Here is a 226,919-nt window from a genome sequence, read left to right as displayed (position 1 = left end):
ATTGGGTGTGGTGTACTTTATCCGCTCGAACACTTCAGGTCCCGGCGCCGCCAGATGGCGTTCATACAGCATGTATGAGCCCGACAGCATTGTAGCCTTGGCCGCCAGTTCCGCGTCATCAGTAACCAGCAAACCGCCCTCGCCCGAGTTTACGTGCTTATAGGTCTGGCATGAATAACACCCGATCGCCCCCTGCCGCCCCGACAACTGACCGCGCCAAGCCGCGCCCATCGTGTGTGCGCAATCCTCGATCACGATAACGCCTGCCGCGTCACACATCTGCATCAGACGATCCATGTCGCACAGATGCCCGCGCATATGGCTGAGCATCAGGACACGGGCCTGATCCAGTTTGCCCTCAAGATCCTCCAGATCGATGGTCAGGTTTTCGGAGACGCCGACAAAGATCGCACGCGCCCCGACCGAGGCAATTGATCCCGGCACCGGGGCCAGAGTGAACGCGTTGGTCAGAACCGGGTCGCCCGGCTGCACACCGACGGCCCGCAACGCGGTGGCAAGCGCATAACCGCCAGAGGAAACCGCCAGACAATACTTGGACCCCATCTGTGCCGCAAATTCCTGCTCTAGCAGGGCCGTTTCCCCCAACTCACCGGGGACCACGTTATAGCGATGCAGCCGCCCGTGACGCAGAACAGCCAGTGCTGCCTCAATTGCGTCGTCTGGAAGGGGTTCCTGCTGTGTGAAATTACCAGTGAATGTTTCCGTCATGGTCTTTTTCTGGACCTCCGACAGGGTCCGGTCAAGGTTTCAGGCTGCCGCACCGATCAGATCAGGCACAAGATCGGGCAAGTCGTCAAAGTGATGCAGCAGGGCTTCGGGCTCCAGCGCTGCCATGTCCTCTCCTGACGGTCCGAAAGTCACCAAAACCGATGGGACCCCTGCCGCTCGGGCGGTATTGCGGTCGGTATCCGAGTCTCCGATCAGCACGCACCAGGCCGGATCCCCCCCGGCCCGTCGCGCAGCCTCGCGCAGAGGGGCCGGGTCCGGCTTGCGCACTGGCAGCGTATCCGCCCCGACCAACGAGGCAAAACGATCCCGCACTCCCATGCGTGTTAGTAACAATTCGGCCAGATGTTCCGGCTTGTTGGTGCAAATGCCGACACCGTAGCCCGCGTTACTCAGCATCTCGACGGCCTGCAACGCTCCCGGATAGAAACTTGTGTGGGTGTTGATATCCTGCGCATAAGCCTCAAGCAGAACCGGGTAATAGGCCTGAACGGTGTCCTCATCGTAAGCTCCGACGCGTTTCAGCCCTTGGGTTAACATCATGCGACCGCCACGCAGCGCGATGCCTGCATCCTGCCCATGAACCAGGACATCACCATACCCCATTTCGCGAAAACAATGGTTCGCTGCCGCCAGCAAATCGCTTGATGTATCCGCCAATGTGCCGTCCAGATCGAAGATGACGGTCCGCATGTTGCCTCCTGTTTCGGCAGGTTTTCGCCGTGTCCTGTTTCAATCGGCAATCTTGTTTGATGGCCGAACAGCTTGCGCCTTTGCCCTCAGCGGATAAAACGGTCGGCAACAAAACACAAAGAGAAAACGATTTCATGACCATTGCCCTTGTCATCCTTGCCGCCGGAAAAGGCACCAGGATGAATTCGGATCTTCCCAAAGTCCTGCATCCCATCGCTCAGGCTCCGATGCTTGTTCACGCGATGCGCGCCGGGTCTGTCCTGTCGCCCGAACGTACGGTGATCGTTACCGGCCACGGGTTCGAGGCTGTAGCAAAGGTTGCTCAGGACGAAGACGAAGATGCCCGGATAGCCGTTCAGGAAGAACAGTTGGGTACGGCCCATGCGGTCGGTCAGGCTAGGACAGCACTGGACGGGTTCGACGGTGATATCGTGGTTCTTTACGGCGACACCCCGTTTTTACAACCCGACACGCTGGAACGGATGGTCGAGGCTCGATCCCGAAATGACCTGGTCATCCTTGGGTTCGATGCGGCTGATCCGGCCCGCTATGGCCGGTTGGTCATGAATGGCGACACGTTGGAACGCATTGTCGAATTCAAAGACGCATCAGATGATGAGCGCGCCATAACATTTTGCAACTCGGGCCTTTTGGCCTGTGATGCCCGGTTGCTTTTTTCGCTGATTGACGCCGTTGAAAACAACAATGCCTCAGGCGAATACTATCTGACAGACGTAGTTGAGATCGCCCGCAACCGCGGTCTGAACGTAACCGCCGTCGCCTGTGACGAGGCGCAGACGCTGGGCGTGAACTCACGCGCTGATCTGGCCGCCGCCGACGCCGTATTTCAGGCGCGCGCGCGGGCAGAACTGCTGGATATGGGTGTCACATTGATGGCACCGGATACGGTATACCTGTCCGCAGACACTGTGATTGGGCGTGACACAGTAATCGAACCCAACGTGGTTTTCGGCCCCGGAGTGACTGTCGAAAGCGGTGCGACCATCCGGGCCTTTTCCCATCTGGAAGGGTGCCATGTCAGTCGCGGTGCCATCGTCGGCCCCTACGCGCGGCTGCGTCCGGGCGCAGAATTGGCCGAAAACACGCGGGTTGGCAATTTCGTCGAAATCAAGAATGCAGAAATCGCCGAAGGCGCGAAGGTCAACCACCTCAGCTATATCGGGGACGCATCAGTGGGTGCTGCGACGAATATCGGCGCGGGAACAATCACCTGCAACTATGATGGTGTGATGAAGCACAAGACCAACATAGGTGCGAATGTCTTTATCGGCTCCAACACCATGCTCGTGGCCCCGGTCACGGTGGGCGATGGCGCAATGACAGCGACAGGCACAGTGGTGACCAAAGACGTAGCGCCCGAGGCGTTGGCCGTGGCGCGCGCCAAGCAGGAAAACAAACCCGGCTACGCGCGAAAACTGTTTGATATGTTGAAGGCGAAGAAGGCTCGCCGCGATAACGAGGCCTGAGATATGTGTGGAATTGTAGGTGTCTTGGGGCAGCATGAAGCAGCCCCTATTCTGGTAGAAGCCCTAAAACGGCTGGAATATCGCGGCTATGACAGTGCCGGGATTGCAACCGTCAATGACGGTGTCCTGGGTCGTCGGCGTGCGGTCGGCAAGCTGGTCAACCTCAGCGATCTGTTGGTGCATGATCCGCTGCCGGGAAAATCCGGCATTGGTCACACCCGCTGGGCCACGCATGGCGCGCCTTCCGTCAACAACGCGCATCCCCACAAGGCGGGCCCAGTGGCCGTGGTTCACAACGGGATTGTCGAAAACTACCGCGACCTGAGGGCGGAACTGGCCAAACACGGCGTCGCCTTCAAGACTGAAACCGACACGGAAACCGTCGCGCTGATGACGGAACATCACCTCAACACTGGCTTGTCCCCGGTCGAGGCCGCTTTCAAGACCATCGACAAGTTGGAAGGCGCCTTCGCCCTTGCATTCCTGTTCGATGGTGAGGACGACCTGATTGTAGCCGCCCGCAAAGGATCACCTCTGGCCATCGGCCACGGGGATGGTGAGATGTATGTGGGTTCGGACGCCATTGCCCTTGCGCCGCTGACCAATCAGATCACCTATCTCGAGGAAGGCGACCGCGCGGTTCTGACCCGAACATCGCTGGAAATCCGCAACGAAGCCGGTGAACTGGCCAACCGGGAAAAGCGCAAGATCAAGCTGGATCATGCGCGCGCCGACAAGGGCGAGCATAAGCATTTCATGGCCAAGGAAATCGCTGAACAGCCTATCGTTGTGGCTGAGGCCATCCGATCCTACCTGCCCACGGGCGGTGATCGCGTGGTGTTACCCGACGCCGAGCTGGATTTCAGCAAGTTGGACCGTCTGACCATGGTCGCCTGCGGCACCGCGTTTTACGCCTGCCTGACTGCGAAATACTGGTTCGAGCAACTGGCAAAGATGCCGGTGGAAGTCGATATCGCCAGCGAGTTCCGCTATCGCGAACCTCCGATCACGGGTCGCACACTGGCGCTGTTTGTCAGTCAGTCAGGCGAAACCGCCGACACCCTGGCCGCGCTGCGCTATTGCGAGGGCAAGGCGGACAAGATCGTTTCCGTCGTCAATGTCCCCGAAAGCTCGATTGCTCGGGAAAGCGATATCGCCCTGCCGATCCATGCTGGCGTTGAAATCGGTGTGGCTTCGACCAAAGCCTTCACCTGTCAACTAAGCGTTTTGCTGATGCTGGCGCTCAAGGCAGCGGCCGACCGCGGCACTCTGACCGATGAGGAAATCGCCGATCACACCGCTGCGCTGCGCGGATTGCCGACCGTGCTGAACACGGCATTGGATCAGAACCGGGCGATCCGCAAAGCAGCCCAACGCCTGTCCGAGGCGCGCGACGTTCTGTTCCTGGGCCGTGGCATGATGTATCCTCTGGCAATGGAAGGGGCGCTGAAGCTCAAGGAAATCAGCTATATCCACGCCGAAGGGTATGCATCGGGCGAGTTGAAACACGGACCCATCGCCCTGATCGACAAGCATATGCCTGTTGTCGTCATGGCACCCCGCGACACCGTGTTCGACAAGACCGTGTCGAACATGCAGGAAGTGATGGCGCGCAAGGGCAAAGTGATCCTTGTGTCTGATGATGATGGAATTGACGAGGCCGGAGACGGCGTCTGGAGCACAATCCGGATGCCTCATATTCACACCAGTCTTGCGCCGATCCTTTATTCGGTTCCCGCACAGTTGCTGGCATACCACACGGCTGTAGCCAAAGGGACGGATGTAGACCAGCCGCGCAATCTGGCAAAATCAGTGACGGTAGAGTGACCCATGTCCAAACAGTTTTCCCAGCTTGATGACGCGCATCAAAAGTTCATCGAAGATCAGCATATGTTCTTCGTCGGCACTGCCGGGACCGAGGGAAAGGTCAATATCTCGCCCAAAGGTATGGACTCGCTGCGAGTGCTGGGACCAAACCGCATCGTCTGGATGAACTTGACTGGCAGCGGCAACGAGACGGCGGGGCATCTGATGCAGGTCAACAGGATGACACTGATGTGGTGCTCCTTCACCAAACGCCCGCTGATCCTGCGCACATATGGCACTGCCCGCACTCTGCACGTCGGAGATGAGGGCTGGGATGAACTGGCCAATCTTTTCCCCAACCACCGCAGCGCCCGGCAGATCTACGACCAGTCGATCGAAATGGTTCAGACCTCCTGCGGGTATGCAGTGCCGTTCATGGCATTCCAGTCCGACCGCGACACGATGCAGAAATGGGTCGATGGCAAAACGGACGGCGACATCCGGTTTTATTGGGCAGAAAAGAACAGCCAGACGATAGACGGCGAGCCAACAGGCGTTCCGGTCTGACCCCGATGCTGACCACTTTTCTTGATCAGATCAAAGCCCATGCCGACCCCGAACGTGCGGGTCAGATGGCCAGTTATCACAAGGCGGATCGCGTCTATCTGGGCGTCGCCAACCCGGTTCTCAACGATCTGACCAAAGCATGGCGGCAAGAGCTGGATGTGAAAAAACGCGTCGCGCTGGCCAAGGCGCTGTGGCAAACCGATATCCACGAAGCGCGCCTTGCCGCGGCCAAGCTTCTGACCCAGGCCCGCATCCGGCCCGACGATCAGGTTTGGGACCTGCTTCAAAGCTGGCTACCGGATTTTGACGCCTGGGCCGTCGCCGATCATGCCTGCATGGCGATGCAAAAACGACTGATGGCCGACCCCGAGAGACTGATTGTCGTCGAACAGTGGACTCAGTCCGATCACATGTGGACCCGGCGCGCGGCCCTTGTCGCAACACTGCCCTGGACCAAACAGAACCACCCCAAGCCCGAAGACCTGCAACGTCGCGACTGTATCCTCGGCTGGGCCGCCGGATATGTCCCTGACCGCGACTGGCTTATTCAGAAATCAATCGCCTGGTGGCTCCGGGAACTGTCCAAACACGACCCCGAACGTGTGATCGCGTTTCTGGACAGACATGGTGATGCCATGAAACCGTTCGCCCGACGCGAAGCAGCCAAATACCTGAAAAGTCAGTCGGCATAGACCGCGACTTCGACCAGTTCGTCTAATGGCACCAGAAGGGCCCGCATGGCATCCAGCGACAAGCGGCTGCCGCTACTTTCCGGGCCTGCGGCAGGAACTAGGGTGATATAGGCCTGCGCGCCGGTTCTGGGCACAACAACTCGCGCCGTTACCTCGCTATCGACCAGCGGCGTCTGCATCCAGCGCCCTGGTGTGGTCGGATCACCAAGCCCGGCAATGGTTGTTTTGGCTCCGACCCAACTGGGGCGTGCCGCAACCGGCTCGGGCCGAAGAACCTCCTCAGCGACAACTGGCGCAGTTTCAACGTCCGATACGGCCGCAGCCGCCTCATCCCCCGACCCGAACACACGTTCCGTCGATGCCCGGACAGTATCGCACCCGGTCAAAACAACGCATAGAAAAACAAATGCCTTTTTCATTCCCGGAAACTACAACCCCATGCGGGTGTGATCCAGTGCAAAGCGCAGTTCGCACTTGTCGCAGGCAGGTTACAGCTTTACCTATGTCGCATGTCTGCTCCGCTCATCGACCCGTTTGCCCGCGCTATCACGTATCTCCGCGTCTCCGTTACGGACCGCTGTGATTTCCGCTGTGTCTACTGCATGTCCGAAAACATGACTTTTCTGCCCAAGAAAGACCTTCTTACGCTGGAAGAGCTGGATCGCATGTGCTCGACCTTTGTGAGAATGGGCGTCGAGAAACTGCGCATTACCGGCGGTGAGCCATTGGTTCGTCGCAATATCATGACCTTCTTCAACGCCATGACCCGCCACTTGGAAAGCGGTGCGTTGAAAGAGCTGACGCTCACGACAAACGGTTCGCAGTTGCATCGCTTTGCCGAAGATCTTTATGCCGCCGGTGTGCGCCGTGTGAATGTTTCCCTGGATACGCTGGATGACGACAAATTTGCAAAAGTCACGCGCTGGGGCCGCCTCAAACAGGTACTGAATGGCATCGACGCGGCGCAAAAGGCCGGGCTGCGGATCAAGATCAACGCTGTTGCGCTCAAGGGATTCAACGAACCCGAACTGCCGAAGATCACCGAATGGTGCGCCGAGCGCGACATGGACCTGACCTGGATCGAGGTCATGCCGATGGGCGATATCGGTAACGAGGATCGACTGGATCAATACTGGTCTCTCAAGGATGTGCGCAAAGAGTACGAAAACCATTACACGATCACTGATCTGGCCGAACGCACAGGCGGACCGGCCCGCTATATCAGGCTGGAAGAAACAGGTCAGAAGATCGGCTTCATCACGCCCCTGTCCCACAATTTCTGCGAAAGCTGCAACCGCGTGCGCCTGACCTGCACCGGCGAGCTTTATATGTGTCTGGGGCAGGAGGACATGGCGGATCTGCGGGGCGCATTGCGGGATCACCCCGATACCGAACAGCCGCTTGAAGATGCCATCCGTGCGGCGATTAACCTGAAGCCAAAAGGTCATGACTTCGACTATTCTCGCCAGTCCGTTGATGGTCGGATGAGCCGCCATATGAGCCATACAGGCGGCTGATATATGCCGGATCACCAAGACCGCCCCACAGCACTGTACTCCCTGTACTGCGCCTTGATCTCTCTGGCCGCACCTCTGGTCTGGAGAACCGTCCGAAAGAAACTTGAGGCTGCCGGTGTACCAGCCAATCGCCAACAGGAGCGTCTTGGCCATGCCAGTATGCCCCGCCCCGCAGGGCAGTTGATCTGGTTCCACGCCGCCAGTGTCGGCGAAAGCCTGTCGGTCCTCACTCTGATCAATCGGCTGGCCGACCGCCTTCCCAAAACCGAGTTTCTGATCACCTCAGGAACGCCAACCTCAGCGGCCCTGATCGAAAAGCGACTGCCGCCCCGCACCCGACACCAGTACCCACCGCTTGACACAGCCGGCCCGGTTCAACGCTTTCTGGACCATTGGCAACCCGATGCCGGGATCTTCGTCGAAAGCGAGATCTGGCCGCGGCTGATTGTCGAAAGCGCGGGGCGCGACATTCCGCTGGCTCTGCTGAATGCTCGATTGTCGGACAAATCTGTCGCCGGATGGAAGAAGCGCCCTAAAACAGCAAGGTTTGTCCTGAATAAATTTCGCCTGCTCTTAACGCAAAACAACAAAACAGCAGCCAACCTGATTGCCATGGGCGCCCCAGCCCAACGGGTGCAGCCCGGCACCAACCTCAAGGCCATGTCCGATCCTCTGCCCGTGGACCAGAGCACGCTGGACGACATTCGTGCGCAAATAGCCGCCAGACCTGTCTGGATCGCCAGTTCCACCCACGCCGGAGAAGAGGACAGCGTTCTGACAGCCCACAAGGCGTTATTGCAACATTGGCCCGACCTTCTGCTGCTACTGATCCCACGCCACCCCGAACGGCGCGACGAGGTTGCAGAACTTCTGAACAACGCCGGGCTCAAGGCATCCTTCCGGTCAAAAAATGCACCGATCACAGATACGACGCACGTGTATGTTGCCGACACACTGGGCGAAACCGGAACCTGGTACGCGCTTTGCCCGATCGTGTTCCTTGGGGGCTCACTGAAAGAGATTGGCGGACACAACCCGTTTGAACCGGCACAGGCTGGAGCCGCCGTGGTCACCGGCCCAGGGTATTTCAACTTTGCAGAAACGTTTGCCCCGCTGATCGACGCCAAGGGCGCTGTCGAGGTCCAGACATCCGCTGACCTCTCTGAGGCCGTTTCACATTGGCTGTCGGACCAGAATACCCTTCAAGCCGCCCGAAGGGCTGCACAATCCTGCGTCAATACGCAGTCGACCGCCTTGGATGCCGTCGTCGAAACCCTCTGCACGGTGCTTGATCTGCAAGCAAAGGATCCCGCTTCATCTGGCTAGAAATATCCCGGGGGTGTGGGGGCAGAGCCCCCACCCTCACCATCAGGCGGCTGGCATCCGCTGTTCAACAATCTCTGCCCACCAGCTGCATCCGGCCGGAATGGCTTCGTCGTTGAAATTGTATTCCGGGTGATGAACCATTGCGGTGTCACCGTTGCCCACAAGAATATAGGCGCCTGGGCGCTCTTCCAGCATGAAGGCAAAATCTTCGCCCCCCATGACCAACGGTGCCTCGTCGCAATCACCGGACACCGACCGGGCCACATCCGCCGCAAACTCTGTTTGCTCGTCGCTGTTCACCATTACCGGGTACCCGCGAATGTAAGTCACGTCAGCGGTGCCGCCAAACGTGGCCGCTACACCGTTGCAAATCTCGTTGATCCGCTTTTCAGCCAGATCCCGCATGCCCTTGCTCATTGTGCGCACGGTGCCTTTGATCTGCACGGTCTGAGGGATCACATTGAATGCCTTGGATGACGTCTCAAACGATGTCACAGACACCACGACCTGATCTATTGGGTCGGCATTGCGCGAAGAAATCGTTTGCAACGTAAGGACTGCCTGCGCTGCCAGAACTGTAGAATCCACAGTCTCATGCGGCTTGGCGGCATGTCCGCCGCGACCCTCAAAGGTGACATCGAACTGATCAGTTGCCGCAAAGAACGAACCCGGCCGGATTGCGAACTTGCCAACAGGCTGCCCCGGCCAGTTATGCATGCCGTAGACTTCCTGAATGTTCCAGCGGTCCATCATTCCGTCTTCGCACATTTCGCGGCCCCCGCCGCCACCTTCCTCAGCAGGTTGGAAGATCACGACAACAGTGCCGTCAAAGTTGCGGGTTTCCGACAGGTACTTTGCCGCCCCCAGCAACATCGCGGTGTGCCCGTCATGGCCACAAGCATGCATCGCACCCGGCGTTTTCGAGGCATAGTCCAACCCCGTTGCCTCATGTATCGGCAAAGCATCCATATCTGCGCGCAGGCCGATCACCTTTCCCTTGCTGTCCGACTTGCCTTTGATCACCCCCACAACACCGGTACGTCCGATACCGGTCACAACCTCATCGCAGCCGAACTCCTTCAACTTATCGGCCACCTTCGCACTGGTGCGGTGGGTTTCGAACAGGATCTCGGGATTTTCGTGCAGATCCCTTCGCCACTCCGTGATTTCATTCTGCAATTCGGCAAAGCGGTTCTTGACTGGCATGTCTTTTCTCTCTCCTGATTCAGGTCAAGCCGCTGGCATCCGGCGCTCGACCATTTCCGCAAACCACGAGCACCCAATGGGGATGATCTCGTCATTGAAATTGTATTCGGGGTGGTGCAGCCCGGCACTGTCACCGTTGCCCAAAACGATGAATGCCCCGGGCCTCTCTTCCAGCATGAACGAGAAATCCTCGCCCCCCATCACCATCGGCGCTTCAATGCAACTGCCCCCAACCGACACCGCGGCCTCTGCTGCATATCCCGTCTGAGCTTTGGCATTGATCGTCACCGGAACACCGCGTTTATAGGTGACGTTCACAGACCCGCCAAATGTTGCAGAGATCCCTTCCGAGACTTCCTTCAGCCGTTGTTCGATCAGGTCGCGCAACTCGTTGGAATGGGTCCGAACAGTGCCGCGGATCCGTGCTGATTGCGGGATCACGTTGAACGCTTTCGAGGACGTCTCGACCGAGGTCACAGACAGCACGGCCTGCAAAATCGGATTCGCATTGCGCGACACAATCGTCTGCAACGCCACGATCAGCTGCGACAGCATCACCGTTGTATCAATCGTCTGATGAGGTTTTGCCGCGTGGCCGCCGCGCCCTTCAAGATGGATGTCAAACTCATCCGCTGCCGCCAGCAACGGCCCCGAACGAATGGCAAACTGCCCGGCAGGAATACCCGGCACATTGTGCATCGCATAGACTTCCTGAATGCCGAACCGATCCATCAGACCGTCCTTGCACATGGCCTCGGCACCATTTCCACCCTCTTCGGCAGGCTGAAAGATCACGATTGCCGTGCCATCAAAATTGCGGGTTTCCGCCAGATACTTGGCGGCCCCCAAAACCATCGCCGTATGGCCGTCATGACCACAGGCATGCATCGCATTCGGTATTTCCGAGGCATAGTCCAACCCGGTCTGTTCCTGCATCGGCAGGGCGTCCATATCGGCGCGCAGGCCAATCACACGGCCCCGTGTGTCGCTTTTGCCGCGAATGACACCAACGACTCCGGTGCGACCGATGCCAGTCACGACCTCGTCGCAACCAAACTCGTTCAGCTTTTCCGCAACCAGCGCACTGGTGCGGTGAGTGTCGTACAGAATTTCCGGGTGTTGGTGAATGTCACGCCGCCAACCGGTGATCTCATCATGCATCTCTGCGAGACGGTTCTTGATCGGCATGTCATTCTCCCTGTTTCATGCGACAGGCAATCGTCGTTCCACAAGCTCGGCAAACCAGCTGCAACCGGCGGGGATCGCGTCGTCGTCAAAGTTGTATTGCGGGTGGTGGCACATGGCCGTATCCCCGTTCCCGATAAAGATGTACGCGCCGGGGCGTTCTTCAAGCATATAGGCAAAATCTTCGGACGGCATGATCGGGTCCGTGCTGTCGTTGACCTTGCCCGCAACCGCAGCTGCCGCCTCGGCCGCATAGCCCGTTTCGGCCTCGGAATTCACTGTCACCGGATATCCGGGTGTCCAGATAACCTCCGCCTTCGCGCCAAAGGCCGAGGCTGTATCCTCGGCAATCCGGCGCACGCGTTCTTCGGCGATTGTACGATACTCGGGGTCAAGTGTCCGCACGGTTCCCTGCAAACGCACCGTATGAGCGATCACGTTCGACGCAACGCTATCCGTCACAAACGTCCCAACGGTGAGGACAACTCGCTTGATCGGGTCAACGGTCCGGGACACCACCGATTGCAAGGCAACAACGATATGCGAGGCCACCAGCGTTGTATCCACCGCCTCATGCGGCGCGGCGGCGTGTCCGCCCTTGCCAGTGACCGTGATTTCAAACTCATCGGACGAGGCCAGCAACGCGCCGGGGCGAATTGCAAATTCGCCCACTGGAAGACCGGGCATATTGTGCATGCCATAGACCTCATGAATGCCCCAGCGGTCCATCAGCCCGTCCTGACACATGGCCAGACCGCCGGCCCCGCCTTCCTCGGCGGGCTGGAAGATCAGAACCACAGTGCCATCGAAATTGCGCGTCTCGGAAAGGTACTGCGCGGCCCCAAGCAGCATCGAAGTGTGCCCGTCATGTCCGCAGGCGTGCATCTTGCCCGACACGGTCGAGGCATAGTCCAGCCCTGTCGCCTCTTCAATCGGAAGCGCATCCATGTCCGCCCGCAGGCCGATGACGCGCCCCTGCGTATCCGTGCGCCCTTTGATCACCCCGACAACGCCCGTTTTGCCAACGCCCGGAGTGATCTCGTCCACTCCGAACTCTTTCAGACGGGCGGCAACAAAGGCCGCAGTTTCATGGACGTCATACATCAGCTCCGGATGGGCGTGCAGGTGGCGGCGCCATTCGGTGATCTCGCCATGCATTTCCGCAAGTCTGTTTTTTACGGGCATCTCAAGACCTCCCTTTCAACCGCTGGCATCGTATTACGCCGGGCTAGGCGCATAGTTTCTCAACCAATCGCTGCATGAATTTATGACCGGCTTCGAATTGTTCAATCGTAACGAACTCATTCGGCTGATGTGCCTGCGCTATGTCTCCGGGTCCACATATCACGGCAGAATACCCGGCCTCCTGAAACTGGCCTGCCTCGGTCCCGTAACTGACCACATGGCTTGCGTTGTCTCCGGTCAGGGCGCGTACCAGTGCTTCGGCTTCACCATCCTCTTCCGGGATCAACCCCGGAATCGCGAAGTTTTCAGTCAGTTCGATGCGGGTATCCGGGTGAACGGCCTGCATCTGAGCCTCAATGTGCCGAACCTGTTCGAAATAGGCATCTCGCCATTGGGCCTGCGTTTCGTCGGGCACGGTCCGAAAATCCATCATGAACCGGCAGTCTTTGGCAGTAATGTTATGGGCCGTTCCGCCTTCAATCATACCGACATGGCAGGTTGTCCAGGGTGGATCGAATACGGCAGCAACCGCGCTGGGTTGCGCCGCCATGTTCCGCGCGTTCTGCTGGTTGGCCCAGTCGATCAATGGGGCCGCTGCCATGATGGCGTTGACGCCTGTGTGCATGATCGAGCTGTGAACTTCGAACCCGGCGATATGGGTGTCAAAGCCGAAACCGCCCTTGTGACCCGTTACCGCCTGCATCATCGACGGCTCACCCACGATCACCGCCGAGCCTTTGGGCAAAATGTCCTGCATTGCCTCGATCATCGGCGGCGCTCCGGTACACCCGACTTCCTCATCAAAACTCAGTGCAAGTTGGAGCGGTCGCCTCACATTCGCGTAATGCGCCTCGACCAGCGTCCAGATGGCAAGCGCATCAAATCCCTTCATGTCGCAGGTGCCGCGCCCGAAATATTTGCCGTCCTTCTGGGTCACGGTGAAGGGGTCGGTGTCCCAGGGTTGCCCGTCAACCGGTACTACATCCGTGTGCCCGGACAGCATAACTGAGCCTTCTTCCAAAGGGCCGACATGCGCAAAGATCGCCGCCTTATGTGGCTGATTCGGATCAGGCCAGCGGTGCGACGTGATCCCATGGCTTTGCAGGTATTCGTCCACCCAGTCGACCAACGGCAGGTTGGTGTCACGACTCACGGTTGGAAATGAGATCAGCTTGGTCATGATCTCAAGCGGCGTCAGGCGCTTGCCCATCGGGTCAGTACCCACTGTCTGTGGTCAGGATAAAGTGACCCGGTTCAACCTCGTGATATTGAGAGGGTTCCGGTTTGAAATCGACAGGGTGGATCGGTGACGGGATCGGTTTGAAGTTCAGGTCTTTTTCCGTCTTTCGCTTGTTCGGGTCAGCAATTGGAACTGCCTTCATCAACGCCTGCGTATAGGGGTGTTGTGGGTTTTCAAACACACGCGCACGCGGGCCCAGTTCCACAATGCGGCCTAGATACATAACGCCGACATAGTGGCTGACACGTTCAACCACGGCCATGTCATGGCTGATGAACAGATAAGACAGCCCCAAATCGGACTGCAACTCCATCATCAAGTTCAGAACCTGTGCCTGAACCGACACGTCGAGGGCCGAGACCGCCTCATCCGCGATGATCAGCTTGGGGTTCAGGGCCAGTGCGCGGGCAATCGCGATCCGCTGACGCTGCCCACCGGACATTTCATGCGGGAAACGACGCATGAAGCTGCGCGGCAGCTGCACTTTGTCGAACAATTGTGCGACGCGGTCCTGCAACTCGGATCCCGACGCCACGCCATAGTTGCGCATCGGCTCGGCAACTTGATCGACCAATTGCATCTGTGGGTTCAGCGAGGCGAACGGGTCCTGAAAGATCATCTGCATATCCAGCCGCGCCTTGCGCAGGCCGGACGGGTCCAGCTTCATGATATCGACACCGTCCAGATTGACCTCGCCCGCCATCGGCTCGACCAGCCGCAGGATCGAACGGCCGGCCGAGGACTTGCCGCACCCGGATTCGCCCACAAGGCTGAGCGTCTGACCTTTGTTCAGTGTGAATGACACATCCTCGACCGCATGAACGTTCGAGATCGTGCGCCGCAGAAGACCACCTTTGACCGGAAACCGCGTGGTCAGGTTCTTTACCGTCAACAAAACTTCTTCGGTTCCGGGGATGGGTGCAATTTTCTGCCCCTCGACACCCAGCAACTTCATCGGTTCGGGCGCCGACTTACCCTGCATTTCACCCAGCTTCGGCACTGCGGCCAAAAGGGCCTTGGTGTAATCATGCTGCGGGTTTTCAAAGATTTCCCTGACGGTCCCCTCTTCGACCTTGTTGCCGCGATACATGACGACAACACGGTCAGCCATCTGCGCCACAACCGCCATGTCATGGGTGATGAACATTACCGCAGTACCGGTTTCGCGCTTGAGGCGATCCATCAGGGCCAGGATCTCGGCCTGAATAGTCACGTCAAGCGCCGTGGTGGGTTCATCCGCGATCAGCAAGCGGGGTTCGCAGGCCATCGCCATTGCGATGACGACACGTTGGCGCATCCCGCCCGACAGCTCATGCGGGTACTGTTTCAAACGACGCTCAGGCTCGGGGATACGAACCTGGCGCAACAACTCAAGCGCACGGTCCTCGGCCTGTGACTTCGACATCTGCTTGTGGATGCGCAGACCTTCGGTCAACTGGCGACCAACGGTAAAAACTGGGTTCAGCGCCGTCATCGGCTCCTGAAAAATCATCCCGATCTCGTTGCCGCGAATCTGTTTCATCAGATCCGGATCGGCTTTGGACAGGTCCATTTCGCCCCCATCGCGGCGATCGAACAGAAGTTCACCACCCGCGATTTCGCCGCCTCCAAACTCGACCAGCCGCATCAGCGACAGCGACGACACCGATTTCCCCGAGCCCGATTCGCCAACGATACAAACGGTTTCACCCGGTTTGATCTCGAACGAGACATCCTCAACACCGACAACGGGGCCATCCTTCGTCTGAAACTCCACCCGCAGTTTTTTAATCTGTGCAATAGGCTGATCCAGCACGCGCGCGCTCCCTTGACGACGGTATTCTTTTTTTGAATTCCGAACGCTAAGGCGGGCCGCCGGGAAAAGTCAAACCCATTACACATTTTCGCGACGGCACTACTTGCAATTTTCTCAGGTTCTGTTTCGATACGCCATGTAACCGACCTGGGGAGGCGGCGCAGACTGAAATCGTTAGCGCTATTATCTTTGTTGATCAAAACCTTACCTTGGGGCGGCAACGCCAAACCCGCAGGCCTTGCGGAGATAATCGAGACACGAACGTGTCCAACTTGGGAGTAACTTATGAAAATCAAAACCCTTTTGCTTGGTGCGATTGCAAGCACGGCGATGGCCCCTGCGGCCTTTGCTGAGCGTGGATCGGACGGCAATGTCAGCATCATTTACTGGCAGGCTCCGTCGATCCTGAACCCGTACCTGTCCTCGGGCACCAAAGACATCGAATCTGCTTCGTTGGTGATTGAACCGCTCGGTCGCTATGACCAAGACGGGAACCTTGTAGCCTATCTCGCCGAGGATATCCCGACCGTGGAAAACGGTGGTGTTTCGTCGGATCTGAAATCGATCACGTGGAAGCTGAAATCCGGTTTGGTCTGGTCCGATGGATCGCCCGTGACGTCGGCCGACGTAAAGTTCACCGCGGATTATTGCATGCATCCGGAAGGTGGTTGCGCCCAGCTTGCCAAGTTTGAAGGCGTCGAAAGCGTCGAGGCAATCGACGATCTGACCATCAAGGTCAACTTTGCCGAACCAAAGCCGAACCCCTATGGCCCGTTCATGGGTGGTCAGTCGCCAATTATCCAGATGGCCCAGTTTCAGAACTGCATGGGCTCCAAGGCGCCTGAATGTACAGACCAGAACTTTGGCCCGATCGGAACCGGCCCGTTTGTTGTGGACGAATTCAAGCCAAACGACGTGATCACCATGTCGGCCAACCCGAATTATCGTGACCCAAACAAGCCCGCTTTTGCCACGCTGACCTTCAAAGGTGGCGGTGACGCAACGGCGGCTGGCCGTGCTGTGATGGAAACCGGCGAATTCGACTATGCGTGGAACCTGCAGCTGGCGCCCGAAGTCATCGAGCAGATGAAGGAAGGTGGTAAAGGTACTCCCATCGCGGCATTCGGGACCCTGGTTGAGCGGATCGAAATGAACATGACAGATCCGTCCCCCAGCCTGCCTGAAGGCGAACGTTCAACCGCCAAACATCCGCACCCAGCCTTATCGGAACTGGCTGTTCGCAAGGCCCTGTCGATGGCAATCGACCGTGATCTTCTGGTTGAGATTGGCTACGGTCAAGCCGGTCGCCCGACCTGCAACCTGGTACCGGCCCCGGCATTGTACGCAAGCGACAACACCGAGTGTCTGACGCAGGACATTGACGGCGCGAACCAGATGCTGGATGAAGCCGGCTGGGTGAAAGGCGCTGACGGCGTCCGCGCCAAGGATGGTGTAAGACTGTCGCTAGTCTATCAAACCTCGACCAACGCTGTTCGTCAGGACTTCCAGGCGCTGATCAAGGAATGGTGGAGCCAAATCGGTGTTGAAACCGAGCTGCGCAACATCAACGCGTCGGTCTTTTTCGGCGGTGACCCGGGCAGCCCGGACACATTCCAGCGTTTCTATGCAGACGTTGAAATGTACGCCAACAACTTCGATGGCACCGATCCGGAAAGCTATCTTGCGCAGCACACCTGTGACAAGGCACCCAAGCCGGAAAGCCAGTGGCAGGGTGAGAACATCAACCGTTACTGTGACGCCGAGTATGACAAGCTGGTGGCCGAACTGGGCCGCACCGGTGAGCTTGAAAAGCGTGGCGAAATTGCACGTAAACTCAACGATATGCTGACCAAGGACAGCTATGTCGTGGTTCCGCTGGTTGATCGTGGACGGGTCTCTGCACATTCCAACACGTTGGGTGGCGTGATCCTGAACACTTGGGACAGCGAGCTTTGGAACGTTGCGGACTGGTACCGCAAAACCGGCTCCTAAGCGTTAAACCTGCCAAGCCGCGCCCCGATCTTCGGGGCGCGGTCATTTGCAGTCCGCTCCAACAAGAAGACGCATCAACAAAGGCGCCTTTGAATGCTCAACTTTACAATCAGACGACTGGTGTTGGCGGTGCCCACACTGCTGTTCATCAGCCTCGTCATCTTCCTGCTGCTCGAGCTTGCCCCTGGCGACCCGATGGCACAGGTTCCACTCACCGTTCCCCCGGAAGTCAAAGAGAAGATGCGCGAGGCGCTTGGCCTCGGCCAGCCGATGCATATCCGGTTCTGGAAATGGATCGTGCAGTTCTTCTGGATAGAACCACAGGTATTGGTCGACTCTGTATTCGGCACAACCTTCTCCGAAGGCGACCTGCGCGTGATTTCATGGCAGACCCGCTCGCCGGTCATGGACATCGTCGTTCAGCGGATCCCGCAGACCCTGTGGGTTGTCGGCACCGCCTATGTGGTCGCAATCCTGATCGCGCTGCCCATCGGCATCTATTCGGCCTACCGCCAATATTCCTGGTTCGATCAGATGGGTACCTTCGTGTCGATGGTTGGCTTTTCCGTTCCACCCTTCTTCTCGGGTGTTCTGGTGATCGTCATATTCTCGGTCCAGCTGGGCTGGTTCCCGTCGATCTATGACACCACACTGGTGGTCAACAGCTGGGACAGTTTCGTTGTGCAACTCAAACAGATGATCATGCCGGTCATGGTTCTGGCCTTGCAGATTACAGCGCAGCTCAGCCGGTTCATGCGCGCGTCCATGCTGGATAACCTCAATCAGGATTATGTTCGCACCGCCCGCGCCAAGGGTCTCAGCGAATACACCGTGGTCATGGTTCACGTTCTGCGAAACTCGATGATCCCGGTGGTCACCGTGATTGCGCTGGGTATTCCGTCCATCTTTGGTGGCGCCATCATCACCGAGCAGGTGTTCAAAGTGAATGGCATCGGTCAGCTGCTGATCGGAGCGATTCAGGCCAATGATCTGCCGATGGTGCAAACCCTGACCTTCATCTTTGCCGTACTGATCGTGCTGTTCAACCTGATCGCTGACGTACTTTACGGCATTCTGGACCCGAGGATTCGATATGACTGATCATGATCGTACCGATACACTGGTCCCGGACGAAGGATTTGCACCTGCCTCGACAGCCTTGCCAACGGCCGGCGTGATGGAAGAACTGGCCACCCCTCCCCGCAGCCAATGGCGCGATGTGTGGGATCAGTTCAAGACCCACAAAGGCGCAATGGTCGGCGCGATCCTGTTTATCATCATCGTCGCCGGTGTTTATTTGGGCCCGTATCTGTGGAGCATCGATCCAACCCAGATCGATATCCGGTCGCGCAATCAGGGCCCCAGTTGGGCGCATCCCTTTGGCACCGATCAATTGGGTCGCGACATTCTTGCGCGCATGATGTCGGGTGGTCAAACCTCAGTCTCGGTTGGCATAACCGCGATGTTGCTGGCGCTGTTCCTGGGTTCGTTCATCGGCGTTCTGGCAGGATTCTTCAGACGGCTCGATGGGCCGCTGATGCGCCTGACCGACCTGTTTCTGGCCCTGCCCCTGCTGCCTTTGCTGCTGGTCATGATGCTTCTGTTCCGCGAGCCCCTGTCAGCGGCTTTTGGGCTGGAGCGCGGGATATTCATCCTGATCGTCTGCGCCATCGGCATCACCTCATGGATGCCGACTGCGCGGATCGTGCGCGGTGATGTGCTGGCCATCAAGGAACGTGAATTCGTTCTCGCCGCGCGCTCCATCGGCACCAGCAACAGCCAGATCATCACGCGGCATATCCTGCCGAACGTTCTTTCGCCAATCATGGTGTCGGCAACGCTGGGGATTGCCACAGCGATCATCACCGAAAGCGCGCTGTCCTTCCTTGGTTTGGGATTCCCGCCCGACTTCCCGACATGGGGCCGCCTGTTGTTTGATGGTGTCGACTATCTTCAGCAATACCCCGAGCGTGTATTCTGGCCCGGTCTGGCAATCTCGCTGACGGTGCTGAGCGTCAACTATCTGGGTGACGGTCTGCGCGACGCGCTGGATCCCCGCATTCGCGGACGCTGAAACAAGTTTAGTCGGCGCGCCTCAGCGCGCCGGCCAACAGCACGATCAGAACGGCCAATGGCAACAGCACGGCGAACGCCAGACGCAGGCCGAACAGTTCCGCCAAAAATCCGATCAGCGGCGGCCCTATCAATAACCCACCATATCCCAGCGTAGCTACACTTGCGATGGCTTGCCCCGGCGGGACAAGCGGATCGCTGGCTGCACGGCTGAACGCCAGCGGCATGATCACCGCATACCCTATGCCCATCAGCGCAAACCCCGCCAATGCGGGCAAGGGCGCGACCGAAGAAACCACAGCGAAAACGCCCAACGCCGCGCAGATCCCGCCGAACCGGGCCGTCGCAGCGGGACCAAACCGCATAATGACAATCGCGCCTGCTAGGCGAAACGCCACCATCGTCACGGAAAACACGGCATAGCCCAATGCGGCAACACTTTCGGGCGCTCCCGAAATGTCTCGCAGGAAAATCGCGCTCCAGTCTGCGACGGCGCCTTCCCCCAATGCACCGCACATGGCTGCGAATCCGACCAGTATCAGCGCGCCCGAGGGCAAAGCAAAAACCGAGCTTTTTGACCGTTCGGACCGATTCGACGTCCAACGCACCCACGACAAGGCCAGCGCGAAGGCAACAACCGCGCCACCCGCCAATAGGAAATGCACCAGAACCGTCAGCCCCATCTGAACAGCCACGTACCCGCTGAGCGCGCCAAGACCGGCCCCAAGGCTCCACATGGCGTGGAATGACGACATTACAGGTTTGTCATATGCCTGCTCGACCTCGGCGGCCCAGGCATTCATCGCCACATCCATCGATCCGTGAAAGGCGCCAAAAACAAACAAACATAACGCCAGTGCCCAAAACCCGCCAGCAACAGCAAGCAGGACCAGCGACAGCGTGTACAGAACGGCCACAATCCGGGTTATCGCAACTGCGCCATACCGATCCGTCAACCGCCCTGTGACCGGAAACGAACAGACGGCCCCGGCCGCCATAAACAACAACCCGTACCCCAACGCATCATGGGACAGCTCCAACCTGTCGCGCACGGCTGGTATGCGCGAGGCCCAGATTCCGAACAAAGCCCCGTTTAGGATGAACATGGCCGCAACTGCCCGCCATGCCGAGAAAACACCAATCAACAGAGAACCTCGTGCTATCTGCCCGCCTCACCCGTTCTACAGGTTGGGCGCAAATTGGCAATTGCAGCTTAACCCAGGCGTTTGCGGATGCGCCGAACGGCGAACCATACGCCCGCTACAACCGGGATCGTCGCCGCCGCCGTCAGCATTCCCTTGCTTATGCCGGCGGCAGTCAACGGATACAGAAGGTAGCCGACAAGTGAGACCGCGTAATAACTGATGGCCACCACAGAAAGGCCCTCAACCGTGTGCTGCAAGCGCAAGGCAAGATCGGCCCGACGATCCATGCTTTCCAACAGGGCCTGATTTTGTGCACTCCGCTCGACGTCCACCCTTGTGCGCAACAACTCACCCGCACGTATGGCCCGGTCAGACAGCGCCTGCAGGCGGCGTTCTGTTGATTTCACGGTACGGATCGCAGGGTCATAACGGCGCATCATGAAATCGGCAAAGCTTTGGCCGCCTTCGAACCTTTCCTCGCGCAGGACATCGATCCGCTGATTGACCAGCGCCTCGTAAGCGCCGGTCGCACCGAATCGGAACGAACTGCGGGCCGATATGGTCTCGAGCTCGGTCGATATGGCCAGCAATTGAGGCAACAGCGCATCTGGTGGGGTGGTGTCATCCGTCATTTCAACCATCAGCTTCGCCAGCTGGGCATCCAGTTCCTCGATCCGGGGGGCCAATTGTTTGACGCGGGCAAAGCCAAGCATCGACATCGCCTTGTATGTCTCGATCTCGCACAGCCGCTGGATGATACGCCCTGTGCGGCGCGTGCCCGTGCCTTCGGTCACGAACAAAGCAAAACGCATGTGACCAGCCGGGTCGATACGGAAATCACTGGCGCAAATTGCCGAAGCATCCAACACCCGCGACACCGCCAGACTTTCAGGTTCGAACCAATCAGCCAGAGCGACCTTTACAGCCGCATCTTCCGGGCGCGGCACCACCCGCATCAGCAGCGAGGTGATCCTCTGGCCCGGGCTGGCCATCAGCCAATCCGGGGGAAAAACTTCGAAATCAGCCGGGTTGAAGGGACGGCCGCTGACGTTCGGCACAATCGCCGTATACGTGACAAACTCAGTGTGCTGCTCCCATTTCAGCCAATGGCGTCCTATCTGCCCGGCATAATGCGTGGCCCCCGGCTGCGGATGTTGCGCCCCATGTCGGTCAAGCAGATCGATCAGATGGGCAATATCCTGACTGCGGTCCCGAGCGACGGCTGCTTCAGGCTTCTTGATCGCAAGAAAGGCGACCGTGCACGGCGTATCGGCGGCCGGAAACGGGCGGGCATGAAGTTCATTTGCCAGCGCATAGCGCAGCGGGTGATCATCGATTGGCGTCATTCCGAGGCTCCGATAGCGGTGTCCGCACTATACGTCACAACTCGGATACATCAATTCTTATTTTATTTCATATACTTACACGAATACAAAGGTATACAAACCGACTATCTCATTGATTTGGCTGCCACAGCTCGATCGGATTTCCCTCCGGATCGTGAAGCCGAGCGAACTTTCCGATCTCGCTGTCCCAGTCTGGGCGGGTCTCAACAGAGATTCCGGCAGCTTCGAGCTGCTGTATCATCGCGCCCAGATCATCGACCCGAAAATTGATCATCCATTGCTGATCCGGGTTTCCGAAATACTCAGTGTCTTTAGCGAAAGGCGCAAACACCGTATACCCTTCGCGCTGCTTCCAGGGTACCGGATCATAGTGGTTTACGCCCAGATGTTCTTCGTACCAGCGGCTCAACGCCTCAGGATCACTGGCCCGAAAGAATACGCCCCCTATACCGTTCACTTTCTGCATGTTTCGCTCCAACCATACGCACATCTAATATACCACAACCCGCGCGCTTCATCTGGCCATAAATATCCTAGGGGTTTGGGGGCAAAGCCCCCAATAAAACAAAAAAAAGAAAAGGGCGCCCAAAGGCGCCCTTTGCAAATGGATCAAACCGGTTAATCACTCGATCATCGGCAGCAGCTTGTCCAGCGACGCTTTGGCGTCGCCATAGAACATGCGGGTATTTTCCTTGAAGAACAGCGGGTTTTCGATACCCGAATACCCCGTACCCTGACCGCGTTTGGACACGAAGACCTGCTTGGCCTTCCAGCATTCCAGAACTGGCATACCGGCAATGGGACTGTTGGGATCTTCCTGCGCCGCAGGGTTCACGATGTCGTTCGAGCCGATAACGATGGCCACATCCGTGTCCGGGAAGTCATCATTGATCTCGTCCATTTCCAGAACGATATCATAGGGCACCTTCGCCTCGGCCAGCAGCACGTTCATATGGCCCGGCAAACGACCCGCGACCGGGTGGATCGCGAAACGCACCTCTTTACCTTTGGCGCGAAGCTTACGAACCAGTTCACTGACCGATTGCTGTGCCTGTGCAACCGCCATCCCGTAGCCGGGAATGATGATTACACTGTCGGCATCGTTCAGGGCTGCAGCCACGCCATCAGCCTCAATAGCCACCTGCTCTCCCTCAACAGCCATCTGTTCACCCTGCGGGCCACCAAAGCCGCCCAGGATCACGCTGACAAAGTGACGGTTCATCGCCTTGCACATGATGTAGGACAGGATCGCACCGCTTGAGCCCACCAGCGCACCGACCACGATCAGCAGGTCATTGCCCAGCGAGAAACCAATCGCCGCCGCGGCCCAGCCCGAATAGCTGTTCAGCATCGACACAACCACCGGCATGTCCGCGCCACCAATGCCCATGATCAGATGATAACCGATGAACAGCGCCGCCAATGTCATCAGGATCAGCGGCAACAGCCCGCCAGACGCGGTGTACCAGATCAGACAGATCAGCGAGAGGCCCGCTGCCGCCGCGTTCAGCGCATGACCACCGGGCAGCTTTGTCGCCGCCGAGGTCACTTTGCCCGCCAACTTGCCATAGGCCACGACCGAGCCGGTAAAGGTGATCGCACCAATGAAGATGCCAAGGAACAGTTCCACATGCAGGATTGCCAGTTCGGCCGGCGTCTTCTTGGCGATAAGTTTGGCAAAGGTGCCCAGATCATGCAGATCCGCCTCTTTCGCCGTATCCACAATTGCCATGACTTGTGCCACGTTGCCGATTTCAAAATGCGCGTTGAATCCGACGAACACAGCCGCCAGACCGACCAGTGAATGCATCGCGGCCACCAGCTGCGGCATCTCGGTCATCTGGACGCGCTGCGCCACGTATTGACCGATCAGACCGCCGCCAATGATCAGCAGGATCGACAGCAGCCACAGGCCAGAACCGGGGCCAACCAGTGTGGCAAAGACCGCCAGCGCCATGCCGACGATGCCGTACCAGACCGCGCGCTTGGCGCTTTCCTGGTTCGACAACCCGCCAAGGGAAAGGATGAACAGAACAGCCGCAACAACGTAGGCGGCAGTGGTGAAGCCAAATTCCATGTGCCCGGCCTCCTTAAGATTTCTGGAACATGGCGAGCATGCGCCGGGTTACGAGGAAGCCGCCGAAAATGTTGATCCCGGCCATGAAGACGGACAGCGCCGCCAGCAGAATGACCAGGAACGACCCCGATCCGATCTGCATCAACGCCCCAACGATAATGATCGACGAGATCGCGTTGGTGATCGCCATCAGCGGCGTGTGCAGGCTGTGCGAGACATTCCAGATCACCTGGAAGCCTACGAAAATGGCCAGCACGAAGACGATGAAATGCTGCATGAAGCTGGCCGGGGCAACCAGCCCCACCAGCAGCATCAGCGCGCCACCAACACCCAAAAGGGTGAACTGCTGCTTGGTCTGCGCCTTGAAGGCCGCAATCTCCTGCGCCTTTTTCTCTTCCGGGGTCAGTTCCTTGACCTCGGGCTTTTTCTGCGCCGCAATCGCCTGAATCTTGGGCGGTGGCGGCGGGAAGGTAATCTCACCCGCATGGGTCACGGTTGCGCCGCGGATCACGTCATCTTCCATGTTGTGATTGATCTGACCGTCCTTCTCGGGCGTCAGGTCAGTCATCATGTGACGGATGTTGGTTGCATAAAGCGACGAGGATTGTGCCGCCATCCGGCTGGGGAAGTCTGTATAACCGATTATGGTCACGCCATTATCGGTTACGACTTTCTCATCCGGCACAGTGCCTTCGACGTTACCGCCACGCTCGGCTGCAAGGTCGATGATGACCGAACCCGGCTTCATCGCCTTGACCATATCCTCCAGCCACAGCTTGGGCGCCGGACGGTTGGGGATAAGGGCGGTGGTGATCACGATGTCAATCTCGGGCGCAAGTTCGCGGAACTTGGCCAGCTGGGCGTTGCGGAATTCTTCCGACTGGACCGAGGCATAACCGCCTGTGGCCGCGCCATCCTGCTGCTCTTCTTCGAAGTCCAGATAGACGAACTCCGCCCCCATCGATTCGACCTGTTCGGCCACTTCAGGGCGCACGTCGAACGCGTAGGTGATCGCGCCCAGCGACGTGGACGTCCCGATTGCGGCCAGACCGGCCACACCGGCCCCAACGATCAGCACCTTGGCAGGAGGAACTTTACCGGCGGCGGTCACCTGACCGGTGAAGAAACGGCCAAAGTTGTTGCCTGCCTCGATCACGGCGCGATAGCCCGCGATATTTGCCATCGACGACAGCGCGTCCATCTTCTGCGCACGCGAGATGCGTGGCACCATCTCCATGGCGATCACGTTGGCGCCCTTGGATTTGGCCAGCTCCATTCCTTCTTCGTTTCCCGCAGGATTGAAGAACGAAATCAGGGTCTTGCCCTTGGTCAACCGTTTCAGTTCGGCCTCAGTCGGGATCCGAACCTTGGCAATGATATCCGCGGTCTTCCACAGCGACGCTGCGGTCTTGACCACCTCAACGCCTACGGCCTCGTATGCGGCATCCGAAAAACCGGCAGCCGCGCCCGCGCCTTTCTCGATCAGGCACTCATAGCCCAGTTTCTGCAATTGCACGGCCGAGTCGGGCGTCATTGCAACCCGGTTCTCACCGTCCAGTATTTCCTTTGGCGTGCCTATCTTCACTGGCAGTCCCCCTAATTTTTACTCTGTCCGAGCGGGTGGTCGGTATTCTTTGTTAAGCAAAGATGTATCCTGCGCAACATTATTTCGCAAGTGCAGCATTTTTTACGTGACATCACGAAATCAGCCACATTAGATCCAACGCCGCGTCTTGCGTTCGTAGCGTGCGAAATCCGTGCGGAACTGCCGGCGCAGGCGGTCTTCTTCCGGCAGGATAAACCGGCGCTCCAGCACCCAGACGAAGACTGGAACCAAAACCAGTGACAACACGGCGTCAAACCGCAGGATCAAACCCGCAAGAATCAGAACGTCACCGACGTAGATCGGGTTTCGACTGCGTTTGTAGATGCCCGTTTGCACCATCGCGGTCGGTGTCTCATGGGGAATGACGGTTGTTTTGTGGCGGCGAAACTCGACAATGGCTAGAACGGCCATCAGAAGGCCGCCGCCGATTAGAACTCCGCTGAGAAGGTCGGTCAGGCCACTCTCAAGAGACAGACCCAGCGCCATGTATCTGGCTTGCGCCCATGCCAGCGCCGCGAAAGCGATCAACCAAACCGGCGGTACATCTATCCAGCGCATTCCAAGCCCTCATGAGCGACGACAGTGTCGGGTATATGTCGCTTCTGACCGACGTCCTACCGTTTTTCGGCCAGATTGGCAAAAGACCAGTATGTCGCATCGATAGACAGACATGTCAGGATCGGCTACCCCAAATGCAACAAAAGACGACCACACAAGTGAGTGAGCCTTCATGACCGATTTTGCAGCAACCAAAGCCATGTTCGACCTGCCCGAGGGCGTGATTTACCTGGATGGCAACTCTTTGGGCCCGCTGCCTAAAACGGCTGCGTCTCGTGTGCAGAACATGCTGACCGAGGAATGGGGGCAAATGCTGATCACCGGCTGGAACAAGGCCGGTTGGATGGGCCTTCCCACTGGGCTTGGAGATCGAATTGGCCGCCTTATCGGTGCCGAGCCGGGCAGCGTCGTGACCGGCGACACCCTGTCGATCAAGGTTTATCAGGCCGTGTCCTCTGCCCTTGAACTGAACCCGACCCGCAAGGTTGTGCTTTCCGACAATGGGAACTTTCCGTCAGACCTGTACATGGTCGATGGCCTGCTGCGATCCCTTGCGGGCGCATACGAACTGCGCGTCGTCGACCCGCAGGGCGTCGCAGATGCAATCACAGAAGAGGTCGCGGTCCTGATGCTGACCGAAGTGGATTACCGCACGGGCCGGATGCACGACATGAAGGCGCTGACGGAACTGGCCCATGCCAACGGTGTCGTGACGGTTTGGGATCTGGCGCATTCCGCAGGTGCCATCCCCGTTGACCTTGCAGGGTGCAATGCCGATTTCGCAGTCGGGTGCACTTATAAATACCTCAATGGCGGCCCCGGTGCGCCCGCTTTCATTTATGTTGCGCCCCGACTGGCAGATAGTGTGCGCCCGGCCCTGTCCGGCTGGCTGGGGCACGAAGCGCCCTTTGCCTTTGACCTGGACTATCGGCCCGGAAGCGGGATTGAGCGTATGCGCGTTGGAACACCTCCGATCATCCAAATGACCGCACTTTCGGCGGCCATGGATATCTGGGATATGGCCGACATGGCGGATGTGCGCGCCAAATCCATTGAATTGACCGAGCTTTTCATCCGTCGGGTCGAGGCGACCTGCCCCGACTTGCAATTGGACAGTCCGCGTGTTCCCGAGCAGCGTGGCAGTCAGGTTTCATTCCGCTTCAGGGAAGGCTACGCCGCGATGCAAGCACTGATCGCGCGTGGTGTCGTCGGAGATTTCCGCGCACCTGACACAATGCGGTTTGGTTTCACGCCGCTGTATATCGATGAAAGCGATGTCGAGCGTGCAGTCGGGATTCTGGCGGATGTCATGCAGAACAAGCTTTGGGACACGCCAGAGTACAAAACCCGGCAGCGCGTTACCTGATTTCCAGCCCAGCTCCGATCAGGGCAGCCAGCTGTTTGGTGCGCCTTTCAAATTCCTCGGCGTCTGACGCGGTCAGCTTGATCCCCTTCAGCGTGACCGTAAGTGTTTTCGCCGTCTCTTCAGGCGTGTCAAACAGGCGAACGCGGCCAGCATCCTGCTCTCGCCTCAGCCATTCGGCATAAAGCGCGGCAAGTTCCCCTTCGCCCCGCTCGACAATATCGATGGCCATGGATTTGGTTGTGTCCAGCATCTCAATCCCATGCGGCGACGCCAAAATCGCAGCCATACCCTCGGTCTGGGCATGGATCGCCTTCCTGGCAATGTCCGAAACCGAGCCTTCGCCGTTGAACGCCTCGGCCACCGCTACGGTCTTTTCCTCGTAATGCCGTTCGGTCAGCTTGCGAACGATCGCTTCCTTGTTCCTGAAATACAGATAGACCGCTGGCCGCGACATCCCTGCACCGCGCGCAATGTCATCCATCGAGGTCTTGCGGAACCCGTATGCAGAAAAGGCCTGAAAAGCAGATGCTAGGATCGCTTTCTGCCGGGATTCGTCACTCGTATCTTTCATAAGAAAATCTCTGACATTCTTTGTTTAATTTGTCAATTGACAGACTGACACTTTACAACCATTATGTCATCGCCTTCCACAGATACAAAAAGGTGCGCCATGGCGACGGCCCTGAAGATTAACGGAACTCCCCATCAGATCGACCTGCCGGATGATGTCCCCCTGCTTTGGGTTCTGAGGGATGAGGTTGGCCTGACCGGCACCAAGTTCGGCTGTGGCGTCGCCGCTTGCGGGGCCTGTACGGTTCATATCGATGGCGAGGCCGTACGCTCATGCCAGGTGGCGCTGTCGGATGTCTGGGGCGAGGTGACCACAATCGAAGGCGTCGGCACGCCAGAAGCGCTGGCTACGATCCAGCATTCTTGGGCTGATCATCAGGTGGCGCAATGTGGCTATTGCCAGTCGGGCCAGATCATGCAGGCCGCTGCCCTGCTTGCGGAAAACCCTGCGCCCACGGACGCAGAGATCGATGAGGCGATGCAGGGAAACCTGTGCCGCTGTGGCACCTACCCCCGCATCCGGGCCGCGATCCACGACGCAGCATCCAAGTTGAAGGAGGCGTAAGAGATGGCTTCTGTTGGCAAAATTATCCGCCGTACGTTCCTGATCGGCTCAGCCGCAATTGTTGGCGGCGTCGCCTTTGGCGCGTATTATGTCACCCGCCCTGCCCCCAACCCGCTGAAACCGAAAGAAGGTGAAGCGACACTGAACCCCTTCGTGCTGATCGATCAGAATGGCGTCACCCTGTTCGCGCCCCGTGCCGAGATGGGACAGGGCGTGAAAACCACGTGGGCCGCGCTGATCGCCGAAGAACTGGATGTCGATCTGGATCAAATCACCGTCCTGCACGGTCCGGCAGCAACCGCCTATTACAACTCAGCCATGATGGGCGAGGGACTGCCAAACAAGGGCTACGACATCTCGGACTTCCAGCACAACTTAGGTGAAGCACTGGGTGTTCTTGGCAAGGCCCTAAGCCTGCAAGTCACAGGCGGCTCAACCTCGATGAAGGACGGGTTCGAGAGGATGCGGCAAGCCGGCGCTTCGGCCCGTGAAACGCTGAAACGCGCCGCCGCTGATCGGTTGGGGGTCGCGCCCTCGGACCTGAAAACAGCTTCAGGCCATGTCATCGCCCCGAACGGTGACAAGATCGCTTATACCGATCTTGCAGTGGAAGCGTCCGGACTGGAACCCGTCGAGGTACCTTTGCGAGACCCGTCCCAATGGCGTTATCTGGGCCGGACACAACCGCGACTGGACATGATGGGCAAAGTGACAGGCACTGCCGAGTTTGGCATCGATGTTCGCCTGCCCGGTATGAAATTTGCCGCCGTGCGCATGAACCCCAAACTGGGTGGCGCGATGATCAGCTTTGACGACAGTGCGGCAATCTCAATGCCCGGGGTCGAGAAGGTTGTTGATCTGGGCACTGGTGTTGCCGTGATCGCGAACAACACATGGCTGGCCAACCAGGCGGTTGAGGCTGTTGAGATCGACTGGGGCGATGCGCCATATCCACCTGATACGGACGGCATCTTCTCAAAGATTGCCGAGGCGTTTGACGACGCGCCGAACTCGACTATGCGCGACGATGGCGATGTCAGCATGACGCCGGATGGCGCGACCGAGATCACTGCCGAATACCAAGTGCCCTATCTGGCGCACGCCACGATGGAGCCGATGAATGCAACCGCGCTCTATACCGGAGATGCTCTGGAGCTGTGGTGCGGCAATCAGGCCCCGACGCTGATCCGGTTTCGCGCAGCAAACACTGCAAATCTAGACACTGAGGCTGTTCAGATTCACACCACCTATCTGGGGGGTGGGTTTGGCCGCCGGGGTGAGCTGGATTTTGGGGAAATCGCCACCAAGGTCGCGATGGCCGTGCCTGGCATACCGGTCCAGACAACCTGGAGCCGCGAAGAAGACATGCGTCACGACTACTTCCGCCCCGGCGCCATCGCCCGGATGCGCGGCGCTGTTCAGGACGGCAAAGCCGTTCTCATTGACGGCAAGGTTGCGGCACAGTCCTGCACGCAACAGGCGGTTGAGCGTTACACCGGCTTCCCCGGAGGCGGACCCGACAAAGTGCTGGTCGAAGGGTTCTTCAACCAGCCTTACGCCGTGCCAAACTACCGGATGAGCGGCCACGTCGCTGATCTGGCTGTCCCGGTAGGCTTCTGGCGTTCGGTCGGCAACAGCCACAACGGCTTTTTCCACGAGACCTTCATGGACGAATTGGCCCATGCCGCAGGGCGCGACCCGCTGGACTTCCGGCTAGAGCTGATGAGAACCGAACACGCCCCATCTGCCGGATGTCTGGAGGCGGTCAGGGAAATGTCCAACTGGACCGGGAAAACACCTGACGGCGTAGGCCGTGGCGTAGCCTTCACCTACAGCTTCGGCACGCCGGTGGCTCAGGTTATCGAAGTTGTCGACGAAGACGGTGCCATCCGCATTCACAAGGCCTGGATCGCCTGCGACATGGGGATGGCGCTGGACCCGGAAAACGTCAAGGCGCAGATGTTTGGCGGCATGATGTATGGCCTGTCGGCTGCATGTTTCGGCGCGATCACCTTTGCCGACGGGGAAGTCGAGCAGTTCAACTTCCCTGACTATGACGCCCTTCGTATGCATACTGCGCCACAAGTCGAGGTGCGCGTTCTGGAAACCAATCGCCATATGGGCGGCGCTGGTGAGCCCGGCACGCCCCCCTCAATGCCCGCACTGGGCAACGCCCTGTTTGATCTGACCGGCAAACGTGCGCGCAGCCTGCCGCTGGTCAATCAGTTCAACCTGCTGGTCTGATTGCCATTTACCTTCCCCTTCACCGGTCCGTCGCGCACCCGCACGGTCCGGTGCCCAAGTCAGGCTGATTTCTGAACTGCCTGACAGGCAATCCCCGCCGCCCATCCCCGCACAGCCATGCCGAAGGCTTCGAACAAGGGGCGTGAAACCGGGTCGTTGATCGCATCCCATTCGGGATGCCATTGCACGGACAGCGTGAAACCGGGCGCATCCTTGACATAAATTGCCTCGGGCGTTCCGTCCGGCGCATGCCCATCGATCACCACACGCTGTCCGATGCACTTGATCCCCTGCCCGTGCAGCGTGTTGGTCATGACCTCCTGCGCACCAAACAAGTCGTGGAACACACCATTTTTGGTCAGTTTCACAACATGGCGCAGTGCAAATTTTTCCTCAAGTGTACCATCGGGCGGCATCCGGTGGTTCATCCGCCCCGGCAAATCGCGAATTTCCGGATAGAGCGTTCCGCCCATGGCCACGTTGACCTCTTGAAATCCGCGGCAAATACCCAGAAACGGCTGACCCCGGTCCACACAGGCCCGAACCAGCGGCAAGGTGATTGCGTCACGCGCGCGGTCAAACTCTCCATGCGCCTCGGTTGCGGGTTCACCATATTCTTCGGGATGCACATTGGGGCGGCCGCCGGTCAGAAGGAACCCGTCGCAAACCTCCAGCAACTCCTCAACCGATACATAACGGGGATCGGCGGGGATCAGCAGCGGCAAACATCCTGAAACGTTCGCCACAGCGTCAGAGTTCATCGTCCCCCCTGCATGGGTCGGGTATTGATCGTTCATGAGGTATGAGTTGCCGATAATACCAACAACGGGTCGAGACATTCCGCTTTCCTTGTTATTCATCCCCTTGGAAAGGAAGCTAACCGCAGCTTCACAGTCGTGCAAGAATACACCTCCTGCGTGACAGCGCAGGGACGTGTTCAGGGGTGCACAAATTTTCTCCCGACATTTAGTCCAGTCTCGGCACGTTTTCCCAGCACCAAACTTCAAGTTGGGAACATGCGCCAAGTCATTACTTTGACGGAGCTGCTCTCTATGGTCGGATCTATATCTCTCCGTCCAACCCGGCGGCCTCAATTCCCGCCATCGCAACGGCAGCGTCGTTTTCAGACGTGTCGCCGGTAACCCCAACGGCACCAATTACGTCCCCCTTTCGCCCCCGCAGCAAGACCCCGCCCGGAACTGGCACGACCTGCCCGCCATACACACCGTTTACCGCCGCCATGAAGTAGGCTTGCGCCTCGGCCCGCTGCATCTGTGCCGTGCCCGCCATACCCAGCATGACAGAGCCATATGCCTTGCCATGCGCAATCGCAAAGCGGCCCGGTGCGGCATCATCCTCGCGCTCGAACGCGATGACGTGGCCGCCTGCGTCCAGAACAACCACTGAAAGTGGCTTCAGCTCCATCTCGCGGCCTTTCTCAAGTGCTTTGCGGATAATGGTACGGGCTTTGCGAAGGGAAACTTCCATGTGCATTCCTGTGTCTGCATGTCGAAAGAAGAAAAGGGGGGCGGATCGCCCCCTTCGTTTTACGCTGTGGCCGCCTTCAATTCCAGACGGCGCGCGTGCAGGACCGGCTCGGTGTAGCCCGAGGGCTGCACACGACCTTTGAACACAAGGTCACAAGCCGCCTGAAAAGCGATTCCGTTAAAGCCCGGCGCCATCGGGACATAACCCGGATCACTTGCATTCTGGCGATCCACGACAGCCGCCATTTTCTGCATCGCAGCCATCACCTGTGCCTCGTCGACAATGCCATGATGCAACCAGTTGGCCAGTGCCTGAGACGAAATTCGGCAGGTCGCACGGTCTTCCATCAACCCGATGTCATTGATGTCGGGGACTTTGGAACATCCCACGCCCTGATCGACCCAACGCACGACATAGCCCAGAATGCCTTGTGCATTATTCTCGACCTCGCGCGAGATTTCCGCGTCGCCAAGATTGCGCCCCCCCAGCAGGGGAATGGTCAGCAAATCGTCAAGTGTTCCTCGGGCACCCGCCATTGCGATCTCGTCCTGACGGGCCAGTACGTTGACCTTATGGTAATGTGTGGCGTGCAGCGTCGCAGCTGTTGGCGACGGCACCCAGGCGCAGGTCGCACCGGCCAGCGGGTGACCGATTTTGGCCTCAAGCATATCGCCCATCCGGTCCGGCATCGCCCACATGCCTTTGCCGATCTGCGCCTTGCCCTTAAGGCCACAGGCCAAACCGATATCGACATTGCGATCTTCATAAGACGCAATCCAGGGCGTGTTCTTGATGTCGCCCTTGGGCAGCATCGGCCCGGCCTCCATCGAGGTATGAATCTCATCCCCCGTCCGGTCCAGGAAACCGGTGTTGATAAAGGCGACGCGCGATTTCGCGGCGCGAATGCACTCTTTCAGGTTTACCGACGTGCGGCGCTCCTCATCCATGATCCCCAGCTTTACGGTGTTGCGCGGCAGACCCAGAATGTCTTCGACCATGTCGAAAATCTCGACCGCAAAGGCAACCTCTTCCGGCCCGTGCATCTTGGGCTTCACAACATAAACCGACCCTTCGACCGAGTTCCCCCCATCCCGTTGCAGGTCATGCATTGCGATCAGAGTGGTGCAGAGTGCGTCCATCAACCCTTCGCCAATCTCGCGCCCTTCGGCGTCCAGAACGGCCGGGTTCGTCATCAGGTGGCCGACATTCCGCACCAGCATCAGCGACCGGCCTTTCAGGGTCGCCTGCTCACCTGTCGGTGTGGTGAAAGTCAGATCCTCTGCCAGCTTGCGGGTAAACGTGGTGTCGCCCTTGGTGACGTCTTCGGTCAGATCACCCTTCATCAGACCCAGCCAGTTGCCATAGGCAACGACCTTATCCGCCGCATCAACACAAGCGACCGAGTCCTCGCAGTCCATAATCGTTGAAAGAGCGGATTCCAGCCGGACGTCTGCTATACCTGCGGGATCAGAGGCACCGATGGCTCCAGTCGGATCGATCATGATCTGAATATGCAGGCCATTGTTTTTCAGAAGCACAAAAGCCGGCTTGTCTGCCGCGCCACCGAAACCAACAAATTGATCGGGGTTTGCCAGTGCCGGGGAAAGAGCACCTTCTTCGACATGCAGTCCCGACACGTCGGCCCAAGACCCACCAGCCAGAGGTACAGCGTCATCCAGAAAGGCTTTCGCCCATGCAATCACCCGTGCACCGCGCGCCGCATCATACCCACCGCCTGTTGGCAGATCGCCTATCGCATCGGTGCCATAAAGCGCATCATACAGGCTGCCCCATCTCGCATTCGCCGCGTTCAGCGCAAAGCGTGCGTTGGTGATCGGCACAACAAGCTGCGGCCCCGGTGTCAGCGCGATCTCGGGGTCGACATGCGTCGTGTCGATTTGAAACCCGTCGCCTTCCTCGACCAGATAACCGATTTCCTTTAGAAAAGCCTGATAGTCAGTGGGATCAATGCTCTGACCCTTGCGCGCAATATGCCAGCCATCGAGGCGCCCTTGTATTTCGGCCCGCTTGGCCAGAAGCGCGCGGTTTTTCGGCCCCAGTTCAGAAACCAGTCGTGCCAGACCCGCCCAGAAATCCTGCGCCGACACACCCGTACCCGGCAATGCCCGCGTCTCGATAAACTCTGCCAGTATTGGATCGATCTGCAGCCCGCTCAGGGTTTGTCTGCCACTCATCTTCCTGCTCTCCTGCGATTGTGTGCCATTGTATGCGTAAGTGACTTAGGCCGAAAGTTTCCGATAGGCAACTTTCGACTTTGCGTTAGGGTTATTCGGATCGAACGGAAGCTGTTTCAAAAACAACAAGGGAATGGCGGGGGCCAGTTGCAGCTCTGGAACGATGCCCCTAACGTCGCGCCAGACACGAACCGATGCGAGGCCCCCATGCGCGACGCTGCCCCCACCACGATCTTCCTGAAAGACTACACTCCATTTGGTTATCTGCTGGACAGCGTGCACCTGACCTTCGATCTGTCGGCACATGCAACACGGGTCACGTCGCGTATCGCGTTTCGCCCAAACCCCGACGCCTCCGACCGCACCTTTTTCCTGCATGGCGAGGATCTGAACCTGATCCGCGCCTCCATTAACGGAACCGAAGTTTCGCCTGACGTCACGGACAAGGGCCTGACCGCCGATGTCCCCGACGCCCCGTTCATCTGGGAAGCCGAAGTTGAGATCGATCCGGGCAACAACACGGCGTTGGAGGGGCTTTATATGTCGAACGGCATGTATTGCACCCAGTGCGAGGCGGAAGGTTTCCGCAAGATCACGTATTACCCGGATCGCCCCGATGTCATGTCCACCTTTACCGTGCGCATCAATGGTGACCTGCCGGTTCTGCTGTCGAACGGCAACCCTTCGGGCAAAGGCGAAGGATGGGCCGAATGGACCGACCCGTGGCCCAAGCCTGCCTATCTGTTTGCGCTTGTCGCTGGGGATCTTGTGGCCCATCCCGACCGGTTCACCACCAGATCAGGCCGGGATGTGGCGTTGAACCTGTGGGTCCGTCCGGGAGATGAGGGCAAATGCGCCTTCGGTATGGAGGCGCTGAAGAAATCCATGAAATGGGATGAAGACGTCTATGGCCGGGAATACGATCTGGACGTCTTCAACATCGTCGCCGTCGATGACTTCAACATGGGCGCGATGGAAAACAAGGGGCTGAACATCTTTAACTCTTCGGCTGTTCTGGCCAGTCCCGAAACCTCGACCGATGCCAATTTCGAACGGATCGAGGCGATCATCGCGCATGAGTATTTCCACAACTGGACAGGCAACCGCATCACCTGCCGCGACTGGTTTCAGCTGTGTCTGAAAGAAGGTCTGACCGTCTTCCGCGATGCACAGTTCACATCCGACATGCGCTCGGCCCCTGTGAAACGCATCCACGACGCCATCGAACTGCGGGCGCGGCAATTCCCCGAGGATAACGGCCCGCTCTCGCACCCGGTCCGGCCCGACAGCTTTCAGGAGATCAACAATTTCTACACGGCCACCGTTTACGAAAAAGGTGCCGAAGTGATCGGCATGTTGAAACGGCTGGTCGGGGATGAGGCCTATGCAAAGGCGCTGGACCTCTATTTTGACCGTCATGACGGGCAGGCCTGCACGATCGAGGATTGGCTGAAGGTGTTCGAGGACACCACAGGCCGCGACCTGACCCAGTTCAAACGCTGGTACAGCCAGTCGGGCACGCCGCGTTTGACCGTATCTGAAGATTGGGCCGACGGGACCTATACCCTGACGCTGAAACAGCGAACCGATCCCACACCGGGTCAGGCAAAGAAACTGCCCCAGGTGATCCCGGTCGCTGTTGGCCTGCTGGGGCCAAACGGGGATGAGGTCCGCACGACTGAAGTGCTGGAACTGACAGAGGCCGAGCAGAGTTTTCAGTTCACCGGGCTTGCGACAAAACCCACAGCCTCGATCCTGCGCGATTTCTCGGCACCGGTCGTTCTGGAACACGATCATTCAAACGCCGAACGCGCGTTTCTGCTGGCGCATGACACAGATCCGTTCAACCGCTGGCAGGCTGGTAGATCGCTGGCGCAAGACACCTTGCTGCGGATGATCTTGGACGAGGCAACCCCGGACGCCGATTACCTTGACGGGCTATTGGCTGTGCTGCGTGACGACACGCTGGACCCGGCCTATCGCGCCTTGATGCTTGGGCTGCCGACGCAATCCGAACTGGCTGCGGCCTTGCATGAACGCGGCCAGACGCCCGATCCGATGGCAATCTGGTCGGCGGTCGAAACGCTGCGGCAGGCCACGGCACAGCACGTGCAGGATCTGCTGCCCCGCCTGCACAGCGAGGCGTTGGTTGATGGCCCCTACAGCCCGGATGCCGAGCAATCAGGAAAACGCGCCCTTGGCAGCGCGGCACTGGCGCTGACTTCTCGTCTGGACGGAGGGGCAATGGCGGCCACTGTGTATGCCAAAGCGGATAACATGACCCTGCAACTGACCGCCCTGTCCTGCCTGCTGCGCGCCCGCAAGGGCGAGGCGCAGCTGGCCGCCTTCTATGACCAATGGCAGCATGACCGGCTGGTCATGGACAAATGGTTTGGCTTGCAGGTGACCATGGCCGCACCAGAGGCGACACCGGAAACGGCGAAGGCATTGACCGGGCATCCCGACTTCAACTGGAAGAACCCGAACCGGTTCCGCGCTGTTATGGGCGCGCTGGCGATGAACCACGCAGGGTTCCACCAACCGGATGCTGCCGGGTACAGCCTGCTGGCCGATTGGCTGATCCGCCTTGATCCTGTGAACCCGCAAACCACGGCACGGATGTGTTCTGCCTTCCAGACCTGGAAACGGTACGACGCCGGGCGTCAGGACCTGATGCGCGCACAATTGTCCCGCATTGCGGAAACTCCGAACCTGTCGCGCGACACGACGGAAATGGTATCCCGCATTCTTGGCGCATGACACCTTACAGCTTTACCCGTCGCAACAGGAACACGCGAGCAGTGGTCATTCTGGCCAGTGTCTACGCGGCCCTACTGGCGCTGGTCATCCTGTTCGACGCGGCTTGGTGGGTTGTTGGCCTGCTGTCTCTGGCCACCCTCCCAGCGCTATGGGACGTGATCCAGAATACCAGCGCGGGCGTGCAGCTGGACCGGGATGCCGTACGCTGGTTCACGGGCAATCGGCAGGGCGATATCCCAATGCGGGATATCGACCATTTCCGATTTGACACCCGGTGGGACACTTCCGTTCGCGTATCCATCGCCCTGAAATCCGGGAAACGAATCCGGCTGCCAGATGAGTCTCTGCCACCGCATCGGGAGCTGGAAGCCATTCTGAAACAGGCAGGTTTTCGCGTAGACCGTCATCATTTCACTGTTTTCTGAAACACTGCGTGATCTACGGCCGCATTGGACACAAAAAACAAAGTTTATTAAGCAAATCACTTGAATTGAGCCTGATACCTCGCCAGACTTCAGACTCAGTTAAGTGTTTTTACAGTTTTGAGTTTTACCATGTTTCGGTCGTTAAGGGCGTTGTTTGCCCAGCCCATATCCAATCCCACGGACGCCTCAGAAGATCTGTGCGCAACGAAATCTGCGCTGGCCGCTGCCCTGCCTGAACATGGGCAGCTCAACATTCCTGTGGCGACATCGAATTGCGACAATCTGATTGGACATTCTACAATCGAACATGGGCGCTATCTGGCCAGACAGGACCGCTGGACCGAGTTGTCCGAAGAAATGCGTGCAGCGGATCAGGATCGTGCCGCCGTATCGGATGGTATGCCGATTGCCGATCTTTTGGCGTTCGGGGCCAGATCTGACGTGGTTCTGGCTGCGGAACATGCGCTGTCGGACGGCAAGGCCATATCCGATTACGATTTGCTGGGTGGTATTTCGGAACTGGAAGGCGAGTTGTCTGACAATCCTGGTGATCCGATGATCGCTGCCGTTGTGGCGCTGGCCCATATCGATCTGGCCTGGGCCTGGCGCGGGAACGCCACGGACACGGCCTTGCCGCCCTTGCACCGCTCGCGCTGTGCCGCTCATTTCGACCGGGCCGCTGCGATCCTGCCCAAGTGCAAGGCGGATGCGCCGGACAGCCCTCTGATTGCGGCCGCCGGTTGTGCCCTGTTGGCCGGGCAGCGCAAGTCAAACGCCCGCGTTGCCGATGAGTACGAGCACCTGATCACACTGGACCCGCACAATCAGCGTCACATGCGCGCGATGGGCAGCCATCTTTTGCCCCGGTGGTTCGGCAGCTACGCAGAACTGGAATTACAGGCGCTGCGCAATGCCGTCCGGACACAGGATATCTGGGGCGCAGGTGGATATACGTGGGTGCAATTCGATGCCATCGCTTTGGACGAAGAGGCCTGCGCACAGGTCGATGTCGAATATTTCCTTGAAGGATTGCGCGATATCGTCAGTCTGCGCCCTGATCAGCAGATGATCAATATGTTGTCGGCCTATTGTGCAATCACCATTCAGAATGGTCATGGGCTGAACGAAAAGGCAGACAATGTCCGCGCCCAGATGCGCGACACCGCAAACTGGCTGATCCGCGATCACCTGACCGAGCTTCACCCCCTGATCTGGGCCCATGCCGCCAACGGGTTCAACAACTCGGTTCGCATCAACTCGCCCGAGCGGTTTGCTGCGCGCGGTCAGCGCGACGCGCTGCGCGCTATCTCGGATCTGTTCCGGGATGAACTGCGCAGCGGCAAGGATGTAACCTTCACACCGTCTGGTCTGCAGTTTTCCAAGAACTGAACGCGTCAGGATTCCCCCTTGCCCCTAGGCCCTGCCGGGCCTAATACGCAGGCTTAGACTTCTGCGGAAATGAGGCGCGCCATGCTCGACCTGACACACGAAATGCCCAAACCCAAAACCATTGCCGGGGCCAAGCACGATTGGGAACTGGTGATCGGAATGGAGGTGCATGCGCAGGTCTCATCCAATGCCAAGCTGTTCTCGGGCGCGTCCGCCAAATTCGGGGCCGAGCCGAACTCGAACGTGGCCTTCGTGGATGCGGCAATGCCGGGGATGCTGCCGGTGATCAACGAGTTCTGCGTGGAACAGGCGGTGCGCACCGGGCTGGGCTTGAAAGCGGATATCAACCTGAAATCGGCCTTTGACCGCAAGAACTATTTCTATCCTGACCTGCCGCAAGGTTACCAGATTTCCCAGCTTTATCATCCTATTGTGGGCGAAGGCGAAGTGCTGGTCGAGATGGGTGACGGCACTGCGCGCATGGTGCGGATTGAACGTATCCACATGGAGCAGGACGCAGGCAAATCGATCCACGACATGGACCCGCACATGTCCTTTGTCGACCTGAACCGGACCGGTGTCTGCCTAATGGAGATCGTCAGCCGCCCTGATATTCGCGGGCCGGAAGAGGCCGCCGCCTATATCGCCAAACTGCGCCAGATCATGCGCTATCTGGGCACCTGCGATGGCAACATGCAGAACGGCAACCTGCGGGCGGACGTCAACGTCTCGATCTGTTTGCCGGGTGCTTATGAGAAGTATCAGGAAACACAGGACTTTTCGCATCTGGGCACCCGTTGCGAGATCAAGAACATGAACTCGATGCGGTTCATCCAGCAAGCCATTGAAGTCGAAGCCCGCCGCCAGATCGCCATTGTCGAAGCCGGTGGCAAGGTCGAGCAGGAAACCCGTCTGTATGATCCGGACAAGGGCGAAACCCGGTCGATGCGGTCCAAGGAAGAAGCGCATGATTACCGCTATTTCCCCGATCCCGACCTGCTGCCGCTGGAGATCGAACAGGCATGGGTGGACGATATCGCCGCCCATCTGCCAGAGCTGCCTGACGACAAAAAAGCGCGCTTTATCAGTGAGTTCGGCTTGACCGACTATGACGCTTCAGTGCTGACTGCTGAAGTGGAATCGGCGGCCTATTTCGAAGAGGTCGCGCAGGGGCGCAATGGCAAACTGGCCGCGAACTGGGTGATCAACGAGCTGTTCGGACGTCTGAAAAAAGAAGACCACGACATCACGGAATCGCCGGTTTCTCCGGCGCAGCTGGGTGAGATCATCGACCTGATTTCCTCTGATGCTATCTCGGGCAAGATCGCCAAGGATCTGTTTGAAATCGTCTATACCGAAGGCGGTGATCCGGCGCAGATCGTCGAGGATCGCGGAATGAAACAGGTCACCGACACCGGCGCGATCGAGGCCGCTTTGGACGAGATCATCGCGGCCAATCCGGCGCAGGTCGAGAAGGCCAAGGTGAACCCGAAACTGGCGGGGTGGTTCGTGGGTCAGGTGATGAAAGCGACCGGCGGCAAGGCCAACCCGAAGGCCGTTAACGATTTGGTCAGCAAGAAGCTGAGTTCCTGAACCTTACAATTTGTACAAGCCTGCCAGTGGCAATTGTCAGGTTTGTACAATCAGATTTCCACGATTTCTTAAGAAATGGGGTCAGCTCATCGGCTTGACTTCGCCTGTGATTGCACCCTTTCTTCCGACCCAGAGAGGTGAGGTATCATGCAGAACAGATTTGATCAGGAACTCGAAGATCGGCTGGTGCGTTACGCGGCGATCGACAGTCAGAGCGACGAGACCTCGGCGACCACGCCGAGCACACAAATACAGTTCGACATGCTGAACCTGCTGAAGCAGGAACTGACCGAGATCGGCGCCAAGGATGTGACACTGACGGGTGACAGCGTGGTCGTCGCGACCATCCCCGGCACCGCACCCGGCCCGACGGTTGGCTTTCTGGCGCATGTGGATACGGCCCCCCAGTTCAATGCAACGGGCGTCAAGCCGCGGGTGATCAAGGGATATAACGGTGGCGACATTTCCTTTCCGGACAATCCGGATTTGGTGTTGTCCCCGGACGAGAACCCCTATCTGGCCGAGAAGATCGGACATGATCTGATCACGGCGTCGGGTACCACCCTGCTGGGCGCGGATGACAAGGCCGGGGTGTCGATCCTGATGACCATGGCGCGGCATCTGATCGAAAACCCGGATATACCGCACGGCCCTATCCGCATTGCCTTTACCCCAGATGAAGAGATCGGGCGCGGCGTTACCGAACAGCTGCCCAAGGATCTGGGGGCGGATTTCGCCTATACTCTGGACGGTGCCGAAGTGGGCGAGATCGAATATGAGAGCTTCTCGGCCGACCGCGCCGTGATCCGGATCGAAGGGGTATCAATCCACCCCGGACTGGCCAAGGACAAGATGGTGAACGCGACCCATCTGGCGGCGAAGATCGTGCAGACCTTGCCGCAGGCCACCATGACGCCCGAAACAACCGATGGCCGCGACGGGTTCATCCATGTCACCGACATGAGCGGTGGATCGTCCGAGATGGAAATCAAGCTGATCCTGCGCGATTTCGAGATGGAGGGCCTTGAGGCGCAACGTGACATCGTGCGGCAGGTCTGTGCGGCCGTGCAGGCCACGGAACCGCGCGCGACCATCACCTGCGATATCAGCCACCAGTACAGGAACATGCGCTATTGGCTGGAAAACGACATGACACCGGTTGATCTGGCGCGCGACGCCTGCCGCGAGCTGGGGATCGAGCCGCTGTCGGTGCCGATCCGCGGCGGCACCGACGGGTCGCGCCTGACCGAGTTCGGCACCCCCTGCCCCAACCTGTTCACCGGAATGCAGTGCATTCACGGGCCGCTGGAGTGGATTTCGGTGCAGGACATGGCAGTGGCGACCGAGCTGTGCCTGTCGGTTGTGACCAAGGCGGCACAGGCTAACGGCAATAATCAGGGCTGAAAACCGCCGCTCGGGCGACGGCCCTTTCACCCCGGGGTCAGCGTGGTAAGTTGGCGCGAACAGGTATTTAGGAACACTTGATGCAGCTTTTTGAATACAAGGTCGTCCCCGCGCCGCAAAAGGGCGTGAAAGCCAAGGGCGTGAAAACGGCCGAGGGCCGCTTTGCGGTCTCGGTCGAACAGGTTCTGAACCAGATGGCGCAGGACGGCTGGGAATACCAGCGCGCCGAGCTGCTGCCCAGCGAGGAACGCTCGGGCCTGACCGGATCGACCACAAACTGGCGCAATGTGCTGGTGTTCCGGCGGGTCGTGGCCGAGGAAGTCGATGCGTCGGTGATCGGAGAAGTGCCCGAGTTTGACGATACCCCATTGGCCCAACCGATCCCCGGCCCCGGTGTGGTGGCCGCGCCGAAACCAATTTCAGAAGAAGCGAATGAACCGCCTTTGTCGTTGAAAAGCCGGGACCAGGTTGACCAGGACACTGACACCGCCAATGACAAGAAAGACGCCTGAGACGGATCAGGGTTTGACGTGCGGTTACACCTGCAACACGGTGTGCACCGCAGTTTGAGCAGCCCGCCCGCGGGCAGGTTTGGCGCTGCGGGCGCGATATGTGCTTATCAACCCAGCGAAATCTGTGGCATGTTAACCGAAAAACCGGGAGGGACTTTGAAATGGGTATTCGGCAGACACAGGGGCGGGCACGCCTGTATGACAGCATCCTTGATACAGTCGGCGACACGCCCTGTATCCGGATCAACCGGATCGCGCCGGAGCATGTGACCGTTTATGTGAAGTTCGAAGCGTTCAATCCGGCGGGGTCGGTCAAGGACAGGCTGGCGCTGAATATCATCGAGGCGGCAGAACGGGACGGGCGGCTGAAACCCGGTCAGACGGTTGTCGAGGCGACATCGGGCAATACCGGGATCGGGCTTGCTATGGTCTGTGCGGCCAAGGGATATCCGCTGGTCGTGACGATGGCCGAGAGCTTTTCGGTCGAGCGGCGCAAGCTGATGCGCTTTCTGGGCGCGAAGGTTGTTCTGACCCCCAAGGCACAAAAGGGGTTCGGCATGTATACCAAGGCCAAGGAACTGGCCGAGGAAAACGGGTGGTTTCTGGCCAGCCAGTTCGAGACCGCAGCCAATGCCGATATTCACGAGAATACGACCGCACGGGAAATCCTTGCGGATTTCGAAGGCACGCAGTTGGATTACTGGGTCACGGGATATGGCACCGGCGGCACGGTCGCCGGGGTGTCACGAGTGTTGCGCAAGGAGCGGCCCGATACGAAAATCATCCTGACCGAACCGGCAAATGCCGCCATCGTGTCGTCAGGCTATGTGAATACGCGCAACGACGATCACCAGCCCACCGAAAGCCACCCCAATTTCGAGCCGCACCCGATTCAGGGCTGGACGCCGGATTTCATTCCATGGGTCCTTCAGGAAGCCATCGACAACGCCTATTACGACCAACTGATCCCTGTTCCGGGGCCGCAAGGGATTGAATGGGCGCGCCGCCTTGCCTCGGAAGAGGGGATATTGACCGGGATCTCGGGCGGGTCGACCTTTGCGGTGGCCATGAATCTGGCGGAAACCGCGGCGCCGGGATCCGTCATGCTGGTGATGCTGCCGGATACGGGCGAGCGTTACCTGTCGACGCCTCTGTTCGAGGGGATCGAAGACGTCATGACGGATGAGGAATATGCGATCTCGGCCTCGACCCCGTCGGCGCAGATGAGCGCGGAATAGGGCGCAGCGTCAGGTTCCGATATCCAGCGCCAGCGCGTGGATGCGGGGCACGATATCGCCCAGCGCCTTGTGCACGGCCCGGTGGCGGGCGACGCGGGATTGACCGGCGAATGCGGCGGCGCGGATGCGGACGTTGAAATGGCTTTCGCCGCCTTCCCTGTGACCTGCATGGCCGCGATGGCTTTCGCTGTCGTCGATCACGTCAAGTTCATGCGGGTCAAAGGCGGCTTGCAGGCGGGTTCGGATTTCGTCGGTCACACTCATTTTTTTGCTCAGCGGCAAAATTTTTGCCGCCCCCCTCTTCTACTTTCGGCTGCTTAGACTAAACTGCTGCCTCCGAGTCGAAAAGATGCGTTCGTGAGGATAGAGCATGGCGAAATCAGACCCCTTCGGATTCGATATGTCCGTTTCCAGCGCCAAGAAAAAGAACCCGCGTGGGCGCCGGGGCATGTCAGGCGCGTCCGAGACCTCGGTCCGGATCTGCGATCACGACGGGTGTGACGAGCCGGGCAAGTTCCGCGCGCCAAAGGCACCGGATGTTCTGGATGACTATTTCTGGTTCTGCCAGCAGCACGTGCGCGAGTATAACCAGAAGTGGAACTTCTTCGATGGCACCACTGAGGCCGAGCTGAACGCGCAACGCTCGAAGGACAAGGTTTGGGAACGTGAGACCAAGCCGATGGGAGACCCGGAGGCGCGCGCCTGGGCCCGTCTGGGCATTGAGGACCCGCATCAGGTTCTGGGCGCCAACAGCACGCAGAACAAGGGGCGCACCTCGGGTGGTGGCGGACGTCGCCTGCCCCCCACTGAACGCCGTGCAATCGAGATTCTGGAAGCCCATGACAGCTGGTCCAAAACCGAAGTGCGCAAGGCGTACAAGAAGCTGATCAAGGTGCTGCATCCGGACATGAACGGCGGCGACCGGTCGCAGGAAGAGCAGTTGCAAGAGGTCGTCTGGGCCTGGGACCAGATCAAGGACAGCCGGAATTTCAAGTAGGGCCGCCGTCAGTCGCCAGCTGTTTACACAGTTTGAACGGATTGTGAGGATGCTGTCTGGAAACCTGTTTCAATTCCCGCAATAGTAGTGGGAATTGAAACAGTGCTTTTCCCGGAGCAACCGCTGTGCGTATGCCTTTCTTTTTGTTGCTTGCCTCACTTTGCGGGCTGGTCGTGGCGCAGTTCTATCCAACCGAGATGGACTGGCTGTTCCTTTTGGCCCTGCTTTGTGTGTTCGCCAGTACGATCCTTCTGATCCGGGCCTGGTTCGGCTGGCGCAGGGCCAACACATGGATCATCGTGGACGGGTCGAACGTGATGCACTGGAAAGACGGCGCACCGGATCTGGCAACGTTGCGGCAGGTTCTGGCCAGCCTGAAGCAAGCCGGGTTCAAACCGGGCGTCGTGTTCGATGCGAACGTCGGGTACAAGGTCGAAGGGGAATACATGAACGACCGGGCGCTGAGCCGCGCCCTGGGCTTGCGGGCCAAGCGGGTCATGGTCGCGCCCAAAGGCACGCCGGCAGATCCGTTGATCTTGCAGGCGGCGCGGGACAGCAAGGCACGTATCGTTACAAATGACATGTTCCGGGACTGGGAGGACGAGTTTCCGGATGTGTTGAAAGCGGATCGTCTTGTGAAAGGCGGTTTTCGCAAGGATGAGCTTTGGTTTTCGCTTTGACCACGCGACCATAGCTTTACGCATCGATCCGGGTTTCGTAGCGTTCAGGGATGACACTGACGTGGCCTTGCCCCGACAGAACAGTTTGTGGATGCAAGGACCGTGGCACGCAAAGAGCAGAAACCGCCAAACGCGAAGATCCCGCCGGATCATCCGTTTTCTGACATCGTCAGCGATGCGTACAGGGTTTTCGCCTATCCAAAGCCGAGCAGTATCGAGGTTTGCGAAGGCTGCTGCATGGACGCCGATATTGAGGCGGACTTCTTCACGCCGTCCATTGCCGAGCTGCCCCTGCATTACGTTCAGGATTGGTTCTTCGCCGCTTGTGATCCCGCGGGGATAGCCCGCGAAACATGGGGGTACCTGCTGCCCCGGATCCTAGAGATTCTGTCCGTGGACGAAGACCCAGCCAGTGTTGGGCTGGAGGTGAGCCTGAACCGGTTTGAAACCGGTAACCCGGATAACTGGTCACCCGAGGAGTGGCAGATTCTGGACCGGTTCCAGCGCGCGTATCTGAAACGCGAGATGGCACGGGAACGCGGCTGTCTGGACGATACGCTTTGCATGTTCGCCCTGGCAGGGTGGCCGCTGGAGTCGCTGTTCGAACAGGTCGCCGCAAGCCCGGATACCGAATTGGTGCTGCGCCTGTGGCGCGATTGGTGTGCATATTGTATTCCGGGGCGGGACTCGATCTGGATCACCGCGTTCTGGAACAGCCCGGGCAATACGCGAGCCTTTGAGTTTTACACCTCGGAAGCGATGCACGACAGGATGACCCGCATTGCGTTCGCCGAGGACACTCCGGAGGATATCGCGGAAAAGGCGCTGGCCGTGGCCAGTGTTATCGAGACCCATGCCGATTGGGGCATAGGCGGGTTGAACGGCCCATAATGCCCGTGCCATGCGCGAATGATGTTGGGTCGATGTCCCGGAGGATGAAGGCGTCAAACCTTGTTCGGTTGATCCCCGATTAGCAACTTCTGCACTTATGCAGTTAACAGCGGGGCGTGATCCGGGCGCGCACCAACAGCGGCGCCACGATTTCCGTTATGTGGGCCTAGTCTGCGAACATGTCTCGCAACGCGCGTGCCTCGCGCCCGGTCAGGCAGCTTAGGCACGTTTGGGGGTGCGGTCCTGCGTCTGAAAGTAACCCCGGAAAGAGCGCGCGCAGTTCCTCGACATCGTCGCGATGCAGTGATTTCAGCGCCATATCGCCCGGAAACAGGCTTTCGCTTTGCAGGCCGTGCGAGGTGAGGATCACATGTTCGGCGCAGGCGATGTGGTAATATGTCACCGCATCGCCCGTCGTCACCTGCCGGATGGTATCATCGTTGACCAGATGAATGGCCGCGCAGAACACGCTTGGTGCGCCAAAATATAGCTCGGCCCGCCAGCCCCCCAGCACGACCCGGTGTTGCGGAGAAAGGTAAAGATCCCTGTCCGGCAGGCCCTTGCCCATCGCATCGCGCCGGATGCAAACCGGGTTGAATTGGGGCCGGACGCGCAGGATTTGCGCGCTGAGCGTTCGTTTGCCGATCCATTCGATGGGCAGCGTGGTCCCACCGGCCACGCAAACCCGATCGCCCACGGCCAGATCTTCGACCGGGCGCGGGCCGCAATCCGTTTCGATCAGGGTGCCCGAGACAAAACAGGGTGGATCGGTCGGGTTCAGATCAACCGGGGTGATCTTCCAGTTGCCTGTGGTCATCGGGCCTGTTGGGTTATTGGCATCCCAGGCGTAGATCTGCCCGCCGACCTGAATGAACTCTCCGGATTCCCCGGTTCCGCGATAGTTTCCCTGGCCAAGATAGGTGTAGGGCTGGAAGGTCGTGCCCCCATCAAACGACACCATCGAACCGCTGATGATCGCGGGTTGTGTCGTGTTCTGGACGATGAGATCGTTCTGGCCCGTCGTATTGACGGTGTGGAGAAGAGCGTTAAATGCCACCGGGAGTCACCGCAGCTTTGCAGGCAATTTCTAACGTCTGCCTGTCATTCGACACGGAGCGACACCCCGGTAAGGCCTGCGCTTGGCATTCCTGCTTCACCAACACCCGATCACTTACAAAACGCCCCATAAGACCATATTATATGCCTGATAAGGTCATCCTCTACAACATGTAGATTGTTGAATACCTACCTGCGTGCAGCCTTTCGGACACATGGTTTGGCGGGTGCGTCCGAATGGCAGCACTGTCATTGTTGATGAACGCGGCTTGATCTGCGTCTTGTACCCATCGCGACCAAGGATCGTCTGCGCGTCAATAGGGCCAGTTTGAAAGAAAAACCTGCTCACCTTTCGGAGCGGGCCGCTTTCCCTTGCCCTTGTCCGCAATATGTTGCACCACACACGGGTTCAAACCCGGTGAGCGGGGCAAAGGATAAGGACAAGGCGCATGGCTGACGGATCGATCGATGTAAACGCAAAACCCACCGAAGATATCTCGGTCCGTGACGTATTTGGCATTGATACGGACATGAAGGTCAAAGGGTTTGCCGAAGCCACCGACCGTGTGCCCGTGATCGACCCGACCTACAAGTTTGACCCCGAGACGACATTGGCGATCCTGGCGGGCTTTGCCCATAATCGCAGGGTGATGATTCAGGGCTATCACGGCACCGGCAAATCGACCCATATCGAGCAGGTCGCCGCCCGTCTGAACTGGCCCGCTGTGCGCGTGAACCTGGACAGCCACATCAGCCGGATTGACCTGATCGGCAAGGACGCAATCAAACTGCGCGATGGCAAGCAGGTGACCGAGTTCCACGAAGGCATCCTGCCCTGGGCCCTGCGCAACCCCGTGGCCATCGTGTTCGACGAATATGACGCGGGCCGCGCCGACGTGATGTTCGTGATCCAGCGGGTGCTGGAACATGATGGCAAACTGACCCTGCTGGACCAGAACGAGATCATCACGCCGAACCCGTGTTTCCGCCTGTTTGCCACTGCAAACACCGTGGGTCTGGGCGATACCACTGGTCTGTATCACGGCACGCAGCAGATCAACCAGGCACAGATGGACCGCTGGTCGCTGGTCTCGACCCTGAACTATCTGAGCCATGATGCCGAGACGATGATCGTGCTGTCGAAGGCGCCGCATTACAACACCGCCGAGGGCCGCAAGACCGTCAGCCAGATGGTCACCGTGGCCGATCTGACCCGGACCGCCTTCATGAATGGCGACCTGTCCACCGTCATGAGCCCGCGGACCGTGATCAACTGGGCGCAGAATGCCGAGATCTTCCGCAACGTGGGTTATGCTTTCCGCCTGTCGTTCCTGAACAAGTGCGACGAGTTGGAACGTCAGACCGTTGCCGAGTTCTATCAGCGCTGCTTTGACGAGGAATTGCCGGAAAGCGCGGCGAGTGCGAGCTTGGGCTAAGCGCCCGGATTGCGCCCGTTCCGGGCGCAATGCCTCCGGCGGGGATATTTTTGGCCAGATGAAGTCGGATCCGTTATTGTTTTCCGCGCCGGGCAGGTCACTTTGATGAGGGCTTAAGGACATGGCACAGAAGAACGACAACCCTGCCGATCCCTTCAAGAAGGCCTTGGCCGAGGCCACCAAGGTCATGGCCAACGACCCTGAGCTGAACATTTCATACACCGTCGATCCGTCGGGCTTGTCGGGCGAGTCGATGCGGCTGCCGCAGGTGTCTCGGCGTATGACGCGGGAAGAGGTTCTACTGGCGCGCGGCACGGCGGATGCTTTGGCGTTGCAGCGCCGGTATCATGATGATGCAACCCATGCGCGCTATGCGCCTCCGGGGGATATGGCGCGGGACTTGTACGAGGCGATGGAGACGGCGCGTTGCGAGGCGATGGGTGCGCGGGATATGCCCGGCACTGCCAGCAACATAGACGTCAAGATCGGGCATGAGGCGATCCGGCGCGGCTATGACCAGTGCAAGCAGCCTGCCGATGCGCCCTTGTCGGTGGCGGCGGGCTATCTGATCCGGCATCTGGCCACCGGGCGCGATCTGCCGCCTGCGGCCGAGAACATCATGAACCTGTGGCGCGGGTTTATCGAGGAACAGGCCGGTGGCGTGTTGGAGAACCTTGATGACGTGCTGTCGGATCAGGCGGAGTTTGCCAAGTTCGCGCGGCAGATGATCAAGGATCTGGGCTATGGCGATCAGCTGGGCGATGACCCCGACGAGCTGGACGACGATCAGGAAGATCAGGCCGAGGACGACGCCGAGGAACAGCCCGATCCTGACAGCACCGGTCAGGATGATCAGGACGATCAGGACGCGGATGCGACCCCTGAGCAGACACAGGAAGAGCAGCAGGATCAATCTCAGGCGCAGGTCTCGATGGATGAGATGGCCGAGGATGAGCTGGGTGACGAGGCCGAGATGCCGGATGGCGAAGCGCCGCTGGAACCGCCTGCCCCGCCGCCCGCATCCGAGGCCGATCCTGATTACAAGGTCTATCTGAGCACGCATGATGAAGAGATTGCGGCCGAAGATCTGGCCGAGCCTGCGGAACTGGAACGGCTGCGGGCCTATCTGGATCAGCAGCTTGAACCTTTGAAAGGGGCGGTCAGCCGTCTGGCCAACAAGTTGCAGCGCCGATTGCAGGCGCAACAGAACCGCAGTTGGGAATTCGACCGCGAGGAAGGCATTCTGGATGCGGGCCGTCTGGCGCGCGTTGTGGCAAACCCCACCACACCGCTGAGTTTCAAGGTCGAGAAGGATACCGAGTTCCGCGATACGGTGGTGACGCTGTTGCTGGACAATTCGGGGTCGATGCGGGGGCGTCCGATCTCGATCGCGGCCATTTGTGCCGATGTTCTGGCGCGGACGCTGGAGCGCTGCAATGTGAAGGTCGAGATTCTGGGCTTTACCACGCGGGCGTGGAAAGGCGGACAGGCGCGCGAGGCATGGCTGAACGATGGCCGCCCGCAGCAACCCGGCCGCCTGAACGACCTGCGCCATATCATCTATAAGGGCGCCGATGCCCCGTGGCGGCGGGCGCGGCCCAATCTGGGTCTGATGATGAAAGAGGGCCTGCTGAAGGAAAACATCGACGGTGAGGCGCTGGAATGGGCGCATCGCCGGATGATCGCGCGGCGCGAGCAGCGCAAGATTCTGATGGTGATTTCGGATGGAGCTCCGGTTGATGATTCAACCTTGAGCGTGAACCCCGCCAACTATCTGGAAAAGCACCTGCGCGATGTGATTGCCATGGTGGAAAAGCGCAAGATGGTCGAGCTGCTGGCGATTGGTATCGGTCATGATGTGACCCGGTATTACGACCGTGCGGTGACGATCACCGATGTGGAACAGCTGGCTGGTGCGATGACGGAACAACTGGCGGCTTTGTTCGACAGTGATCCACGCGCGCGGGCGCGGGTGATGGGGATGAAAAAGGTCGGCTAGGCTGGCCTTGCCTCCGGCGGGAGTATTTCCCAAAAGATGAAAAGGCGGCGATATCGACCGCCCGGCTGAGGGAGGAGTAGTATGTTCCAGTCCTTTGAGGTGACCGCGCGGCCCGAGCAGGGGCCGCCGCGTCTGGCTGCGTTGCGCGCTGAGTTGGTGCACGAAGGGTTGGACGGGTTTCTGATCCCACGGTCGGATGCGCACCAGGGCGAGTATGTGGCCCCACGGGATGAGCGTCTGGCCTGGTTGACCGGGTTTACGGGATCGGCCGGGTTCTGTGCTGCGCTGACCGACATGGCTGGTGTGTTCATCGACGGGCGGTATCGCACGCAGGTCAAGGCACAGGTCGCGGATGTGTTCACGCCGGTGCCGTGGCCTGACGTGAGCCTGAGTGCATGGCTGAAAGAGCAGTTGCCCGGTGGAGGCAAGGTCGGTTTCGACCCATGGCTGCACGCGGCAGGGCAAATCTCGGCCGCGCTTGACGAGCTTGAGGGCACAGGCGTCGAACTGGTGCGGTGCGACAATCTGGTGGACCGGATCTGGGCAGACCAGCCTGAACCGCCGATGCAGGCCGTCAAGGCGCATCCGATCGAGTTTGCGGGTGAAACCGCTGACAGCAAGATTGCCAGACTGGCCGCAGACCTGCGGCGGGCCGGGCGAAAGGCCGCAGTAATCACATTGCCGGATTCGATCATGTGGCTGCTGAACATCCGGGGATCGGATATCGCTTACAACCCCGTGGCCCACGGGTTTGCGATCCTGCATGACGACGGCAGGGTCGATCTGTTCATGTCTGCGGCAAAACTGTTGGACGTGCAGGATCATCTGGACCCGAAGGTAACGGTGCGCAACCCTGCGGAGTTTCTGGATGCGGTGGCAGCGCTGGACGGTGCGGTGCAGGTGGATCTGAGCACGGTGCCGCAGATCGTGGCAGACGCGTTGGGCGATGCCATGGTGGATGGCGGCGACCCCTGTGCCCTGCCCAAGGCCTGCAAGAACCCGGCCGAAATCGCGGGCAGCGCCGAGGCGCATTTGCGCGATGCGGTGGCGGTGGTCGAAACTCTGTGCTGGCTGGACGCACAGCCCCCCGGCAGCCTGTCCGAGACACAGGTGGTCACGCGGCTGGAAGAAAACCGCCGCAGGGACAATGTGTTGCAGGATACCTCGTTCGATACCATTGCCGGGACAGGCCCGAACGGCGCGATCATGCATTACCGCGTGACGGACGAGACCGACAGCCGGTTGCAGGACGGTCATCTGCTGGTGCTGGACAGTGGCGGGCAATATCTGGATGGCACCACCGATATCACGCGGACGCTTGCCATCGGCACTGTCGGGGCGGAGGAAAAGACCTGCTTCACCCGCGTGCTGAAGGGCATGATTGCCATGTCGATGCTGCGCTGGCCCGCAGGGCTGGCCGGGCGCGATATCGAATGCGTGGCCCGCACGCCGCTATGGGCGGCCGGGCAGGATTTCAACCATGGTGTCGGACACGGCGTCGGGGCCTATCTGAGCGTGCATGAAGGGCCGCAGCGCCTGTCGAAGGTCAGCCATGTCCCCTTGCAACCCGGCATGATCCTGTCGAATGAGCCGGGATATTACCGCGAGGGCGCTTTTGGCATCCGCATTGAAAACCTAGTGGTGGTGGAAGAGGCCCCGGCCCTGCCCGGGGGCGATGCGGAACGCGCGATGCTGTGCTGGCGCACCCTGACATTTGTGCCAATTGACCGCAGGCTGATCATGGTTGATATGTTGACGCCTGACGAACGCGGCTGGCTGAACGCCTATCATCGCGACGTCGCGGAAAAAATCCGCCCAAGGCTGGGACATGACGCGCAACTGTGGTTGGATGCCGCAACTGCGCCGATCTGACACCCGCCTGTTACATAGAACGGGCAGAGGAGAGGCCCCAATACGTCGACGGAAGGAATAGAAATGACTGAGATCACGATCCAAAAAGCACCGGGCAAATGGACTGTCCGTTCGGGCGGTGCGATTCTGGGCGAAACGAGCAACGCGCTGGAACTGCACGAAGGCGACAAAGCTCCGGTGATTTACTTTCCGCGCGGCGATGTTGCGATGGCGTTTCTGGATCAGACCGACAAGGTGACGCATTGCGCCGGCAAGGGCGACGCGACGCATTTTTCCATCGTCAACAAATCCTCGGTGACCGAAAACGCGGTCTGGAGCTATGAAGACCCGATTTCCACCGTGGCCGAGATCAAGGGATACCTGGCGTTTTATCCGGTGGACTCGGTGAAGGTGGAGCAGATTTAGAGGCGCCGGACAGGGTTTCAGCGGAGGCTTCGGGAACGCTTGTCCCGGTCGCGGGCCCCTTACGAATGTTCCTCGGCCGCGGTGGCTGCAAGGGCCCGGTTGTAAGCCTTGAGCGCGTCGACATGGTAGAGCGCGCCAACCGGTGTCTCGGACCCGTCCTGTTCCAGAACGATAACCGGAATGCAGGGAATGTCGTCGCGGTCGAAATAGGGCATCGCGGCCTCAAGCGTGGCGCTGGCCTGAATGCACAGGCCCTGTTTGATCAGGGCTTGCGCCTCGTCCGCAGTGATCGACCGTTGATCCCCAAGCGGACGCATCACCGCCCCGGCGCGCAGCATCGCCAGCAGATAGGCCTGCGGCCCGGCGGCCAGGTGGACATCGCGGCGTTCCAGCTGGGTCAGGAAGAATGACCGGTCCACAAGGCGCGACGCCAACGCGGTGGATATGGATACAGTCACCATCACGGCAAGGCCGATCTGCCAGTCTCCGGTCAGTTCAAATACGATCAGAGTGGTCGAGATGGGCGCGCCCAGCACCGCAGCAGCCACAGCGCCCATTCCGGCAAAGGCATAAAGCGTATGCGTGCCGGACACATCCGGCAGCAGCCCAGTGGCGATCAGTCCGAACGCCAGCCCGGTCAATGCGCCGATCATCAGGGACGGTGAAAACACCCCGCCCCCCATGCGCCCGCCCATGGTGATCGCCACAGCCACTGTCTTAGTCACCGCAAACAGGATCGCGGTTGTCAAAACCAGATCACCGGTCAGGGCGCGGATCGTGGTTTGGTAGCCGACACCGATGATATGCGGGAACCAGATTGCCATCAGCCCCAGCATCGCGCCGGACACGGCCGGGCGCAGCCAGCCCGGAATGGACAGGCGGTTCTGGATATGGCTGCCGATATCATCAGCAAAGAAGATCGACCGCATCAGCAGCAGCGCGACAAAGCCGCAGATCAGGCCGAGGATCAGGAAGGCGGGAAGTTCGACATAGAATTGCAGCGAACCGGGCGTTTCCAGCGTGAACTCGGTAACGTCGCCATATTCCAACCGGTTGATCACCGTTCCGGCGACCGAGGCGATGACGATCGGGGCAAAGGCATGCACGGCGAAGTGGCGCAGCACGACCTCGAGCGCGAACAGGGCCCCGGCGATGGGGGCGTTGAAGCTGGCTGATACGGCGGCGGCGACAGCACAGCCCAGCAGGTCACGGCCCGTGATCCCGTCGGCATGGATGCGGTTGCTGACCCAGGTGGAGATGACCCCTGCCATATGCACCACGGGGCCTTCGCGGCCCGTTGACCCACCGGAACTGAGCGTGATCAGCGAGGCAAAGAACGAGGCAATTCCGGCCTTGACCTCGACCCGCCCGTCGGTGATGGCCGACCCTTCGATCACATCAGCGACGGACCTCACGCGCCCGTCATTGGTGAACCGGTTCAGGATCAGGCCCACGACCAGCCCACCGATGATCGGGATGATCAGGATCATGAACCACGGCAGTTTCTCGGCATGGCTGTGCAGCAGCAGAACGTCATCGGTGTCATAGAGATAGGCCTGCAACGCGCGGATGGCCTTGCGGAATCCAAGCGCCATGAAACCGGCAGCGATACCGATGACCAGCGCGATGAACCAGAACTGTATCTGGCTTGGTCCCCGGCGCAGCATCACCCGCCACGCATCCCTGATCGCGGCCAGAGCCTGATTGAGCTGGTTGCGCAGAACGGTGCGGGTCGACTGGGTCATTGGCCCTCGGGGATCATCACGTAACCCTTAGTAAGCCACGGAGCATCCTAATAAAAGTGAGATAGCGACAGTGTGAAGCCAATTCGTGCCACGGGTGCATCAGGCTTGCAGCAGAGCCCGGGCGGCGGCGCGGGCCTCGTCCGTGATGGTGTCGCCCGCTACCATGCGCGCAATCTCGTCCACCCGGTCGGATTGGGCCAGAGGGATGACGGTGGACAGGGTTTGCCCGTCCGTGACCTGTTTCTGCACCCGCCAGTGATGCGCCGCACGCGCGGCGACCTGCGGAGAATGGGTGACAACCAGCACCTGCCCGCCCTGCGCCAATGACGCGAGCCTGCGACCGACCGCATCGGCAGTGGCCCCGCCAACGCCGCGATCAATCTCGTCAAAGATCATCGTGCGGGCGCTGTCATCGCCCGACAGGCACACTTTGAGCGCCAGCAGGAAGCGGCTGAGTTCACCCCCCGAGGCGATCTTGTTCAGCGGCCCCGCAGGCGCGCCCGGGTTGGTGGCCACGGTAAAGGCCACCGCGTCGGTCCCTTCGGGGCCGGGTTCAGCCGGGGTGAGTTCGGTCCGGAACACCGCGCGTTCCATTTTGAGCGGAGCCAGTTCCGCCATGACGGCAGCGTCCAGCCGCCCGGCAGCCGCCGTGCGGGCCGCGCTTAGGTCGGCGGCGGCAGTGTCATAAGCCTTTCGTGCCGCGTCCACGGCGGCACGCCTGTCCGCCAGGTCGGCATCGCCTGCTTCCAACTGGTTGAGGCGGGTGCGCAGAGTGTCGGCAAACGCGCCCAGGTCATCCGGGGCCACGTCATGTTTGCGGGCCAGTGCGCGGATGGCAAACAGGCGTTCTTCGGCCTGTTCCAGTTCCGACGGGTTGAAGTCCAGCGCCTGAAGGCAGGCGTTCACGCCATCCTGCGCCTCGCCCAGTTCAATCATCGCGCGCCCCAGCGCGGCAATCGGTTCGTCCAGCTGACCACCTGCGTTGCCAGACACGCCTTCCAGCCAGCGGATAGCGTCGGACATCGCCCCTTCGGCACCGTCCCCGGTCAGCATGGCATAGGCGCGGGCGACATCATCGCGGATACGCTCGGCCCCCTGCATCATGCGGCGGCGGGCATCAAGTTCGGCATCCTCACCGGGCTGAGGATCAAGCTGGTCCAGCTCGGAAACCGCGTGGCGCAGGAAATCTTCCTCACTTCGGACGGCCGCCAGCGCGGCCTCTGTCTCGGCCAGTGCCTTGCGGGCGCGTGACATGTCGGCCCAGGCCGCACGAACGGATGTCAGCCGGTCCGAGACCCCGGCGAAATCGTCCAGCATGGCCCGGTGGCCGCGCGGGTTCAGCAACCCGCGGTCATCATGCTGGCCGTGCAGTTCGATCAGGGTTTCCGACAGTGCGCGCAGCACATCGCCCGAGCAGCGACGGTCATTGACCCAAGCGGTCTTGCGCCCTTCGGCGGTGTTGATCCGGCGCAGGATCAGCTCATCCCCGCCCGGCAAGCCCGCCTCGGCCAGTATCGCATGTGCGGGATGATCGGCGGAAAGCTCGAACTCGGCCACAACCTCGCCCTGTGCCGCACCCTGCCGTACCAGTTCCGCACGCCCGCGCCAGCCCAGAACAAAGCCCAGCGAATCCAGAAGGATAGACTTTCCCGCGCCGGTTTCACCGGTCAACGCATTCAGGCCCGGCTGAAAACTGAGTTCCAGCCGGTCGATGATCAGCATGTCGCGGATATCAAGGGCGCGCAGCATCGGGTCTTCAGCGTCCCAAGCCTAATGCCATGGCGATTACAACCACTCACCCTTGATGGTCTGACGATAGATCGTGCTGAGCCAGTTGTTGCCACGGCTCTTGAGCTGAAGCCCGCGTGAGGTCAGCAGCTTGTACGCATCGTCATACCATTCCGAGGATTGGTAGTTGTAGCCAAGGATGGCACCTGCGGTTTGCGCCTCATCCAGCAGGCCGAGGGAAAGATAAGCCTCGACCAAACGATAAAGCGCTTCGGCGGTGTGGGACGTGGTCTGGAAATCCTCGACCACGACGCGGAAGCGGTTGATGGCCGCGGCAAAGTGATCCTGACGCAGGTAATAGCGCCCGATCTCCATCTCTTTGCCGGCCAGGTGGTCAAAGGCCAGATCGAATTTCAACACTGCCGAGGTGGCATATTCGCTGTCGGGATAAACCTCGATCACGGTGCGCAGCGATTGCAGCGCCTGAAAGGTCAGCCCCTGATCGCGCCCGACCTCGTCAATCTGGTCGTAATAGCTGAGCGCCAGCAGATACTGGGCATAGGCCGCGTCTTCGTCCGTTGGATAGAAGTCGATATACCGCTGGGCCGCGGCCCGGCTTTCTTCGTAGTTCTTGTCGGAATGGAAAGAGAACGCCTGCATGATCAGCGCACGCTTGGCCCAGTCGGAATAGGGATACAGACGCTCGACCTCGGAGAAATACCAGGCCGCGTCATCCGAGCGATTCTGCGACAGTTCGTATTCGCCACGGGTGTAGATCTGTTCCGGTGTGAACCCTTCCAGATTCTGATCCCGGTCCGCGCCCTTGTTGCCAAAAAGGCCGCCTGCGTTTCCACATGCCGTCAAAACTGCTGCCAGAAGAACCGCGCCTGCGAATCTGACTGCCGCTTTGCTGCCAACCATACCGCCCATCCTTGTCGTCTTACTTAATGGGGTTCGCCCCGAATTGAGCCATGGTCTAGCACAGAATATTCCGGTGCAAAACGCCTTATGCAACATCTGGCGCAAATGTCGTCAGAGTTGATCTGATCAGGCGACTTCGGGAATTTCGTTTACGATCAAGCCCTGCCCGGGCAGGCGTGCGGCCTGTTCCGGCGTGCACAGAACCGGGCGCACCGCGCCGGGCGTTTCAAACAGATTGCGCAGCAATGTGTTGGTCAGCGAATGACCCGACTTGTCGCCCGTGAAACGGCCCAGAATCGGCCCGCCTGCCAGATAGAGGTCACCCAGAGCATCCAGCATCTTGTGGCGCACGGCTTCGTCGACGCGGCGGAACCCGCCGGGCGTCAGAACCTCGCTGCCCTGCACGACCACGGCGTTATCCAGAGTACCGCCCAGGGCCAGCCCGTGTTCGCGCATGGCTTCAACATCAATGCGGCGGCAGAAGGTGCGGCAATCGCTGAGTTCGCGCGCGAACGACCCGTTGCGCATATCCAGCGTCTTGGTCTGGCTGCCGATTGCGCTGTCTTTGAAATCGATGTGGAAATCGATGATCAGCCCATCCGCAGGTGCGATGCTTGCGCTGGCCCCTTCACGCGATGCGGTGACGGTCTTCAGCACCTCATAGGCCAGCACCGGGCTGGCCTGACGGCGCACGCCTCGGGCCATGATGCCGCGTACGAAATCGATCGAAGACCCGTCCATGATCGGAACTTCGGGGCCGTCGATTTCAATCAGTGCGTTGTGAACGCCGCACCCGGCCAAAGCTGCCATGATATGTTCGATGGTGGATACCGACACCCCGGCATCATTCACCAGACGGGTGCAAAGCGGGGTCCGTTCGACCACGTGATAGATCGCCGGGATCATCGCATCGCCCAGATGGATATCCGTCCGTTTGAACCAGATGCCATGACCAGCTGCTGCCGGTTTCAGGATCATGGTCGCAGGCTTGCCGCTGTGCAGCCCGACGCCTTTAAACGTGACCGGAGATTTGAGCGTATGTTGCAAAATGGGCCTCGGCGAGTGGTGTCCAGCCTGCTGGGGCTGTGTTGGACACTCAGTTAAGGAAGCCCGCGTCAAGGCTCAACTCACTCTTTGTAACCGAATGAAACATGTATGTAACAGATCGGCAAAACCCTGCTTACCCGTTCGTAAGCCACTGTTTTAAAAAGAATTAGGGCCGCCAAATGGCGACCCCGTGAGTGGATTTTGTTACCGCGATCAGTTGGCCTGACGGCGCAGGAAGGCTGGAATTTCGATACGATCCTGATCCGGGTCGGCCTCATCGTGAATCGGTGCCGTGGCCTCGGACTGGCGCAGAACGGGCTGCTGACGCGGCGGATGGGCCGGTGTATCAGAGGCGTGCCCGGTCATCCGGTCGATCAGCCGATTGAAGCCAAACCGCGAGCGTTCTTCGGGTTCGTGATGCGAAACCGCCGCTTGCGGGCGGGGCGCTGCGGCGCGCTGAGCTGCCGAGGGAACCTTCTGAACCGCTGCCTGCAAACGCTGGAGCGCTTCGGGCGACGGGGTGCCTGCGACAGGCGCGCGCGGGGCAACAAAAGCCTCGGGCGCCGGTTCTATTTGCTCGGGCTGCGGCTCGAATTCGGCGACGCGCGGCTGATAGGCCGGTGGCGGCAGATCGTCCTCATCCCGTTCATCAAACGGCTGGAACTTCGGCTGGGCGGGCTCTTCCGCGGCTTCAAACAACGAAGGTTCGCGGTCCTCTTCCATCTGCGGCGCGGGCTCTGCCATTTCGGCGGCTGCGGGCGCTTCTTCGCGACCGTATTCTTCGGCCGAAACGGTGCGGGTCAGCGGCTCGGACATCGAGCGGCGCGCGACCGGGATATCAGCCGTTTTCTCGGTGGCGTCGATGCCGGTCGCAACAACCGACACGCGCATGCCGCCTTCCATCGCGGTATCCAGCGTCGAGCCGACGATGATGTTCGCCTCGGGGTCCACTTCCTCGCGGATGCGGTTGGCGGCTTCGTCCAGCTCGAACAGGGTCAGGTCGTGCGAACCGGTGATGTTGATCAGTACACCCTTGGCGCCCTTGAGGCTGATTTCGTCCAGCAGCGGGTTGGCGATGGCTTTTTCCGCCGCCTGAATGGCGCGGTCTTCGCCAGTTGCCTCACCGGTGCCCATCATGGCTTTGCCCATCTCGTCCATCACGGCGCGTACATCCGCAAAGTCGAGGTTGATCAGGCCCGGACGCACCATCAGGTCGGTTACGCCTTTGACACCCTGATACAGGACATCGTCGGCCATCGAGAACGCCTCGGTAAAGGTAGTCTTTTCATTGGCGAGGCGGAACAGGTTCTGGTTCGGAATGATGATCAGCGTGTCGACGACCCTTTGCAGTGCCTCAACACCGTCCTCGGCCTGACGCATCCGCTTGGCACCTTCGAACTGGAAGGGCTTGGTTACGACACCCACGGTCAGCACACCCAGCTCACGCGCGGCCTGCGCGATGATCGGAGCGGCGCCGGTGCCGGTGCCGCCGCCCATACCCGCGGTGATAAAGCACATATGCGCGCCTGCCAGATGGTCGACGATCTGTTCGATGCTTTCTTCGGCAGCAGCGGCACCCACGGCCGGGCGGGCCCCTGCCCCCAAACCTTCGGTGACCTTCACACCCAGTTGCACCCGCGCCGAGGACTGGCTTTGCTGCAGTGCCTGCGCGTCAGTGTTGGCGACGACAAAATCGACGCCGTCCAGCTGTTTTTCAATCATGTTGTTGACAGCGTTACCGCCCGCACCGCCAACGCCAAATACTGTAATCCGAGGCTTCAGTTCGTCTTGCCCGGGCATCGAAAGATTCAATGTCATGCTCTGTCCGCCTGTATTTATGTTCCGCCAAAGCGGTATTTTTCTTACCTATCCTTGCTCGATTCTAGCGGGCTGATGCGAAAAGGTCACGTCAAAAATCGCGATTCACCACAAAATATGGAGGAAATAAGGCAGAAACCGGCGGCATTTCGCAGGTACTGCCAGATATAGCGGAAACAGCGGCGACCATCACAAGGCAGACGACCCCGGCGCGAGGACTCAGCCGTTCGTCACGCTTTGGTCGACCATCATTTACACTGCGGAAAACTGCTCAGGTCCTGCCGCGAGGCCTCTGCCGGACCTTGTGGATATCTTGAGGGATAAATCGGCGCGCCGCAACCGGATTTTTCAACTGAGCGGCGAACTTGGACAGTTCAGGCTGGTTTCGGTGATGCTGCGCACCTCCTGGATTTCACTTTCTGCAAACGAGGCCAGACGCACCATCAGACGGCCTTCGTGCAGGAAGGGCCACCAGCAGACGGGAATACCATCCGGATCATTGTCATAGAGAAAGCAGATTTGACCGTTTGGCGTGGTGATCTGCCCATAGACACAGCCCTGCCCCTCTTGTCGCCAAACCGAAGCGTGACGGTTCAGAAATTGCTCAGTCCCGACGAAATAGCCGCTGCGAATCTCATGGAACGTGAGCGTTTTGCCGACGGCGGCGTCCAGAAATGCCTCGGGCGTGATGATGGTCTGGGCCGAAACCCATCCCGGCAACAGGGCCGCACACAAGGCGGCCCGGCACAGGGGGCTACCAATTGTCACGGAACCACCGGACGGCCCGCTTGAACGGGCGCGCGGCATAGGTGTCGACCGGGATCTCGAAATCCCACCATTCGTCCTGCGGGTGCGCCGCAAACAGGCTGAGCCCCACTGAGGACGAGAACGCCGGTCCTGTCGCCGATTGCGGCAGGCCATGCACTCGCAGCGGGCGGCCCAGACGCACGCGTTGACCAAGGATGCGGGTCGCCAGACCGTCCAGCCCCATGATCTGACTGCCGCCACCGGTCAGAACGATCTGCTGGCTTGGCATGTGTTCAAACCCGGCCGCATCCAGACGCACGCGGACCTCTTCTAGAATTTCCTCGACGCGCGGACGCATGATGCCGATCAGTTCGGCCCGACTGACCGTGCGGCGGTCGTGTTCCCAGTCACCGGTATCGCCGCCGATATCGATCATGTCGCGGTCATCAGCGCCGGTCGCATGAACGCCGCCATTGAACGTCTTGATCCGCTCCGCAACTGCCGCGGGCACACCCAACCCCATCGAGATATCAGCGGTCACGTGATCGCCGCCCATACGCACGCAATCGGCATAGATCATGTGTTTCTTCATGAAGATCGAAACGCTGGTGGTACCGCCGCCCATGTCGATACAGGCCGCGCCGAGTTCCTGCTCATCCTCGACCAGCGCGGAAATTCCCGAGACGTAGGCCGAGTTCGCAATCCCGGCGAGTTCCAAATCGCAGCGTTTGATACAGCGCACGATGTTCTGGATCGCCATCGCATCGACGGTCAGCATGTGCATATCGACCGCAAGACTTTGGCCCATCTGCCCGCGCGGGTCGATCAGGCCCGAGCGGTTGTCGAGCGCAAAGTTGACCGGCTGTGCGTGCAGCACCTCGCGCCCGTCGCCGTAATCCGGAACGTCGCAGGCGTTCAGAACACGACCCACTTCGGCCTCGGTCACCAGCTGGCCATCCAGATCAACCTGTGCGTCCAGCCCGTAAGAGCGCGGGTTGGCCCCCGAGAAACAGGCGATGACGTGATCGACGCGAATATCGGCCATCTTCTGTGCGGCCTGAAGCGCGGTGCGGATGGCGCGTTCGGTTTCCTGCATGGCGGTGACTTCGCCAAACTGTACGCCGCGCGAACGTGTCGTTGCGGCCCCGATAACCCGAAACCCCGTCTGCCCCGCCATTGAGCCGATGGTGTTATCTTCACTCAGCCGGCCCGATCCGTCAAAACGCAGAACGAGGCAGGCAATCTTGGAACTGCCCACATCCAGAATCGCGATCACACCGCGTTGCAATGCCTGGCGCCGCATTTGACGCATGGCGCGTTGGGACTGATAAAGATCGGTCATCATGCTCGTTACTGCCCGTTACTCAGTGTCACTTTTGTATTCCACCAGTCTTCGCTGGCGGCTTTGGTCATTCGGATGGTGGGACGCTGGCCAAGGCGCATGTCGACCACGGCCACGTCGCGTTCCAGAAGGTCCTGCACCTCGTTCACCGCAAGCACGCGTTCCAGCGCGCGCACCGGGCGCTCGGTCGGCAGCATGATGCGCTGGCCACGGTCCAGGACCAGATCCCAGCGCCGTTCACCCACGCGCACCAGCCCGCGCACACGATTGCCCAGGCTGCGGGCGGTCTGAAAGATCTCGAGCGCCTGTGCCACATGTGCATCCGCGCCCGCGCCCGCGATCAGCGGCAGGTCGGCATGGTCCTTGCGAGAGGTGGTTTCCTTGACATGCGCGCCGGTCTCGTCGAGCAGTTCGAGCCCGTCATGCGTCCGCCAGACAATCACGGGCTGACGCTCGACCACGTTGACCTGAAGGATGCCGCCCGGACGGATACGTACGGTTGCCGATTTCACCGGATCAAGCCCGGTGATCGTGTCGCGCATCTGTTCGACATCCAGATCCCAGGAACTGATCGGGAAATCCAGAGGCACGACCTCGCGGATATCATCGGACAGGCTGGTGCCTGCCCCGTCGATGGCCATCAGGTTGACCATGAACTCGGGGCGTTCCTGAATCGAGGTGCGAATATCGGCAATATAGGTACCAAGCGCTTCGCGCCGTTCCTGAGAGGCAAAATAGACGCCAACTGCCGCGGCAATGGCGCAGATCGGCAGGCCAAGCTTGACGCCCAGACGGATGCCCGGTGTCAGCATCCAGCGCTGAAGACGATAGCTGAGGCGCGACGGGGCCGGATCGCTGCGGCGTGCGGTGCGGGAAAACACCCGCGCCCCGCGCAGACGCAGAATGGGCTGGGTGTCATGCGGTTCCGTATCTGCCGAGGCAAAATCGGCATCCGGCCCGGCAAGGGGCTTGGTGCGATGGATTTCCAGAGAGCGGCTGGCGATTAACGGTTGCATGAGGCGTCCTTAACCATCCAGGCGCAGAGCTGACCAAATGTCATGCCCATATGCGCGGCCTGTTCCGGGGCCAGCGAGGTGGGTGTCATGCCCGGCTGGGTATTGGTTTCCAGCAGAAACAGCCCATCAGCACCCGCGCTGTCATCCCAGCGAAAATCGGTGCGGCTGACACCCTTGCAGCCCAAAGCATCATGCGCGCGCAAGGCATAATCCATACAGCGATCAAAGATATCCTGCGGGATATCGGCGGGGACCACGTGCCATGATCCGCCGGGTTTGTACTTGGCGTCATAATCGTACCAGCCGCCATCGGTCATGATCTCGGTCACGGTCAGGGCGCGGTCGCCCATGACGGTCACGGTCAGCTCGCGCCCGGCCACGTATTTCTCGACCATGATCTGGTCGGGCATGTCTTCGGACAGCTGCGGCGGGCCGTTGGCGTTTTCGTGAACGATGTAGATGCCGACACTGGACCCTTCGTTATTGGGCTTGGCCACATAGGGCGGTTCCATCACATGGGCGCGGGTCACTTCGGCCCGCGGGACGATCACACTGGGGACAACGGGCAGACCTTCGGCCTGATAGACGTCCTTGCTGCGTTGCTTGTCCATGGCAAGGGCCGAGGCCAGAACGCCCGAATGGGTATAGGGGATACGCATCCATTCCAGCATCCCCTGCACGCAGCCATCCTCGCCCCAGCGGCCATGCAGGGCGTTGAAAACCACATCCGGCTGAATATCCAACAGGCGCGCATAGAGGTCGGGACCTGCGTCCAGTTCGACCACTTCAAAGCCTTCTCCCACAAGGGCGGCTGCGCATTCGCGCCCAGAGCTGAGAGACACCTCGCGTTCCGCCGAGGGGCCGCCCATCAATACCGCCACTTTGGGGTTTGTCCTGCTCGACATACCCAATGTGCGCCTCAATGTCCCCGGACCTTATGTGGTGGTCCGTACTGCGTTTATGCCTTTGATCCGTCGCCTGAATTTGCCTGTTTTGGTCTGACGGTCGGGGCTTTATTCTTTTAGCGGATCACCGACCCGCATGATTTCCCACTCTAGCGTGATGCCGCTTGTTTCGTAAACCTTTTTTCGCACCTCTTCGCCCAGACCTTCGAGGTCGTCAGCGGTAGCGGTGCCGGTATTGATCAGGAAGTTCGAGTGTTTCGGGCTCATCTGTGCCCCGCCGCGTGCCGCACCGCGCATTCCCGCATCGTCGATCACTTTCCACGCCTTGAGGTCATGCACGTCATCAGCCTGCCCGGTCGAGGAAAACCCGGCCGGGTTGCGGAAGGTCGATCCGGCGCTGCGGTCCTTGGTGGGTTGGGTTTCGTCACGCTTTTTCAGTTGCGCTTCCATTCGGGCGTGAAGGTCATCGGGATCGCCGGACGGGCCTTCGAACGTGGCCGAAATCAGAACGGCGCCTTCGGGCAGGTCGGACTGGCGATAGCGAAAGTTCAGATCCTCGGGCGTCAGGTCCCGCAGGTCGCCCTGCCGGGTGACAATGGTGGCCTTGCGCAGCACGTCCGCCGTGTAGCTGCCATAACAGCCCGCATTCATCCGCACCGCGCCCCCGATCGAGCCGGGGATGGTGCGCAGAAAGGTCAGGTCCACGCCCGCATCCGCGGCCTTGCGCGCAACATGCGCGTCCAGTGCGGCAGCGCCCGCGATGACCGTATTGCCCTCAACCGAGATGGCGTTGAACCCGCGCCCCAGCCGGATCACCACGGCCCGCAAGCCACCATCGCGCACGATGAGGTTCGAGCCGACCCCCATCGGGAAGACCGGCACACCATCCGGCAGATCGCGCAGGAAGGCCTGCAAGTCTTCGATATCGGCAGGTTGAAACAGGTAATCCGCCGGCCCACCGACGCGGAGCCATGTGAGGTCAGACAGGTTACGCGCTTTGGACAGGCGGCCCCGGACGTCAGGAAGGACAGGGGGAAGCCGTGTCATGTAGTCGCGCGCACCGCCAGGCTGCGCCCACCGACCCCGCCCATGATTGCGGCAAAAAGGAAGGGGAGTACGCCGGCAGTCAACCAGACCAGCGGGCCGAACGCCTTGTCTTCTTCACCCGTTCCGACACCGGCCAGCACGACGATCAGCCCCAGACCAACCGCGGATGTCAGCCCGATCAGCCACAGAAGGCTGCGCAGGCCAAGCCAGCGGCCCGCCGTAAACCCGGCAACGGCACCCAGAACGAAGGAAACGAGCGGTAGATAGGCAAATGTGGCGATTGTCGCCATGACAGATCTCCTGAAGTTGGCCGGTTATTCTTTGGCCGCCTTCATGCCCTGCATTTTCGCCTTTGTCCAACGGGTCAGATAAATCACCGGCCAGCGCAGCACGGACATGCCCATTGCCAGCACCAGCAAACCGATCCAGGGGCCGTTTTCATAGGTGACATAGCCGACGATGGGAATGCCCACGATGATCAGGATATAGGCGCGCGTCCAGTGGTTGTCGGTACTGGGGATCAGCGCAAGGATGTTGGCGGCAAAGCCCCACAGGGCCGCCAGAGCGATAGACCATGTCATTCCGCGACCTCGTGCCCTGTCCATTTGCGCCAGTAATACCGGATGGGGTTGCGAAACATCGACACGAACCCGGCAAATGCCGCGACCGACCAGAACCAGCCATGGACATACCCAAGCCACACGACCAGCACTGGTGCGCAGATCAGCAGGACAAACCCCGGCGGGAATTGCAGCCGCATCGGCAACATTGCCACGATGGTGGCGCAGATCACCCAAAGCGCTGCAAAGATCATCGAATAGTCCATTCGCCCCTCCGAGGACACGCGACTGCTGCAGTCAGAGTATCACACTTTTAAGTTGTGCGACAAACAAATGACGCGTCAAACAGCTTGTTTTCTTTGCAATCTCTCGGGCAAGCCGTTGGCCCAGGCGCTGATCGTACCGGCCCCGAGGCAGACGACCATGTCGCCCGGACGGGCCTGTTCGCGCACGAGGCGTTCGAGATCGTCTTCATCCAGCAGCGCACGGGCGTGGCGGTGGCCGTGACGGATCAGGCCCTGCACCAGATCGTCGCGCGAGGCACCTTCGATCGGGTCTTCGCCAGCGGCAAAAACCTCGGCAATCGCCACAACATCGGCGTCGTTGAAGCAGGTGCAGAAATCATCAAACAGGTTGGACAGGCGCGAATAGCGGTGCGGCTGATGCACCGCAATCACGCGGCCTTCGGTCGCCTGACGGGCAGCCTTGAGAACAGCTGCGATTTCAACCGGGTGGTGGCCGTAATCGTCGATGATGGTGACACCGTCGATTTCTCCGACCTTTGTAAAGCGACGGTTGACGCCGCCGAAATTGGCCAGCGCATCGCGGATTTCCGCAGCTTTCATGCCCAGATGGCGGGCGACAGCCACAGCGGACAGCGCGTTTGAGACGTTGTGATCGCCGGGCATCGGCAGGGTGCAGCCTTCGATCATCTTGTCTTCGTATTGCAGGTGGATGTCGAAATGCGCCACGCCGCCCTTATAGGTCAGGTTCACAGCCCGCACATCCGCCTGCGCGTTGAACCCATAGGTGCGCACGCGGCGGTCGGTGATGCGGCCGACAAGGGCCTGAACCTCGGCATGATCGGTGCAGCAGACGGCCAGACCGTAGAACGGCAGGTTCGACACGAATTCGTAGAAGCCGTCGCGCAGCCTGTCGAAATCACCCCAATGTTCCATATGCTCGGGGTCGATATTGGTGACAATGGCAATGGTTGCGGGCAGGCGGTTGAACGAGCCATCGCTCTCGTCGGCTTCGACCACCATCCATTCGCCCTGCCCCATCCGCGCGTTCGATCCATAGGCGTGGATGATGCCGCCATTGATCACGGTCGGATCGAAATCGCCGGCCACCATCAGTTCGGCCATCATGGTCGTCGTGGTGGTCTTGCCGTGTGTTCCGGCAATGGCAATGTTCGAGCGCAGGCGCATCAGTTCAGCCAGCATGTCGGCGCGGCGGACAACCGGCAGCCCTCGGGCGCGGGCTTGGTCCAGTTCCGGGTTGCCCGGTTTGATTGCGGTCGAGACCACCACGACGGCGGCGTTTTCAAGGTTTTCGGCGCGCTGGCCGACGAAAATCTCGGCTCCCAAACTGGCCAGCCGGTCGGTGATCTTCGAGGCTTTCAAATCGGAGCCCTGCACCTGATACCCCAGGTTCAGCAGCACCTCGGCGATGCCCGACATGCCAATCCCGCCGATGCCCACGAAGTGGATCGGCCCTACGTCCTGCGGCAGTTTGGTTGCTGGGTTCATGTGGTCTCCTTCTGCGCCAGCTGCTCGACCAGAGCGACCAGACGCTGGGTGGCATCGGGCGCCCCGACCGACAGGGCACCATGGGCCATTTTCTGTGCAGCTTCGGGGTTCGTGAGAACCGTGGTGATTTGCTGTGTCAGCGTGGGAACGTCAAGCGCATTTTCCGGGATCATGATGGCCCCGCCGGCCTGGACCAGCCCGCGCGCGTTGGCGGTCTGATGATCCCCGGCGGCAGCAGCAAACGGGATCAGGATCGAAGGGCGACCGATGACCGAGATATCGGCCACGCTGGACGCGCCCGAGCGCGAGATCACAAGCTGCGCATCCGACATGCGGCGGGGAATGTCATCGAAGAAGGGCTGAACGTCGGCGCGGATACCATGATCTTGGTAGAATGCGCTGACCCGTTCGCCATCTTCATCCCGCGCCTGATGCGAGACACGGATATGCGCGCGAAGGTCTTGGGGCAGCGCGGCAATCGCACCGGGCACCATATCGCTGAGGATGCGCGCACCCTGCGAGCCGCCCATCACCAGAACCGACATCGGATAGTCACCCGGCGGGATATACCCGGCGGCGGCGCGGTCCAGAACCGCGGCACGTACCGGGTTGCCAGTGTGGATGCCATGCGCGCCTTCAGGCAGATCCGTCGGCCAGACGCCGCAGGCCACCTGTGCAACGCGGGTTGCAAACAGCTGATTCACGCGGCCCAGTACCCCGTTCTGTTCATGGATCATCCGCGGAACTTTCAGCAGGGTCGCTGCGCCCAGCGCCGGGATCGAGGGATAACCGCCAAAGCCTACGACAACATCGGGTTTGTCGCGCATCATCTGGAAGACCATGCTGGTGACACCACCAGCGATAATCGGGCCAACCATCGCCTTGGCCGCCAGACCGCCACGGGCGAAGGTGGCCGAGGACGCCTCGACAATTTCAGTCGAATGGGGAAAGCCGCCGGTATAGCGCGCACCGCGCGGGTCGGTGGACAGGCGCACGCGCCAGCCCTTGTGCAGCATCGCCTCGGCCAGCGCCTGAGCGGGGAACATATGGCCCCCGGTGCCGCCAGCCGCAATCAACAGGTAAGGGTTCCCCATTATCCTCGTCCGCGCAGAATATCGCCAAGTTCGCCCTGTGGGCGGTTTCGGGTGAAGGCCAGCAGCATGCCGACGGCAATACCGCCTGCAATCAGCGACGAGCCGCCATAGCTGACGAACGGCAAAGTCATGCCTTTGGCGGGCAACAGACGTACCGCAACACCCATGTTGATCATCGCCTGAACGCCAAACATGCAGGCCAGACCGGTACCGGCCAGACGGATGAACATGTCGCGTTCGCGCATCAGCCGCAGCAGCGAGCGCACGACGATCAGCGCGTATAGCGCAATGATGATCATGACGAGGATCAGGCCGTATTCCTCGGCCGCGACGGCGATGATGAAATCGGTATGGGCATCGGGCAGCGACCATTTCACCTGCCCCTCCCCTACGCCGACGCCGAACAAGCCACCTTCGCGGATGGCGTTGGTGGCATAGCCAAGCTGGGTGGTCGGATCGACCTCTTGATTCAGAAAGCCGTCGATGCGGCGGGCAAAGTGTTCGGAATTCGAATAGGCCAACATCCCGCCCAAAACGACAACACCGGCCATGCCTAGCAACAGCAGCATCGGTGCCCCGGCCACGAAATACATGACGCCCCAGCCGAACAGGATCAGGCAGGCCTGACCGAAATCGGGTTGCATCACCAACATGGCCACGATGGCCATGCAGAGCGCAAAGGACCACAACCGCCCCGGAGGACCGTTGATTTCCTGCGAGGCGGCCAGCAGCCATGCAGCCACGACGACAAAGCCGGGTTTCAGAAACTCGGACGGTTGCAGCGAGGCAAAGCCCAGTGAATACCAGCGCACCGCGCCTTTGCCGAAATCCGTTCCAAACACCGGCAGGAAGACCAGAGCGACGAAGGCCCCCAGAAAACCCAGAACGGCCAGACGCCGCACCAAGGTTGGAGACATCATCGAGGTCAGCAGCATCGCGATCAGCGCCAATCCGCCAAAGAAGGCCTGGCGCTCGACATAATGGAAGGGATCGAACCCGTTACGACCGGCCAGCGGCGGCGAAGAGGCCAGCCCCAGCAACAGTCCGATGGTAAACAGGATCAGAACGCAGGACATCGTCCAGCGATCGATAGTACGCCACCATTTCGGTAGAATCGGTTCTCCGCGCTGGTCCAGGACCGCGCCATACACCATCTCAGTCATGAGATACCGCCACTCTCTGCCTCGTTAACGCCCCGTTTTCGGGATCTGGCTGAAAGTCTACATGCAATTTGGCGATCAGGCCAGCCTGTTCGCGGGCAAATCGGGATTTCCCGCCCAAGACCCGTGCCGCACACCCGAACCGCCGGTCAGCCGTGTTGCGACGGCCACCGGGCGGAAGGCTGCGGGCTGTCAGACTTTGGTCAGCAGCAGCGGCACATCCAGCAACCCCGCCACACCGAACAGTTCGGCCCTGGGGGGTGGCGTGTAACCGTTGATCGCGTCAGCTTGCAGGGTTCCTGCGGCAGAGGACCAATACCAGTGGGTGTTGTCGAAACGCGTTGCAGATGTTTCGAGGTTCTTGAAGATGGCTTTGATCTGCACACCATTGAGAACATTGGGCGACTTTCGCTGCATCATCGCGATCGCCCCTGCAACGAGGGCCGAGGCCCCCGAAGTTCCGCCGAATTCAGTATAAAGCCCGGCAGGATCATCCACAGCCTTTTTTCGGGTTTCGACAGCCGCGGCAAGGCTGCCTTCGACATAGCCCCGCGGGCCGGGCACATCCAACGTCACCAACCGTTGAGATGCGAAATCGACAATCGGGATCGCGTCACCACTGCCGTCGCGTTTCAGGTGATGTTTCGGGTTTTCCAGATGGAAGTCAGTGGCCGAGGCTGCATCACGGTCCAGACGAATTTGATAGCGGTTGTATATCTCACCGTCATCCGAGGGGGCGGAAACGGTCAGATCAGCAGAGTAGTTCGAATACCCGGACCGGGTGCCATTATAGTTGACGGCCCCCACCGAGATGATCCCGTTGGTTGGATCACCAGACAAGCTGGCAGGATAAATCAACTCGCTTCGACCGTCATTGCCAGCGGCACAGACCACCGGAATTCTCGTGCTGACCCATTTGATGATCTTGTCCAGCGCCGACCATGCCATCGAGATGTCGCGCGCGTCGCCGTCGGGTTCGTCGCGCCTCGTCTCGTGCAGGCGGGTCTTTTCGTGCGAGTCCAGACCCGGATAGAACGGCTCGGTGCCAGTGGCAGGGCGAAATCTATATCCCGGCCAATGAGCAGGGTTCGCGGCATCGCGCGGAAACAGGATGACATGCGCGCCTTTGTGGAGGGCATAAAGAAACGCCGCAATCAATTCTTCCGGGCTGGGCGAGATCGACGTCGTGATCGGAATAATCCTGCTTTTGGGATCGACCCCGTAATACGCCGCGATATTGCCGGTATTGCCGAATTGATCGGCTGCAAAGCTGGTTCCGCAGGCCAGCCCGGCACAGCTGGTGCCGTGCCCGGCATAGCGATCGTCATAGGCATCGATGTAACGTTTGACGCCAAAACCCGACCTCAGCCCGGCAATCACCCGCCGTTCCTGAGAGGTCAGGCCCGGAATGCCCAAGGGGTCCTGAATGCCCGACAGATGTTGCACCTGTTCTTCGATATGCTCGGCCCCTGCCGCAACAGTCGACCGGTCGATGTATTTGACGCCGAACGGGTGGCTGGCCAGATCAAGGGCGTCGTCCCGAATGACCCTGTCCGCCGGAACCGGTCCGGTGTCCGGCGCTTTCAGGTTTGGGTGATGCGGGGCCACGCCCATGTCGATCAGGGCGATTTTCGCCTCGTCCAGAGCAGGGCCTGTGAAATCCCAGATCGCGCTGTCGATTTCCGGGCAGGTCTCTCCGTCAGCGGGCGGGGGCGCCTTGACGGTCAAGGCTTTGATCGCGACCAGATGCCAGAGATAGTAATATCGTGCGTAGTCTTCGTTTCCTGCGGTCATTTCGTCACCTCGCGTTGATCCTTAACCCAGCCATTCGTCTTGTGCTTCGTCCATCAGTTCGTCCAGAACCTCGGTCAGGTAAGCCACAGTTTTTCTGGCCAGACTTCGCCCGGCGGCTGTGTCGCTTGGGTAGTGCAGACCAGCCCATTCGCGGTTTTCAGCAATCCGCTGGGCGCGGTGGAACAAAGCGACAGTGCCCGGATGTTCAGGGATCAGCCGCGAGAACAGTTCGGCAATCGCGAAGGATTGGTAGGAGTGGTTCGAGGGGTAAGCCGCATGAAAAGGCACCGTGATAAAGGGCCGGATCAGCGGCTGGATGATATTGGGTCTGGGCCGGCTGAAGCGGTTCTTGTAGGTCAGGCCAATCTCATTCGTCAGTTCCAGCAGGATCGTCATCAGCGCACGTGTCGCATCAAAGCCACCCTGCTCGTCAATGCCCAGCGGGCTAAGATAGTCATCAATACCAAAGCCAGCCTGCGCCACGATTTCCTCGCGCCGTGTCGCCTGATTTGACCATTTGAGCCGACCTTGCAGGATCAGCAGGTATTCGGTTTCCTTCATGCTTTCGTCAGGGCCCGGTGGCGGCAGAAGGTCGATGTTTTCCCAGACCTTGCCCAGCAGACCGGATGCGGGCAGCATTCCGATCCGGCACAGATCGCGCATCTCGCGCCAGCCGAAGGAGGCATCACTACCGCCAAAGTCAAAATCGCTGCGGTTCCGGTTGCGATTGCGGTTTCTGTTTCGGTTGCGGTTTCTGTTGCGATTGCGGTTTCTGTTGCGATTCCTGTTTCGATTCAAAGCAAACGCCGAAGATGCGCTCATCGCGATTGAGGCCGCGCCGAGGGCAGAACGTTTCCCGATCTCATCGTCTTTTGCATCTTTTACGCGGCTGTCGGATCTGAAGGGATCAATGAACTCTTCGTTCTCCATGAAATCAGTAAGGTCGCGCAGTTTCCTATTATCCACCAACTCGGGATTCAGTTCATGGATAACATTGAGGTATTCAATAAAGGTTTTCCGCTGCGCGTCGTAAATGAAGTTGTCCAGCGCTGATCGGTTCTCTCCCGATGTGGTGCTGAGGCCTCTGGAGTTTCTGGCAAGGTTCATCAATCTGATTACTTTGCACGAGATCAGCTCACCACGTCGGACCATCATGCCAAAACCGTTGAGCGTGGAAACGTAAGACATAAGTAAACCCCCTACTTTTACCCCTACTTCAAGCGTGTTGCGGCAATCCGATCCTGGACAGGCCGCTTTCCATCAGTTGCGCGCTGAACCGTGTTGGCACCGGGAACCGGTCTTGCTGGATGCAGGCCAGCGACATGTCCGGTTCCAAGTTGGTCAGCCGCTGCAAGGCGAACTCGCCTCGCTGCCGGTCACCTGCGTGCCCGTAAGCCGCAGCCAGATAGCGCATGACGGTTTTGAACTGCGGCTGAACCTCCATCACGGATTCTCCGAACCTGATGGATTTCTCGAACTCGCCATTGACCAGCGCGGCGACGCAACCGGCCCCGTCGAACAGGTGCCGGTATGGGCTGTGCCGCCCGATAAGCCTTGCCTTCTGCGCGGCTTCAACCGCCAGCGCCGGACGATCCGTGTAGCAATAGAGCATGGCGGCTGAATCCCAGCTCATCGCCCGATAAGGGCTGAGCTCGAGCGCGCGGTCGACCAGATCCTGCGCCACCGAAAACTCTCGGAACACGTAGGAGTGCACGTGGGCGACAAGGCCCAGAACGGTGCCGTTATCCGGGTCAGCCTCGACCGCGCGGCGGGCCAGATCGCGCGCCTGCGCTTCCAGCGCGGCATCCCAGGTACCGTACCGTTCGCCGACCTTGAAGGTCGTGACATAGGCCAGCCACGCCAGATAGACCGGCTTGGGATCAAGCTCGTAAGCCGCCAGAATATCGGCCTCGAGCTGGTCCAGCCCCGGCCCGGTCATGGTCAGCAGGTGATGCACGGCGGCAACGGCGGTTTTCGCCGCGTGATGGGCGGCCGGGTCGCGCATGTGACGCCCGTTCAGCAAGGCCGTCAGCAAGGCGTCGGTGGCATAACTGATGAACGACGTCAGCCCAGAGCAGTTTTGACCCAGAAAGTCACCTTGGTCGGCCACTACATTCTGGCTCCAGATCACTTTCCTGTCTTCCGACCGCATTGCTGTGGCGGACACTTGCAACATGCTGCCACAGGTCGAGGCGCGGCATTGCAGGAACAGGTCAGGCCCTGCCGACAAAGGTTCCTGCGGGAACGCAATCTGCGGCACCCGGTAATCCTGAACCTCAAGCGCTTCGGTTTCGGTAAGGGATTTGGACAGCTGTTCCGCAACGATGTTGGACACGAATGCCGCGGTTTCGGAACCACCCCCTACATCCGGAGACAACAGACCGATCACGAAATTCGGGCGCGGTAAGGTGAACGACAGCTGTTCTGACCGGAAAGCCGTTGGGTTGGCGGGAACAGGAACCGGCTGTTCTTTTCCGTCCTTCTCATAGGGGACGTCGATTGTCGCGCGTGCAACTTTAAACAGCTCGAGCGAGGCACCGATATTCTTGAGATTGGGCCGCCCGATCGAGTTGAACAGGAAATCCTGCCGCCCGCGCAGCGCATTGCGCACAACGCTTGAGACCAGAACCTCGCCGGACGACCCGACGCTTTCGATGCGCGCTGCCGTGTTCACGGCGTCACCGATGATCTGCTGGTCAACCTCGAACGTGTCGCCCAGATGTATCCCAATTCGATACCCTTTGGCGTACCGGTCGGGGGCATGGGTCAGGACATCCTGCACCCCCAGCGCAGTTTCGACGGCGGCACGCGCACTTGGAAAGACGGCGCATAGCCCGTCACCGGTCAGGCCGGTCACCCGGCCCCGAAAGCTGTTAACCAGATCGCTGACGCAGTTCAGATCGCGGCGGATTCTGGCCAGCGTTTCAAGCTCGGCCTCGCGGACGGCGGCAGAGTAATCACATGCATCAAGGAACAGGATCGCCCTGAGCCGCGCCTTGGGAAGGTCGCTTGGATTGTTCAAATTCAGATTAATACCCATGATCGTGTCTCGGAACTCTTTAACTTGTTGAAATGTGCCACCCCGAAAACAGGCGGGCTGGCACGCATCAGAGGCGTGTTGCGATTGCAAATGCAGCCGACGGGTGTGAATGGCGCTGCATTGCGCGGGACGGGCCAGGGGCCTGAATGGAAATCACGAGGCATTAATCGGCCCGCTGATGAGATTTGGTTTCTAAAATGCGTTAAGTTCAAAATAATAAGAGTTATTGTATTGTTTTAGTGAACTTCCGTCGACATATTTTTATTTTTGCACATATTTTTCGGTGTAATTTGGCCAATTTACCCGGCATCTGTGGCGCTTGGTGCTTGGCGGGCAAGACGGGCTGATGCGGCAAGACTTCCCGTTAGGAGTGCGCGAGGGCTGACCCCGGTCAAGTCCTTGGCATTGGACCTTCCTGTTGCCGCTGAACCGGGCGGACAGTACGACGCAACAGCGGCTGACAGGTACCGGAAATCGATTCTCCAAAAAGTATCCGAACGTTGCCCGGCCCTCACCGTTTCTGCCGGTCAAGCCAGTCACCACCCTGTTTGGTGGCCCCACATGTGGCGGGATCAGATGCCTTGCACAACCTGAACGGTGCCCCAATTTGATCGGACCCGAACGTAGTTTTCTGCGATCTGCACCCTTCCAGCCCAGCCCCGAAACACCCGCGCAAAATCCCGACAACCAGCCCAAACCGGCCCCCGTGCAAGGGTGTCACCGCCCGCAGGCCCCGATTTTCCGGGAATCATTCACCTGACAACTAAATCCTTTGCCTCAGGCCCGATGCGCCGGGTTTCACCCTTGTCATCGCCGAAAATCCACGCCAAGGGCGGTGCATGAGGTTCGATACGATCATATTGGGCGCCGGAGCGGCAGGCATGATGTGCGCGGCCCGTTGCGGTGGGCGGGTGCTGGTGATCGACCACGCCAAGGCGCCGGGCGAGAAAATCCGCATCTCGGGCGGAGGTCGGTGCAATTTCACCAATATGTATGCAGGCCCGGACAACTTCCTGTCGCAAAACCCGCATTTCTGCAAGTCCGCGCTGGCCCGGTTTACGCAGTGGGATTTTGTCGATCTGGTGAACCGGCACGGCATCGGATGGCATGAGAAAACGCTGGGGCAGTTGTTCTGTGATGGCTCTTCAAAGCAGATCATCCAGATGTTGCTGGACGAGATGAGCCGCGCCGGTGCCGAGCTGTGGGTGCAGACCGCGCTGCGTGATCTGCGCAAGGATGGCACCGGATTCGCGCTGGAGGTCGAGCGTGAGGGGCAGCGCCTGCATCTGACCTGTGCCAATCTGGTATTGGCCACGGGGGGCAAATCCATCCCCAAGATGGGCGCGACCGGGCTGGCCTATGACATTGCCCGGCAGTTTGGCCTGCGGGTGACCGACACCCGCGCGGCGCTGGTGCCATTCACCTTTTCGGATGGCCGGTTCAAGGACCTGTCCGGTGTTTCCCTGCCCGTGCGGCTTTCCAACAAACGCACAAGTTTTGACGAAGCGCTGTTGTTCACCCATCGCGGCCTCAGCGGGCCGTCCGTTTTGCAGCTGTCCTCTTTTTGGCGCGAAGGTGAGGAGATCGGCGTGAACCTGATCCCCGAACTGCCCCTGTTCGATCTGCTGCGTGCGCAACGGCAAAACGCCGGGCGCAAGGCGCTGACAACGGAACTGGCGCGGCATCTGCCGTCCCGGCTGGTCGAGTATCTGAGCCAAGTCATTCCGATGTCCGGCAATCTGGCCGATCAGTCGGACGCGAAGCTGTCTGAACTGGTCGCGGCCCTGTCTGACTGGCGGCTGGTACCGTCGGGAACCGAAGGGTATCGCACTGCCGAGGTCACACTGGGCGGAATAGATACCGATGATCTGTCATCGAAAACGATGGAGGCCAAGGATGTCCCTGGCCTCTATGCGATTGGCGAAGCGGTGGATGTCACCGGGTGGCTTGGCGGCTACAACTTTCAATGGGCGTGGTCATCAGGCCATGCCGCAGGTGTTGCCATTGCCGCCAGACATTAACCTACACTTCCGTTTGCGCGGCATTAACCTACGACGTTGTAGCCGCGACCGCGCATGCAGTTGCGCACGATCACTTCCTGGTTCTGGGTGTTGCTGATCGCACTGGCACCCACACCGACCAGAGCACCGGCCGCCGCCGCACGGCCAAGATCGCTGGCGCTGTTGTCGATAATTGCCGTGGTTGCCGCAGCACCGGCCGCGCCGATGGCGGCAGCGCCCGCGGTGTTGCTGTCCAGCGTCGGACGGGACCGCGCCAGCGCCTGACAATTGGCCAGATCGGACTGGTAGTTCGGCCCCACAGGCCCGTCGATGATAGGAACATAATTTGCCCCGCTATTGGCACAGGCCCCGGCCAGTGCAACGACGGGAAGGATGGAGAGAATTTTGCGTGCAGACATTTCCGCTTCCTCTTTATTGAACTTAAGGTGACGCAACCTCAATTCCAACAAAGTGTCAATCTGACTGAAAAATGTCCACATCTACTGGCGGGCTGTTGCAGGTGCGGTGTTAGCCCAGCCGTTTTTGCACCTGCGCTGTGAAATCGTCGCCACGCTGTTCGAAATTGTCATATTGATCGAAACTTGCTGCTGCCGGGGCCAGCAGAACGGTCTCGCCCGCCTGTGCATCCGCCATGGCCTGCGCCACTGCCGCCTCCATCGTGGTACAAACCTGTGCGTCGGACGTCAGTTGCATCGCAAAGCCCGCCGCCTCACGACCGATAACATAGGCTTTGATCACCTGATCCGCTGCTGCGTTCAGGGCTGCGACACCGCCTTCCTTTTCAAGGCCGCCACAGATCCATCGGATCTTTTTGAACGCCATAAGCGCTTTCAGGGCGCTGTCGACATTGGTCGCCTTGGAGTCGTTGACATAGGTAACCCCGTCGGCCTCGGCGATGATCTGGCTGCGGTGGGGCAGGCCCGGGAACCAGTGCAGCGCATCTTCGATCACCCGCGGGGCAAGGCCCAGCGACCGGCAGGCCGCATAAGCCGCGCAGGCGTTCTGGTGGTTATGGGCACCGGGAAGGCCCTTGATCGCGCGCAGGTCGATGGACCCGGCCTGCCGCCCCTTGCGGTATTCCGACAAAAACCCCTTGCGCGCAAAGACCTGCCATCCCGGCCCCGTCAGCTTTCGCGTTACCGAGATACGAATTACGCGGTCATCCGCTGGCCCTTCGGCCAGTTGGCCAGCAAGAAAGGCGCCTTCGGTTTCATCGATGCCGACGATCGCGCGGTCCGGGCCGCCTTCGGCAAAGAGGCGCCGTTTGGCCGCGAAATATCCCCCCATGCCGCCGTGGCGGTCCAGATGATCTGGCGAAAGGTTGGTGAACACCGCCACATCCGGGGTCAGCGCACGGGCCAGTTCCGTCTGATAGCTGGAAAGTTCCAGCACCACGACCGAACCATCGCCACCCGGATCGATATCCAGAACACCGCGCCCGATATTTCCGGCCAGCTGCGCCTCGCGCCCGGCCTCGGTCAGGATGTGATGGATCAGCGCTGCGGTGGTTGATTTCCCGTTCGAGCCGGTGACCGCGATGACCCGTGGCGGAGTGTCATAGTTGCTCCATTCCGGCCCCGCAAAAGAGCGGAAGAACAGCCCGATATCATTGTCCACAGGCACGCCTGCGTCCAAGGCTGCGGCAACCACGGGGTTGGGTTCGGGATAAAGATGCGGAATGCCCGGTGAAACGATGAGCGTGGCAATGGTGTCAAACGCCCCCTGTTTGCGAAGGTCGGCACAGGAGAATCCTTCGCCCTCGGCTATGGCGCGGGCTGTCGGGTTGTCATCCCAGCAGACCGGCTCCGCCCCGCCTGCGCGCAAGGCGCGTGCGGTTGCCAGACCGGACCGGCCCAATCCCAGAACCGCAACTTTCTGCCCTGAAAAGCCTTTGACCGGGATCATTCTAACCACCTTCTTTGATTTGGATTTGGAGGCCACACTGCACTGAAGAAAATTACAATGACAAGGGGCGTATCAGGCTCGTGCTGCGGCGCGAGCCGGGCCCAACAGGTGGCAGGAGGGCCGCAGCCCCTTCGAACCTGGCGGGAGCGTTACCGCACCTTCAGCGTTGCCAGACCGATCATCGCCAGAATCAGCGAGATGATCCAGAAGCGGATGACGATGGTAGGCTCGGCCCAGCCCTTTTTCTCATAATGATGATGGATCGGGGCCATCAGGAAGACCCGCTTGCCGGTGCGTTTGAAGTAGAGGACCTGAATGATCACGCTCAGCGCCTCGACCACGAACAGGCCGCCGACGACGGCCAGAACCAGCTCGTGCTTGGTGGCCACGGCAATGGCGCCCAGCGCGCCGCCCAGCGCCAGCGATCCGGTATCGCCCATGAAGACCGCCGCCGGGGGGGCGTTGTACCACAGAAATCCCAGACCCGCACCAAAGAGCGCTGAGGTGAAGATAAAGATCTCACCCGTACCGGGCACGTAATGCACGTCCAGATATTCGGTAAAGTCGACGCGGCCCACCGCATAGGCGATCACGCCCAGCGTCGAGGCGGCGATCATCGCTGGCATGATGGCCAGACCGTCCAGACCGTCGGTCAGGTTTACCGCGTTGGCGGCCCCTACGATCACGACAATCGAGAACGGGATATAGAAGATACCCAGATTGACCAGCGTGTCCTTGAACACCGGCACAGCCAGTTGATTCTGCAACGCTTCGGGGTGGTGCAACGTCGCCCAGAGCGCGGCCAGCACCGCGATGATCACGCCCAAGGCAAGGCGCATCCGCCCCGGAACGCCCTTGGTGTTCTGTTTCGACACCTTGGCATAGTCATCCGCGAATCCGATGGCCGCATAAGACAGGGTCACGAAAAGCACCATCCAGACGTAAGGGTTGTCCAGACGTGCCCAGACAAGGGTCGAGGTCACAAGAGCACCGACAATCAGCAACCCGCCCATTGTTGGCGTGCCTGCCTTGGAAAAATGCCCCTCGGGGCCATCATTGCGGATCGGCTGGCCCTTGCCCTGCTTTCTGCGCAGCACGTTGATCAGGGGCTTTCCGAAGATGAACCCAAAGATCAGTGCCGTCATGAAGGCACCGCCTGCGCGGAAGGTGATATACCGGAAGAGGTTCCAGAAATCCCCGCCATCCGACAGGGCGGTCAACCAGTACAGCATGACAATACCTTTCTCACACGAGGCGCATGGGCGTGATCACCCATCAAGCGCGCCCCCTTGCCCCATTTTGCGCAGACCGTCAACAATCGAGGCCAATCCCATGCTGAGAGAGCCCTTGGCCAGAACAGTATCGCCGTCCCTGACCAGCGACGGCAACCGTCCGGCCATCTCGGCGCTGGTTTCGGACCAGAGACCGCGTTTGGCAGGGGGCAGCGCGTGGTGCAATGCCCGCATCAACGGGCCGATACAATGCACCTGATCGACATGTGCCATCGCTTCGGCATCGGCCATGGCGGCGTGCATCGCCACTTCCTGTGTGCCCAGCTCTTTCATGTCGCCCAGAATGGCGATGCGGCGTTTGCCTTGTGAGGCAGCGAGTACATCCAGCGCGGCCTCCAGCGAGGTCGGGTTGGCGTTATAGCTGTCATCCAGCAGTTCGATCTGCCCGCCGCCGGGCAGAGGAATGCTTTCCCGTACGCCGCGCCCCTTGACCGGGGACCATGCGCGCAGACCTGCGACGGCGTCATCGAGATCAACACCCAATTCAACGCAGGCTGCCAAGGCCCCCAGCGCGTTCATGGCGAAATGCGTACCGGCAGAGTTCACCTCAAATCGGATTACCTGTTCACCAACGGCAGCCTCGGCTTTCACGGTGTTCGCCGCCTGCTGAACGTCGGTCAGCCGGTAATCCGTTGCGCCTTGGCCGAAATCCACGATTCCGGCCCCCTGCCCAAGCGCCGTTTGGCGCAGGATGTCTGCGTGGTCGATATCTGCATTGACGATTGCCGCGCCACCGGGTTCGAGCCCTTCAAAGATCGCTGCTTTTTCATGGGCGATACCAGCGACGGACTCGAAGGCTTCCAGATGCACCGCCGCCACGGTTGTAACCAGCGCCACATGCGGGCGGGCCTGCCGGGCCAGCGGGGCAATCTCGCCCGGATGGTTCATTCCGATCTCGATCACTGCGAATTCAGTGTTACACGGCATCCGTGCAAGGGTCAGCGGAACGCCCCAGTGGTTGTTGTAACTGGCCACGCTGGCATGGGTTTTGCCTTGTGTTTCGAGGATCACGGCCAGCATTTCCTTGGTCGATGTCTTGCCGACACTGCCGGTCACCCCCACCACACGCGCATTCGTTCTGGCGCGTGCCGCCTGCCCCAAAGCCTCGAGCCCCGCCTGAACATCATCGACGATCAGCAGTGGCGCATCCGGCGATACGTTGTCGGGCATATGCGAGACCAAAGCCGCGCCCGCGCCTTTCTCAAGCGCTTGGGCCACGAATTCATGCCCGTCCCGCGCCGCTTTCAGCGCAACAAACAGATCACCGGGTTGAAGGGTTCGCGTGTCGATGGAGACACCATCAGCGGTCCAATCGGTCGTGACCCGCCCGCCCGTTGCCTGAGCGGCCTCGGATGCTGTCCAGAGCGTCATGCGACCCTCCCGTCCAGCGCGGCGACGGAAATGCTGGCCTGTTCCACATCATCAAAGGGCAGCACCTGATCGCCGACGACCTGCCCGGTTTCGTGGCCCTTGCCCGCAATCAGCAGTGCGTCGCCGGGTTGCAGGGCATCGATGCCGCGCAGAATGGCTTCGGCGCGGTCGCCGACCTCGGTCACGCTGACGTCGCCCGCTGCCTCGAGTGCACCTGCCATGACGGCGGCGCGGATGGCGGCGGGATCTTCGCTGCGCGGGTTGTCATCGGTGACGAAAACCATATCCGCATAGTTCGAGGCCGCCCTGCCCATCAGCGGGCGTTTCGTGGCATCGCGGTCGCCGCCCGCGCCGACAATGGCAATCAGGCGGCCCATCACATGCGGACGCAGCGCCTTGAGGGCGGTGGCCACGGCGTCGGGGGTGTGTGCGTAATCCACAAAAACTGTCGCGCCGTTGTCGCGGGTTGCGGCCAGCTGCATACGCCCGCGCACGGTGGTCAGATGCGGCAGTGTTTCAAAAACCCGTTCGGGGCTGTCGCCCGCAGCAATCACCAGACCGCAAGCCAGCAGGATGTTTTCGGCCTGGAACCCTCCGATCAGGTTCAGGCGGGTCTGGAAGGTCCGGCCCTGCCACGCAAATCGCAGGTCCTGCCCGGTGGCATCGAACCGCTGGTTGATCAGGCACAGATCGGCGTCGCCCAACCCGACGGTCAGCACCGATTGACCGCGCGCCTCGGCGATCCGGCGGACCCGAGACCCCTTGGGATCGCTCAGATTGATAACCGCGGTGCCATCCTGTGGCAGAACCCGGTCGAACAACCCGGCCTTTGCTGCGAAATACGCTTCAAAAGTCTCGTGGTAATCCAGATGGTCCTGCGTGAAGTTCGAAAACCCGGCAGCGGTCAGGTGCACGCCATCCAGGCGGCGCTGTTCGAGGCCGTGGGACGAGGCCTCCATCGCGGCATGGGTCACGCCGTTTTCGGCGGCTTCCGCCAGACAGCGATGCAAGGTGATCGGCTCGGGCGTAGTATGGGCCAGCGGCGCGGTCCATGCCCCTTCGACTCCGGTTGTCCCAAGGTTGACGGCCGCGTGGCCCAGTTCGGTCCAGATCTGGCGCACAAAGGTGGCAACCGAGGTTTTTCCGTTGGTTCCGGTGACTGCGACAATGGTCTGCGGCATCGCGCCGAACCACAGGGCGGCGGCCCCGGCCAGCGCCTGACGCGGGTCTTCGACAACCACCAGCGCCGCATCCGACACCGCAAGTTCAGCTGCTGCGATTCTCGCCCCTTCGGCATCGGTCAGGATGGCGGCGGCCCCCATGCGCAGGGCGTATTGGATGAACGAACCACCATGAACCCGCGTGCCGGGAAGGGCTGCGAACAGGAAACCGTCTTTCACCTCGCGGCTGTCAACGGCCAGCCCGGTGATCTCGGGGTTTACCCCGCCTCGCGCGGTCAGGGCCAGTTGGCTGAGTTTCTTTGACCTTGTGCCCATGACCCACCTCTTGCCGGACAGCCTAGTTTGAGGTCAGCGTTATAGCAGCGCCCGCCTCAGGCTCAAGCCGGGGACGCAAGCCCAGCAGAGGTGCCACGCGACCGATAAGTTCGGCAGCTACAGGCACTGCTGTCCAGCCTGCAGTTCGGCGTTTTTCACCGTAAGCCACGATCGAGGGTTCATCCAGCGTGACGATCAGAACATATTTCGGATCGTAGGCCGGGAAGATCGTTGCGAAAGTGGCGATGACCTTGTCTTCGTAATACCCGCCGCGTGGCTTGGGCTTGTCTGCCGTGCCGGTCTTGCCAGCCACGTCATACCCTTGCACTTCGCCAAAGCTGGCAGTGCCATCCGTCACCACCTTGCGCAGCATTTTCTGCGCCTGACGCGCGGTTCCCTGCGACATCACGCGGGGGCCGTATTGCGGACCGTTCTGGCGCAGGATGGTCGGGCTGACATAGTGCCCGCCATTGGCAATCGCCGCATATCCCGCCGCCAGATGCATCGGGCTGGTTGACAGGCCATGGCCGTAGGAGATGGTCACGGTGCTCAGCTCGCCCCATTTCTTCGGCATCAGCGGCACACCACCCTTGGCTTCGACAATCTCGAACGGAGTCGGTTCGAACATGCCGAGCGCATTCAGAAAGTCCTGCTGCCGCTGCGCACCGATCTGCAACGCCAGACGCCCGGTGCCACGGTTCGAGCTGTGGACGATCACATCCGCCACGCTGATCTTGCCGTAATTCTTGCCGTTAAATTCACCAATCGGGAAGCGCCCGATCTTCATCGGGCCGGATGTATCGATGATGGTGTTCGAGTTTACCAGCCCAAGCTCGACCGCCTGCGCGGCGGTGAAAATCTTGAAGACCGACCCCAGTTCGTACACGCCTTGCACATAGCGGTTGAACAGCGGGCTGTCTGAGGGATCAAACCCCGAGGTCGGCGGGCGCGGACGATCATTGGGATCGAATGAGGGCAGCGAGGCGGCGGATACAACCTCGCCCGTATGCGCATTCATCAGAACCGCCGACGCGCCCTTGGCATTCATGATCTTCATACCGCCATAGAGCACTTGTTCGACCGCGGCCTGAATGGTCAGGTCCAGCGACAGTTGCAGCGGCTTGTTGCCGTTGGCGGGATCGCGCAGATAGTCGTCAAACTGCTTTTCCACCCCGGCCACACCGATCACCTCGGCGGCGCTGACGCCCTCGCGGCCAAAGCCGGAGCCGCCAAGGATGTGCGCGGCCAGCTTGCCATTGGGATAGAGGCGCATTTCGCGCGGGCCAAACAGGATGCCGGGATCACCGATGTCGTGCACGGCCTGTTTCTGTTCGGGCGAGATGCGTTTCTTGATCCACAGGAACTTGCGGTTGCCGGTGAAGTCCTTGACCAGACGCTCTTTATCCAGATCGGGGAAGATCGCGACCAGCTGATCTGCTGCCGCAATCGGGTCGATCATCAGCGGTGGCTGCGCGTAGACGGAATAAGTGTCCAGATTGGTTGCCAGAATGCGCCCTTCGCGGTCGACGATATTGGCGCGCTGCATGGCAATCGCAGCCCCCGGCGCATTGGCCAGCGGCTCCTGCGCCTCGGACGTTGCCAACATACCCATGCGGACGCCAACCACCGTGAAAGCGCAAAAGAAGAACAACCCCAGCACCAGCAGACGCCCTTCGGCGCGGGCGCGGGCGCGGTCTTTCATGTCTTCGTGGCGCTTGCGGATGTTTTCACGCTCGATCGCCTTTGGGTTTTCGCCCCGGGCGCGGGCGTCAAGGATACGGGCCAGTGGGCGAAGGGGCGTGCGCGTCATGGGATCTGCACCTCGGCCAAGGCCTGAATGTCGGTGATGGCCTGCAATTCAATCGGGTCAACGATGGGCAGGTCAGGATCCTCGGCAAAGGCAATCTGGTCGGCGCGCCCGAACTGTTCGGCCCGCAGAGGCAGCAGACCAAGACGTTCAAAATTCAGGTCTGCCAGTTCTCGCAGCCGGTCCGGGCGGTTCAAATAGGCCCATTCGGCGTTCAGGACCGCCAGCCGCACCTGCGCCATGCCGATCTCGCGTTGCAGGGATTGCGTTTCCTTCACCACCTGTTGGGTGCGATAATTCTCCTGATAGGCCCAAAGCGCCAATCCGAACACGGACAGGGCAGTCAACACATACAAAACACTCTTCATCTTGCCCTTCCCCCAAGTTGAGGCGTTCCAATGGCGCGGGCCTCAATTTCCCCCGCCGGAGCATCGGTACGGATCGCAACACGCAGCTTGGCCGAGCGCGCGCGCGGGTTTTCCTGCAATTCCTGTTCGTCGGGCCCCACCGCCTTGCGGGTCTTCAGCGTAAATTGCGGCCGGTCCTGTTCCATCTCGGGCGCATAGCGGTTCGCACGCCCTGTCTTGCCCGCGCGCGACTGAAAGAACCGTTTGACCATCCGGTCCTCGATGGAATGGAAGGTGACAACGGCCAGCTGCCCACCAGGTTTCAGCGCACGTTCGGCAGCCATAAGGCCCTGAAACAGCTCTTCATATTCGGCATTCACCGCGATCCGCAGGCCCTGAAAACTGCGCGTTGCGGGATGCGATTGCCCCGGTTTCGGACGCGGCAGGCAGGATTCGACAATCTCGGCCAGTCGCAGGGTTGTTGTGATCGGCGCCTCGGTTCGTGCCCTGACAATCGCCTTGGCAATCCGGCGGCTGGCGCGTTCTTCGCCATAGTGGAACAGGATATCGGCCAGTTGCGCCTCGGTCGCGGTGTTTACCAGATCGGCGGCGCTTTCGCCTTGCTGGCTCATCCGCATATCCAGCGGACCGTCCTTCATGAAGGAAAACCCGCGCTCGGCCTGATCCAGCTGCATCGAGGACACGCCAAGATCCAGTACAACGCCGTCCAGGTCCTGCGCGTATTCGTCCATGCGCGAAAATACGCCGGGCTGCATCACCAGCCGGTCGCCGTAATCCTGCGCCCAATCTGCCGCCATTTCAAAGGCCAGCGGATCTCGGTCTACACCGATAACCTTGTCCGCCCCGGCCTCCAACAGCCCGCGCGTGTAGCCGCCCGCGCCAAACGTGCCGTCCAGCCAGATGCCAGTGACCGGCGCAACCGCAGCCAGCAAGGGGCGCAGCAGAACGGGAATATGTGGTTTTTCTGATGAGGACGCAGCGCCGGCCATGCCGTTACGCATCCCCGGTGCCATCTAGGAACTGCATCGGATCAAAATCGTCAGGCAGATCATCCATCCATTCTTCGGTCTTGGCCAGTTCCTCGACCTCGTAGGTCTCGGGTTTCCAGATCTGAAAGGTGTCACCTGCGGCAATAAAGAACGCCTCTCCTTCCAGACCGATCTTGCTGCGCAGCTTGGCGGGCAGCACAAGACGCCCGGTTTCGTCCACGTTGGTCGGGAAGGACTGACCGTGGAACATGCGCTGCAACATCCGCCGCTGCATCGAGCCACGCGGCAAGGCATCGATCTTGGCATCAACCTCGTCAATCGCCTGCATGGTATAGCATTCAAGGAACCTGCGGCGGTGGTCACCATAGACAATCACCAGTTCAGGGTTGTCACCGGGCTGCCAGTTGGGATCGGACGATTCAAGCACACGGCGAAACGAGGCCGGGATCGACACCCTGCCCTTCGTATCCACCTTGTGGTGGCTCTCACCTCTAAACCTGCGCGCCAAGACGACTGTCCCTTTCGCTTGCGCCCCACCTTGAATTCACGGTCCCCCCGGATGAAAAACGGCGGGTTGATCTGCTGCCACTGATCAACCCGCCGCATTGACCCGCTAAGCGGGATGTCCAGCTGCGCGCGCCACCTGGGGGGATGTCTGCTCGCCCGCGCGCCGGATCTCTTGGTTGATGAAAGCGAGATGCCTGTATGAAACCTGAATATTTTTGGTCGGGGTCGTTTGGTGCCCCTGCTGCCTCGTCCTCATCGGATGTATTAGGGATGACATGGGAATTCATGGAAATCAATAGGAAACTTGCGCAGCGTGTCATGAGGAACACGGCCAGAGCGGAATATCATTGAAGGATTCGAGTCCCGCGACACCAGTTTTAGCGTGTGATGAAAAACACGCCCCTATATATAGAAAATTCTGCGGCCGAATTTTTTCCCGCGATTTCCCAAGAAATTTGCCTGCTTTTCTTTTGGACTGGAAATATTAGCCCCAAATGCACAATCAGCCCTTCGAATCGTTCAGAATTTCGGATCGCTTTCCGGCAATCTCCCCCACGCGACCACATCGCCCCATGATTTCCCACGAGCGATTTACCCATGCCTTGTCAACATCAGAACGGATATGTTTTGCCCATTTTCCCGCCGAGCGCGCTCAATTCAAAGGCAGGCCGCCGTGAAGAGCCAGATGTCGTCGCAAAAGCTGACCTAGGGTCGACCCCATATTTTCAAGGCGCATCGCGGCAGGAAGAAAAAACTGAGCCAATCTATGCATTTGCTGCATAGCAGCATTGATGTCGTGACCTATTGTGCAATTGCAGCATTTGCCTATCTTCAGTCTCAAGCAAGGGCCGGACGATACCGGCAAGACAAAAAGATACGGATGAAGAGCATGGCAGTCGCAAGCACGCATACAGCAGTAAAGAACGCACCGGCGTTTGGTTTTGGCGCAGTTTTGGAAAACGCAAAGACCCGGTTCGTACGCTATCGCCTGTACCGCCAGACCGTCAATGAACTGTCCGCTCTGTCGAACCGCGAGCTGGCCGATCTTGGCCTGCACCGCTCGATGATCCGCCGCGTTGCCATGCAGGCAGCGAGCGAACAATCCGCGCGATAAGCGCAACACGCATACTGAGATCAGGCCCTTCCTCCTCCCTTAGGGTCTGTAATCAGCGGCAGCGTCTTCCTCCTCCCTGACGTTGCCGCACCTTATACCGGCCTCAACCTGCCGGACACGGATACATCGGGGCTTCCTCCTCCCTGCCTTGATGTTGAAAGCGCGCGGCGATGTCTTCCTCCTCCCTGACATCGCCGCGTCTTCCTCATACCGGGTTCAAACCCGGGTTCGCATACATCAGGGCTCTCCTCCTCCCTGCTCTGATGTTGACAAGACGGCGGTTCCCTCTCCTCCTCCCTGGGAACCGCCGTTTTTTGTTTTTCAGACACTGGTGTAGGATTGCATCCTGACTTCTGATGCGGAGGACGCCATGGCCGCCTATTTCATTGCGCAGATCAACATTCACGACCCCGACGGGTACCAGGGCTATCTGGCAGGTTTCATGCCGATCTTCGACCGCCACGGCGGTCGCCTGCTGACGGTCTCATCCAAACCGGTCGAACGGATCGAAGGCGATTGGCCAGAAGGCGGGATTGTGTTGATGGAGTTTCCGGATCTTGCAGCGGCGAACGCCTGGAAGGACGACCCGGATTACATCGAACTGGCGAAGATCCGAAAGGCCACCGCAACCACCAATCTGGTTCTGGTCGACGGGATATGACGCCTCAGAACGGGACGTCATCCTTGTTGGTCAGAAAACGCGAGACCACTTTCTTGATGCCCGCCTTGTCGAAATCGACCTCGACCTTGTCACCTTCGATCCCGATCACCGCGCCATAACCGAATTTCTGGTGAAACACCCGCTCGCCCAGCGTGAAACTGGCCAGTGCGGTGGCGTCGATCACCGTGTTGCGGCTTTCGCGGGGTTGCGACATGCCATATTGGCCCTGCCGCGCCTGCAGCCGTCTCCAGCCCGGCGAGTTATAGACGTTGGCTTCGGCCGCGCGGGTTTCTATGCCCGCCGTCTGATGACCGCCACCATAAAGGCCCGGAGGTGTCAGCACCTCGACATGGTCCTCGGGCAACTCGTCAATGAACCGTGACGGCATCGAGTTCTGCCATTGCCCGAATACCCGCCGGTTTGCGGCGAAGGAAATCGTACAAACCTCTTCGGCGCGGGTGATGCCGACATAGGCCAGACGGCGTTCTTCCTCGAGTCCTTTGAGGCCGGTTTCGTCCATCGACCGCTGCGAGGGGAACAGCCCGTCTTCCCACCCCGGCAGGAAAACGACGGGAAACTCCAGCCCCTTGGCCGCGTGCAGGGTCATGATCGAGACTTTAGCGCCGTCACCATCCTGCTCATTGTCCATGACCAGGCTGACATGTTCCAGAAACCCTTGCAGGTTTTCGAAATTGTCCAGTTGGTTGACCAGTTCCTTGAGGTTTTCCAGACGCCCCGGCGCTTCGGGGGTCTTGTCGTTCTGCCAATGGGCCGTATAGCCAGATTCGTCGAGAATGATCTGGGCCAGTTCGATATGGGTATGCTCGGGCGCGCCATATCGGATAGGCGAAACCCCATCATCGATAACAGTGTCATCATCGACCTCAATCCGGGGACCGCGTGTCATCGCATTCCAGCGCACCAACCCGTCGATCAATTCGCGCAGCGCTTTGCCGCCCTTGCCCTTGATCAGCCCATTGTCGACTGCGATCCGGGCACCTTCGACCAGAGACACGCCGTTCTCACGCGCCACAATCTGAATGGCCTGCTGCGCCTTGTCGCCCAATCCGCGTTTAGGCGTATTCACGATCCGCTCGAACGCCAGATCATCCTCGGGGCTGGTCACCAGTCGGAAATAAGCCATGGCATCGCGGATCTCCATCCGCTCGTAGAAACGCGGGCCGCCGATCACCTTGTAGGGCAGACCGATGGTCAGGAACCGGTCCTCGAAGGCGCGCATCTGGTGCGAGGCACGGACGAGAATCGCCATCTCATCAAGATTCATCGGACGGATACCGCGCGTCCCGCCCTGCATCGCGTCGATTTCCTCACCGATCCAGCGGGCCTCTTCCTCGCCATCCCAATGGCCGATCAGGTTGACCTTGTGGCCGTCTTTGGCATCGGTCCACAGCTCTTTACCCAAACGGCTTTCGTTGCCCCGAATGACGTTGGAAGCTGCTGCCAGAATATGTGGGGTCGAGCGATAGTTTTGTTCCAGCCGCACCACGTAGGCACCGGGAAAGTCCTTTTCAAACCGCAGGATGTTACCCACCTCGGCCCCGCGCCAGCCATAGATCGACTGGTCGTCATCGCCCACGCAGCAGATGTTCTTGTGCCCCCCGGCCAGCAGGCGCAACCACAGGTACTGGGCAACGTTGGTATCCTGATACTCATCCACAAGGATGTAGCGGAACCAGCGCTGGTATTGTTCCAGAACATCCGGATGGGTCTGAAAAATCGTGACCATGTGCAACAGCAGGTCGCCGAAATCCACCGCATTCAGCTCGCGCAGGCGGGTCTGGTATTGAGCATAGAGCTCAATGCCCTTGTTGTTATAGGCCCCGGCATCCGCCGCAGGCACCTTGTCGGGCGTCAGCGCACGGTTTTTCCAGTCATCGATGATCCCCGCCAGCATCCGAGCCGGCCAGCGTTTGTCATCGATATTGGCGGCCCGAACCAATTGCTTGAGCAGGCGCAGCTGGTCGTCGCTGTCCAGAATGGTGAAGTTCGATTCCAGATCGACCAGTTCCGCATGGCGGCGCAGCAGTTTGACGCAAATGGAATGGAAGGTGCCCAGCCATGGCATCCCCTCGGCGGGCTGGCCAAGCAGGCGGCCTACTCGTTCTTTCATCTCGCGCGCGGCCTTGTTGGTGAAGGTCACCGACAGAATCTCGTTCGGGCGCGCGCGCGCTGTGTTGAGCAGATGCGCAATCCGGGCCGTCAGCGCCTTGGTCTTGCCGGTCCCCGCCCCGGCCAGCATCAGAACCGGGCCGTCCAGACGTTCGACCGCGTCACGTTGCGCCGGGTTCAGATCATCCAGATAGGGTGAAGGGCGCACGGCCATAGCCCGCGCCGACAGGGATGCGCCTTCGAAGGCGTCCATTTCGTCAAAACTACTCATGCCCCCAAACTACGCCGGATGATCGCCGAGGGAAAGAGTTTGTTCACGGCTTGTTCGCGGGGATTTTTCAGGTCTTTTTGCATTCAATTCTAAACAAAGATGCCGCTGCCCTGTAGAGCTGTTAACCCTCTGTCAAGTCCTGACCCGGATGCTGGTTCCATGGCTGCGGGAGTGGAACAGATGGAAGCGACGGAACTGGCGGGCGGGTCGTCACGGCTGAAACTTGTGGGTGTGACCTTGATTCTGATCGCGCTGACAGCGGCAGCGGGATGGGGCATCTATGCTGCCCCTGCCCCGGTTGTAGACCGCATGTTGGAATCGGACCTGCGAAAAGACGCCATGCGGTTAAGCCGTCAGGTCGAAAGCCATCTGAACAATCTGGATGCAACGTTTCGGTTCCATGAGTTGAACGAGCATGACGCGGAATTCCTGATGCTGTTGCCCGAAACCTCGGATATTTATCGGTTCAAGCTGTTTGACGCATCCGGTCAGGTGTTCTGGTCGACCCGTGCAAACGATATCGGGGCCGTAAATACAAAACCTTACTTCCAGTCGGTTGTCGCCGCCGGAAGGGTCTACTACAACCACGAAGAAAAGCCCGCGACAGAGGTTGATTCATTTGACAACGACCCCGCTAAGCGAACCGGCCCGGGCAGCCGCCATGTGGCAGAAGTCTATACGCCGATCACCGTGGATGGCGTATTCCTGGGCGCTATCGAGTTCTATTCGGACATCACCGATCTCAGGACCCTGTTCATTACCCGTGTGCGTTGGTCGTTGGTGTTTCTTAGCGGTGTCGCGCTGCTAGCACTGACCACTGTCATACTGATTGTCCACCGCACCAACCGCCGCCAGATGCGTGATTTGCGCAAACGGGCCGTGAAAGAACGCGAACTGATGGGAGAGCAGCTTCGCCTGGCGCGCGAGGTGCGCCTGCTGGGCGAGTTGAACGAATGGCTGCAATCAAGCCGCTCACTGGATGAGCTTTTTGACATGGTGGCGCGCTTTATGACCCATATCCTGCCCGAGGCCGAGGGAAGCGTGTACGTCTATTCCAACTCGCGCGATGTGCTGGACGGGTGTGCCAGCTGGAACGGGGGAACGCATAAATCTCATATCCATCCGGAAGGATGCTGGGGCTTGAGGCGCGGCCGGACTTATGAGTTCGGTGCCTCAGAGATCGATTTTGTCTGCGAACATGCCGAACCGCATGACGGACGGCCCTATTTCTGTTTTCCCATTCTGGCCCACGGGGAAACCGTTGGCCTGTTGCATCTGCGCGCGGCTGAGGGGCGAGAGGCCTGTTTCCATAAAAGCCGCAAACTGGCGCAGCTGTGCGCCGAACAGATCAGCATGGCAATCGCCAATGTCCGCATGCGCGATCAGCTGCATGACCAGTCGGTGCGCGACCCGCTGACCGGGCTGTTCAACCGCCGCCACATGACCGAGACATTGCGCAAGGCCATCAGCCGCAGCCAGCAGACCGGTGCGGCGCTGAGCCTGATTGCCGTGGACGTGGACCACTTCAAGAAATTCAACGACACGCACGGTCATGACGCGGGAGACATGGTGTTGCGTGCCGTCGGCGCGGCGCTGGAACAGGGTTGCGACCGGGACGAGATCGCCTGCCGCATCGGCGGCGAGGAATTCATGCTGATTCTGCCCGACAACCGCCCCGAAGATGCCATGACCCGTGCCGAGCAGTTGCGCCAGTCGGTCGAGGCGGTCATTGTCCGCTATGGTGAAAAGGCCCTGCCCCGTATCACAATCTCGGTCGGGGTCGCGCATTACCCCGCCCACGGCACCATGCCGCAGGATTTGATGCGTGCCGCGGATGATGCGCTGTATGTCGCCAAGGACAAGGGGCGCAATCAGGTTCACGTCGCCGCCGGGGCGCTGGAGCAGGCAAGGCGCGTTCCTGCAACGGGTAAACGCCCATCGCCGGAAGCCGCTTGAAAACCTTGCCGAATCGCCCCGCAGGCCGGATCAATCCGTATGGACCTGCACAGCGCCTATCCCGGCATTCCAGATCTGAAACGCCGCGCACGCCGTCGGCTGCCGCACTTCGTGTGGGAATATATCGACAGCGGCACCGGGATTGAAACGACGCGGCATCGCAATCGAAAGGCGCTGGATGATGTCCGTCTGAGCCCCTCGATCCTGCATGGGGACCTTGAATTCGATACGTCGGTGAAAATCTTGGGCGGCACCTGTCCTTTGCCCTTCGGTATTGCACCGATCGGGATGTCCGGTCTGGTCTGGCCTGATGCGGAGCGGTTGCTGGCACAGGCCGCCGCCAAAGCAGGCATTCCCTATTCGCTGTCGACGGTGGCCAGTCAGAGCCCAGAAGACCTGGCCCCCTATCTGGGCGAGACCGCGTGGTTCCAGCTGTATCCGCCAAGGGACCCCGAGATTCGCATGGACATGCTGAACCGGGCGCGCCGGGCGGGATTTCGAACTTTGGTTCTGACCGCTGACGTCCCTTTCGCCTCGCGCAGGGAGCGGCAAACACGCTCGGGCCTGCGGCAGCCGCCGAAACTGACACTGCGCCTGCTGGCACAGATCGTCCAAAGGCCCGCCTGGGCACTGGGCATGCTGCGCAGCGGCGTTCCACATATGCGCACACTGGACAAGTATATCGATGACCCCGGTGATCTGCCGCCGACGGCCCATGTCGGATACCTGCTGCGAACCTCTCCGGATCTGGATTACGTCAAATGGCTGCGCGATCATTGGGAAGGGCCGTTTGTCGTGAAAGGCATCCTACGCCCCGAGGATGCGGACAGGCTGGAACAAGTGGGTGTGGACGCCCTGTGGGTGTCGAATCACGGGGGCCGACAGTTCGATGCAGCCCCGGCCAGCATCGAGATTCTTCCCGCGATCCGGAACGCGACCCGCCTGCCACTTATATTCGACAGCGGTGTCGAAGGCGGGCTGGATATCTTGCGCGCGCTGTCGCTGGGCGCGAATTTCGTCATGCTGGGGCGCGCTTTTTTGTACGGTCTTGCGGCACTTGGCGCAAAAGGCCCCGCGCATGTGATCGATATCCTGAGGCAGGATCTGCACGCGAATATGGGTCAGATGGGACTGGCCGATTTATGTCAGTTTGAGACGAAACGCTAAATTATTGATGCTGCAACGCGGCATCCCTATAAGTGTGCCGAGGCCAAAGGGCGTTTGCGAGCGATAACATGCCGGTTCTACCCAGAAGAACGGATGTACCTGTGCGTATTCTCCGCCCAATAAGACGCCCAAACACCAAAGACCGGGACCTGATATGACAGACTTCAACAAGATCCTGATCGCCAATCGCGGCGAGATTGCCATCCGCGTCATGCGCGCAGCAAACGAGATGGGCAAACGCACCGTCGCTGTTTACGCTGAGGAAGACAAACTGGGCCTGCACCGGTTCAAGGCGGATGAGGCCTATCAGATTGGCGAGGGCATGGGTCCGGTCGCGGCGTATCTGTCGATTGACGAGATCATCCGCGTGGCCAAACACTGCGGCGCGGATGCGATCCATCCGGGCTATGGCCTGCTGTCCGAAAACCCGGATTTCGTGGATGCCTGCGTCAAGAACGGCATCACCTTCATCGGCCCCCGGGCCGAGACCATGCGCGCATTGGGTGACAAGGCCAGCGCGCGGCGCGTGGCCATCGCGGCCGGTGTGCCTGTCATTCCGGCCACCGAAGTTCTGGGTGATGACATGGACGCGATCCGCAAGGAGGCCGCCGAGATCGGATACCCGCTGATGCTCAAGGCGTCCTGGGGCGGCGGCGGGCGCGGGATGCGCCCGATCCAGTCGGAGGATGAGCTGGAAGAAAAGGTTCTGGAAGGCCGCCGCGAGGCTGAGGCCGCCTTTGGCAATGGCGAAGGCTATCTGGAAAAGATGATCATCCGTGCCCGCCATGTCGAGGTGCAGATCCTGGGCGACAAGCATGGTGAGATTTATCATCTGTACGAACGCGACTGCTCGGTCCAGCGCCGGAACCAGAAGGTCGTCGAACGTGCCCCTGCCCCTTACCTGTCCGAAGATCAGCGCGCCGAGATTTGCGAACTGGGCCGCAAGATCTGTGCCCATGTGAATTACGAATGCGCAGGCACTGTCGAGTTCCTGATGGATATGGAGACGGGCAAGTTCTACTTCATCGAGGTAAACCCGCGCGTACAGGTCGAACACACGGTCACCGAAGAGGTCACCGGCATCGATATCGTTCAAGCGCAGATCCTGATCGCCGAAGGCAAAACGCTGGCCGAAGCCACCGGTGCCACCAGTCAGGCAGAGGTGCATCTGAACGGTCACGCGCTGCAGACACGGATCACCACAGAAGACCCGCAGAACAACTTCATCCCCGACTACGGGCGTATCACCGCCTACCGCTCGGCCACGGGCATGGGCATTCGTCTGGATGGCGGCACGGCCTATGCGGGCGGGGTGATTACGCGGTATTACGACTCGCTGCTGACAAAGGTCACTGCCTGGGCGCCGACACCCGAGAAGGCGATCAGCCGGATGGACCGCGCCCTGCGCGAGTTCCGTATTCGCGGCGTCAGCACCAATATCGATTTCGTTATCAACCTGCTGAAGCACCCAACCTTCCTGTCGAATGAATACACCACCAAATTCATCGACACGACGCCGGATCTGTTTGCCTTCAAACGCCGCCGCGACCGGGGCACCAAGGTTCTGACCTATATCGCCGATATCACTGTCAATGGTCATCCCGAAACCAAGGGCCGCCCCGAACCTCGTGCCGACCTGAAAGTCGCCAAGCCCCCCGCGCAGAAGGCCGAGCCGCGGATGGGTACGCGCAACCTGCTGGAGCAGAAAGGCCCGCAGGCCGTGGCGGACTGGATGAAAGCGCAGCGGCAGCTGCTGATCACCGACACCACCATGCGCGACGGACACCAGTCGCTGCTGGCGACCCGGATGCGGTCGATCGACATGATCAAGGTGGCGCCAACCTATGCCGCGAACCTGCCGCAGCTGTTCTCGGTCGAGTGCTGGGGCGGTGCGACGTTCGACGTGGCCTATCGCTTCCTGCAGGAATGCCCATGGCAGCGTCTGCGCGACCTGCGTGAGGCAATGCCGAACCTGATGACGCAGATGCTGCTGCGGGGTGCGAACGGGGTTGGTTACACCAATTACCCCGACAACGTGGTGCAGGAATTCGTGCGCCAGGCATCGAAAAACATTGATGTCTTCCGCGTCTTCGACTCGCTGAACTGGGTCGAGAACATGCGTGTTGCGATGGATGCTGTTATCGACAACGGCAAGATCTGCGAGGGCACCGTTTGTTATACCGGCGATATTCTGGATCCTGATCGCGCCAAATATAACCTGAAATACTATGTCGGCATGGCCAAGGAACTGCGCGACGCAGGCGCGCATATTCTGGGTCTGAAGGATATGGCGGGCCTGTTGAAACCAGCCTCGGCCAAGATTCTGATCCGGGCGCTGAAGGAAGAGGTTGGGTTGCCGATCCACTTCCACACCCATGACACGGCCGGCATCGCCAGCGCCACCATCCTTGCCGCCTCTGAGGCGGGTGTGGACGCGGTGGATTGCGCAATGGACAGCTTCAGCGGCAACACCTCCCAGGCGACGCTGGGCACCGTGGTCGAGGCCCTGCGCCACACCGACCGTGACACCGGGCTGGACATCAAGGCCATCCGCGAGATCAGCGATTACTTCGAGGCCGTGCGCGGTCAATATGCGGCCTTCGAATCAAGCCTGCAGGCCCCGGCGTCCGAGGTGTATCTGCACGAGATGCCAGGCGGTCAGTTCACCAACCTCAAGGCGCAGGCGCGCAGCCTGGGTCTGGAAGAGCGCTGGCACGAGGTCGCGCAGATGTACGCCGATGTGAACCAGATGTTCGGCGATATCGTAAAGGTAACGCCGTCGTCGAAAGTTGTTGGCGACATGGCCCTGATGATGGTCAGTCAGGGCCTGACCCGCGAGCAGGTCGAGGATCCGGCGACGGATGTGGCCTTTCCCGACTCGGTCGTCGACATGATGCGCGGCAATCTGGGTCAGCCTCCGGGAGGATTCCCGAACACCATCATCAAGAAGGTGCTGAAGGACGAGGCCCCCAACACCCAGCGCCCCGGCAAGGACGTGCCTGCCGTCGATCTTGAAGCCACCCGCGCCGAGCTGTCCAAGCAGTTGGAAGGCAAAGAAGTCGATGACGAGGATCTGAACGGGTACCTGATGTATCCCAAGGTGTTTCTGGATTACATGGGCCGTCACCGGATTTACGGCCCGGTCCGCACCCTTCCCACGCGCACCTTCTTTTACGGCATGGAACCCGGCGAAGAGATCACGGCCGAGATCGACCCCGGCAAGACGCTGGAAATCCGGTGTCAGGCCATCGGCGAGACGGATGAAAAAGGTGAGGTCAAGGTTTTCTTCGAACTCAACGGCCAGCCGCGTGTGATCCGGGTGCCGAACCGGATGGTCACATCAACCACACAGGCGCGCCCAAAGGCCGAGGTCGGCAACCCTGATCATGTCGGTGCACCGATGCCGGGTGTTGTGGCCACTGTTACCGTCACCGCAGGCCAGCAGGTCAAGGAAGGCGACATGCTGCTGACCATCGAGGCAATGAAGATGGAAACCGGTATCCATGCCGAGCGTGATGCGACGGTCAAAGCCGTGCATATCCAGCCCGGCGGCCAGATTGACGCAAAGGACCTTCTGATCGAACTGGAATAAGACGGAAAACAACCTAATGTTCGTCAGGCCGTGTGGGAGACCGCACGGCCTTTTTCTATGATTGAGCGGAGACCCATTATGCTTGCAATCACCCCGATCTATGCGGCCTTGGTCGCACTTCTCTACGTCGCACTCAGCGTCAAAGTGATCCTGCAACGACGCAGCGATAAGATCTCGGTCGGGGATGGTGGCAGCAAGCTGATGATCAAGGCGATACGGACACACTCGAACTGCGCCGAATACGCCCCGATTTCCCTGTTGCTGATTGCCATGGTTGAGCTACAGGGCGCGGCCGGGGGTTTGGTCCATCTGCTGGGGCTGATGTTACTGGCGGGGCGTCTTTTGCACGCGTACGGATTTGGGCGAACGCCGCAGATCGTCATCCTGCGGCAGGCCGGCATGAGCCTGACGTTCCTCGCCATTCTGGGGGCGGCTTTCGCAAACCTGATTCTGGCGCTTTAGGCCGTCTGGCGGGTGTTACCCTGCCAGAACGGTTGTTTCGATCTGCGGTGCACCCAGCAGAACCGGTGTGAACTGATCATGTTCATGCAGGTCCGGCTTCAGGATGGCAGCGCCGATCAGAATCATCGCGGCAAGTGTCACGATCTTCAGGTCTGCAACGGATATCATGACGGCACCTCCTGCCTGTGTTTTAATGATTTGCATTACGGGTTGAACGGATCACGGGCCGGATTCCGTCGAAAAGATTTTTCCCGCTTTTTGTGTTTTTCCGCTTGCAGCCCCGCGTGGGAATTTATACATCCCTCCTCACTCAACGGCGCGGGCGTAGCTCAGGGGTAGAGCATAACCTTGCCAAGGTTAGGGTCGGGCGTTCGAATCGCCTCGCCCGCTCCATTGAGAGGTCTTCGGACCACATGTGTATCTGATGCGGGCGTAGCTCAGGGGTAGAGCATAACCTTGCCAAGGTTAGGGTCGGGCGTTCGAATCGCCTCGCCCGCTCCAGATACCAAACCTTCCAAACATGCTGGTTCTTCTGCCCCGGTTGCGGCATTCTGAATGCAATTCGCAACACGGGATGTTCGCATGTCTGATTATGTTATCCGCCCCTTGTCCGCTGATGAGTTGCAGGAGGCTGTGGATTGGGCCGGGCGCGAGGGGTGGAATCCGGGTCGTCACGATGCCGAGTGCTTTCGTACAACTGATCCCGATGGGTTCTTGGGAGGTTTTCTGGATGGCGAATTGATCGCGTCTGTCTCGGCGGTGAACTACGACGATGATTTTGCCTTTTTGGGTTTCTACATCGTCAAGCCAGAATACAGACACCATGGCCACGGGCTTGAGATTGCGCAGCACGCGCTGGCCCACTGTGCCGGGCGCAACATGGGTCTGGATGGCGTGGTCGAGCAGCAGGACAACTACCGGAAATCCGGGTTCACCTTTGCCTATAACAACTACCGCTTTTCAGGGCGGGTTGCAGATATCCTAGGCGCGCTGGCACCGACCGCTGGTGTTGATGTGCTGAGCACCGTTTCAGATGCGTTAAGGGACTATGATCGTCAGCTTTTCCCCGCCCGGCGCGATGCGTTCCTGCATGGTTGGCTGAGCGCAAGCGGCCATGTGTCCCGCGTGTTTACCGAAGACGGGCAGATCAAAGGCTATGCCACGCTGCGCCCCTGTCGGACCGGATACAAGGTCGGGCCGCTGTTTGCGGACCGCGCCGACATTGCCGAAGCACTGCTTGCAAGCGTATTAAAAGCTCTGCCCGAAGATCAAAGTGGGCAAGAGGTGTTCATCGACATGCCACAACCCAACAATGCCGCCTTTGCACTGGCCGACAAGCTGGGTCTTACGAAAGTGTTCGAAACCGCCCGGATGTATTCCGGCGATCAACCGGATATCGACCTGACCCGCATCTATGGCGTGACAACGTTTGAGTTGGGTTAAAACGCCTTGAACGTCATCGTCGTCAGCGAGCGTTCGATATTGGGAATCACCAGCAGGTGTTCGTTGATGAAATGGCCTACATCCTCGGTTTCGGGGATGTAGAGCTTGAGCATCAGATCAAACTCACCACTAGTGGAATAAAGCTCTGAGTGTATTTCGCGCAGCGCGATTTCCTCGGCGACCTTGTAGGTGGTGCCGGGTTTGCAGCGGATCTGGATGAATACGCAGGTGGACATGGCGTGGCCCTGTTGGTTCGTGTTGTCTGCAAGCTGACATGGTGCCGGGCCGGGTGCAATCCCTTGCAACAGTTTGCAGCGATTGCAACGCATGGTCTGGATCAACCGGCCCCACCCCGTCTATAAGCGCGCCTGTAGCAAAAGGAATTCGCCCATGCGCACCGCTTCGATCAGCCGCAAGACCGCCGAAACCGAAATTTCGGTCGAGGTCAATCTGGATGGCACCGGCACCTATGACAATCAGACCGGCGTCGGGTTCTTTGACCATATGCTGGACCAGCTGGCGCGCCACTCGTTGATTGATATGACAATCCGCGCCAAGGGTGACTATCACATCGACGATCACCACACGGTCGAGGATACCGGCATCGCCCTGGGTCAGGCTTTGACACAGGCCCTGGGCGACAAGAAGGGCATCCGGCGCTATGGCGAATGCCATCTACCGATGGATGACGCTCAGGTGCGCTGTGCGCTGGACCTGTCGGGCCGTCCGTTCCTGATGTGGACTGTCGATCTGCCGACGCAAAAGATCGGTACGTTCGACACGGAACTGGTGCGCGAGTTTTTTCAGGCGCTCAGCACCCATGGCGGCATTACCCTGCATATTGACCAGTTGCACGGCTTCAACAGCCACCACATCGCCGAGGCTGCGTTCAAGGCTGTCGCGCGCGCGTTGCGTGATGCGGTTGAGACCGATCCGCGCAAGGCGGATGCGATTCCGTCGACCAAGGGCGCGCTGTAAATGCTGACAGCCATCATCGACTATGAAAGCGGCAATCTGCATTCAGCGGAAAAGGCGTTTCAGCGCATGGCGCAAGAGGTCGGCGCTGGTGACGTTGTCGTCACCTCTGACGCGGATGTGGTTGCGCGTGCGGACCGACTGGTTCTGCCCGGAGATGGCGCTTTCCCGGCCTGTGCCGCCGAGCTGCGCGGCCATAAGGGTATTTATGACGCGATGGTCGAAGCGGTCGAACAGAAGGGCCGTCCGTTTCTGGGTATCTGTGTTGGTATGCAGCTGATGGCAACCAAAGGCCATGAATACACAGAGACCGATGGTCTGGGCTGGGTGGCAGGTGATGTTGTTCGGATCGAACCGTCAGATGCCGCGCTGAAAGTGCCGCATATGGGCTGGAACGATCTGGTTCTGGAAAGCGATCACCCGATCTTTGCCGGGGTGAAATCAGGCGATCACACCTATTTCGTCCATTCCTACCACTTCCGTGTAAGCAACCCGGCGCAGCGGTTGGCTTATGTGGAATATGGGCAGGACGTCACGGCCGTGATTGGCCGCGACACGATGGTTGGGATGCAGTTTCACCCCGAGAAAAGCCAGGATGTTGGCCTGCGCATGCTGGGCAACTTCCTGACCTGGAAGCCCTGAGGCTTACTGAACCCGCGTCCAGGTTTGCCCGCGACAGATCAGGCCGCCCGCCACGCATCCCTTGACGGTCAGCTTGTTCTGGCCGTCCAGTGACATCTTCGAGTTGTAGGTTTTGTCCCGGTCGGGGGCCCAGATTTTACCACTGTCATAGCTGCCGCCCCCTTCGGGAACCATGTCCCAGATGATCTTTTTGCCAAGGTTCTCATATTCCAGCTGCTGGTTGCCATCCGCGTCGAAAGCGCTGTCGATGGTGCCGCAGATCGCACTGCCGCATTCGGAAATCGTCACATGCAGATAGCCACCTGTATCGCCCGGCGCGGTTTTCCACAGGCCGTCAACCGGATCGTCCGCAAAAGCAGCCGTAGCAAGCAGCATCAGGCCCGCTGAAAGAGTAAAAGTTTTCATGATTTTCTCCCTGTTTTGAAGGCAGTCTGACCCGCCGGTGGGCGACGGGCAAGAATGACCCAGCGTCGCGTTGCATCCCCTGCCCTGCTTGTGCGATATCCCGCGCGTGTAACAGTGATATAGGGCCGCCCGACATGATCCTCTACCCCGCCATCGACCTCAAAGACGGCAATGCCGTACGCCTGCTGCGTGGTGAAATGGACAAGGCCACCGTGTTCAACGAAGACCCGGCCGCTCAGGCCCGTGCTTTTGTCGAGGCAGGGTGCGAATGGCTGCATCTGGTCGACCTGAACGGCGCATTCGCAGGCGAGCCGGTCAACGCAGCGCCGGTTGAGGCAATTCTGAAAGCGTGCAAGGTGCCTGCGCAACTGGGCGGCGGCATCCGTGACATGGCCACGATCGAAACCTGGATCGAGAAAGGGCTGGCGCGGGTCATTTTGGGCACTGTCGCTGTCGAAAACCCCGACCTTGTGCGCGAAGCAGCCAAAGCCTTTCCCGGCAAGGTCGCCGTCGGAATCGACGCACGCAACGGCATGGTGGCCACCAAGGGCTGGGCCGAAGAGACCGACGTTCAGGTCACCGATCTGGCCCGTAGTTTCGAAGACGCAGGCGTTGCGGCAATCATCTACACCGATATCAATCGCGACGGTGCCATGCAGGGCCCGAACATCGAAGCGACCGCTGCCCTGGCACAGGCCGTTTCCATCCCGGTGATCGCCTCAGGCGGTGTCAGTTCGCTGGACGACCTGATCGCCCTGCGCGATTGTGGCGTTGCGCTGAACGGCGCGATTTCGGGTCGGGCGCTTTATGATGGCGCGATTGACCTGGCCGAGGCCATCCGCGCCCTGTCGTGATCGGTTATTGCGCGGCTGCGGCGGTCAGCTTGGCCAGCGCACCGCGCATCTTTTCGATGACCGGTGATTTGTCGACATCGTTCAGGTCGTCCAATGTCTCTTTCGGGTCTTCATAGATCAGCCACACCTGGCCATTGGCGTCTTCGTAAGCCTGCACCTTGAGAGGCAGAAACAGCCCGGCACGCGGGTCGATCTGCATGGCTGGCGTACCCAGCGCAGGGTTGCCGAAAATCAGTACCTGATTGGCGGGAATGGGCGTGCCGATCTTTTCCGCCCCGGCCGCGTGGTCGATGCGGGCAAACACGGTTGCGCCTGCATTTCCGACGGCAGCTTCAAGCGCGTCCAGCGCCTCGGCAACGGATTTGTCGGTTTGAACCTTGATCAGATCATCTGCCATAGCGGTCAGCGCGCCTCCGAACGAAAAAACATAAGCCAGAATCAGTCTACGCATATCGATATTCCTTCTGTGAAATTCACCCCAATTCTCACAGATTTGAGACCGCTCACAATCACAAGTCTGGCATCGGCAAGGCTTTGCCGCTAGAGGTGCGCCCGTAAAGGATATCCTATGCTGAAAACCCGGATCATTCCCTGCCTTGATGTTGCTGATGGCCGTGTGGTCAAAGGCGTGAATTTCGTGGGCCTGCGCGATGCGGGCGACCCGGTGGAATCGGCCAAAGCCTATGATGCAGCCGGAGCGGACGAGATCTGCTTTCTCGACATTCACGCGACCCATGAGAATCGCGGCACCATGTTCGATGTGGTACAGCGCACGGCGGAACAGTGTTTCGTGCCGCTGACCGTGGGCGGTGGGGTGCGAACAAAAGACGATGTGCGCGCCTTGCTGCTGGCGGGGGCGGACAAGGTAAGCTTCAACTCGGCCGCGGTTGCCAACCCGGACGTGATTGCCGAAGCGGCAGATCAGTTCGGCAGTCAATGCATTGTCTGCGCCATCGACGCCAAGACCGTCAGCCCCGGCAAGTGGGAAATCTTTACCCATGGCGGGCGCAAACCCACCGGCATTGATGCGGTTGCCTTTGCAAGAGCCGTGGTCGCCAAGGGGGCCGGTGAAATCCTGCTGACCTCAATGGACCGCGACGGCACCAAATCCGGGTTCAACCTGCCGCTGACCCGCGCCATTTCCGACGCGGTAGATGTGCCCGTGATCGCCTCGGGCGGTGTTGGCACTCTGGACCATCTGGTCGAGGGCGTCACCAAGGGCGGCGCAAGCGCCGTATTGGCGGCATCGATTTTCCATTTCGGCGAATACACCATCCGCGAGGCCAAGGAACATATGGTCGCAGCTGGCATCCCCATGAGGTTGACATGAGCATCTTGCACGATCTGGCCGCCACGATCGAGGCACGCAAGGGGGCTGATCCCGACAGCAGCTGGACGGCCAAGCTACTTGCGAAAGGCCCTGAGAAATGCGCCGAGAAATTTGGTGAAGAGGCCATAGAGGCCATCATCGAAGCCGTAAAAGGGGATCAGGTTAAGCTGACCTCGGAAGCGGCGGACGTGTTGTATCACCTTCTGGTCATGCTGGCCGCGCGGGACGTGGCGCTGGATGATGTTCTGGCCGAGCTGGACCGCCGTCAGGGCACCAGTGGTATCGCCGAAAAGGCTGCCCGCCCCAAAGGGTAAGGCCCGGGTTCCGCACCGTCGCCTGTGCCGTTATAATCGGATGCCAGACTGTCAGGCTGAAGGCGCGATATGATCCGAGTTTTGATGCTTGTGGCAACCCTTGCCATCGTGGCTGGCTGCACCTCGCCGCCGCGCTCGACCGGGGATGAGGTGCAGCGGCTCGCCTCGGAGATTCAGGGCCTTGGCCCGGATATCGACCCCGAGGAGGCCCGACGCGCGGCGGGAATTGCTTACGCCTATACCGCCCAGCTGGTCGAGGAATACCAGATCACAGACCCGCCCCTGATCCATAATATGAAGGTCAACAAGGGGCTGCGCCCGCGTGGGCTGTGCTGGCATTGGGCCGAGGATATCGAGCGGCGGCTGAAACAGGAAAACTTCCGGACGCTGGATCTGCACCGTGCCATCGCAAACGCGGACAACCCGACGCGGATCGACCACAGCACCGCAATCATCAGCCGTAAAGGCGCGACGCTGTATGACGGTGTCGTATTGGACCCGTGGCGTTATGGCGGCGTGTTGTTCTGGTCTCCGCTGGTCGAGGATACCCGGTATGACTGGGTCCCGCGCGACGTGGTGCTGGAAAAGCGGCGGAAGGAACAGGTCGCCCGCCTGAAACCTTACGTCCCCGCCAAACCCTAAAGCTTGGACGAAATGATCCCAGTCGAAAATCCACCCATGCGCAATTCGCCAAACAGGCGCTGATATTCGATTTTGGGGCAGCGGTTCATCACCACATCGACCCCACGGGCCTTGGCCTTTGCCGCCGCTTCAGGGTGTTCCACACCAATCTGCATCCAGATCGTACCGAGCGACGGAAACGCATCCAGCGCCTCGTCCACAATAGGTGGCACGGCCTCGGACCGCCGAAAAATGTCCACCATGTCCACAGGCTCGGAAATTTCTGACAGGCTGCCGCAAACCGTCTGACCAAACAGGTCATTGCCCGCGTGGCCCGGATTGACGGGAATCACCTTGAACCCTTTCAGCGACAAATAGCGCGCCACGTAATAGCTGGGTCGCACCGGGTTCATGGAAACGCCGACAACGGCCACCGTCTTGGTGCGTTGCAAAATGGCCTTGAGGTACTGATCGGAATAATCTGGCATGCCCTATCCTTAACAGCGTTCCAAAAAGAAAAAAGCGCCCAAGAAAGCTTGGGCGCCAGTTGTTGGAACGAGGGACAGTGAAATGACCCGCGGCAGTTCCGTTCCGCGGTCACTGTGACATTTAAGCATGGATCTATTAAAAAAAAGAGGGGCAGCGCATTTTTGTGATGACTTTTCACAATTAGCTGAACTTTACCTATCTTCCGTAGAGAATTGCGGGCCAATTTTCTTCGGCCATCGCAATGTACCCTGTTTGATCCTGCTGCCAGATTTCCTCGACCTCGGGCGAATGCGTCAGGTAAAGACGCCCATCGACCACCTGCCACGCCTTGGGATCTGTGCTTTTCAGCACGCCCATCGCCATCCCGTACGAGCAATAGCCGCCGAACTGCGGCGCAAAGGCGCGCGGATTGCTCTCGAAGAGCTCACGATTTGTCTGCGATTTGAAATGCCACCGGGCACCTTTCCACATGACCGCATTTTCGGGCACCCCTTTTGAGGGCGCATCGCTGCCAAAATATGACACGGGATCATACCCCGCCAACGCCACACCATCAGTGGCGTAATACACGGGTTTGTCCTGCGCAAATACGGCAGGGGCAAGCAGCACAGTGCTCAGCGAGCAAAGAAGAGTACGTCGGTTCAGCATCGTCACATTGGAATCTGCACATTCAAGACCATCAAGATGCAACTTTTCGCGCTTTTCGAAACCCCTGTTGACGCGGTTGTGAATGAGTGTCCGCCAATTGAAACTTAGTCAAAGACGTCTTCGATCACGTCCCATGCTTCATCGAACACGCGCGCAAGCATGGTCTTTTTCCTCTTTTTGCGCTTTGTTTTCCGAGGGGCAGTATGAGACACAGCGGCGCGCAGCGGTTCGGGTTTGAGTACTTTCCGCACGGGCAACATCTTCAGGTCGTGCAGCGGTGCCCCACAGCTGGAACAGCTAAGCTCGTGCCGTTCCTTGCCTTTCAGGATCAGGGCAGCCCGGGTGCCGCAATAACAGCAGGTCGCGATTTTGGCAGGACCGGGAATGACGCTCTCCTTTATTCAGGGTCGCGATGCATATAAGGCGATTGCCGCAGCATTTGAGACGTTCAGGGAACCAAATCCCCCGGCTGCGTCAATTTTAACCAACTGATCCACGGTTTCCTTTGTCTTCTGCCGCAATCCTGGACCTTCCGCACCCAGCACAAGCGCGACTGGGCGGTTCCGGCCAGTGCCCAAAGCGCCTTCGATTGTCACGTCGGCTTCTCCGTCCAGCCCAAGAACCAGAAAGCCCATGCCCTGAAGCTCGACAATCGCGTCCGAAAGGTTGCGCACCCGCAGATAGGGCTGCCGTTCAAGCGCGCCACTGGCGGTTTTTGCCAGTGCTCCGGTCTCGGGCGCGGAATGGTGGCGTGTGCCAATCACAGCACTGGCCCCCAGAACTTCGGCCGAGCGCAGAATCGCCCCAACATTGTGCGGGTCGGTGACCCGGTCCAGCAGAATGACACGAGGGTTTTCACGACCGATGCAGTTATCGGCCAGACTACCCCATTCCAACGGCTTGACCTCTAGCGCTGCGCCCTGATGTACTGATCCGGCATCGATGGGGGCAGAAAACTTGCGCGGGTCGACTATCTCGGCCTCTATCCCAGCAAATTCAATAGCTTCCGCCAGTTTATCGCATGCATTCCGCGTCACCATCAGGTGTAGTTTTTGCCGTTTTGGATTCATCAGCGCATCGCGAACCGCGTGCAGGCCAAACAGCCAGACGGTTTCTGCAACGGCAGCTTTGCGCGCCTGTTCCTTTTCGACGACCCATTTGGGTTTCTTCATTTCAAGGGCCTCCGGGCCGGGAATTCGGTTTCCTGCGCCAAAGGGAAATTTTCCTGTTGACGCTCCTTTGGTGCGCTAGTAATCACGCCTCCACGTCAGGTGCAACGCCTGACAGTGGGCGACAGGCCGCAAGGTGTGGCAGGGGACTGTAACTCCCTCGCGGAGACGCACGCCTGGTTCGATTCCAGGGTCGCCCACCATCTTTCCAATGTATTTCGAAGATGGTCAGGACGTGTAGTCCGCACTGCTCTGTAATCTGGCAGCTGCGTTATTGCTTTTGGTCTGCCACCATTCTCAGATGCGACAGACCTGATCAGTTTTACAGATCTTAACCCGGGGCTAACGCGACTGGATCGTGGACGAAGGGTTCCGCGTGGTCTTCGCCACCGCATGTCATGACGTTCAGATCAACACGCCGGTCGATTGCCCACCTATTCCGCAGCCGGGCGCATCTGAGCTATGCGGTTGAACCAACGCACGATTTCGTCCAAGTCCGCAGGCAACTCCTCGGCCGCGCCTTCGGCGAAGGCGTTGAACTTTTCGGCGTTCAGCCCGTTCACGCCGACCAGCACCGGAATTTCCAGCGCCAGCGCTTCGCCGATCACCGGGCGGAACCCCCGCCCATCAGACTCATGTTTACCGAATTTGTTGATAATCAGCAGGTCCGGCGCGTTCGCAAGCGAGGCGGTCACATACCCAACCGCCTGTTCCAGCGCTGCGGGGTCCAGACGGCAGCCGCGGGACTGGGTGCCCAGTGATTGCGAGATACGGATGGTTTCGCCATTAGGCAGCACGCGCACGTCCATATCGCATTTGCTGCTGTCGGCGCATTCCGTGTTTGTTTGCACGACACCGGCCAGTTTCGCGCCGGACGCCAGCAGACGTTCAGCAACAGCACTGAGCAGGCGATCCGTCGCGCCGCGGTCGGTGGTGGTGACATAGGCCAGATGCATCTTGGACCTCTTGTAATTCGATTGTGACGTTTCAAATAGCACGCAAGGCGATGCCCGACCACTCCCCCAGTCAAGGAAGCGGCGACAGACCAATCACAGGTGCGTGCAGGTGAAGAAGAACCGCATAAGCGGCCAGTGCGGTCAGCCAGACCCAGGGGCGTGGCCAGGGTCGCGGTGAGCGGAGTGAGAACCGCGACGTATTTCGGGACAACCGGACCCATTCAAAGCCCATCTCACGCGATTTACGCCTGTCGATCAGGTCCATGCCCATAACAGAAAATCCGGCAAACAGGCCGAACAGAATCACATGTGACAGGCTTCCATTGGCCAGAAGATGCGCCAAGGACCACAACAGTAGCGCGGCAAGGATCGGGTGGCGGGTGGTGCGCAGAATACCGGGGTGTTCGGGGTCAAAGGACCTGTTGCCCATCCCTCCGAAAGAAAACGGGTTCTGGATCGCAAGCCCGGTCACAGCCAGCCAGCACACCACGGGCATGATCAGTATCGGCGACCAGCGCAAGACTGCGAACGGCGGAATGACCTCGACATAGGGGGCGTTTGCAGCGGCAACAATCAGCCAGGCCAGCACGGCCAAAGACAGAAGTGAATAGGCCGCGAAATACCCCCGGCGGCCGAGCGTGCCGATCAGCCAGCCCCGCACGGTGGGCCGTACAGGAATTGCATGGCTGAGCAGGAAAACGATGAGTGCTGCAAGGAACAGGCCCCAACCGGTCATGATTTTCTCCAAACGTGTTGGGGTCGGTCTAGATTGGGAGGACAGCGACGTCCTTGCCCGAAATCAAGTTGGGCCGCAGGGGCGGACGCACCGCCCCTGCCCTGTATTACAGCCCAAGCGCCGCGCGGCGTTCTTCGGCAAAGCCCTGCACGATGCGATCTGCGATCAGTGCCAGAATCGCCATCGCGGCCCCGGCCGAAATACCAAGCCCCACATCCGCCTGACCCAGCGCCAGATAGATCGACTGGCCCAGACCGGTGGTCCCGATAAGTGCCGCGATGACCAGCATGGCGAAGGCGTAAAGGATGGTCTGGTTCAGCCCCAGAAGGATGGTCGGGGCCGCATAAGGCGCCCGCACATCGCGCATGATCTGCCACTCGGTCGCACCGCTTGAAATTGCGGCCTCCATCATCTCATCCGGTGTATTGACCAGCCCGTGCCGTGTGTAGCGGATCATCGGGACAATCGCATACGCACAGATCGCCAGAAAGGCCGAGAACTCACCAATCTGGAACACCATCAGCACCGGGATCAGGAACACGAACAGGGGGATCGTCTGCAACATATCGCAGATCGGGCGAACCACGTTCCACACAGGCTGCCATACCGCGCTGGCAAGACCGATCAGCCCCCCTGCCAAAGCGCAGGTAAACACTGCTGCACCGCTAAGATAAAGCGACAGCAGCGCCCTTTCCCACAGGCCCGAGACGAGGATGGTGCAGAGCAGCCCCACGCAGAGCGCGGCCAGACGCCAGCCCCCGGCGACCCAGCCCAGCGCGGCAGCGCCGGTCAGGACAAAGGGCCAGGGCAGGTTCGCGATGCCGGTTTCCAGCATTCCGATCAAGATCAGAACGACCAGCCCGCCAGTCAGCCGCCCGCGCCACGCCATCAACAGCGCAATCCCGGCACCGGCCGCGAACAGGCCATAGCTCATGCTCGACGTCCACTGGAAACCCCATGTGAAGGGCAGCACCGCCTGATCCAGCCCGATCCGAAGCGGTAGCAGTACATAGAACAATGAGTTGTTCTTGAGGGCGTCCAGCCACTGGCCGTTGGCCTGCGTGAACGCGGTCAGGCCGCTGTCCACGATCTCGGCCATCGGGTCCAGCAGGGTCAATTCCGCAGGGTTTGGCAACCACGCCCGGAAGGCCGCAGTGAAGACAACAGCAAAGCCCAGCATCGCCCAGACAACGCGGCTGTCATAGCGTTTACGCTCGGTCGCCAAAGTACCGCTCATCCGGTCGATCACCACCGCAAAGACCACGATAACCAGACCCGCCATCAGCGATTCGCCGAACTGCGCCTTGCGCATGGTCAGCAGAACCTCCCAGCCGATATCGTTGAACCCACCGATGACCGCGGCGATGATAACCATCGACAATGCGGCCATCAGACATTGGTTCACACCGACCATAATCTGAGTGGTGGCGGCAGGGATTTCGACCTGGAACAGCTGCTGGAACCGAGTGCCGCCAGACATGATGGCCGCCTCTTTGATTTCGGGCTCTACCCGTTCCAATCCCAGCATGACATTGCGCGCCATTGGCGGTGCGGCATAGATGGCCGAAGCAATCAGACCAACAACAGGACCAAATCCAAACAGCAGCAGCAGCGGTGTCAGATAGGCAAAGGTTGGCACCGTCTGCATGATGTCCAGCACGGCCTGCACAAAGGATTTCACCTTTGGCACTTCGTTGGCGAGGATGCCGATGCCGCCCCCAATGACCAGCGCCACAGGGACAGACACGGCGACAAGCGCCAGCGTATTCATGCTTTCGGCCCAATAGCCCGAGGCCAAAACAAAGCTGAGGCCCAGAAAGCCAAGTGCGGCCATGGACAAGCCGCCCAGATACCAGCCCAACGCGGTCACGATCCCGATCAGAATGGGCCATGGCGTTTTGCCCAGCACGAAATTCGCCCAGTTCATTGGGTGGGTCATCAGGTCCGAAAACAGCCGCATTGCCGGTTTGATCAGGTTCAGAAACCAGTCCAGAAACGCGCCAACCCATTGGGTTGCAGGCAGTTCCCACGCGGCGGGCCACTTGACCAGCCACGGGGCGATACCCTCGAGCGCAAGGCAAACTGCACCGACGATAACAGTTATCAGGGCGGCCTTCGCACCTGCCGTCAACTGCGCACTGCGCCGTGTCGGGAGGTCGGTTATGGCGGTCATGTCTCGTCCACCTGAAGAGCTGCGGCCAGATCGGACGGATGCACCGTGCCAACGACATTGCCCGCCTCATCCCGCACGGGCACGGGTTCATACAGCTCCATGCAATGCGCAAGGGCTGCGTCCAGCGTCATCGAGGTGGTGAGGCCGGGATCATCCGGGCCACATTCCGCCTCGCTCCGCATGACCGAGGCGACCTTGGCGTGCTGACCTTTGGCGACATCCTTCGAGAATTCGCGCACGTAATCATCCACCGGGCGCAACACGATATCAGTGGGCGTTCCGATCTGAACAATCTTGCCGTCGCGCATGATGGCAATGCGGTCGGCCAGCTTCAACGCCTCTTGAATGTCATGGGTGATAAAGACGATAGATTTCTTCAGCGTCGCCTGAATGCGAAGGAATTCATCCTGCAACTGGCGGCGGATCAATGGGTCGAGGGCCGAGAACGGTTCATCCAGAAACCAGATATCGGGATTTACGGCGAGGCTGCGGGCAATGCCCACACGCTGGCGCTGGCCACCTGAAAGCTGGCGCGGAAAGCTGTCTTCGCGCCCTTCCAGACCGACCAGGGAGATCACCTCCTGCGCGCGCGCCAGCCGTTCCTTCTTGCCCACACCCTGCACGCGCAGCGGATAGGCCACGTTTTCAGAAACGGTCATATGCGGGAACAGGCCGAAATGCTGGAACACCATGCCCAGTTTTTTGCGGCGCAACTCGGTCAGGGCCTTCTTCGAGGCTCCGATGACGTTTTCGCCATCCACCCGAATCTCGCCGCCCGTACCGGGCAGCAGCTGCGAGATGCAGCGGATCAGCGTGGATTTGCCCGAGCCCGACAGACCCATGATGACAAAAAGCTCGCCCTCCTGAACCTCGAAATTGGCATCCTGAACAGCGGGGATCAGCCCCTGTTCCCGAAGGGCGGCGGCAGCCTTGTCGGCGTCATTCCCTGACCGAGACAGCGCGTCGGTCAGGGCTTTGTCAGCGCCGGGGCCAAACACCTGCCAGAGATTCCGGCAGGCGATGGCTGGCATGGTCGTGTCCGTCACTTACGCGGGCTCACTGGGTTGCCGCGTCAACAACCGGACGCCACTTGCCTTCGTTTTCGGCCATCCATGCGGCGACAACTTCTTCGACCTTTCCACCGTCAACGTCGATCGCGCCCATCATCGGTTGCTGGTCTTCAACCGCCAGCTGATAGTTGGTCAGGATTTCAAAGGCTGCTGGCCATTTCTCCTCCATACCGCTCCAGCCGGCCTTGAAGATGCGCGAGGGCGAGAAGTCGCAGTCATTGACAGCATTCGGGTTCGGGCCCCAGGCCGGATCACTGAAGCACGCCTCTTCACCGGCGGGCAGTTCGACGAACTGAACGTCATAGGCCGACATCGCCCAATGCGGCTGCCAGAAAGTGATCAGCAGCGGCGATTTGCGTTCGGTCGAGGCGCGCAATTCCGCGATCAGCGCCCCTTCGGACCCTGCTGGTACGGCTTTGAACGGCAATTCCAGACCGGTCATGCGATCGGCGCCCGGAGTACCCCAATCGGCCGGGTAGTCGACCAGACGACCACCGGGCAGAGTTTCCGCCGTCGCAAAGACCTGAGCGCAATCTTTCAGCGCTTCCCATGCGGGCAGGCCCGGGCACAGATCGGCCACATGCGCCGGGTATGCGATGCCTTCCTTGGCATCCAGACCCAGATCACCGATTTCAACCACAGTGCCTTCACCGATTTTCTTGGCGTATTCATCGGAAACGTTGGAAGACCAGATTTCCAGTGTCGCGTCGATGTCGCCATCGGCCAGCGCCTGGAACTGGTTCATCATGCCCGCGGTCACATATTCGACGTTGTACCCGGCAGCCTTGAGCATCTCTCCCGCCACATGCGTGGTGACATGCTGGCCGGTCCATTCGTTGATCGCCAATTTGATCGGTTCATCCACGGCACCCATATCCGCCGCCTGCGCTGCGCCTGCAACGCTCAGAGCCATTAGGCTTACACTTAGTTTTTTCATGGACTTAACTCCCTGTCATATTTGTTTTGCCCATCCCGGCAAGGATTTTCCCGCCGGTCTTTCTGTCTGATGACAATGCCATGCCGCAGCATGCACAAATTTGGCTGGAAAAGAACAGTGATCCGTTTCCAAATTGTGGAAAAGATCTTTCTGCCAGATTGTTCCCCCCTCCCGGCTCCCTTTACGCATCCAACCCGGCTTACCCTTGTTCCATTTCGCTAAGACGGGACGTTGACTGACGAGTCAATCAGAAAACATTTTGCCACCTTTTGTCGAGAACTTCTTTCGAAAATCCGCATTTTTCTGCGAATCCGGTTATTCGTTGGGCTGCCTCAAATCTGGACACGGTCAGATTTTTCATTGCCAAACAAGAACAAAAGATAAACATTTATAGTCGGGCAACATCAAGGTTAGACAGATGCGAACGTTTGACGAAATCTTTGAAATCGCAGCCGCGCGCCACGGCGGTCCAGAAGCACTGGGCGCAAAACTGAGCAAACCGAAAACCCCTGCGGAACTGGCAGCGATGCCCGAGGATCGCTGGCTGTCGGTCATCACGAAATGCATCTTTCAGGCTGGCTTCAACTGGAAAGTCATCGAAAACAAATGGGACGGGTTCGAATCAGCCTTTAACGGGTTCGACGTGGGGCGATGCGCGTTCATGGATGATGAGAAGTTTGACACCCTTTTGCAGGATACGCGCATCGTAAGGAATGGAACCAAGATCGCGGCTGTACGGGATAACGCTGCATTCTTGCTTGAACTGCGTGAGGAAGGCGGCGCGGGTAAAGTGTTAGGCGGCTGGCCATCTGATGACTACGTCAACCTTCTGGCAATGCTGGCAAAACGCGGGGCCCGACTGGGCGGCGCTTCGGCGCAGTACGCAATGCGGTTTGCCGGGCGGGACAGTTTCATTCTGTCTCAGGATGTCACCGCCCGGCTGATTGCTGAAGGTGTGATCGACAAGCCTGCCACCTCGAAGAAAGCGATGGAGGCGGTTCAGAACGCCTTTAATACATGGATGGGTCAGTCCGGGCGATCACTTACGGAAATCAGCCGGGTTCTGGCCATGAGTCTGTGAAAACGGTTTGCGGAATACCCGCAGCGGAATAAGATTCAACTTATGGTTCTGCGTGTATTCATTGCTTCACTTTTGTTGCTGGCCGCCTGCGGTCGTGAGTTGACTGAGCAGGAGCGCGATTTTGCGGAAACCATTCAAGGGGAAACCCTGGAACTGGATCACATCCGTCTGGTCGAAGGTGCCCCGGTTACCAACGTGACGTATTTCCGCGAAGAACGCCCGCGACTGGCCTGCCGCGAGCGCATTCTGCCCCCGGTGGACCCCGGGCCGGTGACGGGCAAACCTGCCGCCGTGGCCCTGTTCAACAAAGTCTACTTTGCCCGCGACTGGTATCTGGAGGACTATATGTCGGAATTTCCGGATCAGATGAACCTGCTGGCCGCGATGCTTTTGGCCCATGAGCTGACGCATGTCTGGCAATGGCAGAATCGCCGGACCACGGGTTACCACCCCCTGCGCGCTGCGGCGGAACATGGAGGCCGGAGGGATCCGTATCTGTTCGACCTCGAAACCTCTCCGGATTTTCTGACCTACGGGTTCGAACAGCAGGGCGCGATCGTCGAGGAATACGTGTGCTGTCGCGCATTGGCCCCCCAGGCCAAGCGTACCAAAAGACTGCACGACATGCTGGGCACCCATTTTGATCTGTCGCCCCTGCCGGAACAAGGGCGCGAGCGCCCGGTCCTGATCCCATGGAGCGAAGCCAGGATCGAAGGGATTTGCAGTTAGTTCCGTGCGCGCTGCACGGTTTCCAGATATGCAACCAGATCAACGATCGGCTGGCTGGTCAGGATCGGCTGGCCTTCCGGTGTTTTCATGGATGTGTCCTGCCCGTCGAAATAAGGTCCATAGACCGGCATCGGGCTGCCATGGCTGACCAGCGGGTCCCTACCGTCGATGCGGGCGACAACGCGGGCGGTCGGGAACACCCCGCTTTCGTCAGACAATGCAGTCAGATCGGACGGCTGAACAACCAGCACGCTGGCCATCGGCCCCTGCCCGGTTGCGTCAATCCCGTGACAGGTCGCACAGTAGTGCAAATAGAGTTCCTCTCCGGTCGCTGCATCCTGCGCCCAGGCAGCCTGTGCGGTAGCAGCCGAAACCCCGAGAACCAGCATACCGATCGTTGCCTTGAACATCGTATCCTCCTGTCACGATTGACATTTGCAGGGTTGCCCGACAGGCATATGAGCGCAATGATCCAGATCAACGAAACAGGTGCAGAGGGTTCGGGCAATGACACAATATGCAGCCATCATGCTGGCCGCCGGATTTGGAATTCCGATACTGGCTGCTCTTAACGCGGCCCTTGGCAAGGTCATCGGATCACCGACAACGGCAGCTGTGGTGCTGTTTGCAATTGCCCTGGCCGCCTCGGTGCTGACCATGCTGTTGTTTCCCGGTTTTGCAGCCTTGTCCAAGGTTGCGCAAGCCCCGAAACACCTGTTGTTCGCTGGCATCCTGATTGCATTCTATGTGTTGTCGATCACCCATGTCGCCCCGCATTTCGGTGTGGGAAACGCTGTGTTCTTTGTTCTGTTGGGGCAATTGATCAGTGCCGCGGCAATCGATCACTTCGGCCTGTTCGGCGCACAGGTGGCACCCCTCACCCTGATGCGGGCAGGTGGTATCGCGGTCATGGCCATCGGTGTTGCGATCACTCAACTGGCCTGAGCACGCCGCCCTCAAGCCTGACCATGCGATCCATGCGCGCCGCCAGTTCGAGGTTGTGGGTCGCGATCAACGCCGACAATCCCTCGTCCCGCACCAGCGTCATCAGCGCATCGAACACCTGATCCGAAGTTTCAGGGTCCAGATTGCCTGTCGGTTCGTCTGCCAGCAAAACACGTGGCGCGTTGGCAAGCGCCCGGCAAAAGGCCACGCGTTGTTGTTCACCGCCCGACAGCGCCGCAGGGCGGTGGCTGGCGCGCGGGGCGACGCCCACACGGTCCAGCAAATCCAACGCCCGTGCCTGAGCAGCTTTTTCGGACGCGCCATTGGCCAGTTGCGGCAATGTGATGTTTTCCAGCGCCGTAAACTCGGGCAGCAGGTGATGGAACTGATATACGAACCCTATATCCTGCCGACGCAACGCCGTTCTGGTTCGGTCGCCCTTGCCGTTCACATTCTGTCCCCCGATTTCGACGGTTCCGTCGTCAGGCTTATCCAGCAGACCGGCGATGTGCAGAAGCGTTGATTTGCCCGCACCGGACGGCGCAACCATGGCCACGGCCTCACCCGCGCGCAGCTCCAGATCGACCCCACGCAGAACCTGCACCTCGCCCGGTGTACCTTTGAGGTAGGTCTTGGTCAGACCGTTCAGACGCAAGGTGACTTCATTCATAGCGCAGCGCCTCGACCGGGTTCAGCCGCGCCGCGCGGCGGGCGGGGAAATAGGTGACGATGAAAGACAGGCCAAGCGACAGGCACGTCGCCTTGAGCACATCGCTCAGATGCAGTTCGGCCGGCAGAGCGTAGATGCCGCGGATCGACGGATCCCACACGCCACCGCCCATCACGTAGTTCACGAATGAGAAGATCGGATCAATGTAGATTGCAAAGAGGCATCCCAGGATGACCCCCATTGCAGTGCCGATCAGGCCGGTGAACGCACCACAGATGAAAAAGACACGCAGAACCGATCCTTCGCTCAGGCCGATTGTGCGCAAGATACCGATATCGCGCCCCTTGTTCTTGACCAGCATGATCAGGCCCGAAACGATGTTCATCGCAGCAATCAGAACGAGGATCGACAGGATGATGAACATCACATTATCCTCAACCTCGAGCGCGCGCAGGAAGCCGCCGGATGCGTCCTGCCATGTCCAGATCTGACTGCGCTCGCCCGACGCCTCAAGAATGGGAATCAGGATCGGGCCAAGATCTTCGGGCTTGTCCACCATCACTTCGATCTCATCCGCCACACCTTCACGGTTGAAAAAGCCCTGCGCCTGCGAAAACGGCATGTAGACGCGGGTGCGGTCAATGTCATAGCGACCGGCCGAAAACACATAGACAACGCGATAGGCATTCACGCGCGGCGACGTGCCAAAGGCGGTTTTGACCCCGTTGGGCGAGGTCAGTTTGACCACATCCCCGACAGTGACCCCAATACTGCGGGCCACACCCGATCCAATGGCGATTACATCCTCACCTGTCTGGAAGTCCGACAGGTCCCCCGCCGCCTGGTCCGCCTGCGCGATACCCGGCAGGTCGAACAGATCGTCTGGTCGGATGCCAAACACCTCGACCCCGCTGCTGCTGTCGCGGTTGGTGATCAGCACCTGCCCCTTCACCAGCGGTGCGGCACGTTCAACACCGGGCACCAGCGCAATGCGGTCAGTGCGTTCGTTGTAGTCGGCAATTGTCCGATCCACCCGGCCCTGCGCGTCAAATTCACCCGAGGAATAGACTGTCACATGCGCATTGGCGCCCAGAATGGTGCCGACGAATTCAGACCGAAAACCCGAACGGACGGCCAGCGTTGCAATCAGCGCGAACACGGCAAGCGTGATCCCGATCAGTGAGATCCATGTCATCACGCTGACGCCGCCTTCGGCCCTGCGCGCGCGCAGATATCGCCAGGCGATTTTCCATTCAAAAGGGGCAAAGGGCGGGGGTGTCTTGGCCATGCCTGCTCCGGGTTTTCTTGTTTGCGGCGACCCTTTCGGCATTTCGCCCAATGGTCAAGCCGGTTGTCACCCTGAACCGGTTCCTCAGCCTGAATGAGCCGAATCGTTTCGGGACATGACCAAAATACATGTGCAAAACAGGTGTCTTTCAATTCGGGCGCTACACCATGAGTTGTGAAGCGCATCACAGACAGAAGGTGATTGTTTCAGGTATGACGTTAATCATCGCGCATCGTGAGCCACTGAATCGTAAAGGCAACAATAAGTGCGAAATTTTATTACTCTTTTTGATTATTTTCAGAAACTTTGCCACCCTGACCATGGGGGAACACATTTAAAGAGCGGGGGTCGCTCAATGAATTTACAAATTTCAACCAATGGTGCGGGTGCAATTTCGACCCGTCAGGCTTCAACAGAATTAGATTGTGAAACCGCAGCCTTGCTGCGCGCGGCCATTCGGCCAATCTTTGTCACCGCGGCAAGCTGGGGCAATTTGGCAGACATCCTGAAAGACAAAGGATATCGTCTGGTTTTCCGGCAAGGCCGTTTGTGTATCACGGATCGGGCAACTGATGCGCGGATTTGCGGATTGCGCTTTCTGGATATCGAGTTTCGCGAACTGATCAGCCGCCTTGGCCGTCCGATTGTTGTGGCGACAGGTGACGGAGCCAACGGAAACGTCCTGGCCGAGCGCCCGACGTCGGATCAAAACTGAGAACCGACCGACTGACGCGGTCGGTATTCAGGTAGCTTGGGAAGGGCCGCCAGGTCTGAGCCTCCGGCACCCCATCCAGATCACAGGGTGAGTTTCAACACCACCTCGCAGCAGCAACTGATGGTCGCTTATGCGATCCGCTGGTAAATCTCAGCAACTTTGGTAACGGCCGCCTCGGGGCTCAGTTCCTCGTTTTCGCCAGTGCGGCGACAGGTCAGTTCAACCACACCATTCTTCAGACCACGCGGGCCAACCGTGATGCGCCAGGGCAAACCGATCAGGTCCATCGTGGCGAATTTGCCGCCAGCACGTTCATTGCGGTCGTCATAGAGCGGTTCCAGACCCAAAGCCGTCAGCGCCGTGTAGATCTTGTCACAAGCTGCATCGGCTTCGTCATCGCCCTGCTTGAGGTTGACAATACCGCAATTGAACGGGGTCACGCCCTCGGGCCAGATGATGCCTTTATCGTCATGGCTGGCCTCGATGATGGCTCCTACAAGGCGGCTGACACCGATACCATGGCTGCCCATGTGAACCGGAACCGGTTTGCCATCCGGGCCTTGGACAGTTGCGCCCAAGGGATCGGAGTATTTGGTGCCAAAGTAGAAGATTTGGCCCACCTCAATGCCGCGCGCCACGCGGCGGCGTTCTTCGGGGATCTGGTTGAACAGAGCTTCATCGTGGGTTTCATCAGTGCGGGCGTATTTCGAAGTGAACTCTTCCAGAATGGCTTGACACTGTTCGCGGTTGTCATAATCGATTTCACGATCGCCAAAGGTCAGGTCGGTGACGGCGCTGTCATAGAAAACCTCGGATTCACCGGTATCGGCCAGAACCAGAAACTCATGCGTGTCATCGCCACCGATGGGGCCTGAATCGGCGCGCATCGGAATCGCCTGAAGTCCCATCCGTTCATAAGTGCGCAGATAGCTGACCAGATGGCGGTTATAGGCGTGCAGCGCATCTTCCTTGGTCAGGTCGAAGTTGTATCCGTCCTTCATATAGAACTCGCGCCCCCGCATCACGCCAAAACGCGGGCGGATTTCATCGCGGAACTTCCACTGGATCTGGTAGAGCGTCAGCGGCAGGTCTTTGTAGCTGTTCACGTGGCCGCGGAAGATATCTGTCACCAGTTCTTCGGCCGTAGGCGTGAACAGCATGTCGCGGTCATGACGGTCCTTCATCCGCAGCATCTCTTGACCGTAGTCATCATAGCGCCCGGATTCACGCCACAGATCCGCCGACTGGATTATAGGCATCTGAATCGCGATGTGACCGGCCCGCGCCTGTTCTTCGTGGACGATGTTTTCCAGCTTGCGCAGCACTTTGAAGCCCAGCGGCAACCAGGAATATATCCCGGCAGAGGCCTGCTTGATCATCCCTGCACGCAGCATCAGCCGGTGGCTGACGATCTGAGCCTCGGACGGGGTTTCCTTGAGAACGGGCAGAAAGTAACGGCTCAGGCGCATGGAAGGACCTTCAAAGGTAAGAATTCGACTGAACAGGTGATTATGCCAAAGCCCCGCCGGGGGCAATCGCACATTGGTGTTGTCCGACCTTGTGGCAGTCGGTTTTTTGATTGACCTTCCAATCGGGACTGACAAGGTAGCGGAAACGCAAATCTCATGAGGCGCTGATGCAAACCATTCAGGAACCCGCACGCCAAATCCCCGTCATTCATCAAACCGATGTTCTGGTCGTCGGTTCCGGCCCCGCCGGGTTGGCCGCAGCGCTTGCAGCGGCACGTGCGGGGGCCGAGGTATCTTTGGTTGATCGGTTCGGCTGCATGGGCGGCAATATCACTGCCGTCGGCGTCGAAGGATTTGCCTGGTACCGGCACGAGCAAACCGTCGAGGCAGGTGGCATCGGGATGGAGTTTGAAACCCGCGCCAAGGAGATGGGAGCCGCCGTTCCGGAAAGCCAGTCCCTGAGCTATGAGCTGGACAGCGAAGGCTTCAAACTGGTGGCCGACAAGCTGGTCGAAGAAGTGGGCGTGCATCCGATGTTGCATCGGCAATTCGTGTCCCCGATCCTGGAAGGCGACCGGATCACCGGTGTCATCACAGAATCCAAGGCCGGGCGCGAAGCGATTTTGGCCAAGGTCGTCATCGATGCCACCGGCGACGCGGATGTGGCCCATCGCGCGGGTGCGCCGACCCACAAAACTCCGCGCGAGGACATGATGGCGGCCTCGGTCATGTTTCACCTGGCGGGCGTCGACAAGCGGGCCTTTATGGAAGGTGTAAAAGCTGACCCGCAGACCTACAAGGATTGGGGCGGCGGCGGAGAGTGGAACATTGAGACCTCGGGTAAAGAGGACGACATGTTCTCACCCTTCGTGCACAAACCGTTCCAGCAAGCAATCGATCAGGGGCTGATCCCGCCTCATCTGAACACCATCGCCGGCACCTGGGGCGCGATGCATGACACGGGCGAGCTGACATACATGAACCTCATCCATCTGGCCGAGGTTGACGGCACCGATCCCGACAGCCTGACGCGCGGCGAGATTGAAGGTCGCCGCCAGACCATGCTGGCCATCGAGGCGCTGCGACGGTTCATGCCCGGTTGCGAAAACGCACGTTTGCGGAATTTCGGTATGACCATCGGCATCCGCGACACCCGCAAGATCGACGCGGTCTACAACATGACCGAAAACGATGCCCGCCATCAGGGCCGGTTCGAGGATACGATCGGCATCTATCCCGAGTTCATCGACGGCTATGGCATCCTGATCCTGCCAACTACGGGACGGTACATGCAAATCCCCTATCGGTCGATGCTGCCCAAGGGCATCAAAGGCCTGCTGGTTGCAGGACGGTCGCATGGCGCGGACCGGGTGGCACATGCCGCAACCCGAAACATGGCTTGTTGCGCGGTCATGGGTCAGGGCGCGGGCATCGCCGCTGCGGTCTCACTGAAAAGCAATCAGGAGCTGGACCAGCTGAATCTGGCACCGGTTCGCGCTGAATTGCAACGCCAGGGGGTGAGGATTCACTGATGGACAGTATCCCAACGATTGATATCGCGCCTTTGACTGCCCCGGGAACCGCAGCCTATGACGCGACGGTCCGTGACATCCTTGCGGCCTGTCAGGGGATCGGCTTTTTGTCGATCACCGGGACAGGCGTATCCCGGCAGACCGTGGATCAGGTACGCCAGATCACCCGAGAGATTTTTGCCGTCGATGACGCGCAAAAATGGGATCAGGCCATCACCCGCGCCAACTATCGCGGCTATATACCCATGGGGTTCTTCACACCCAATGATGGCTCGGGCAAGGCCGACAAGTACGAGGGGTACAAACTGCATCACGAGGTCGCAGCAGACGACCCGGTGCGTGAGGATTGCGCGTTATACGGGCCAAACATCTGGCCCGACGGTGTACCCGGTGCGAAAGAGGTCATTCTGGGTTACTGGCGGCAACTGGATCGCGTCACCGATCTGTTGCTGGGCGCGTTAGAGGCGGGACTGGATCTGAAAGCCGACGCGCTGCGCAGTGCATTCCGGGCCCCGATGACCAACATGACCCTGCTGCATTACCCGCCACAGGCCGAGGATGAGGCAGGCTATGGTATCCATCCGCACAAGGATACCGACGCCTTGACCATCATTGCCCCCGATCCGGTGGGCGGGCTTGAGGTGCAGACCCGCAACGGTGGCTGGATCACGCCCGATTGCCCGCCCGGTGGTTTCGTGGTGAATATCGGTGACATGCTGGAGCTGTGGTCGGGCGGGCGGTTGAAATCCACGCCGCATCGGGTTGTGAACCGATCGGGGCGGGAACGGTATTCTTTTCCCTATTTCGCGGTGCCCCGTCACGACGTCGTCGTCGCGCCTTTGCTGCCGCCCCTGCTTGGCTTTGACCGTCCGGCGGTTCATTGCGGTCACTGGTCGGCCGAGATTTGGCGCACGAACTGGCCCGATGAGACCGCCACCGAAGACACACCTGAATTGGGAACCTTGCGCGGCTGACCCCTGCAAACCCAAGCGCCATGAACCGCTTGCATCATGGGCTTTGATGCGCCAAGAACACCTGCAAGGGCCTGAACAAGGGGATCGCCATGGCTTTGCCGGTTAAGGATCAGCTGAGATACTGGAGCATCGCCGCTGCGGTTTTCGCGTTGATCCTGTGGGCGCTTGGGGATGTCTTGCTGCCTTTTGTCATCGGCGGGGCCATTGCCTATTTCCTGGATCCGGTCGCTGACCGGCTGGAGCGGTTGGGCCTGTCGCGTATGGCCGCCACGGCAGTCATCACGGTCGTCGGTGTTCTGGGGTTTGTACTGGCAATTCTGATGGTGGTCCCTGCGCTGATCACCCAGTTGCTGGATCTTGTCGATGTACTGCCCGATCTGTTCAAACAGTTGCGCAGTTTCATAGAAAAACAGTTCCCGTCCTTGCTTGACCGGGACTCAAGCACGCACGCGATGCTGGTGTCCTTTGGCGAAACGCTGAAATCCAAGACCGGCGACGTTATGCAGACGCTGCTGACCTCGCTGGGCTCCGCGATCAACATCGTTGTTCTGTTGGTCATTGTCCCGGTCGTGGCCGTCTACTTGCTGTTGGACTGGGATCGCATGACCGCCCGCATCGGAGAGCTGCTGCCACGTGACCATGCACCCATCATTAGGCGGCTTGCCGGAGAGATCGACGCGGTTCTGGCCTCGTTCGTGCGCGGCATGGGAACGGTCTGCCTAATCCTTGGCAGCTATTACGCGGTCGCACTGATGCTTGCTGGACTGCAATTCGGTCTGATTGTGGGCTTTATCGCGGGCTTGGTCACGTTCATTCCCTATCTGGGCGCCCTTATCGGAGGCTCGCTGGCAATCGGGCTTGCGCTGTTTCAGTTCTGGGGCGACTGGGCTCATATCGGGCTGATCGCGGGTATCTTTGCCATTGGACAAGTCACCGAGGGGAACTTCCTGACACCCAAGCTGGTCGGCAGCTCTGTCGGGCTGCATCCAGTCTGGTTGCTGCTGGCCCTGTCGGTCTTTGGCGCGCTGTTCGGCTTCGTCGGCATGCTGATCGCTGTCCCGGTCGCCGCGGCATTGGGCGTGTTGGCCCGCTTTGCCACATCGCTATACCTCGACAGCAGATTGTACACTGGTCTTGAAGGTCTGGATCAGGAAACCGAGTAAATGGCCCGACAACTCAGCTTTGATCTGCCCGCCAAAACTGCGCTCGGGCGAGAGGATTTCTTTGTGTCACCGGCCAATGCGCTGGCGGTGGCAATGATCTCGGCCACGTCATGGCCCGGCAACAAGCTGGTACTGAGCGGGCCCTCCGGCGCGGGCAAAACCCATCTGGCCCATGTCTGGGCCGCTGAAACCGGCGGGCGTATCCTTCAGGCCAGAGACCTGCGATATGACGATGTGCCAGACCTGGCGCGTATGCCGATCGCGGTCGAAGACGTGCCTTTGATAACCGGTGATCTCGAGCAGCAAAAAACGCTGTTCCACCTGCATAACCTTGTTCTGGCCGAGGGGCACCCCTTGCTGATGACCGGCCGTCTTGCACCAAAATTCTGGGAGTTGCCGCTGGCCGACCTGCAAAGCCGGGTCGAAGGTGCCCATCACGTCGCACTGGATCCGCCCGACGACGCATTGCTGGGCGCGGTTCTTGCCAAGCTGTTTGTCGACAGGCAGCTCAACCCCGGCCCCGATGTCATCGCCTATCTTGTCAAGCATATGGACCGGCGGTTTGAAAGCGCAGCCGACGTTGTATCCCAACTGGACCAACTGGCCCTGGCAGAAAAACGCGACATTACACGCGCGCTGGCCATTCGCGTACTGAACACGGCCCCGGATGAGGTCGAGACCAATGATTGACCCGCTGACGTCAATTTCGCATCCTCAAACAGGACAATCTGGAAGGCACATGGATCAGACCGTCGAAACCTATATCCCGGACTGGGGAACAATCGGAAAGCCCCTGTTTGACAAACCGGATGCACGGGCACTATCCCGCGTCGGGGTTGTCGATGTCGGGTCGAACTCGGTACGGATGGTCATTTTCGACGGGGCGGCGCGATCACCGGCCTATTTCTACAATGAAAAGGTCATGTGCGAACTGGGGGCAGGCCTGTCCGAAACCGGACGACTGAACCCGCGTGGCCGCGACCGCGCCTTGTCGGCCCTACGACGGTTCCAGCACCTGGCAATGGATCTGGATTTGCCCGGTTTGCATGTTGTGGCCACCGCTGCTGTGCGCGAAGCCTCGGATGGGCCCGAGTTCTGCGATCAGGTGCAGGCTGAAACCGGTTTGCAGGTGGCCATCATTGACGGTGACGAAGAAGCCCGCCTGTCGGCGCAGGGTGTCTTGTTGGGGTGGCCCGGAGCTTATGGACTGATCTGCGATATCGGCGGGTCGTCGATGGAATTGGCCGAAATAGGCGGTGGTCAGGTCGGCCGCCGCGTGACCTCGCCGCTTGGGCCGTTGAAACTGCGTGACATCAAAGGCGGGCGACGTGCGCGAAAAGCGCATATCAAGGAAACGATGGAGGATCTGCGCAATCAGATGGGCCAGCAGCGGGACCGTTTATTTCTGGTCGGCGGCAGCTGGCGGGCCTTTGCGCGGCTGGACATGCTGCGGCGGGGCTATCCGCTGAACGTGCTGCATGAATACCGCATGACCACCAAACAGGTGCGCGAGACGATCAAATACATCGAAAAACACGATAGCGAAAAGCTGCGTGCTCAGGCGGGCGTGTCCAGTTCGCGCATGGCGCTTATCCCATATGCGATGGATGTTCTGGCGCGGCTGATCCGCACGTTCAAACCCAAAGATATCGCCATCTCAAGCTATGGTATCCGCGAGGGCTTGTTGTATGAGCAGATGCCGCAGGAAGTGCGCGACCGCGACCCGCTGATCGAAGCCAGCCGGTTCTCGGAAGCAAAGGACGCCCGCCTGCCCGGATTTGGCAGCAATCTCTATGATTTTGTCATCCCGCTGTTCAGATCCGCACCGCCCAGCAGGGTGCGCCTGATCAAAGCGGCCTGCCTGCTGCATGATGTAAGCTGGCGCGCGCATCCCGATTATCGGGCCGAGGTGTGTTTCGACAACGTCACGCGCGCCAATCTTGGTGGCTTGAAGCACTCCGAGCGTGTCTTCATCGGATTGGCACTGCAACACCGCTATCGCAACAAGCGGGAAGGCAACCGGTTCTCTCGGCTTTACGAGTTGCTGGACGAAAATAGCCAGAAACAGGCCGAGATCCTGGGCAAGGCCATGCGCTTTGGCGCGATGCTGTGGATGCACAACGATGCCAATATGGGGCAGCTCAAGTTTTTCCCCAAGAAGCGAGAGCTGGAACTGTATCTGCCCGAAACCGCTGCCCCCCTGTTCAGCGAAGTGGCTGAAGCCCGGCTGAACGCTTTGGCAGCGGCGCTGAAATCTCAGACTCGCGTGATTGTCAAAGGCTGACTCTTGAGCGGGTCAGATATCTGTGGGTCCCTTGGGCACCTCGATATCTTGCTTTTCGGGCTGAGAAGGCTCTTGGGGCGGTTTTCTGCGGATAATGATATCGCCATTGGGCAGGATCTCGGGTGGTTCATAAACACTCCAGTCCTTGACCTCAGCCGCCAGTTCAGCAAGTGCCGGGCCCATCTGCTGCAAGAATGACTGCATTGCCGGGCCAAGCTCTTCCGCCAGACCCAGCAAGTTTTCCAATGCCGGTTCCATTTCCTTGCGCAGGCCTTCGAAAAACAGTTCGGCCCCCTGCTCCAACAGGGATTTTTCATTGTCTTCCTGCGCCATCGCAGGCGCGGCAAGGAACATTGAGATCGTACCGATCAGCAAAATGCGTGTCATACCTGACATATAAGGCCCGTGTGGCAGGCTGGAAAGGTCACAGTTCAATATCAAGCGTGACCGGAAAATGATCGGAGGCCGTCAAAAGCGCCTGCCGCAATTCCGGTTCAGCCCAACAGGCGGCATCCTGAAACGGGTGCCAGATACGCCAGGACGGGCGATATGCTTGCAGGTCCGCGGTAATCATTATGTAATCCAGCAAAGCGTCCAGAAATTTACCTTCCTCCGGACGGGCAAAGCGCGCAGTGGCAGGCACCGGCCCGGGCCGAAACCTGTAGGCTGTGACGGCGTTCGGATCGAACAATCCGGCTTGCAGCAATACCTCGACCGACGAGCGGCCAAAGAGGTGCTCAAACTCATCCAGCCCGGGGCCATCGTTCAGATCGCCCAGCAAAATGACGGGCTGATTTTGCGCAACATGCCATTCGACGCGCCGTGCAAGCCAGATCGCTTGCGCCAGCTGCTTGCGGCGATTGGCAATCGAGATCCGGATCGCCTCGTCCCGCGATTCGGCACCGTGCGGTGCCTTGGATTTCAGATGTGCCCCGATCAGGCGGATGTTGTGCCCGGCTTGCGTCGTCACTTCCAGTTCCATCGGCGGTTTGGAGAACCGTACGACATCCTCGGTCGCATCGATATCGAGGTCGATTTTGAACACGCCATCGAACCGGGGGGCTGCCGTATCTGCAATATCTCCCTTGGGGTCATGGCGAACACTCAGCACCGTTCTGTCATAGAGCAATGCCAGTTCCTGATGCGTGTCGTTTGCATAGCCCATCACCGCATCAGACGTGCGCAAGTTGAACGCTTCGGCAAAGGCTTGCAGGGCCCGAACCGTGTTCTGGCGTCTGCCGGTGTTGGGCGCCTCGACGATCACAATCGCATCAGCGTCAATTGCGGTCAGAACCTTGGCAATCGCTTCGACCTGCTGCGCTTTGGTGACGTCGTGCCTGCCAGACCAGCTGTCATCGACGATCAGCCTGTCTTTCTGGTCAAACAGATTGGCGAACCATTCGATATTATAGGTCGCCAGCCGCATCTAATCAGGCCCGCGCACCGTTGATTTCATCCCAGGCACGATTGATGTCGATCATCTTTTTCTCGGCCAACCGGATCGCCTCTTCGGGGACACCCCGGGCCATCATGGCGTCGGGGTGCGTTTCCCGAACCAGCTGCCGCCAGACCTTGCGAATGTCGGGCAGCGGCATGTTATGTGGAACCCCCAGAACCGTGTAAGGATCGTTTGGCGCATCCGGAACAAAGCGCGCCCGCAGCGCTTTGAACTGCGCGTCGGTTTGTCCGAAGATCTGGCTGACATCTTCGAGAAATGCGTTTTCGTTCGGATGATAGAAACCGTCCGCCATCGCAATGTGAAAAAGCCCCTCCATCAAGTCACACAGGGTTGTGCTGTCTTCCGAGAACATGCGTGCGATTTTGCGCGCGTAGTCCTGATATCCCGCCACGTCCGTTCGGGCCATGTTGAAGACTCGGGCTGCACCTTCCTCATCTTCGCGCGCGATCTGAAACACGTCGCGAAAGGCGGTGACCTCATCACGGGTCACCTGACCGTCTGCCTTGGCCATTTTGGCACCCAGTGCGATGACCGCAATCGTAAAGGCCACGGACCGCTCCGGTGGCGAGCGTAGTTTTTCAAAAACTGCGGTCAGGCTTTCGCCTTGGGCAAGCGCGCTCAGCGCATCGGATATGCGGGTCCAGATCGACATGACCGCACCCTAGCGTCACAATTCAGGACTGTCAGGTCCAACGGGTCATTCAGCACCAAGAATTTTCTGCATCAGCACAAGATCCAGACGCTGGCCGAATTTGAACCCGACTTCGGGCATCACCCCAACTTTCGAATAGCCAAGTGCGGCATGAAACGCCTCAGCCCCCGGATTGGCCGAGGATATGCCCGCGACCAGAACATGAACGCCTTGGGCTTGCGCGATTTCCTCCAGCTCTGACATCAACGCACGTCCCACCCCTTTGCCCCACGCATCCGGTGACAGCTGGATCGTATGTTCGCAGGTTTGCGCATAACCGGGCCCGGTGCGGAAAGGGCCATATGTGGCAAAACCGATAACGTGGCTGTCGTGCTCGGCAACCAGATAACCAGGCACGCGTGCCTTGATATCTTCGGCAATCTGGGCGGCGCTGCGCTCGTCCGTCGTGAAAGTGACCAAAGTGTCCCGGATGATCGCATTGGTGATCCGGGCAATGGCTGGTGCATCTGACGCTGTGGCCGGGCGAATGTTCATCCCAGCACCCGAAGCCCATGAGGTGTCTCGATCTCTGCCTGCAAAGCCGCGGGGCCGGTATCGAACACCACATGATCCAGTTCACCCAGTTGACGGGCCAGTGTCAGGGCGTCGGGGTGATAGACAACCAGGCGTCGCAACCGGCACGCGCTGTCCTGCAACATGTTTGCTGGGTGCAGGTCGCCTTTCCATTCGATAAGGGCGGGAAACAGATTGTCGAACGGCAAGCGCCCCGTTGGCGGAACCGCCATGCGCCATTGCAACGCGCCGCGGGTCAGGTCGATGGGCTGTCCGGTACCATCTGGGAAGATCGACAGCGTGGCCTCGATATCCTCGACCCGGCATATCCAGTTCGTCAAACGCGGGCCGCCCTGAAAATTGTCCAGATCGAACCATCGCGGCCTGCCCGGAGGTTGCGCCTGCGGATCGATGGCAATCGCTTCGAGATAGAGCCCATCCCTGAGACCCAGCAGCCTGTTATGTGTCCCGAATTTTTCGTGTTTCCCACCGGGTTGCAGCGCAACGCCAAGCGCCTGTTCGATATGCGCAGACGCTTCTTCAAGCGTTTCGCCCGCGACGGCCAGATGATCGAGTAACATGCGCACCCTCCTGCGAAAAACGACCGGCCCCGAAGGGATCCGGTCGCATGTTTTCGCCATTGGCGCGGGATCACAAGAGCTTTCGTTGAAAGTCTTGCCTTGGGTCAGGGCCGTGCTTGGCGGATCAGGCGCAGAATGTCCTGAGCGGCCTCGGGAATGTTGGTGCCCGGACCAAAGATAGCCTTGACCCCATGGTCATACAGGAACTGGTAATCCTGCTGCGGGATCACCCCGCCACAGATTACGATGATATCGTCGGCCCCTGCTTTCTTCAGCTCTTCCACCAGCTGCGGTGCCAGTGTTTTATGCCCCGCCGCCTGCGAGGAAATGCCGACCACATGCACGTCATTGTCCACCGCGTCCTGCGCGGCCTCGGCGGGCGTCTGGAACAGCGGGCCAACGTCCACATCAAAACCGATATCAGCAAAGGCCGTGGCGATGACCTTGGCACCGCGATCATGCCCGTCCTGCCCCATCTTGACCACCAGCAGACGGGGGCGGCGACCCTCGGCCTCAGCAAAGTCTTCAATGGATTTCTGGATCGCGGCAAAGCCTTCGTCGCCCTCGTAAGCAGCGCCGTAGACACCGGCCAGGGTTTTCACCTCGGCGCGGTGGCGGCCGAATTCTTTCTCCATTGCCATGCTGATCTCTCCTACGGATGCACGGGCGCGGGCGGCTTCGACCGCAGCGGCCAGCAGGTTTCCGCCCTCTTGGGCGGTCTTGGTCAGGGCGTCCAGCGCGGCTTGGCACGCGGCTTCATCACGGGTCGCGCGAATGCGTTCCAGCCGCGCCACCTGCGCCTCGCGAACAGCGACGTTGTCGACATCCAGAATGTCGATCGGGTCTTCCTGTTCCTTGCGGTATTTGTTGACGCCGACGATCACTTCGTCGCCCCGGTCAATCATGGCCTGACGGCGGGCTGCGCTTTCCTCGATGCGCAGCTTGGGCATACCCGAGGCAACGGCCTTGGTCATGCCACCCATCTCCTCGACCTCTTGCATCAGGGCCCAGGCTTTTTCGACCAGTTCATTGGTCAGGCTTTCGACATAGTAAGAACCGGCCAGCGGATCGACCACATCAGTCACACCGGTTTCTTCCTGAAGTACAAGCTGCGTGTTTCGCGCGATGCGGGCCGAGAAATCGGTGGGCAGCGCAATTGCCTCGTCCAGAGCATTTGTATGAAGCGACTGGGTGCCACCCAGAACTGCACTCATCGCTTCATAGGCGGTACGGATGACGTTGTTGTAAGGGTCTTGTTCCTGAAGCGATACACCGGAAGTCTGGCAATGGGTGCGCAGCATCTTTGAACGTTCGGACTTTGCTCCAAACTCGGTCATGACGCGATGCCACAGCGTGCGCGCGGCACGCAATTTGGCGATCTCCATGAAGAAATTCATGCCGATGGCGAAGAAGAACGATAAACGGCCCGCGAACTTGTCCACGTCCATTCCGGCCTCAGTCGCGGCACGGACGTATTCGCGCCCATCGGCCAGCGTATACGCCAGTTCCTGAACAAGGTTCGCCCCGGCCTCTTGCATGTGATAGCCCGAGATCGAGATCGAGTTGAACTTGGGCATCTCATTCGACGTGTATTCGATGATGTCCGAGATGATCTTCATCGACGGTTCAGGCGGGTAGATATAAGTGTTGCGCACCATGAATTCTTTCAGAATGTCGTTCTGAATGGTGCCGGAAAGGACAGACTTGTCGTGACCCTGTTCTTCACCCGCAACAATGAAACTTGCCAGGATCGGAACAACCGCGCCATTCATGGTCATCGAGACCGAGACCTTGTCCAGCGGGATGCCGTCAAACAGGATCTTCATATCCTCGACACTGTCGATCGCAACGCCTGCCTTACCGACATCGCCAACAACGCGTGGGTGATCACTGTCATAGCCGCGATGTGTCGCCAGATCGAAGGCAACCGAAACGCCTTGCTGGCCTGCCGCCAAGTTGCGTCGGTAAAACGCATTCGACTCCTCGGCGGTTGAGAAACCCGCATATTGGCGGATCGTCCAGGGACGGCCCGCATACATCGTGGCCTTGACACCGCGGGTAAACGGGCCAAATCCCGGCAAAGACCCCATATGAGGCAGATCGGCGGTGTCTTCCTGGGTATAAAGCGGTTTGACCGCGATACCTTCCAGCGTTTCCTTGGTCAGGTCGTCCAACGGACGTCCGCGCAGCTCTTTCTCGGCAAGCGCTTTCCAGTCCTTCGTGTCGGTCATTTCGATTTCCTCTCGTCAATACGGATGGCGGTCGCTGAAAGCGTCCGCGCCAAAGTCCTGCACTTGGCCTGTTCATTCAGGTGCAAGCGCGAAAATGTGGTCACCCGGCGCAAATCGCCGGTCGCAATCGCGGGCACAGGGGCTATATTCGAAAGAACAGGAGGCCCCATGACACGCACGCTTGCCTTTGTTTTCTCGGCACTAATCCCTCTGGCTGCCCTAGCGGCAGACGGAACCGCGCCGTCTGATGACAGTTTTGTCCGCCCGGTGGGTGAAAGTGAACTCAGCGAGTTCTTGTGGGTCAAACGCCCCATCGTGGTTTTTGCTGACACGCCTGCCGATCCGCGGTTCCAGCAGCAGATCGATATGCTTGTCGCAGAAGAAGCAGCCATGCGCGACCGCGATGTCATCGTGCTAACAGACACGGACCCGTCTGCCCGGTCCCCGATCCGGACCAAGCTGCGGCCGCGTGGTTTCCAGATGGTGTTCGTCGACAAGGACGGTGTGGTCAAATTGCGCAAACCCAGCCCGTGGAGCGTGCGTGAGATTGGCAGGTCTATCGACAAGACCCCCCTGCGCGAACGCGAGATCCGCGACCGGCGCGAAGGGGGCTGAACGCTTTCGCCACACCCAATGGCCCCGGCGCGATGCGCCGAGAACGTTGGAATGTATATCGAAAGCGCCAACATGGTCACTCGAACTCGATGATTACGTCGTCCACAGCAAGGCTGTCACCGGGGCCTGCATTGACTTTGGCCACCACGCCCCTCTTTTCTGCACGCAGGATGTTTTCCATCTTCATCGCCTCAATCGTGCAAAGCGCCTGACCTTCCTGCACTTCCTGCCCCACTTCGACATCGACCTTCACGACTAGGCCCGGCATTGGGCAGAGCAGCAACTTCGAGGTATCAGGCGGCAGTTTTTCCGGCATCAGTTTGGCCAGTTCCGCCTGCCGTGGGCGGCGCACATGCACTTTCATGTCAGCGCCCCGGTTGCGAACACGGAACCCGCCCGAGACCTTGCCGATTTTCAGAACCAGCGGGCTGCCATCCACGTCCAGAACCGCCAGCTGATCGCCCGGCGTCCAGTCCGAGGCGACACGCAAGGACGGTCCGTCCTCAAACTTGACCGTTGACCCCTCTTTGTCGGCGTTGACCTGCACGGCGAACTCCTGCCCCTGCAATGTCACAACCCAGCGCTTGCCTACTTTGCGTTCGTGATTGTCCATCCGCCCCGACACGCGGGTGCGCCGGATTTCGGCGACGCGGTGCATGGCCGCGCAGGAAGCAGCAATCCGGCGCAGATCAGCTTCGGGCAGCGTGACGCCCTCGAACCCGTCTGGGTATTCTTCAGCAATGAAGGCCGTTGTCATGTCACCGCTGACAAACTTTGGGTGATCCATAACTGCCGACAGGAACGGCAGGTTGTGACCGATGCCTTCCACTTCGAAACTGTCCAGCGCCACGCGCATCGCCTCGATAGCTTTTTCGCGGGACGGCGCCCAGGTGCAGAGTTTGGCGATCATCGGGTCGTAATACATGCTGATCTCGCCGCCTTCGTAGACGCCGGTATCATTGCGCACGGCGGTTTCGCCTTCTGGTGCTTCACCCTGCCATTTGCCGTTGACCAGCAACGGACCAGCCGCGGTTTCCTGCGGCGGGCGATACCGGGTCAGACGACCGATCGACGGCAGGAAGTTGCGATACGGGTCTTCCGCATACAGACGGTTTTCAATCGCCCAGCCGGTCAGGGTCACGTCATCCTGCGTTATCGAAAGCTTTTCACCCGCTGCGACACGGATCATCTGCTCGACCAGATCGACGCCGGTGATCAGTTCCGTAACAGGGTGTTCCACCTGCAGGCGCGTGTTCATTTCGAGGAAGTAGAAGTTCTTGTCTCCGTCCACGATGAACTCGACCGTACCTGCACTTGCGTAGTTCACGGCCTTGGCCAGAGCGACAGCCTGTTCACCCATCGCCTTGCGGGTTTCGGGATCAAGGAAGGGTGACGGCGCCTCTTCCACCACTTTCTGATTCCGGCGCTGGATTGAGCATTCACGCTCGCCCAGGTAAATGCCATTTCCGTGACTGTCGCACAGAACCTGAATTTCGATGTGGCGCGGCTGGGTTACGAATTTTTCGATGAAGATCCGGTCATCTCCGAACGAGTTTGCGGCTTCGTTCTTGGACGACTGAAAGCCTTCGCGCGCCTCTTCATCGCTCCACGCGATGCGCATGCCCTTACCACCGCCACCGGCGCTGGCCTTGATCATGACCGGATAACCGATTTCGTTCGAGATCTTGACCGCCTCGTCCGCGTCCTCGATCAGCCCCATGTAACCCGGAACCGTCGAAACTCCGGCCTCCTGTGCGATCTTCTTCGAAGTGATCTTATCGCCCATGCTTTCGATTGCACCAACAGGGGGACCGACAAAGGCGACACCTTCGGCCTCGAGCGCCTCGGCGAACTTCGAATTTTCCGACAGGAAGCCATAGCCGGGATGAACCGCCTGCGCGCCGCTTTTGCGGATGGCATCCATGACCTTGTCGATCACAATGTAGGACTGGTTCGCCGGGGGCGGACCGATATGCACGGCTTCGTCGGCCATCGACACATGCAACGCGTTCTTGTCCGCGTCCGAATAAATGGCAACGGTGCCGATACCCATCTTGCGGGCGGTCTTGATGACCCGGCAGGCGATCTCGCCCCGATTGGCGATCAGGATCTTATTGAACATGAAACGTCCTTTGGCTTGGTGTTCCGAAAACGCAAAACGCCGCCGCAGGGAACGATCCCCACGACGGCGTGATGCGCGATGATGGCTGAGGCGCCAGGCGCCCCGAAAGATTTGCGTTAGTTACAGGTGTTCTGCGTCTTGCAGTACAGCACGTTGCCCGCTGCGCCGACGGCCGCGCCAAACAGCGGGTCGGCATTGAGGACCGCGGCCCCCACAGCCCCGGCACCGCCGCCGAGGATTGCCTGTTCGCCCGTGGTGTCACCGCACGCGGCCAGACCAGCACAGGTCGCCGCAACAAGGATGAGTTTCGAGAATCGCATTGTGTCTGCCCTTTTAGGTTTCTTGGTTCGTTTAGGGCCAGATGCGCGAAATGCGGCTTGTTATTCAATATCAATGGGGTTGCAGGCAGGTTTTGTGCGGGATTTCGCCACTTTTTGGCTGCGCGGCCCACAAAGAAAAACGCGGACAGGTCTATGTGGGGAACACAAGCCTGCCCGCGCAAGGAAGGGGTACGGAATAGTAGGTGCATGTGCGGCGCAGGCAAAGTAGAGCCGCACGGCCCATTCAGATTGCACGGCACAATCCGTTGGGCAAACACAGTATTGTTTCCCAAGGGCAACTCGGCTGGTTTCTGCCCAAGCCGCAACATGGCGCGCAACTTCGTGCCGACAGCATTCATGGGAATTACCAGCGCGATAGACCCGTTCACCGTCACAGTTTCGTGACGAAAGGGGCCGCTTCCGATGTTTTCTGCGACTGCAACATCACGAATCGCCGCTACTGCACAGGCGAAGGAATTCCCTCGCAGCAGTGCGTTAGATGACAGGTTCAAGACGCCGTGATTCAAGAAGCCGAAAAAGGCACATTTTCTTGAGAAATCAGACGGTTCTATTCTCTTTCTCGTGATTTCCAAAGATTTCTGCTGCGTGAAACGGTCCTTGGGCACACTCGCACTCAAAGGAACACCCACATGACTATGACTAGAAAAAAGGCACTCCTGCTCGCTGCCTCTGCGCTCAGTGTGACTGGCACGTTTGCTTTCGCTCAGGACGCCCGGACCCAGGCTGAACTCGACGCTTTGCGCGCACGGGTCGAGGCGCTGGAAGCCGGCAAAAGCAGCCCCGCCAACGGAGATTTCCGCATCGGCAACACCGTTCTGGACATTTACGGATACGTGAAGGCCGATTTCTTTTATGACTTCGACTACGATCAGGGGGATACAGCGTTCGTGAATGTTATCGGCGAACCCTCGGCCGCGACCGACGGCACCTTCGGGGCAACCGTTCGCCAATCTCGGATCGGACTGCGTACCACCACCCCGAGCGGGATCGGTGACATTGGCGGACAGCTTGAGCTTGACCTGTTCGGTTCCGGTGGCACGGCTGAATTGCGCATACGCCATGCCAACATCACCATTGGCGACCAGTTCCTGATCGGTCAGTATTGGACAAACTTCCAACCATTGGACACCTACCCGACCACCGTCGAATTCAACGGCCCGGTGGGTATCGCATTCGCCCGTGTCCCGCAGTTGAGATACACTGGGCAGCTTGGCAGCAATGCACAGTTTGCGGTCTCGATCGAAGAGAACGTGAGCGGGTCGAATTCCGATGATCCCGTCCTGACGGCCTCGGCGGAGTATAACGACGGCACATATATTGCCCGTGGAGCCGTTTTGTACGGCAAAGCCAATTCCGGCAATGTCGAAGTGGATCAGACGGGCTTTACGTTGTCGGGCGGCATTCGCCCCTGGCAAGGTGGATTGTTCCAGGTCAACTACGTCACTGGTGAGGCGCTTGGGCCATACCTGATCGGTCTCGGCGATGCCATTGTCGGAGGACAGGCCAACGATGTGGATGGCTATACCGTGGAATTCAGGCAGGACCTCAGCCCGAAGTTGAACGTTGGCATTTCCTATGGTCGCGAGAGTTATGATCTGCCGACCTCGACCGGCACCCTGTCCTTCACCGAGCTGGAAACGATCCATGTCAACGCGTTCTACAAGGCGACAGACAGTCTGACGCTCAGCGCCGAGTATATCTATGGCGAGCGGAACGACGCGCCCACCGGCAGAACCTTTGATGGCAGCCGTGTTCAGCTTGCGGCGCAGTTGAACTTCTGAGACCACACACAAATCCTGCCCGGTTTCGGGCAGGATCTTCCCGAAACCGGCAGTGATTGGCTTATGTACGGCTGCGAATGTCACAATCAGTCCATCCCGTCGATGATGTCCGGGAAGGATGCGCGCGCAGCGTCTACGTCGATGACAAGCAAGGCATCATAGCTGGCCGGATCAAAGGGGTCTTCTGCCGGAATGACTTCGCGCCCGAACAGCCAGCTCAAACGCCCGGCATCCAGATTGCCCCGTTCGAACGGCTGGTCACCGAAATGGGTCCAAAGGGCTTCCATGAACGCAATATCAGCGCGCTTGTCCGCAGGTTTACGATCCCGAAACCGCTCCCGCCGCGTTAACGGTGTAACGCCCTTTGGGTTGGCGCGACGAATGGTGAACTGAAAGTCTGTGCCTGAAAGGCGACCGGGAAAACCACGATGCTTCAGCATGAAAGGCCCCCTTGTGTCATACTTGCAGACAAAAGCAATTCGAGCCCGAAAAGGGATGGGGTCATGATGCGCACCTCCAAAGCCGCACAGTTGGTCTGAGATGCTTTGTACTCATGGATTCCTGCGTTCATGGTCAAAGCCCCTCCCAGATACACTGGGACTGCTCCAGCCGGTAGGCCTCAAAAAACTGGGTCGCATCAGGGGCGGCATCACCAAACTCAACCGGGCGATCGGACAAAGAGATCACGACCCGCGCCGGCTGCAATTCATGCTGCGCGACATATGGAACGGCCAGAATCTGGCACAGGTGCTCCATATCCTTCGACGCCACATCATACCCGATCCGCCCCACTGACGCGCCTATTCTGGGCGCGATGAAGCGAAAGCGCAGCCAAAGCTCGCCAGGATTGTTGTCCAGCAGGACATCGCTCAGTTGCACTGGCTGGCCCGACGGCACCGGCAGCAACGTATCGGTGTCCGCAAAAGCTGGATGGCTGAAGGTGAGAGCAATCAGACAAATGGCGCGGCCCCGGACCCACCAGCGGCGAGCTCCTCCTTCCGGGGTCGCGCGCGCAGTACGATTGGTCTGCGCGGTTCTATGTCTGACGGGTCGGATCATTCTACTATTTGCCGGTTTTTGTCAATTCCGCCTCAATTTGAGGGGGTTTCAGCCTCGGAACCGCTGTGAGGGTCAAAGATTGAGCGGGGCGGATCACCCCGCCCCCAGAAGGATCACAGCGGGATATTGTCGTGCTTTTTCCACGGGTTCTTCAGCTGCTTGCCGCGCAAGCTGGCAAATGCCCGGGACACACGTCGGCGGGTCGAATGCGGCATGATCACCTCATCAATGAAGCCGCGCTCGGCTGCCACGAAGGGATTTGCAAATCGGTCTTCGTAATCCTTGGTGTGAGACGCAATCTTGTCCGCATTGTCCAGATCGGCGCGATGAATGATCTCGGTCGCCCCTTTGGCCCCCATGACCGCGATTTCGGCGGTGGGCCAGGCATAGTTGAAATCACCGCGCAAATGCTTGGAGGCCATAACGTCATAAGCACCGCCATAAGCCTTTCGGGTAATCACCGTAACCTTCGGAACGGTCGCCTCACCATAAGCAAAGAGCAACTTGGCCCCATGCTTAATGACACCGCCATATTCCTGGCTTGTTCCCGGAAGGAAGCCAGGAACGTCGACCAGTGTCAGGATCGGGATTTCGAAACAGTCACAGAAGCGTACAAAGCGCGCAGCCTTACGTGACGAGTCGATATCCAGACACCCGGCCAGCACCATCGGCTGATTTGCGACGACGCCAACGGTCTGACCTTCCAACCGGATGAACCCGGTAATGATGTTCTTGGCAAAATCTTCCTGAATTTCATAGAAATCGCCTTCATCCGCTACTTTGGCGATGAGTTCCTTCATGTCGTAGGGGGTGTTCGGATTCTCTGGGATAAGAGTGTCCAGCGAAGCCTCGATCCGGCCGGGTTCGTCAAAGAACGGGCGCACGGGCGGCTTTTCGCGGTTGTTGAGGGGCAGGAAGTCCACCAGGCGCCGCACCTCGGCCAAAGCTTCGACGTCGTTTTCGAACGCGCCATCAGCGACCGAGGATTTCTTGGTATGGGTCGAAGCCCCGCCCAGTTCCTCGGCAGTCACCACTTCGTTAGTTACGGTCTTCACCACATCCGGGCCAGTCACGAACATGTAAGAGGTGTCTTTGACCATGAAGATAAAGTCGGTCATCGCCGGGCTATACACTGCACCACCGGCACAGGGGCCCATGATTACACTGATCTGCGGCACCACGCCCGAAGCCATAATGTTGCGCTGGAACACTTCGGCATAACCTGCCAGCGAAGCCACACCTTCCTGAATGCGCGCGCCGCCCGAATCGTTGATACCAATCACTGGCGCACCGTTCTGCACCGCCATGTCCATAATCTTGCAGATCTTCTGAGCATGGGTTTCTGACAGCGATCCGCCAAAGACGGTAAAATCCTGGCTGAATACATAAACCATGCGCCCGTTGATCGTGCCCCAGCCGGTGACGACACCGTCACCCGCAGGCTTTTGTTTTTCCATCCCGAAATCGGTGCAGCGGTGGCTGACGAACATGTCAAACTCTTCAAAGCTGCCCTCGTCCAGCAGCAGTTCGATCCGTTCACGCGCGGTCAGCTTGCCGCGTGCGTGCTGGGCATCGATCCGTTTCTGCCCACCCCCCAGACGTGCGTTATCACGACGGGCTTCCAATTCGGAAAGAATGTCTTTCATGACGACTATCCCCTTATTAATTTGCCGGGACCCTACCTGCTTGGGCCGCTCATCCAAAGCTATTTTCGGCAAATTTGCAAAATTTCAGCAACAGTAATTTGGATAACTGCAAAACTGCGAATTTTCACGAGTAATTCTGCGAATGACTGGCAATCCGAAAATCCACGGCTATACATGTGAACCATGCAGTTCAGCTCTGACGCGGTCCACCGGACACCACCCACATTGGCGACGCTTGTTTTACTCTCGGGCCTGTCCGCCCTGAGCATGAACCTGTTTCTGCCCAGCCTGCCAAACATGGCCGAGTATTTCGAAACCGATTACAAGGTCATGCAGCTGTCGATTGCGCTTTATCTGCTGATCAATGCCATTCTGCAAATTCTCATAGGTCCAATAGCGGATCAGGCAGGTAGACGACCGGTTTTGCTTTGGGGCCTAGGCCTGTTCCTGATGGCAACCCTGGGATGCATCTTTGCCCCCAATGCTACGGTTTTTCTGGCGTTCAGGATGTGTCAGGCGGTTGTGGTCGTCGGTATGGTTCTCAGCCGCGCTGCGGTGCGGGATATGTACGATCAGGATCAAGCTGCTTCGATGATCGGTTATGTGACGATGGGCATGGCCGTGGTTCCAATGATTGGCCCTGCCATCGGCGGCTTGCTGGAAGTGAGTTTTGGTTGGAAAGCGAATTTCTGGCTGCCCTTTGCCGTAGGTCTGCTGACTTTGGCACTGACCTATTCGGACTTTGGGGAAACATCAGCAAAAAGCGGTAAAACGCTTGTCCAGCAATTCAAGGAATACCCCGAACTTCTAACCTCGCCACGGTTCTGGGGGTACTCACTGGCTTGCGCCTTCTCTTCGGGTTCGTTTTTCGCCTACCTCGGCGGCGCACCGTTCATTGGCACAGAACTGTTCGGCTTGAGCGCGGCACAGGTTGGCATTTATTTTGGCGCACCTGCGGTTGGGTATTTTGTAGGTAACTTTATGAGTGGGCGGTTTTCAGTACGGTTCGGCGTGAACCGCATGGTGCTGTGGGGAAGCCTGTTCAATGCGTTTGGCGTCGCTGTATCGGCATTGCTGTTTTTAGCGGACCGCGGAACCGCACTTAGTTTCTTTGGGTTCATGACATTTGTGGGCGTCGGCAATGGCATGGTCATCCCCAACGCAACCTCGGGCGCGCTATCAGTGCGCCCTCACCTGGCTGCAACCGCCTCGGGCCTGAGTGGCGCCATCATGTTGGGCGGCGGCGCCGGGCTGAGCGCGCTGGCAGGTGCCTTGCTGACGCGTGAAACCGGCGCGATGCCGCTGCTTTGGCTGATGCTGGCAACAGCCGTTCTGGCGATCGTCGCAATTTCAACTGTCGTACGAAGAGAACGGCAATTAGGGCTGTAACCGCTTGCCCCAATGACTTTGCAAAGTTATCCTCGGCAATTGGAAAACTTGCAAAGGCACCCTATGGCCACTCAAAAGCTCTATGCGGGCGCGAAACTGCGCGAAATGCGTACGCGCCTGACTCTGACGCAGCGCGAATTTGCCGCCAAACTGGGAGTTTCACTGCCCTACCTGAACCAGATGGAGAACAACAACCGGCCGATCTCGACCACGGTTGTGCTGGCTCTGGCGCAGGAATTCGGAATGGATGTTACCGAACTCAGCACCGGCGACAGCGAACGTCTTGTTTCAGACATGCGCGAGGCGCTGGCCGATCCTGTTTTTTCGGACATTCAGCCCCCACTGGCAGATCTGCGCCTGACAGCTTCCAACGCCCCGGCTCTGGCGCGGGCGTTTATCGAATTGCATAAAACCTATCGGCAGACACATGAACGCCTTGCCTCGCTGGACGAGGCTTTGGGACGCGAAGATGCGCGCATTCAGGCCAGCCCGTGGGAAGAAGTGCGCGATTTCTTCCACTACTGCGACAACTACATCGACGCCGTGGACAGGGCTGCGGAACTGTTTGCCAACCGCGCCGACGGCCCCGGCGGTATCCGGCAAGCCGCCCTGAGCAGCCTTTCAGAGCGTGGAATTCAGGTGGTTTTTTCAGATACGGGCCCCTTGCGCGCTTATGATGTCGACAGCAAAATTTTGCGCCTGTCCTCCCGTGCTGCGCCGCAGACGCAAGTGTTCCAACTTCTGTTGCAGGTTGCGCTGATCAGTCAGGACCAGTTGCTGGAGGCGACGCTGGATTTCGCCAAATTCCAAAGCGACGAGGCTCGCTCCATCGCCAAGATCGGACTTGCTAACTATTTCGCTGGTGCCTCTCTGATGCCTTATACCGCGTTTTTGACCGCCGCTCAGGAAGAGCGTCACGATCTGGAGCTGCTCAGCAACCGTTTCGGGGCGTCGGTCGAGCAGGTTGCACATCGGCTGTCGACACTACAGCGTCCCGGCGCCAAGGGTATCCCGTTCTTCTTCGTCCGGGTTGATCAGGCCGGTACGATCACCAAGCGGCACTCGGCCACACGCCTGCAATTTGCGCGCTTTGGTGGGGCCTGCCCGCTTTGGAACGTGCATCGGGCCTTTGAAACGCCCGGGCATTTCCTGCGGCAACTGGCGGAAACGCCTGATGGTGTTCGCTATATTTCGCTGGCGCGGGATGTCTCAAAATCTGGGGGCTCGTTTGGCGCTCCGGTCAGACGATACGCCATAGCGCTGGGATGCGAGGTCCGTCATGCCCCGGCTCTTGTTTATGCTGATAACCTCGACATCAACAATGCCAGCGCCTACGAGCCTATCGGTATTTCCTGCCGCATCTGCGAGCGGCAAACCTGCCACCAGCGTTCGGTCCCGCCGCTGGAACGCCGTCTGAGCATCGACACCCATATTCGCGGCACCCTGCCCTATGAAGTGACTTGATCTTAGTCTGATTTATTATCCCACCGGTGTAGCGTCTCTGGTCACGACGGGGGCAGAGCCCCCGTCACTATGTTTAAGCCTTGGACAGGATCGCCCAAATCTCATCCTTCAGCGCCGCGCGCTTTTTGCGCAGGTCAACCTCTGCCAGTTCTTCCATGGGCTCGACATTGGTTTCGGCGCGGTGAACTTCGCGGTTGACCTCATGATATTCATCGGCCAGCCGCGCAAAATGCGCATCCGTTTGCTTGAGCTGGCTCATCAGTTCAACTTTGTCCGGAAACTCTTCGGCCAGTTCATGCGGGGTGTGAGACATCTCTGTTCGCTCCTTCATATGTCGTTGCAAATCAGTGATAGAAGCGTGACCGGGCTTTCGCTTTGACCGGGATCAACTACCCGCAATAATCCCGCGAGTTTCAATACAACACCACGCGCCATCCTGCCGTGCAGAGGGCAAGTTGTTCTGAAACGTGGCTCAGGCTTATCTGGACAAGAACACTGAACTTTTTGCTAATATACCCCCGGCAAGCGCCGAAAATTTACGCATTCAACCGGGGGCAGTTCAGAAGGATTAACGCTGCGCGGTTGCCCAGCCCGGGTGAATCCACGGGCGGTCATTGGCCTTGGGCAACGGGTCTTTGCCCAGCAGGGAATCCGATACTTTCTCGCCCACCATGATCGAGGGCGCGTTGAGATTGCCGTTGGTGATCTGCGGGAAAATCGAACTGTCCGCGACGCGCAGCCCGTCCACACCGATGACGCGACCCTCGGGATCGACCACCGCACCTTTGTCATCCGCACGCCCCATCCGGCAGGTGCCGCAGGGGTGATAGGCGCTTTCGGCATGTTCCGCGATAAAGGCGTTCAGCTCTTCATCCGTTTGCACAGAGGCACCTGGTTGAATTTCCTTACCGGCGTAAGGTTTGAACGCATCCTGCCCAAAGATTTCACGGGTCAGTCGGATACAGGTGCGGAAATCCTCCCAATCCTCTTCGTGGCTCATGTAGTTGAACTTTATCACCGGTGCGTCTTCAGCCCTGTCCGACCGCAGCGTGACTGCACCCCGCGAGGGCGAGCGCATCGGGCCGACATGCGCCTGGAATCCGTGCCCTTCAGCCGCAGCCTGCCCATCATAGCGGACCGCAATTGGCAGGAAGTGATACTGGATGTCAGGGTATTCCACCCCCGGTTTCGACCGGATAAAGGCTGCGCTCTCGAATTGGTTCGACGCCCCCAGCCCCTTTTTTGTAAACAGCCACTGCGCCCCGATCAGGCCCTTGCTGAACAGGTTCCAGTGTTTGTAAAGCGTAATGGGTTGCAGCGAGGCCTGCTGAATATACAGCTCTAGATGGTCCTGAAGGTTCGCACCCACCCCCGGACGATCTGCTACAACGTCGATCCCATGTTCCGCCAGATGCGCGCCCGGGCCGATACCGGACAGCATCAGCAGCTTGGGCGAGTTGATCGAGGACGCAGCCAGAATGACCTCGCGCCGGGCCTTGATGATCTCTTTCTTGCCGCCACGGATCAATTCCACGCCAGTGGCGCGACCGTTTTCCATAACAACCCGAGACGCAAGGCCCCGCACGATATCGCAATTGTCACGCTTGAGCGCGGGCTTCAGATATGCATTCGCCGCTGACCAGCGCCGCCCTTTCCAGACGGTCTGTTCCATCGGGCCAAAGCCTTCCTGCTTTTCGCCGTTATAGTCGCCGGTGACCTCGTATCCCGCCTGCTGACCCGCATCGACAAAGGCCTGAAACAGTGGGTTCGCACGTGGGCCGCGCGATACGTGCAACGGGCCGTTGGTTCCGCGCCAGGCCGGATCGCCGCCATGACCACCGTCATGCCATGTCTCCATGCGTTTGTAATAGGGCAGCACATCCGCATAGGACCAGCCGTCGGCCCCCATCTCGGCCCAAGTGTCGAAATCGCGTGCGTGACCGCGTACATAAACCATGCCGTTGATCGACGATGACCCGCCGATCACCTTGCCGCGCGGGCAGGCCAGACGGCGGTTGTTCAGATGCGGTTCGGGCTCGGACTGATATCCCCAGTCATAGCGCGACATGTTCATCGGATAGCTGAGCGCGGCGGGCATCTGGATAAACGGCCCCAAGTCGGTACCACCGTGCTCGATCACCAGAACCGAGGCCCCACCTTCGCTCAGACGATATGCCATTGCACAGCCTGCGGACCCTGCGCCAACGATGACAAAATCTGCTTCCATATTCACAACTCCCCGCCCGCCGGGAAAAACGCCTCCGGCGGGAGTATTTTCAAAAAGACGAAGAGATTACTCGCCGCGTGGGAACCGGGCGTTTTCCTCGACGATGTTCAGATCCATATGATTGCGCATGTAGCGTTCGGACGCTTTTTGCAGCGGCTGATAATCCCATGGGTAATATCCGCCCTGCCGCAGTGCCTCGTACACGACCCAGCGTCGCGCCTGACTGGCGCGGACATCCGCGTCGAAGCGCTCCAAATCCCAGCGGGCCTCGGACTTTGCCCGCAGGGTTTGCAGCGTGCCCGCATGTTCGGGACTGTCTGCCAGATTGGTCAGCTCATGCGGGTCTGCCTCAAGATCAAACAGTTGATCCGGGTCCAGCGCGCATCGATTGTATTTCCACTTGCCATAGCGCAGCGACACCAGCGGCGCGTAAGATGCCTCGGCCGCGTATTCCATAGCCACAGGCGCGGTTCGCGTGCCACCTTGCGCCAATGGCACCAGGTTTTCGCCGTCCGTCCATGGTGCGATTTCGTCCATGTCAACGCCTGCCAGAGCCCCGAGCGTGGGTGTCACGTCGATGGTGGAAACCGGCGTATCGATCCGCCCCGCAGGCAAATCCGGGGACGATATCATCAAAGGTACGCGCGCCGAGCCTTCGTAGAAGTTCATTTTGAACCAGAGGCCACGTTCACCCAGCATGTCACCGTGATCCGAGACGAACAGGATGATCGCCTCTTGCCGTGTCGTTTCCAGCACTTCGAGGATTTCACCGATCTTGTCATCGAGATATGTGATGTTGGCGAAATAGGCACGGCGGGACTTGCGAATGTCTTCCTCGGTGATGTCGAAGCTGCGCCAGTCATTGGCATCGAAGATCCGCTTGGCATGAGAATCCTGGTTTTCATAGCCGATATCAGCGATTTCGGGCAGCAGGTGCGCGCAATCTTCATAGAGGTCCCAGTATTTGCGACGGGCGACATAGGGATCATGCGGATGGGTGAAGCTGACCGTCACGCACCATGGGCGGTCATCCTTGCCGCGCGCAAGGTCATAGAGTTTGGCCTTTGCGTTATAGGCGACCTCGTCATCATACTCCATCTGGTTGGAAATCTCGGCAACACCCGCGCCGGTCACCGATCCCATGTTGTGATACCACCAGTCGATCCGCTCGCCCGGTTTGCGGTAATCCGGTGTCCAGCCAAAATCGGCCGGGTAGATATCAGTTGTCAGGCGATCCTCAAACCCGTGCATCTGGTCCGGGCCGACAAAGTGCATTTTGCCTGACAGACAGGTGTAATACCCGGCCCTGCGCAAATGGTGTGCGTAAGTTGGGATATCGCTGCGGAACTCAGCCGCGTTGTCGTAGACGCCGGTGCGTGAGGGCAATTGACCGGACATGAAGCTGGCCCGCCCCGGCGCACAAAGCGGCGACGCAGTATAAGCGTTGGCAAAACGGGTCGACCGTTCCGCCAGTTTCTTCAGGTTCGGGGCGTGAAGCCAGTCAGCGGGACCGTCGGGAAAGAGGGTTCCGTTCAGCTGATCCACCATCAGGATCAGAATGTTTGGTTTTGTCATTTTTCAGCCTCGAGCAGAGTATCGAGCACGCGCATTGCGTGGTTCACGGCCAGTTGCGGTTCTTCCGGGGCGCTGAGCGCTGCGCGAATATAGAGCCCATCAATCAAAGCAATCATGTTTTCAGCAGCTTCGACCGGATCCTGCATCCTGGGGCGCAGGGCATGGATCAGATTCGACCTGATGCGCGCCTGATAGATCTGCCACAAACGCAGCGCATCACTGTTTGTCTGTGCCAACACATAAAAGGTCATCCAGGCGGCAGTCACGTCAGGTGTGAAACACGAAGGGGCAAAACAGGCGTGGATAATCGCCTCTGCCCGGTTGCCCGGTTTGGCCGCTTTCAACTGGGCCCTGGCTTCGTCGCTGAAATCGGCGAGGATCTGACGCATTGCGGCCAGAAATATCTGATCCTTTCCGCCAAAATAATGGTGGGCCAATGCGCTGGACATGCCCGCGCGTTTGGCAATCTGGCTGACGGTTACATCCAGGGATTTCTTGACACCCAGTTCAGCAATCGTCGCTCGAACAATCGCGTCCTTGCGGATCGGCTCCATTCCAACTTTTGGCATCGCTTTCCCCATACAGGTGTCATGCGACCAAGCTAGGATGTTTTTATTGACTCGTCAATCAATGTAAGTGCAGAGATGTCACTTCACAGCTTCGGCGCAATACTTGGAGGCGTCAAGTCCCGACGGTTCAACATGAACTCGCGCCATGAGATGAAGCTTACAGCGCCCAGTATCAGGGTTCCGCCAGCCACAACCCAAAGGTCAACGCTTTCGTGGAAGATCGCAGCACCCACAAGCGTGGCCCAGATCAACTGCAGGAATGTGACGGGTTGTGTGACGGCCACAGGCGCGGCCTGCAACGCCAATGTCATGAAATAATGCCCTGCGGTCGCAAAGCTGGCCACCAGAAACAGAACCCCGAGTTCTTGCATACTGGGCCGGGTCCAGACGGCAACCGCAAAGGGGATCAAGGCGATGGTTACCCAGATGGACAGGTGCGCCACGACAACCGAAGGCGGCACGTCGCGGACAAGAAGCTTGGCCAGTAAATAGGACCCGCTTAGCATCAGGGCCGTTCCGAGCATGGCAAGGTGACCTTGTGAGACCTCGCGAAACCCGGGGCGCAGGATGACCAGCACGCCCACCAAGGCGACCAGAATGGCGGCGACCCTGCGAAAAGCCAGCTTCTCGCCCAGAAACAGGGCTGCGCCCAAGGTGACATAAACCGGCGTCATGTAGTTCATGGCAGTGACTTCGGCCAAGGGAATTTGTGTCATAGCGAAGAACCAGAGCATGACAGCAATCGCGTGTACGACACCGCGTAAACCGAACAATGTCAGCAGGCGGGGTGTCAGCCGGGTCGCCATGATCGACCGCAAGGCCGGTAACAGAAACACCAATCCCAGCGCATAACGCAGAAATGCGGCCTGGATCGGGTTCATCGTCGTGCCCAGAGATTTGACCAAAGCGGTCATCACAACAAAGGACAGCCCGGCGGTAAACATCCAGAACATACCGGCAAGCGGGCGCGACGAAACGGCTAACGATGTCATGGCTTAGGTTGAACACCGAAACCCTGTCGGGAACAACCCTTCACATGACAACAAGTTTCAGTGCGATACCCAGCATTACGACCCCGATCACTGCGTCCAGCACCTGCCAGGCGCGCTGGCGCGCAAACACCGGAGACAAAACACCAGCGCCGTATCCAAGTGAAAAGAAGAAGACAAAGCTGGAAGTGACTGCCCCAATGGCAAATCCGACCCGGTTATCATACTGTGCCGAGATAGAGCCGATCAGAACCACTGTGTCCAGATAGACATGCGGGTTCAGCCAGGTGAAGGCGAGAGCGGTAAGCATCGCGGTTTTGAGGCTGGTTCGCGGACCGTTGCCCGCTTCCATCACCGCGCCACCCCGCAGGGCAGACCCGAAGCTGCGCAGCCCATACCACGTCAGAAAAGCGGCCCCGCCATATCGCATTACAAGTTCTAACCAGGGAGCTGAATGGGTCAGGGTCCCTAACCCCGTGACACCTGCAACGATCAAAACCGCGTCGGACATTGAGCAGGTCAGGCACAGAAGGAACACATGTTCACGCCGCAGCCCCTGTCGCAGAATAAAGGCGTTCTGTGCCCCGATGGCGAGAATCAGACTGAAACCCAGCGCGAAACCGGCGATTATGGACGTGGGCATGGGATCTCCTACTACTGCAAGACGTTGACTAAGGCCGTCGGTGCGATCTATCAAATTAAAGATGTTATCCCAAGTTAAGCCTGGCTAATGCTGCTTGATCCTCTTCACCTGTCCGCTTTGTCTGCCATTCTGCGCCATGGCAGCTTTGATGCGGCTGCGGCAGAGCTGGCGGTGACACCCTCGGCGATATCCCAGCGGATCAGGGCGCTTGAGGATCGGATTGGAGCCACCCTGATACATCGGGGCACTCCTTGCACCGGAACGCCCGCCGGGCTGCGCATTGCCCGTTACGCGGAAGATGTCGGACTGCTTGAGGCACAGCTGGTTCGAGAACTGACGCTGGAGCAGGAACCAAGGTCCGCCCACGTCCGCATTGCCGTACCGGCAGACAGTCTGGCCACCTGGTTTGTTGATGCGATGGCGCAGGTGCCTGACATGCTTTTCGATCTGGTGATCGACGATCAGGATCATTCCGCAGACTGGCTGCGGCGGGGCGAGGTGAGCGCCGCCGTCACCGTTGGTGGTCAGACAGTGACCGGGTGCGACGCGATCCCATTGGGCGTGTTGCAGTATCTGCCAACAGCCAGCCCGGATTTCATTAACACCTGGTTTCGGGACGAAGTGACCGAGGCAGAGCTGGGCAAGGCACCCTGCCTGGTTTTCAACCAAAAGGACGGGCTGCAAAGGGCCTGGATTGTTCAACACACTGGCAAACGTCTGTCACCCCCGTCTCATTTCCTGCCTTCTTCACAAGGATTTGTGGACGCGGCGATTGCCGGGCTTGGGTGGGGTATGAACCCTGCGGCTCTGGTGCAGGAGGCTTTGAAACAAGGGCTGTTGCGCCCCATCGTACCTGATGCGCCGTTGGATGTCGCGCTGAGCTGGCAGGTTGGGCGTGTTCTCGCGCCCGCACTCAAACCACTGACCCAGGCTGTCAAAAAAGCTTCAGAACGGATTTTGCTTCCGCCTCAAAGCGACTAAACAAACACGACATTTTCGGAGGAACCGATGTTCTCACGTGACGCTCTTAGCTATGACCCCATTCCCCTGCCGGACCGATACGACATCAGCGATACAGACATGCTGGGCGAGGCGCAGGCATTTTACGAAAAGATGCGTCAGCGTCATACTGTACGGGATTTCAGCCCCCGCCCCGTTGCCCGTGAGGTAATCGAAACCAGCCTGAGCACCGCGGGTACCGCGCCGTCAGGCGCCAATCACCAACCCTGGCATTTTGCAGCCATCTCGGACCCTGCCCTGAAACACCGCATCCGGGAAGAAGCCGAAGAAGAAGAACGCCGATTCTACGCAGGTGGCGCCGGGGATGAATGGATCAAGGCACTGGAGCCCATCGGCACCAACGCGGTCAAAGAACATCTGACAATCGCCCCCTGGCTGATCGTGGTTTTTGCCCAGCGCTGGGGGCAATTCGAGGATGGAACGCGGTACAAGAACTACTACGTCCCGGAAAGTGTGAACATTGCCACCGGCTTTCTGATTGCCGCGCTGCATCACGCGGGCCTCAGCACCCTGACCCACACCCCGAACCCGATGCGGTTTCTGAACGACGCGCTGGACCGGCCTGCGTCGGAAAAACCAACCATGATCATCGCGGTGGGGCATCCGTCAGAAGACGCGACTGTGCCTGCTGTGGCAAAACTCAAGAAACCCCTGGAAGAGATTTCATCCTTCTTCTGAGGCTTTCGCGACGCTCGCCAAAAACTCAATTCGTGGGTTGTTCCGCCTTATTCCGTTCCGGTTGCATCATGCGGTAGCAGTTTACACAGGACGCCAGACTGGCGACGACGATGAAAGCGACGGCCATCGCGACCTCGTGCATATGGGCGACAGCGGCAAGGCCCGCAGACAACAACACCGCGGTTAAACGCGCGAACGCCTTGACCGCTGCCGATCCTCGCACCCGCTGCTCTTTGGGTGCCACATCCAGAAAATAGAGCTTGCGCGCACTGCTGGTCCCGGTCACAGCAACGGTGACAACGAACAGTGCAATTGCATGCAAGTGAACCTGATGGTCGATGCCCAAATAGTGGAACACCAAAAGAACACTGCCTGTTGCGGCGACCATCAATGTCCCGACCACCATGACCGCACGATGGGATTTCATGTTGATGATTTGCCACAGAGGGCCCGATACAAGATATCCCGAAGCGGAAGAGACGATCATCGCGGTCAATCCCTGTGTCGAGCTGTGATGCGCTTCGGCTGCGATGAGCGCGAAGAACGGAACGGACAGCGACACTGCGACCAAGGGCAGACGCATGATCATATAGCGCCGGAACCACTGGTATTCGAACATACCCAGAATACCCTTGATATTCGCCTTAATCGAAATGCCCCTTTCGGACTTCTGCGGTGTCGTCGGCGCACCCTCACGCACGGTTTCTGTCATCGCCAGCATGAACAGACCCGACAGCAGGAAGAACAAAACAGAAACGCCGATCATGACTGAATGGCGCGAAAAGGGTGGATTATCCTTGGTGATCTGATGCACCAGCAACGCAAGGCCAATGGCACATAGCCCCCCTGCACCAAGCTGTAGATATTGCATGACCATGCGCGAACGCGCCTGAACATGGTCCCCTAGCAGATCCGTAAGCATCAGGGTCTGCACTTCGCTGACAAGCCCGATCACAAGAAAAACAGACAGGAAAACCACTGCGATCAATGGGACAGCCCCGGTCGCGGCCGCAGCTATTGCCAGAACCAGACAGGCGCCAATGACCGCTTCGGTCAACGCAATTGCATGTTTTTTCCGGCTTCTTGCTGCAACGGGTGGCGCCAGAAAGAAGTCGGCAATCAAGCAACCGACCATCCGCACCGACACCAGTGCCCCTGCTACAAACATCGGCAACTCGAAGGAAACGGCTATAAACGGCAAAACAACCGACGGGCTGCCGAGCGTCCAAGCGACCTGAGACAGGATACTTTGCCCGGCCAGGACGGGCACGTTGCGCTTGGTCTGATCGGAAGTTTCGGATGTCATTCGTACTGTGTCTTCGTGTTTTCTGTATTTCCCGTACTTTCAGCCTAAGCGCATCGAATGTTTCAGCCAATAATTCAATAATACCATCAAAAAACAAAAACCCGGCCGTTGCGACCGAGTTTCAATGAGTTACTACTGGGTCAGCTCAAAGCTGCGCCATGACCTCGTCGGTGGCTTCGAAATTAGTCGTGACACGCTGCACGTCGTCATCGTCTTCCAATGCATCGACCAGCTTCATCAGCTTTTGCATGTCTTCCAGGCCCAGTTCCGTCGTTGTGGTCGGTTTCCAGACCAGCTTGGTGGATTCTGATTCTCCAAGCGCGGTTTCCAATGCAGAGGAGACATCGTTCAGATCGGTATCGGCGCACCAGATGATGTGACCGTCATCCGAGCTTTCGACGTCTTCCGCGCCCGCTTCGATGGCCGCCTCGAAAATGGAATCTGCATCCCCTGCGGTCACCGGGTAAACAACCTCGCCTTTGCGTTCGAACATGAAACCGACCGAACCGGTCTCGCCCAGGTTGCCGCCATTCTTCGAAAAGGTCGAACGCACGGTCGATGCGGTCCGGTTGCGATTGTCGGTCATGGTTTCGACAATGACCGCAACACCATTGGGCCCATAGCCCTCGTAGCGGATTTCTTCGTAATCGTCGCCTTCACCCGCTTGCGATTTCTTGATCGCGCGGTCGATCACGTCCTTGGGGACCGAGTTCGACTTGGCTTCTTTCACCGCCAGACGCAGGCGCGGGTTCTTGTCGGGATCGGGGTCGCCCATCTTGGCGGCGACAGTGATCTCTTTCGACAGTTTGGAAAACAGTTTGGACCGCGCGGCGTCCTGACGCCCCTTGCGGTGCTGGATGTTGGCCCATTTGGAGTGGCCTGCCATAGTGCGTCCTCGTCATCATGTTTGCGTGTTCGGCGCTCATATAGACGTTTGCGGGGGGCAGGATCAAGAGAGCGGCTTGCGACGACCTCACCGCCTTGTATGGTGATGACATGACGACAGATCAGATCATTCTTTTCGCGCTTTTCATCACTGTCTTCGGAATGCTGCTTTGGGGTCGGTTTCGATACGACCTTGTGGCTTTTGCCGCGCTTATGATCGGTGTCGTGCTGGGTGTTGTGCCGGTCGATGATGCCTTTGCGGGCTTTGGCCACCCAGCGACCATTATCGTCGCGCTGGTGCTTGTAGTCTCTGCCGGTTTGGTCAGGTCAGGTGCGGTATTTCTGATCACCCGAACTCTGGTTGATGCGTCACGAGGGCTGGGCGCGCATATCGCCCTGATGGGCGGGATCAGTGCGATTCTGTCGGCCTTCATGAACAATGTCGCGGCGCTTGCCCTGCTGATGCCCGTGGATATTCAGACCGCGCGAAAAGCAAGTCGGCCCCCGGGCCTTTCCCTAATGCCGCTAAGCTTTGCCACCATTCTGGGGGGCATGGTCACCCTGATCGGCACCCCGCCGAATATCATCATCGCCTCGATCCGGCAGGAAACGCTGGGCGAGCCGTTTCGTATGTTCGACTTCGCCCCTGTTGGTGGAATAGCAGCGATCGCCGGTCTGGCGTTTGTCGCGCTGATCGGATGGCGATTGATACCCAATCGCGGCGTGCAACAAGAAACATCCGAGGTTCTGGCCGAATACATTGCCGAACTGACGATCCCGCCGGGCTCTGCCCATATCGGCAAACGGGTCAGCGAACTTTATGAAACGGCCGAAAAATCCGACGTGGCTATCATCGGCCTGATCCGGGATGGGAAACGGCGATATGGCCGGTCAACCCATGCCACACTGAACGATGGCGACGCGCTGGTACTGGAAGCGCGCCCCGAAGCGCTGGACGAATTCCGTTCTGCGCTGAAACTGGATTTCTCGGACACGCGACGGCAGGAGCTGCTGACGGCTGAAGGCGACGGGTTGGAAGTGATCGAAGTGGTTGTTCCGGAAAGTGCGCGCATAGCCGGCCGTACAGCGCAGGGTATCGGGTTGGCTTGGCGCCAGAGCACCGTCCTGATGGGCATCTCACGTCAGGGTCGTCAGATCACCGAACAGGTTCGCAAGACCGAGGTTGAACCGGGCGATATCTTGCTGCTGCTTTGCCCCCGTGATCGCAGCGCCGATGTGACCGACTGGCTGGGGTGTCTGCCTTTGGCCGAACGCGGGTTGAACGTGACGGCAAATGACAAGGCCTTGTTGGCCATCGGTCTATTTGCAGTTGCCGTCTTCGCGGCCAGTGTTGGGTTGATTTACCTTCCCGTCGCATTGGGTCTTGTCGTCATAGCCTTTGTGCTGACCAAGGTAATGCCAATCACAGAAATTTATAACCATATCGAATGGCCCGTGGTTGTGCTGCTGGGCTCGATGATCCCACTGGGCAGCGCTTTGGAAACATCCGGCGGCACCGAGTTGATTGCCAATGCGCTGATTCAGCTGACCAATGGTCTGCCCGCATGGGCGATCCTGACCGTACTGATGGTCGTGACGATGACCTTGTCGGATGTTCTGAACAACACCGCCACCGCCATCGTCGCGGCCCCGGTGGGCATCCAGATGGCCCAAACGCTCGGGGTGTCGCCCGACCCGTTCCTGATGACCGTGGCCGTTGCGGCCTCGGCTGCGTTCCTGACGCCTATCGGTCACAAGAACAACACGCTGGTTCTGGGCCCCGGCGGCTATCATTTTGGCGATTACTGGCGCATGGGCCTGCCGCTGGAGGCTCTGATCATCGTGGTTTCCGTCCCCGCCATCCTTGTCTTCTGGCCATTGTGACGGGTAAAGGCTTTTCATGAAACGCTTTTTGATCCTGCAATTGCGCCCGGAAACGGATGCCTCCGACGCAGAATATGCCTCGATCCTGAACCGCAGCGGGTTGTTACCCGAACGCACGCATCGCATCCGTCTGGATTGCGAAGACCTGCCAGAAGGGCTGAAAGTCACCGATTATGCGGGGATTATCGTAGGCGGCGGGCCGGGATGCGTCAGTGATGACCCCGCGACCAAATCCGCGACGGATGCGCGGATCGAAGGAGCGATCCTGGGTTTGATGCCGCAGATTACCGCGCAGGATCATCCCTTCATGGGGTGTTGCTATGGCCTTGGTATTCTGGCCGTGCATTTGGATGGCAACGTGAGCAAAGCCCGGTATGGCGAGCCTGTGGGACCATCCAGGTGCCGCCTGACCCCCGAAGGACAACAAGACCCGTTGACCGCAGAGTTGGACGCCACCTTTGATGCGTTTGTTGGCCACAAAGAAGCGGTTCAAGCCCTGCCCGAGGGCTGCGTTCACCTTGTTGCGTCCGACCCCTGCCCGTTCCAGATGATCCGCTGGGGCCGGAACGTCTATGCCACTCAGTTCCATCCGGAAGCCGATGCCAAAGACTTTGAACAGCGTATCAACATCTACAGGAACCACGGCTATTTCCCGCCCGAAGACGCGCAGAAACTGATCGACCACTGCCATTCGGCGAAGGTCACGCAGCCCGGCGAAATCCTGCGCCGTTTCGTCCAGCGATACGAGTGACCCAACGGCGTGGTTGCCTGCGCCTTTCCGCCTCGCTTAGGCTGATCTGACGCAACTTTGCGAGGGGTTGATTGCGGATCATCAGGTTGCCATTGCCGGCCGCCCTGTTTCGCTGACCCTGCTTTCGGCCGTCTGTGGCATCATGTTGCCTGCCCTGGATCTGCTGTTCACCGCTTTGTTCCGCCGCCGCTGAAAGGAGTGTTCATGACAAACAATACTGCAGATGCGATTATCGTCGGTTCCGGGTTGGCCGGGCTGGCAGCTGCGGCGGAACTGGGCGACCGGGGCAAGAAGGTGATCATTGTCGATCAGGAACCCGAAACCTTTTTGGGCGGTCAGGCGTTCTGGAGCCTTGGAGGCCTGTTCATGGTCGACACACCCGAACAGCGCCGCATGGGTATACGCGACAGCCACGAATTGGCGCTGCGCGACTGGATGGGCAGCGCGCAATTTGACCGTGGCGAAGACGCATGGCCCCGCAAATGGGCCGAAGCCTATATCGAGTTTGCCGCTGGTGAAATGCGGCCATGGCTGCACGAAATGGGCCTGCGCTGGTTTCCGGTCGTTGGCTGGGCCGAACGTGGCGGGTCTTATGCGACGGGGCATGGCAACTCGGTCCCGCGCTTTCATATCACATGGGGCACCGGCCCCGGCGTTCTGGAACAGTTTATCCGACGCGTCCGCGACCATGTCAGCGCCGGATTGATCCAGATGAAGTTCCGCCACCAAGTCAGCCATATCATCATGCAGAACGGAACCGCCAAAGGTGTTTCCGGAGAAATTCTGGCCGATGACACCGCCCAGCGCGGTAACAAAACCAACCGCGATGAGGTTGGCGAGTTCGAAGTTTATGCCCCATCAATCATTGTCACGTCCGGCGGTATTGGTGGCAATTTTGACATGGTGCGTCAAAACTGGCCCCGGGATCGTTTGGGTGAGCCGCCCAAAGATATGGTTGCAGGGGTGCCCTTTCACGTCGATGGCCGCATGATCGCAATCAGCGAAAAGGCGGGCGGCCATGTCATCAATGGTGATCGGATGTGGCACTACACCGAAGGCGTGCGCAACTGGGACCCGATCTGGCCCGCCCACGGCATTCGTATCCTGCCCGGCCCAAGTTCAATGTGGTTTGACGCCAGGGGCAACCGCCTGGCACCGCCCTGTCTGCCGGGGTTCGACACTTTGGGAACTCTGCGTGAGATCCTGAAAACCGGATATGAATACAGCTGGTTCGTTCTGACCCAGAAGGTGATCAAAAAGGAATTTGCGCTGTCCGGGTCGGAACAAAACCCCGACTTCACTTCGGGCAGCTGGAAAGAGGTAATCCGCCAACGCATTCTATCAGGTTCCAGCGCAACCGCCCCGGTTGAGGCGTTCAAGGAAAAGGGTGAGGATTTTGTTGTTGCCAACACGCTGACTGAACTGGTCAACGGCATGAACCATCTGGGCGACACTCCGATAGACGAGGCTCATCTGCGTGCCCAGATCGAAGCCCGGGATTTGCAGGTCGACAACCCCTTTTCGAAAGACGCGCAGATGATGGCGATCCTTGCCGCGCGCAATTATCGCGGAGATAAACTGATCCGCACAGCCAAACCGCATAAGTTTCTGGATCCGGCCAACGGCCCGCTGATTGCCGTCAAGCTGCATATCCTGACACGCAAATCCTTGGGTGGGTTGCAAACCAATCTGGACAGTCAGATGATTGGATCAGATGGCAATGTCGTGCCGGGCCTGTTCGCTGCTGGTGAAGTCGCCGGATTCGGCGGCGGCGGCTATCACGGCTACAACGCGCTGGAGGGCACATTCCTGGGCGGCTGCATCTTTTCCGGTCGCAATGCCGGGCGTTCAAGGGCCGTCGCCTGACGCACTTTCACGGTTACCTGCGCACCAGTTTGATCACCGGCTGGCCCTGCGCATCCAGCAGAGCCAGAGCGTTGCCCTGCATCGCGAAGGTCGTGACGTTCTGCAAGGCTTGCAGGAATTGCCGCTCGACCGCGTCCAACGGAGGTGGGCAAGCCATGAGTGTTGCCGCCATGTTGTCAGGAAACGCAATACGATTACCGGAGATCTCGGCCCGACCACTGAACCGGTTGCAGCCGCTGCTGCCTGAAAAGACGCCATCCTGATCAAAGACAAGCTCAGGGCGTTTTTCGGTCTCGATAGGCCCACCAATCAGGCCCGAGGCGGTCCATTGGGTGTTGTCCAGCGTTGCCGCCCCCTGCCCCTGGACCTGAACCAACAGCAGATCGGCGGCATTCTCTGCCCCATTCGTCAGAACCGGGTACACAGTATCTGTGGTGAACAGCAAGTTTTGCCCCTGCATCACTGAAGCCCGCACGCCATAGCGATGAGCATCCATGATCAGCGCGTCGTCATAGGTCAATTTGAACTGCGCGGGCACCCCGCTCAGCGCATACCGTTGCGCGGCAAGAGTGACAGCGGGGGCATCGGCCAGCGAGATATCCTGAAGCTCAACATAAAGGGTTGCGTCCGGTGGCAGTGCAATGCGCTCTCGGTACGTTGCGGTCCCTTCAACAATACCGGCAATAGCGACACTGCTTAAAGCTGCCCAAGTTGCTGCACCCGCCCATATTGCGCGACCCAAATGCTGCATCGGTCAAATCCTTTTGCAAACCCTCTTCGCAAAAGATCGTGTGCCCTTGGGTCTTTGCAAGATGTGCTTCGCCAAAGTGGCGATTCTGCGCCGAAATCACAAAGGCCAGATCAATGGAATAAGAAGGGATGCCAACAATCCGACCGTCAGGTTAAGCGGAACACCCACCTTCATGAAATCGGTGAACCTGTAGCCGCCAGGGCCGTAGACCATCATGTTGGTCTGGTACCCGATCGGTGTTGCAAAGGATGCCGAAGCCGCCACCATAACCGCAACTACCAACGGGCGCGGGTCCATTCCGACGGCCTGGGCCAGCCCGATGGCTATAGGCGTGACCACAACTGCGACCGCATTGTTGGAAACCAGTTCGGTCAGCACCGAAGTCAGCAGATAGATCGCCCAGATGATCAGGAAGGGCGGCAAAGCGCTTAGTCCCGGTGCCACGGCCTCGACAATCAGTGAAACCGCGCCAGAGCTGTCCAGTGACGCACCGATGGCGAGCATCGCGAAGATCAGCGCCAACAGGCGACCTTCGACAAACGAAAACGCCTCGTCCGCATCGATGCAACGGGTCAGAAGAACCACGGCTACGGCCACAATCGACAACAGCAGGATCGGCGCGACACCCAATGCCGCCAAGACGACGATCCCGACCAGCGCGCCAATTGCAATCGGTGCATGACTGCGACGGAAGGCGCGTGCAGAGGGCTGGCTGACATCCACCATGTCCATGTCCGCGGCAAGGCGCTGGATATCTGCCGGGGCGCCCTCCAGCAGTAATGTATCCCCTACCCGAACCACCAGATCATCCAACTGGCGACCGATATTCTGATTGCGACGGTGAACGGCCAGCACATAGACACCATACCGGCGCCGAAGTCGCATCATTCCAAGGGTCCGCCCCACCAAACGGCATCCGGGTGTGATCAGCACCTCGACCGTCTTGGTCTCGACAGCGGAAACCTGATCCACACGCTTCAGCTCTTTGTTGCTCTGAAGGCTCAGAAGTTCGGTCATCTCGGTGCGCAGAACCACGCGGTCACCGACCTGCAATTCAACGCCCTTCAGATTGCGCCGCAGCGATTCATCGCCCCGGACCACGTCGATCAGACGCACGCCGGGGCGTTTGAACAACTGAACGCCGGTCACTTCACGCCCGATCAGGTTGCTGTCGGGCGGAATGACCGCTTCGGTGAAAAACTTCATTCTGGACCGATCGCTGAGCAGCGAGGCCATGCTGTCCCGCTCAGGCAGCAACCTGGGGGCGATGAAACGCAGATAGATCATGCCGTAGATCACCAGTGCAATCCCCAGCGGCGTGACTTCGAATATCGTAAAAGCTTTCATCCCCTGCGCGCGGGCCACACCATCCACAAGCAGGTTGGTGGACGTTCCGATCAGTGTCAGTGTCCCGCCAAGAATGGCGGCATAACTGAGTGGAATTAGCAGCTTTGACGCGGGTACGTTCAGCGTGCGGGCGATCTGAACAAAAACCGGGATCATGACCACAACAACGGGCGTGTTCGACACAAATGCCGAGGCCAGCACGACAAATCCCATCAGCAATCCGATGGCAATACGCGGGTTGACCTGCGCCTGCCTTTGCGCGGTCGACGTGAAGGCGTCCAAGGCCCCGGTCCGCACCAAGGCCCCCATGATGATGAACATCGCCCCAATCGTCCAGGGCGCGGGATTGGACAGGACCGCCAGCGCGCTTTGATAGGGCAGGATCCCTGTGACCAGCATCAGTGAGACACCACCGATGGCCACGACCTCGGTCGGATAAACCTCGCGCAGGAACATGACGAACATGCTCGCAACAATCAGCAGCGCCAGAATTGCGCTGCCCGTCTCTGTCAGTGAAAGGAAATTCATTCGTGGTATTCTGTCCGAACCCTGGCCCAAGCGCCTGATGACATGCAGTTTCACGCATTGCGCGTGGCAGGGCAAGCCTGACGTTTGTCAATCAGGCCCGGCTTGTTCCAAACGTCCACCAACGCGCACCATGCGAACAGATTTGGCCTGGCCGTCGCGATCATCCGTTTCGACGAAAACTCCGCTCAGCGTGGCCTCGCCATTGGCAGGGGTAAACCGGGTCTTGGGCATCCCGGTTATGAACCGGCGCATCGGTTCCTGCTTGTCCATACCAATGACCGAGTCATAGTCGCCGCACATGCCCGCATCCGTCAGATAGGCTGTGCCACCTGGCAGAATCTGCGAATCCGCTGTCGGTACATGGGTATGTGTTCCCACCACAAGGCTGGCGCGCTTGTCGCAATAATGACCCATGGCCATCTTCTCAGACGTCGCCTCGCAATGCATATCGACGATGATGGCCTGTGCCTGTCCACCCCGTGGGTGCGACTTCAGGATAGGTTCAATGGCCGAGAACGGGTCGTCGAATGGCCGTTTCATAAAGACCTGCCCCAACACCTGCACCACCAGAACTTTGCGCCCGCCGGGTGCGTTAAACAGCCGGTGCCCGCGCCCCGGCGCACCCTTTGCATAGTTCACCGGGCGCACGATGCGCTGTTCTTTCTCGATATATTGCAGCATGTCTTTCTGGTCGAACGCATGGTCGCCCAATGTCAGGCAATCTGCCCCGGCATCCAGCAGCAGCTTGGCGTGATCGCCGCTCAACCCCATGCCGTTCGAAGCGTTTTCGCCATTGATCACAACGAAATCCAGCCGCCATTCGTCGCGCAGGCGCGGCAAATGTTGCTGAACGGCCGCGCGCCCCGCGCGCCCCATCACATCACCAAGAAACAAAATCCTCATGATCCGGGTCGTAGGTGCTGTGCTGGGCAATAACAAGGCGGAACCGTGAAATTTAAGTTGAGCCGAACTTGAAATTGCATGCAGGCGTGGCAAAGTCTTAGCCATGCGCTTAAATCAAAAGGACATGTTGTGAAGCTATTGGCAATACTGACATTCGGCCTTGTGGTCGCTTCGGGTGTTATGGCGCAAGGCACAAAGACATCCATGCCCAATCCCGCAGCAACCTTTTGCGTCGAGAATGATGGGGTTTACCAACTTCGGAAGAACGAAGATGGAAGCGTCTTTGGTATCTGCATCCTGAAAGACGGTACCGAGGTGGATGCCTGGGACTATTTACGCAGCCACTTTCAGCAATGAGGCTTAGAACGTCAGCACCCGGCTTTCGGTGATAACCATGTTCAGCGGCTGATCGGTCGGCTCCAGCGGCAGTTTCTGCGCCTCTTGCGCGTCAAAAGCGAAACCGATTGCCAGTGTCGCGCGCTTGCCTCGCAATCCTTCCAGCGTGCGGTCATAAAATCCACCGCCATATCCCAAACGCCCGCCGTTGGCATCAAAAGCCACCAGCGGCACAATCAGGATTTCGGGGTCGAAATAATCATCAACCTCGGGCACTCTGGCACCGAATGGGCCGTCTTTCAGCGGTCCTTCTGGCGTCCAGCGCGAAAATTTCAGAGGTTTTCCAGCGGCTTGTATCACGGGAACACCGACAGGTCCATAAGCCGCAGCTTCAGCCATGGCAGACACCGGGTCGATCTCGGTTCGGATTGGCATGTAGCCTGACAAGGGCACGCCGCGATAACCCGCCAGAACCTCGGACAAACGTCCGGCCGCACCGGGAACACGCGTGTCGAACGCGACCTTGCGGCGCGCAAATGCCGCTTTGCGTGCAGCTGCTTTGATTTCAGTCAGATCGGTCACAATAGCACCACACTGGCAAGCCCAAGAAAGATGAAGAACCCCATGACATCGGTTGTGGTTGTCACAAAGGTTCCTGACGCCAGCGCCGGGTCAATTCCCAGACGATCCAGCACTACCGGTACTACCGTACCTGCAAAGCCCGCGATGATCATGTTCACGACCAAGGCTGACCCAATCACGACACCCAGCCAAGGTGAACCGAACCACAGCATTCCCACGGTCCCCAGTACAATGGCAAAACAGAGCCCGTTCAACATGCCCACCAGCAGTTCCCGCCTGATAACGCGCATCACGTTTGAGTTGGTCAGGTCGCGCGTCGCCAGTGCGCGCACTGCAACGGTCAGCGACTGCGTTCCCGCATTGCCCCCCATGGATGCAACAATCGGCATCAGGATGGCCAGCGCGACAAGCTGGTCAATTGCCGCCGCAAATTGTGAGATCACCAACGAAGCACAGATTGCCGTGCACAGGTTTACCGCCAGCCAGGGCAACCGTCGCCGACTGGTGGCCGCCACACTGTCGGACAGCGAGCTTTCGTCGCTCACACCGGCAAGGCGCAGGATGTCTTCTTCGTGCTCTTCATCCAGAACAACCATCGCGTCGTCGATGGTGATCACACCAACCAGACGCCCGTCGGCATCGACCACGGGGGCCGAGATCAGGTGATACTGGTTGAAGGCATAAGCCACATCCTCCTCGTCCTGATCAACGGGGATGATGTGAAACTCCTCTTCCGCCAGATCGCGCAAAGGCACTTCACGACGGGACGCCATCAGCTTGCCCAATGTCACCTGCGCTGTTGGTTTCAGGCGCGGGTCGACCAGAACAACATGATAGAACTGCTCGGGCAGATCGTCATTGGCACGCATGAAGTCGATGGCCTGACCGACGGTCCAATGCTCGGGGGCCATGACGACCTCACGCTGCATCAAACGACCAGCAGAACTCTCGGGGTAAGCAAGCGCCTGTTGCGCTGCTAGCCGCTCGGAATCTTCGAGCGCACCCAGAATGGCTTCCTGCTGCGGTTCCTCAAGATCTTCCAGAAGGTCAACGACGTCGTCGCTTTCCATCTCGCGCACGGCTTCCGCCAGAACCTCGGGGGTCAGAACGGCGATGATTTCCTCGCGAACCGATTCATCCAGTTCAGACAGGATGTCGCCGTCAAATTCCTTATCATAAAGCCGGATCAGCCGGGCCCGGTCATAAGGATTGATCTGCTCCAAAAGGTCAGCGATATCGGCCGCGTGCAGCGGCTCCATCAGCTCAATCAGCTTGTCACGATCATCCACATCAACCGCATAAAGGATCGCCGCCACGGTCCGGCGATCCAGCGCATACGCGTCTTCGTCCTGGGGCAGATCGTGTTCGGCTTGGTTATTGCCTGTCGTCATGCGCTGCCCCCTTCTTTCGGCGATTGGCCCCTAAATAGAAGAAGCAGCTACCAGAAAACAATGACAATGCGCCGATTTACCCACTTCTTTCGTCTGCCTATGCTACAGCGCGGTCCCAAACAGGTGGAGAACAGGGCAAATGGCGCAAAAGACGCTTTTGAAAGGGCGCGTTCTGAGTTTCACAGGCTCACCCTTTGACGGAGAGCCAACAGAAGCGACCCAGCTGGACGAAGCCGTCGTGATTGACAAAGGACGCGTTGCCGATGTCGGCGCGTATGATGCGCTGATGCGGCGTCACCCTGATGCCGTCATCAAGGACTATGGCAATCACCTGATCATTGCGGGTTTCGTTGACCCGCATGTGCACTACCCGCAGACCGCCATGATCGCCAGTTGGGGGAAGCGGTTGATCGACTGGCTGAACACCTACACCTTCCCCGAAGAGATGAAGTTTGGTGATCCTGAATACGCCTCTGAAATCGCCAACCGTTATCTGGATCTGACTGCCGCCCATGGCACCACAACGATGTGCAGTTTTTGCACCATCCACCCCGAAAGCGTGGATGCCTTTTTCACTGCCGCGCAGCAACGGGGACAGCGCGTGGTCGCGGGCAAGACCTGTATGGACCGCAATGCGCCTGAAGGCCTCCGGGACACGGCCCAGACAGCCTATGACCAATCTGCCGCGCTGCTGGAGAAATGGCACCGTGTCGACCGCCTGTCCTATGCCATCACGCCCCGGTTTTCGCCCACGTCCACCCCAGAGCAGCTTGAGGCCATGGGCGCGCTTTGGGCGGAACATCCCCATTGCCTGATGCAAACACACCTGAGCGAGCAGACAGACGAAATCGAGTGGGTCCGCTCCCTGTTCCCCGATGCCCGGGACTATCTGGACACTTACGAAAAGTTCGGGCTGCTGGGGCAGAACGGACTTTATGGGCATGTCATCCATCTGGAAGACCGGGAACGCGATCGTCTGCGCGAGGTTGATGCGTCACTGATCCACTGCCCCACCTCGAACACCTTCATAGGGTCGGGTCTGTTCGACATGAACGGCTTGATCCACGATGGCCACCGGATCGGTCTGGCCACCGACACCGGTGGCGGATCAAGTTTTTCAATGCTGCGCACCATGGCTGCCGCTTATGAAATCGGTCAGTTGCGCGGGCGCCCCCTGCATCCGGCGCAATTGCTGTGGCTGGGTACAGTCGGGTCGGCGCGCAGCCTGCGGATGGATGATTGCATCGGCAACATTGCGCCGGGAATGGAGGCGGATCTGGTCGTGATTGATCTCGCCTCGACCCCGGCCATCGCCCAGCGCGAGGCTTGTGCAAACGATGTTTGGGAGGCAATCTTCCCGACCATCATGATGGGTGATGATCGGGCTGTGGCCGAGGTCTGGATCGGTGGGCGGAAGGCCGCTTAGGCCTGCAACGCCTTGGCAAGACTGTTTTGACGCTCAATCACGCGGGGCAGGTCAATCGTCGTGATATGCCCATCCCGCACGATCTGGCGGCCTTCTACAAACAGGTGCTTTACCTGCATCGGACCGGCCAGAAGCAGTGCTGCCGGGTCCCAACTGCCTGCGCATTCGATACTGCGCATATCCCAGACAGCGACATCCGCGCGTTTTCCCGGCATAAGCCGCCCGCAATCAGGACGCCCCAGCACATCGGCCCCGCCACGTGTTGCAATCTCAAATGCTTCGCGGGCCGACATCGCATCTGCCCCATTAACCACCCGCTGCAACAGCAGTGCCTGCCGGGCCTCAAGCATCAGATTACCGTTGTCGTTACTGGCCGAGCCATCAGCGCCGAGGCCGACCTTTACCCCCGCATCGCGCATCGCCCGCACCGGCGCGATGCCTGATCCCAGACGGCAGTTCGAACATGGGCAATGAGCGACACCGGTTTTCGTACGCGAAAACAGGTCAATCTCGGCCCCGTCCAGCTTGACGCAATGAGCGTGCCACACATCCGGGCCGATCCAACCCAGATCTTCGGCGTACTGACCGGGCCGACAGCCGAACTGAGCCTGTGAATAGGCGATATCTTCATCGTTTTCAGCCAGATGTGTATGCAACATCACGCCTTTGTCCCGTGCCAGAAGGGCGGAATCTCGCATCAGGTCCCGGCTGACCGAGAACGGTGAACACGGGGCCAGACCTACGCGGCACATCGACCCTTCGGACGGATCGTGAAAAGCATCCACGACGCGGATCATGTCGTCCAGAATAGCAGTTTCTTCTTCCACCAGGCTGTCCGGAGGCAGGCCGCCATCGCTTTCACCGATGCTCATCGCGCCACGTGTCGGGTGAAATCGCATCCCCAACTCGGATGCGGCAGCAATCGTGTCCTCCAGCCGCGATCCATTGGGGTAGAGGTACAGGTGATCGGAACTGAGCGTACAGCCTGACAGCGCCAGCTCTGCCAAACCGATCTGGGCCGAGGTGAACATCTCGTCTGGTCCGAACTTCGCCCAAATCGGATAAAGTGTTTGAAGCCACCCGAACAGCAATGCGTCCTGCCCGCCCGGCACCGCGCGGGTCAACGTTTGGTAGAGATGGTGATGAGTGTTCACCAGTCCGGGTGTCACCAGACAGCCCGAAACATCGTGAACCTCGCCTTGTGTCTGCAATCCGTACCCGATCCCCGCAATCTGGCCGTCGCGGATCAGAATGTCAGCCCCGGGGAGTTCCTGCCGGGACTCGTCCATCGTCAGGATCAGGTCAGCGTTTTTGAGAAGGATTTCCGTCATGTCGCGCTCCTGCATCTGCCCGTCTCTTGCAAGGAGTGCGAAGGTCGGCGGAAAACGGGCTTAAGAACCGACCGTGTATTATGTACCCGTCATCGGGATCTGCGACAACAGATTTCAGAACCGACGCAGGATCTGAAGGGCCTCTGCATGAATCTCTGCGTTGGCTGCGGCCAATGCCCTACCGCCCTCATGCGCCGGGCCACCTTGCCAATCGGTCACAATTCCGCCTGCCGCCTGAATAACCGCGATAGGCGCCTGAATGTCATACGAGTTCAGCCCTGCTTCGATCACCAGATCTGCCTGCCCAGCGGCCAACAAGGCATAAGCGTAGCAGTCCATTCCATATCGGGTCAGTTGCACCTGTTCCGATACGGCCTGAAACCCGGCCCGGTCATCCGGGGTGCCGACTTCAGGAAAAGTGGTGAACAGCGTCGCCTGCGCCAGAGATTTCGTCCCCCGGGTTTGCAGCTTACTGGTCCCCAGTGGCCCTGTAAGATGCGCACCAGCTGTCGATCCGACAAAGCGTTCGCCAATATAGGGCTGATCAATCACTCCCATGATCGGCCCGTCTGCTGTGCTGAGCGCGATCAGAACGCCCCAGGTTGGTGTGCCACTGATAAACCCGCGCGTGCCGTCGATGGGGTCCAAAACCCAGGTTCGGCCACTGCTGCCCTTGTGCGCACCGTATTCTTCGCCCAACACGCCATCTTCGGGGCGCAACCGGGACAGCACCTCTCGCATGGCTTTTTCGGCGGCCCGATCCGCCGCGGTGACGGGGTCAAACCCTTCGGTCAGCTTATTCGCAGTTTCCAGATTGGTCTGACGAAAAAAAGGAAGAATGGCCGCGCGTGCCGCTTCGGCCATTTCTTCTGCAATTTCAATGTCGCTTAAACTCGCCGGATGCATGGCACTCTGGTGCGGGCATTACCTGACAAAGTCAAGCCAGTCTGATCAGGCGACGTCGCTGAGGACACGTGCAAGTTCAAACAGGCGGCGGCGCTGGTTTTCCGGAATTGCGTAGTAAGAGCGTACAAGATCCAGGGCTTCTTTATCGCCCATCAGATCAGCTGGAACAGATTTCTTGTCCGAGCTGCTTTTCTCTGCTTCTTCCAGACCTTCGAAGAAGAAGCTTACCGGTACGTCCAAAGCCTCGGCAATGTCCCACAGGCGGGACGCGCTGATTCGGTTGGCTCCGGTCTCATATTTCTGGATTTGCTGAAACTTGATACCAACTTGCTGCGCCAATTGTTGCTGGGTCATCCCAATCAGCCAGCGGCGATGCCGAACGCGTTTGCCCACATGGACATCGACGTGATGAGTCATTGGTATTCTCCTCTACTACACACACATTTGTACGGGATCGAGCGACGTCCGAGATCGCAATACCAATAGGGGCTTCCTTAACCGCCCCCTAATCCGGACTGTGCCGTCCCCCGTTACCAGCACTGATAGTCTATATTGCCCGTTTTGAATTTTTTTTCAAGCTGGTTGAGTCGATCCCCCCTCACAAGGGCTGTGGTTGTATGTGTCAAAAGCCCTGTGCGCTTTTCGCTTGCCCCGGTTGGACATGCGACAGATTTTCAGTCGTTTCAGGACGCAGCGCATAAGGAATTGACATCTTGTACAGCCGACGTGCCAATGCCCGAAACACGTGAGGAGCCACATGAAGGCCTTTTGTATTCAATCCGAGGGGGCAGTTGCCCAGCTGTGCGATGTACCAAAACCCGAGCCGGGTGAGGGCCAGGTGCGGGTCGCGATCAAAGCCTGCGGTTTGAATTTCGCTGATCTGTTGATGCAGAAAGGAACGTATCAGGATACACCGCCTGCGCCGTTTACTTTGGGAATGGAAATAGCCGGTGTCGTGGATGCCATCGGTCCAGGTGTGCCCACCCTGAAACCGGGTGATCGGATCGCCGTCTATTCTGGTCAGGGCGGGCTGGCAGAGTATGGCGTTTTCGACGCCGATCGCGCGATCCCGTTGCCTGACACGACCCGTTTCGAAGATGCCGCCGCGATCCAGATTGCTTATGGTACCAGTCACATGGCCCTTGACCACCGCGCCAGGCTGCAACCCGGCGAGACACTTCTGGTAACCGGCGCAGCAGGCGGCGTTGGGATGACCGCGGTTGAGATCGGCAAGCTCATGGGCGCCACCGTCATCGCACAGGCCCGCGGCCCTGAAAAGCTGGCCGTTGCCCGTGCGGCGGGGGCCGACCACCTGATTGATACCTCAGAGGATCTAAGGGATCGGGTCAGATCGCTTGGCGGCGCGGATGTCGTCTATGATGCAATCGGCGGCGATGTGTTCAAGGCGGCCTTCCGCGCCACCAATCCCGAAGGCCGCCTGCTGCCCATCGGATTTGCCGGCGGCGATGTTCCGCAAATCCCTGCCAATCATCTGCTGGTCAAGAATCTGACTGTGATCGGTTTTTACATTGGCGGGTATCTGAAATTCCGGCCAGAAGCCGTGCGCGAAAGTTTTGACACTCTTTTCCGCTGGCACGCCGAGGGCCGTATCAATCCACACATTAGCCACGTCTTGCCTCTTGATGAGGTCGCGCAGGGCATGCGGTTGCTGAAAGAACGGAAATCGACAGGCAAAATCGTGATCACCGCCTGACCACAATCAGCCCACTACGGCACGGAGCTGCGTCCCCCCAAGAAGGCGGAAGTTCTGACGCACCAATTGTGCCAGCGCTTCGACAACCGCGTCTCGACCCGGTTCGCCACCATACAGGTTGATCATATGCGCAGGTAGGTCCGGTAACGCACCCCCGCTTTCGATCTGTTCAAGATGTGCGGCTTCGGTACCTTCCAGTGCCGCATACACTGCCAGATCAGCACTGACTGTGGCCTCGATTGTGCGGTCGTTTTCAGTTTCCACCGACAGTTCCCAGGGAATACCGGCTGCATCCAGCGCAGAGATCACCTGTGGTCGAAACAAGCAGCGACGTCCAAGTGCCAAAGGCAGCGGACGTTTGCGCCAGGCCGATCCACCCGGCGCACCTATCCAGCGCAAGGGCAGCTCTGCAATGGTTTCCGCACCGTCCACCGACGACGGTTCCGTGGTTAGGATCACGTCACATTCGCCGCGTTTGTACATGTCTTTCAACTGCAAGGAATAAGACGAGACCAACTGAACTCGGACCCGTGGAAAATCCGCGTTGAACCGTTGCAGGACCCGTGGGATGGCCGGGTAAACTATGTCGTGAGGAACCCCCAATACCACCTCACCCTCAAAGGCCTGATCGGTCAGTTTCGAGATCACCTCATCATTCAATGCGATCATACGGCGCGCATAGGCCAGCAGTTGCTCGCCAGACGCGGTCAGGGCAATCGTTCTGCCACTGCGGTCCAACAACTGAAGGCCAAGCAACTCTTCCAGCCGTTTCAACTGCATCGAGACCGCAGATTGCGTCAGATGCAGAAATCCGGCAGCGCGAGTCACCCCACCCTGATCCGCCACCGCAACAAATGACCGCAGGGTCGTGATGTCCAAATTTCGCATCTTCACGATTCCTTATGTGTTTCATCAAAAATATTCGTTTTAAAAATATGTCATACTCCCCCATATTAATCAAGGAAATTGATGAAGACGAGATAAACCATCGAGAATGCACGAAAGGACAATAAATATGACCCAAATTGCCATTCATCACCATTGCAATCCCAAGAAGCAATCGCTCGGCACTATCATCAGGCGTGCTGTTTCCCTGAAGCGTCAACGCCGTCGGCTGGCGCGACTTGATGATCGCGCCCTTCAGGACATCGGAGTCTCTAGATCAGAGGCTGATGCCGAAGCCAGACGTTTCGTCTGGGACGCGCCGGAATTCTGGCAGAAATGATGCAAATACGTATCTTTAGTTCATGAGTGGCGGTCACGTGTTGCGGATCGCCACTTTTGTTGCGTAAATTAGTAGGTTTTCCGCGGTAAATACTTGAAACACAGCCCTGAGTTGCCGATATTTGCCTAGAACGCTTCCCTCATAGCAGGGGGGCTGAATAATTATGTAAAGGGAGACCCTTTGATGGCACAATTCGACACGATCCGGACGGCGGCCGGCGCGCGCGCTGCCGAGATTGATGAGGGCCTGCGCGCCCATATGAACAAAGTCTACGGCACTATGTCCGTCGGCATGCTGATTACGTTCGCAGCAGCCTGGGCCATCGCGGGCCTGGCAACCACAAGCGATCCGTCAGCCGCGGCGGCACAGTTGAATGCCGATACCTATCTGACATCGCTGGGCTATAGCATTTACGCGTCGCCCCTGCGCTGGGTCATCATGTTTGCACCTTTGCTGATTGTTTTCGGCTTCAGCGCCGGGATCAACCGCATGTCGGCAGCCGCCGCACAGCTGGTGTTCTACGTTTTTGCTGCGGTGATGGGCATTTCGATCAGCTGGATCTTCCTTGTTTTCACCGGTGAGTCGGTCATCCAGGTCTTCCTGATCACCGCAATCGCGTTCGCGGGCCTGTCCCTGTACGGTTACACAACCAAGAAAGACTTGTCCGCCATGGGCACTTTCCTGATGATGGGCCTGATCGGCCTGATCGTCGCGATGGTTGTGAACATCTTTCTGGCGTCTTCGGCGGTTGCCTTTGCAATCTCGGCCATCGGCGTTCTGATCTTCGCGGGCCTGACCGCCTACGACACCCAGAACATCAAGACCACATACCTGCAAATGGCCCACAGTGGCGATCAGGAATGGCTGGGCAAGGCTGCTATCATGGGTGCATTGAAACTGTACCTGGACTTCATCAACCTGTTCATGTTCCTGCTGCAATTCCTGGGCAACCGCGAGTAATTGCATACCATTGGTATGGGGAAAGGCCGGTCATCAGACCGGCCTTTTTTCGTTTTGAACCAACTGGTGATAGAGCTTGTCCGGCGCACAAGTTCTACCGGAAAAGGCAGCGATGTACGCGCGCCCGGTCAAGAAAAAGCCCCCGCTAGATCGGCGAGGGCTTGATACATCAGAAGGTAAAAGACTTAGCTACAGTTCAACGGTACTGCAAAGCCCGAACTACGCTCGGACGTGCCTTTGCGGAACACATCGCCAGCAGGTAGACACCCGGTGAAACGCTCGGCCTCTTGCGCAAAACCAACGCCGACCGAGTTGTCGACCTTAACGCTGTTCGTCGGCGTACGAAGGACACCATACAAGGTTCCGTTGACACTGACGGTGCTCAAGAACAGATTCGTATCGCTGCCCTGTAGCTGGACCGCATTGCCCGGCGTCTGCCCGCCATTGTCGATGGCAACGGACGCCACCTTGGATGGATCCACTTCATCAACCAAGAGAGTGACGGTCTGAAGCTCTGCCAGTTCGGCAGGGACGTTCGTTTCGGGCGGCAGAAAAGCGACGGCTCCGGGAACGTCGGAAATCGTGCGGGGTTCGCCATCGATTCCGGTAAACCCGACACCTTTGCGGTTGAACGGGTCTTCACAGGCCGCCAAAGTCAGAACGGCTATTGTGGATAACAAGATTTTTTTCATGGCGGTCAACATTTTGTGGCGGTTTGCTCAAGCGTACTTGCAGGTCGGCACAAAAAGCAAGCCACAGGCCATGCGATTGCATCGGTGGCTGATGCGCTCCTGCAACGGCCCCAGATGGGCATGTTGACGTTTCTGGCAACCATCCACCGGAATTCAGCACGAAAAAAGGCTCTGCCAAGCAGAGCCTTTTTGGAAAGTCCAAATGGAACGGAAAGATTACTTGATCTTGCCTTCCTTGTACTCGACATGCTTCCGAACGACCGGATCGTATTTACGAATGGTCATTTTCTCGGTCATGGTGCGTGCGTTCTTTTTGGTCACGTAGAAGTGGCCCGTGCCCGCGGTCGAGTTCAGACGGATCTTGATTGTCGTCGGCTTCGCCATGGTTATCTCCTGCGTCCGGAAAGGCAGGGGCCTTTCGGTTGAATTCCTATGAGCGTGCGCTTTTACGCGCTACGCCGTGCATGTCAAGGCCAATCGGACGATCCCAGCCCAGGAATCGGGCACAGGTTCAACCCGGTAACGTTGGTGCGCCCATATAGTTGTGAATCTGGTCTCTTTCACCGTCCGAAAGGCCCAGCGCAGTGGACAATTGCCGCAAATATGCGGCCTCACGATCATTGTCCAACCGTATTGCCGCCAGAGATGTCGCATAAATCTGCGTTCTGAGAGGCGCCCCAGAATCAGCTGCCAGACCCATTACGTCGACGGGTGCGTTCAGTTGTTCCTGCACAAATGCGCGTTCTTCGTCGCTGATGTCATCGCCCAGTTCACCCAGGATCGTTTCTTTCTCGTGTTCATCCAATTCGCCGTCTGCCTTGGCCGCCTGGATCATTGCCCGCAACATAAGCTTGGCCTGAGCTTCCATCGCGGCACCGGCTGGTGTTCCGCCAAACACCGTCTCCATCATGTCGGTAGTTTGCTGGCTGCCAGTTCTGGCCGCCCCCTGCATCGCATTCAAAAGCCCGCCAAGACCGGCGGCACCGGCGGTACTGCCACCCAACCCCATCTTGCCCATCATGTCCTGAAGGCCTGTCGCACCTCCGGGAAGGCCGAACTGTTCGGCCATCTTGCCGAGTTGATCCATGCCAAGGCCACCGCCTGCGCCTTGCATCATGTCCTGCAAGCCTGCCATTCCGCCCATTTTCCGGTATTTTTCCAGCCCCTTCGCGGCTGCGAAACCAACTGCAACGGACGCAAGTGTCTTCATAAAGCTCATGACAATCCTCCCGGTTTTTCAAAATATGCCCCAATTCTATCAGAGGAATGCAAAGGCGAATACCACGTTCAACCCCCACGGGATTCTGGACTGAATTTCCAAGCCGGTGAGGACCGGACGGCAGTGACTAAGTTTGTACATATCACGATATCGTGATAGGTTTACCGCGACTGATACGTCCAAGAGGCCGACTTCAGGCTCGACGGCCAAGGCAGTGTAAACAGGTAATGCCCGCGCGGAGCAGTGTTGTTTTACGCAGCTTTTCTTGGGGGGCTATCATGACAGAGTGGGTTATTCAGGGCGAAGAACTGGCCAATTGTAATTGCAATTTCGGTTGCCCCTGCCAATTCAGCGTTCTTCCATCTCATGGCAATTGCGAGGCAGTGGTCGTTTTCGACATCGAAAGCGGACATTATGGCGATACTGATCTGGCAGGTTTGCGGGCAGCAGGTGTTTATCACTGGCCGGGACCGATCCACGAAGGCAATGGTCAGATGCAACTGATCATTGACGAAAGTGCTACAGCCGAACAGCGCGCAGCATTGCAGGCCATCATGACCGGCGAAGACACCGATGAAATGGCGACCATGTGGTACGTTTACAGTGCGATGGCACCGACGAAACATGAAACGCTTTTTGTACCGATCGAATTGAACTGGAACCGCGATGATCGCAGTGGCTATGCCAGGGTTCAAGGGGTCTTCGACGTCGAGGTCAGCCCGATTCCTCATATCGTATCGGGCGCTGCGCACAGGGCATCGATCCAGTTGCCGAACGGCTTTGAGTACCGCCACGCCGAGGCTGCCTCCGGGTCGGCCAAAACAACGGGTGGTGAGATCAGTCTTACCTTTGACGCCACGCACGCTCATCTCGCACATCTGAACCTCTCGGGTCACGGTGTTCTGGGCGCGTAGCCGGAGACTTTCTCATGACCAGACAGAGTGCGGCAGCCCCTGCCGGGGCGATTGAGCGGCTGTTGAGGCAGGACAATGCAATCGTGTTGGGCAGCGTCCTTCTGATCATTCTTGCAGCCACCTGGTACACAGTTGCCGGCGTCGGGATGAGTATGTCTGCGGTCGAAATGACCCGCATGGCAGGCCCGGTTGGAGAGCCCATGCAGATGGGTTCCGCAACCGTCTGGAGCTTCGGTTACACCCTGCTCATCTTCCTGATGTGGTGGATCATGATGATTGCCATGATGACCCCAAGTGCCGCGCCAGCCGTGCTTTTGTTTGCCGCAACAAAGCGAATGGGTCCTGAGAAAGACCGTGCGGCAAAGTTCAGCCTGTGTTTCCTGTTGGGCTATCTGGTGACCTGGGGTGCGTTCAGCCTGGCTGCAACGGCAATGCAGTGGGAGTTGGAACATATCGGGCTGTCGAACGGGCCGATGATGACAATCCGCTCCGGCCTCTTCGCGGGATGTGTTCTGCTGGCTGCCGGGTTTTACCAGTTTTCGAGTTTAAAGAACGCGTGTCTTCGTTACTGCCAAAGCCCCGCAAGGTTTCTGGCCGGTCACAACCGGCCCGGCCCCTTCGGCGCGTTCAGAACCGGAGCCTTGCACGGCACACATTGCCTTGGGTGCTGCTGGGCTTTGATGTTGCTGCTATTCATCGGGGGGATAATGAACCTCTATTGGATTGTCGGTATCGCCGCTTACGTGGCACTGGAAAAGCTTCTACCCTGGACCAGGTGGTTGGTGCCAGTGTCAGGTGTGGCACTGATCGGCACAGGTCTTTGGTTTATCATGGCACCGTTGATTTTTGACATTTGACACGTGACAGCCTTCGGGGTCGGCTGACTGAAAGGCCCTGTAATTTTCGTTAAGACGGAGGTTCCAATGCCCATTTTCATTACCTATGCGACTTACTCGCAGGCTGGCGTCAAAGGCATGTTGCAAAAGCCCGAGAACCGCACCGGCCCGGTGAAAGCACTGCTGGAGAAAGTCGGCGGTCGACTGTTGTCCTTCTACATGACGACCGGCAGCAATGACGTGGTTGTGATCAGCGAAGCGCCAGACGGAACAGATGCTGTGGCGGTCGGCATGGCAGTCGCGGCATCGGGTGCGGTCACGAACATAGAAACGGTTCGCGCCTGGACCGCGGACGAGTTCGTTTCGGTCACTGAGAAAGCCGCAAGGTTGACGGGGACGTACACGCCGCCCGGAGGATAAAAGGATACGCGCGGAGGGCCTGTAAGCCGGATCTTGTTCCGGGGTTTCCCCCTTCGATGACCATTCCTCTAGGCCGTGCATTGCTGCACGGCTCAAGCTGCCAACCCGGTCCCTCTCGGCCAAGACGCGCTTAGCGGCGGTATCGGCTTGCGCCGACCGGCCCGCGCGGGGACCCTATTTGGCATTGCTCCCGGTGGGGCTTGCCGTGCCGCCACTGTTGCCAGCGGCGCGGTGGGCTCTTACCCCACCGTTTCACCCTTACCCGGGGCCGAGGCCCTGGGCGGTCTGATTTCTGTGGCGCTTTCCGTCGGGTTGCCCCGCCCGGGCGTTACCCGGCACCGTTGTCTTGTGGAGTCCGGACTTTCCTCTCGGGCGTACGCCCCAGCGGCCATCCGGCCCTCCGCGCCTGGGCTGGGTAGGCTTTGTGGTCTGCGGCGTCAAGAGCTGACGGATCAGAGAAGGGGCCAGCCCCTTCTCGGCCTGCGGCCAATTCAACCCCGGGATATTTTTGGCCAGATGAAGAGCGGATCAGGTTGTTATGTCCGACGGGGTGAGCGCATTCATATCCGCCATGTCCAGCGGACCTTTCGCCCAGGGTCGAAATCGCAATCGGACAGCCGCCAGCAGTTTTGCATCGTCCACGGGGGCGGTGAAACCTGCCATCCGAGCAGAGGCGCGAAATGCTTCTGCATCAGGTGACATCGGATCAACTCCTGTGCCGCGCGGTTTGGCCAGCGCTTGCCTTTCGAGCCTGTTCCAGTCGAAGCGCGGCCCAGGGTCGGATTTGCGCCCGGGCGCCATGTCGGAATGTCCGATGACCCCGGACGGCGTAATGGACCAGCGGGTCATGATCAGGGGCAACAGCTGTTCCAGCACTGCCATTTGCGGCTGCGAGAACGGATGTGTTCCGGTATTGTCCAGTTCGATCCCAACCGAGCGCGAGTTGATGTCGTCCTTGCCGCCCCATTCCCCTGCCCCGGCATGCCAGGCGCGATCTTCTTCCCGCACCATTTGCCAAAGGGTGCCGTCATTGCCGATCAGGTAATGGGCCGAAACCTCGGAAGCCGGGTCGCACAGGCGATCCAGAGCCGCCAGTGCACTGTCCATGGCCGTATAGTGGATCACGATCAAGAATGGCACCAACCCGCCCCGGCGCTTGCCGAAATTCGGAGACGGATGCCAGATCGGCGTCAGGGCGTCAGTTGTTAACGGCACTGCGGAACGGGCTGGGGTCCCAGCCACAGGCATAGCCGTCGCCGTCCGGGTCCAGACCCTTGCGGTCACGTTGCGGACCGCCGTTGGACAGGAATTCGATCTGAGCCTGATCCGGTGACGGGAATTGCGCACAGTTCCGCTGTGCCTTGGCTTGCAGGTTGAAACCGGAGCGGCTGTAGAGTTGCGTGCCCACCGGATTGGAGGTGCTTAGCGCATATTGTACGATATTCGGCTGGCCGCTCGCCGTGCGCTCAGGCACGGCGGTTGGTGCGACAACTTCGTAGGTCTGGCGGTTTTGTTCAATCCGCGCGGCATCGGATTGGATGCTGCGCCTCTCGGACACGGCCGCGAAGTCCTGCTCGTCAGAGATCGCACTGCTGCTGGAGCCGGAAGCCGGCGACGCGGGGACCGAGGATTGCCCGGACGTGCTGGCCAACGCTGCGGCGGTCTGGTTGGCGATGTCCGCATTTTCACCCGTTGCAAAGGTTGATGCTCCTGACGCGCCCAGTGGTTTCTGGGAAACATCGACCGGAGCCAGCAGCGGATTGATCGCTCCACCCTGGCCGGCCAATTGAGCCTCGCGCCGCGCCTGATATTCAGGCGTGTTGAAACCCGTGCTGGTCAACGGCGCGACATTGGTGCAGGCCGCAGCCAGTGTCAGGGCCGGGACCAAAAGCAAAACACGCATTGTTTGGCTCCGTTTTTGGTAATCCACTTTCCCGAAGGCTTACCACCATTTGCCGGGCTTGGCCACAAATCCGGCTGCGTTTTCCAGCGCATAAGCGGTGTTGAGCAAGTCACCTTCTTCCCACGGGCGCCCGATCAGCTGCAACCCCAATGGAAGACCTTGTGTATCCAGGCCTGCGGGGACCGAGATACCGGGCAAGCCCGCGAGGTTCACGGTAACCGTAAAGACGTCGTTCAAATACATCTGAACAGGGTCCGCCTCGGTCATTTCCCCCAGACCGAACGCCGCCGAAGGGGTTGCCGGTGTCAGAATGGCATCGATGCCCGCGGCAAACACGTTTTCGAAGTCTTTCTTGATCAGGGTCCGGACCCGGCGCGCGCGGTTGTAATAGGCATCATAGAAACCTGCGGACAGCACATATGTGCCGACCATCACGCGGCGCTGCACCTCGGGGCCAAAGCCTTCGGCGCGAGTCTTTTCGTACATCTCAGTGATGCCATCGCCCTGCGCCAGCTGTGCGCGGCGGCCATAGCGAACACCGTCATAGCGGGCGAGGTTCGAAGATGCCTCGGCCGGGGCAATCACGTAATAGGCGGGCAGCGCGTATTTGGTATGCGGAAGCGAAATATCGACAATCTCGGCACCCGCGGCTTTCAGCATCGCTGCGCCATCGGCCCAGAGTTTTTCGATCTCGGCGGGCATGCCGTCCATACGGTACTCTTTCGGGATACCGATCTTCTTGCCCTTGATGTCACCAGTCAGCATGGCCTCGAAATTCGGGACGGCCAGTTCGGCACTGGTCGAATCCTTGGGGTCATGCCCGCACATGGTTTCCAGCATGATTGCTGCATCACGTACGTTCTTGGTCATTGGTCCTGCCTGATCCAGCGAGGACGCGAAGGCGACGATGCCCCAACGAGAGCAACGACCATAGGTGGGTTTGATGCCAGTGATGCCAACAAAGGCCGCAGGCTGGCGGATCGAGCCTCCGGTGTCGGTACCTGTCGCCGCCAGGCACAAATCAGCAGCCACGGCAGACGCAGAGCCGCCAGAGGAGCCACCCGGTGTCAGATGCGCATCATCGTTGCCACGGCGCCACGGGCTGACCGCATTGCCATAGGTCGAAGTTTCGTTGGACGATCCCATGGCGAATTCGTCCATGTTCAGTTTACCCAGCATCACCGCGCCTGCGTCGGCCAGTTGCTGTGAAACAGTGGATTCGTATTCCGGCTTGAACCCTTCCAGGATTTTCGACGCCGCCTGCGACGGCACACCCTTGGTGCAAAACAGATCCTTGATACCGATCGGCAGGCCACACATCGACGGTGCATCGCCACGCTGGATCCGCTCATCCGCGGCCTTGGCGCGTTCCATCGCAATTTCCGGCGTCTTGTGGACAAAAGCGTTCAGCGCATCTGCCTCGTCAATGGCTTTCAGGCAGGCGTCAGTCAGCTCGACAGAAGTGACGTCACCGGAACGCAGGGCATCGCGTGCCTCGGCCAGACCCAGTTTGTTCAGATCGCTCATGTCTTACTCCACCACTTTAGGGACTGCGAAGAACCCTTCGCGGGCGTCAGGGGCGTTGGCCAGAACCTTGTCCTGCTGGTTGCCGTCGGTCACCTCGTCCTTACGGCGTTTCAGCCGCATCGGCGTGACCGAAACCATCGGCTCGACACCTTCGACATCCACTTCGTTCAGCTGTTCGATGAACCCGAGGATGGTGTTGAACTCGGATGCCAGCGCCGGGAGCGCGTCATCCTCGACCTTGATCCGGGCCAGTTTGGCCACTTTGGCGGCGGTGCTTTGGTCAATCGACATCGGCTTCCCTCATCTACGTTATGGGGCGTTTACCTGTCTGTAGCGGCAGTCGCAAGACCGCTGCGCCACAGGCCGTGGCGAGTTTTTGATCCCCCACATGACACCCGCCATTCAAAACTGAATGAGTGGTATGCAAAAACGTAAACTGATTAGTTCAATATTGATCTTGAAAACTGAACTATACTGTTCATTTCTAATTGTGCGACACAACGCAAACCGGAGAAAACCATGAAACCCCTGATGATTGCCGCAGTCTTGTCCGCCACCTTTTTGGCCGCACCGGCCATGGCCTTGGGTATCGACACAAACAACCTGACACGCACGTTGACCTTCCCGTCGCCTGTGACGGAGCCGGTCACACAGGACAAGGTTAAACCTGCAAAGTGACGCGCAGGTTCCGGCCGGGTCGGATATCCCCTCTCCGACCCGGCCAAAGCGCATATTCGAGGGTGCACAGCCCAAAGCGAGTCGTTAGCATTGCTGCAAATACCAAAAAGGAACTGCATAGGGCACTTGCGGTTCTGACAAGCAAGTGGAGCAGCTGATGAACACGCAAAAACAAGCGGTCCTGGATGCCATTGATGCGGCCAACGCAAATGACCCCAATCGCGATGATGGCCGCCCCGAAGCGCAGCTTTACGGCGAGCGGATGAGCGCAGAGCTTGACCGACTGTTTCCGGGCGCGTCCGACGCCTTGCAGATTGCGGCGCGTGGTCAACATGTGGAGCGGTGGAAACTTGCCCGCAATGAATTCCCTGAAGGCCGGGCGGGTTATCTGGCCTGGCGCAAGGCGCAGGGTGTGCATCACGCGGATGTGGTAATGAGTTTGATGACCCAAGAAGGCTATGACGCCGAGCAGGCCGAAGCCGCGGGTCGCATGTTGCGCAAGCAAGGCATCAAACGCGATGCAGAGGTGCAGGCGCTGGAAGATGTGATCTGCTTTGTATTTCTGAAATGGTATTTCCAGCCCTTTGCGGCGAAACACTCAGCCGAGAAAATCCAAAGCATCGTTGAGAAGACTGCCCGCAAGATGTCGCCCGAGGGCCGCGCACGGGTTTTGTGCGAATTCGACCTGCCGGATCATCTGGCCGCAGCCTTTCAAGACTGAAAAAAGGGCCGCGCCGTTTCACCGACCGAATCATAAGTCTGAAGGATGGTCACGACAGGCCTACCCGACATATGCTCATGATCCACGAGTTTGGGTGACGCGGCCCCTGATGAGGGCCGCACGATACACTTCGATCATCCAGCCCAGCATAATAGCATTCAGGATATGCCACATGAAATGTGTCCCCACCGGCCATTGAGCACAGAGACGCATATCGAGGGCACGGAAGGCAATCGACAGGATCAGGATCAACGCCCCGATTTTCAGCCCTTTGGCCAGAATCGGATCACGGTCGCGCAACGCAACAGCATAGATCAGGATCAGCAAAGCGACCGGCGCATAAACCGCCGACCCTCCAAGCCCCGGAACCTGTTGGGAAAGTGGGACAGCAGCAGCCGCATAGGGAAGAAAAAGAAGCATTCCCCCGAACGCCAGCCCCAAAGGCATCCTCCAGATGTTTTTGTTCACCGCAAAGATATAGACCAAAATGAACGACAGTATGGGCGCGACATCCGCCAAAGCCGCCCATACCTGCGCATGCGTGTGAAACAGGTAACTGCCAAACCCGATGATCGCCAGAAGCGCCACCAGAACCTTGGCCAGCGGCATGTTCTGATTGCGCACGCGCCGCCACATGACCCATGCGCAAATCAGAAAAGCGGCGTTTGTGACCGCGTTAACGGGCTCGGCCCAGTAGGCCGGAGACAACCGCTCGCAATACCCGTCTATTTCACGAAACCAATCCATGGAAATTTACTTATCCGATGTTAGGCTGCCGCCAACAGAATGATTGGGAGGAAATTATTATGAACATTATCTGGTTGGGCCATGGAAGTTTCCGTATCGAATCCCAGGGACAAGTGCTGCTAATCGACCCCTGGCTGACCGGCAACCCGGTCATGCCCGAGGAACAGCATGACGCCGCCGTTGATGGCGCCACCCACATCCTTCTGACCCACACACATTTTGACCATGTCGTCGACGTTCTGCCGTTGGCCAAACACCTGAAAATTCCGGTTGTGGGACAATATGACCTGATGGGGTACTGGGCCGAAGCCGAAAGCATCGAGACCATTGGTTTCAACAAGGGCGGCACGGTCAACCTGAACGGAGTCAAGGTAACAATGGTCCCGGCCTCTCACAGCTCGACCTTTTCGACACCTGACGGCCTGCGCACGGGCGGCAGCGAGGTCGGCTTCATGATCAGTACCGAGGGCCGCATGGTCTATGTATCAGGTGACACGGATATCATGGCGGATATGGACTGGATGGGGGATTACTACAAACCCGATATCGGCATCCTGTCCGCAGGTGGGCACTTCACCATGGATATGAAAGGCGCCGCCTATGCAGCCAAACGATACTTCAACTTCAAAACTGTGATCCCCTGCCACTACAAGACCTTCCCGATTCTTGAGCAATCCGCTCAGGCGCTGGCAGGTGCTTTGCCGGGTGTAGACGTCATCGAACCGCAGGTTATGCAGGCGATAAAGCTGTAGGGATGATATGACCAGCGACATTGTCCCTTCACCTGAACTGATCGCAGTTGTACGGCGATGGAATCAAGCCGTTCATGACAAGGATCGGGCTGTGCTGGTCAATATGTTGTCATCCTCGGAACACCTGCGGTATCAGGGCTCGGCGGATGAAGAGGCATGGTCCGGGCAGGTGTTTCGCCGTGGCTTCGCGGATCACACCAAGGAAATCCCGGACTATGACTGGCAGGAACATTCGCTGGAAGCTTTTGAATGTGGGGATGTGGGCTGGGCATTTTGCGAAGCGACGCTGACCTTTCATTCGAACGGCAATTCAGCCTGGCACCGCTTTACATTTGTACTGCATCTGGAAGACGGCGTCTGGAAAATGGTGCAGCTGCATGTGTCCAACCCAACCTCGAACATGGAAAAGATCGGCATCGAACATGCGGCGTTGAATGCACTGATCGAAGCCGCAAAGCAGGAGTTCACACAGGATCAGACCGAGGGAACCGCCTCGGTCATGTTCACTGACATTGTCGGGTCGTCAGATATCACCCGGCAATTGGGCGACAAGAAATGGGCCCAGCTTATTTCCGGTCATTTTGATCTGACTGAAAACCTCATCCACGCCCATCAGGGACGGCTGGTCAAATCCCTTGGGGACGGCACGATGTCGATCTTCCCAACGGTCCAGGATGCAATCCAGGCAGCAATCGAGCTGCAAAGTAAGAACGCGTTGGCAAATGCCGAAACACCTCTGGGTCTGCGGATTGGAATTCATACCGGCGACGTCATACAGAAAGATGAGGATTTCTTCGGGTCCGTCGTCAATAAGGCCGCGCGCGTGACAGACGTAAGTGGCCCGAACGAAATTCACGTCACCGACGTAACCAGATTGCTGGTCAGCCCGGCGGGCGGTCTGAAATTCAGCACGCCAAAATCGGTCTCACTGAAAGGGTTCGGCGGGCAGCAGACAGTGTATCGCCTGGACTGGAACTGACAGTAGCCGTCCTGTCAGGCCAGCCTCATTTTTCTTTTCGTTTTTCTGCGAAAAAATCCAGCAGCAGGGTTTCACATTCTTTGGCTGCTAAGCCGTCATAGACCTCGGGCTTGTGATGCGCTTGCGGGTGGGAAAAAACCCTCGCGCCATGGGCCACGCCGCCGGATTTGGGATCGGAAGCCCCGTAATAAACGCGCCGGATACGCGCGGCCGCCAGGGCCGCTGCGCACATGGCGCAGGGTTCCAGTGTGACATAGATATCATGTCCGGGCAGTCTTTCAGATCCAGCATGGGCACAGGCCGCGCGCAAAGCCAGGATTTCTGCATGCGCCGTTGGGTCGTTCGACTCACGCGTCCGGTTTCCTGCCACCGCCACAACAGAGCTGTCCGGCCCGACAATGACCGCGCCAACGGGCACTTCGCCGCGATCCGCTGCAGCGCGCGCCTCACTCAGTGCCTGTTCCATATGCGATTTGAACATCATGCCCCTGACTGCATCAGAAACCTGCCTTTCGCAAGCGCGCGGGATAGGGTATGGCCCAGACATGAACAAGACCCCTCCTCCCGGCGACCGGATCGCCAAAGTCCTGGCCCGCGCCGGCGTCGCGTCGCGGCGCGAGGCCGAACGCATGATCGAAGCTGGCCGCGTGGCCGTAAATGGCAAGGCCATCGACAGCCCCGCCCTGAACGTAACAGAAAAAGACAAGATCGTTGTCGACGGTAAACCGGTCTCGGAACCGGAACCCTCGCGCTTGTGGCTGTATCACAAGCCTGCTGGGCTGGTCACAACAACCCGCGACGAAAAAGGGCGCGATACGATTTTCGACAAGCTGCCCGAAGACATGCCGCGGGTGATGAGCGTTGGCCGGCTTGACCTGAATTCCGAAGGTCTGCTGCTGCTGACTAATGATGGTGCTATCAAGCGCAAGCTTGAACTGCCAGCGACCGGCTGGTTGCGCAAATACCGTGTGCGGGTAAACGGCCGCCCGAAAGACGAAGATTTCGAACCGCTGCGCAAAGGGCTGGTGATTGAGGGAGAGCGGTTCCAGCCGATGACCGTCACGCTGGATCGCCAGCAAGGGGCCAATGCCTGGCTGACCATCGGTCTGCGCGAAGGAAAGAACCGTGAAATCCGCCGCGCGATGGAAGATATCGGTTTTAATGTGAACCGTTTGTTGCGGGTTTCTTACGGACCGTTCCAATTGGGCAATCTGAAGCCGGGCGAAGTCGAAGAAATCCGCCGCCGCGTTATGCGCGATCAACTTGGCCTGGATTCGGATGCCAAACCCGAAGCGGCCCCCAAACGCCCGACGCGACCACAAAGAAAACGCCCGCCCATCGGCAAGAATCCCCGCAAGTGATGCAGGTTCGGCAACCTTCCCCCTAGCGCCAAGCATGCGTATCCCCTAAATTTTCTGTGATTGCTGCTATTTGGGGAGCGTGATGTCCGGAAGCGGAGTGCAAAAATTCGCCTACGCCGTATTGCTGGTGCTTTTGTTTGGCGTGTGCACAGGCGTGCTTGGGGGCTTGTAACGCATGGCAAAGCGATTTGGCGGCAAATACAGCCCTCAGGACAATGCGTCCGGTGACACTCTTCAGCCCCGTGGACAATTCGATGGCGCGCGGGTCGAACCTGCGGGTGCACGGGCCAATGTCCTGTTCATACCGGCGATCCCATTGGTATTTCTGTCGCTGAACGACGGCGCGATTGGCATGACCATTGGTCTGATCGCAGCTGGCCTGCTGACGGCAGCTGCGTTTTTGCTGCGCGAAGGTCTGCGGGCCGAAGCCGCGTTTAACGCCCGTAAAACCGCCCGCCGACCTGCTTTTCCGCGTAAAATCTTTGCCAGCCTTCTGACAGGTCTGGGTGCCGCTTTTGCGTCGTACCGGACCGAGTTTCTGAATGCGGAAACGGCATCACAAGTCAGCCTGCTTGCCCCCGTCTTGTTCGGCGCGGCAGCAACCGTGCTGCACTCGGCCTCCTTCGGGTTTGATCCGATGAAGGACAAAGGCATGGAAGGAATTGACACCTTTCAGCAAGATCGCGTTGCCCGGGTCGTTGAGGATGCGGAAAACCGTCTTTCCGAGATGACGGACGCCATCAAACGCGCGGGTGATCGCCGGATCGAAGCCCGTTTGGAACGGTTTCAGGACACTGCACGTGACCTTTTTCGAACGGTCGAGGAAGACCCCCGCGATCTGGCGGGCGCGCGAAAATACATGACGGTTTATCTACAGGGCGCGCGTGATGCGACGGTCAAGTTCGCCGATGTCTATGCCCGGACCCGCGATGCGCAGGCGATGACGGACTACGTCGCGCTGCTGGATGACCTAGAACAGAATTTCGCCGCGCGTACGCGCAAAATGCTATTGGATGACCGCAGTGATCTGACGGTCGAAATCGACGTGCTGCGCGAAAGACTGCAGCGCGAAGGCGTCCGGTTGGACTGACCGGCCATTATTTGAGCGAGGAACATCCCCATGTCCGATGAGATCAAGAACAAGGCGGCTCAGACCGAAACACTGGTGCAGGAAGTCACCGCAGTTGCCCTGCCCGAACCAAAGGCCGAGGTTATCTCGCTTGAAGAAGCCGACGACCCAGTGAGTGCCGAGATCCGCAAGCGCATGGACGAGATCGACATGAGCAACACCAATTCGATTGTTGCTTTCGGATCTTCCGCTCAGGCCGAATTGCAGGAAATCAGTCAGGCCATGCTGGCGGATGTGCGCAACAAGGATGTAGGCCCCGCAGGCGACAGCCTGCGCAATATCGTGACCACGATCCGCGGGTTTTCGGTCAGTGAGCTGGACGTGCGCCGCGAGCGCAGCTGGTGGGAAAGGCTGCTGGGCAGGGCCGCGCCATTTGCGAAATTCACCGCTCAGTTTGAAGAAGTTCAGGGGCAAATCGACCGCATAACCGACGATCTTCTGGGGCATGAGCATACACTGCTCAAGGACATCAAATCGCTGGACCTGCTGTACGAAAAAACACTGGGCTTCTATGATGAACTGGCGCTGTACATCGCGGCGGGTGAAGAAAAGCTGACCGAATTGGACAGCCACGACATCCCCGAAAGGGAAGCTGCCGTTCAGGCCGCGCCAGAAGAAGAACAAGTGATGAAAGCGCAGGAACTGCGTGACATGCGCGCCGCGCGTGACGATCTGGAGCGCCGCGTGCACGATCTGAAACTGACCCGTCAGGTCACGATGCAGTCGCTGCCTTCGATTCGGCTGGTGCAGGAGAACGACAAGTCTCTGGTCACAAAGATCAACTCGACGCTGGTGAACACCGTGCCGCTGTGGGAAACGCAACTGGCACAGGCCGTTACCATTCAGCGCAGCGCCGAAGCTGCCGCCGCGGTGCGCGACGCCAACGATTTGACCAACGAGCTTTTGACTTCGAATGCTGCCAATCTGCGCCAGTCGAACAAGATGATCCGCGAGGAAATGGAACGCGGCGTGTTCGATATCGAAGCTGTCAAAAAGGCCAACGCAGACCTGATCGGCACTATCAACGAAAGCCTGGCCATTGCGGATGAAGGAAAAGCCAAACGTGCCGCGGCCGAGGCCGAGCTGCAGAAGATGGAGGTGGAACTGCGCGACACTTTGGCGTCTGCCAAGGCGCGGCGGGATGGAATCGGCGATAACGCCGGCACGGCAGTTCCTGGCTAAAGGCGGGAGTGGCGTGAAGGCCTACGAATATCTGAAAAAGGCGCTGGGGATGGCGGCGTTGTTGGCTTTGGCCAATTGCAATGAAACACTGACTTCCTCGATTCCACCGCAAGCGCGCCCAGCGCCTGTTTCTGTTGCGGCGAATGCCTATGTACCGCCCTCTGCCGCAAGTCAGGATTTGGCGCGGTTTTACCAGCGTGTCGAACGCGACCTTCTGGTGCGGGGGTTATTGCGGACAGACGGGGGCGGCCCTGATACACCTTATGACGCCCAGGATCTGGCGCGAAATTTCGAAACGATTGCGTTCTACAGCGAATATCCGACCCAAAACGTTTCCATCGGTTCGCGCCAGACAGACGGGCAGCTCAGCCGGTGGTCGGGGCCGGTGCGCATCCAGACCGAGTTTGGGCCTTCCGTGCTGCCCGCCGTACGGCAACAAGATGCGGAACGGGTTCAATCCTTTGCGTCGCGCCTGGCGAGGCTGACGGATCATCCGATTTCCGTGGTCTCCCGAAACGCTAACTTCCACGTCTTCTTCGCGGGCAAGGACGACAGCGCCTATGTGGTGTCCCGACTGAAACAGCTGATCCCGAATATCAGTCAGGCTTCGCTTGATCTGGTCGCAAATCCGAGATCGAATTTCGATTGTTTTGTTTTTGCCTCGGCGACAACGGCCTCTCCGTATAAATATGTGCGCGCAGTTGCGTTGATCCGGGCCGAATTGACTGATCTGGTCCGTCGCAGCTGTATCCACGAAGAAATCGCACAGGGGCTGGGATTGTCGAACGATAGCCCGGCAGCACGCCCATCGATCTTCAATGATGATGACGAGTTTGCCCTGCTGACGAGCCATGACGAAAAACTGCTGACAATGCTTTATGACAAGCGGCTTGAGCCCGGCGTGACAGTCGATCAGGCCCGCCCCATCGTGCATGTCATTGCCCGGGAATTGATGGGGCAGCCGCTCTGACCCAAGGACAGGAGAACCCAAATGGGAATATTCGATTTTCTGACCGGAGAATTCATTGACGTCATCCATTGGGTTGACGACACTCGCGACACCATGGTCTGGCGGTTCGAGCGTGAAGGCCATGAAATCAAATACGGTGCCAAGCTGACGGTGCGGGAAGGTCAGGCGGCAGTATTTGTGCACGAGGGGCAGCTGGCGGATGTGTTCACGCCAGGTCTCTATATGCTTGAGACTAACAACATGCCGATCCTGACCACGTTACAGCACTGGGATCATGGCTTTCAGTCGCCGTTCAAGTCCGAGATCTACTTTGTCAACACGACCCGGTTCAACGACCTGAAATGGGGGACCAAGAACCCGATCATGCTGCGCGACCCCGAGTTTGGGCCGACCCGCATTCGTGCCTATGGCACCTATACCGTGCGCGTAAAAGACCCGGCCAGGTTCCTTGTGGAAATCGTTGGAACCGACGGCGAGTTCACCATGAACGAGATCAGCTTTCAGGTCCGCAACATCATCGTGCAAGAATTCAGCCGCGTGATTGCGGGATCTGGCATTCCCGTATTGGACATGGCAGCAAACACGGCTGATCTGGGCAAACTGATCGCGGCCGAAGTTTCCCCGGTGCTGGAAGGCTATGGGCTGGAAATGCCAGAATTCTACATCGAGAATATTTCGCTTCCGCCAGCGGTCGAGGCCGCATTGGACAAGCGAACCTCGATGGGGTTGGCCGGAGATCTGGGTAAATTCACACAGTATTCCGCGGCGGAGGCGATGACGGCTGCGGCCAGCAACCCCAGCCAGGGCGGTGGCATGGGCGCAGGTCTTGGCATGGGAATGGGCATGGCAATGGCACAGCAGATGTCAAACATCGCAGCAGGCCAGCCAAGCGGCCCGTGGGGAGCGCCCGCCCCCTCTGCCCCGCGACCGGCAGCCCATGTGGCCCCGCCGCCGCCACCGGTCGAGCATGTTTGGCATATCGCCGTGGATGGGCAGACCAGCGGCCCGTTTTCCAAAGCTAGGATGGGCAGAATGGCCAGCGAGGGCGATCTGACGCGCGACACCTATGTCTGGACCGCGGGCCAGGACGGCTGGAAGAAGGCCGGAGACGTGCAGGAACTGGCGCAGTTGTTCACCATTCTGCCGCCACCGCCGCCGGGGGCCTGACCAAAACGCGACACTCCTCCATCTGTCCTGACACTATTGGGTAATGTATGACACACGCCCCTGACCTTGCAGAGCACCGCTTCCCCTGCCAGCAATGCGGCGCAGATTACCGGTTCAGCCCTGGCGATGGTACGCTGACATGTGATCATTGTGGTCATTCCGAACCCATCGGATCGGGTCCCTGGCAAGGTGCCAGCCTGCGCGAACTGGATTTTGACGCGGCCATTGCGGATCGTCTGCCTGACAGCGAGCTGGAACAGACCCGCGTTCTGTCCTGTCCGAACTGCGCGGCGCAGGTTGAATTCGACCCCAATACGCACGCTGCGGAATGCCCGTTCTGTGCCACGCCGGTGGTAACCGACACTGGTGTGAACCGGCATATCAAACCGAAGGGCGTTCTGCCTTTTGCTTTCGACGAGCGCGAGGCGCATAAGGCGATGAGCGATTGGCTGGGGCGGTTATGGTTCGCGCCAAACGGGTTGAAGGATTATGCCCGCAAGGGCCGCAAGATGCAGGGCATCTATGTGCCTTACTGGACCTTTGATGCCGACACCAAGTCCACCTACCGTGGTGAGCGCGGCGTGATTTATTATGAAACCCGCACCGTGATACGGGACGGTAAACGGGTTCAGCAACAGGTGCCAAAAGTGCGCTGGTCGCCCAAATCAGGTCGTGTTGCGCGGTTTTTTGATGACGTTCTGGTGCTGGCCTCGCAGTCGCTGCCCAAGGCTTACACTGACGCGTTACAGCCTTGGGATCTGCCGGCACTTGAACCTTACCAGCCAGAATACCTCGCCGGGTTTCGCGCCGAGGCGTATACGGTTGAACTCAATGAGGGCTATACCGAGGCCCGCGCGCATATGGCGCGCGTGATCGAACGGGATGTTCGCTTCGATATTGGGGGTGACAAGCAGCGTATCCACGTGGTGGACACCGAGGTGCGCGATGTCACCTTCAAACATATTCTGCTGCCGATCTGGATGGCGGCTTACAAATATCGCGGGCAGACCTATCGATTTGTGGTGAACGGTCGAACCGGGCGGGTTCAAGGGGAACGTCCCTGGTCAGCCATCAAGATCACGATTGCCGTTGTTCTGGGCCTGCTTGTTGCCGGGATTGTCGGGTATCTGGCAGCCAACGGGCAGCAATAGCAACTGCTTGTACATCTCGCGCGGCATGATCATCCTGAGGGTCGGAACATAACAACGAGGCGATAGTGTCATTTGCAGAACTGAATAACCTTCTGGAGAAACGCCATTCCTGCCGGGCCTTCCTGCCCGACCCTGTACCAAAGGAGCAGATCGAACAAATCGTGGCCAGCGCGGCCCGGGTCCCAAGCTGGTGTAACGCGCAGCCGTGGCAATTGGTGATCACAAGCGGCGCAGAGACCGACAGGTTCCGCGCGGCGATGCAAAACGAAGCTGAAACAGGCGCACCGGCCCCCGATCTTCCGTTTCCCGCGTCATATTCAGGCGTCTATCAAGACCGCCGCCGCGCGTGCGGTTGGGCGCTCTATGAAGCAGTCGGTGTGGAACGCGGGGACCGGGCAGGATCGGCCCAACAAATGATGCGCAATTTCGCTCTGTTCGATGCACCGCATTGCGCCATCGTCTCAAGCCCGGCGGAACTTGGGCCATATGGCGCAATGGATTGCGGAGGGTTTGTTACGGCTTTTTCGTTGGCAGCGCAGGCGTTGGGTGTGGCAACCATTCCTCAGGCCGCATTAGCCGCGTATGGCCCTTTCCTGCACAGATATTTTCGGATCCCGGAAGACCGCCTGATCCTGTGCGCGATTTCCTTTGGGTATTCGGACAGAAAGCACCCCGCAAATAACTTTCGCACAGATCGTGCCGCGCTGGGTGACTTTGTCGACTGGCGCGGCTAAACCATCGCTCAGGCAAGATAATCGCCAAGAGGGGGAAACCACGTGCGCGCGTTGCTGCAAAGAGTTTCGCAAGCCAAAGTATCGGTCGATGGCAACGTCATTGGCGCATCCGGTCCAGGGCTTTTGATTCTTGTCTGCGCCATGCAGGGGGACGATGAGGCTCAGACTGAAAAACTGGCCCGGAAAACCGCCAGACTCAGGATCTTCAAGGACGACGCGGGCAAGATGAACCGCTCGCTTCTGGATGTAAAAGGGTCAGCCTTGGTGATCAGCCAGTTTACATTGGCGGCAGATACAACAAGCGGTAACAGGCCGGGGTTTTCAACTGCAGCACCGCACGAACTGGGCGAGCATCTGTATAACACCTTCGCAAACTACCTTGCTGCGCAAGGTGTAGCGGTGGAAACTGGACAATTCGGGGCCGACATGGCCGTTGAACTTGTCAACGACGGACCGGTCACAATTTGGGTGGAGACTTGATGGATACTGAAAAGCAAGCCGTTCAACTTTGGCGCGCCGGAGTTGAGGCCGTTGACGGATACATCGCTACCGAGGCCGCCCTGCACGACATCCCGAAACCGGATCGTATTCTGGCCGTTGGCAAGCCTGCCGCCGCTATGGCACGGGCGGCGTTGGAGCAGTTTGGCACGGTGCCCACGCTTGTCGTGACCAAGGACGATCACGGTCGGGACTTGCCTGACGCTGTCGAGGTGATCGAAGCCTCGCACCCGGTTCCGGACAACCGCAGCCTTGCAGGCGGGCGCGCTCTGCGTGCTGCGCTGGAGCAGATGGAACCCGGATCACATGTGCTGCTTCTGGTGTCGGGTGGCGCGTCTTCGTTGGCCGAGGACCTTTTGCCCGGAAAATCGCTGAGCGATCTTGAAGCGTTGAACCGCAAGTTACTGTCAGAGGGAATGGACATCGGCGCTATGAACGCTGAGCGGCGCAAACTGTCCCGCATCAAAGGCGGGGGGTTGCTGTCGCACTTTGCGGGCGCGCGCGCGACCGTTCTGGCCATCTCGGACGTACCGGGCGACGACCTCAATGTCATTGGATCGGGTATCGGCGCTTTGCCTTCCAGTTACACATTTGAGGCCGTCACGCGGATCGTGGCCTCGAACGCCCATGCCCGCAGTGCGGTTGTACAAGCCGCCGAAGCGGCAGGGCTAAAGGTTTGGGCCGATGAAGAGGCGTTGCATGACGACTATCTGAAGGTTGCCGCACATCTCGGCCAACTGCTGCGCGGCATGGAAAAGGGCGTGATGGTCTTCGGCGGAGAGCCGACAGTGGTCTTGCCCGATCACCCTGGGCGCGGTGGGCGAAACCAGGCGCTGGCACTTGCACTGGCGCAGGAGATTGCCGGGCAGCCAAACCTTACAGTTGTTGTCGGCGGCACGGATGGCACAGACGGGCCGACTAATGCGGCAGGAGGAATCATTACCGGCGCAACATGGAGCGAAAGCGGGATAACCGCCCTTCGAAATGCTGACAGCGGATCGTTTCTGGAAAAAGCCCAAGCCTTGCTGACAACCGGGCCAACCGGCACCAATGTCATGGACCTGGTTGTCGCAATACGTGGATGAATTGACGCATATCGCACCGCGCCGTACCGCAAAGGCTCGGAAACTGGCCTGAAACAGAATTGTATCATAGTATTCTTGTGGAAAGGGCATCGCGCCAAACAAGGTTACTTGCGCTTCGGCCTTCGGCATCTAGGAGAAATACCCTTGCCCGGTCCGCGGAAATAAGCCAACGTTGACTCATGCGTCAACAAAAGCCCGAAAAGGGCTGGAACCACTCGATAGGGAGATCACTAAATGAACGAACAAATCACGCATATGGCCGGTCAGGTCACAGCCGGAAAAATGACCCGCCGCGAATTCATGGGGAAAGCCGCGGCCCTGGGCGTTTCGGCTGCCGTGGCCAGCACGATGTTCGCCGACGCAGCACGCGCAGCTGGCCCGAAAAAGGGCGGCGACCTGAAGTTTGGCCTTCAGGGTGGCGAGTCCACAAACTCGCTGGATCCCGCAACCTATGCCAGCTCGGTTCCGTTCCAGAACGGCAAGCAATTCGGCGACCAGCTTGTAGAAGTTGCACCTGATGGGTCCATCGAGCCGCGCCTGGCTGAAAGCGTCGAAGGCAGCGCGGACGCCAAGGTTTGGACCTTCAAACTGCGTCAGGGTGTCGAGTTCCACAATGGCAAGACCATGACCAGCGAGGATGTGCTGAAGACCATGCAGCGCCACTCGAACGAAGACTCCAAATCTGGCGCCCTCGGCATCATGAAGGGCATCGAGTCAATGAAGGCCGACGGCGACAACTTCCAGGTCACTCTGACCGAAGCGAACGCCGACCTGCCTTATCTGATGGCGGACTACCACCTGATCATTCAGCCGGATGGCGGCATGGATAACCCGGCGGCTGGGATCGGTACTGGTCCGTACAAACTGGAAGTTGACGAGCCCGGTGTCCGTCACCTGTTCACCAAGAACGAAAACCACTGGAACAGCGATTTTGGCAACTTTGACAGCGTCGAAGTGGTTGTCATCAACGATGCGACCGCACGTACTGCAGCGCTGCAGTCCGGTCAGGTGCACGCCGTTAACCGCGTAGAACCCAAAGTAGCCGACTTACTGGGGCGCGCGCCAAACCTGACGGTGCATTCAACAGCGGGTCGCGGACATTATGTCTTCATCATGCATTGCGACACGGCTCCGTTCGACAACAACGAACTGCGCACGGCACTGAAATACGCAATCAACCGTGCGGATCTGGTGGACAAGGTACTGCGCGGCTATGGCTCGATCGGGAATGATATGCCGATCAACGCCGCCTACCCACTGTTTGATGAGACCATCGAACAGCGCGAGTTCAGCGTGGAAAAAGCCGCCGAGCACTACAAGAAGTCCGGTCATGACGGCTCGCCGATTATCCTTCGTGTTGCTGACGGTGCCTTCCCGGGTGCTGTGGATGCCGCAGCCCTGTTCCAACAGACGGCGGCGCAGGCCGGAATTCCGCTTGAGATCAAGCGTGAACCCAATGACGGATACTGGTCCGAAGTTTGGAACGTGCAGCCTTTCTGTGCCTCCTACTGGGGCGGCCGTCCGGTTCAGGACCAGATGTACTCGACCGCGTATCTATCAACCGCAGACTGGAACGACACTCGGTTCAAGGTTCAGGCGTTTGATGACATGCTGTTCGCGGCAAAGGCGGAGCTGGACGTTGAAAAACGCAAGGGCATCTATAGCCAGATGGGCAGAATGGTTCGCGACGAAGGCGGCCTGATCTGCCCGATGTTCAACGACTTTGTCGAAGGTGTCAGCAACCAACTGGACGGCTGGGAAAGCGACCCGACGCAAGAGATGATGAACGGCAACATGTCCCGCAAAATGTGGTTCGTCTAAGACGGGCCACGGATAATGCATCCCATCATCAAATTGGTTTCCCAGCGCCTCGCGCTGGGAATCCTATTGCTGTTCGGCGCTTCGGCCTTGATTTTTGGCCTGACCGAAGCTCTTCCCGGAGACGCCGCGCAAGCCGTCCTGGGGCAGTCCGCAACTCCAGAGGCCCTTGCAAACCTGCGCGAAGAAATGGGCCTGAACCGGCCTGCCCTGACCCGCTATTTCGAGTGGCTGGGCGGTATCGTTCAGGGTGATCTGGGTCAGTCCCTGACCAACAAGCTCGACATTGCGGAAAGCATTGGCAAACGGTTGGGCAACACATTGTTTCTGGCATGCGCCGCGGCCGTGGTTTCGGTTCCGCTTGCCATCTTCCTTGGCTTGCTGGCAGTCCGCTACCGCAACCGCTGGCCGGACAAGCTGATCTCAGCTGTCACGCTTACGACAGTGTCAATACCAGAGTTTCTGATCGGCTACGTGGTGATCTACTATGTTTCGGTAAAGCTGGGCTGGTTTTCCTCGCTTGCGATGATCAATGACTCGATGTCATTCGGGCAAAAACTCAATGCGATCGCATTGCCCGCTTTCGTGCTGACGCTGGTGGTTTTGGCGCAGATGATGCGCATGACCCGCGCGGCGATCCTCAACCTGATGCAGTCGGCCTATATCGAAACGGCGGAACTGAAGGGGTTGTCAAACTTTCAGGTCATTGCGCGACACGCCTTTCCGAACGCGATCTCACCCATTGTAAACGTGGTGATGCTGAACCTGGCCTATCTGGTCGTGGGCGTTGTCGTGGTCGAAGTGGTGTTCGTTTATCCCGGCATGGGACAATACCTGGTAGACTCGGTAACCAAGCGTGACGTGCCGGTCGTGCTGGCGTGTGGTGTGGTCTTTGCCGCCGTCTATATCGGGCTGAACATGGTGGCCGATATCGTGTCGATCCTGGCCAACCCAAGACTGAGGCATCCGAAATGATGAAGAATATTCCAATTTCGGCGATGATCGGTCTGTTTTTCACAGGTCTCTATTTCTTTGTCGCCTTAGCCGCGCCTTTGATTGCGCCCTACGGCATGGCCGAAGTGGTTGGCGATGTGTGGGAGCCATCAAGCGCCGAACACCTGTTGGGCACCGACAATATAGGTCGGGATCTGCTGACACGCATGATCTACGGCGGGCGTACGACGATCTTCATTGCGGCTGCGGCTACGATCCTCAGCTTTGTAACCGGCACGTCGCTGGGTTTGCTGGCTGCGGTTCTGGGCGGTTGGGCTGATCAGGTTCTCAGCCGGGCAGTTGATCTGGTCATGTCGATCCCGACCCTGATCCTGGCACTGGTCATTCTGGCCATTGTCCCGGTGACAGTCCCGATCCTGATCCTGGTGATGGGTCTTCTGGACGCGACACGCCCGTATCGCCTGTCGCGGTCGGTTGCCGTCGACATCAACGTGATGGATTATGTCGAGGCCGCCAAGTTGCGCGGCGAAGGCCGTGCCTGGATCATCTTCCGTGAAATCCTGCCAAACGCCCTGTCACCGCTGGTGGCCGAGTTTGGGCTGCGGTTTATCTTTATGGTCCTCTTCATCTCGACCCTTTCGTTTCTGGGGCTGGGCGTTCAGCCACCGCTGGCCGACTGGGGCGGCATCGTGAAGGAAAACAAGGACGGCATCGTTTATGGCATCGGCGCAGCTTTGTACCCAGCTGTGGCCATCGCGACGCTGGCGATCTCGGTCAACCTTGTCGCTGACTGGGTCCTGAACAGAACCACATCGCTGAAAGGAGGCCGGGGATGAGTGATACCCTTCTCAAGGTCCGTGACCTCAAGATCGGTGCAACGGTCTATCCACCGGGTGAAAAACCCCATGACATCGAAATCGTGCACGGGGTCAGTTTTGACCTCGAACGCGGCAAGGTGCTGGGCCTGATCGGAGAATCCGGTGCCGGTAAGTCCACCATCGGCCTCGCTTCTATGGCCTATGGCCGGGGCGGTGTTGAAATTACCGGCGGCGAGGTTTGGGTAAACGGGCGCGATATCCTGAAATCGTCGCATGGCGATATCCGCAATCTGCGCGGGGGTGAGGTTGCGTATGTGTCGCAATCCGCAGCCGCGTCGTTCAACCCGGCAAAGAAGATCATGGATCAGGTTGTCGAAGCTGCGGTCGAGCACAAGAAATTTTCGCGAAAAGAGGCCGAAGGCCGCGCGCGGGAACTGTTCGCCAAACTAGGCCTACCCGACCCGGATAATATCGGCGAACGCTACCCACACCAGGTTTCAGGCGGACAGTTGCAGCGATGCATGACGGCGCTGGCGCTGTGCCCTGAACCCGATCTGGTGGTGTTCGATGAACCCACCACGGCACTGGATGTGACCACGCAAATCGACGTGCTGATGGCGATCAAAGAAGCCATTCGCGATACCGGTGTTGCTGCTCTCTACATCACGCACGACCTTGCGGTCGTGGCGCAAGTCAGCGACGAAATCATGGTTTTGCGGATGGGGAATACGGTTGAATACGGGTCAACCGATCAGATCATCAACAACCCGCAGGAAGAGTACACGCAGGCTCTGGTCTCGGTCCGTTCGATCGAGCACGAGGAAAAACAGCCCACAGCGGAACCGCTGCTGAGCGTTGACGGTATCACCGCGCGCTACAAGGGGTTGAATTTCGACGTGCTGCACAACGTCAATGTCGAGCTTCATCCGGGTCAGACGCTGGCGGTTGTGGGTGAATCCGGGTCGGGTAAATCGACACTTGCCCGAGTGATCACCGGCCTGCTGCCGCCGCGCGACGGCGAGATTACGTTTGCCGGACGCAAGCTTTCGCCTGACCTTGCCGGACGATCCCGCGAGGACCTGCGCGAGTTGCAGATGATCTATCAGATGGCTGACGTGGCAATGAACCCGCGCCAGACAGTGGGTACGATCATCGGACGCCCGCTGGAGTTCTACTTCAACATGCGCGGTGCCGAAAAGCGCAAACGGGTCGTCGAACTGCTGGACGAGATCGAGTTGGGCGAGAAGTTCATCGACCGTTATCCGGCCGAGTTGTCCGGTGGCCAAAAGCAACGCGTCTGCATCGCGCGGTCACTGGCAGCCAAGCCCAAGATGATCATCTGTGACGAAGTGACATCGGCGCTCGACCCGCTTGTAGCGGACGGTATCCTCAAACTGCTGCTGGATTTGCAGAAGATCGAGGATGTGGCCTATCTGTTCATCACCCACGATCTGGCGACGGTTCGGGCGATCAGCGACAGCATCGCGGTGATGTATCAGGGACGCGTGGCCCGTTACGGTCCAAAGAGTCAGGTGCTCAGCCCGCCATTCGACGACTATACAGACCTTCTGCTGAGCTCGGTGCCCGAGATGCATCTGGGCTGGCTGGAAGAGGTCGTTGCCCATCGCAAAATGGAAAGTGCGGGGAACTGATCTCTGCGCCTGTAACATCACTTTGAAGAAATGGATTCCCGGCGTTTTGCACCTTGGCTGACGTCGGGAATTTATTATTTGGGACGCGATTTGGCAGGCGCGTGGTTTCAACTCGCGTATCGTCCGCATGAAATACTCAGATCAAAGGGCCAAGCCATGGACCGTAAACTACTATTGATCATTCTGGACGGAGTACCATACCGGAATTTCCGCCGCCTGTTCGGCAACCTCGAAGGCTGGGTCGACAGCGGCGAAGCTCGGGTGTGGAAGCACCGCGCAGTGCTGCCTTCAACTTCGGCCAGTTGCTATGCATCGATCCATACGGGCGTAACGCCGCAAGAACACGGCTGCACCGGAAACGGCAACGTCTTTCGCCTGAGCCATAAGGATGTCTTTAGCCAGGTACGTGAGGCCGGCGGCGTGACTGGGGCTGTCACACACAGTTTTTGGTCGCAGTTCTTCAACCGTCACCCGTTCGACTATGTCCGCGACGTCGAATATGACGAGCCAGAGAGCCAGACCATCAATCACGGTCGCTTTCACAGCATGACCGGCTACGGCAAAGACAACCAGATGACCCCGTCCGACGTCGATCTATTTGCCACCTTGACCAATCTGTGTCTGCGCTTTGGGCTGGACTATGGCATCCTGCACACCTGTACACTGGACAGCATGGGGCACCGTTTCTATCACGACTGCGAAGAAATGGATCATGCCTGCTTTGTTGCAGACGAGATGCTGGCCCCGTTCATCCCTCGCTGGCGCCAATTGGGGTATGAGGTGATCGTCACCGCCGATCATGGCCAAGACGAGCGCGGACACCACGGAGGGCGCAGCCCCCTGCAACAGGAAACCGCGCTGTATTACTTCGGCGATGCCGACGGGCCTGACGTAGAAACCGTAATCGACCAGATCCAATTGGCCCCGACCATTCTGAGCCGATTGGGTGCGCCCCTCGCAGACACGATGAGGGCTAAGCCGTTCCTGATGTAACTGACTGACTTCAGTCGTAGGGCCAGATCTCTTGCCCCAGTGCTTCGATAGCGACCGAGATCCGTTCGAAGCTGTCTGCTGCGCGCTTTACCGAGGTTCGCGCACGTAGGTACCCATGAACAAGGCCAGGTTCGTTGATCCAATGGGCCTGACCACCAGCCGCGCTTATCCGCTCGCAATAGACCTTCCCGTCATCGCGGAGCGGGTCACAGTCAGCGGTAATCACAACAGTTGGCGGCAGTTTCGAAAAATCATTGTCCTGTAGCGGCGCATAAGTCGGATCGCCTTGCGGCTGGGCGCCTGTGTATCGGACGGTTTCATAGAATTTGATGTCGTCCAGTGTCAGTAAAGGAGCATGGGCGTGCTCAAGATATGAGCCGCGCGATTGATCTCCGCCAAGGCCGGGGTAGATCAGGACTTGCCCCAGAATTTTGTCCAGCCGCCCGCGCGCATGGTGGGCAATAGCTGCTGACAAATTTCCTCCCGCGCTGTCCCCGGCCAGAACCAGCGGGTCGCCATACTCGACCGCCGCCCATTTCACAGCTGTCCAGCAATCCTGGAACTGCGCTGGATGCACATGTTCAGGACACAGCCTGTAGTCGACTGAAACGACGCGGTATCCCGTCTGCGCACAAAACTCGGCACAGACATCATCGTGGCTGTCCAACCCGCCAACGACAAAGCCACCACCATGAAAATACACAACAGTTCGGGTCGGATGCCCGGCGGTATAATGGCGGACCGGCACGCCATCGGCGTACAGGTCCTGGGTTTCGACACCGGCAGGGCGCGGTTGGCGAAACTGCTTGCACATCGTGTCATAGACCCGACGCTGGTCCTCGATGGACAAATCGACCGCATCATCCGGATAGCTTTCGGCCGTGCGGCGTATGAACGCCCAGGTTTCTTCGTCGATCAGGCGTTCATAGTCCATTGTTCCTCCGGCTTATTTGGACCACTCCCAGGGCCGGGTATATGCGCCCAGCACTTTCGAGACATCGTCTTCCGAAGATCCGTTCGCGTCAAGCTGCGCGACAAGGCCACGCTTTTTATCGTCGATCACCAGAACAACCCGCGCAGCAAGACCCGCAGCGTCAAGAGCACCGTTGTAGATGCGGGTGATGGCGTGTTTGCGCAGGTCCGGCTTGAAAACCTTGCCGACGGCAGTTTTCGGCAACTCGTCAAGAATGGTTATATGCTTGGGTTGTGCGGCTCGCTCATGCACGTGAACTTTGCAATATTCCAGCAGCTCATTTTCAGTGACCGACGCCCCATCAACCAATTCGACAAAGGCGCAGGGCACTTCGCCCGAATGCGCGTCCGGCTGACCGATCGCTCCTGCGAAGGCAACTGCATTGTGACCCAGCAGCGCCTCTTCGATTTCGGCAGGATCGATATTGTGACCACCGCGAATGATCAGGTCCTTGGCGCGACCGGTGATCCAAAGGTAGCCGTCTTCGTCAAACCGCCCCAGGTCGCCTGTACGCAGGTATTTGTCAAAGTGATAAAGACCAATGTTCTTTTCGGCCTCTGTATACGTGTTGCCTGCATACACACCGGGATTCGAGATGCAGATCTCACCAATCTGATCAGTGCCGCACTCTGTCGGCCCATCCGGCCCGTCCAGCAGGATTTTGACATCCGTATAGGGGAACGGAATACCGATCGAACCGATCTTTTTCTCGCCATCCACAGGGTTGCACGAGACCAGACAGGTGGCCTCGGTCAGGCCGTAGCCTTCGACGATGGTGACGCCCGTCGCCTCTTCAAAGCGGCGGAACAACTCCACCGGCAGTGGCGCCGAACCCGAAAAGGCGGTTTTCACACTTGAGATATCTGCGTCCACCGGGCGTTGCATCTTGGCTGATATGGCGGTTGGAACAGTGATGATAAAGCTCACTTTCCAGCGCTCGATCAGCTTCCAGAAATTGTCGAACACACCGTCACCGCGATAACCTGCAGGTGTCGGGAAAATCACATGTGCACCCGACGACACGGCTGCCATCACGATAACATGCACGGCAAAGACGTGGAACATCGGCAGCGGGCACATGATGACGTCATTCTCATCAAACAACAGCGTGTTGCCCAGCCAGCCATTGTAGATCAGACCCGAGTATTTATGCTGCGCCACCTTGGGCATCCCGGTGGTCCCACCGGTGTGGAAATAACAAGCAACGCGATCTTCATTGCTGTCCTCGAATGTCAGCGTCGTCGGTTGCTTGGCAAGTTCCTTGTTGAAGTTCTTGTAATCCGCGTGCGCCAGCTTTTCCTTTTCGCCCATCTTGGGGCGCAGGAAGGGAACCAGCCACGACTTGGGCGGCGTCAGGTACCGGTTCAGGTCGATTTCCAGAATGGTGTTGACCTTGGGCGCGTGGCGCACCGCCTCTTCTACCTTTTGGGCAACATCTGTTTTCGGGAAAGACTTTAGTGTAACAACCACTTTGGCGCCTGTCTCGCGCAGGATCGCCGCAATCTGCTCGGGCTCCAGCAACGGATTGATCGGGTTCACGATTCCCGCAACTGCACCGCCCATCATTGTAATCAGTGTTTCGTTACAGTTTGGCAGTACATAGGCCACCACGTCATTTTCACCGACACCCAGCGAGCGGAACAGGTTTGCCGCCTGATTGACCTTGCCCAGAAGTTCCGACCAAGTCAGGGTCTCAGCCTTGTCCGTGGGCCCGGACAGTAGCTGAAAACTGATGGCGTTGTGGTTGGGAAATCTCTCTGCCGTGCGCGACAGGAGCTGATGGAAGGTGACAGGCAAATCCCGATCCTCCCACGACATTTCCTGTTCCATGCGCGTTTTGTCTTCCAATCCCACAAAGGCCATGTGGTTCCTCCCGTTTTTCTCCCGTGTTTTTGCACGAGCTTGTTGTTCGCATCCAAGATGGAAGCAAAACAAACCTCGCGCAAGCGAGGCCTTAGCTTTGAAAGAGAGTAAACTGTAGAATGACGCTACGGCGAATTCACAAATGCCCGAGCGTCACTCCTATTCTGCTGCTACGCCATCGGTGAACTGCAACCGTGCGAGGCGCGCATATAGCCCATCCTGGGACACCAGATCATCATGGCTGCCCTGCGCCACGATACGGCCCTCTTCCAGAACGACAATGCGGTCGGCTTTCTTTACGGTGGCCAATCTGTGCGCAACAATCAGGGTCGTGCGGCCGGCACGCATCTGATCCACTGCGCCCTGCACTGCACGTTCACTTTCCGCATCAAGGGCCGAGGTCGCCTCGTCCAGCAGCAGCACAGGTGCGTCGCGCAATATTGCGCGGGCGATTGCGATACGCTGCTTTTGCCCACCCGACAGCATGACACCGCGTTCGCCGACAAAACTGTCATACCCATCGGGCAATGCGGCAATGAAATCATGTGCGATGGCGGCACGGGCTGCGGCTTCTACTTCGGCATCCGTTGCGTCCAGACGACCGAAACGAATGTTTTCGCGGGCTGAGGCGGCAAAGATCACTGGATCCTGCGGCACCAATGACATGTACTTTCGGAAATCTGTGCGATCCAGTTCCCGCAGATCATGGCAATCCAACATCACCCGGCCCGAATTTGGGTCATAGAACCGTTGAATCAATTGAATGATCGTTGTCTTACCCGCCCCTGACGGTCCGACAAAGGCAACGGTCTCGCCCGGGTTTACCTGAAGCGACAAGTGATCCAGCGCGATTGTATCGGGGCGCGCTGGATAGCGAAAACTTACATCTTCGAACCGAATCTCCCCTCGGACGTCCTTTGGCAAAGGAGCGGGTTTGGCCGGGTCCGAAACCGAATCTTCGGCATTCAGCAACTCGACAAGTCGCTCGGTGGCTCCGGCGGCGCGCTGAAGCTCGCTCCAAATCTCGGACAGGGCCGCGACTGAACCCGCCATGATGATCGAGTAGATCACGAATTGAATCAGAACGCCCTCGGTCATCACACCGTTGCGTACGTCATTTGCACCCATCCACAGAACGCCAACGATGCCTGAAAATACCAGAAATATCACAATCACCGTTAGCACCGCGCGCGTCTGAATCCGACGCAGTGAAACGGTATAGGACATCTCGGTCATCTCATCAAATTGCTGCCGGCTGGCCTGTTCGTGGGTAAATGCCTGCACGGTCTGTACCGCCCCCAATGCCTCGCCCGCGTTTCCGGATGACGCAGCGATCCAATCCTGGTTTTCACGGCTGATCACGCGCAAACGCCGACCCAGAATCAATATCGGCACCACCACCACGGGGATAAGCAGCAAGACAAGCCCGGTCAGCTTGGCCGAGGTCAACAGCATCAGAACCAGCCCGCCGATAAACATCAGCATATTGCGCAGCGCGATGGAAACGGATGAGCCAAGAACCGATTGGATGAGTGTCGTGTCGGTGGTGATCCTGCTCAACACTTCACCGGTCATGATGCGTTCGTAGAATTCGGGGCTCATGCCGATCACACGATCAAATACAGCCTTGCGGATGTCAGCAACCACACGTTCCCCCAACCGTGTGACCAACGCATATCTGATACCGGTTCCCGCAGCCAGAACAGCGGCAATGCCCAACGCTGCCAAAAAGTACCAGTCCAGCAATTCACCGTCCTGAATGCGGAAATTGTCGACGACGCGCCGCACGGCCAATGGCAGGGTCAGCGTCATGCTGGCCGTCAGGATCAGCGCCATTGTCGCCCCGATCATCAATAGCCTGTAAGGCTTCATGAAGGGCCAAAGCGACCCCAGCACCCCGATTTTCCTTGAGCGGGCCCGCTCTTCGCTAGCGCCAGGAGCCGCTGATTGTGCTGGTTTATTGGCGGTCTGTCTTGCCATGTCCGGCCCTTGTGAATTGAACGCTACAAAGTGAACGCTTTCTTGGCCCCAGCCGCCGTTCTGGTCAAGCATTCCTGCCAAAAACAGACAGCCATAAGGGCCATTTGACGCAGAAATTAGTGGGGATTGGAGCGGGTAGACGGAATCGAACCGACATAGCCTGCTTGGAAGGCAGGGGCTTTACCATTAAGCTATACCCGCAAATGGTTTGCGCTGGTTAAGTCATGCGCCGGGGCGCGTCAAGCGGGAAGTGTGAAAATTTGCACGACCAAAACCGTGATATTTCCCGGTGGAAGTACGGCCTTCAATCGTGACTGCGGAATATCCGCGTCGAGGAGAAAAACCGCTCAAGTTCCTCGATGCGCTCCTTGCTTTCTTCCCACCGTGCCTCTTGCACTTCAGCGATCAGGGTCTCCGATATCAGCTGCAATGCTATTGTTGAATCCCAGCTAGATGGCGCCTCGACCAGTGCGTGAAAGGTGTAATTGGCGGTCTTGCCTATCGGTGATCCCCATTGGTCGGTGAACAGGATAACCGTCACGCCGCGGCTTGATGCGACCTGCGCCAATTTCTCGAGATAGGCCTCGTATCGGCGGATATCAAAAATCACCAGAACCGAGGTTTCATCCATATCAAGCAGGTACTGCGGCCAAACGTTTGCCGAATTGCCCAGCATCGTCACATTGGGTCGAATAATCTGCATGTGATTGAACAGATAGTCCGCATTTGAACGCGTGATACGCCCGCCCACGACGTAAAGATGGCGATCCGTATTTGCCAGAAGCTGGGCAACGGTGTCGAACATCTCTTTGTCCAGACGTTCCAGCGTGTGGCGCATATTTGTCCAAACAGCCTGCGCAAACCGCGTTGTGGGATGCTCCGCCGCGTCATCCACAACCCAGGCATCCCGTTTCGAGATCGGCTTTTTGATCTGTGCCGCCACCTCTTCTCGCAGGGCGTCCTGCAGGGCGGGAAAACCGTCGAAACCCAGCTTGCGTGCCATACGTATGACCGTCGGGGTCGAGACCTGCGCAGCAGCTGCCAGCTTGGTGATCGATTGCAAGCCGGTCATTGGATAATCCTGCAAAAGTACCGAGGCCAGCTGCCGTTCTGACCGTGTCAGATCGTCAAGCTCTTCCTGTATCCGCTGTTTGACAAGTTTCGCAACGGTGGCCATCGGCACCTTCATTTCTCAAATTTTTTACAGGATATGATTGTTTGTAATTTTGTCTACAGTAATTTTCTTGACAGGTCTGAGGTTGCTGTAACAAATGCTTCTTATGCACCACGATTCCGAGACACCAATGCTACTTCCAACCGAAGCTCCGGCAGCCCGCGCGCAGAATGCCAACGGCCGGGCGCAGTGCGTTTTGGTATGCGAACATGCTAGCCGATTCATCCCAGCGTCATTGAACGGATTGGGCCTGACTGAGGACGCAGCATTGTCTCATGCAGCATGGGATATTGGCGCATTGGCGCTTTCGGTCGAATTGATGAAGGCTTTGGACGCGCCGCTGGTTCATTCCTGCATCAGCCGACTTGTTTACGACTGCAACCGCTCGCCTGAACGTGCAGATGCTATGCCGCAGGTAAGCGAAGTGTTTTCCATTCCCGGCAATGAGAACCTGACAGACACCCAACGCGCCCAAAGAATCCACGAGGTTTATGAGCCGTTCAAACAGCTTTTGTCGTCCACTCTGGACGCGCAGGACCGGCCGCCTGTCGTTGTCACGATGCACAGTTTCACGCCCGTCTACAACGGAAAGACACGATCAGTCGAACTGGGCATTCTTCATGACGAAGATGACAGGGCGGCCCAACTTATGCTGCGCTGTGCCAAGGGCTCGGGTCTGAATGCCGCGTTGAACGAACCTTACTCTGCCACGGATGGCGTCACGCACACGTTGCAGGAACATGCGATCAGTCGGGGGCTTCCGAATGTCATGGTCGAGGTTCGAAACGATCTTATCGACACACCAACGGGAGTAGACCGCATCGCCGGGATTCTGACGCCGATCCTGCAAACGGTAATTGATGCGTATTCGCACACAGAGGCGAAACAATGAGAGTTGAGGTATCGAGATGAAGTTCTTGCGGGGCTACGTGGCGGTCATTGATCGAACGAACCGCTGGATCGGACGCGTCGTCATGTACGGCATTTTCGTCATGATGGGTATTCTGTTCTGGTCTTCGGTCTCGAAAACCTTTTTCGTACCGTCGCTCTGGACACTCGAGATGGCTCAGTTCGCCATGGTGGCCTACTATATGCTTGGTGGCCCTTATTCGATCCAGATGGGGTCAAACGTGCGAATGGACCTGCTTTATGGCGAATGGTCTCATCGCCGCAAGGCCTGGACGGATGCCTTCACAGTCGTATTCCTGATCATTTATCTGCTCATCTTGCTGTGGGGTGGATGGGACAGCCTGATGTATTCTTTCCAATATGGCGGTGAGCGCAGCGCGACGATCTGGCGGCCCTACCTGTGGCCGGTCAAGCTGATCATGGTTATCGGTATCTTCCTGATGCTGCTGCAAGCCGTGTCCGAATTGTTCAAGGATATCTTGCGCCTGTGCGGCGACGATATCCCGCGTGAGGTAATCTGATGTCATACGAGATGATTGCCTTGCTGATGTTCGCATCAATGATGCTAATGATGCTGACCGGCCAGCGCGTCTTTGGTGCAATCGGCTGTGTCGCTGTGGTTTCAGCCTTGTTCCTTTGGGGGGATAGGGGCGGTTACGATCTGGGTTTTGCCGCTGCGATCAAGGTCATGAAGTGGTACCCGCTGCTGACACTGCCCATGTTCATTTTCATGGGGTACATCCTTTCCGAAAGCCGGATCGCAGATGATCTTTACAAGATGTTCCATGTCTGGATGGGCGGCCTGTCCGGTGGTCTGGCTGTTGGAACCATCGGGCTGATGGTTCTGATCTCGGCAATGAACGGGTTGTCCGTTGCAGGTATGGCGATTGGTGCCACGATTGCCTTGCCGGAATTGCTGCGCCGGAACTATGACAAGCGCATGGTGACCGGCGTCATTCAGGCCGGATCATCCCTTGGGATTCTGGTGCCACCATCCGTTGTTCTGGTTCTTTATGCCATGATCGCGCGGCAACCCGTTGGCCAGCTATGGCTCGCCGGAGTGATACCCGGGCTAATGATGGCTACCATGTTCATAATCTACATTGTCATCCGCTGCCGCATCAATCCGTCGCTCGGCCCGGTCCTGCCCGCGGAAGACCGCGACATTCCGTTGCGAGAAAAGCTGCTGCTGTTGCAAGCCGGGTTGTTACCCTTGGGCATATTTATGGTGATGATGGTCCCTTTTGTTAACGGTTGGACATCATTGGTGGAATCCTCTGCCATCGGAGCCACCACGGCCATGCTGGCCGCCTTTCTGAAAGGACGGCTGACACGCACGGTTTTCGAGAATTCAATTCGGCACACATTGGGCATCTCGTGCATGTTCATGTGGATCATTCTGGCGGCTCTGGCTTTTGGCGCTGTCTTCGACGGGTTGGGTGCGGTCAAGGCAATCGAAAGCCTGTTCACCGAAAAACTGGGTCTTTCCCCGTGGATGATCCTGGTTCTCATGCAGCTCAGCTTTATCCTGATGGGCACGTTTCTGGACGATACGGCCATGCTGGTTATCGTCGCGCCGCTTTACGTTCCGCTGGTGGGTGCGCTTGGCTTTGATCTTATCTGGTACGGCGTACTTTATACGATCACCACGCAGATCGCTTATATGACGCCGCCATTCGGCTATAACCTGTTCCTGATGCGCGCGATGGCCCCCCCGGAAATATCGCTGCGCGATATCTACAGTTCGATCGTTCCATTTGTTCTGGTGATGGTCTGCGCCTTGGCCATAATCATCATCTTTCCTGAAATCGCGCTTTGGCTGCCGAATTATGTCTATGGAAATTAAGTCACAAGACCCCGGCAAGGGGCGAAGTTCAGCAAGACTAAACAGAGGAGAAAAGACAATGACTACAAGACGCAGATTTCTAAGCTCCGCCGGTCTGGCGGGGGCCGCCACACTGGCCTCTCCTGCGATCGTCAAAGCGCAATCCGCCATCAAGTGGCGGTTCCAGACCTATGCCGGTGGCGCATTGGGCGAGCATGTGACCAAGCCAGCCATCGATTACATCAACGCCAATGCCAATGGCGAGCTTGAGATCGAACTGTTCTATGCGGACCAGATCGTTCCGACAGGTGAACTGTTCCAGGCTCTGCAACGCGGCACGATTGACGGTGTGCATTCGGACGACGATTCCATGGCATCGCCTACTCCGCTGCGTCAATTCGGTGGCTATTTCCCCTTCGCGACCAAGCATATTCTGGATGTTCCGGTGCTGTTCAACCAGTACGGTCTGGCTGATATCTGGCGCTCGGAATATGAGAAGGTTGGTGTGACGTGGCTGTCGGCAGCGGGTCAGGACCCCTGCAACTTCAACACCAAAAAGGAAATCAAAAGCCTTGGCGACCTGGATGGGCTGAAGCTCTATACCTTCCCGACGGCCGGGCGTTTTCTTGCCAAGTTTGGCGTTGTACCGGTCAATATCCCCTACGAAGACGCGGAAGTGGCGGTGCAAACCGGTGAGTTGGACGGAATGGCCTGGTCGGGCATCACTGAAGACTACACCGTTGGCTGGGCCAATGTGACCGACTACTTCCTGACCAACAACATCTCGGGCGCGTGGATTGGGTCCTGGTTTGCAAACCAGGAACGCTGGGCCGAGCTGCCCGACCACCTGAAATCGGTTGTGATGGCGGGCGTCGAAGCAGGCCACACCTATCGTAACCAGTGGTACTGGGGCGGTGAAGCGGCCTTGCGCGCAAAAGGTGACAAGCTACAGCTGCGTCAGGTTCCGGCAGCGGAATGGAAAGAAGTGGAAAATGCCGCTATCGAATTCTGGGACGAGGTCGCACAGGAAGGCGAAATTCACCAGAAGATCGTTGGTATCTTCCGTGAGTATAACTCGGTCATTAACCAGGCCGGTGCCCCTTACACCTTCGATTGATATCAAAACAGGGGCGCTGTCATTCGGCGCCCCTACTCAACGCATGAGGTTTGTTTCATGACCGCAACTCTGACTTTCGAAACCCTGAAATCGCTTGTCGCAGACGGCGCGATCGACACAGTATTGGTTTGCATGGTTGACATGCAGGGTCGTTTGATGGGCAAGCGTTTTCATGCAGGTCATTTTGTGGCTGGCGCGTGGGAAGAGACACATTGCTGTAACTACTTGCTGGCCACGGACCTCGAGATGGCGACGCCGGATGGGTATGCCTCGACCAGCTGGGAGCGGGGTTATGGCGACTATGTGATGAAGCCAGACCTTAGCACATTGCGCCCGGTGCCCTGGCTGGAAGGCACCGCGATGGTCATGTGCGATATGCTGGATCACCACAACCATGAGGAAGTGCCACATGCGCCGCGTTCGATCCTGAAGAAACAGGTGAACCGCCTGAAGGCGATGGGGTATGAGGCGATGTGCGCCACCGAACTGGAATTCTTCCTGTTCGCGAAAAGTTTTGATGCAATCCGAAAGGAAGGGTTCCGCGATCTGGAGCCGATCTCGGGCTATAACGAAGATTATCACATTCTTCAGACCACCAAGGAAGAGCATGTGATGCGCCCGATCCGCAACCACCTGTGGGATGCGGGCATCCCGGTCGAGAACACCAAAGGTGAGGCCGAGGCCGGGCAGGAAGAACTGAACATCAAATACGCACCAGCGATGGACACGGCAGAGTATCACTCGATCGCCAAGAACGCGGTGAAAGAAATCGCCTGGCAGCAGGGTCATGCGGCGACCTTCCTGCCGAAATGGCATCATGAAAGGGTTGGTAGCTCGTCTCATGTGCATCAGTCGCTATGGGCGGATGGCAAACCTGCCTTCTATGATGCCGGGGATGAGCTGGGCATGTCGGCGCTGATGAAAAGCTATATGGCCGGTCTGCTGAAATACGCCGCTGATTACACGTATTTCATGGCACCGTACATCAACAGCTACAAGCGGTTCATGAAGGGCACCTTTGCACCGACACGGATCATTTGGTCTGTAGACAACCGTACGGCCGGGTACCGCCTGTGCGGGGATGGCACCAAGGCGATACGGGTCGAGTGCCGTATTCCCGGGTCGGACATGAACCCCTATCTGGCGATTGCAGGGATGCTGGCGGCCGGGATCGCAGGGATCGAAGAAGGGCTGGAGTTGCAGCCGCCGACCAAGGGCGATGTCTATCAGGGCGAGACGGGAAAGATCCCGGGTACATTGAAGGATGCACGCAACGCTTTGCACGGATCACAGATGCTGCGCGCGGCGATGGGCGATGAGGTTGTCGATCACTATACCCGTGCGGCTGAGGTCGAAATCGAGGAATTCGAGCGCGTGGTAACCGATTGGGAAGTGGCCCGCGGGTTTGAGCGGGCTTGAGAGGGAGGAAGCGAGGGGCCAGCCCCTCGCGCACCCCGGGATATTTATGGCCAGATGAAGCAGGGATCCTGCTCTCTTTAGAGATGGAGTAACTATGGGGCAGATGTTGCAATGTGTCTCGCCGATCGATGGATCGGTTTATGCGGAACGCGAGGTGCTGTCGCGGGAGGCTGCGTTTGAGGTCGCGGCGCGGGCGCGGGCGGCGCAGGGAGCCTGGGCAGCGCGACCGTTGCAGGAGCGGATTGATCTGGTGATGGCGGGCGTCGCGGCTGTCGGCGCGATGAATGATGAGATCGTTCCGGAACTGGCGCATATGATGGGTCGCCCGGTGCGCTATGGCGGCGAGTTTGGTGGCTTCAACGAACGTGCCAACCATATGGCAAAGATCGCCGAGACGTCACTGGCCGATATTGCCGTGGGTGAAGATGAAACCTTCAAACGCTATATCAAGCGTATTCCGCATGGGGTGGTCTTTGTGGTTGCCCCCTGGAACTATCCTTACATGACGGCGATCAACACGGTGGCGCCCGCGCTGATCGCGGGCAACACGGTTGTTCTGAAGCACGCAACCCAGACTTTGTTGGTTGGTGAGCGGATGGCGCAGGCGTTCCATTCGGCGGGGGTGCCCGAAGACGTGTTCCAGAATGTGTTCCTCAGCCACGACGTGACCAATGACCTCATCGCGGGTAACGCGTTCGACTTTGTGAACTTCACCGGTTCGGTCGGTGGCGGTCAGGCCATGGAGCGTGCGGCGGCGGGGACTTTTACGGGCGTGGGCACTGAACTGGGCGGCAAGGATCCGGGTTATGTCATGGACGACGCCGATCTGGACGCGGCGGTCGATACGTTGATCGACGGCGCGATGTTCAATTCGGGCCAGTGTTGCTGTGGGATCGAGCGGATTTACGTTCACGAAAGCCTGTATGATGACTTTGTCGCCAAGGCCGTTGAGATCGTGAAAGGCTACAAACTGGGCAATCCGCTGGACGCCGAAACAACCATTGGTCCGATGGCCAATGTGCGTTTCGCTGACGAGGTGCGCGCGCAGATTGCCGAAGCGGTTGAGGCCGGCGCGATCGCGCATATCGACCCCTTCCCCGAGGACGACGGCGGCGCATATCTCACGCCACAGATCCTGACCAACGTCACACATGACATGCGGGTGATGCGGGACGAAAGCTTTGGCCCGGTTGTGGGCATCATGAAAGTGTCCTCGGATGCCGAGGCCATCGCGCTGATGAACGACAGCGAGTTTGGTCTGACAGCCAGCCTTTGGACCCGCGATGTGGACCGCGCGGCGCGTGTGGGCGACCAGATCGAGACCGGCACCGTCTTCATGAACCGGGCCGACTATCTGGACCCTGGCCTGTGCTGGACCGGTTGCAAGAATACCGGGCGCGGCGGTGGTCTTTCGGTCATCGGCTATCACAATCTCACCCGTCCAAAATCATACCACCTGAAGAAGGTCACGGGCTAAGGACGACGGCCTGCTCGGGTCTGACCCCCTCGCCCGAGCAGGTCTCAAATCACAAAGGAAACCTGACATGTCACTTGTTGGAAACTGGTCCTATCCGACCGCAATCAAATTTGGTGCCGGGCGCATCAAGGAACTGCCCGCAGCCTGTGCCACAGCCGGGATGAAGAAACCCCTGTTGGTCACGGACAAGGGGTTGGCCGATCTGCCAATCACTGCGGCGACGCTGGATATCATGGAGGCGGCTGGTCTGGGCCGCGGTATATTCAGTGACGTGGACCCAAACCCGAATGAGAAAAACCTCGACGCAGGCGTTGCGGCATACAAGGCCGGTGGGCACGATGGTGTGATTGCCTTTGGCGGCGGCTCGGGGCTGGATCTGGGCAAGATGGTCGCCTTCATGTGCGGCCAGACGCGGCCCGTGTGGGACTTTGAGGATATCGGCGACTGGTGGACCCGTGCCGACGCGGATGCGATCGCGCCGATCATTGCGGTTCCGACGACTGCGGGGACCGGTTCCGAGGTTGGCCGCGCCAGCGTCATCACAAATTCCGAGACCCATGCCAAGAAGATCATTTTCCACCCCAAGGTGCTGCCGACGGTGGTGATCTGCGATCCTGAACTGACGGTTGGGATGCCCAAATTTATCACCGCAGGCACCGGTCTGGACGCCTTCGCGCATTGTGTCGAAGCCTATTCGAGCCCGCATTATCACCCGATGAGCCAAGGCATCGCACTGGAAGGTATGCGTTTGGTGAAAGAATATCTTCCGCGCGCCTACGCAGATGGCAGCGACATTGAGGCCCGCGCCCAGATGATGAGCGCTGCTGCCATGGGCGCAACTGCCTTCCAAAAAGGTCTTGGTGCGATCCACGCCATGAGCCACCCGGTCGGCGCGCACTTCAACACCCATCACGGCACCACCAATGCGGTCTGCATGCCCGCCGTCCTGGATTTCAATGCTCCCGCCATCGCAGATCGTTTCCAGCAGGCTGCCGCCTATCTGGGTATCAACGGAGGGTTCGATGGCTTCCGCGCCTTTGTGCAGGAATTCAACGACAGCCTCGGCATCCCGCGAAAGCTGGCAGACATTGGCGTTACCGAGACATCAATCCCAACGCTCGTCGAAGGCGCAATCATCGACCCGTCATGTGGCGGGAACCCGATTGAGTTGACCAAAGAAAACCTGACACAGCTGTTCAAAGCAGCGCTTTAATAATACTAGCGCCCGGCGGGGAACCTGCCGGGCGCGTTAAGAACTGTTCTGCGGGAACCGGATCAATGCCCGGTCAGCACCAGCGTGTTGACGGGCATCAGGATCAGGCGCAAACGCAAACCTGCCGCATGGACCACGCCAATTGTGTCGACCACGTGCAGGAAAGCAGCTTTCCAAAAGCCCAAATCCTCGTGTTCCAGACGGTCATGGTTGTCGGTGTAGACATTGGCCAGACAGTTGCTGCCCGGAGGAAGGTCATCGGCCATACCTTTATACAGCGGCTCCATATAGACCAGAATCGAGCCGGGATTGGTGTTATTCTGCACATCCCGCAGTTCATCCGATGGACGGATCTGGCCGGACGGTATGACATCCTGCACCTCGACCACCACAGTGGGAATTACGGTGAATGGCTTGGTCATGCAGCCCAACTCACCGATCATACCTGGTTTGATCACCTGAGCAGACAGCTGGTTGAAAGCAGCCTGAAAACGGTCATGTCCGGTATGCGACGGAACGAGGATGCCCGCAGGACGCAACAACGGGCTCACGTAATCACCAACTTGCAGGCTAAACTGTTCGACCCGTCCGGTAACACCGGCGACAATCAGCGTTTTGTCCAACTCGGTCTGCGCGGCATCCAGCTGTGCAATGGCGCTGGCCAGTTGCGCGGGGATCAGCTCTTCGATCTGCTGTTCAACTGCCGCACGCCTGGATTCGGCCGCAACCACCTGCGCCTCACGCTCGGCAACAAGGTTTTCCAGCCGCTCGATCTCGGTCAGCCGGACAGCGCTTGAACCTTGGTCGCGCAGGGTCGTATTTCGTTCAAGATCGTCCAAGGACTGCGCCAAAGCCGCCTTGGCGCCGGCAATACCGGCATCAGCCTCGGCCAGATCAGTTTCAGCCACTTTCAGCGAGGCCTGAACCTGTGCGATCTGTGCATTTGCTGCCTGAACCTGTGCTGTCTGGCTGAAATCTTCGATCCTGAAAATCGGCTGGCCAGCAGTTACCAGTTCATTGTTCTTAACGAAAATTTCCGAAACACGGCCACCTAGCTGCGGCAGGATCGTCACGGTTCGAAAATAGGACGCTGCGGTTTTGCTGGCTGGGTGAAAATAAAACAGCGTGGTGATTACCGTCAGCGCCAGAATGGCACAGGTCGTAAGACCCCAGCGCAATTCGTACCACATGGTGAAAAGGGTGATCTCGTGACCGATACGTTTGCCCTGAACAAACCGGCGGAACAGATAATCGGGCAGCACCGTGATCAGGGCGCAAAGCAGGGTCTCAATCATGTGTTTTGTTCCTGAACGTCCGTGGATTCTGAAACGCCAGGGGTTGGCGCAGGTGCCTCGGGCACCGGTTCCGGAGCAATCGCACGTCCAAGAGAACGAATGGCATCGGCAATGTTTTTAAGCGGGGTTGCAAAATCCGGAAACTGGAACCCTGCGACTAGTACAGCGGCAATCCAGAATATCCCGTTATGAGTAAACAGGGCCAGCAGCGCCAGAATGCCCACCAACTGAAATTGCGGATGGTTGTTCTCGTGCGCCATTTTTTCCGGAACCGAATGAAGCGTCAGGTACCCAACACCGATCAGCACCACGAGAATGACAAAGAAGACGACCATAGCCGAAAAAAGGTAATCGCTTCCGTCAGCTGCGACGACGTATCGGGGAATGTGCCCAGTGGCCATTGGATGAAGATCTGCTGCGGTCACCTTGCCCTCCTGTTCGTTTTGATACTTCTTTGACCGGGTTGAAGCCCAAATTCAAGGCTGCATATATTTTGGAGAATCTTCGGAATGCCAAATGCTTGACCCAAAAAGCTAAATGAAACCCAGAAAACTTGTGGCGAACCTGCTGCGGAAGGAACACAAATAATGATCGATTTCATCGTCATCGGGGGCGGAATTGCCGGGTTGAGCGCCGGAGCGCGCTTGTCGCAATATGGAACCGTGATGGTTTTAGAGGCCGAAGACGCCTTGGGGTATCACGCGTCGGGTCGCTCGGCAGCCCTGTTTGAAGAAAGCTATGGTCCGCCATCCGTGGTGGCGCTGAACAGGGCTGGAGCGGAATTCCTGCGCACGCAGGACGGTGGGTACCTGACCCCGCGCGGATTGATGCTGATCGGTTCATTTGACCAGAGCGAAGTTTTCGAAGCCGACCGCACAGACCTGAACATGGAAAGAATTTCGATGGATCAGGCGATTTCGAGCGTTCCGATCCTGAACCCGGCCAAGGTGGGTTTCGCGGCAATCAGTGAAGCCGCATTTGACATCGATACTGATCGTCTGTTGCAGGATTTCGCGCGGACCATTCGCAAGAACGGGGGAACCGTTGCAACCAAAAGCAAAGTAACCGGCATTCGAAAAGAGCGGCATTGGCTGGTCGAGGCCGGGCAGATCTTCGAAGCCCGCAACCTGGTGAATGCGGCCGGTGCATGGGTGGACGAAATCGCCATGCTTGCCGGGGTACCACCTATCGGCATCTCTCCTCGCCGCCGATCAATGGCGCGGCTGCCCGCCCCCGGAGGCCATGATGTATCCGGATGGCCCATGATGCTGGGCACAGGCGAAACATGGTACGCCAAACCGGACGCGGGCAAGCTGCTTGTTTCGCCTTGCGAAGCCGACACCGTACCACCTCAGGACGCCTATGCCGACGACATGGTGCTGGCCGAAGGCCTGGCGCGCTACGAAGAATTGATGACCGAGGCAGTAACACGGGTCGAAACGAACTGGGCAGGATTGCGCAGTTTCGCACCGGACGGAACCTTGGTGCTTGGGCCCGACCCGATTGACCCGTCGTTTATCTGGTCTGCGGGTCAAGGCGGGTATGGTTTCCAAACAGCACCAGCAGCTTCGCAGTTGTTGTGTGATCTTGTGATCGGAAACGCGCCGGTGCTGGATCCTGACAGTGTCAAATCGCTGACCCCAAACAGGTTGAACAGATGATCAAACGCTATCTACCGCCCTCTGCGAGTGTCGCCAACGTGGGGGAGGATGGTAAACTTGTTGCCCCGGCAGCAACTCGGAACTCCGATGCGCTTTGTGCGGTGCTACAAGACTGGGCACCGCGCCGCGGGCACGCACTGGAGATTGCAAGCGGAACCGGTCAGCATGTCTGTGCGTTTGCTGATTTGCTGCCCGATCTGACGTGGCATCCCACCGAACCTGACCCTGAACGCCGCAATAGCATCGACGCCTATGCCAGCGCCTTACCCAACGTGGAAAGCGCCGAACATCTGGACGCAACGAATTCGGGCTGGCATGCGCGCTTCCCATCGCAGGACCTGATCGTCTTGATCAACCTGATACATTTGATCAGTTGGCAGGATACCAGAACCATTTTCGCCGAAATCGCTCAGTCCCTGACTGAAAACGGGAGGTTCGTTTTGTACGGCCCATTCAAACGCTCGGGCCAATTGACAAGCGACGGGGACAAAAGGTTTCACGAGGCTCTGATCGGACAAGATCCCGACATTGGCTACAAGAACGACAAAGATATGCTTGGCCTGTTCCAGCAGGTAGGGTTGCGCGTGCTGAAAACCATCGACATGCCCGCAAATAACCTTGCATTTGTTTCCGAGCGCCCTGCCAACTGATCGAGATCAAGGTCAACTTACCACTGCCCGCACATATTCCCGTTATCTTATATGAAAAAGGCACTTAAAATGGCTTGGCAAGAAAAGCTCTCGGCAACACGTACAAGTTTGCGCAATCTCAACGGGGCCATTCCCGACACGTCGCGCGCATTCGGCGCGCTTGGGAAGGCTGTGAAGGAAGGCGGAACGCTCGACTATAAAACAAAGGAATTTATAGCGTTGGGCATGTCGGTGTCGCTCCGCTGCGAGCCCTGCATTACGCTGCACACCGACGCGTTGGTCAAAGCAGGCGCAACACGCGAGGAGGTGTCCGACGTTTTGGGTATGGCCATTCAGATGGGTGGTGGACCAGCCATGATGTATGCTGCCAAGGCGTTGGAATGTTTCGACGAACTATCCGCGTAACCAACAGAAAAGGCCCCGGAAATTCCGGGGCCTTAGATTGATCAACCGTCCTTGCGGATGGTTTCGTTTTTCGGATCATAGGGGCTGTCGCATGTCACGACAGCATCCCACAGCTTGTCCTGCATCTTGACCTTCAGCTTGGTGCCTTCGACTGCCAGATCAGGCTTCACATAGCCCATCCCGATCGACTTCTCGAACGCGATAGAATAGCCGCCCGAGGTCAGACGGCCTACACGCTCGCCTTCCGGCGTGTACAGCGCCTCGCGGCCCCACGGGTCGGCATCGGCCGGACCGTCGATCAGCAAGGTGCAGCACTTGGCGCGCACACCGGTCTCCTCCAGCTTGGCCTTGCCGTGGAAGTCCTTGGACAGGTCGACAAAGCGCGGCAGGTCGGCTTCCAACGGGGTCGCATCGCGGCCCAGTTCGGTGCCAAAGGCGCGGTAAGATTTCTCCTGACGCAGCCAGTTCTGGGCACGGGCACCGACCAGCTTCATACCGTGCTTCTCACCGGCCTTTTCCAGCAAATCGAACAGGTAGTTCTGCATCTCGATCGGATGGTGCAGTTCCCAGCCCAGCTCACCGGTATAGGCCACGCGGATCGCGTTGACCGGGCACATGCCCAGCTCGATCTGACGGGCCGACAGCCACGGGAAGCGTTTGTTGGACAGCGCGCTTTCCGGGTCGGCGTCCTTGATGACTTCTTTCAGAACATCACGCGACTTGGGTCCGGCGATAGCGAAGACGCCCCATTGCGTGGTCACGTCCTGGATTTCGATGTAACCGAACTCCTCCATCTTGTCCTCGGCTGCTTTACGCAGATAGTCGGCGTCGTACTCGGTCCATGCACCGGCAGAGACGATGTAGTAGTTGTTCTCGCCATTGCGGACGATGGTGTATTCGGTGCGGGTGGTCCCGTGCGAGGTCAGCGCGTAGGTCAGGTTGATACGGCCGACCTTGGGCAGCTTGTTGCAGGTGAACCAGTCCAGGAACTGAGTGGCACCGGGGCCTTTGACGACATGCTTGGTGAAGGCCGACGCGTCGATCAAGCCAACACCTTCGCGGATCGCTTTGGCTTCTTCGACGGCGTACTGCCACCAGCCGCCACGACGGAACGAGCGTGCTTTCTTGTCGAAATTCTCCGGTGCGTCCAGCGGACCGTAATAGTTCGGACGTTCCCAGCCATTGACCCAGCCGAACTGGGCACCGCGCGCTTTCTGACGGTCGTAGGCCGGAACGGTACGCAGCGGACGGCAGGCTTCACGCTCTTCATCCGGGTGGTGAAGGATATAGACGTGCTCATAGCACTCTTCATTCTTGCGCGCCGCGAACTCGGTGGTCATCCAGTTGCTGCTGTAACGCTTGGGGTCCAGCGAGGCCATGTCGATCTCGGCTTCGCCATCGACCATCATCTGTGCCAGATAATAACCGGTGCCGCCCGCAGCCGTGATGCCAAAGCTGAAACCCTCGGCCAGCCACATGTTACGCAAACCCGGAGCCGGACCAACCAGCGGATTACCGTCCGGTGTATAGCAGATCGGGCCGTTGAAGTCATCCTTCAGGCCGGATTCGGCACAGGACGGCACGCGCTCGGCCATTGCCATGTACTGCTCGGCGATCCGGTCCAGATCCAGCGGGAACAGGTCGGCGCGAAAGCTGTCCGGCACACCGAATTCGAACTGCGCGGGGGCGCCGTGTTCATAGATACCCAGAATCCAGCCACCGCGTTCTTCACGCGCATAGGATTCGTTGTCGGCATCGCGGACAACGGGGTGCTCGGGGTTGCCTGCTTCGCGCCATTTGACCAACTCGGGGTCTTTGTCCATGACGATAAAGGTATGTTCCACCGGGATGGCAGGCATCTTGATGCCCAGCATCTTGGCGGTGCGCTGCGCGTGGTTGCCCGACGCGGTCACAACATGTTCGGCGGTGATCACGACCTGCTCGTCGGAAGGCACCAGGTTGCCGCCCTTTTCAACCATCTTGGTGCAGGTCACTTCCCAGTGCGTGCCGTTCCAGTGGAACGCGTCAGCCTGCATCTTGCGCACGATCTCAACCCCGCGCTGGCGGGCCCCCTTGGCCATCGCCTGGGTCACATCGGCAGGGTTAATATAACCGTCCTCGGTGTGATAGATCGCGCCCTTCAGATCCGATGTCTCGATCAGCGGCCAGCGTTCCTTGATCTGGTCCGGGGTCAGCCATTCGTATTTCACATCACAGGTTTCGGCGGTCGAGGCATAGAGCATGTATTCGTCCATACGCTCTTGCGTCTGTGCCATGCGCAGGTTGCCCACAACCGCGAAGCCTGCATTCAGGCCGGTTTCTTCCTCAAGCGTCTTGTAGAAATCCACCGAATACTTGTGGATATGGGTCGTCGCATAGGACATGTTGAACAGCGGCAACAGGCCCGCGGCGTGCCAGGTGGATCCGGACGTCAGCTCGTCCCGTTCGATCAACATCACATCGTCCCAGCCCGCTTTGGCCAGGTGATAGGCAATCGAGGTCCCAACGGCGCCGCCGCCTACGACCAATGCTTTGACTTGGGTTTTCATAACCGGGCGTCTCCCCTTGAAATCAGTTGACACCATATGGCGTACTTAAGGGGGATAGCGCGACATTCATCCGACCAGTGATATGAAAAAAACGACCCGAATATCGAAAGCGGGTCGCATTTCATTCGCCGCACCGCTGCCCTCAACCACTGGAGCGGCAGCGTTTGCTTGTTCCGACCGAGACGCAGACCATTTTGCCAATTTCTTCCGAGGGATTCTTCACCGCCGGTTCCCGTGATGGCGAAGCCTGCGCCTCTGCCGCGAACCAGCCGTCAGAAAGACCGACACGCGAGGATACCGAGGCAAGATATTCCTTCATGCCCAGACCATTTTCCGATGCTTTTGCTTGCTGAACATAGTCCAACCCTGCAACGGCCAACCCGCAGATGGCTACAAACCCCGCCAGATATTTTGCGCGCATGTCGCCCATCCTCTATCCTCAACCCCGTGAAACCAGAACATGTGGACGTTTTGAGGGCGTAGATACGGACCAGAGGGCGAATACGGCTACGCGTCGTCCGACAAGATCTTGCCGGGATTCATGATGTTGTCTGGGTCCAGCGCGGCCTTGATCGCTGCCATGTACCGCGTGGCGGCGCCCAGTTCCCTGGTCAGATAAGGCCGCTTTCCCTGCCCGACGCCATGTTCACCGGTACATGTGCCTTCCATGGATATCGCCATGTCGTTCAGCCAGCCGACAAACCCCTCGGCCTTGGCAGTTTCTTCAACGTTTTCCATGTCGATCAGCAGCAGCGTATGGAAATTGCCGTCCCCCACATGGCCCACGATGGGCGCCAACAAGCCGAGGCCAGCAGCTTTTTTCTGCGTTTCGGTCACACACTCGGCCAAACGCGAGATCGGTACGCAGACATCGGTCGAGATGCCCCGCGCACCGGGGCGCAATTGCAGACACGCCCAATACATATCGTGCCGTGCCTGCCAAAGTTTGTTCCGTTCTTCGGTGGTCGAAGTTGCTGCAAAATCTGTGCCACCAAACTCTTTGGCGATCTGACCAAAGGTTTCAGCCTGCTCTACAGCACCGCTTTCCGAGCCGTGAAATTCCAGCAACAACAAAGGTGTATCCGGCAGACTCAGCCCGGAATAGGCGTTGGCGGCCTGAACCGACAACTCGTCCAGCAACTCGATCCGGGCAACCGGGATGCCGTACTGAATCGTCATCATCACCGCACGGCACGCGGCATCGACGGTCGGAAAGGAACACCGGGCCGAACTGATCGCTTCGGGGATACCCTGCAACCGCAATGTCAGCTCGGTGATGATTCCCAACGTGCCTTCGGCCCCGATCAGAAGACGGGCCAGATCATAGCCGGCTGAAGATTTCTTGGCCCGGTGCCCGGTACGAATGATCTGACCGTCTGGCATTACGGCTTCAAGGCTGAGAACGTTGTCTTTCATCGTCCCATAGCGCACTGCATTGGTGCCCGACGCGCGGGTAGCGGCCATCCCACCCAGCGACGCATTCGCCCCGGGATCAATCGGAAAGAACAGGCCCAGATCGCGCAAGTGTTTATTCAACGCTTCGCGCGTGACACCGGGCTGCACGACACAATCCAGATCCTCGGCATGAACTGCAAGCACACTGTCCATTTGCGTCAGATCGACCGAGATGCCCCCCGCCGGCGCATTTACATGCCCTTCCAGCGATGTTCCTGTTCCGAACGGGATCACTGGCACCCGATGCGCTGCGCAGGTTTTGACGATGTCCGAAACATCCTGCGTGGAATGCGGGAAAACCACGGCATCGGGGCTTTGGTTTTCGATCCAGGTCGTGGTGTGCCCATGTTGTTCACGGACAGCGGCACCCGTTTGCAACCTGTCGCCAAAGCGCTGCTTGAGAATGCCTATTACGGTTTCAATACCAGCTTCATTCCTTGGTAATGCGGTTGCCTGCACCATTGTCATCCTCCCCAGCCCCAAAAACGTTTTGGGCCTTTCAGCCTATGACTAAAAGGCCCGTTAAAAGCAGGCAATCCCCACTAATACCGAGGGTCTATTCGCCCAGCGCAATCCCTTCGCGGCGCGGGTCGGCACCACCGCTCAGCCTGTCACCGATTTCGATGGCGTGCAGCCCCGAAGTCAGGTCGCGTGCGTTGACTTCGAAACCCAGCTGAGCAAGCGCGTCTGTAAAACCTTCTGCCGAAGTCGCAGCCTCGACATCATATGTTCCGAACCGGTTGACCAGATGAGGCAGGGAAACCGCTTGCTGCACATCCATTCCCCAATCGGCCCAGGCGATGATGGACTTGGCGACATAGCCGATAATCCGGCTGCCGCCCGGAGACCCGATAGCCAGAACCGGCTCACCATCCCGCAACACGATGGTCGGGCTCATGGATGAGCGCGGACGCTTGCCGGGCTCCAGCCGGTTGGCAATCGGCACACCGTCGCTGTGTGTCTTGAACGAGAAATCAGTAAGCTCGTTGTTCAGCAGGAACCCGTTTGTCATCAGGCGCGACCCAAAACCATTCTCGATCGTCGTCGTCATCGACAACATATTGCCATAGCTGTCCACGATCGAGATATGCGAGGTTGACGGCAGTTCCAGCGACACGTCGTCTGCCCAAATCAAAGCATGGTCAAATTCCGGTTTACCCGGTGCGACTTCGGACAAGGCCACTTCGCTTTCCAGCAACGCCGCCCGCTGGGACAAGTAACCCGGATCAACCAGCCCCTTGGTGGGCATGGGTATGAAATCGCTATCTGCCATGTACCGCCCACGATCCGCAAAGGCGAGGCGCGAAGCATCGCCGATCAGGCGCCATGCCTCGGCACTTTCGGCGCCCATTGCTGCAAGGTCATAGCTGTTCAACATCCCCAGAATCTGCCCGACGGTCAGGGCACCCGACGACGGCGGGCCCATGCCGCAAACCTCGTAGGCACGGTATTCGGCACAGACCGGTTCACGTTCGATCACCTGGTAGAGCGCCAGATCCACCCCCGCAAGAACGCCGGGATTTCCGGGGGCGTTTCGGACTGTTCGCACAATATCCGCAGCGATCTCACCTCCGTAAAACCCCGCAGCGCCCTCGCTGGCCAGCACGTGCAATGTTTCGGCATAATCCGGGTTCATCAAACGCTGTCCCTGCTGCAACGGCTGACCATCAGGCAGGAAGTATGCGGCTGTTTCGGGAAAGCGCGACAGGCGGTCAGCATCGTTTTCGACAAGGCTGGCCAGACGCGGGGACACCAGAAACCCTTCATCCGCCAGTCGGATGCCATCGGCAAACAACCCGGGCCAGGACGCGCGCCCCCATCTTCGGTGCGCCTCTTCCAGCAGTGCAGGCGTACCCGGTGTACCCACCGACAATCCGCCCACCACCGCATCGAAGAATTTCAGCGGCTCGCCGTTTTCGTCCTGAAAGAGCGTCGGGGTTGCGGCAAGCGGTGCTGTTTCGCGGCCGTCCAGCGTCGTCATTTGCCCGCTGGCCGCGTCGTACCAAACCAGAAACGCACCCCCGCCCAGACCAGAGGATTGCGGTTCGACCAGTCCCAGCACGACCTGCACGGCCACCATCGCATCCGCGGCAGACCCGCCCGCGCGCAGCACTTTGGTCCCGGCCTCCACCGCCAGCGGATTGGCCGCAGCTATCATCCAGTTTTCGGATGTGACCGGAACTCCCTCAAGCTTGGCTTCGAGGGCTGCAATAACCTCATCGGTCATCGCCTGAACCTGCCCTTCTGTCGCGCCCTCAGGGGCAACGGCGTCGGCTGTTTCCTGCGCGAACCCCGGTGTCGAAATAGTAAGTGCGGTAGTAAGCAGCAGTGCTGAAACATGTCTCATCTGTTCTAACCCTCCAATACAATCTTTATTTTCAATCCTGTAAGGATTTTTCCCCCTCTGCAACGAGCAGGCATGGCAGCGTGTTATCACAGCGAAGTTTCGCCATATCCGCTATGGTTCGGTTTCTTCGGCGCGACGATCCTGATCATAGCGGGTCATTCCGGTGAATTCGGGCAGCCACGCCTCGCGCCGGGTGGTCCAGCATTCATATGTCGGTGTGAAATGGTCAGGCGCATCAAGGCTCCCCAAATGCACTTCGACTTCGGTACCGCTTCGGGCAAATACTGGAGATCCGCAATCAGGGCAAAAGTACCGGTCGGAATAGCTTTTTGCCTTGCCGATTATCCTAACAGCAATTACCGGAAAAATGGCTGCCGCATAAAACAACGCGCCATGGTGTTTGCGGCAGTCCAGACAATGGCAAATCCCGACGCGAAGAGGACGGCCCGAAGCCTTGATGCGCAGATTTCCACAGCGGCATCCCCCTTCAAACAAATCCATCCATGATCCTTTCCGACGCGTCAGAGCATCGCAGGCACAACCTGATCCGGTGGGCGGTGGCCATCTTCGAAGGTTTTGATGTTGATGATGACCTTTTCACCCATCTCAACCCGGCCCTCCAACGTGGCCGACCCCATATGCGGCAGTAGAACCACGTTGGGCAATTGCCGCAAGCGCGGGTTCACACTGGTTCCCTGTTCGTAGACATCCAGCCCCGCGCCCGCAATTTCCCCCGTACGGATCATCCGGGTCAAAGCGTTCTCGTCAATAACCTCACCCCGCGAAGTATTTACGATCACTGCCGAGGGTTTCATTAGCTTCAGGCGGCGCGCGTTCATCAGGTGGAAGGTCGACGGCGTCGATGGACAGTTGATCGATATCACATCCATACGCGCCACCATCTGATCCAGACTTTCCCAATAGGTCGCCTCCAGTTCTTGCTCAATCTCTGGGCGCAATCGGCGGCGGTTGTGATAATGGATCTGCATACCAAACGCCTTGGCGCGGCGGGCCACGGCCTGTCCGATCCGGCCCATACCCAGAATTCCCAGTCGCCGCCCGCCAATGCGACCACCCAGAAACGCGGTGGGTGCCCACCCGGTCCAGTCGCCTTGCTGCATGACGCTCAACCCTTCGGGAATGCGCCGTGTCACAGCGAGAATCAGGGCCATGGTCATATCTGCCGTGTCGTCGGTCAGCACGCCGGGCGTGTTGGACACCAATATGCCGCGCTGCCGCGCCGTCGCCACATCGATATTGTCGACACCAGCCCCGTAATTGGCGATCAGCCGCAACTTTTCACCCGCCTGACCCAATAGCCCGCCATCAATGGTATCGGTCACCGTGGGCACCAGCACATCGGCATCCTGCACCGCTGCTACTAATTCCTCACGCGTCATTGGGGTGTCGTCGTCGCGCAGGCGCACGTCAAACAATTCGCTTAACCGGGTTTCTACTGCCTCAGGCAACCGTCGCGTAACAACAACACTTAAACGTTCTCTTGGCACCTCGGCTCTCCCACTGCTTTGCAAACGGACGCGCGCCATGGCATCGTGGCGCAGGATAAGGCGGGGCACAAGAACCCCAATGGCATTGAGTCGACCTTTTTTCAAAACCGGATCAACAGGCATAAGAGCGGGCAGTCAGTGAGTGGCATTCTACCTGTAAAACGCCGATCTCTGGCGGCAGTTTCCGTATTTCTGGTCATGTTCGGTGTCTGTGCCGCACATGCCGAGGTCAAACGCGGTTCGGTCACCAACCTACCCCTGCCCCGCTATGTTTCGATGAAGGCAGCCGAAGGCAACGTGCGACGCGGACCATCCCTAACCCACCGAATCGACTGGGTATTCAAACGGCGCGGCATGCCGCTGCAGGTCACCGCCGAATACGGAAACTGGCGCAAGGTTCAGGACCGCGACGGCGCGGGTGGCTGGGTTCACTATGCCTTGTTGTCTGGCGTTCGAACGGTGCTGATCGAATCCGAGATGCTGCCTGTTTATGCCCGCCCCGATCCAGCCTCGCCCGTGAACGCTCATTTCGAGACCGGAGTAGTGGCGCGCCTTGGAACCTGTTCGCAGGACTGGTGCCGGATCACCGCTGGCGGATACCGTGGCTGGACATTGAAATCGAACCTTTGGGGCGTCGATCCTTCCGAAATTCGGGAATAGGCGAAAGACGAATTCCGGTATCCGCGGTTGCGCATCGCCCTGAAAAAGCGCGACAAGGTGTTTGAGTTACCGGCCCAATCGCCGCTTAACTCGACCTAAATGGAGGACGCTATGCGCGCAGTCACTTATTCAGCCTTCGGAGACGCTGTCGATGTCTTGCGTATACAGGATATTCCCCTGATCCAGCCTGAACCAGGTGAAGTCACGGTCGAGTTGTCCTATTCCGGCGTAAACCCCTCGGATATCAAGGCCCGTGCGGGAACCCGGCCGGGTGTCACGGAACCCCCGTTTCCGCTGATCGTTCCGCACAGCGACGGGGCTGGAGTCATCACAGCGGTTGGCGATGGAGTACCCGCGGCGCGGATTGGCCGGCGCGTGTGGATTTGGAACGGGCAATGGCAGCGCGCATTTGGTACAGCTGCCAGCCACATCACCCTGCCCGAATCTCAGGCTGTCGAACTGCCCGAGACAGTGTCACTTGAAACCGGGGCAATTCTTGGAATTCCGGGCCTAACCGCAAGCCATGCGGTGTTCTCGGGCGGCGCACCGGGCGGGCAAACCATATTGATCCATGGCGGGGCGGGCACCGTCGGGTATCTGGCTGTGCAGCTTGCCAAATGGGCCGGAGCCAAAGTGATCGCAACGGCCAGCGCCCGCAACTTTGACCGGGTCAAGGCAGCTGGTGCGGATGTCGTGCTCGACTACACCGGTGAACACCTTTCGGATCAGATCCTCGATGCAAATGATGGGCATGCAATCGGTCGAATCGTCGATGTCGAATTTGGACAGAACCTTGCCACCAACATTGCCGTCATCGCCGAAAACGGCCGTATCAACGCATATGGATCTGCCCGGAATATGACACCTGTCTTTCCCTTTGGACCCATGATGTTCAAGGCCGTGACGCTCGAAGCGGTTCTGATCTACCTGCTGCCCGCGGACTTGCGCGCCGCCGCAATAAAGACATTACACAAGGCACTGACTGATGGCGCACTGATCTGCCCCGTTCACAAGGTCTTTACGTTGGAAGAATGCGCTGCGGCCCATGCGCTGGTACAAGAAGGCAACCGTACCGGAGCGGTGTTGATCGATACCAAATGAGGGGCCTTCAAAAAAAATTTACGGCGCTCGCTTTTTTTGCAAAACGCTCTTGAACCCTGCCATCAACAATCGTAGATAGCCGCTCACCGTTGGGGTGTAGCCAAGTGGTAAGGCAGCGGTTTTTGGTACCGTGTATCGTAGGTTCGAATCCTACCACCCCAGCCAGATCATCAGAACATAGAACGACGACAGGACCTTGGGTCACCGATACCCGAGAAATGCCCCCGTTTATGCCCCAGTGGTTTCGGGTGTTGTGACGTCCTCTGACCTCTCCTCTTTCCTAACCTCTAGCGGGGGTTCTATGGGGGTGGGGAATAGGTATAAGTAATGAATAGAAACCGGAGGATAGAGAGACTCGAGTATCCTCGTTCCTGATCCATAATACATAGAGGGAGGAGGAGGTTATGGGGGAGATAGAGAACCCATGGCACTCGCGACCAATCGACGTTCACCGCTGGTCGGATCACCCTGAGGTCGCTGAATTGGTCGACCGCATCTGGGACGACTATCAGTGCTGAATAGGGTTGGAGAGGCATCTAGGCATGTCGGGTTCGAGCCCGCAACAGACCTCGACCCAATGTGCAGAAACAGCTAGTTTGGCCGGGAAACAGAGGTTGGTCGCGGGCGGTCTGGAATGGGCTCCATGGCATATGACGTCTCGCATACGACCCCATATGAATCGCATACGATTTCCGTATGAGCCGGACCGTGCCGACACCAGTCAGTTTGCAACCCGCCCTTTCTCGGTGGCCATAGCAAGTTCGGCCCGGATCAGCTTCGAAATTTCCTGCGCTTCCGACCGGATCACGAGCTTCATGAGCGCACCGTTGTCCTCGGCCAGCCTGAAATAGTCGTAAGGGGGGCTTTTATGCAGCCAAACTACAGTGACGGGCGCGCTGCCCGGCGAGACTTGCAGGGTTCCAGTCGTGCGAATGACGGTCACGATCCGCGGGTCGTAGCTTGCCCCGGTCGGCACGAAGGCAATCTGCGTCTGCAAAACAAGATTGGATGCGCTCGAGCGCGATACACGCAACGAAGGGCCTTCGGGCGTTATTCGTCCGGGGCCGACGACGTAGTTTCCGACGTCGCGCCAAGGCTCGGACTTAACTGCAACGGCCTGCAAGGTATTTGACGCGGCTTCAGTTTCCGCCTTGGTGTGGCCCTGCGATGCGCCATGCGCACCGCCAATGATCGCGGCGGTCACGGCAACGATACCGATCAGTACAACTGCGGCGCCGCAGCCGATTCCATCGCAACTTCCCCATTCTGCGGTGAGGACGCTCACAGCACCGCTTCCGGCGCCGACGATAGCGGCATTCCCTCTGCCGGCCAGCGGCTGGCCCGGCGTTTGGAATTGCCCGAACGCAACAGATCGGACGTCAAGCGTTTCACGACCGGTCAGTTTCCACGGTGTCCGGTATGAATCGAGATCGGCTGATCCGGAACATGCGACAAGCGAGACAATGGCAATGGCGGCGACGACTTGCCGGCCGATCCCGAGCCAGTGCGGGCTACTGCAGGAGCGAGGAAGCAACGGTTTCACCCGTGGTCATGTCCGTCAGGACAAACTGGAAAGCGCGCGCTGACCCAAGTTTTCGCGCCTTAACTCGATAAAGGTGATCTGCACGAAGTACAGCCACGAGGGTTGCGCCCACAAGATCGTCCGAAGTGTCGAAAAATCCCCCCTCGAAACCCGTCGCATAGAGAATTGCAAGTTCATGCTGGCCTGCCGTAGCTGGCACGAAGCGCGTCTCTGTCCCGTCTGAGTGCCTCTGGATGCGGACAACTGATTCATAGTAGTTCGTCAGCGCCTCGCCCTTCTTGCCGGCCAAGGGCGCACTCAGCACGTTCTTGCCATCAATTTGGTAAAGGGTCAGCATGCTGAGAATGCCCGTTTGGCGACTAATCTCAACAAAGGCTGTCTTCGTGACTGCCGGATCGGGCGGGCGATAGAATCTGACATCGAAGTCGCTGGGTTCCGTGCAGGCTCCAAGGAGGACTGGCAAAATGATGACCGGGATGAAAGCGCTGTATCGCCGGAAGCGACCGGTTGCCGCAATGGCTTTAAGCTTTGGATGGATTTGCATGAGAATTGAAAGTATCTGCATTAGTAGTTACCCCCAGTCTTGAAACCAGTCTCCAGCAAGTTTTGGCGCGGAACCAGTCCTTTGCATTGATCTTGGTCAAGCTGGACGCGCCGCACCCGAAATTGGGGCTTTGATGAATCGATTGAAACGCGCCACCAACAGCACCAAACTGCTTAAGCGTCTGCTCCCGGCCGAGATCAGTTGTTTGGCAAGAGGGCGTGAACGGCAGCTTTTTCTTCATTTCGGTCGTTCGCCTATCGGTTATTCCGGCCCACCTATTTCTGCCGCTTCAACAATGAGCCACAAACGGCACCACCTCTCGCCCAGTTCTTCGTTCATGTTCCACCAACCGTTGAAGATACCCCTCTGACCGGGCTGTCTGCCGCCAAATCACGTAGTCTCTCACATGGTCGGCTTTGGGGTCGGCTTGTTCGTCCAGCCCATAGAACTGGTTCGACGTAGGCAACGGTGCACCGGCCACTTCCTCCGAAGCCTCCGCCATCACCCGCTTCAACTCTCCAACTCGGGTATAGTCGATGATGTAACTGTCATGCACGGATAGGACTGGAACGGCTTGATCGCAGAAGTAACGATGAACGCGCTCCGCTATCTGACTATCAAGGTTCATCAACTGGATACCTTGATCCGCGAACAGAAAGTCCTCGATGTGAGGGGTTTTCTCTAGGAATCCCTTCAGTAACGAATCCAGTTGTTCGTTAGTCAGTGTCTTGCCTGCGTGGCCGGTTGGGTATCCGTCTCGAAACGCCCGGAAAGCAGCATCCCTAGAACCAGCGTTTATCGCTGTGAGTACAAGCCGCTTGATAAATTGACGCTGTAGCACTGGAGGTAGCCATGCACCCAGTATGTCAGGCAACTCATAAGGGTCGCCAGCAAGTTCTTTT

General features: G+C 58.8%; 214 protein-coding genes, 5 tRNA genes and 1 other RNA gene (1 of these 220 running past the window's edge). 100 read left to right on the top strand and 120 right to left on the bottom strand.

Annotation, left to right across the window (positions count from 1 at the left end; genetic code table 11):
• Together ACR0BF_RS07710 and ACR0BF_RS07705 are read right to left on the bottom strand one after the other, a co-directional pair.
• Nucleotides 1-729, bottom strand: partial view of a DegT/DnrJ/EryC1/StrS family aminotransferase gene (locus ACR0BF_RS07710; protein WP_480624615.1) — the 5' portion only. The gene continues 462 nt to the left of window position 1, outside the view; only the first 729 of its 1,191 coding nucleotides appear in the window; its start codon is at nt 727-729; the stop codon falls past the left edge of the window.
• A 39-nt stretch (nt 730-768) separates the two neighbouring features.
• Complete coding sequence (locus tag ACR0BF_RS07705) at nt 769-1,440, bottom strand: HAD-IA family hydrolase (protein ID WP_480624614.1); 672 nt, start codon at nt 1,438-1,440, stop codon at nt 769-771.
• 134 nt (nt 1,441-1,574) lie between these two features.
• Here ACR0BF_RS07705 and glmU point away from each other — a divergent pair, with 134 nt between their 5' ends.
• From glmU to ACR0BF_RS07685, 4 genes are read left to right on the top strand one after another with little or no spacing between them, the layout of a single operon-like run.
• Nucleotides 1,575-2,927 carry a bifunctional UDP-N-acetylglucosamine diphosphorylase/glucosamine-1-phosphate N-acetyltransferase GlmU gene (gene glmU, locus ACR0BF_RS07700; protein WP_480624613.1) on the top strand — a complete coding sequence of 451 codons (1,353 nt, stop codon included), beginning with the start codon at nt 1,575-1,577 and terminating at the stop codon, nt 2,925-2,927.
• Between the two features lie 3 nt (nt 2,928-2,930).
• Nucleotides 2,931-4,754 carry a glutamine--fructose-6-phosphate transaminase (isomerizing) gene (gene glmS, locus ACR0BF_RS07695; RefSeq protein ID WP_480624612.1) on the top strand — a complete coding sequence of 608 codons (1,824 nt, stop codon included), beginning with the start codon at nt 2,931-2,933 and terminating at the stop codon, nt 4,752-4,754.
• Nucleotides 4,755-4,757: 3 nt separating this feature from the next.
• Nucleotides 4,758-5,300: a pyridoxamine 5'-phosphate oxidase family protein gene (locus ACR0BF_RS07690; RefSeq protein ID WP_480622283.1), complete on the top strand. Its 543-nt coding sequence runs from the start codon at nt 4,758-4,760 to the stop codon at nt 5,298-5,300.
• Between the two features lie 5 nt (nt 5,301-5,305).
• Nucleotides 5,306-5,992 (top strand): DNA alkylation repair protein, encoded by a 687-nt coding sequence (locus ACR0BF_RS07685; protein WP_480624611.1) that lies wholly within the window; start codon nt 5,306-5,308, stop codon nt 5,990-5,992.
• Here the strand turns inward: ACR0BF_RS07685 and ACR0BF_RS07680 are convergent.
• The gene (locus ACR0BF_RS07680; protein ID WP_480516362.1) at nt 5,980-6,411 is read right to left on the bottom strand and encodes a hypothetical protein; all 432 of its coding nucleotides are present in this window, start codon (nt 6,409-6,411) and stop codon (nt 5,980-5,982) included. The genes ACR0BF_RS07685 and ACR0BF_RS07680 overlap by 13 nt on opposite strands.
• A 90-nt stretch (nt 6,412-6,501) precedes the next feature.
• Here ACR0BF_RS07680 and moaA point away from each other — a divergent pair, with 90 nt between their 5' ends.
• The gene (moaA, locus tag ACR0BF_RS07675) at nt 6,502-7,509 is read left to right on the top strand and encodes a GTP 3',8-cyclase MoaA (protein WP_480476047.1); all 1,008 of its coding nucleotides are present in this window, start codon (nt 6,502-6,504) and stop codon (nt 7,507-7,509) included.
• Nucleotides 7,510-7,512: 3 nt separating this feature from the next.
• A complete protein-coding gene (locus tag ACR0BF_RS07670; protein WP_480624610.1) occupies nt 7,513-8,835 on the top strand; it encodes a 3-deoxy-D-manno-octulosonic acid transferase in 1,323 nt (440 codons plus the stop codon).
• A gap of 42 nt (nt 8,836-8,877) precedes the next feature.
• Here ACR0BF_RS07670 and ACR0BF_RS07665 read toward each other — a convergent pair whose 3' ends face one another.
• From ACR0BF_RS07665 to ACR0BF_RS07645, 5 genes are read right to left on the bottom strand one after another with little or no spacing between them, the layout of a single operon-like run.
• A complete protein-coding gene (locus ACR0BF_RS07665) occupies nt 8,878-10,041 on the bottom strand; it encodes a M20 aminoacylase family protein (RefSeq protein ID WP_480624609.1) in 1,164 nt (387 codons plus the stop codon).
• 24 nt (nt 10,042-10,065) lie between these two features.
• Nucleotides 10,066-11,229 carry a M20 aminoacylase family protein gene (locus ACR0BF_RS07660; protein ID WP_480624608.1) on the bottom strand — a complete coding sequence of 388 codons (1,164 nt, stop codon included), beginning with the start codon at nt 11,227-11,229 and terminating at the stop codon, nt 10,066-10,068.
• A 15-nt stretch (nt 11,230-11,244) separates the two neighbouring features.
• Nucleotides 11,245-12,411 (bottom strand): M20 aminoacylase family protein, encoded by a 1,167-nt coding sequence (locus tag ACR0BF_RS07655; RefSeq protein ID WP_267362903.1) that lies wholly within the window; start codon nt 12,409-12,411, stop codon nt 11,245-11,247.
• 43 nt (nt 12,412-12,454) lie between these two features.
• The gene (argE, locus tag ACR0BF_RS07650; protein WP_480604596.1) at nt 12,455-13,621 is read right to left on the bottom strand and encodes an acetylornithine deacetylase; all 1,167 of its coding nucleotides are present in this window, start codon (nt 13,619-13,621) and stop codon (nt 12,455-12,457) included.
• 4 nt (nt 13,622-13,625) lie between these two features.
• The gene (locus ACR0BF_RS07645; protein WP_480554099.1) at nt 13,626-15,446 is read right to left on the bottom strand and encodes an ABC transporter ATP-binding protein; all 1,821 of its coding nucleotides are present in this window, start codon (nt 15,444-15,446) and stop codon (nt 13,626-13,628) included.
• Nucleotides 15,447-15,731: 285 nt separating this feature from the next.
• Between ACR0BF_RS07645 and ACR0BF_RS07640 the strand changes: the two genes are divergently transcribed.
• The 3 genes from ACR0BF_RS07640 (at nt 15,732) to ACR0BF_RS07630 (ending at nt 19,512) form a co-directional block, all read left to right on the top strand.
• Nucleotides 15,732-17,438 carry a peptide ABC transporter substrate-binding protein gene (locus ACR0BF_RS07640; protein ID WP_480476033.1) on the top strand — a complete coding sequence of 569 codons (1,707 nt, stop codon included), beginning with the start codon at nt 15,732-15,734 and terminating at the stop codon, nt 17,436-17,438.
• A gap of 93 nt (nt 17,439-17,531) precedes the next feature.
• A complete protein-coding gene (locus ACR0BF_RS07635; RefSeq protein ID WP_209504480.1) occupies nt 17,532-18,539 on the top strand; it encodes an ABC transporter permease in 1,008 nt (335 codons plus the stop codon).
• The gene (locus ACR0BF_RS07630) at nt 18,532-19,512 is read left to right on the top strand and encodes an ABC transporter permease (RefSeq protein WP_480476031.1); all 981 of its coding nucleotides are present in this window, start codon (nt 18,532-18,534) and stop codon (nt 19,510-19,512) included. The genes ACR0BF_RS07635 and ACR0BF_RS07630 overlap by 8 nt, the downstream gene beginning before the upstream one ends.
• 7 nt (nt 19,513-19,519) lie before the next feature.
• On the opposite strand, the gene ACR0BF_RS07625 is transcribed toward ACR0BF_RS07630, so the two are convergent.
• The 6 genes from ACR0BF_RS07625 to ACR0BF_RS07600 form a co-directional block, all read right to left on the bottom strand.
• The gene (locus ACR0BF_RS07625; protein ID WP_480554098.1) at nt 19,520-20,617 is read right to left on the bottom strand and encodes an MFS transporter; all 1,098 of its coding nucleotides are present in this window, start codon (nt 20,615-20,617) and stop codon (nt 19,520-19,522) included.
• 107 nt (nt 20,618-20,724) lie between these two features.
• Entirely contained in the window at nt 20,725-22,002 is a 1,278-nt protein-coding gene (locus tag ACR0BF_RS07620; protein ID WP_480493829.1) for a DUF3422 family protein, read from the bottom strand.
• A gap of 109 nt (nt 22,003-22,111) precedes the next feature.
• Entirely contained in the window at nt 22,112-22,468 is a 357-nt protein-coding gene (locus tag ACR0BF_RS07615; protein WP_480516348.1) for a VOC family protein, read from the bottom strand.
• Nucleotides 22,469-22,624: 156 nt separating this feature from the next.
• A complete protein-coding gene (locus ACR0BF_RS07610) occupies nt 22,625-24,079 on the bottom strand; it encodes an NAD(P)(+) transhydrogenase (Re/Si-specific) subunit beta (RefSeq protein ID WP_480624607.1) in 1,455 nt (484 codons plus the stop codon).
• Between the two features lie 13 nt (nt 24,080-24,092).
• Nucleotides 24,093-25,664 (bottom strand): Re/Si-specific NAD(P)(+) transhydrogenase subunit alpha, encoded by a 1,572-nt coding sequence (locus ACR0BF_RS07605; protein ID WP_480624606.1) that lies wholly within the window; start codon nt 25,662-25,664, stop codon nt 24,093-24,095.
• Between the two features lie 129 nt (nt 25,665-25,793).
• Nucleotides 25,794-26,243 (bottom strand): methyltransferase family protein, encoded by a 450-nt coding sequence (locus tag ACR0BF_RS07600; RefSeq protein ID WP_480516344.1) that lies wholly within the window; start codon nt 26,241-26,243, stop codon nt 25,794-25,796.
• Nucleotides 26,244-26,415: 172 nt separating this feature from the next.
• On the opposite strand from ACR0BF_RS07600, the gene kynU reads away from it, so the two are divergent.
• Nucleotides 26,416-27,609, top strand: coding sequence for a kynureninase (gene kynU, locus ACR0BF_RS07595; protein ID WP_480624605.1), 1,194 nt, complete (start codon nt 26,416-26,418; stop codon nt 27,607-27,609).
• Here the strand turns inward: kynU and ACR0BF_RS07590 are convergent.
• Nucleotides 27,602-28,180 (bottom strand): TetR/AcrR family transcriptional regulator, encoded by a 579-nt coding sequence (locus ACR0BF_RS07590; protein ID WP_480624604.1) that lies wholly within the window; start codon nt 28,178-28,180, stop codon nt 27,602-27,604. The genes kynU and ACR0BF_RS07590 overlap by 8 nt on opposite strands.
• 99 nt (nt 28,181-28,279) lie before the next feature.
• Here ACR0BF_RS07590 and ACR0BF_RS07585 point away from each other — a divergent pair, with 99 nt between their 5' ends.
• Nucleotides 28,280-28,744, top strand: a complete 465-nt coding sequence (locus tag ACR0BF_RS07585) for a (2Fe-2S)-binding protein (RefSeq protein WP_480476013.1) — start codon at nt 28,280-28,282, stop codon at nt 28,742-28,744.
• 3 nt (nt 28,745-28,747) lie between these two features.
• On the top strand, nt 28,748-30,988 hold the full coding sequence (locus tag ACR0BF_RS07580) for a xanthine dehydrogenase family protein molybdopterin-binding subunit (protein ID WP_480624603.1): 2,241 nt from the start codon (nt 28,748-28,750) through the stop codon (nt 30,986-30,988).
• Nucleotides 30,989-31,047: 59 nt separating this feature from the next.
• Here ACR0BF_RS07580 and ACR0BF_RS07575 read toward each other — a convergent pair whose 3' ends face one another.
• The 3 genes from ACR0BF_RS07575 to ACR0BF_RS07565 form a co-directional block, all read right to left on the bottom strand.
• Nucleotides 31,048-31,827: a gamma-glutamyl-gamma-aminobutyrate hydrolase family protein gene (locus ACR0BF_RS07575; protein WP_480516334.1), complete on the bottom strand. Its 780-nt coding sequence runs from the start codon at nt 31,825-31,827 to the stop codon at nt 31,048-31,050.
• Nucleotides 31,828-32,050: 223 nt separating this feature from the next.
• Nucleotides 32,051-32,476, bottom strand: coding sequence for a GlcG/HbpS family heme-binding protein (locus tag ACR0BF_RS07570; protein ID WP_480481817.1), 426 nt, complete (start codon nt 32,474-32,476; stop codon nt 32,051-32,053).
• Between the two features lie 59 nt (nt 32,477-32,535).
• Nucleotides 32,536-34,671, bottom strand: coding sequence for a malate synthase G (locus tag ACR0BF_RS07565; RefSeq protein WP_480554093.1), 2,136 nt, complete (start codon nt 34,669-34,671; stop codon nt 32,536-32,538).
• Nucleotides 34,672-34,878: 207 nt separating this feature from the next.
• On the opposite strand from ACR0BF_RS07565, the gene pepN reads away from it, so the two are divergent.
• The 7 genes from pepN to cysK all read left to right on the top strand — a co-directional run bounded on the left by pepN (nt 34,879) and on the right by cysK (nt 43,992).
• Nucleotides 34,879-37,431, top strand: coding sequence for an aminopeptidase N (gene pepN / locus ACR0BF_RS07560; protein ID WP_480624602.1), 2,553 nt, complete (start codon nt 34,879-34,881; stop codon nt 37,429-37,431).
• Nucleotides 37,428-37,856, top strand: coding sequence for a hypothetical protein (locus ACR0BF_RS07555; RefSeq protein ID WP_480493819.1), 429 nt, complete (start codon nt 37,428-37,430; stop codon nt 37,854-37,856). Before pepN ends, ACR0BF_RS07555 begins: the two co-directional genes overlap by 4 nt.
• 129 nt (nt 37,857-37,985) lie before the next feature.
• The gene (locus tag ACR0BF_RS07550) at nt 37,986-39,245 is read left to right on the top strand and encodes a hypothetical protein (protein WP_480624601.1); all 1,260 of its coding nucleotides are present in this window, start codon (nt 37,986-37,988) and stop codon (nt 39,243-39,245) included.
• Nucleotides 39,246-39,326: 81 nt separating this feature from the next.
• Nucleotides 39,327-40,838: an Asp-tRNA(Asn)/Glu-tRNA(Gln) amidotransferase subunit GatB gene (gatB, locus tag ACR0BF_RS07545; RefSeq protein WP_480624600.1), complete on the top strand. Its 1,512-nt coding sequence runs from the start codon at nt 39,327-39,329 to the stop codon at nt 40,836-40,838.
• Between the two features lie 147 nt (nt 40,839-40,985).
• Nucleotides 40,986-42,242 carry a peptidase T gene (pepT, locus tag ACR0BF_RS07540; RefSeq protein ID WP_480475995.1) on the top strand — a complete coding sequence of 419 codons (1,257 nt, stop codon included), beginning with the start codon at nt 40,986-40,988 and terminating at the stop codon, nt 42,240-42,242.
• Nucleotides 42,243-42,322: 80 nt separating this feature from the next.
• Nucleotides 42,323-42,754, top strand: coding sequence for a DUF4177 domain-containing protein (locus tag ACR0BF_RS07535; RefSeq protein WP_480475993.1), 432 nt, complete (start codon nt 42,323-42,325; stop codon nt 42,752-42,754).
• A 161-nt stretch (nt 42,755-42,915) separates the two neighbouring features.
• A complete protein-coding gene (gene cysK, locus ACR0BF_RS07530; protein WP_480624599.1) occupies nt 42,916-43,992 on the top strand; it encodes a cysteine synthase A in 1,077 nt (358 codons plus the stop codon).
• 9 nt (nt 43,993-44,001) lie between these two features.
• Here cysK and ACR0BF_RS07525 read toward each other — a convergent pair whose 3' ends face one another.
• Nucleotides 44,002-44,256 carry a BolA family protein gene (locus ACR0BF_RS07525; protein WP_209597754.1) on the bottom strand — a complete coding sequence of 85 codons (255 nt, stop codon included), beginning with the start codon at nt 44,254-44,256 and terminating at the stop codon, nt 44,002-44,004.
• Nucleotides 44,257-44,362: 106 nt separating this feature from the next.
• Between ACR0BF_RS07525 and ACR0BF_RS07520 the strand changes: the two genes are divergently transcribed.
• The 3 genes from ACR0BF_RS07520 (at nt 44,363) to ACR0BF_RS07510 (ending at nt 46,560) form a co-directional block, all read left to right on the top strand.
• Nucleotides 44,363-44,989: a J domain-containing protein gene (locus ACR0BF_RS07520; RefSeq protein WP_480475989.1), complete on the top strand. Its 627-nt coding sequence runs from the start codon at nt 44,363-44,365 to the stop codon at nt 44,987-44,989.
• 131 nt (nt 44,990-45,120) lie between these two features.
• Entirely contained in the window at nt 45,121-45,669 is a 549-nt protein-coding gene (locus ACR0BF_RS07515; protein ID WP_480517720.1) for an NYN domain-containing protein, read from the top strand.
• A gap of 102 nt (nt 45,670-45,771) precedes the next feature.
• Nucleotides 45,772-46,560: a hypothetical protein gene (locus ACR0BF_RS07510; RefSeq protein WP_480624598.1), complete on the top strand. Its 789-nt coding sequence runs from the start codon at nt 45,772-45,774 to the stop codon at nt 46,558-46,560.
• Between the two features lie 166 nt (nt 46,561-46,726).
• On the opposite strand, the gene ACR0BF_RS07505 is transcribed toward ACR0BF_RS07510, so the two are convergent.
• Nucleotides 46,727-47,617: a Hint domain-containing protein gene (locus ACR0BF_RS07505; RefSeq protein WP_480516316.1), complete on the bottom strand. Its 891-nt coding sequence runs from the start codon at nt 47,615-47,617 to the stop codon at nt 46,727-46,729.
• A 448-nt stretch (nt 47,618-48,065) separates the two neighbouring features.
• Here ACR0BF_RS07505 and cobS point away from each other — a divergent pair, with 448 nt between their 5' ends.
• The 4 genes from cobS to ACR0BF_RS07485 all read left to right on the top strand — a co-directional run bounded on the left by cobS (nt 48,066) and on the right by ACR0BF_RS07485 (nt 53,328).
• Nucleotides 48,066-49,052 (top strand): cobaltochelatase subunit CobS, encoded by a 987-nt coding sequence (cobS, locus tag ACR0BF_RS07500; protein WP_480475981.1) that lies wholly within the window; start codon nt 48,066-48,068, stop codon nt 49,050-49,052.
• A 121-nt stretch (nt 49,053-49,173) separates the two neighbouring features.
• Nucleotides 49,174-51,051 (top strand): cobaltochelatase subunit CobT, encoded by a 1,878-nt coding sequence (gene cobT, locus ACR0BF_RS07495; RefSeq protein ID WP_480624597.1) that lies wholly within the window; start codon nt 49,174-49,176, stop codon nt 51,049-51,051.
• Between the two features lie 81 nt (nt 51,052-51,132).
• Entirely contained in the window at nt 51,133-52,923 is a 1,791-nt protein-coding gene (locus tag ACR0BF_RS07490) for an aminopeptidase P family protein (RefSeq protein WP_480624596.1), read from the top strand.
• Nucleotides 52,924-52,986: 63 nt separating this feature from the next.
• The gene (locus tag ACR0BF_RS07485; RefSeq protein WP_480475975.1) at nt 52,987-53,328 is read left to right on the top strand and encodes a DUF427 domain-containing protein; all 342 of its coding nucleotides are present in this window, start codon (nt 52,987-52,989) and stop codon (nt 53,326-53,328) included.
• A gap of 59 nt (nt 53,329-53,387) precedes the next feature.
• On the opposite strand, the gene ACR0BF_RS07480 is transcribed toward ACR0BF_RS07485, so the two are convergent.
• From ACR0BF_RS07480 to ACR0BF_RS07390, 19 genes are all read right to left on the bottom strand, one after another.
• Complete coding sequence (locus ACR0BF_RS07480) at nt 53,388-55,073, bottom strand: chloride channel protein (protein ID WP_480624595.1); 1,686 nt, start codon at nt 55,071-55,073, stop codon at nt 53,388-53,390.
• A gap of 99 nt (nt 55,074-55,172) precedes the next feature.
• Complete coding sequence (gene recN / locus ACR0BF_RS07475) at nt 55,173-56,822, bottom strand: DNA repair protein RecN (RefSeq protein ID WP_480624594.1); 1,650 nt, start codon at nt 56,820-56,822, stop codon at nt 55,173-55,175.
• 36 nt (nt 56,823-56,858) lie between these two features.
• Nucleotides 56,859-57,722 (bottom strand): outer membrane protein assembly factor BamD, encoded by an 864-nt coding sequence (locus ACR0BF_RS07470; protein WP_480624593.1) that lies wholly within the window; start codon nt 57,720-57,722, stop codon nt 56,859-56,861.
• A 126-nt stretch (nt 57,723-57,848) separates the two neighbouring features.
• Nucleotides 57,849-58,769, bottom strand: coding sequence for a UDP-3-O-acyl-N-acetylglucosamine deacetylase (gene lpxC / locus ACR0BF_RS07465; RefSeq protein ID WP_480475967.1), 921 nt, complete (start codon nt 58,767-58,769; stop codon nt 57,849-57,851).
• A gap of 213 nt (nt 58,770-58,982) precedes the next feature.
• Nucleotides 58,983-60,587 carry a cell division protein FtsZ gene (gene ftsZ, locus ACR0BF_RS07460; protein ID WP_480554080.1) on the bottom strand — a complete coding sequence of 535 codons (1,605 nt, stop codon included), beginning with the start codon at nt 60,585-60,587 and terminating at the stop codon, nt 58,983-58,985.
• Between the two features lie 348 nt (nt 60,588-60,935).
• Nucleotides 60,936-61,355, bottom strand: a complete 420-nt coding sequence (locus tag ACR0BF_RS07455; protein WP_480624592.1) for a hypothetical protein — start codon at nt 61,353-61,355, stop codon at nt 60,936-60,938.
• Nucleotides 61,342-62,676 (bottom strand): cell division protein FtsA, encoded by a 1,335-nt coding sequence (gene ftsA / locus ACR0BF_RS07450; RefSeq protein ID WP_480475961.1) that lies wholly within the window; start codon nt 62,674-62,676, stop codon nt 61,342-61,344. The genes ACR0BF_RS07455 and ftsA overlap by 14 nt, the downstream gene beginning before the upstream one ends.
• Before the next feature lie 8 nt (nt 62,677-62,684).
• Nucleotides 62,685-63,692: a cell division protein FtsQ/DivIB gene (locus ACR0BF_RS07445; protein ID WP_480475959.1), complete on the bottom strand. Its 1,008-nt coding sequence runs from the start codon at nt 63,690-63,692 to the stop codon at nt 62,685-62,687.
• Nucleotides 63,680-64,603 carry a D-alanine--D-alanine ligase gene (locus tag ACR0BF_RS07440; protein WP_480493807.1) on the bottom strand — a complete coding sequence of 308 codons (924 nt, stop codon included), beginning with the start codon at nt 64,601-64,603 and terminating at the stop codon, nt 63,680-63,682. Before ACR0BF_RS07440 ends, ACR0BF_RS07445 begins: the two co-directional genes overlap by 13 nt.
• Before the next feature lie 102 nt (nt 64,604-64,705).
• A complete protein-coding gene (murB, locus tag ACR0BF_RS07435; protein ID WP_480557559.1) occupies nt 64,706-65,644 on the bottom strand; it encodes a UDP-N-acetylmuramate dehydrogenase in 939 nt (312 codons plus the stop codon).
• Nucleotides 65,641-65,934: a hypothetical protein gene (locus ACR0BF_RS07430; protein ID WP_480624591.1), complete on the bottom strand. Its 294-nt coding sequence runs from the start codon at nt 65,932-65,934 to the stop codon at nt 65,641-65,643. The genes murB and ACR0BF_RS07430 overlap by 4 nt, the downstream gene beginning before the upstream one ends.
• Before the next feature lie 24 nt (nt 65,935-65,958).
• A complete protein-coding gene (locus tag ACR0BF_RS07425) occupies nt 65,959-66,225 on the bottom strand; it encodes a DUF2484 family protein (protein ID WP_480475955.1) in 267 nt (88 codons plus the stop codon).
• Nucleotides 66,222-66,470, bottom strand: coding sequence for a DUF2484 family protein (locus ACR0BF_RS07420; RefSeq protein ID WP_480516296.1), 249 nt, complete (start codon nt 66,468-66,470; stop codon nt 66,222-66,224). The genes ACR0BF_RS07425 and ACR0BF_RS07420 overlap by 4 nt, the downstream gene beginning before the upstream one ends.
• A gap of 75 nt (nt 66,471-66,545) precedes the next feature.
• A complete protein-coding gene (gene murC / locus ACR0BF_RS07415; RefSeq protein WP_480493805.1) occupies nt 66,546-67,955 on the bottom strand; it encodes a UDP-N-acetylmuramate--L-alanine ligase in 1,410 nt (469 codons plus the stop codon).
• Nucleotides 67,952-69,049 (bottom strand): UDP-N-acetylglucosamine--N-acetylmuramyl-(pentapeptide) pyrophosphoryl-undecaprenol N-acetylglucosamine transferase, encoded by a 1,098-nt coding sequence (locus ACR0BF_RS07410; RefSeq protein WP_480475949.1) that lies wholly within the window; start codon nt 69,047-69,049, stop codon nt 67,952-67,954. Before ACR0BF_RS07410 ends, murC begins: the two co-directional genes overlap by 4 nt.
• A complete protein-coding gene (gene ftsW, locus ACR0BF_RS07405) occupies nt 69,049-70,212 on the bottom strand; it encodes a putative lipid II flippase FtsW (RefSeq protein WP_480624590.1) in 1,164 nt (387 codons plus the stop codon). The genes ACR0BF_RS07410 and ftsW overlap by 1 nt, the downstream gene beginning before the upstream one ends.
• A 189-nt stretch (nt 70,213-70,401) precedes the next feature.
• Nucleotides 70,402-72,003, bottom strand: coding sequence for a S8 family serine peptidase (locus tag ACR0BF_RS07400; RefSeq protein WP_480624589.1), 1,602 nt, complete (start codon nt 72,001-72,003; stop codon nt 70,402-70,404).
• Nucleotides 72,004-72,024: 21 nt separating this feature from the next.
• Entirely contained in the window at nt 72,025-73,191 is a 1,167-nt protein-coding gene (locus tag ACR0BF_RS07395; RefSeq protein WP_480624588.1) for a phosphatase PAP2 family protein, read from the bottom strand.
• A 28-nt stretch (nt 73,192-73,219) separates the two neighbouring features.
• Nucleotides 73,220-75,043, bottom strand: coding sequence for an adenylate/guanylate cyclase domain-containing protein (locus ACR0BF_RS07390; protein ID WP_480516290.1), 1,824 nt, complete (start codon nt 75,041-75,043; stop codon nt 73,220-73,222).
• Nucleotides 75,044-75,882: 839 nt separating this feature from the next.
• Between ACR0BF_RS07390 and ACR0BF_RS07385 the strand changes: the two genes are divergently transcribed.
• Nucleotides 75,883-77,064 carry a BaiN/RdsA family NAD(P)/FAD-dependent oxidoreductase gene (locus ACR0BF_RS07385; RefSeq protein ID WP_480624587.1) on the top strand — a complete coding sequence of 394 codons (1,182 nt, stop codon included), beginning with the start codon at nt 75,883-75,885 and terminating at the stop codon, nt 77,062-77,064.
• 23 nt (nt 77,065-77,087) lie between these two features.
• Here ACR0BF_RS07385 and ACR0BF_RS07380 read toward each other — a convergent pair whose 3' ends face one another.
• The 9 genes from ACR0BF_RS07380 to mraZ all read right to left on the bottom strand — a co-directional run bounded on the left by ACR0BF_RS07380 (nt 77,088) and on the right by mraZ (nt 86,800).
• Entirely contained in the window at nt 77,088-77,462 is a 375-nt protein-coding gene (locus tag ACR0BF_RS07380) for a glycine zipper family protein (RefSeq protein ID WP_480475937.1), read from the bottom strand.
• 109 nt (nt 77,463-77,571) lie between these two features.
• The gene (murD, locus tag ACR0BF_RS07375) at nt 77,572-78,969 is read right to left on the bottom strand and encodes a UDP-N-acetylmuramoyl-L-alanine--D-glutamate ligase (RefSeq protein WP_480624586.1); all 1,398 of its coding nucleotides are present in this window, start codon (nt 78,967-78,969) and stop codon (nt 77,572-77,574) included.
• 149 nt (nt 78,970-79,118) lie between these two features.
• Nucleotides 79,119-80,201: a phospho-N-acetylmuramoyl-pentapeptide-transferase gene (mraY, locus tag ACR0BF_RS07370; protein ID WP_480475931.1), complete on the bottom strand. Its 1,083-nt coding sequence runs from the start codon at nt 80,199-80,201 to the stop codon at nt 79,119-79,121.
• A 36-nt stretch (nt 80,202-80,237) separates the two neighbouring features.
• Nucleotides 80,238-81,632, bottom strand: coding sequence for a UDP-N-acetylmuramoyl-tripeptide--D-alanyl-D-alanine ligase (locus ACR0BF_RS07365; protein WP_480624585.1), 1,395 nt, complete (start codon nt 81,630-81,632; stop codon nt 80,238-80,240).
• A complete protein-coding gene (locus ACR0BF_RS07360; RefSeq protein WP_480604459.1) occupies nt 81,629-83,128 on the bottom strand; it encodes a UDP-N-acetylmuramoyl-L-alanyl-D-glutamate--2,6-diaminopimelate ligase in 1,500 nt (499 codons plus the stop codon). The genes ACR0BF_RS07365 and ACR0BF_RS07360 overlap by 4 nt, the downstream gene beginning before the upstream one ends.
• 22 nt (nt 83,129-83,150) lie before the next feature.
• Nucleotides 83,151-84,938, bottom strand: coding sequence for a peptidoglycan D,D-transpeptidase FtsI family protein (locus tag ACR0BF_RS07355; RefSeq protein ID WP_480554073.1), 1,788 nt, complete (start codon nt 84,936-84,938; stop codon nt 83,151-83,153).
• Nucleotides 84,935-85,303 carry a cell division protein FtsL gene (ftsL, locus tag ACR0BF_RS07350; protein ID WP_480554072.1) on the bottom strand — a complete coding sequence of 123 codons (369 nt, stop codon included), beginning with the start codon at nt 85,301-85,303 and terminating at the stop codon, nt 84,935-84,937. The genes ACR0BF_RS07355 and ftsL overlap by 4 nt, the downstream gene beginning before the upstream one ends.
• A complete protein-coding gene (gene rsmH, locus ACR0BF_RS07345; protein ID WP_480622250.1) occupies nt 85,300-86,292 on the bottom strand; it encodes a 16S rRNA (cytosine(1402)-N(4))-methyltransferase RsmH in 993 nt (330 codons plus the stop codon). Before rsmH ends, ftsL begins: the two co-directional genes overlap by 4 nt.
• A gap of 4 nt (nt 86,293-86,296) precedes the next feature.
• The gene (gene mraZ, locus ACR0BF_RS07340; RefSeq protein ID WP_480624584.1) at nt 86,297-86,800 is read right to left on the bottom strand and encodes a division/cell wall cluster transcriptional repressor MraZ; all 504 of its coding nucleotides are present in this window, start codon (nt 86,798-86,800) and stop codon (nt 86,297-86,299) included.
• A gap of 888 nt (nt 86,801-87,688) precedes the next feature.
• Here mraZ and ACR0BF_RS07335 point away from each other — a divergent pair.
• Together ACR0BF_RS07335 and ACR0BF_RS07330 are read left to right on the top strand one after the other, a co-directional pair.
• The gene (locus ACR0BF_RS07335; protein ID WP_480516274.1) at nt 87,689-87,913 is read left to right on the top strand and encodes a DUF1127 domain-containing protein; all 225 of its coding nucleotides are present in this window, start codon (nt 87,689-87,691) and stop codon (nt 87,911-87,913) included.
• Between the two features lie 370 nt (nt 87,914-88,283).
• Nucleotides 88,284-88,574, top strand: coding sequence for a DUF1330 domain-containing protein (locus ACR0BF_RS07330; protein ID WP_480516272.1), 291 nt, complete (start codon nt 88,284-88,286; stop codon nt 88,572-88,574).
• 4 nt (nt 88,575-88,578) lie between these two features.
• On the opposite strand, the gene ACR0BF_RS07325 is transcribed toward ACR0BF_RS07330, so the two are convergent.
• Complete coding sequence (locus tag ACR0BF_RS07325; protein WP_480624583.1) at nt 88,579-90,975, bottom strand: ATP-dependent helicase; 2,397 nt, start codon at nt 90,973-90,975, stop codon at nt 88,579-88,581.
• Nucleotides 90,976-91,134: 159 nt separating this feature from the next.
• Between ACR0BF_RS07325 and ACR0BF_RS07320 the strand changes: the two genes are divergently transcribed.
• The 4 genes from ACR0BF_RS07320 (at nt 91,135) to ACR0BF_RS07305 (ending at nt 98,152) form a co-directional block, all read left to right on the top strand.
• Nucleotides 91,135-92,931, top strand: coding sequence for a sensor domain-containing diguanylate cyclase (locus ACR0BF_RS07320; protein WP_480624582.1), 1,797 nt, complete (start codon nt 91,135-91,137; stop codon nt 92,929-92,931).
• Nucleotides 92,932-92,970: 39 nt separating this feature from the next.
• A complete protein-coding gene (locus tag ACR0BF_RS07315; protein WP_480624581.1) occupies nt 92,971-94,098 on the top strand; it encodes an alpha-hydroxy acid oxidase in 1,128 nt (375 codons plus the stop codon).
• Between the two features lie 154 nt (nt 94,099-94,252).
• Complete coding sequence (locus ACR0BF_RS07310) at nt 94,253-97,690, top strand: pyruvate carboxylase (RefSeq protein WP_480624580.1); 3,438 nt, start codon at nt 94,253-94,255, stop codon at nt 97,688-97,690.
• A gap of 78 nt (nt 97,691-97,768) precedes the next feature.
• A complete protein-coding gene (locus ACR0BF_RS07305; protein WP_480624579.1) occupies nt 97,769-98,152 on the top strand; it encodes an MAPEG family protein in 384 nt (127 codons plus the stop codon).
• Nucleotides 98,153-98,167: 15 nt separating this feature from the next.
• On the opposite strand, the gene ACR0BF_RS07300 is transcribed toward ACR0BF_RS07305, so the two are convergent.
• Nucleotides 98,168-98,320, bottom strand: a complete 153-nt coding sequence (locus ACR0BF_RS07300; protein ID WP_480475907.1) for a hypothetical protein — start codon at nt 98,318-98,320, stop codon at nt 98,168-98,170.
• Nucleotides 98,321-98,470: 150 nt separating this feature from the next.
• Here ACR0BF_RS07300 and ACR0BF_RS07295 point away from each other — a divergent pair.
• The 3 genes from ACR0BF_RS07295 (at nt 98,471) to ACR0BF_RS07285 (ending at nt 99,595) form a co-directional block, all read left to right on the top strand.
• Nucleotides 98,471-98,545: transfer RNA gene (locus tag ACR0BF_RS07295), tRNA-Gly, on the top strand.
• 33 nt (nt 98,546-98,578) lie between these two features.
• Nucleotides 98,579-98,653: transfer RNA gene (locus tag ACR0BF_RS07290), tRNA-Gly, on the top strand.
• A gap of 81 nt (nt 98,654-98,734) precedes the next feature.
• Nucleotides 98,735-99,595 carry a GNAT family N-acetyltransferase gene (locus ACR0BF_RS07285; protein WP_480624578.1) on the top strand — a complete coding sequence of 287 codons (861 nt, stop codon included), beginning with the start codon at nt 98,735-98,737 and terminating at the stop codon, nt 99,593-99,595.
• On the opposite strand, the gene ACR0BF_RS07280 is transcribed toward ACR0BF_RS07285, so the two are convergent.
• A complete protein-coding gene (locus ACR0BF_RS07280; RefSeq protein WP_480482339.1) occupies nt 99,592-99,831 on the bottom strand; it encodes an Lrp/AsnC family transcriptional regulator in 240 nt (79 codons plus the stop codon). The genes ACR0BF_RS07285 and ACR0BF_RS07280 overlap by 4 nt on opposite strands.
• Nucleotides 99,832-99,985: 154 nt before the next feature.
• On the opposite strand from ACR0BF_RS07280, the gene hisB reads away from it, so the two are divergent.
• Together hisB and hisH are read left to right on the top strand one after the other, a co-directional pair.
• A complete protein-coding gene (gene hisB / locus ACR0BF_RS07275; protein WP_480554066.1) occupies nt 99,986-100,573 on the top strand; it encodes an imidazoleglycerol-phosphate dehydratase HisB in 588 nt (195 codons plus the stop codon).
• On the top strand, nt 100,574-101,212 hold the full coding sequence (gene hisH, locus ACR0BF_RS07270) for an imidazole glycerol phosphate synthase subunit HisH (protein ID WP_480493787.1): 639 nt from the start codon (nt 100,574-100,576) through the stop codon (nt 101,210-101,212).
• Nucleotides 101,213-101,215: 3 nt separating this feature from the next.
• Here the strand turns inward: hisH and ACR0BF_RS07265 are convergent, their stop codons facing one another.
• Nucleotides 101,216-101,617: a DUF2147 domain-containing protein gene (locus tag ACR0BF_RS07265; protein ID WP_209504550.1), complete on the bottom strand. Its 402-nt coding sequence runs from the start codon at nt 101,615-101,617 to the stop codon at nt 101,216-101,218.
• 134 nt (nt 101,618-101,751) lie between these two features.
• On the opposite strand from ACR0BF_RS07265, the gene hisA reads away from it, so the two are divergent.
• Nucleotides 101,752-102,471 carry a 1-(5-phosphoribosyl)-5-[(5-phosphoribosylamino)methylideneamino]imidazole-4-carboxamide isomerase gene (gene hisA, locus ACR0BF_RS07260; protein ID WP_480493786.1) on the top strand — a complete coding sequence of 240 codons (720 nt, stop codon included), beginning with the start codon at nt 101,752-101,754 and terminating at the stop codon, nt 102,469-102,471.
• Nucleotides 102,472-102,475: 4 nt separating this feature from the next.
• On the opposite strand, the gene ACR0BF_RS07255 is transcribed toward hisA, so the two are convergent.
• Nucleotides 102,476-102,922: a DUF302 domain-containing protein gene (locus ACR0BF_RS07255; RefSeq protein WP_480493785.1), complete on the bottom strand. Its 447-nt coding sequence runs from the start codon at nt 102,920-102,922 to the stop codon at nt 102,476-102,478.
• Nucleotides 102,923-103,039: 117 nt separating this feature from the next.
• On the opposite strand from ACR0BF_RS07255, the gene hisF reads away from it, so the two are divergent.
• The 3 genes from hisF (at nt 103,040) to ACR0BF_RS07240 (ending at nt 104,757) form a co-directional block, all read left to right on the top strand.
• Nucleotides 103,040-103,801 (top strand): imidazole glycerol phosphate synthase subunit HisF, encoded by a 762-nt coding sequence (gene hisF, locus ACR0BF_RS07250; protein ID WP_480476924.1) that lies wholly within the window; start codon nt 103,040-103,042, stop codon nt 103,799-103,801.
• Nucleotides 103,798-104,115, top strand: coding sequence for a phosphoribosyl-ATP diphosphatase (locus ACR0BF_RS07245; protein ID WP_480475891.1), 318 nt, complete (start codon nt 103,798-103,800; stop codon nt 104,113-104,115). The genes hisF and ACR0BF_RS07245 overlap by 4 nt, the downstream gene beginning before the upstream one ends.
• A 69-nt stretch (nt 104,116-104,184) precedes the next feature.
• The gene (locus ACR0BF_RS07240; RefSeq protein WP_480516255.1) at nt 104,185-104,757 is read left to right on the top strand and encodes a hypothetical protein; all 573 of its coding nucleotides are present in this window, start codon (nt 104,185-104,187) and stop codon (nt 104,755-104,757) included.
• Here the strand turns inward: ACR0BF_RS07240 and ACR0BF_RS07235 are convergent.
• From ACR0BF_RS07235 to rlmB, 4 genes are all read right to left on the bottom strand, one after another.
• Entirely contained in the window at nt 104,754-105,224 is a 471-nt protein-coding gene (locus tag ACR0BF_RS07235; RefSeq protein WP_480475887.1) for a CoA-binding protein, read from the bottom strand. The genes ACR0BF_RS07240 and ACR0BF_RS07235 overlap by 4 nt on opposite strands.
• A gap of 196 nt (nt 105,225-105,420) precedes the next feature.
• On the bottom strand, nt 105,421-105,795 hold the full coding sequence (locus ACR0BF_RS07230; protein WP_480624577.1) for a YHS domain-containing (seleno)protein: 375 nt from the start codon (nt 105,793-105,795) through the stop codon (nt 105,421-105,423).
• A gap of 182 nt (nt 105,796-105,977) precedes the next feature.
• Complete coding sequence (locus tag ACR0BF_RS07225) at nt 105,978-106,259, bottom strand: hypothetical protein (RefSeq protein WP_480493857.1); 282 nt, start codon at nt 106,257-106,259, stop codon at nt 105,978-105,980.
• A 15-nt stretch (nt 106,260-106,274) separates the two neighbouring features.
• Nucleotides 106,275-107,045, bottom strand: a complete 771-nt coding sequence (gene rlmB, locus ACR0BF_RS07220; protein WP_480624576.1) for a 23S rRNA (guanosine(2251)-2'-O)-methyltransferase RlmB — start codon at nt 107,043-107,045, stop codon at nt 106,275-106,277.
• A 116-nt stretch (nt 107,046-107,161) separates the two neighbouring features.
• Here rlmB and ACR0BF_RS07215 point away from each other — a divergent pair.
• Nucleotides 107,162-107,245, top strand: a tRNA-Tyr gene (locus ACR0BF_RS07215).
• Nucleotides 107,246-107,476: 231 nt separating this feature from the next.
• Here ACR0BF_RS07215 and ACR0BF_RS07210 read toward each other — a convergent pair.
• The 5 genes from ACR0BF_RS07210 to ACR0BF_RS07190 form a co-directional block, all read right to left on the bottom strand.
• Nucleotides 107,477-107,998, bottom strand: coding sequence for a DUF2478 domain-containing protein (locus ACR0BF_RS07210; RefSeq protein ID WP_480493779.1), 522 nt, complete (start codon nt 107,996-107,998; stop codon nt 107,477-107,479).
• A 70-nt stretch (nt 107,999-108,068) separates the two neighbouring features.
• Nucleotides 108,069-108,734, bottom strand: a complete 666-nt coding sequence (locus ACR0BF_RS07205) for an NnrU family protein (RefSeq protein WP_480604485.1) — start codon at nt 108,732-108,734, stop codon at nt 108,069-108,071.
• 106 nt (nt 108,735-108,840) lie between these two features.
• Nucleotides 108,841-110,907, bottom strand: a complete 2,067-nt coding sequence (locus ACR0BF_RS07200) for an ABC transporter permease (RefSeq protein ID WP_480624575.1) — start codon at nt 110,905-110,907, stop codon at nt 108,841-108,843.
• The gene (locus tag ACR0BF_RS07195) at nt 110,904-111,953 is read right to left on the bottom strand and encodes a quaternary amine ABC transporter ATP-binding protein (RefSeq protein WP_480475875.1); all 1,050 of its coding nucleotides are present in this window, start codon (nt 111,951-111,953) and stop codon (nt 110,904-110,906) included. The genes ACR0BF_RS07200 and ACR0BF_RS07195 overlap by 4 nt, the downstream gene beginning before the upstream one ends.
• Nucleotides 111,954-111,963: 10 nt before the next feature.
• The gene (locus ACR0BF_RS07190) at nt 111,964-112,914 is read right to left on the bottom strand and encodes an ABC transporter substrate-binding protein (protein WP_209504562.1); all 951 of its coding nucleotides are present in this window, start codon (nt 112,912-112,914) and stop codon (nt 111,964-111,966) included.
• 418 nt (nt 112,915-113,332) lie between these two features.
• Between ACR0BF_RS07190 and ACR0BF_RS07185 the strand changes: the two genes are divergently transcribed.
• Both ACR0BF_RS07185 and ACR0BF_RS07180 read left to right on the top strand, forming a co-directional pair.
• Nucleotides 113,333-113,995: a DNA-3-methyladenine glycosylase I gene (locus ACR0BF_RS07185; RefSeq protein WP_480622233.1), complete on the top strand. Its 663-nt coding sequence runs from the start codon at nt 113,333-113,335 to the stop codon at nt 113,993-113,995.
• A 42-nt stretch (nt 113,996-114,037) separates the two neighbouring features.
• Nucleotides 114,038-114,724 (top strand): hypothetical protein, encoded by a 687-nt coding sequence (locus ACR0BF_RS07180; protein WP_480554060.1) that lies wholly within the window; start codon nt 114,038-114,040, stop codon nt 114,722-114,724.
• Here the strand turns inward: ACR0BF_RS07180 and ACR0BF_RS07175 are convergent.
• Nucleotides 114,721-115,134, bottom strand: a complete 414-nt coding sequence (locus ACR0BF_RS07175) for a c-type cytochrome (RefSeq protein WP_480604491.1) — start codon at nt 115,132-115,134, stop codon at nt 114,721-114,723. The two genes, ACR0BF_RS07180 and ACR0BF_RS07175, sit on opposite strands and share 4 nt — an antisense overlap.
• 97 nt (nt 115,135-115,231) lie before the next feature.
• Between ACR0BF_RS07175 and ACR0BF_RS07170 the strand changes: the two genes are divergently transcribed.
• Nucleotides 115,232-115,669: a DMT family transporter gene (locus ACR0BF_RS07170; RefSeq protein ID WP_267366019.1), complete on the top strand. Its 438-nt coding sequence runs from the start codon at nt 115,232-115,234 to the stop codon at nt 115,667-115,669.
• Here the strand turns inward: ACR0BF_RS07170 and ACR0BF_RS07165 are convergent.
• Both ACR0BF_RS07165 and ACR0BF_RS07160 read right to left on the bottom strand, forming a co-directional pair.
• Entirely contained in the window at nt 115,653-116,339 is a 687-nt protein-coding gene (locus tag ACR0BF_RS07165; protein WP_480475865.1) for an ABC transporter ATP-binding protein, read from the bottom strand. The two genes, ACR0BF_RS07170 and ACR0BF_RS07165, sit on opposite strands and share 17 nt — an antisense overlap.
• Nucleotides 116,332-117,627 (bottom strand): lipoprotein-releasing ABC transporter permease subunit, encoded by a 1,296-nt coding sequence (locus tag ACR0BF_RS07160; protein WP_480475863.1) that lies wholly within the window; start codon nt 117,625-117,627, stop codon nt 116,332-116,334. Before ACR0BF_RS07160 ends, ACR0BF_RS07165 begins: the two co-directional genes overlap by 8 nt.
• A gap of 355 nt (nt 117,628-117,982) precedes the next feature.
• On the opposite strand from ACR0BF_RS07160, the gene ACR0BF_RS07155 reads away from it, so the two are divergent.
• The gene (locus ACR0BF_RS07155) at nt 117,983-118,342 is read left to right on the top strand and encodes a hypothetical protein (RefSeq protein ID WP_480622229.1); all 360 of its coding nucleotides are present in this window, start codon (nt 117,983-117,985) and stop codon (nt 118,340-118,342) included.
• Between the two features lie 128 nt (nt 118,343-118,470).
• On the opposite strand, the gene proS is transcribed toward ACR0BF_RS07155, so the two are convergent.
• Nucleotides 118,471-119,811 (bottom strand): proline--tRNA ligase, encoded by a 1,341-nt coding sequence (gene proS / locus ACR0BF_RS07150; RefSeq protein WP_480516238.1) that lies wholly within the window; start codon nt 119,809-119,811, stop codon nt 118,471-118,473.
• A gap of 167 nt (nt 119,812-119,978) precedes the next feature.
• Here proS and ACR0BF_RS07145 point away from each other — a divergent pair, with 167 nt between their 5' ends.
• The 5 genes from ACR0BF_RS07145 to ACR0BF_RS07125 all read left to right on the top strand — a co-directional run bounded on the left by ACR0BF_RS07145 (nt 119,979) and on the right by ACR0BF_RS07125 (nt 125,764).
• Nucleotides 119,979-121,343 carry an FAD-dependent oxidoreductase gene (locus ACR0BF_RS07145; RefSeq protein ID WP_480624574.1) on the top strand — a complete coding sequence of 455 codons (1,365 nt, stop codon included), beginning with the start codon at nt 119,979-119,981 and terminating at the stop codon, nt 121,341-121,343.
• On the top strand, nt 121,343-122,317 hold the full coding sequence (locus tag ACR0BF_RS07140) for an isopenicillin N synthase family dioxygenase (RefSeq protein ID WP_480624573.1): 975 nt from the start codon (nt 121,343-121,345) through the stop codon (nt 122,315-122,317). Before ACR0BF_RS07145 ends, ACR0BF_RS07140 begins: the two co-directional genes overlap by 1 nt.
• A gap of 89 nt (nt 122,318-122,406) precedes the next feature.
• Nucleotides 122,407-123,480 carry an AI-2E family transporter gene (locus ACR0BF_RS07135; RefSeq protein WP_480475855.1) on the top strand — a complete coding sequence of 358 codons (1,074 nt, stop codon included), beginning with the start codon at nt 122,407-122,409 and terminating at the stop codon, nt 123,478-123,480.
• On the top strand, nt 123,481-124,170 hold the full coding sequence (locus tag ACR0BF_RS07130) for an HdaA/DnaA family protein (RefSeq protein WP_480604499.1): 690 nt from the start codon (nt 123,481-123,483) through the stop codon (nt 124,168-124,170). It begins immediately after the preceding gene.
• Between the two features lie 49 nt (nt 124,171-124,219).
• Nucleotides 124,220-125,764 carry a Ppx/GppA family phosphatase gene (locus tag ACR0BF_RS07125; protein WP_480604500.1) on the top strand — a complete coding sequence of 515 codons (1,545 nt, stop codon included), beginning with the start codon at nt 124,220-124,222 and terminating at the stop codon, nt 125,762-125,764.
• Between the two features lie 12 nt (nt 125,765-125,776).
• Here ACR0BF_RS07125 and ACR0BF_RS07120 read toward each other — a convergent pair whose 3' ends face one another.
• From ACR0BF_RS07120 to scpA, 6 genes are all read right to left on the bottom strand, one after another.
• Nucleotides 125,777-126,151 (bottom strand): hypothetical protein, encoded by a 375-nt coding sequence (locus ACR0BF_RS07120; protein WP_480604501.1) that lies wholly within the window; start codon nt 126,149-126,151, stop codon nt 125,777-125,779.
• A 37-nt stretch (nt 126,152-126,188) separates the two neighbouring features.
• Nucleotides 126,189-127,190, bottom strand: coding sequence for an endonuclease/exonuclease/phosphatase family protein (locus ACR0BF_RS07115; RefSeq protein ID WP_480604503.1), 1,002 nt, complete (start codon nt 127,188-127,190; stop codon nt 126,189-126,191).
• Nucleotides 127,191-127,194: 4 nt separating this feature from the next.
• Complete coding sequence (locus ACR0BF_RS07110) at nt 127,195-127,875, bottom strand: TerB family tellurite resistance protein (protein WP_480604505.1); 681 nt, start codon at nt 127,873-127,875, stop codon at nt 127,195-127,197.
• 45 nt (nt 127,876-127,920) lie between these two features.
• A complete protein-coding gene (locus tag ACR0BF_RS07105) occupies nt 127,921-128,409 on the bottom strand; it encodes an N-acetyltransferase family protein (RefSeq protein ID WP_480624572.1) in 489 nt (162 codons plus the stop codon).
• On the bottom strand, nt 128,406-129,008 hold the full coding sequence (locus tag ACR0BF_RS07100) for a VOC family protein (protein ID WP_480624571.1): 603 nt from the start codon (nt 129,006-129,008) through the stop codon (nt 128,406-128,408). The genes ACR0BF_RS07105 and ACR0BF_RS07100 overlap by 4 nt, the downstream gene beginning before the upstream one ends.
• Before the next feature lie 104 nt (nt 129,009-129,112).
• Nucleotides 129,113-131,239 carry a methylmalonyl-CoA mutase gene (gene scpA / locus ACR0BF_RS07095; RefSeq protein ID WP_480554051.1) on the bottom strand — a complete coding sequence of 709 codons (2,127 nt, stop codon included), beginning with the start codon at nt 131,237-131,239 and terminating at the stop codon, nt 129,113-129,115.
• 168 nt (nt 131,240-131,407) lie between these two features.
• Here scpA and ACR0BF_RS07090 point away from each other — a divergent pair, with 168 nt between their 5' ends.
• Nucleotides 131,408-131,854 (top strand): DUF4174 domain-containing protein, encoded by a 447-nt coding sequence (locus tag ACR0BF_RS07090; protein ID WP_480475841.1) that lies wholly within the window; start codon nt 131,408-131,410, stop codon nt 131,852-131,854.
• A gap of 76 nt (nt 131,855-131,930) precedes the next feature.
• Here ACR0BF_RS07090 and ACR0BF_RS07085 read toward each other — a convergent pair whose 3' ends face one another.
• Both ACR0BF_RS07085 and ACR0BF_RS07080 read right to left on the bottom strand, forming a co-directional pair.
• On the bottom strand, nt 131,931-133,976 hold the full coding sequence (locus ACR0BF_RS07085) for an ATP-binding protein (protein WP_480475839.1): 2,046 nt from the start codon (nt 133,974-133,976) through the stop codon (nt 131,931-131,933).
• A 116-nt stretch (nt 133,977-134,092) separates the two neighbouring features.
• On the bottom strand, nt 134,093-134,296 hold the full coding sequence (locus ACR0BF_RS07080; protein WP_480475837.1) for a hypothetical protein: 204 nt from the start codon (nt 134,294-134,296) through the stop codon (nt 134,093-134,095).
• A 650-nt stretch (nt 134,297-134,946) separates the two neighbouring features.
• Here ACR0BF_RS07080 and ACR0BF_RS07075 point away from each other — a divergent pair.
• Nucleotides 134,947-136,098, top strand: coding sequence for a DcaP family trimeric outer membrane transporter (locus ACR0BF_RS07075; RefSeq protein ID WP_480624570.1), 1,152 nt, complete (start codon nt 134,947-134,949; stop codon nt 136,096-136,098).
• An 86-nt stretch (nt 136,099-136,184) separates the two neighbouring features.
• Here the strand turns inward: ACR0BF_RS07075 and ACR0BF_RS07070 are convergent, their stop codons facing one another.
• The 3 genes from ACR0BF_RS07070 to ACR0BF_RS07060 form a co-directional block, all read right to left on the bottom strand.
• A complete protein-coding gene (locus tag ACR0BF_RS07070) occupies nt 136,185-136,538 on the bottom strand; it encodes a hypothetical protein (RefSeq protein WP_480475833.1) in 354 nt (117 codons plus the stop codon).
• Nucleotides 136,539-136,671: 133 nt separating this feature from the next.
• A complete protein-coding gene (locus tag ACR0BF_RS07065; protein ID WP_480554048.1) occupies nt 136,672-137,157 on the bottom strand; it encodes a DUF6497 family protein in 486 nt (161 codons plus the stop codon).
• A 113-nt stretch (nt 137,158-137,270) separates the two neighbouring features.
• Nucleotides 137,271-138,803, bottom strand: a complete 1,533-nt coding sequence (locus tag ACR0BF_RS07060) for an acyl-CoA carboxylase subunit beta (protein ID WP_480624569.1) — start codon at nt 138,801-138,803, stop codon at nt 137,271-137,273.
• A gap of 183 nt (nt 138,804-138,986) precedes the next feature.
• Here ACR0BF_RS07060 and ACR0BF_RS07055 point away from each other — a divergent pair, with 183 nt between their 5' ends.
• Nucleotides 138,987-140,192, top strand: a complete 1,206-nt coding sequence (locus ACR0BF_RS07055; RefSeq protein ID WP_480516214.1) for a multidrug effflux MFS transporter — start codon at nt 138,987-138,989, stop codon at nt 140,190-140,192.
• A 63-nt stretch (nt 140,193-140,255) separates the two neighbouring features.
• A complete protein-coding gene (locus tag ACR0BF_RS07050) occupies nt 140,256-141,656 on the top strand; it encodes a helix-turn-helix domain-containing protein (protein ID WP_480624568.1) in 1,401 nt (466 codons plus the stop codon).
• 73 nt (nt 141,657-141,729) lie between these two features.
• On the opposite strand, the gene ACR0BF_RS07045 is transcribed toward ACR0BF_RS07050, so the two are convergent.
• The 6 genes from ACR0BF_RS07045 to ACR0BF_RS07020 all read right to left on the bottom strand — a co-directional run bounded on the left by ACR0BF_RS07045 (nt 141,730) and on the right by ACR0BF_RS07020 (nt 147,659).
• Nucleotides 141,730-141,969: an HP1242/YdcH family protein gene (locus ACR0BF_RS07045; protein ID WP_480475823.1), complete on the bottom strand. Its 240-nt coding sequence runs from the start codon at nt 141,967-141,969 to the stop codon at nt 141,730-141,732.
• 255 nt (nt 141,970-142,224) lie between these two features.
• Nucleotides 142,225-143,883: a choline dehydrogenase gene (gene betA, locus ACR0BF_RS07040; RefSeq protein ID WP_480554044.1), complete on the bottom strand. Its 1,659-nt coding sequence runs from the start codon at nt 143,881-143,883 to the stop codon at nt 142,225-142,227.
• A gap of 66 nt (nt 143,884-143,949) precedes the next feature.
• A complete protein-coding gene (gene betC / locus ACR0BF_RS07035) occupies nt 143,950-145,458 on the bottom strand; it encodes a choline-sulfatase (protein ID WP_480516210.1) in 1,509 nt (502 codons plus the stop codon).
• Nucleotides 145,455-146,027, bottom strand: coding sequence for a choline-binding transcriptional repressor BetI (gene betI, locus ACR0BF_RS07030; RefSeq protein WP_480604517.1), 573 nt, complete (start codon nt 146,025-146,027; stop codon nt 145,455-145,457). The genes betC and betI overlap by 4 nt, the downstream gene beginning before the upstream one ends.
• 83 nt (nt 146,028-146,110) lie before the next feature.
• A complete protein-coding gene (locus ACR0BF_RS07025) occupies nt 146,111-147,019 on the bottom strand; it encodes a DMT family transporter (RefSeq protein ID WP_480516206.1) in 909 nt (302 codons plus the stop codon).
• Nucleotides 147,020-147,059: 40 nt separating this feature from the next.
• Nucleotides 147,060-147,659: a LysE/ArgO family amino acid transporter gene (locus ACR0BF_RS07020; protein WP_480624567.1), complete on the bottom strand. Its 600-nt coding sequence runs from the start codon at nt 147,657-147,659 to the stop codon at nt 147,060-147,062.
• 87 nt (nt 147,660-147,746) lie between these two features.
• Between ACR0BF_RS07020 and ACR0BF_RS07015 the strand changes: the two genes are divergently transcribed.
• Together ACR0BF_RS07015 and ACR0BF_RS07010 are read left to right on the top strand one after the other, a co-directional pair.
• Complete coding sequence (locus ACR0BF_RS07015) at nt 147,747-148,640, top strand: LysR family transcriptional regulator ArgP (protein WP_480624566.1); 894 nt, start codon at nt 147,747-147,749, stop codon at nt 148,638-148,640.
• A 27-nt stretch (nt 148,641-148,667) separates the two neighbouring features.
• Nucleotides 148,668-149,357, top strand: a complete 690-nt coding sequence (locus ACR0BF_RS07010; RefSeq protein WP_480624565.1) for a nitroreductase family protein — start codon at nt 148,668-148,670, stop codon at nt 149,355-149,357.
• Between the two features lie 25 nt (nt 149,358-149,382).
• Here ACR0BF_RS07010 and ACR0BF_RS07005 read toward each other — a convergent pair whose 3' ends face one another.
• Entirely contained in the window at nt 149,383-150,663 is a 1,281-nt protein-coding gene (locus ACR0BF_RS07005) for an MFS transporter (RefSeq protein ID WP_480624564.1), read from the bottom strand.
• 145 nt (nt 150,664-150,808) lie between these two features.
• Complete coding sequence (locus tag ACR0BF_RS07000) at nt 150,809-151,549, bottom strand: YebC/PmpR family DNA-binding transcriptional regulator (RefSeq protein ID WP_480475805.1); 741 nt, start codon at nt 151,547-151,549, stop codon at nt 150,809-150,811.
• Nucleotides 151,550-151,659: 110 nt separating this feature from the next.
• Here ACR0BF_RS07000 and ACR0BF_RS06995 point away from each other — a divergent pair, with 110 nt between their 5' ends.
• The 3 genes from ACR0BF_RS06995 (at nt 151,660) to ACR0BF_RS06985 (ending at nt 156,049) form a co-directional block, all read left to right on the top strand.
• The gene (locus ACR0BF_RS06995; RefSeq protein ID WP_480624563.1) at nt 151,660-153,432 is read left to right on the top strand and encodes an SLC13 family permease; all 1,773 of its coding nucleotides are present in this window, start codon (nt 151,660-151,662) and stop codon (nt 153,430-153,432) included.
• A gap of 16 nt (nt 153,433-153,448) precedes the next feature.
• The gene (locus ACR0BF_RS06990) at nt 153,449-154,183 is read left to right on the top strand and encodes a glutamine amidotransferase (RefSeq protein ID WP_480475801.1); all 735 of its coding nucleotides are present in this window, start codon (nt 153,449-153,451) and stop codon (nt 154,181-154,183) included.
• A 204-nt stretch (nt 154,184-154,387) separates the two neighbouring features.
• The gene (locus ACR0BF_RS06985) at nt 154,388-156,049 is read left to right on the top strand and encodes an FAD-binding dehydrogenase (protein ID WP_480475799.1); all 1,662 of its coding nucleotides are present in this window, start codon (nt 154,388-154,390) and stop codon (nt 156,047-156,049) included.
• 13 nt (nt 156,050-156,062) lie between these two features.
• Here the strand turns inward: ACR0BF_RS06985 and ACR0BF_RS06980 are convergent, their stop codons facing one another.
• From ACR0BF_RS06980 to ACR0BF_RS06970, 3 genes are all read right to left on the bottom strand, one after another.
• Nucleotides 156,063-156,800 (bottom strand): YbaY family lipoprotein, encoded by a 738-nt coding sequence (locus ACR0BF_RS06980; protein ID WP_480624562.1) that lies wholly within the window; start codon nt 156,798-156,800, stop codon nt 156,063-156,065.
• A gap of 96 nt (nt 156,801-156,896) precedes the next feature.
• Entirely contained in the window at nt 156,897-158,675 is a 1,779-nt protein-coding gene (locus ACR0BF_RS06975) for an SLC13 family permease (protein ID WP_480516188.1), read from the bottom strand.
• Nucleotides 158,676-158,762: 87 nt separating this feature from the next.
• Nucleotides 158,763-159,578, bottom strand: coding sequence for a TIGR00282 family metallophosphoesterase (locus ACR0BF_RS06970; RefSeq protein ID WP_480516186.1), 816 nt, complete (start codon nt 159,576-159,578; stop codon nt 158,763-158,765).
• Nucleotides 159,579-159,707: 129 nt separating this feature from the next.
• On the opposite strand from ACR0BF_RS06970, the gene ACR0BF_RS06965 reads away from it, so the two are divergent.
• On the top strand, nt 159,708-159,935 hold the full coding sequence (locus tag ACR0BF_RS06965) for a putative hemolysin (RefSeq protein ID WP_480475791.1): 228 nt from the start codon (nt 159,708-159,710) through the stop codon (nt 159,933-159,935).
• Nucleotides 159,936-159,938: 3 nt separating this feature from the next.
• Here the strand turns inward: ACR0BF_RS06965 and ACR0BF_RS06960 are convergent, their stop codons facing one another.
• Together ACR0BF_RS06960 and mgtE are read right to left on the bottom strand one after the other, a co-directional pair.
• The gene (locus ACR0BF_RS06960; protein WP_480475789.1) at nt 159,939-160,496 is read right to left on the bottom strand and encodes a 5-formyltetrahydrofolate cyclo-ligase; all 558 of its coding nucleotides are present in this window, start codon (nt 160,494-160,496) and stop codon (nt 159,939-159,941) included.
• Nucleotides 160,493-161,887 carry a magnesium transporter gene (mgtE, locus tag ACR0BF_RS06955; protein WP_480475787.1) on the bottom strand — a complete coding sequence of 465 codons (1,395 nt, stop codon included), beginning with the start codon at nt 161,885-161,887 and terminating at the stop codon, nt 160,493-160,495. Before mgtE ends, ACR0BF_RS06960 begins: the two co-directional genes overlap by 4 nt.
• Before the next feature lie 139 nt (nt 161,888-162,026).
• Here mgtE and guaD point away from each other — a divergent pair, with 139 nt between their 5' ends.
• Complete coding sequence (gene guaD, locus ACR0BF_RS06950) at nt 162,027-163,313, top strand: guanine deaminase (protein WP_480624561.1); 1,287 nt, start codon at nt 162,027-162,029, stop codon at nt 163,311-163,313.
• On the opposite strand, the gene ACR0BF_RS06945 is transcribed toward guaD, so the two are convergent.
• The 3 genes from ACR0BF_RS06945 to ACR0BF_RS06935 form a co-directional block, all read right to left on the bottom strand.
• Complete coding sequence (locus ACR0BF_RS06945) at nt 163,310-164,644, bottom strand: 8-oxoguanine deaminase (RefSeq protein WP_480624560.1); 1,335 nt, start codon at nt 164,642-164,644, stop codon at nt 163,310-163,312. The genes guaD and ACR0BF_RS06945 overlap by 4 nt on opposite strands.
• Before the next feature lie 114 nt (nt 164,645-164,758).
• The gene (gene hisN / locus ACR0BF_RS06940; protein WP_480554032.1) at nt 164,759-165,550 is read right to left on the bottom strand and encodes a histidinol-phosphatase; all 792 of its coding nucleotides are present in this window, start codon (nt 165,548-165,550) and stop codon (nt 164,759-164,761) included.
• A gap of 45 nt (nt 165,551-165,595) precedes the next feature.
• Complete coding sequence (locus tag ACR0BF_RS06935) at nt 165,596-165,967, bottom strand: helix-turn-helix domain-containing protein (RefSeq protein ID WP_480475779.1); 372 nt, start codon at nt 165,965-165,967, stop codon at nt 165,596-165,598.
• A gap of 340 nt (nt 165,968-166,307) precedes the next feature.
• On the opposite strand from ACR0BF_RS06935, the gene ACR0BF_RS06930 reads away from it, so the two are divergent.
• Entirely contained in the window at nt 166,308-167,264 is a 957-nt protein-coding gene (locus tag ACR0BF_RS06930) for an NADPH:quinone oxidoreductase family protein (RefSeq protein ID WP_480624559.1), read from the top strand.
• Nucleotides 167,265-167,270: 6 nt separating this feature from the next.
• Here the strand turns inward: ACR0BF_RS06930 and ACR0BF_RS06925 are convergent, their stop codons facing one another.
• On the bottom strand, nt 167,271-168,152 hold the full coding sequence (locus ACR0BF_RS06925; RefSeq protein WP_480475775.1) for a LysR family transcriptional regulator: 882 nt from the start codon (nt 168,150-168,152) through the stop codon (nt 167,271-167,273).
• A gap of 127 nt (nt 168,153-168,279) precedes the next feature.
• On the opposite strand from ACR0BF_RS06925, the gene ACR0BF_RS06920 reads away from it, so the two are divergent.
• Nucleotides 168,280-168,489, top strand: a complete 210-nt coding sequence (locus tag ACR0BF_RS06920; protein WP_480475773.1) for a YjiS-like domain-containing protein — start codon at nt 168,280-168,282, stop codon at nt 168,487-168,489.
• A gap of 183 nt (nt 168,490-168,672) precedes the next feature.
• Entirely contained in the window at nt 168,673-169,449 is a 777-nt protein-coding gene (locus tag ACR0BF_RS06915; RefSeq protein WP_480624558.1) for a Bax inhibitor-1/YccA family protein, read from the top strand.
• Nucleotides 169,450-169,634: 185 nt separating this feature from the next.
• Here the strand turns inward: ACR0BF_RS06915 and ACR0BF_RS06910 are convergent, their stop codons facing one another.
• From ACR0BF_RS06910 to ACR0BF_RS06900, 3 genes are all read right to left on the bottom strand, one after another.
• The gene (locus tag ACR0BF_RS06910; RefSeq protein ID WP_480475769.1) at nt 169,635-170,141 is read right to left on the bottom strand and encodes a hypothetical protein; all 507 of its coding nucleotides are present in this window, start codon (nt 170,139-170,141) and stop codon (nt 169,635-169,637) included.
• 216 nt (nt 170,142-170,357) lie between these two features.
• Complete coding sequence (gene rpmG / locus ACR0BF_RS06905) at nt 170,358-170,525, bottom strand: 50S ribosomal protein L33 (protein ID WP_037309480.1); 168 nt, start codon at nt 170,523-170,525, stop codon at nt 170,358-170,360.
• Nucleotides 170,526-170,652: 127 nt separating this feature from the next.
• Nucleotides 170,653-171,360, bottom strand: coding sequence for a DUF533 domain-containing protein (locus ACR0BF_RS06900; RefSeq protein WP_480604543.1), 708 nt, complete (start codon nt 171,358-171,360; stop codon nt 170,653-170,655).
• Between the two features lie 278 nt (nt 171,361-171,638).
• Between ACR0BF_RS06900 and ACR0BF_RS06895 the strand changes: the two genes are divergently transcribed.
• The 3 genes from ACR0BF_RS06895 (at nt 171,639) to ACR0BF_RS06885 (ending at nt 173,530) form a co-directional block, all read left to right on the top strand.
• Nucleotides 171,639-172,274, top strand: coding sequence for a DUF1326 domain-containing protein (locus tag ACR0BF_RS06895; protein WP_209504621.1), 636 nt, complete (start codon nt 171,639-171,641; stop codon nt 172,272-172,274).
• A gap of 14 nt (nt 172,275-172,288) precedes the next feature.
• Nucleotides 172,289-173,131 (top strand): DUF2182 domain-containing protein, encoded by an 843-nt coding sequence (locus ACR0BF_RS06890; protein WP_480624557.1) that lies wholly within the window; start codon nt 172,289-172,291, stop codon nt 173,129-173,131.
• Between the two features lie 66 nt (nt 173,132-173,197).
• Nucleotides 173,198-173,530, top strand: a complete 333-nt coding sequence (locus ACR0BF_RS06885; RefSeq protein ID WP_480475761.1) for a GYD domain-containing protein — start codon at nt 173,198-173,200, stop codon at nt 173,528-173,530.
• A 6-nt stretch (nt 173,531-173,536) separates the two neighbouring features.
• Here ACR0BF_RS06885 and rnpB read toward each other — a convergent pair.
• The 5 genes from rnpB to gatC all read right to left on the bottom strand — a co-directional run bounded on the left by rnpB (nt 173,537) and on the right by gatC (nt 177,251).
• Nucleotides 173,537-173,934, bottom strand: an RNA gene (rnpB, locus tag ACR0BF_RS06880) — RNase P RNA component class A.
• 124 nt (nt 173,935-174,058) lie between these two features.
• Nucleotides 174,059-174,772 carry an N-acetylmuramoyl-L-alanine amidase gene (locus ACR0BF_RS06875; RefSeq protein ID WP_480516166.1) on the bottom strand — a complete coding sequence of 238 codons (714 nt, stop codon included), beginning with the start codon at nt 174,770-174,772 and terminating at the stop codon, nt 174,059-174,061.
• Nucleotides 174,729-175,433 (bottom strand): hypothetical protein, encoded by a 705-nt coding sequence (locus tag ACR0BF_RS06870; RefSeq protein WP_480624556.1) that lies wholly within the window; start codon nt 175,431-175,433, stop codon nt 174,729-174,731. The genes ACR0BF_RS06875 and ACR0BF_RS06870 overlap by 44 nt, the downstream gene beginning before the upstream one ends.
• A 39-nt stretch (nt 175,434-175,472) precedes the next feature.
• Nucleotides 175,473-176,960 carry an Asp-tRNA(Asn)/Glu-tRNA(Gln) amidotransferase subunit GatA gene (gatA, locus tag ACR0BF_RS06865; RefSeq protein WP_480624555.1) on the bottom strand — a complete coding sequence of 496 codons (1,488 nt, stop codon included), beginning with the start codon at nt 176,958-176,960 and terminating at the stop codon, nt 175,473-175,475.
• Between the two features lie 3 nt (nt 176,961-176,963).
• Nucleotides 176,964-177,251: an Asp-tRNA(Asn)/Glu-tRNA(Gln) amidotransferase subunit GatC gene (gene gatC, locus ACR0BF_RS06860; protein ID WP_480475753.1), complete on the bottom strand. Its 288-nt coding sequence runs from the start codon at nt 177,249-177,251 to the stop codon at nt 176,964-176,966.
• Between the two features lie 228 nt (nt 177,252-177,479).
• Here gatC and ACR0BF_RS06855 point away from each other — a divergent pair, with 228 nt between their 5' ends.
• Nucleotides 177,480-177,638: a hypothetical protein gene (locus ACR0BF_RS06855; protein WP_480554025.1), complete on the top strand. Its 159-nt coding sequence runs from the start codon at nt 177,480-177,482 to the stop codon at nt 177,636-177,638.
• Between the two features lie 157 nt (nt 177,639-177,795).
• Complete coding sequence (locus ACR0BF_RS06850; protein WP_480493731.1) at nt 177,796-178,359, top strand: DUF4202 domain-containing protein; 564 nt, start codon at nt 177,796-177,798, stop codon at nt 178,357-178,359.
• Nucleotides 178,360-178,434: 75 nt separating this feature from the next.
• Here the strand turns inward: ACR0BF_RS06850 and ACR0BF_RS06845 are convergent, their stop codons facing one another.
• Nucleotides 178,435-179,106, bottom strand: a complete 672-nt coding sequence (locus ACR0BF_RS06845; protein ID WP_480624554.1) for a ceramidase domain-containing protein — start codon at nt 179,104-179,106, stop codon at nt 178,435-178,437.
• Between the two features lie 59 nt (nt 179,107-179,165).
• Here ACR0BF_RS06845 and ACR0BF_RS06840 point away from each other — a divergent pair, with 59 nt between their 5' ends.
• Together ACR0BF_RS06840 and ACR0BF_RS06835 are read left to right on the top strand one after the other, a co-directional pair.
• Nucleotides 179,166-179,858 carry a metal-dependent hydrolase gene (locus tag ACR0BF_RS06840; protein ID WP_480604553.1) on the top strand — a complete coding sequence of 231 codons (693 nt, stop codon included), beginning with the start codon at nt 179,166-179,168 and terminating at the stop codon, nt 179,856-179,858.
• Between the two features lie 7 nt (nt 179,859-179,865).
• On the top strand, nt 179,866-180,837 hold the full coding sequence (locus ACR0BF_RS06835) for an adenylate/guanylate cyclase domain-containing protein (protein WP_480516158.1): 972 nt from the start codon (nt 179,866-179,868) through the stop codon (nt 180,835-180,837).
• Between the two features lie 25 nt (nt 180,838-180,862).
• Here ACR0BF_RS06835 and ACR0BF_RS06830 read toward each other — a convergent pair whose 3' ends face one another.
• Nucleotides 180,863-181,321 carry a nucleoside deaminase gene (locus ACR0BF_RS06830; RefSeq protein ID WP_480624553.1) on the bottom strand — a complete coding sequence of 153 codons (459 nt, stop codon included), beginning with the start codon at nt 181,319-181,321 and terminating at the stop codon, nt 180,863-180,865.
• A gap of 61 nt (nt 181,322-181,382) precedes the next feature.
• On the opposite strand from ACR0BF_RS06830, the gene ACR0BF_RS06825 reads away from it, so the two are divergent.
• The 14 genes from ACR0BF_RS06825 to ACR0BF_RS06760 all read left to right on the top strand — a co-directional run bounded on the left by ACR0BF_RS06825 (nt 181,383) and on the right by ACR0BF_RS06760 (nt 196,349).
• On the top strand, nt 181,383-182,198 hold the full coding sequence (locus tag ACR0BF_RS06825) for a pseudouridine synthase (protein WP_480475739.1): 816 nt from the start codon (nt 181,383-181,385) through the stop codon (nt 182,196-182,198).
• Between the two features lie 175 nt (nt 182,199-182,373).
• Nucleotides 182,374-183,288, top strand: a complete 915-nt coding sequence (locus ACR0BF_RS06820; RefSeq protein ID WP_480604559.1) for a 5-bromo-4-chloroindolyl phosphate hydrolysis family protein — start codon at nt 182,374-182,376, stop codon at nt 183,286-183,288.
• A gap of 30 nt (nt 183,289-183,318) precedes the next feature.
• On the top strand, nt 183,319-184,509 hold the full coding sequence (locus ACR0BF_RS06815) for a toxic anion resistance protein (protein WP_480624552.1): 1,191 nt from the start codon (nt 183,319-183,321) through the stop codon (nt 184,507-184,509).
• A gap of 49 nt (nt 184,510-184,558) precedes the next feature.
• Nucleotides 184,559-185,479: a DUF2927 domain-containing protein gene (locus ACR0BF_RS06810; protein WP_480624640.1), complete on the top strand. Its 921-nt coding sequence runs from the start codon at nt 184,559-184,561 to the stop codon at nt 185,477-185,479.
• A 21-nt stretch (nt 185,480-185,500) separates the two neighbouring features.
• Nucleotides 185,501-186,646 (top strand): SPFH domain-containing protein, encoded by a 1,146-nt coding sequence (locus ACR0BF_RS06805; protein ID WP_480516152.1) that lies wholly within the window; start codon nt 185,501-185,503, stop codon nt 186,644-186,646.
• Nucleotides 186,647-186,693: 47 nt separating this feature from the next.
• Nucleotides 186,694-187,797 (top strand): TFIIB-type zinc finger domain-containing protein, encoded by a 1,104-nt coding sequence (locus tag ACR0BF_RS06800; protein ID WP_480624551.1) that lies wholly within the window; start codon nt 186,694-186,696, stop codon nt 187,795-187,797.
• 65 nt (nt 187,798-187,862) lie between these two features.
• Nucleotides 187,863-188,531 carry a nitroreductase gene (locus ACR0BF_RS06795; RefSeq protein ID WP_480604564.1) on the top strand — a complete coding sequence of 223 codons (669 nt, stop codon included), beginning with the start codon at nt 187,863-187,865 and terminating at the stop codon, nt 188,529-188,531.
• 42 nt (nt 188,532-188,573) lie between these two features.
• Entirely contained in the window at nt 188,574-189,011 is a 438-nt protein-coding gene (dtd, locus tag ACR0BF_RS06790; protein WP_480624550.1) for a D-aminoacyl-tRNA deacylase, read from the top strand.
• Nucleotides 189,011-190,114 carry a glycerate kinase type-2 family protein gene (locus ACR0BF_RS06785; RefSeq protein WP_480624549.1) on the top strand — a complete coding sequence of 368 codons (1,104 nt, stop codon included), beginning with the start codon at nt 189,011-189,013 and terminating at the stop codon, nt 190,112-190,114. Before dtd ends, ACR0BF_RS06785 begins: the two co-directional genes overlap by 1 nt.
• A 234-nt stretch (nt 190,115-190,348) precedes the next feature.
• A complete protein-coding gene (locus ACR0BF_RS06780; RefSeq protein ID WP_480604570.1) occupies nt 190,349-191,935 on the top strand; it encodes an ABC transporter substrate-binding protein in 1,587 nt (528 codons plus the stop codon).
• A 15-nt stretch (nt 191,936-191,950) separates the two neighbouring features.
• Nucleotides 191,951-192,907: an ABC transporter permease gene (locus tag ACR0BF_RS06775; protein WP_480604571.1), complete on the top strand. Its 957-nt coding sequence runs from the start codon at nt 191,951-191,953 to the stop codon at nt 192,905-192,907.
• Nucleotides 192,907-193,722 carry an ABC transporter permease gene (locus ACR0BF_RS06770; protein WP_480475720.1) on the top strand — a complete coding sequence of 272 codons (816 nt, stop codon included), beginning with the start codon at nt 192,907-192,909 and terminating at the stop codon, nt 193,720-193,722. The genes ACR0BF_RS06775 and ACR0BF_RS06770 overlap by 1 nt, the downstream gene beginning before the upstream one ends.
• Complete coding sequence (locus tag ACR0BF_RS06765) at nt 193,719-195,356, top strand: ABC transporter ATP-binding protein (protein ID WP_480475718.1); 1,638 nt, start codon at nt 193,719-193,721, stop codon at nt 195,354-195,356. Before ACR0BF_RS06770 ends, ACR0BF_RS06765 begins: the two co-directional genes overlap by 4 nt.
• Nucleotides 195,357-195,512: 156 nt before the next feature.
• The gene (locus ACR0BF_RS06760) at nt 195,513-196,349 is read left to right on the top strand and encodes an alkaline phosphatase family protein (protein WP_480475716.1); all 837 of its coding nucleotides are present in this window, start codon (nt 195,513-195,515) and stop codon (nt 196,347-196,349) included.
• A 10-nt stretch (nt 196,350-196,359) separates the two neighbouring features.
• Here the strand turns inward: ACR0BF_RS06760 and ACR0BF_RS06755 are convergent, their stop codons facing one another.
• The 5 genes from ACR0BF_RS06755 to ACR0BF_RS06735 all read right to left on the bottom strand — a co-directional run bounded on the left by ACR0BF_RS06755 (nt 196,360) and on the right by ACR0BF_RS06735 (nt 202,342).
• A complete protein-coding gene (locus ACR0BF_RS06755) occupies nt 196,360-197,283 on the bottom strand; it encodes an alpha/beta hydrolase (protein ID WP_480516138.1) in 924 nt (307 codons plus the stop codon).
• A 12-nt stretch (nt 197,284-197,295) separates the two neighbouring features.
• A complete protein-coding gene (locus ACR0BF_RS06750; protein WP_480624548.1) occupies nt 197,296-199,185 on the bottom strand; it encodes an acyl-CoA synthetase in 1,890 nt (629 codons plus the stop codon).
• A 159-nt stretch (nt 199,186-199,344) separates the two neighbouring features.
• Nucleotides 199,345-201,165, bottom strand: a complete 1,821-nt coding sequence (locus ACR0BF_RS06745) for an ABC transporter transmembrane domain-containing protein (RefSeq protein ID WP_480624547.1) — start codon at nt 201,163-201,165, stop codon at nt 199,345-199,347.
• A gap of 127 nt (nt 201,166-201,292) precedes the next feature.
• Nucleotides 201,293-201,366 (bottom strand) — tRNA-Gly (locus ACR0BF_RS06740).
• A gap of 103 nt (nt 201,367-201,469) precedes the next feature.
• Entirely contained in the window at nt 201,470-202,342 is an 873-nt protein-coding gene (locus tag ACR0BF_RS06735) for a MurR/RpiR family transcriptional regulator (protein ID WP_480482048.1), read from the bottom strand.
• Between the two features lie 127 nt (nt 202,343-202,469).
• Between ACR0BF_RS06735 and ACR0BF_RS06730 the strand changes: the two genes are divergently transcribed.
• From ACR0BF_RS06730 to ACR0BF_RS06700, 7 genes are all read left to right on the top strand, one after another.
• Nucleotides 202,470-203,231, top strand: a complete 762-nt coding sequence (locus ACR0BF_RS06730) for an N-formylglutamate amidohydrolase (RefSeq protein ID WP_480516130.1) — start codon at nt 202,470-202,472, stop codon at nt 203,229-203,231.
• 16 nt (nt 203,232-203,247) lie between these two features.
• A complete protein-coding gene (locus ACR0BF_RS06725) occupies nt 203,248-203,769 on the top strand; it encodes a TRAP transporter small permease subunit (protein ID WP_480475706.1) in 522 nt (173 codons plus the stop codon).
• A complete protein-coding gene (locus tag ACR0BF_RS06720) occupies nt 203,769-205,094 on the top strand; it encodes a TRAP transporter large permease (RefSeq protein WP_480624546.1) in 1,326 nt (441 codons plus the stop codon). Before ACR0BF_RS06725 ends, ACR0BF_RS06720 begins: the two co-directional genes overlap by 1 nt.
• Nucleotides 205,095-205,152: 58 nt before the next feature.
• Nucleotides 205,153-206,190, top strand: coding sequence for a TRAP transporter substrate-binding protein (locus tag ACR0BF_RS06715; RefSeq protein WP_480475702.1), 1,038 nt, complete (start codon nt 205,153-205,155; stop codon nt 206,188-206,190).
• Nucleotides 206,191-206,247: 57 nt separating this feature from the next.
• The gene (locus tag ACR0BF_RS06710) at nt 206,248-207,609 is read left to right on the top strand and encodes a glutamine synthetase family protein (RefSeq protein WP_480624545.1); all 1,362 of its coding nucleotides are present in this window, start codon (nt 206,248-206,250) and stop codon (nt 207,607-207,609) included.
• Between the two features lie 94 nt (nt 207,610-207,703).
• Nucleotides 207,704-209,086, top strand: coding sequence for an aldehyde dehydrogenase family protein (locus ACR0BF_RS06705; protein WP_480624544.1), 1,383 nt, complete (start codon nt 207,704-207,706; stop codon nt 209,084-209,086).
• Between the two features lie 67 nt (nt 209,087-209,153).
• Nucleotides 209,154-210,299 (top strand): iron-containing alcohol dehydrogenase, encoded by a 1,146-nt coding sequence (locus tag ACR0BF_RS06700; RefSeq protein ID WP_480516124.1) that lies wholly within the window; start codon nt 209,154-209,156, stop codon nt 210,297-210,299.
• Between the two features lie 62 nt (nt 210,300-210,361).
• Here the strand turns inward: ACR0BF_RS06700 and ACR0BF_RS06695 are convergent, their stop codons facing one another.
• The gene (locus ACR0BF_RS06695) at nt 210,362-211,594 is read right to left on the bottom strand and encodes an HlyD family secretion protein (RefSeq protein WP_480554009.1); all 1,233 of its coding nucleotides are present in this window, start codon (nt 211,592-211,594) and stop codon (nt 210,362-210,364) included.
• The gene (locus ACR0BF_RS06690; RefSeq protein ID WP_480476916.1) at nt 211,591-211,995 is read right to left on the bottom strand and encodes a hypothetical protein; all 405 of its coding nucleotides are present in this window, start codon (nt 211,993-211,995) and stop codon (nt 211,591-211,593) included. The genes ACR0BF_RS06695 and ACR0BF_RS06690 overlap by 4 nt, the downstream gene beginning before the upstream one ends.
• A gap of 186 nt (nt 211,996-212,181) precedes the next feature.
• Here ACR0BF_RS06690 and ACR0BF_RS06685 point away from each other — a divergent pair, with 186 nt between their 5' ends.
• The 3 genes from ACR0BF_RS06685 (at nt 212,182) to ACR0BF_RS06675 (ending at nt 214,310) form a co-directional block, all read left to right on the top strand.
• Nucleotides 212,182-213,255, top strand: coding sequence for an NAD(P)/FAD-dependent oxidoreductase (locus ACR0BF_RS06685; protein WP_480624543.1), 1,074 nt, complete (start codon nt 212,182-212,184; stop codon nt 213,253-213,255).
• Nucleotides 213,252-213,905, top strand: coding sequence for a DUF938 domain-containing protein (locus ACR0BF_RS06680; protein WP_480624542.1), 654 nt, complete (start codon nt 213,252-213,254; stop codon nt 213,903-213,905). The genes ACR0BF_RS06685 and ACR0BF_RS06680 overlap by 4 nt, the downstream gene beginning before the upstream one ends.
• A gap of 69 nt (nt 213,906-213,974) precedes the next feature.
• Nucleotides 213,975-214,310, top strand: a complete 336-nt coding sequence (locus ACR0BF_RS06675) for a carboxymuconolactone decarboxylase family protein (RefSeq protein WP_209504659.1) — start codon at nt 213,975-213,977, stop codon at nt 214,308-214,310.
• A gap of 41 nt (nt 214,311-214,351) precedes the next feature.
• On the opposite strand, the gene ACR0BF_RS06670 is transcribed toward ACR0BF_RS06675, so the two are convergent.
• From ACR0BF_RS06670 to ACR0BF_RS06645, 6 genes are all read right to left on the bottom strand, one after another.
• Nucleotides 214,352-216,859, bottom strand: coding sequence for a GcvT family protein (locus tag ACR0BF_RS06670; RefSeq protein WP_480624541.1), 2,508 nt, complete (start codon nt 216,857-216,859; stop codon nt 214,352-214,354).
• 142 nt (nt 216,860-217,001) lie between these two features.
• Complete coding sequence (locus ACR0BF_RS06665) at nt 217,002-217,280, bottom strand: hypothetical protein (protein WP_480624540.1); 279 nt, start codon at nt 217,278-217,280, stop codon at nt 217,002-217,004.
• 86 nt (nt 217,281-217,366) lie between these two features.
• The gene (locus tag ACR0BF_RS06660) at nt 217,367-218,776 is read right to left on the bottom strand and encodes an FAD-binding oxidoreductase (RefSeq protein WP_480624539.1); all 1,410 of its coding nucleotides are present in this window, start codon (nt 218,774-218,776) and stop codon (nt 217,367-217,369) included.
• A gap of 94 nt (nt 218,777-218,870) precedes the next feature.
• Nucleotides 218,871-220,661, bottom strand: a complete 1,791-nt coding sequence (gene ggt / locus ACR0BF_RS06655; protein WP_480624538.1) for a gamma-glutamyltransferase — start codon at nt 220,659-220,661, stop codon at nt 218,871-218,873.
• A gap of 111 nt (nt 220,662-220,772) precedes the next feature.
• A complete protein-coding gene (locus ACR0BF_RS06650) occupies nt 220,773-221,162 on the bottom strand; it encodes a GFA family protein (RefSeq protein WP_480624537.1) in 390 nt (129 codons plus the stop codon).
• A 20-nt stretch (nt 221,163-221,182) separates the two neighbouring features.
• A complete protein-coding gene (locus ACR0BF_RS06645) occupies nt 221,183-222,169 on the bottom strand; it encodes a 2-hydroxyacid dehydrogenase (protein WP_480622181.1) in 987 nt (328 codons plus the stop codon).
• Between the two features lie 198 nt (nt 222,170-222,367).
• Between ACR0BF_RS06645 and ACR0BF_RS06640 the strand changes: the two genes are divergently transcribed.
• From ACR0BF_RS06640 to ACR0BF_RS06630, 3 genes are all read left to right on the top strand, one after another.
• The gene (locus ACR0BF_RS06640; protein WP_480554140.1) at nt 222,368-222,829 is read left to right on the top strand and encodes an SH3 domain-containing protein; all 462 of its coding nucleotides are present in this window, start codon (nt 222,368-222,370) and stop codon (nt 222,827-222,829) included.
• Nucleotides 222,830-222,940: 111 nt separating this feature from the next.
• A complete protein-coding gene (locus tag ACR0BF_RS06635) occupies nt 222,941-223,930 on the top strand; it encodes an NADPH:quinone reductase (RefSeq protein ID WP_480604587.1) in 990 nt (329 codons plus the stop codon).
• A 90-nt stretch (nt 223,931-224,020) separates the two neighbouring features.
• A tRNA-Gln gene (locus ACR0BF_RS06630) sits at nt 224,021-224,095 on the top strand.
• A 556-nt stretch (nt 224,096-224,651) separates the two neighbouring features.
• Here ACR0BF_RS06630 and ACR0BF_RS06625 read toward each other — a convergent pair.
• From ACR0BF_RS06625 to ACR0BF_RS06615, 3 genes are all read right to left on the bottom strand, one after another.
• Entirely contained in the window at nt 224,652-225,215 is a 564-nt protein-coding gene (locus tag ACR0BF_RS06625; protein ID WP_480624536.1) for a hypothetical protein, read from the bottom strand.
• A gap of 226 nt (nt 225,216-225,441) precedes the next feature.
• Nucleotides 225,442-226,038: a hypothetical protein gene (locus tag ACR0BF_RS06620; RefSeq protein ID WP_480624535.1), complete on the bottom strand. Its 597-nt coding sequence runs from the start codon at nt 226,036-226,038 to the stop codon at nt 225,442-225,444.
• Nucleotides 226,039-226,306: 268 nt separating this feature from the next.
• Nucleotides 226,307-226,919: hypothetical protein (locus ACR0BF_RS06615; RefSeq protein WP_480624534.1), on the bottom strand; the 613-nt coding region annotated here is incomplete at its 5' end.

The sequence above is a fragment of the Ruegeria sp. AG7 genome (assembly GCF_056541545.1).
This window is presented reverse-complemented; position numbering and strand designations above follow the sequence as displayed.

What these genes read in the sequence shown, in the direction of transcription:
- ACR0BF_RS07705 (WP_480624614.1), bottom strand. Translation starts at nt 1,440, where the DNA reads ATGCGGACCGTCATCTTCGATCTGGACGGCACATTGGCGGATACATCA.
- glmU (WP_480624613.1), top strand. Translation starts at nt 1,575, where the DNA reads ATGACCATTGCCCTTGTCATCCTTGCCGCCGGAAAAGGCACCAGGATG.
- glmS (WP_480624612.1), top strand. Translation starts at nt 2,931, where the DNA reads ATGTGTGGAATTGTAGGTGTCTTGGGGCAGCATGAAGCAGCCCCTATT.
- ACR0BF_RS07690 (WP_480622283.1), top strand. Translation starts at nt 4,758, where the DNA reads ATGTCCAAACAGTTTTCCCAGCTTGATGACGCGCATCAAAAGTTCATC.
- ACR0BF_RS07685 (WP_480624611.1), top strand. Translation starts at nt 5,306, where the DNA reads ATGCTGACCACTTTTCTTGATCAGATCAAAGCCCATGCCGACCCCGAA.
- ACR0BF_RS07680 (WP_480516362.1), bottom strand. Translation starts at nt 6,411, where the DNA reads ATGAAAAAGGCATTTGTTTTTCTATGCGTTGTTTTGACCGGGTGCGAT.
- moaA (WP_480476047.1), top strand. Translation starts at nt 6,502, where the DNA reads ATGTCTGCTCCGCTCATCGACCCGTTTGCCCGCGCTATCACGTATCTC.
- ACR0BF_RS07670 (WP_480624610.1), top strand. Translation starts at nt 7,513, where the DNA reads ATGCCGGATCACCAAGACCGCCCCACAGCACTGTACTCCCTGTACTGC.
- ACR0BF_RS07665 (WP_480624609.1), bottom strand. Translation starts at nt 10,041, where the DNA reads ATGCCAGTCAAGAACCGCTTTGCCGAATTGCAGAATGAAATCACGGAG.
- ACR0BF_RS07660 (WP_480624608.1), bottom strand. Translation starts at nt 11,229, where the DNA reads ATGCCGATCAAGAACCGTCTCGCAGAGATGCATGATGAGATCACCGGT.
- ACR0BF_RS07655 (WP_267362903.1), bottom strand. Translation starts at nt 12,411, where the DNA reads ATGCCCGTAAAAAACAGACTTGCGGAAATGCATGGCGAGATCACCGAA.
- argE (WP_480604596.1), bottom strand. Translation starts at nt 13,621, where the DNA reads ATGGGCAAGCGCCTGACGCCGCTTGAGATCATGACCAAGCTGATCTCA.
- ACR0BF_RS07640 (WP_480476033.1), top strand. Translation starts at nt 15,732, where the DNA reads ATGAAAATCAAAACCCTTTTGCTTGGTGCGATTGCAAGCACGGCGATG.
- ACR0BF_RS07635 (WP_209504480.1), top strand. Translation starts at nt 17,532, where the DNA reads ATGCTCAACTTTACAATCAGACGACTGGTGTTGGCGGTGCCCACACTG.
- ACR0BF_RS07630 (WP_480476031.1), top strand. Translation starts at nt 18,532, where the DNA reads ATGACTGATCATGATCGTACCGATACACTGGTCCCGGACGAAGGATTT.
- ACR0BF_RS07625 (WP_480554098.1), bottom strand. Translation starts at nt 20,617, where the DNA reads ATGTTCATCCTAAACGGGGCTTTGTTCGGAATCTGGGCCTCGCGCATA.
- ACR0BF_RS07620 (WP_480493829.1), bottom strand. Translation starts at nt 22,002, where the DNA reads ATGACGCCAATCGATGATCACCCGCTGCGCTATGCGCTGGCAAATGAA.
- ACR0BF_RS07615 (WP_480516348.1), bottom strand. Translation starts at nt 22,468, where the DNA reads ATGCAGAAAGTGAACGGTATAGGGGGCGTATTCTTTCGGGCCAGTGAT.
- ACR0BF_RS07610 (WP_480624607.1), bottom strand. Translation starts at nt 24,079, where the DNA reads ATGGAATTTGGCTTCACCACTGCCGCCTACGTTGTTGCGGCTGTTCTG.
- ACR0BF_RS07600 (WP_480516344.1), bottom strand. Translation starts at nt 26,243, where the DNA reads ATGCGCTGGATAGATGTACCGCCGGTTTGGTTGATCGCTTTCGCGGCG.
- kynU (WP_480624605.1), top strand. Translation starts at nt 26,416, where the DNA reads ATGACCGATTTTGCAGCAACCAAAGCCATGTTCGACCTGCCCGAGGGC.
- ACR0BF_RS07590 (WP_480624604.1), bottom strand. Translation starts at nt 28,180, where the DNA reads ATGAAAGATACGAGTGACGAATCCCGGCAGAAAGCGATCCTAGCATCT.
- ACR0BF_RS07585 (WP_480476013.1), top strand. Translation starts at nt 28,280, where the DNA reads ATGGCGACGGCCCTGAAGATTAACGGAACTCCCCATCAGATCGACCTG.
- ACR0BF_RS07580 (WP_480624603.1), top strand. Translation starts at nt 28,748, where the DNA reads ATGGCTTCTGTTGGCAAAATTATCCGCCGTACGTTCCTGATCGGCTCA.
- ACR0BF_RS07575 (WP_480516334.1), bottom strand. Translation starts at nt 31,827, where the DNA reads ATGTCTCGACCCGTTGTTGGTATTATCGGCAACTCATACCTCATGAAC.
- ACR0BF_RS07570 (WP_480481817.1), bottom strand. Translation starts at nt 32,476, where the DNA reads ATGGAAGTTTCCCTTCGCAAAGCCCGTACCATTATCCGCAAAGCACTT.
- ACR0BF_RS07565 (WP_480554093.1), bottom strand. Translation starts at nt 34,671, where the DNA reads ATGAGTGGCAGACAAACCCTGAGCGGGCTGCAGATCGATCCAATACTG.
- pepN (WP_480624602.1), top strand. Translation starts at nt 34,879, where the DNA reads ATGCGCGACGCTGCCCCCACCACGATCTTCCTGAAAGACTACACTCCA.
- ACR0BF_RS07555 (WP_480493819.1), top strand. Translation starts at nt 37,428, where the DNA reads ATGACACCTTACAGCTTTACCCGTCGCAACAGGAACACGCGAGCAGTG.
- ACR0BF_RS07550 (WP_480624601.1), top strand. Translation starts at nt 37,986, where the DNA reads ATGTTTCGGTCGTTAAGGGCGTTGTTTGCCCAGCCCATATCCAATCCC.
- gatB (WP_480624600.1), top strand. Translation starts at nt 39,327, where the DNA reads ATGCTCGACCTGACACACGAAATGCCCAAACCCAAAACCATTGCCGGG.
- pepT (WP_480475995.1), top strand. Translation starts at nt 40,986, where the DNA reads ATGCAGAACAGATTTGATCAGGAACTCGAAGATCGGCTGGTGCGTTAC.
- ACR0BF_RS07535 (WP_480475993.1), top strand. Translation starts at nt 42,323, where the DNA reads ATGCAGCTTTTTGAATACAAGGTCGTCCCCGCGCCGCAAAAGGGCGTG.
- cysK (WP_480624599.1), top strand. Translation starts at nt 42,916, where the DNA reads ATGGGTATTCGGCAGACACAGGGGCGGGCACGCCTGTATGACAGCATC.
- ACR0BF_RS07525 (WP_209597754.1), bottom strand. Translation starts at nt 44,256, where the DNA reads ATGAGTGTGACCGACGAAATCCGAACCCGCCTGCAAGCCGCCTTTGAC.
- ACR0BF_RS07520 (WP_480475989.1), top strand. Translation starts at nt 44,363, where the DNA reads ATGGCGAAATCAGACCCCTTCGGATTCGATATGTCCGTTTCCAGCGCC.
- ACR0BF_RS07515 (WP_480517720.1), top strand. Translation starts at nt 45,121, where the DNA reads ATGCCTTTCTTTTTGTTGCTTGCCTCACTTTGCGGGCTGGTCGTGGCG.
- cobS (WP_480475981.1), top strand. Translation starts at nt 48,066, where the DNA reads ATGGCTGACGGATCGATCGATGTAAACGCAAAACCCACCGAAGATATC.
- cobT (WP_480624597.1), top strand. Translation starts at nt 49,174, where the DNA reads ATGGCACAGAAGAACGACAACCCTGCCGATCCCTTCAAGAAGGCCTTG.
- ACR0BF_RS07490 (WP_480624596.1), top strand. Translation starts at nt 51,133, where the DNA reads ATGTTCCAGTCCTTTGAGGTGACCGCGCGGCCCGAGCAGGGGCCGCCG.
- ACR0BF_RS07485 (WP_480475975.1), top strand. Translation starts at nt 52,987, where the DNA reads ATGACTGAGATCACGATCCAAAAAGCACCGGGCAAATGGACTGTCCGT.
- ACR0BF_RS07480 (WP_480624595.1), bottom strand. Translation starts at nt 55,073, where the DNA reads ATGACCCAGTCGACCCGCACCGTTCTGCGCAACCAGCTCAATCAGGCT.
- recN (WP_480624594.1), bottom strand. Translation starts at nt 56,822, where the DNA reads ATGCTGCGCGCCCTTGATATCCGCGACATGCTGATCATCGACCGGCTG.
- ACR0BF_RS07470 (WP_480624593.1), bottom strand. Translation starts at nt 57,722, where the DNA reads ATGGTTGGCAGCAAAGCGGCAGTCAGATTCGCAGGCGCGGTTCTTCTG.
- ftsZ (WP_480554080.1), bottom strand. Translation starts at nt 60,587, where the DNA reads ATGACATTGAATCTTTCGATGCCCGGGCAAGACGAACTGAAGCCTCGG.
- ftsA (WP_480475961.1), bottom strand. Translation starts at nt 62,676, where the DNA reads ATGACCGATCTTTATCAGTCCCAACGCGCCATGCGTCAAATGCGGCGC.
- ACR0BF_RS07445 (WP_480475959.1), bottom strand. Translation starts at nt 63,692, where the DNA reads ATGCAACCGTTAATCGCCAGCCGCTCTCTGGAAATCCATCGCACCAAG.
- murB (WP_480557559.1), bottom strand. Translation starts at nt 65,644, where the DNA reads ATGACACGGCTTCCCCCTGTCCTTCCTGACGTCCGGGGCCGCCTGTCC.
- ACR0BF_RS07430 (WP_480624591.1), bottom strand. Translation starts at nt 65,934, where the DNA reads ATGGCGACAATCGCCACATTTGCCTATCTACCGCTCGTTTCCTTCGTT.
- ACR0BF_RS07425 (WP_480475955.1), bottom strand. Translation starts at nt 66,225, where the DNA reads ATGACATGGTCTATCGCTCTGGCGGCCCTGTGGGGCTTTGCCGCCAAC.
- ACR0BF_RS07420 (WP_480516296.1), bottom strand. Translation starts at nt 66,470, where the DNA reads ATGGACTATTCGATGATCTTTGCAGCGCTTTGGGTGATCTGCGCCACC.
- murC (WP_480493805.1), bottom strand. Translation starts at nt 67,955, where the DNA reads ATGAACCCAGCAACCAAACTGCCGCAGGACGTAGGGCCGATCCACTTC.
- ACR0BF_RS07410 (WP_480475949.1), bottom strand. Translation starts at nt 69,049, where the DNA reads ATGGGGAACCCTTACCTGTTGATTGCGGCTGGCGGCACCGGGGGCCAT.
- ftsW (WP_480624590.1), bottom strand. Translation starts at nt 70,212, where the DNA reads ATGACTGAGATGGTGTATGGCGCGGTCCTGGACCAGCGCGGAGAACCG.
- ACR0BF_RS07400 (WP_480624589.1), bottom strand. Translation starts at nt 72,003, where the DNA reads ATGACCGCAGGAAACGAAGACTACGCACGATATTACTATCTCTGGCAT.
- ACR0BF_RS07395 (WP_480624588.1), bottom strand. Translation starts at nt 73,191, where the DNA reads ATGTCTTACGTTTCCACGCTCAACGGTTTTGGCATGATGGTCCGACGT.
- ACR0BF_RS07390 (WP_480516290.1), bottom strand. Translation starts at nt 75,043, where the DNA reads ATGGGTATTAATCTGAATTTGAACAATCCAAGCGACCTTCCCAAGGCG.
- ACR0BF_RS07385 (WP_480624587.1), top strand. Translation starts at nt 75,883, where the DNA reads ATGAGGTTCGATACGATCATATTGGGCGCCGGAGCGGCAGGCATGATG.
- ACR0BF_RS07380 (WP_480475937.1), bottom strand. Translation starts at nt 77,462, where the DNA reads ATGTCTGCACGCAAAATTCTCTCCATCCTTCCCGTCGTTGCACTGGCC.
- murD (WP_480624586.1), bottom strand. Translation starts at nt 78,969, where the DNA reads ATGATCCCGGTCAAAGGCTTTTCAGGGCAGAAAGTTGCGGTTCTGGGA.
- mraY (WP_480475931.1), bottom strand. Translation starts at nt 80,201, where the DNA reads ATGCTGTACTGGTTGACCGCCCTGTCGGATGGCGGGGATTTCTGGAAC.
- ACR0BF_RS07365 (WP_480624585.1), bottom strand. Translation starts at nt 81,632, where the DNA reads ATGACGCTCTGGACAGCATCCGAGGCCGCTCAGGCAACGGGCGGGCGG.
- ACR0BF_RS07360 (WP_480604459.1), bottom strand. Translation starts at nt 83,128, where the DNA reads ATGGGCACAAGGTCAAAGAAACTCAGCCAACTGGCCCTGACCGCGCGA.
- ACR0BF_RS07355 (WP_480554073.1), bottom strand. Translation starts at nt 84,938, where the DNA reads ATGACGCGCACGCCCCTTCGCCCACTGGCCCGTATCCTTGACGCCCGC.
- ftsL (WP_480554072.1), bottom strand. Translation starts at nt 85,303, where the DNA reads ATGAAGAGTGTTTTGTATGTGTTGACTGCCCTGTCCGTGTTCGGATTG.
- rsmH (WP_480622250.1), bottom strand. Translation starts at nt 86,292, where the DNA reads ATGGCCGGCGCTGCGTCCTCATCAGAAAAACCACATATTCCCGTTCTG.
- ACR0BF_RS07335 (WP_480516274.1), top strand. Translation starts at nt 87,689, where the DNA reads ATGGCAGTCGCAAGCACGCATACAGCAGTAAAGAACGCACCGGCGTTT.
- ACR0BF_RS07330 (WP_480516272.1), top strand. Translation starts at nt 88,284, where the DNA reads ATGGCCGCCTATTTCATTGCGCAGATCAACATTCACGACCCCGACGGG.
- ACR0BF_RS07325 (WP_480624583.1), bottom strand. Translation starts at nt 90,975, where the DNA reads ATGAGTAGTTTTGACGAAATGGACGCCTTCGAAGGCGCATCCCTGTCG.
- ACR0BF_RS07320 (WP_480624582.1), top strand. Translation starts at nt 91,135, where the DNA reads ATGGCTGCGGGAGTGGAACAGATGGAAGCGACGGAACTGGCGGGCGGG.
- ACR0BF_RS07315 (WP_480624581.1), top strand. Translation starts at nt 92,971, where the DNA reads ATGGACCTGCACAGCGCCTATCCCGGCATTCCAGATCTGAAACGCCGC.
- ACR0BF_RS07310 (WP_480624580.1), top strand. Translation starts at nt 94,253, where the DNA reads ATGACAGACTTCAACAAGATCCTGATCGCCAATCGCGGCGAGATTGCC.
- ACR0BF_RS07305 (WP_480624579.1), top strand. Translation starts at nt 97,769, where the DNA reads ATGCTTGCAATCACCCCGATCTATGCGGCCTTGGTCGCACTTCTCTAC.
- ACR0BF_RS07300 (WP_480475907.1), bottom strand. Translation starts at nt 98,320, where the DNA reads ATGATATCCGTTGCAGACCTGAAGATCGTGACACTTGCCGCGATGATT.
- ACR0BF_RS07285 (WP_480624578.1), top strand. Translation starts at nt 98,735, where the DNA reads ATGTCTGATTATGTTATCCGCCCCTTGTCCGCTGATGAGTTGCAGGAG.
- ACR0BF_RS07280 (WP_480482339.1), bottom strand. Translation starts at nt 99,831, where the DNA reads ATGTCCACCTGCGTATTCATCCAGATCCGCTGCAAACCCGGCACCACC.
- hisB (WP_480554066.1), top strand. Translation starts at nt 99,986, where the DNA reads ATGCGCACCGCTTCGATCAGCCGCAAGACCGCCGAAACCGAAATTTCG.
- hisH (WP_480493787.1), top strand. Translation starts at nt 100,574, where the DNA reads ATGCTGACAGCCATCATCGACTATGAAAGCGGCAATCTGCATTCAGCG.
- ACR0BF_RS07265 (WP_209504550.1), bottom strand. Translation starts at nt 101,617, where the DNA reads ATGAAAACTTTTACTCTTTCAGCGGGCCTGATGCTGCTTGCTACGGCT.
- hisA (WP_480493786.1), top strand. Translation starts at nt 101,752, where the DNA reads ATGATCCTCTACCCCGCCATCGACCTCAAAGACGGCAATGCCGTACGC.
- ACR0BF_RS07255 (WP_480493785.1), bottom strand. Translation starts at nt 102,922, where the DNA reads ATGCGTAGACTGATTCTGGCTTATGTTTTTTCGTTCGGAGGCGCGCTG.
- hisF (WP_480476924.1), top strand. Translation starts at nt 103,040, where the DNA reads ATGCTGAAAACCCGGATCATTCCCTGCCTTGATGTTGCTGATGGCCGT.
- ACR0BF_RS07245 (WP_480475891.1), top strand. Translation starts at nt 103,798, where the DNA reads ATGAGCATCTTGCACGATCTGGCCGCCACGATCGAGGCACGCAAGGGG.
- ACR0BF_RS07240 (WP_480516255.1), top strand. Translation starts at nt 104,185, where the DNA reads ATGATCCGAGTTTTGATGCTTGTGGCAACCCTTGCCATCGTGGCTGGC.
- ACR0BF_RS07235 (WP_480475887.1), bottom strand. Translation starts at nt 105,224, where the DNA reads ATGCCAGATTATTCCGATCAGTACCTCAAGGCCATTTTGCAACGCACC.
- rlmB (WP_480624576.1), bottom strand. Translation starts at nt 107,045, where the DNA reads ATGAAGAAACCCAAATGGGTCGTCGAAAAGGAACAGGCGCGCAAAGCT.
- ACR0BF_RS07210 (WP_480493779.1), bottom strand. Translation starts at nt 107,998, where the DNA reads ATGCATCTGGCCTATGTCACCACCACCGACCGCGGCGCGACGGATCGC.
- ACR0BF_RS07205 (WP_480604485.1), bottom strand. Translation starts at nt 108,734, where the DNA reads ATGACCGGTTGGGGCCTGTTCCTTGCAGCACTCATCGTTTTCCTGCTC.
- ACR0BF_RS07200 (WP_480624575.1), bottom strand. Translation starts at nt 110,907, where the DNA reads ATGACCGCCATAACCGACCTCCCGACACGGCGCAGTGCGCAGTTGACG.
- ACR0BF_RS07190 (WP_209504562.1), bottom strand. Translation starts at nt 112,914, where the DNA reads ATGAAAAAACTAAGTGTAAGCCTAATGGCTCTGAGCGTTGCAGGCGCA.
- ACR0BF_RS07185 (WP_480622233.1), top strand. Translation starts at nt 113,333, where the DNA reads ATGCGAACGTTTGACGAAATCTTTGAAATCGCAGCCGCGCGCCACGGC.
- ACR0BF_RS07180 (WP_480554060.1), top strand. Translation starts at nt 114,038, where the DNA reads ATGGTTCTGCGTGTATTCATTGCTTCACTTTTGTTGCTGGCCGCCTGC.
- ACR0BF_RS07175 (WP_480604491.1), bottom strand. Translation starts at nt 115,134, where the DNA reads ATGTTCAAGGCAACGATCGGTATGCTGGTTCTCGGGGTTTCGGCTGCT.
- ACR0BF_RS07170 (WP_267366019.1), top strand. Translation starts at nt 115,232, where the DNA reads ATGACACAATATGCAGCCATCATGCTGGCCGCCGGATTTGGAATTCCG.
- ACR0BF_RS07165 (WP_480475865.1), bottom strand. Translation starts at nt 116,339, where the DNA reads ATGAATGAAGTCACCTTGCGTCTGAACGGTCTGACCAAGACCTACCTC.
- ACR0BF_RS07160 (WP_480475863.1), bottom strand. Translation starts at nt 117,627, where the DNA reads ATGGCCAAGACACCCCCGCCCTTTGCCCCTTTTGAATGGAAAATCGCC.
- ACR0BF_RS07155 (WP_480622229.1), top strand. Translation starts at nt 117,983, where the DNA reads ATGAATTTACAAATTTCAACCAATGGTGCGGGTGCAATTTCGACCCGT.
- proS (WP_480516238.1), bottom strand. Translation starts at nt 119,811, where the DNA reads ATGCGCCTGAGCCGTTACTTTCTGCCCGTTCTCAAGGAAACCCCGTCC.
- ACR0BF_RS07145 (WP_480624574.1), top strand. Translation starts at nt 119,979, where the DNA reads ATGCAAACCATTCAGGAACCCGCACGCCAAATCCCCGTCATTCATCAA.
- ACR0BF_RS07140 (WP_480624573.1), top strand. Translation starts at nt 121,343, where the DNA reads ATGGACAGTATCCCAACGATTGATATCGCGCCTTTGACTGCCCCGGGA.
- ACR0BF_RS07135 (WP_480475855.1), top strand. Translation starts at nt 122,407, where the DNA reads ATGGCTTTGCCGGTTAAGGATCAGCTGAGATACTGGAGCATCGCCGCT.
- ACR0BF_RS07130 (WP_480604499.1), top strand. Translation starts at nt 123,481, where the DNA reads ATGGCCCGACAACTCAGCTTTGATCTGCCCGCCAAAACTGCGCTCGGG.
- ACR0BF_RS07125 (WP_480604500.1), top strand. Translation starts at nt 124,220, where the DNA reads ATGGATCAGACCGTCGAAACCTATATCCCGGACTGGGGAACAATCGGA.
- ACR0BF_RS07120 (WP_480604501.1), bottom strand. Translation starts at nt 126,151, where the DNA reads ATGACACGCATTTTGCTGATCGGTACGATCTCAATGTTCCTTGCCGCG.
- ACR0BF_RS07115 (WP_480604503.1), bottom strand. Translation starts at nt 127,190, where the DNA reads ATGCGGCTGGCGACCTATAATATCGAATGGTTCGCCAATCTGTTTGAC.
- ACR0BF_RS07110 (WP_480604505.1), bottom strand. Translation starts at nt 127,875, where the DNA reads ATGTCGATCTGGACCCGCATATCCGATGCGCTGAGCGCGCTTGCCCAA.
- ACR0BF_RS07105 (WP_480624572.1), bottom strand. Translation starts at nt 128,409, where the DNA reads ATGAACATTCGCCCGGCCACAGCGTCAGATGCACCAGCCATTGCCCGG.
- ACR0BF_RS07100 (WP_480624571.1), bottom strand. Translation starts at nt 129,008, where the DNA reads ATGTTACTCGATCATCTGGCCGTCGCGGGCGAAACGCTTGAAGAAGCG.
- scpA (WP_480554051.1), bottom strand. Translation starts at nt 131,239, where the DNA reads ATGACCGACACGAAGGACTGGAAAGCGCTTGCCGAGAAAGAGCTGCGC.
- ACR0BF_RS07090 (WP_480475841.1), top strand. Translation starts at nt 131,408, where the DNA reads ATGACACGCACGCTTGCCTTTGTTTTCTCGGCACTAATCCCTCTGGCT.
- ACR0BF_RS07085 (WP_480475839.1), bottom strand. Translation starts at nt 133,976, where the DNA reads ATGTTCAATAAGATCCTGATCGCCAATCGGGGCGAGATCGCCTGCCGG.
- ACR0BF_RS07080 (WP_480475837.1), bottom strand. Translation starts at nt 134,296, where the DNA reads ATGCGATTCTCGAAACTCATCCTTGTTGCGGCGACCTGTGCTGGTCTG.
- ACR0BF_RS07075 (WP_480624570.1), top strand. Translation starts at nt 134,947, where the DNA reads ATGACTATGACTAGAAAAAAGGCACTCCTGCTCGCTGCCTCTGCGCTC.
- ACR0BF_RS07070 (WP_480475833.1), bottom strand. Translation starts at nt 136,538, where the DNA reads ATGCTGAAGCATCGTGGTTTTCCCGGTCGCCTTTCAGGCACAGACTTT.
- ACR0BF_RS07065 (WP_480554048.1), bottom strand. Translation starts at nt 137,157, where the DNA reads ATGATCCGACCCGTCAGACATAGAACCGCGCAGACCAATCGTACTGCG.
- ACR0BF_RS07060 (WP_480624569.1), bottom strand. Translation starts at nt 138,803, where the DNA reads ATGAAAGACATTCTTTCCGAATTGGAAGCCCGTCGTGATAACGCACGT.
- ACR0BF_RS07055 (WP_480516214.1), top strand. Translation starts at nt 138,987, where the DNA reads ATGCAGTTCAGCTCTGACGCGGTCCACCGGACACCACCCACATTGGCG.
- ACR0BF_RS07050 (WP_480624568.1), top strand. Translation starts at nt 140,256, where the DNA reads ATGGCCACTCAAAAGCTCTATGCGGGCGCGAAACTGCGCGAAATGCGT.
- ACR0BF_RS07045 (WP_480475823.1), bottom strand. Translation starts at nt 141,969, where the DNA reads ATGTCTCACACCCCGCATGAACTGGCCGAAGAGTTTCCGGACAAAGTT.
- betA (WP_480554044.1), bottom strand. Translation starts at nt 143,883, where the DNA reads ATGGAAGCAGATTTTGTCATCGTTGGCGCAGGGTCCGCAGGCTGTGCA.
- betC (WP_480516210.1), bottom strand. Translation starts at nt 145,458, where the DNA reads ATGACAAAACCAAACATTCTGATCCTGATGGTGGATCAGCTGAACGGA.
- betI (WP_480604517.1), bottom strand. Translation starts at nt 146,027, where the DNA reads ATGCCAAAAGTTGGAATGGAGCCGATCCGCAAGGACGCGATTGTTCGA.
- ACR0BF_RS07025 (WP_480516206.1), bottom strand. Translation starts at nt 147,019, where the DNA reads ATGACATCGTTAGCCGTTTCGTCGCGCCCGCTTGCCGGTATGTTCTGG.
- ACR0BF_RS07020 (WP_480624567.1), bottom strand. Translation starts at nt 147,659, where the DNA reads ATGCCCACGTCCATAATCGCCGGTTTCGCGCTGGGTTTCAGTCTGATT.
- ACR0BF_RS07015 (WP_480624566.1), top strand. Translation starts at nt 147,747, where the DNA reads ATGCTGCTTGATCCTCTTCACCTGTCCGCTTTGTCTGCCATTCTGCGC.
- ACR0BF_RS07010 (WP_480624565.1), top strand. Translation starts at nt 148,668, where the DNA reads ATGTTCTCACGTGACGCTCTTAGCTATGACCCCATTCCCCTGCCGGAC.
- ACR0BF_RS07005 (WP_480624564.1), bottom strand. Translation starts at nt 150,663, where the DNA reads ATGACATCCGAAACTTCCGATCAGACCAAGCGCAACGTGCCCGTCCTG.
- ACR0BF_RS07000 (WP_480475805.1), bottom strand. Translation starts at nt 151,549, where the DNA reads ATGGCAGGCCACTCCAAATGGGCCAACATCCAGCACCGCAAGGGGCGT.
- ACR0BF_RS06995 (WP_480624563.1), top strand. Translation starts at nt 151,660, where the DNA reads ATGACGACAGATCAGATCATTCTTTTCGCGCTTTTCATCACTGTCTTC.
- ACR0BF_RS06990 (WP_480475801.1), top strand. Translation starts at nt 153,449, where the DNA reads ATGAAACGCTTTTTGATCCTGCAATTGCGCCCGGAAACGGATGCCTCC.
- ACR0BF_RS06985 (WP_480475799.1), top strand. Translation starts at nt 154,388, where the DNA reads ATGACAAACAATACTGCAGATGCGATTATCGTCGGTTCCGGGTTGGCC.
- ACR0BF_RS06980 (WP_480624562.1), bottom strand. Translation starts at nt 156,800, where the DNA reads ATGCAGCATTTGGGTCGCGCAATATGGGCGGGTGCAGCAACTTGGGCA.
- ACR0BF_RS06975 (WP_480516188.1), bottom strand. Translation starts at nt 158,675, where the DNA reads ATGAATTTCCTTTCACTGACAGAGACGGGCAGCGCAATTCTGGCGCTG.
- ACR0BF_RS06970 (WP_480516186.1), bottom strand. Translation starts at nt 159,578, where the DNA reads ATGAGGATTTTGTTTCTTGGTGATGTGATGGGGCGCGCGGGGCGCGCG.
- mgtE (WP_480475787.1), bottom strand. Translation starts at nt 161,887, where the DNA reads ATGACGACAGGCAATAACCAAGCCGAACACGATCTGCCCCAGGACGAA.
- guaD (WP_480624561.1), top strand. Translation starts at nt 162,027, where the DNA reads ATGGCGCAAAAGACGCTTTTGAAAGGGCGCGTTCTGAGTTTCACAGGC.
- ACR0BF_RS06945 (WP_480624560.1), bottom strand. Translation starts at nt 164,644, where the DNA reads ATGACGGAAATCCTTCTCAAAAACGCTGACCTGATCCTGACGATGGAC.
- hisN (WP_480554032.1), bottom strand. Translation starts at nt 165,550, where the DNA reads ATGCATCCGGCGAGTTTAAGCGACATTGAAATTGCAGAAGAAATGGCC.
- ACR0BF_RS06935 (WP_480475779.1), bottom strand. Translation starts at nt 165,967, where the DNA reads ATGACTCATCACGTCGATGTCCATGTGGGCAAACGCGTTCGGCATCGC.
- ACR0BF_RS06930 (WP_480624559.1), top strand. Translation starts at nt 166,308, where the DNA reads ATGAAGGCCTTTTGTATTCAATCCGAGGGGGCAGTTGCCCAGCTGTGC.
- ACR0BF_RS06925 (WP_480475775.1), bottom strand. Translation starts at nt 168,152, where the DNA reads ATGCGAAATTTGGACATCACGACCCTGCGGTCATTTGTTGCGGTGGCG.
- ACR0BF_RS06920 (WP_480475773.1), top strand. Translation starts at nt 168,280, where the DNA reads ATGACCCAAATTGCCATTCATCACCATTGCAATCCCAAGAAGCAATCG.
- ACR0BF_RS06915 (WP_480624558.1), top strand. Translation starts at nt 168,673, where the DNA reads ATGGCACAATTCGACACGATCCGGACGGCGGCCGGCGCGCGCGCTGCC.
- ACR0BF_RS06910 (WP_480475769.1), bottom strand. Translation starts at nt 170,141, where the DNA reads ATGAAAAAAATCTTGTTATCCACAATAGCCGTTCTGACTTTGGCGGCC.
- rpmG (WP_037309480.1), bottom strand. Translation starts at nt 170,525, where the DNA reads ATGGCGAAGCCGACGACAATCAAGATCCGTCTGAACTCGACCGCGGGC.
- ACR0BF_RS06900 (WP_480604543.1), bottom strand. Translation starts at nt 171,360, where the DNA reads ATGAGCTTTATGAAGACACTTGCGTCCGTTGCAGTTGGTTTCGCAGCC.
- ACR0BF_RS06895 (WP_209504621.1), top strand. Translation starts at nt 171,639, where the DNA reads ATGACAGAGTGGGTTATTCAGGGCGAAGAACTGGCCAATTGTAATTGC.
- ACR0BF_RS06890 (WP_480624557.1), top strand. Translation starts at nt 172,289, where the DNA reads ATGACCAGACAGAGTGCGGCAGCCCCTGCCGGGGCGATTGAGCGGCTG.
- ACR0BF_RS06885 (WP_480475761.1), top strand. Translation starts at nt 173,198, where the DNA reads ATGCCCATTTTCATTACCTATGCGACTTACTCGCAGGCTGGCGTCAAA.
- ACR0BF_RS06870 (WP_480624556.1), bottom strand. Translation starts at nt 175,433, where the DNA reads ATGCGTGTTTTGCTTTTGGTCCCGGCCCTGACACTGGCTGCGGCCTGC.
- gatA (WP_480624555.1), bottom strand. Translation starts at nt 176,960, where the DNA reads ATGAGCGATCTGAACAAACTGGGTCTGGCCGAGGCACGCGATGCCCTG.
- gatC (WP_480475753.1), bottom strand. Translation starts at nt 177,251, where the DNA reads ATGTCGATTGACCAAAGCACCGCCGCCAAAGTGGCCAAACTGGCCCGG.
- ACR0BF_RS06855 (WP_480554025.1), top strand. Translation starts at nt 177,480, where the DNA reads ATGAAACCCCTGATGATTGCCGCAGTCTTGTCCGCCACCTTTTTGGCC.
- ACR0BF_RS06850 (WP_480493731.1), top strand. Translation starts at nt 177,796, where the DNA reads ATGAACACGCAAAAACAAGCGGTCCTGGATGCCATTGATGCGGCCAAC.
- ACR0BF_RS06845 (WP_480624554.1), bottom strand. Translation starts at nt 179,106, where the DNA reads ATGGATTGGTTTCGTGAAATAGACGGGTATTGCGAGCGGTTGTCTCCG.
- ACR0BF_RS06840 (WP_480604553.1), top strand. Translation starts at nt 179,166, where the DNA reads ATGAACATTATCTGGTTGGGCCATGGAAGTTTCCGTATCGAATCCCAG.
- ACR0BF_RS06835 (WP_480516158.1), top strand. Translation starts at nt 179,866, where the DNA reads ATGACCAGCGACATTGTCCCTTCACCTGAACTGATCGCAGTTGTACGG.
- ACR0BF_RS06830 (WP_480624553.1), bottom strand. Translation starts at nt 181,321, where the DNA reads ATGATGTTCAAATCGCATATGGAACAGGCACTGAGTGAGGCGCGCGCT.
- ACR0BF_RS06825 (WP_480475739.1), top strand. Translation starts at nt 181,383, where the DNA reads ATGAACAAGACCCCTCCTCCCGGCGACCGGATCGCCAAAGTCCTGGCC.
- ACR0BF_RS06820 (WP_480604559.1), top strand. Translation starts at nt 182,374, where the DNA reads ATGGCAAAGCGATTTGGCGGCAAATACAGCCCTCAGGACAATGCGTCC.
- ACR0BF_RS06815 (WP_480624552.1), top strand. Translation starts at nt 183,319, where the DNA reads ATGTCCGATGAGATCAAGAACAAGGCGGCTCAGACCGAAACACTGGTG.
- ACR0BF_RS06810 (WP_480624640.1), top strand. Translation starts at nt 184,559, where the DNA reads ATGGCGGCGTTGTTGGCTTTGGCCAATTGCAATGAAACACTGACTTCC.
- ACR0BF_RS06805 (WP_480516152.1), top strand. Translation starts at nt 185,501, where the DNA reads ATGGGAATATTCGATTTTCTGACCGGAGAATTCATTGACGTCATCCAT.
- ACR0BF_RS06800 (WP_480624551.1), top strand. Translation starts at nt 186,694, where the DNA reads ATGACACACGCCCCTGACCTTGCAGAGCACCGCTTCCCCTGCCAGCAA.
- ACR0BF_RS06785 (WP_480624549.1), top strand. Translation starts at nt 189,011, where the DNA reads ATGGATACTGAAAAGCAAGCCGTTCAACTTTGGCGCGCCGGAGTTGAG.
- ACR0BF_RS06780 (WP_480604570.1), top strand. Translation starts at nt 190,349, where the DNA reads ATGAACGAACAAATCACGCATATGGCCGGTCAGGTCACAGCCGGAAAA.
- ACR0BF_RS06775 (WP_480604571.1), top strand. Translation starts at nt 191,951, where the DNA reads ATGCATCCCATCATCAAATTGGTTTCCCAGCGCCTCGCGCTGGGAATC.
- ACR0BF_RS06770 (WP_480475720.1), top strand. Translation starts at nt 192,907, where the DNA reads ATGAAGAATATTCCAATTTCGGCGATGATCGGTCTGTTTTTCACAGGT.
- ACR0BF_RS06765 (WP_480475718.1), top strand. Translation starts at nt 193,719, where the DNA reads ATGAGTGATACCCTTCTCAAGGTCCGTGACCTCAAGATCGGTGCAACG.
- ACR0BF_RS06760 (WP_480475716.1), top strand. Translation starts at nt 195,513, where the DNA reads ATGGACCGTAAACTACTATTGATCATTCTGGACGGAGTACCATACCGG.
- ACR0BF_RS06755 (WP_480516138.1), bottom strand. Translation starts at nt 197,283, where the DNA reads ATGGACTATGAACGCCTGATCGACGAAGAAACCTGGGCGTTCATACGC.
- ACR0BF_RS06750 (WP_480624548.1), bottom strand. Translation starts at nt 199,185, where the DNA reads ATGGCCTTTGTGGGATTGGAAGACAAAACGCGCATGGAACAGGAAATG.
- ACR0BF_RS06745 (WP_480624547.1), bottom strand. Translation starts at nt 201,165, where the DNA reads ATGGCAAGACAGACCGCCAATAAACCAGCACAATCAGCGGCTCCTGGC.
- ACR0BF_RS06735 (WP_480482048.1), bottom strand. Translation starts at nt 202,342, where the DNA reads ATGGCCACCGTTGCGAAACTTGTCAAACAGCGGATACAGGAAGAGCTT.
- ACR0BF_RS06730 (WP_480516130.1), top strand. Translation starts at nt 202,470, where the DNA reads ATGCTACTTCCAACCGAAGCTCCGGCAGCCCGCGCGCAGAATGCCAAC.
- ACR0BF_RS06725 (WP_480475706.1), top strand. Translation starts at nt 203,248, where the DNA reads ATGAAGTTCTTGCGGGGCTACGTGGCGGTCATTGATCGAACGAACCGC.
- ACR0BF_RS06720 (WP_480624546.1), top strand. Translation starts at nt 203,769, where the DNA reads ATGTCATACGAGATGATTGCCTTGCTGATGTTCGCATCAATGATGCTA.
- ACR0BF_RS06715 (WP_480475702.1), top strand. Translation starts at nt 205,153, where the DNA reads ATGACTACAAGACGCAGATTTCTAAGCTCCGCCGGTCTGGCGGGGGCC.
- ACR0BF_RS06710 (WP_480624545.1), top strand. Translation starts at nt 206,248, where the DNA reads ATGACCGCAACTCTGACTTTCGAAACCCTGAAATCGCTTGTCGCAGAC.
- ACR0BF_RS06705 (WP_480624544.1), top strand. Translation starts at nt 207,704, where the DNA reads ATGGGGCAGATGTTGCAATGTGTCTCGCCGATCGATGGATCGGTTTAT.
- ACR0BF_RS06700 (WP_480516124.1), top strand. Translation starts at nt 209,154, where the DNA reads ATGTCACTTGTTGGAAACTGGTCCTATCCGACCGCAATCAAATTTGGT.
- ACR0BF_RS06695 (WP_480554009.1), bottom strand. Translation starts at nt 211,594, where the DNA reads ATGATTGAGACCCTGCTTTGCGCCCTGATCACGGTGCTGCCCGATTAT.
- ACR0BF_RS06690 (WP_480476916.1), bottom strand. Translation starts at nt 211,995, where the DNA reads ATGGCCACTGGGCACATTCCCCGATACGTCGTCGCAGCTGACGGAAGC.
- ACR0BF_RS06685 (WP_480624543.1), top strand. Translation starts at nt 212,182, where the DNA reads ATGATCGATTTCATCGTCATCGGGGGCGGAATTGCCGGGTTGAGCGCC.
- ACR0BF_RS06680 (WP_480624542.1), top strand. Translation starts at nt 213,252, where the DNA reads ATGATCAAACGCTATCTACCGCCCTCTGCGAGTGTCGCCAACGTGGGG.
- ACR0BF_RS06675 (WP_209504659.1), top strand. Translation starts at nt 213,975, where the DNA reads ATGGCTTGGCAAGAAAAGCTCTCGGCAACACGTACAAGTTTGCGCAAT.
- ACR0BF_RS06670 (WP_480624541.1), bottom strand. Translation starts at nt 216,859, where the DNA reads ATGAAAACCCAAGTCAAAGCATTGGTCGTAGGCGGCGGCGCCGTTGGG.
- ACR0BF_RS06665 (WP_480624540.1), bottom strand. Translation starts at nt 217,280, where the DNA reads ATGCGCGCAAAATATCTGGCGGGGTTTGTAGCCATCTGCGGGTTGGCC.
- ACR0BF_RS06660 (WP_480624539.1), bottom strand. Translation starts at nt 218,776, where the DNA reads ATGGTGCAGGCAACCGCATTACCAAGGAATGAAGCTGGTATTGAAACC.
- ggt (WP_480624538.1), bottom strand. Translation starts at nt 220,661, where the DNA reads ATGAGACATGTTTCAGCACTGCTGCTTACTACCGCACTTACTATTTCG.
- ACR0BF_RS06650 (WP_480624537.1), bottom strand. Translation starts at nt 221,162, where the DNA reads ATGGATTTGTTTGAAGGGGGATGCCGCTGTGGAAATCTGCGCATCAAG.
- ACR0BF_RS06640 (WP_480554140.1), top strand. Translation starts at nt 222,368, where the DNA reads ATGTTCGGTGTCTGTGCCGCACATGCCGAGGTCAAACGCGGTTCGGTC.
- ACR0BF_RS06635 (WP_480604587.1), top strand. Translation starts at nt 222,941, where the DNA reads ATGCGCGCAGTCACTTATTCAGCCTTCGGAGACGCTGTCGATGTCTTG.
- ACR0BF_RS06620 (WP_480624535.1), bottom strand. Translation starts at nt 226,038, where the DNA reads ATGCAGATACTTTCAATTCTCATGCAAATCCATCCAAAGCTTAAAGCC.